This is a genomic window from Ruegeria atlantica, assembly GCF_013032505.1.
In the GTDB taxonomy this organism is placed as follows: domain Bacteria; phylum Pseudomonadota; class Alphaproteobacteria; order Rhodobacterales; family Rhodobacteraceae; genus Ruegeria; species Ruegeria atlantica_F.
In genome coordinates, this window is sequence record NZ_WQCG01000007.1 from 1 (window position 1) to 188,706 (window position 188,706).

General features: G+C 56.8%; 176 protein-coding genes, 1 tRNA gene, 2 pseudogenes and 1 riboswitch. Of the genes and pseudogenes, 94 read left to right on the forward strand and 85 right to left on the reverse strand.

Going from position 1 to position 188,706, the window contains the following annotated elements; translation table 11 throughout:
- Nucleotides 1-320: 320 nt before the first annotated feature.
- Nucleotides 321-2,522 carry a catalase/peroxidase HPI gene (gene katG, locus GOW92_RS19765; RefSeq protein ID WP_170563795.1) on the reverse strand — a complete coding sequence of 734 codons (2,202 nt, stop codon included), beginning with the start codon at nt 2,520-2,522 and terminating at the stop codon, nt 321-323.
- A 267-nt stretch (nt 2,523-2,789) separates the two neighbouring features.
- Nucleotides 2,790-3,635, reverse strand: coding sequence for an SDR family oxidoreductase (locus tag GOW92_RS19770; RefSeq protein WP_170563798.1), 846 nt, complete (start codon nt 3,633-3,635; stop codon nt 2,790-2,792).
- A 90-nt stretch (nt 3,636-3,725) separates the two neighbouring features.
- Between GOW92_RS19770 and GOW92_RS19775 the strand changes: the two genes are divergently transcribed.
- A complete protein-coding gene (locus GOW92_RS19775) occupies nt 3,726-4,358 on the forward strand; it encodes a class I SAM-dependent DNA methyltransferase (protein WP_170563800.1) in 633 nt (210 codons plus the stop codon).
- A gap of 6 nt (nt 4,359-4,364) precedes the next feature.
- Here the strand turns inward: GOW92_RS19775 and GOW92_RS19780 are convergent, their stop codons facing one another.
- Genes GOW92_RS19780 through GOW92_RS19790 form a run of 3 tightly spaced genes read right to left on the reverse strand, consistent with a single transcriptional unit; the run spans nt 4,365 to nt 8,333 of the window.
- The gene (locus GOW92_RS19780; RefSeq protein WP_170563803.1) at nt 4,365-5,144 is read right to left on the reverse strand and encodes a carnitinyl-CoA dehydratase; all 780 of its coding nucleotides are present in this window, start codon (nt 5,142-5,144) and stop codon (nt 4,365-4,367) included.
- Entirely contained in the window at nt 5,141-7,156 is a 2,016-nt protein-coding gene (locus GOW92_RS19785; RefSeq protein WP_170563806.1) for an acetate--CoA ligase family protein, read from the reverse strand. The genes GOW92_RS19780 and GOW92_RS19785 overlap by 4 nt, the downstream gene beginning before the upstream one ends.
- 16 nt (nt 7,157-7,172) lie before the next feature.
- Nucleotides 7,173-8,333 (reverse strand): acyl-CoA dehydrogenase family protein, encoded by a 1,161-nt coding sequence (locus tag GOW92_RS19790; protein ID WP_170563809.1) that lies wholly within the window; start codon nt 8,331-8,333, stop codon nt 7,173-7,175.
- Between the two features lie 78 nt (nt 8,334-8,411).
- Here GOW92_RS19790 and GOW92_RS19795 point away from each other — a divergent pair, with 78 nt between their 5' ends.
- On the forward strand, nt 8,412-9,353 hold the full coding sequence (locus GOW92_RS19795; protein WP_170563812.1) for a GlxA family transcriptional regulator: 942 nt from the start codon (nt 8,412-8,414) through the stop codon (nt 9,351-9,353).
- Here GOW92_RS19795 and GOW92_RS19800 read toward each other — a convergent pair.
- Entirely contained in the window at nt 9,350-10,339 is a 990-nt protein-coding gene (locus tag GOW92_RS19800; protein WP_170563815.1) for a sterol desaturase family protein, read from the reverse strand. The two genes, GOW92_RS19795 and GOW92_RS19800, sit on opposite strands and share 4 nt — an antisense overlap.
- Nucleotides 10,340-10,361: 22 nt before the next feature.
- A complete protein-coding gene (locus tag GOW92_RS19805; protein WP_170563818.1) occupies nt 10,362-11,117 on the reverse strand; it encodes a class II aldolase and adducin N-terminal domain-containing protein in 756 nt (251 codons plus the stop codon).
- Between the two features lie 118 nt (nt 11,118-11,235).
- Here GOW92_RS19805 and GOW92_RS19810 point away from each other — a divergent pair, with 118 nt between their 5' ends.
- From GOW92_RS19810 to GOW92_RS19825, 4 genes are all read left to right on the forward strand, one after another.
- Nucleotides 11,236-12,111, forward strand: coding sequence for a LysR substrate-binding domain-containing protein (locus GOW92_RS19810; RefSeq protein WP_170563821.1), 876 nt, complete (start codon nt 11,236-11,238; stop codon nt 12,109-12,111).
- 144 nt (nt 12,112-12,255) lie between these two features.
- On the forward strand, nt 12,256-14,058 hold the full coding sequence (gene ade, locus GOW92_RS19815; protein ID WP_170563824.1) for an adenine deaminase: 1,803 nt from the start codon (nt 12,256-12,258) through the stop codon (nt 14,056-14,058).
- The gene (locus GOW92_RS19820; protein WP_170563826.1) at nt 14,055-15,518 is read left to right on the forward strand and encodes an AMP nucleosidase; all 1,464 of its coding nucleotides are present in this window, start codon (nt 14,055-14,057) and stop codon (nt 15,516-15,518) included. The genes ade and GOW92_RS19820 overlap by 4 nt, the downstream gene beginning before the upstream one ends.
- Before the next feature lie 130 nt (nt 15,519-15,648).
- Nucleotides 15,649-15,936 carry an HU family DNA-binding protein gene (locus GOW92_RS19825; RefSeq protein ID WP_039533371.1) on the forward strand — a complete coding sequence of 96 codons (288 nt, stop codon included), beginning with the start codon at nt 15,649-15,651 and terminating at the stop codon, nt 15,934-15,936.
- A 99-nt stretch (nt 15,937-16,035) separates the two neighbouring features.
- On the opposite strand, the gene GOW92_RS19830 is transcribed toward GOW92_RS19825, so the two are convergent.
- Both GOW92_RS19830 and GOW92_RS19835 read right to left on the reverse strand, forming a co-directional pair.
- Nucleotides 16,036-17,925, reverse strand: a complete 1,890-nt coding sequence (locus GOW92_RS19830; protein WP_170563829.1) for an amidohydrolase — start codon at nt 17,923-17,925, stop codon at nt 16,036-16,038.
- Between the two features lie 181 nt (nt 17,926-18,106).
- Nucleotides 18,107-19,303 carry a BCCT family transporter gene (locus tag GOW92_RS19835; protein ID WP_170564274.1) on the reverse strand — a complete coding sequence of 399 codons (1,197 nt, stop codon included), beginning with the start codon at nt 19,301-19,303 and terminating at the stop codon, nt 18,107-18,109.
- A gap of 181 nt (nt 19,304-19,484) precedes the next feature.
- On the opposite strand from GOW92_RS19835, the gene GOW92_RS19840 reads away from it, so the two are divergent.
- Nucleotides 19,485-20,372, forward strand: a complete 888-nt coding sequence (locus tag GOW92_RS19840; RefSeq protein WP_170563832.1) for a DMT family transporter — start codon at nt 19,485-19,487, stop codon at nt 20,370-20,372.
- Here the strand turns inward: GOW92_RS19840 and GOW92_RS19845 are convergent.
- Nucleotides 20,348-20,869, reverse strand: a complete 522-nt coding sequence (locus GOW92_RS19845; protein ID WP_170563834.1) for a glutathione peroxidase — start codon at nt 20,867-20,869, stop codon at nt 20,348-20,350. The genes GOW92_RS19840 and GOW92_RS19845 overlap by 25 nt on opposite strands.
- Nucleotides 20,870-21,014: 145 nt before the next feature.
- Here GOW92_RS19845 and msrB point away from each other — a divergent pair, with 145 nt between their 5' ends.
- Both msrB and msrA (GOW92_RS19855) read left to right on the forward strand, forming a co-directional pair.
- Nucleotides 21,015-21,464: a peptide-methionine (R)-S-oxide reductase MsrB gene (gene msrB, locus GOW92_RS19850; protein WP_170563837.1), complete on the forward strand. Its 450-nt coding sequence runs from the start codon at nt 21,015-21,017 to the stop codon at nt 21,462-21,464.
- A complete protein-coding gene (gene msrA / locus GOW92_RS19855) occupies nt 21,461-21,970 on the forward strand; it encodes a peptide-methionine (S)-S-oxide reductase MsrA (RefSeq protein WP_170563840.1) in 510 nt (169 codons plus the stop codon). The genes msrB and msrA (GOW92_RS19855) overlap by 4 nt, the downstream gene beginning before the upstream one ends.
- Before the next feature lie 31 nt (nt 21,971-22,001).
- On the opposite strand, the gene GOW92_RS19860 is transcribed toward msrA (GOW92_RS19855), so the two are convergent.
- The 7 genes from GOW92_RS19860 to GOW92_RS19890 all read right to left on the reverse strand — a co-directional run bounded on the left by GOW92_RS19860 (nt 22,002) and on the right by GOW92_RS19890 (nt 33,241).
- Nucleotides 22,002-24,005 (reverse strand): hydantoinase/oxoprolinase family protein, encoded by a 2,004-nt coding sequence (locus GOW92_RS19860; RefSeq protein ID WP_170563843.1) that lies wholly within the window; start codon nt 24,003-24,005, stop codon nt 22,002-22,004.
- A 72-nt stretch (nt 24,006-24,077) separates the two neighbouring features.
- Nucleotides 24,078-25,115 (reverse strand): tRNA epoxyqueuosine(34) reductase QueG, encoded by a 1,038-nt coding sequence (gene queG, locus GOW92_RS19865; protein ID WP_170563846.1) that lies wholly within the window; start codon nt 25,113-25,115, stop codon nt 24,078-24,080.
- Nucleotides 25,116-25,196: 81 nt separating this feature from the next.
- Nucleotides 25,197-25,862: an FtsZ-binding protein FzlA gene (fzlA, locus tag GOW92_RS19870; protein ID WP_058275204.1), complete on the reverse strand. Its 666-nt coding sequence runs from the start codon at nt 25,860-25,862 to the stop codon at nt 25,197-25,199.
- Between the two features lie 58 nt (nt 25,863-25,920).
- Nucleotides 25,921-26,655, reverse strand: coding sequence for a monofunctional biosynthetic peptidoglycan transglycosylase (gene mtgA, locus GOW92_RS19875; RefSeq protein ID WP_170563849.1), 735 nt, complete (start codon nt 26,653-26,655; stop codon nt 25,921-25,923).
- 161 nt (nt 26,656-26,816) lie between these two features.
- Nucleotides 26,817-31,349, reverse strand: a complete 4,533-nt coding sequence (gene gltB, locus GOW92_RS19880; RefSeq protein WP_170563852.1) for a glutamate synthase large subunit — start codon at nt 31,347-31,349, stop codon at nt 26,817-26,819.
- Nucleotides 31,346-31,780, reverse strand: a complete 435-nt coding sequence (locus GOW92_RS19885; RefSeq protein ID WP_170563854.1) for a GFA family protein — start codon at nt 31,778-31,780, stop codon at nt 31,346-31,348. The genes gltB and GOW92_RS19885 overlap by 4 nt, the downstream gene beginning before the upstream one ends.
- 27 nt (nt 31,781-31,807) lie before the next feature.
- The gene (locus GOW92_RS19890; protein WP_170563857.1) at nt 31,808-33,241 is read right to left on the reverse strand and encodes an NAD(P)-dependent oxidoreductase; all 1,434 of its coding nucleotides are present in this window, start codon (nt 33,239-33,241) and stop codon (nt 31,808-31,810) included.
- Nucleotides 33,242-33,471: 230 nt separating this feature from the next.
- Between GOW92_RS19890 and GOW92_RS19895 the strand changes: the two genes are divergently transcribed.
- The gene (locus GOW92_RS19895; RefSeq protein ID WP_170563861.1) at nt 33,472-34,275 is read left to right on the forward strand and encodes an undecaprenyl-diphosphate phosphatase; all 804 of its coding nucleotides are present in this window, start codon (nt 33,472-33,474) and stop codon (nt 34,273-34,275) included.
- Here the strand turns inward: GOW92_RS19895 and GOW92_RS19900 are convergent, their stop codons facing one another.
- Nucleotides 34,276-35,259 carry a complex I NDUFA9 subunit family protein gene (locus tag GOW92_RS19900; protein ID WP_170563864.1) on the reverse strand — a complete coding sequence of 328 codons (984 nt, stop codon included), beginning with the start codon at nt 35,257-35,259 and terminating at the stop codon, nt 34,276-34,278.
- Nucleotides 35,260-35,457: 198 nt separating this feature from the next.
- Here GOW92_RS19900 and GOW92_RS19905 point away from each other — a divergent pair.
- Nucleotides 35,458-35,544: transfer RNA gene (locus GOW92_RS19905), tRNA-Leu, on the forward strand.
- A gap of 103 nt (nt 35,545-35,647) precedes the next feature.
- On the opposite strand, the gene GOW92_RS19910 is transcribed toward GOW92_RS19905, so the two are convergent.
- From GOW92_RS19910 to GOW92_RS19960, 11 genes are all read right to left on the reverse strand, one after another.
- Complete coding sequence (locus GOW92_RS19910; protein WP_170563868.1) at nt 35,648-36,100, reverse strand: CoxG family protein; 453 nt, start codon at nt 36,098-36,100, stop codon at nt 35,648-35,650.
- Between the two features lie 106 nt (nt 36,101-36,206).
- Nucleotides 36,207-37,019, reverse strand: coding sequence for an XdhC family protein (locus GOW92_RS19915; RefSeq protein WP_170563872.1), 813 nt, complete (start codon nt 37,017-37,019; stop codon nt 36,207-36,209).
- Nucleotides 37,020-37,030: 11 nt separating this feature from the next.
- Nucleotides 37,031-38,221, reverse strand: a complete 1,191-nt coding sequence (locus GOW92_RS19920) for a vWA domain-containing protein (protein WP_254453100.1) — start codon at nt 38,219-38,221, stop codon at nt 37,031-37,033.
- Nucleotides 38,218-39,084, reverse strand: a complete 867-nt coding sequence (locus tag GOW92_RS19925; RefSeq protein WP_170563875.1) for an AAA family ATPase — start codon at nt 39,082-39,084, stop codon at nt 38,218-38,220. The genes GOW92_RS19920 and GOW92_RS19925 overlap by 4 nt, the downstream gene beginning before the upstream one ends.
- 53 nt (nt 39,085-39,137) lie before the next feature.
- Complete coding sequence (locus tag GOW92_RS19930; RefSeq protein ID WP_170563879.1) at nt 39,138-41,555, reverse strand: aerobic carbon-monoxide dehydrogenase large subunit; 2,418 nt, start codon at nt 41,553-41,555, stop codon at nt 39,138-39,140.
- Nucleotides 41,552-42,046, reverse strand: coding sequence for a (2Fe-2S)-binding protein (locus GOW92_RS19935; protein WP_170563883.1), 495 nt, complete (start codon nt 42,044-42,046; stop codon nt 41,552-41,554). Before GOW92_RS19935 ends, GOW92_RS19930 begins: the two co-directional genes overlap by 4 nt.
- Before the next feature lie 14 nt (nt 42,047-42,060).
- Nucleotides 42,061-42,894, reverse strand: a complete 834-nt coding sequence (locus GOW92_RS19940; protein ID WP_170563886.1) for an FAD binding domain-containing protein — start codon at nt 42,892-42,894, stop codon at nt 42,061-42,063.
- Nucleotides 42,895-43,033: 139 nt separating this feature from the next.
- The gene (locus GOW92_RS19945) at nt 43,034-44,128 is read right to left on the reverse strand and encodes an MHYT domain-containing protein (RefSeq protein ID WP_170563889.1); all 1,095 of its coding nucleotides are present in this window, start codon (nt 44,126-44,128) and stop codon (nt 43,034-43,036) included.
- Between the two features lie 143 nt (nt 44,129-44,271).
- Nucleotides 44,272-45,276, reverse strand: coding sequence for an ABC transporter substrate-binding protein (locus tag GOW92_RS19950; protein WP_170563892.1), 1,005 nt, complete (start codon nt 45,274-45,276; stop codon nt 44,272-44,274).
- Complete coding sequence (locus GOW92_RS19955; RefSeq protein ID WP_170563895.1) at nt 45,255-46,622, reverse strand: sensor histidine kinase; 1,368 nt, start codon at nt 46,620-46,622, stop codon at nt 45,255-45,257. Before GOW92_RS19955 ends, GOW92_RS19950 begins: the two co-directional genes overlap by 22 nt.
- Nucleotides 46,612-47,280 carry a response regulator transcription factor gene (locus GOW92_RS19960; protein ID WP_170563898.1) on the reverse strand — a complete coding sequence of 223 codons (669 nt, stop codon included), beginning with the start codon at nt 47,278-47,280 and terminating at the stop codon, nt 46,612-46,614. Before GOW92_RS19960 ends, GOW92_RS19955 begins: the two co-directional genes overlap by 11 nt.
- 107 nt (nt 47,281-47,387) lie before the next feature.
- Between GOW92_RS19960 and GOW92_RS19965 the strand changes: the two genes are divergently transcribed.
- From GOW92_RS19965 to GOW92_RS19985, 5 genes are all read left to right on the forward strand, one after another.
- Nucleotides 47,388-48,365, forward strand: a complete 978-nt coding sequence (locus GOW92_RS19965) for a tripartite tricarboxylate transporter substrate binding protein (protein WP_170563901.1) — start codon at nt 47,388-47,390, stop codon at nt 48,363-48,365.
- A gap of 66 nt (nt 48,366-48,431) precedes the next feature.
- Nucleotides 48,432-48,914 carry a tripartite tricarboxylate transporter TctB family protein gene (locus GOW92_RS19970; RefSeq protein WP_170563904.1) on the forward strand — a complete coding sequence of 161 codons (483 nt, stop codon included), beginning with the start codon at nt 48,432-48,434 and terminating at the stop codon, nt 48,912-48,914.
- 1 nt (nt 48,915) lies between these two features.
- Nucleotides 48,916-50,427 carry a tripartite tricarboxylate transporter permease gene (locus tag GOW92_RS19975; RefSeq protein ID WP_170563907.1) on the forward strand — a complete coding sequence of 504 codons (1,512 nt, stop codon included), beginning with the start codon at nt 48,916-48,918 and terminating at the stop codon, nt 50,425-50,427.
- Nucleotides 50,417-51,604: a CaiB/BaiF CoA transferase family protein gene (locus GOW92_RS19980; protein ID WP_170563910.1), complete on the forward strand. Its 1,188-nt coding sequence runs from the start codon at nt 50,417-50,419 to the stop codon at nt 51,602-51,604. Before GOW92_RS19975 ends, GOW92_RS19980 begins: the two co-directional genes overlap by 11 nt.
- Entirely contained in the window at nt 51,601-52,380 is a 780-nt protein-coding gene (locus GOW92_RS19985) for a citryl-CoA lyase (RefSeq protein ID WP_170563913.1), read from the forward strand. The genes GOW92_RS19980 and GOW92_RS19985 overlap by 4 nt, the downstream gene beginning before the upstream one ends.
- 4 nt (nt 52,381-52,384) lie before the next feature.
- On the opposite strand, the gene GOW92_RS19990 is transcribed toward GOW92_RS19985, so the two are convergent.
- Genes GOW92_RS19990 through GOW92_RS20005 form a run of 3 tightly spaced genes read right to left on the reverse strand, consistent with a single transcriptional unit; the run spans nt 52,385 to nt 55,898 of the window.
- Entirely contained in the window at nt 52,385-53,893 is a 1,509-nt protein-coding gene (locus GOW92_RS19990) for a heme biosynthesis protein HemY (RefSeq protein ID WP_170563915.1), read from the reverse strand.
- 10 nt (nt 53,894-53,903) lie between these two features.
- Nucleotides 53,904-55,130, reverse strand: a complete 1,227-nt coding sequence (locus GOW92_RS19995; protein ID WP_254453101.1) for a COG4223 family protein — start codon at nt 55,128-55,130, stop codon at nt 53,904-53,906.
- Between the two features lie 54 nt (nt 55,131-55,184).
- The gene (locus GOW92_RS20005) at nt 55,185-55,898 is read right to left on the reverse strand and encodes a uroporphyrinogen-III synthase (RefSeq protein WP_170563920.1); all 714 of its coding nucleotides are present in this window, start codon (nt 55,896-55,898) and stop codon (nt 55,185-55,187) included.
- 96 nt (nt 55,899-55,994) lie between these two features.
- On the opposite strand from GOW92_RS20005, the gene tsaD reads away from it, so the two are divergent.
- The 4 genes from tsaD to GOW92_RS20025 are packed head-to-tail and all read left to right on the forward strand — an operon-like array spanning nt 55,995 to nt 58,744.
- Nucleotides 55,995-57,092, forward strand: coding sequence for a tRNA (adenosine(37)-N6)-threonylcarbamoyltransferase complex transferase subunit TsaD (tsaD, locus tag GOW92_RS20010; RefSeq protein WP_170563922.1), 1,098 nt, complete (start codon nt 55,995-55,997; stop codon nt 57,090-57,092).
- Entirely contained in the window at nt 57,089-58,051 is a 963-nt protein-coding gene (locus tag GOW92_RS20015) for an NAD(P)H-dependent glycerol-3-phosphate dehydrogenase (RefSeq protein ID WP_170563925.1), read from the forward strand. The genes tsaD and GOW92_RS20015 overlap by 4 nt, the downstream gene beginning before the upstream one ends.
- A gap of 1 nt (nt 58,052) precedes the next feature.
- Complete coding sequence (locus GOW92_RS20020) at nt 58,053-58,322, forward strand: YciI family protein (RefSeq protein ID WP_170563928.1); 270 nt, start codon at nt 58,053-58,055, stop codon at nt 58,320-58,322.
- Nucleotides 58,322-58,744, forward strand: a complete 423-nt coding sequence (locus GOW92_RS20025) for an EVE domain-containing protein (RefSeq protein ID WP_170563931.1) — start codon at nt 58,322-58,324, stop codon at nt 58,742-58,744. Before GOW92_RS20020 ends, GOW92_RS20025 begins: the two co-directional genes overlap by 1 nt.
- Before the next feature lie 204 nt (nt 58,745-58,948).
- On the opposite strand, the gene GOW92_RS20030 is transcribed toward GOW92_RS20025, so the two are convergent.
- Nucleotides 58,949-59,290, reverse strand: coding sequence for a DUF2853 family protein (locus GOW92_RS20030; RefSeq protein ID WP_170563934.1), 342 nt, complete (start codon nt 59,288-59,290; stop codon nt 58,949-58,951).
- A gap of 200 nt (nt 59,291-59,490) precedes the next feature.
- On the opposite strand from GOW92_RS20030, the gene GOW92_RS20035 reads away from it, so the two are divergent.
- Nucleotides 59,491-60,138: a DUF899 family protein gene (locus GOW92_RS20035; RefSeq protein WP_170563937.1), complete on the forward strand. Its 648-nt coding sequence runs from the start codon at nt 59,491-59,493 to the stop codon at nt 60,136-60,138.
- Nucleotides 60,139-60,155: 17 nt separating this feature from the next.
- Here the strand turns inward: GOW92_RS20035 and GOW92_RS20040 are convergent, their stop codons facing one another.
- The 3 genes from GOW92_RS20040 to GOW92_RS20050 form a co-directional block, all read right to left on the reverse strand.
- Nucleotides 60,156-60,905 (reverse strand): extensin-like domain-containing protein, encoded by a 750-nt coding sequence (locus GOW92_RS20040; protein ID WP_170563940.1) that lies wholly within the window; start codon nt 60,903-60,905, stop codon nt 60,156-60,158.
- Between the two features lie 13 nt (nt 60,906-60,918).
- Nucleotides 60,919-62,307 (reverse strand): adenosylhomocysteinase, encoded by a 1,389-nt coding sequence (gene ahcY, locus GOW92_RS20045; protein ID WP_170563943.1) that lies wholly within the window; start codon nt 62,305-62,307, stop codon nt 60,919-60,921.
- 103 nt (nt 62,308-62,410) lie between these two features.
- The gene (locus tag GOW92_RS20050) at nt 62,411-62,725 is read right to left on the reverse strand and encodes a hypothetical protein (protein WP_109313839.1); all 315 of its coding nucleotides are present in this window, start codon (nt 62,723-62,725) and stop codon (nt 62,411-62,413) included.
- Between the two features lie 204 nt (nt 62,726-62,929).
- Here GOW92_RS20050 and GOW92_RS20055 point away from each other — a divergent pair, with 204 nt between their 5' ends.
- On the forward strand, nt 62,930-63,523 hold the full coding sequence (locus GOW92_RS20055) for an HD domain-containing protein (RefSeq protein WP_170563946.1): 594 nt from the start codon (nt 62,930-62,932) through the stop codon (nt 63,521-63,523).
- Here the strand turns inward: GOW92_RS20055 and GOW92_RS20060 are convergent.
- From GOW92_RS20060 to GOW92_RS20075, 4 genes are all read right to left on the reverse strand, one after another.
- Nucleotides 63,520-63,891, reverse strand: a complete 372-nt coding sequence (locus tag GOW92_RS20060) for a VOC family protein (RefSeq protein WP_170563949.1) — start codon at nt 63,889-63,891, stop codon at nt 63,520-63,522. The two genes, GOW92_RS20055 and GOW92_RS20060, sit on opposite strands and share 4 nt — an antisense overlap.
- Before the next feature lie 140 nt (nt 63,892-64,031).
- The gene (locus GOW92_RS20065) at nt 64,032-64,373 is read right to left on the reverse strand and encodes a hypothetical protein (RefSeq protein ID WP_170563952.1); all 342 of its coding nucleotides are present in this window, start codon (nt 64,371-64,373) and stop codon (nt 64,032-64,034) included.
- A gap of 82 nt (nt 64,374-64,455) precedes the next feature.
- The gene (locus tag GOW92_RS20070; protein WP_058275167.1) at nt 64,456-65,010 is read right to left on the reverse strand and encodes an ActR/PrrA/RegA family redox response regulator transcription factor; all 555 of its coding nucleotides are present in this window, start codon (nt 65,008-65,010) and stop codon (nt 64,456-64,458) included.
- A gap of 86 nt (nt 65,011-65,096) precedes the next feature.
- A complete protein-coding gene (locus tag GOW92_RS20075; RefSeq protein ID WP_170563955.1) occupies nt 65,097-65,717 on the reverse strand; it encodes an SCO family protein in 621 nt (206 codons plus the stop codon).
- A 92-nt stretch (nt 65,718-65,809) separates the two neighbouring features.
- Here GOW92_RS20075 and regB point away from each other — a divergent pair, with 92 nt between their 5' ends.
- The 8 genes from regB (at nt 65,810) to trxA (ending at nt 77,657) form a co-directional block, all read left to right on the forward strand.
- The gene (gene regB, locus GOW92_RS20080; RefSeq protein ID WP_170563958.1) at nt 65,810-67,207 is read left to right on the forward strand and encodes a sensor histidine kinase RegB; all 1,398 of its coding nucleotides are present in this window, start codon (nt 65,810-65,812) and stop codon (nt 67,205-67,207) included.
- Between the two features lie 85 nt (nt 67,208-67,292).
- Nucleotides 67,293-68,801, forward strand: coding sequence for a PAS-domain containing protein (locus GOW92_RS20085; protein WP_170563960.1), 1,509 nt, complete (start codon nt 67,293-67,295; stop codon nt 68,799-68,801).
- A 41-nt stretch (nt 68,802-68,842) separates the two neighbouring features.
- Complete coding sequence (gene tsaE, locus GOW92_RS20090) at nt 68,843-69,316, forward strand: tRNA (adenosine(37)-N6)-threonylcarbamoyltransferase complex ATPase subunit type 1 TsaE (protein WP_170563963.1); 474 nt, start codon at nt 68,843-68,845, stop codon at nt 69,314-69,316.
- Entirely contained in the window at nt 69,313-70,317 is a 1,005-nt protein-coding gene (locus GOW92_RS20095) for an aminoglycoside phosphotransferase family protein (RefSeq protein WP_170563966.1), read from the forward strand. The genes tsaE and GOW92_RS20095 overlap by 4 nt, the downstream gene beginning before the upstream one ends.
- Entirely contained in the window at nt 70,314-71,000 is a 687-nt protein-coding gene (locus GOW92_RS20100) for a nucleotidyltransferase family protein (RefSeq protein ID WP_170563969.1), read from the forward strand. Before GOW92_RS20095 ends, GOW92_RS20100 begins: the two co-directional genes overlap by 4 nt.
- A complete protein-coding gene (gene addB / locus GOW92_RS20105) occupies nt 70,993-73,920 on the forward strand; it encodes a double-strand break repair protein AddB (RefSeq protein WP_170563972.1) in 2,928 nt (975 codons plus the stop codon). Before GOW92_RS20100 ends, addB begins: the two co-directional genes overlap by 8 nt.
- The gene (gene addA, locus GOW92_RS20110) at nt 73,917-77,276 is read left to right on the forward strand and encodes a double-strand break repair helicase AddA (RefSeq protein ID WP_170563975.1); all 3,360 of its coding nucleotides are present in this window, start codon (nt 73,917-73,919) and stop codon (nt 77,274-77,276) included. The genes addB and addA overlap by 4 nt, the downstream gene beginning before the upstream one ends.
- A gap of 60 nt (nt 77,277-77,336) precedes the next feature.
- Nucleotides 77,337-77,657, forward strand: coding sequence for a thioredoxin (gene trxA / locus GOW92_RS20115; RefSeq protein WP_170410773.1), 321 nt, complete (start codon nt 77,337-77,339; stop codon nt 77,655-77,657).
- A gap of 80 nt (nt 77,658-77,737) precedes the next feature.
- On the opposite strand, the gene GOW92_RS20120 is transcribed toward trxA, so the two are convergent.
- Nucleotides 77,738-78,094, reverse strand: a complete 357-nt coding sequence (locus GOW92_RS20120) for a hypothetical protein (RefSeq protein ID WP_170563978.1) — start codon at nt 78,092-78,094, stop codon at nt 77,738-77,740.
- A 173-nt stretch (nt 78,095-78,267) separates the two neighbouring features.
- Between GOW92_RS20120 and GOW92_RS20125 the strand changes: the two genes are divergently transcribed.
- Together GOW92_RS20125 and GOW92_RS20130 are read left to right on the forward strand one after the other, a co-directional pair.
- Nucleotides 78,268-78,618, forward strand: a complete 351-nt coding sequence (locus tag GOW92_RS20125) for a Lin0512 family protein (RefSeq protein WP_170563979.1) — start codon at nt 78,268-78,270, stop codon at nt 78,616-78,618.
- Nucleotides 78,615-78,977: a Lin0512 family protein gene (locus GOW92_RS20130; protein ID WP_170563982.1), complete on the forward strand. Its 363-nt coding sequence runs from the start codon at nt 78,615-78,617 to the stop codon at nt 78,975-78,977. The genes GOW92_RS20125 and GOW92_RS20130 overlap by 4 nt, the downstream gene beginning before the upstream one ends.
- Before the next feature lie 61 nt (nt 78,978-79,038).
- On the opposite strand, the gene GOW92_RS20135 is transcribed toward GOW92_RS20130, so the two are convergent.
- The gene (locus GOW92_RS20135; protein ID WP_170563985.1) at nt 79,039-79,233 is read right to left on the reverse strand and encodes a DUF1127 domain-containing protein; all 195 of its coding nucleotides are present in this window, start codon (nt 79,231-79,233) and stop codon (nt 79,039-79,041) included.
- 197 nt (nt 79,234-79,430) lie between these two features.
- On the opposite strand from GOW92_RS20135, the gene hslV reads away from it, so the two are divergent.
- Complete coding sequence (hslV, locus tag GOW92_RS20140) at nt 79,431-79,982, forward strand: ATP-dependent protease subunit HslV (protein ID WP_109313826.1); 552 nt, start codon at nt 79,431-79,433, stop codon at nt 79,980-79,982.
- Here the strand turns inward: hslV and GOW92_RS20145 are convergent.
- Together GOW92_RS20145 and GOW92_RS20150 are read right to left on the reverse strand one after the other, a co-directional pair.
- Nucleotides 79,979-81,220: an MFS transporter gene (locus GOW92_RS20145; protein WP_170563988.1), complete on the reverse strand. Its 1,242-nt coding sequence runs from the start codon at nt 81,218-81,220 to the stop codon at nt 79,979-79,981. The genes hslV and GOW92_RS20145 overlap by 4 nt on opposite strands.
- Nucleotides 81,221-81,336: 116 nt before the next feature.
- Nucleotides 81,337-81,738: a DM13 domain-containing protein gene (locus tag GOW92_RS20150; RefSeq protein ID WP_170563991.1), complete on the reverse strand. Its 402-nt coding sequence runs from the start codon at nt 81,736-81,738 to the stop codon at nt 81,337-81,339.
- A gap of 197 nt (nt 81,739-81,935) precedes the next feature.
- Here GOW92_RS20150 and hslU point away from each other — a divergent pair, with 197 nt between their 5' ends.
- The 3 genes from hslU to GOW92_RS20165 all read left to right on the forward strand — a co-directional run bounded on the left by hslU (nt 81,936) and on the right by GOW92_RS20165 (nt 85,659).
- Nucleotides 81,936-83,243: an ATP-dependent protease ATPase subunit HslU gene (gene hslU, locus GOW92_RS20155; protein WP_170563994.1), complete on the forward strand. Its 1,308-nt coding sequence runs from the start codon at nt 81,936-81,938 to the stop codon at nt 83,241-83,243.
- Nucleotides 83,244-83,341: 98 nt separating this feature from the next.
- A complete protein-coding gene (locus tag GOW92_RS20160) occupies nt 83,342-84,442 on the forward strand; it encodes an alpha/beta hydrolase (protein ID WP_170563997.1) in 1,101 nt (366 codons plus the stop codon).
- Nucleotides 84,439-85,659, forward strand: a complete 1,221-nt coding sequence (locus GOW92_RS20165) for an MFS transporter (RefSeq protein ID WP_170564001.1) — start codon at nt 84,439-84,441, stop codon at nt 85,657-85,659. Before GOW92_RS20160 ends, GOW92_RS20165 begins: the two co-directional genes overlap by 4 nt.
- Here the strand turns inward: GOW92_RS20165 and GOW92_RS20170 are convergent.
- Genes GOW92_RS20170 through GOW92_RS20180 form a run of 3 tightly spaced genes read right to left on the reverse strand, consistent with a single transcriptional unit; the run spans nt 85,656 to nt 87,933 of the window.
- Nucleotides 85,656-86,243 (reverse strand): Smr/MutS family protein, encoded by a 588-nt coding sequence (locus tag GOW92_RS20170; RefSeq protein ID WP_170564004.1) that lies wholly within the window; start codon nt 86,241-86,243, stop codon nt 85,656-85,658. The two genes, GOW92_RS20165 and GOW92_RS20170, sit on opposite strands and share 4 nt — an antisense overlap.
- Nucleotides 86,243-87,277: a murein transglycosylase A gene (mltA, locus tag GOW92_RS20175; protein WP_170564007.1), complete on the reverse strand. Its 1,035-nt coding sequence runs from the start codon at nt 87,275-87,277 to the stop codon at nt 86,243-86,245. Before mltA ends, GOW92_RS20170 begins: the two co-directional genes overlap by 1 nt.
- The gene (locus GOW92_RS20180; protein ID WP_170564010.1) at nt 87,274-87,933 is read right to left on the reverse strand and encodes a Tim44/TimA family putative adaptor protein; all 660 of its coding nucleotides are present in this window, start codon (nt 87,931-87,933) and stop codon (nt 87,274-87,276) included. Before GOW92_RS20180 ends, mltA begins: the two co-directional genes overlap by 4 nt.
- A 107-nt stretch (nt 87,934-88,040) precedes the next feature.
- Between GOW92_RS20180 and GOW92_RS20185 the strand changes: the two genes are divergently transcribed.
- Nucleotides 88,041-88,541 (forward strand): FxsA family protein, encoded by a 501-nt coding sequence (locus tag GOW92_RS20185; protein ID WP_170564013.1) that lies wholly within the window; start codon nt 88,041-88,043, stop codon nt 88,539-88,541.
- 54 nt (nt 88,542-88,595) lie between these two features.
- A complete protein-coding gene (gene secB, locus GOW92_RS20190) occupies nt 88,596-89,093 on the forward strand; it encodes a protein-export chaperone SecB (protein WP_170564015.1) in 498 nt (165 codons plus the stop codon).
- 27 nt (nt 89,094-89,120) lie between these two features.
- On the opposite strand, the gene dnaQ is transcribed toward secB, so the two are convergent.
- The 4 genes from dnaQ to GOW92_RS20210 are packed head-to-tail and all read right to left on the reverse strand — an operon-like array spanning nt 89,121 to nt 91,855.
- Nucleotides 89,121-89,843: a DNA polymerase III subunit epsilon gene (gene dnaQ, locus GOW92_RS20195; protein ID WP_170564018.1), complete on the reverse strand. Its 723-nt coding sequence runs from the start codon at nt 89,841-89,843 to the stop codon at nt 89,121-89,123.
- Nucleotides 89,836-90,429: a dephospho-CoA kinase gene (gene coaE, locus GOW92_RS20200; protein ID WP_170564021.1), complete on the reverse strand. Its 594-nt coding sequence runs from the start codon at nt 90,427-90,429 to the stop codon at nt 89,836-89,838. Before coaE ends, dnaQ begins: the two co-directional genes overlap by 8 nt.
- Nucleotides 90,426-91,259, reverse strand: coding sequence for a shikimate dehydrogenase (locus GOW92_RS20205; RefSeq protein WP_170564023.1), 834 nt, complete (start codon nt 91,257-91,259; stop codon nt 90,426-90,428). The genes coaE and GOW92_RS20205 overlap by 4 nt, the downstream gene beginning before the upstream one ends.
- Entirely contained in the window at nt 91,256-91,855 is a 600-nt protein-coding gene (locus GOW92_RS20210; protein WP_170564026.1) for a Maf family protein, read from the reverse strand. The genes GOW92_RS20205 and GOW92_RS20210 overlap by 4 nt, the downstream gene beginning before the upstream one ends.
- Nucleotides 91,856-92,259: 404 nt before the next feature.
- Here GOW92_RS20210 and GOW92_RS20215 point away from each other — a divergent pair, with 404 nt between their 5' ends.
- The 7 genes from GOW92_RS20215 to GOW92_RS20245 all read left to right on the forward strand — a co-directional run bounded on the left by GOW92_RS20215 (nt 92,260) and on the right by GOW92_RS20245 (nt 99,622).
- The gene (locus tag GOW92_RS20215; RefSeq protein ID WP_170564029.1) at nt 92,260-92,709 is read left to right on the forward strand and encodes a CopD family protein; all 450 of its coding nucleotides are present in this window, start codon (nt 92,260-92,262) and stop codon (nt 92,707-92,709) included.
- 122 nt (nt 92,710-92,831) lie between these two features.
- Nucleotides 92,832-94,103, forward strand: a complete 1,272-nt coding sequence (rho, locus tag GOW92_RS20220) for a transcription termination factor Rho (RefSeq protein ID WP_170564031.1) — start codon at nt 92,832-92,834, stop codon at nt 94,101-94,103.
- A gap of 30 nt (nt 94,104-94,133) precedes the next feature.
- On the forward strand, nt 94,134-95,420 hold the full coding sequence (gene mnmE, locus GOW92_RS20225; protein WP_170564034.1) for a tRNA uridine-5-carboxymethylaminomethyl(34) synthesis GTPase MnmE: 1,287 nt from the start codon (nt 94,134-94,136) through the stop codon (nt 95,418-95,420).
- 12 nt (nt 95,421-95,432) lie between these two features.
- Complete coding sequence (gene mnmG / locus GOW92_RS20230; protein WP_170564036.1) at nt 95,433-97,301, forward strand: tRNA uridine-5-carboxymethylaminomethyl(34) synthesis enzyme MnmG; 1,869 nt, start codon at nt 95,433-95,435, stop codon at nt 97,299-97,301.
- Nucleotides 97,298-97,912, forward strand: a complete 615-nt coding sequence (gene rsmG, locus GOW92_RS20235; RefSeq protein ID WP_170564039.1) for a 16S rRNA (guanine(527)-N(7))-methyltransferase RsmG — start codon at nt 97,298-97,300, stop codon at nt 97,910-97,912. Before mnmG ends, rsmG begins: the two co-directional genes overlap by 4 nt.
- Nucleotides 97,905-98,705, forward strand: coding sequence for a ParA family protein (locus GOW92_RS20240; protein WP_170564042.1), 801 nt, complete (start codon nt 97,905-97,907; stop codon nt 98,703-98,705). The genes rsmG and GOW92_RS20240 overlap by 8 nt, the downstream gene beginning before the upstream one ends.
- Before the next feature lie 20 nt (nt 98,706-98,725).
- Entirely contained in the window at nt 98,726-99,622 is an 897-nt protein-coding gene (locus GOW92_RS20245) for a ParB/RepB/Spo0J family partition protein (RefSeq protein WP_170564045.1), read from the forward strand.
- Here the strand turns inward: GOW92_RS20245 and GOW92_RS20250 are convergent.
- Genes GOW92_RS20250 through rph form a run of 4 tightly spaced genes read right to left on the reverse strand, consistent with a single transcriptional unit; the run spans nt 99,612 to nt 102,436 of the window.
- The gene (locus GOW92_RS20250; protein WP_170564048.1) at nt 99,612-99,965 is read right to left on the reverse strand and encodes a YbaN family protein; all 354 of its coding nucleotides are present in this window, start codon (nt 99,963-99,965) and stop codon (nt 99,612-99,614) included. The two genes, GOW92_RS20245 and GOW92_RS20250, sit on opposite strands and share 11 nt — an antisense overlap.
- A gap of 2 nt (nt 99,966-99,967) precedes the next feature.
- A complete protein-coding gene (gene hemW / locus GOW92_RS20255; protein WP_170564050.1) occupies nt 99,968-101,119 on the reverse strand; it encodes a radical SAM family heme chaperone HemW in 1,152 nt (383 codons plus the stop codon).
- Nucleotides 101,112-101,726: an RdgB/HAM1 family non-canonical purine NTP pyrophosphatase gene (rdgB, locus tag GOW92_RS20260; protein ID WP_170564053.1), complete on the reverse strand. Its 615-nt coding sequence runs from the start codon at nt 101,724-101,726 to the stop codon at nt 101,112-101,114. The genes hemW and rdgB overlap by 8 nt, the downstream gene beginning before the upstream one ends.
- Nucleotides 101,723-102,436, reverse strand: coding sequence for a ribonuclease PH (gene rph / locus GOW92_RS20265; protein WP_170412685.1), 714 nt, complete (start codon nt 102,434-102,436; stop codon nt 101,723-101,725). Before rph ends, rdgB begins: the two co-directional genes overlap by 4 nt.
- 112 nt (nt 102,437-102,548) lie before the next feature.
- On the opposite strand from rph, the gene hrcA reads away from it, so the two are divergent.
- Nucleotides 102,549-103,613 (forward strand): heat-inducible transcriptional repressor HrcA, encoded by a 1,065-nt coding sequence (gene hrcA, locus GOW92_RS20270; protein WP_170564056.1) that lies wholly within the window; start codon nt 102,549-102,551, stop codon nt 103,611-103,613.
- A gap of 10 nt (nt 103,614-103,623) precedes the next feature.
- Entirely contained in the window at nt 103,624-104,187 is a 564-nt protein-coding gene (locus GOW92_RS20275; RefSeq protein ID WP_170564059.1) for a nucleotide exchange factor GrpE, read from the forward strand.
- 31 nt (nt 104,188-104,218) lie between these two features.
- Here the strand turns inward: GOW92_RS20275 and mutS are convergent, their stop codons facing one another.
- Nucleotides 104,219-106,834 carry a DNA mismatch repair protein MutS gene (gene mutS, locus GOW92_RS20280; protein ID WP_170564280.1) on the reverse strand — a complete coding sequence of 872 codons (2,616 nt, stop codon included), beginning with the start codon at nt 106,832-106,834 and terminating at the stop codon, nt 104,219-104,221.
- A 162-nt stretch (nt 106,835-106,996) separates the two neighbouring features.
- On the opposite strand from mutS, the gene GOW92_RS20285 reads away from it, so the two are divergent.
- Both GOW92_RS20285 and GOW92_RS20290 read left to right on the forward strand, forming a co-directional pair.
- Nucleotides 106,997-109,252 carry an NADP-dependent malic enzyme gene (locus GOW92_RS20285; RefSeq protein WP_170564062.1) on the forward strand — a complete coding sequence of 752 codons (2,256 nt, stop codon included), beginning with the start codon at nt 106,997-106,999 and terminating at the stop codon, nt 109,250-109,252.
- A gap of 3 nt (nt 109,253-109,255) precedes the next feature.
- Nucleotides 109,256-110,128 carry a ribokinase gene (locus GOW92_RS20290; RefSeq protein ID WP_170564065.1) on the forward strand — a complete coding sequence of 291 codons (873 nt, stop codon included), beginning with the start codon at nt 109,256-109,258 and terminating at the stop codon, nt 110,126-110,128.
- On the opposite strand, the gene msrA (GOW92_RS20295) is transcribed toward GOW92_RS20290, so the two are convergent.
- From msrA (GOW92_RS20295) to GOW92_RS20305, 3 genes are all read right to left on the reverse strand, one after another.
- Nucleotides 110,125-110,796 (reverse strand): peptide-methionine (S)-S-oxide reductase MsrA, encoded by a 672-nt coding sequence (msrA, locus tag GOW92_RS20295; protein WP_170564068.1) that lies wholly within the window; start codon nt 110,794-110,796, stop codon nt 110,125-110,127. The genes GOW92_RS20290 and msrA (GOW92_RS20295) overlap by 4 nt on opposite strands.
- Nucleotides 110,797-110,894: 98 nt before the next feature.
- A complete protein-coding gene (locus tag GOW92_RS20300; protein ID WP_170564071.1) occupies nt 110,895-111,176 on the reverse strand; it encodes an SCP2 sterol-binding domain-containing protein in 282 nt (93 codons plus the stop codon).
- A gap of 150 nt (nt 111,177-111,326) precedes the next feature.
- Complete coding sequence (locus GOW92_RS20305; protein WP_170564074.1) at nt 111,327-112,553, reverse strand: argininosuccinate synthase; 1,227 nt, start codon at nt 112,551-112,553, stop codon at nt 111,327-111,329.
- A 91-nt stretch (nt 112,554-112,644) separates the two neighbouring features.
- On the opposite strand from GOW92_RS20305, the gene GOW92_RS20310 reads away from it, so the two are divergent.
- On the forward strand, nt 112,645-113,460 hold the full coding sequence (locus GOW92_RS20310) for a hypothetical protein (RefSeq protein ID WP_368040311.1): 816 nt from the start codon (nt 112,645-112,647) through the stop codon (nt 113,458-113,460).
- A 56-nt stretch (nt 113,461-113,516) separates the two neighbouring features.
- The gene (gene ilvA, locus GOW92_RS20315; protein ID WP_170564076.1) at nt 113,517-114,743 is read left to right on the forward strand and encodes a threonine ammonia-lyase IlvA; all 1,227 of its coding nucleotides are present in this window, start codon (nt 113,517-113,519) and stop codon (nt 114,741-114,743) included.
- Nucleotides 114,744-114,856: 113 nt separating this feature from the next.
- Here the strand turns inward: ilvA and GOW92_RS20320 are convergent, their stop codons facing one another.
- On the reverse strand, nt 114,857-115,204 hold the full coding sequence (locus GOW92_RS20320; RefSeq protein ID WP_170564079.1) for an Hpt domain-containing protein: 348 nt from the start codon (nt 115,202-115,204) through the stop codon (nt 114,857-114,859).
- 151 nt (nt 115,205-115,355) lie between these two features.
- Between GOW92_RS20320 and GOW92_RS20325 the strand changes: the two genes are divergently transcribed.
- Nucleotides 115,356-116,627: a PP2C family protein-serine/threonine phosphatase gene (locus GOW92_RS20325; RefSeq protein WP_170564082.1), complete on the forward strand. Its 1,272-nt coding sequence runs from the start codon at nt 115,356-115,358 to the stop codon at nt 116,625-116,627.
- Here GOW92_RS20325 and GOW92_RS20330 read toward each other — a convergent pair.
- Entirely contained in the window at nt 116,621-117,067 is a 447-nt protein-coding gene (locus GOW92_RS20330; RefSeq protein ID WP_170564085.1) for an NUDIX hydrolase, read from the reverse strand. The two genes, GOW92_RS20325 and GOW92_RS20330, sit on opposite strands and share 7 nt — an antisense overlap.
- A 76-nt stretch (nt 117,068-117,143) precedes the next feature.
- Between GOW92_RS20330 and GOW92_RS20335 the strand changes: the two genes are divergently transcribed.
- The 8 genes from GOW92_RS20335 to GOW92_RS20370 all read left to right on the forward strand — a co-directional run bounded on the left by GOW92_RS20335 (nt 117,144) and on the right by GOW92_RS20370 (nt 126,364).
- Nucleotides 117,144-118,121: an Hsp33 family molecular chaperone HslO gene (locus GOW92_RS20335; protein ID WP_170564088.1), complete on the forward strand. Its 978-nt coding sequence runs from the start codon at nt 117,144-117,146 to the stop codon at nt 118,119-118,121.
- On the forward strand, nt 118,105-118,710 hold the full coding sequence (locus tag GOW92_RS20340; protein WP_170564091.1) for a CoA pyrophosphatase: 606 nt from the start codon (nt 118,105-118,107) through the stop codon (nt 118,708-118,710). The genes GOW92_RS20335 and GOW92_RS20340 overlap by 17 nt, the downstream gene beginning before the upstream one ends.
- Nucleotides 118,707-119,861, forward strand: a complete 1,155-nt coding sequence (locus tag GOW92_RS20345; RefSeq protein ID WP_170564095.1) for a CCA tRNA nucleotidyltransferase — start codon at nt 118,707-118,709, stop codon at nt 119,859-119,861. Before GOW92_RS20340 ends, GOW92_RS20345 begins: the two co-directional genes overlap by 4 nt.
- Nucleotides 119,862-120,051: 190 nt before the next feature.
- The gene (locus GOW92_RS20350) at nt 120,052-121,890 is read left to right on the forward strand and encodes an ABC transporter ATP-binding protein (RefSeq protein WP_170564098.1); all 1,839 of its coding nucleotides are present in this window, start codon (nt 120,052-120,054) and stop codon (nt 121,888-121,890) included.
- Nucleotides 121,887-123,719, forward strand: coding sequence for an ABC transporter ATP-binding protein (locus tag GOW92_RS20355; RefSeq protein ID WP_170564101.1), 1,833 nt, complete (start codon nt 121,887-121,889; stop codon nt 123,717-123,719). Before GOW92_RS20350 ends, GOW92_RS20355 begins: the two co-directional genes overlap by 4 nt.
- A gap of 38 nt (nt 123,720-123,757) precedes the next feature.
- Nucleotides 123,758-124,981: a class I SAM-dependent RNA methyltransferase gene (locus GOW92_RS20360; protein ID WP_170564104.1), complete on the forward strand. Its 1,224-nt coding sequence runs from the start codon at nt 123,758-123,760 to the stop codon at nt 124,979-124,981.
- Nucleotides 124,982-125,002: 21 nt separating this feature from the next.
- Nucleotides 125,003-125,788 (forward strand): ion transporter, encoded by a 786-nt coding sequence (locus GOW92_RS20365; protein WP_170564107.1) that lies wholly within the window; start codon nt 125,003-125,005, stop codon nt 125,786-125,788.
- Between the two features lie 57 nt (nt 125,789-125,845).
- Nucleotides 125,846-126,364 carry a L,D-transpeptidase family protein gene (locus GOW92_RS20370; RefSeq protein ID WP_170564109.1) on the forward strand — a complete coding sequence of 173 codons (519 nt, stop codon included), beginning with the start codon at nt 125,846-125,848 and terminating at the stop codon, nt 126,362-126,364.
- Here GOW92_RS20370 and GOW92_RS20375 read toward each other — a convergent pair.
- The 7 genes from GOW92_RS20375 to cysQ all read right to left on the reverse strand — a co-directional run bounded on the left by GOW92_RS20375 (nt 126,348) and on the right by cysQ (nt 134,348).
- On the reverse strand, nt 126,348-127,793 hold the full coding sequence (locus GOW92_RS20375; protein ID WP_170564113.1) for a nodulation protein NodH: 1,446 nt from the start codon (nt 127,791-127,793) through the stop codon (nt 126,348-126,350). The genes GOW92_RS20370 and GOW92_RS20375 overlap by 17 nt on opposite strands.
- Nucleotides 127,794-127,799: 6 nt before the next feature.
- Nucleotides 127,800-129,500, reverse strand: coding sequence for a DUF5927 domain-containing protein (locus tag GOW92_RS20380; protein WP_170564116.1), 1,701 nt, complete (start codon nt 129,498-129,500; stop codon nt 127,800-127,802).
- Complete coding sequence (locus tag GOW92_RS20385) at nt 129,497-130,483, reverse strand: glycosyltransferase family 2 protein (RefSeq protein ID WP_170564119.1); 987 nt, start codon at nt 130,481-130,483, stop codon at nt 129,497-129,499. Before GOW92_RS20385 ends, GOW92_RS20380 begins: the two co-directional genes overlap by 4 nt.
- 147 nt (nt 130,484-130,630) lie before the next feature.
- Complete coding sequence (locus GOW92_RS20390; RefSeq protein ID WP_170564122.1) at nt 130,631-131,716, reverse strand: glycosyltransferase family 2 protein; 1,086 nt, start codon at nt 131,714-131,716, stop codon at nt 130,631-130,633.
- Nucleotides 131,697-132,680 (reverse strand): UDP-glucose 4-epimerase GalE, encoded by a 984-nt coding sequence (galE, locus tag GOW92_RS20395; protein WP_170564125.1) that lies wholly within the window; start codon nt 132,678-132,680, stop codon nt 131,697-131,699. The genes GOW92_RS20390 and galE overlap by 20 nt, the downstream gene beginning before the upstream one ends.
- Nucleotides 132,681-132,750: 70 nt before the next feature.
- Nucleotides 132,751-133,551, reverse strand: a complete 801-nt coding sequence (locus GOW92_RS20400) for a 3-deoxy-manno-octulosonate cytidylyltransferase family protein (protein ID WP_170564128.1) — start codon at nt 133,549-133,551, stop codon at nt 132,751-132,753.
- Complete coding sequence (cysQ, locus tag GOW92_RS20405) at nt 133,551-134,348, reverse strand: 3'(2'),5'-bisphosphate nucleotidase CysQ (protein WP_170564131.1); 798 nt, start codon at nt 134,346-134,348, stop codon at nt 133,551-133,553. The genes GOW92_RS20400 and cysQ overlap by 1 nt, the downstream gene beginning before the upstream one ends.
- 300 nt (nt 134,349-134,648) lie before the next feature.
- Between cysQ and GOW92_RS20410 the strand changes: the two genes are divergently transcribed.
- Nucleotides 134,649-135,293 (forward strand): ABC transporter permease, encoded by a 645-nt coding sequence (locus GOW92_RS20410; RefSeq protein WP_368040312.1) that lies wholly within the window; start codon nt 134,649-134,651, stop codon nt 135,291-135,293.
- On the opposite strand, the gene GOW92_RS20415 is transcribed toward GOW92_RS20410, so the two are convergent.
- The gene (locus tag GOW92_RS20415) at nt 135,290-135,892 is read right to left on the reverse strand and encodes an alpha-ketoglutarate-dependent dioxygenase AlkB family protein (RefSeq protein ID WP_170564136.1); all 603 of its coding nucleotides are present in this window, start codon (nt 135,890-135,892) and stop codon (nt 135,290-135,292) included. The genes GOW92_RS20410 and GOW92_RS20415 overlap by 4 nt on opposite strands.
- A 214-nt stretch (nt 135,893-136,106) precedes the next feature.
- Here GOW92_RS20415 and dnaK point away from each other — a divergent pair, with 214 nt between their 5' ends.
- The 13 genes from dnaK (at nt 136,107) to radC (ending at nt 147,677) form a co-directional block, all read left to right on the forward strand.
- Nucleotides 136,107-138,017, forward strand: coding sequence for a molecular chaperone DnaK (dnaK, locus tag GOW92_RS20420; protein WP_170564138.1), 1,911 nt, complete (start codon nt 136,107-136,109; stop codon nt 138,015-138,017).
- Between the two features lie 74 nt (nt 138,018-138,091).
- A complete protein-coding gene (gene dnaJ, locus GOW92_RS20425; protein ID WP_170564141.1) occupies nt 138,092-139,246 on the forward strand; it encodes a molecular chaperone DnaJ in 1,155 nt (384 codons plus the stop codon).
- Nucleotides 139,247-139,376: 130 nt separating this feature from the next.
- A riboswitch (TPP riboswitch) is annotated at nt 139,377-139,481 on the forward strand.
- 46 nt (nt 139,482-139,527) lie between these two features.
- The gene (thiD, locus tag GOW92_RS20430; RefSeq protein WP_170564143.1) at nt 139,528-140,331 is read left to right on the forward strand and encodes a bifunctional hydroxymethylpyrimidine kinase/phosphomethylpyrimidine kinase; all 804 of its coding nucleotides are present in this window, start codon (nt 139,528-139,530) and stop codon (nt 140,329-140,331) included.
- Complete coding sequence (locus GOW92_RS20435) at nt 140,328-141,305, forward strand: FAD-dependent oxidoreductase (protein WP_170564146.1); 978 nt, start codon at nt 140,328-140,330, stop codon at nt 141,303-141,305. Before thiD ends, GOW92_RS20435 begins: the two co-directional genes overlap by 4 nt.
- Nucleotides 141,289-141,483, forward strand: coding sequence for a sulfur carrier protein ThiS (gene thiS / locus GOW92_RS20440; protein ID WP_170564149.1), 195 nt, complete (start codon nt 141,289-141,291; stop codon nt 141,481-141,483). Before GOW92_RS20435 ends, thiS begins: the two co-directional genes overlap by 17 nt.
- Before the next feature lie 3 nt (nt 141,484-141,486).
- On the forward strand, nt 141,487-142,251 hold the full coding sequence (locus GOW92_RS20445; protein WP_170564152.1) for a thiazole synthase: 765 nt from the start codon (nt 141,487-141,489) through the stop codon (nt 142,249-142,251).
- Nucleotides 142,248-142,844, forward strand: a complete 597-nt coding sequence (locus GOW92_RS20450; RefSeq protein ID WP_170564155.1) for a thiamine phosphate synthase — start codon at nt 142,248-142,250, stop codon at nt 142,842-142,844. Before GOW92_RS20445 ends, GOW92_RS20450 begins: the two co-directional genes overlap by 4 nt.
- Nucleotides 142,841-143,803 (forward strand): HesA/MoeB/ThiF family protein, encoded by a 963-nt coding sequence (locus GOW92_RS20455; RefSeq protein WP_170564157.1) that lies wholly within the window; start codon nt 142,841-142,843, stop codon nt 143,801-143,803. Before GOW92_RS20450 ends, GOW92_RS20455 begins: the two co-directional genes overlap by 4 nt.
- A gap of 20 nt (nt 143,804-143,823) precedes the next feature.
- Nucleotides 143,824-144,759: an ABC transporter substrate-binding protein gene (locus tag GOW92_RS20460; protein WP_170564160.1), complete on the forward strand. Its 936-nt coding sequence runs from the start codon at nt 143,824-143,826 to the stop codon at nt 144,757-144,759.
- Nucleotides 144,756-145,430, forward strand: a complete 675-nt coding sequence (gene tenA / locus GOW92_RS20465; RefSeq protein WP_170564163.1) for a thiaminase II — start codon at nt 144,756-144,758, stop codon at nt 145,428-145,430. Before GOW92_RS20460 ends, tenA begins: the two co-directional genes overlap by 4 nt.
- The gene (locus GOW92_RS20470; protein WP_170564166.1) at nt 145,427-146,155 is read left to right on the forward strand and encodes an ABC transporter ATP-binding protein; all 729 of its coding nucleotides are present in this window, start codon (nt 145,427-145,429) and stop codon (nt 146,153-146,155) included. Before tenA ends, GOW92_RS20470 begins: the two co-directional genes overlap by 4 nt.
- Nucleotides 146,152-146,886: an ABC transporter permease gene (locus GOW92_RS20475; RefSeq protein ID WP_170564169.1), complete on the forward strand. Its 735-nt coding sequence runs from the start codon at nt 146,152-146,154 to the stop codon at nt 146,884-146,886. The genes GOW92_RS20470 and GOW92_RS20475 overlap by 4 nt, the downstream gene beginning before the upstream one ends.
- A 35-nt stretch (nt 146,887-146,921) precedes the next feature.
- A complete protein-coding gene (gene radC / locus GOW92_RS20480; protein ID WP_170564172.1) occupies nt 146,922-147,677 on the forward strand; it encodes a RadC family protein in 756 nt (251 codons plus the stop codon).
- A 3-nt stretch (nt 147,678-147,680) separates the two neighbouring features.
- Here radC and GOW92_RS20485 read toward each other — a convergent pair whose 3' ends face one another.
- From GOW92_RS20485 to secA, 3 genes are all read right to left on the reverse strand, one after another.
- Nucleotides 147,681-149,237, reverse strand: a complete 1,557-nt coding sequence (locus GOW92_RS20485) for a phosphate ABC transporter substrate-binding/OmpA family protein (protein ID WP_170564174.1) — start codon at nt 149,235-149,237, stop codon at nt 147,681-147,683.
- A gap of 23 nt (nt 149,238-149,260) precedes the next feature.
- A complete protein-coding gene (locus tag GOW92_RS20490) occupies nt 149,261-150,187 on the reverse strand; it encodes a hypothetical protein (RefSeq protein ID WP_174822569.1) in 927 nt (308 codons plus the stop codon).
- 99 nt (nt 150,188-150,286) lie between these two features.
- A complete protein-coding gene (gene secA / locus GOW92_RS20495) occupies nt 150,287-153,004 on the reverse strand; it encodes a preprotein translocase subunit SecA (protein ID WP_170564178.1) in 2,718 nt (905 codons plus the stop codon).
- Between the two features lie 176 nt (nt 153,005-153,180).
- Here secA and GOW92_RS20500 point away from each other — a divergent pair, with 176 nt between their 5' ends.
- The 13 genes from GOW92_RS20500 (at nt 153,181) to GOW92_RS20565 (ending at nt 167,454) form a co-directional block, all read left to right on the forward strand.
- Nucleotides 153,181-154,029 (forward strand): peptidylprolyl isomerase, encoded by an 849-nt coding sequence (locus tag GOW92_RS20500; protein ID WP_170564181.1) that lies wholly within the window; start codon nt 153,181-153,183, stop codon nt 154,027-154,029.
- A gap of 5 nt (nt 154,030-154,034) precedes the next feature.
- Nucleotides 154,035-155,261: a bifunctional glutamate N-acetyltransferase/amino-acid acetyltransferase ArgJ gene (gene argJ, locus GOW92_RS20505; protein WP_170564184.1), complete on the forward strand. Its 1,227-nt coding sequence runs from the start codon at nt 154,035-154,037 to the stop codon at nt 155,259-155,261.
- Nucleotides 155,258-155,656 carry an 8-oxo-dGTP diphosphatase MutT gene (mutT, locus tag GOW92_RS20510; RefSeq protein WP_170564187.1) on the forward strand — a complete coding sequence of 133 codons (399 nt, stop codon included), beginning with the start codon at nt 155,258-155,260 and terminating at the stop codon, nt 155,654-155,656. Before argJ ends, mutT begins: the two co-directional genes overlap by 4 nt.
- Nucleotides 155,657-156,543: 887 nt before the next feature.
- A complete protein-coding gene (locus GOW92_RS20520) occupies nt 156,544-158,487 on the forward strand; it encodes an AMP-binding protein (protein WP_170564289.1) in 1,944 nt (647 codons plus the stop codon).
- A 78-nt stretch (nt 158,488-158,565) separates the two neighbouring features.
- Nucleotides 158,566-159,384, forward strand: coding sequence for an ABC transporter ATP-binding protein (locus tag GOW92_RS20525; RefSeq protein WP_170564193.1), 819 nt, complete (start codon nt 158,566-158,568; stop codon nt 159,382-159,384).
- Nucleotides 159,385-159,413: 29 nt separating this feature from the next.
- A complete protein-coding gene (locus GOW92_RS20530) occupies nt 159,414-160,400 on the forward strand; it encodes a branched-chain amino acid ABC transporter permease (RefSeq protein ID WP_170564197.1) in 987 nt (328 codons plus the stop codon).
- 3 nt (nt 160,401-160,403) lie between these two features.
- Nucleotides 160,404-160,661 carry a hypothetical protein gene (locus GOW92_RS20535; protein WP_170564200.1) on the forward strand — a complete coding sequence of 86 codons (258 nt, stop codon included), beginning with the start codon at nt 160,404-160,406 and terminating at the stop codon, nt 160,659-160,661.
- A gap of 3 nt (nt 160,662-160,664) precedes the next feature.
- Nucleotides 160,665-161,741 carry a branched-chain amino acid ABC transporter permease gene (locus GOW92_RS20540; protein WP_170564203.1) on the forward strand — a complete coding sequence of 359 codons (1,077 nt, stop codon included), beginning with the start codon at nt 160,665-160,667 and terminating at the stop codon, nt 161,739-161,741.
- 75 nt (nt 161,742-161,816) lie between these two features.
- Nucleotides 161,817-163,097, forward strand: coding sequence for an ABC transporter substrate-binding protein (locus GOW92_RS20545; RefSeq protein WP_170564206.1), 1,281 nt, complete (start codon nt 161,817-161,819; stop codon nt 163,095-163,097).
- Nucleotides 163,098-163,171: 74 nt separating this feature from the next.
- Nucleotides 163,172-164,005, forward strand: coding sequence for an ABC transporter ATP-binding protein (locus tag GOW92_RS20550; protein ID WP_170564209.1), 834 nt, complete (start codon nt 163,172-163,174; stop codon nt 164,003-164,005).
- 19 nt (nt 164,006-164,024) lie between these two features.
- Complete coding sequence (locus GOW92_RS20555; RefSeq protein WP_170564211.1) at nt 164,025-165,242, forward strand: phenylacetate--CoA ligase family protein; 1,218 nt, start codon at nt 164,025-164,027, stop codon at nt 165,240-165,242.
- A gap of 120 nt (nt 165,243-165,362) precedes the next feature.
- On the forward strand, nt 165,363-167,027 hold the full coding sequence (locus tag GOW92_RS20560) for an ABC transporter permease (protein WP_170564214.1): 1,665 nt from the start codon (nt 165,363-165,365) through the stop codon (nt 167,025-167,027).
- Nucleotides 167,028-167,103: 76 nt separating this feature from the next.
- The gene (locus GOW92_RS20565; protein WP_170564217.1) at nt 167,104-167,454 is read left to right on the forward strand and encodes a DUF2794 domain-containing protein; all 351 of its coding nucleotides are present in this window, start codon (nt 167,104-167,106) and stop codon (nt 167,452-167,454) included.
- On the opposite strand, the gene GOW92_RS20570 is transcribed toward GOW92_RS20565, so the two are convergent.
- From GOW92_RS20570 to GOW92_RS20580, 3 genes are all read right to left on the reverse strand, one after another.
- Nucleotides 167,451-168,188 (reverse strand): C40 family peptidase, encoded by a 738-nt coding sequence (locus tag GOW92_RS20570; protein WP_170564221.1) that lies wholly within the window; start codon nt 168,186-168,188, stop codon nt 167,451-167,453. The two genes, GOW92_RS20565 and GOW92_RS20570, sit on opposite strands and share 4 nt — an antisense overlap.
- Nucleotides 168,185-169,567: a leucyl aminopeptidase family protein gene (locus GOW92_RS20575; RefSeq protein ID WP_170564224.1), complete on the reverse strand. Its 1,383-nt coding sequence runs from the start codon at nt 169,565-169,567 to the stop codon at nt 168,185-168,187. The genes GOW92_RS20570 and GOW92_RS20575 overlap by 4 nt, the downstream gene beginning before the upstream one ends.
- Nucleotides 169,568-169,630: 63 nt before the next feature.
- A complete protein-coding gene (locus tag GOW92_RS20580) occupies nt 169,631-170,014 on the reverse strand; it encodes a hypothetical protein (RefSeq protein ID WP_368040313.1) in 384 nt (127 codons plus the stop codon).
- A gap of 222 nt (nt 170,015-170,236) precedes the next feature.
- Between GOW92_RS20580 and GOW92_RS20585 the strand changes: the two genes are divergently transcribed.
- On the forward strand, nt 170,237-170,710 hold the full coding sequence (locus GOW92_RS20585; protein ID WP_170564227.1) for a phosphoribosyl-AMP cyclohydrolase: 474 nt from the start codon (nt 170,237-170,239) through the stop codon (nt 170,708-170,710).
- 133 nt (nt 170,711-170,843) lie between these two features.
- Nucleotides 170,844-171,380: an SRPBCC family protein gene (locus GOW92_RS20590; protein ID WP_170564230.1), complete on the forward strand. Its 537-nt coding sequence runs from the start codon at nt 170,844-170,846 to the stop codon at nt 171,378-171,380.
- Between the two features lie 36 nt (nt 171,381-171,416).
- Here the strand turns inward: GOW92_RS20590 and GOW92_RS20595 are convergent, their stop codons facing one another.
- From GOW92_RS20595 to GOW92_RS20610, 4 genes are all read right to left on the reverse strand, one after another.
- Complete coding sequence (locus GOW92_RS20595) at nt 171,417-173,564, reverse strand: sterol desaturase family protein (protein WP_170564234.1); 2,148 nt, start codon at nt 173,562-173,564, stop codon at nt 171,417-171,419.
- A gap of 185 nt (nt 173,565-173,749) precedes the next feature.
- Entirely contained in the window at nt 173,750-174,772 is a 1,023-nt protein-coding gene (locus GOW92_RS20600) for an aspartate-semialdehyde dehydrogenase (protein WP_170564237.1), read from the reverse strand.
- A 111-nt stretch (nt 174,773-174,883) separates the two neighbouring features.
- On the reverse strand, nt 174,884-175,918 hold the full coding sequence (locus GOW92_RS20605) for a glycosyltransferase family 4 protein (protein ID WP_170564240.1): 1,035 nt from the start codon (nt 175,916-175,918) through the stop codon (nt 174,884-174,886).
- Between the two features lie 25 nt (nt 175,919-175,943).
- A complete protein-coding gene (locus GOW92_RS20610; RefSeq protein WP_170564243.1) occupies nt 175,944-177,116 on the reverse strand; it encodes an MFS transporter in 1,173 nt (390 codons plus the stop codon).
- A 137-nt stretch (nt 177,117-177,253) separates the two neighbouring features.
- On the opposite strand from GOW92_RS20610, the gene GOW92_RS20615 reads away from it, so the two are divergent.
- A complete protein-coding gene (locus tag GOW92_RS20615; protein ID WP_170564246.1) occupies nt 177,254-178,396 on the forward strand; it encodes a DUF3095 domain-containing protein in 1,143 nt (380 codons plus the stop codon).
- A 4-nt stretch (nt 178,397-178,400) separates the two neighbouring features.
- On the opposite strand, the gene GOW92_RS20620 is transcribed toward GOW92_RS20615, so the two are convergent.
- Both GOW92_RS20620 and GOW92_RS20625 read right to left on the reverse strand, forming a co-directional pair.
- Nucleotides 178,401-179,171 (reverse strand): aldolase/citrate lyase family protein, encoded by a 771-nt coding sequence (locus tag GOW92_RS20620; protein ID WP_170564249.1) that lies wholly within the window; start codon nt 179,169-179,171, stop codon nt 178,401-178,403.
- Nucleotides 179,172-179,186: 15 nt separating this feature from the next.
- Complete coding sequence (locus GOW92_RS20625) at nt 179,187-180,599, reverse strand: pyridoxal phosphate-dependent decarboxylase family protein (RefSeq protein WP_170564252.1); 1,413 nt, start codon at nt 180,597-180,599, stop codon at nt 179,187-179,189.
- A gap of 240 nt (nt 180,600-180,839) precedes the next feature.
- Here GOW92_RS20625 and hpaR point away from each other — a divergent pair, with 240 nt between their 5' ends.
- The 3 genes from hpaR (at nt 180,840) to GOW92_RS20640 (ending at nt 182,462) form a co-directional block, all read left to right on the forward strand.
- Nucleotides 180,840-181,274 (forward strand): homoprotocatechuate degradation operon regulator HpaR, encoded by a 435-nt coding sequence (gene hpaR / locus GOW92_RS20630; RefSeq protein WP_170564255.1) that lies wholly within the window; start codon nt 180,840-180,842, stop codon nt 181,272-181,274.
- 289 nt (nt 181,275-181,563) lie between these two features.
- Nucleotides 181,564-181,725: a hypothetical protein gene (locus GOW92_RS20635; protein ID WP_170564258.1), complete on the forward strand. Its 162-nt coding sequence runs from the start codon at nt 181,564-181,566 to the stop codon at nt 181,723-181,725.
- Nucleotides 181,726-181,772: 47 nt separating this feature from the next.
- Nucleotides 181,773-182,462 (forward strand): fumarylacetoacetate hydrolase family protein, encoded by a 690-nt coding sequence (locus tag GOW92_RS20640; RefSeq protein ID WP_170564261.1) that lies wholly within the window; start codon nt 181,773-181,775, stop codon nt 182,460-182,462.
- Between the two features lie 8 nt (nt 182,463-182,470).
- Here GOW92_RS20640 and GOW92_RS20645 read toward each other — a convergent pair whose 3' ends face one another.
- The 4 genes and pseudogenes from GOW92_RS20645 to GOW92_RS20660 form a co-directional block, all read right to left on the reverse strand.
- A complete protein-coding gene (locus tag GOW92_RS20645) occupies nt 182,471-183,685 on the reverse strand; it encodes a winged helix-turn-helix domain-containing protein (protein ID WP_170564264.1) in 1,215 nt (404 codons plus the stop codon).
- A 4-nt stretch (nt 183,686-183,689) separates the two neighbouring features.
- Entirely contained in the window at nt 183,690-184,715 is a 1,026-nt protein-coding gene (locus GOW92_RS20650) for a LacI family DNA-binding transcriptional regulator (protein WP_170564267.1), read from the reverse strand.
- A 427-nt stretch (nt 184,716-185,142) separates the two neighbouring features.
- Nucleotides 185,143-185,593, reverse strand: a pseudogene (locus tag GOW92_RS25465) (transposase); the annotation flags it as partial.
- Nucleotides 185,563-186,278: pseudogene (locus GOW92_RS20660) on the reverse strand (IS5 family transposase). The pseudogenes GOW92_RS20660 and GOW92_RS25465, both read right to left, overlap by 31 nt.
- 403 nt (nt 186,279-186,681) lie before the next feature.
- Between GOW92_RS20660 and GOW92_RS20665 the strand changes: the two are divergent.
- On the forward strand, nt 186,682-188,706 hold a 2,025-nt coding region (locus GOW92_RS20665), incomplete at its 3' end, for a M10 family metallopeptidase C-terminal domain-containing protein (protein ID WP_170564271.1).

Sequence of the window (188,706 nt, forward strand, 5' to 3'; positions counted from 1 at the left end):
GCGTCTCCGCCGCTTCCGCAGCGTCCCAAGCGCCTCAGCAGCGCCGGTGAAGGGGTATTTACGGATTAGGTCTGGGACCTGCAACCCCCATTTTGAAAAAACTTCGCATTTCTCGGTAGAAACTTCTCAATGTTAATAAAAACAAAAGGTTAACTTTAGAATTTGGGCTGCGAACACGCTTGTATGCTACCTTCTACAAGGGGATCGTACGCGGTATGAGCGGAATCGTACCCAATGCTTGGTATACCCGCAAAACTCGACCCAAAGAAAACGCCGCCCGAGTCCCCTCGGGCGGCGCTATCCATGTGATGATGACCGGTTTACTTCAGATCGAAGCGATCCGCGTTCATCACCTTGTTCCAGGCCGAAACAAAGTCACAGACGAATTTGCCCTCGGCATCCGCCTGACCGTAGACCTCAGCAAGCGCCCGCAATTGTGAGTTTGAACCAAAGACCAGATCGACACGGGTACCAGTCCATTTGACCTCACCGCTGGCACGGTCACGACCTTCGTAGACGCCCTTGCCTGCAGGCTTCCACTCAGTTCCCATGTCCAGAATGTTGGTGAAGAAGTCGTTGCTGAGGACACCTACACGATCCGTGAACACTCCATGCTTGGCGTCACCGAAGTTGGCGCCCAGAACACGCAGGCCGCCGACAAGTGCCGTCATCTCGGGCGCGGAGAGGGTAAGCAATTGTGCGCGATCGACCAGCAGCTCCTCGGGCGAGACGGTGTAATCAGCCTTTTGGTAGTTGCGGAACCCGTCTGCCGCAGGCTCCAGCACTGCGACGCTGTCCACATCCGTTTGCTCCTGAGTAGCATCGGTGCGGCCCGGGGCGAACGGAACCTCGACGTCCTGACCGCCGGCCTTGGCTGCCTGTTCGATCCCGACAGTTCCGGCCAGAACGATCAGATCAGCCAGCGACACTTTCTTGTTGCCCGACTGCGCGTTGTTGAACGCCTGTTGAACACCTTCCAACGCGTCAAGCGCTTTGGATAGTTTCATCGGTTCGTTTACGTCCCAGTCCTTCTGCGGCGCTAGACGAATACGTGCTCCATTGGCGCCACCGCGCTTGTCCGACCCGCGGAAGGTCGAGGCCGACGCCCACGCAGTCGAAACAAGCTCGGACACCGACAGACCGGTCGCCGCGATCTTGGCTTTCAGATCTGCCACATCCGAATCGTCCACGAGTTCGTGATCCACAGCGGGGACGTTGTCCTGCCAAATCAGCTCTTCGGTCGGGGCTTCCGGGCCGATATAGGCCGAACGCGGGCCCATGTCGCGGTGGGTCAGCTTGAACCATGCGCGGGCGAAGGCATCGGCGAATTCTTCCGGGTTCTCGTGGAAACGTTTCGAGATCGGGCCATAAATCGGATCCATGCGCATCGCCATGTCGGCGGTGGTCATCATGGTCTTGACCTTCTTGGTCGGATCACCGGCCGCCGGGGCCATGTCCTCTTCCTTGACGCCGATCGGTTCCCAGATCCATGCGCCCGAGGGGCTTTTGGTCAGGTTCCACTCATATCCGAACAGCAGATCGAAATAGCCGTTGTCCCATTTGATCGGGTTCGCGGTCCATGCGCCTTCGATCCCCGAGGTTGTGGTGTCATCACCCACGCCCGAGCCGAACTTGTTGATCCAGCCAAGACCCATTTCTTCGATTGGTGCGGCTTCGGGTTCGGGACCGACCAGATCGGGATCACCGGCACCGTGGGCTTTACCAAAGGTGTGGCCACCGGCAACCAGCGCGACGGTTTCCTCATCGTTCATCGCCATCCGACCAAAGGTGTCTCGGATATCACGGCCCGAAGCCAGAACATTGGGCTCACCATCCGGACCTTCTGGGTTCACATAGATCAGACCCATCTGAACGGCAGCCAGCGGGTTTTCCATGTCTCGCTCACCAGTGTAACGGCTGTGCGGATTGTCAGTCGGTGCTAACCATTCGGTTTCGGAGCCCCAGTAAATGTCTTCTTCCGGCGCCCAGATATCCACGCGGCCACCGGCGAAGCCAAAGGTTTTGCCACCCATGGATTCTATTGCGCAGTTGCCTGCCAGGATCATCAGGTCAGCCCAGGAAATCTGGTTGCCGTATTTTTGCTTGATCGGCCACAGCAGGCGGCGCGCCTTGTCCAGGTTGCCGTTGTCCGGCCAGCTGTTCAGTGGCGCGAAACGCTGGTTCCCGGTCGAGGCACCGCCACGGCCATCCGCGGTCCGATAGGTCCCGGCACTGTGCCAAGCCATCCGGATGAACAGCCCCCCATAATGACCGTAATCTGCAGGCCACCAGTCCTGCGAATCCGTCATCAGTGCGTACAGGTCTTCCTTTAGCGCCTTCATGTCCAGCTTCTTGAACTCTTCGGCGTAGTCGAAATCCGGACCCAGCGGGTTCGACGCGGGCGCATGTTGATGCAGGATCGACAAGTTTAACTGGTTCGGCCACCAGTCCCGGTTCGACCGGGTTCCGGCACCATGCATTACAGGGCATCCGCCCGTTTTGGGGTTATCACTTCCGTCCATGTCGATCTCCGATCCTTGCTAAAATTTGGCTCGTTCGCGCGGTAAGAAACGCGGGCGATCAAGAACATATATAGATGACACTTTTACCTCTTTTAGATGCGCGGCTCAAAACGCGCGCATTCCGCAAGAGGTATCGGCGACTCTTGTCTTGTCGTCGCCAGACCTAGCAAATTAAAGCAATGCAAATAAGTTTTCTTTATGGATGATTTCGATAATCAAAAACTATGACCGGGCGCGCACGCGCGTCACTGCAGGACCGGGCAGCAATCAGCCGTCGACCATCAGCGACTGCAGCCCGACCCGATAATTCGGATACATCAGCTTGACGCCCAGCTCATCCTTGATCCGATCATTCCTGACCCGCTTGTTTTCGTTATAAAAGCTGCGCGCCATAGGGGTCATGTCCGCCTCGTCAAACGGCACTTCGGGTGGCAACGGCAATCCCTGCAATTCGGCTGCATAGGCGATGACATCCTGCGGTGGGACGGGTTCATCATCGCACACGTTGTAAATAGCCCCCGGATTAGGCGCAGACATGGACGCGGCAAGAACCTGGGCAATGTCGGCGACATGAATACGCGAAAAGACCTGTCCTGGCTTGATTATGCGCCGCATACCCACACGCTTGAGCTTGGAAAACGGCCCACGGCCGGGACCATAGATGCCCGCCAGACGAAAGATGTGCGTTGGCAAGCCGGGGACGTTTTGCCACTGCTCTTCGGCATGCACCCGCCATTTACCCCGCTGGGCTGTCGGCGTCGCTGGGGTGGTTTCGTCCACCCAAGCGCCCTGATGATCTCCATAAACAGCAGTTGTCGACAGGTAACCAACCCAACTGAATTGCGCCGCCCGTTCGGCGATTTCTTCCCCCAATGCGGCCAGAACCGGATCTCCTGCCGCATTCGGCGCGACCGAGATCAAAAGATGCGTCACGCCATCGAACTGTGGCACTTGCCCCGGCCAGACCACCGGCTCAGCTCCGGATGCCCTGACCATCGGCGATTGGGCCGGGTCGCGCGTGGTGCCAAAGATACGCCAACCTTGAGGTTGCAACAGATGGGACAAGGCCTGCGCCGAGTACCCGTGACCGAAGGAGAATAGTGTGCCTGTCATATACTCTTAGATGATCCGCAATTCCGGCAGATGCAAGAACTCTGCCAAGGATACTTGATTCGAATCCCCCGATGCGCCTTTCTTTTGGTCATGAGTGACAAAACACCAGATCTGCACGCGGCCTACGCGCTGGATTCCCCGGAAGACCACAAGCGTCTATACGCTGAATGGGCCGGGGATTACGACGAAGGCTTTGCCACGCGCGAGGATTATCAGTTGCATATCCACACCGCCCGCGCCTTTGTCGGTGCCGGAGGGCAAGGGCCTGTGCTTGATGTAGGAGCAGGCACCGGCCTGTGCGGCGCGGTTCTGGCCCGATTGGGCGTCGGCCCCATTGATGCCACGGATATCAGCGCTGAAATGCTGGATCAGGCGATGCGTAAGGATATCTACCGCGACGCGATCGAGGCGGATTTGAACGAAGGTATTCCAGTGCCGCGCGACAGCTATTCCGGCATTGTGTCGTCGGGTACGTTTACCCATGGCCATCTTGGACCCGAAGCGCTTTCGGCATTGCTACGCGTGGCGCGCTCTGGCGCTCAGTTTGCTCTGTCTATCAACGCCAAACACTACGAGAAACTTGGCTTTGCCGAGGCATTGCATCGGCTGGCACAAGACCAGATTCGAAATCTGGCCCTGCCAGAGGTGCGTATTTACGGTGATCTCGCGTCGGGGCCCAATAAAGATGACACAGCGCTCATTGCATTGTTCGAGCGTGTTTAGGCTGACTTACCGGCCCTTCCATACAGGATCACGCTTTTCGGCAAAGGCACGGGCACCTTCCAAATTGTCTTCTGAGCCGTACAGAGTATCAACCGTAGGCAACTGCCGCCCGGTGATCCGATTCATGGCGTCCTGAAACTTGGAATCTTCGGCATCCCGTACAATCTCTTTGATTGCGGCATAAACCAAAGGCGGTCCGCTGGCCAAAAGACGCGCCAGTTCCCATGCCCGATCCATCAGTTGATCGCCTGACACGATTTCGTTCACCAATCCCCAGTTCTTAGCCTCTTGGGGGTCAAACCAGCGTCCGGTCAAAAGCAGTTCCATTGCCACGTGATAAGGGATGCGCTTGGGCAGTTTGACGCTGGCGGCATCAGCCACCGTGCCGGACCGGATTTCCGGCAATGCAAAACTGGCGTGATCCGCCGCAATGATCATGTCTGCGCTCAGGGCCAGCTCCAGCCCGCCGCCGCAGGCAATCCCGTTGACCGCCGCGATCACCGGCTTGTTCATATCCCGCAGTTCCTGCAGCCCGCCAAATCCACCGACGCCATAGTCACCGTCCACAGCATCGCCATCAGCTGCGGCCTTCAGGTCCCAGCCGGGGCAAAAGAACTTCTCGCCGCCACCGGTCAGGATTGCGACGCGCAAATCGGGATCATCACGGAAATCGCGAAACACCTCGCCCATGACACGGCTGGTCGCCAAATCAATTGCATTCGCTTTCGGACGGTCCAGCGTGACTTCCAGAATTGCGCCATCACGCTTGGTTTTGACTGGGTTCATAATTTTGCCTTTCGGATCAGAGCGTCCACCGCCACCGCACCATCTGGCGTGCAGATCAGTGGATTTATTTCAACTTCGCTGACATGGGATGCGTTAGCAATGACATAGGCCTGTACAGCTTCGACCGCGTCCAGGATAGCCTCGAAGTCCGCCGCTGGCTTACCGCGATATCCCGCCAGCATCGGTGCGCAGTTCAGTTTGCCCAGCGCCTCCTGCACTGCATCACGCGAGGACGGGATCAGCAAAGAAACCGTGTCACGCAGAATTTCTGTCAGCACCCCACCGGCGCCCAGCGTCAAAACAAACCCGTGGGCCGGGTCTCGGGTCACTCCGACCAATAGTTCCGCCACGCCGGCGACCGCCATTTCCTCAATGAGAACCTCATCGGTTCCAATATCCGCCGAAACTTCGGCGACAACGTCGGCATCAACCTCCAGTCGTACCGCCGCGTGTTCCGACTTATGTGCTAGCCCAACGCCTTTGACAGCGAAAGGACCGGTCAAGTTCGCCGAAACCTGTGCCGCCAAGCCCGACGGTGCCACAACGCTTTGCGGAACACACACGCCGAATTTCGCCAGTGCCCGCTTGGCTTCTGCTTCGGTCAGAACGCTGTCCGCATCATTTTCCGAGGGCAACAGAACCGGTTCGGCCGTCGTCGCTTTCGACACTACTGCCGCCTCAATAGCAGCAAGCGCTTCATGCAAGCCGGCAAAGGGGACAACACCCCCATCCAACAGGCGTTTAGCGACGTCTTGGGGCAAAAGTTCTGGCAGAGTCGCCGTCACCGCAAAAGGACGCCCCGCCTGAGCAACGCAATTCAGCGCGGCTTGCGTTGCACATTCCCAATCACTCGCATCCGTATGAGGATAATCGACAATTGCCATGGTGATGGCCTGTTCCGGGCTCATCATGGCGGACCATGCGCGGGTCATGGCCTGCGTGTCACGCCAGATGTAAGTGTGATAATCCAGCGGGTTCGCCAAGGCTACCATCGGGCCCAGAGCATCGCGCAGGTCAGCCTTTTGCGCTTGCGACAAAGGCGGGAAGTGCAGATTGCGCCCCTCGGCCATGTCCGCAGCCAGACTGGCCTCACCACCTGAGCAACTGATCGACCCCAACCCGTTGCTATCCAAGCGCCCGGCCACGTGCAGCAGCTTGAGACACTCCAGAAAGCTTGGAATGTCATCCAAGCGCGCGATCCCCAGGCGGTCCAGAAAGGCTTGCGCGCCCGCATCTCCTCCCGCCAATGAGGCGGTGTGGGAAATCGTCGCCGCCTGCGCATGCGCCGAACGGCCCATTTTCAGCGCGATGATCGGCACGTTTCGATCCCCGGCTTTTTTGGCCAACGCCTCCCACTTTCGAAGATTTCCGAACCCTTCAATATGGACGCCAATCGCCGTGATCCGGTCGTCATCCAACAGGGCCGAGGCAATGTCGGCCTGATGGGTCTGCGCCTGATTTCCGCTGGTCAGCATAAAAGCCAGCGGCAGGGCGCGGCGCTGCATCGTCATGTTGATTGCGATATTCGAGCTTTGGGTCAGGATCGCAACGCCGCTATCCACAGGCTGCATACCGTGCTGGTCGGGCCAAACTGCGGCGCAATTCAACCCGTTGACGAAGCCGTAGCAATTTGGCCCCAAGATCGGCATCTCACCGGCGGCCTGCACCAACCGGGCCTGAAGATCCGCGCCCTGATCGTCTTCGGCGTTTGCCTCGGTAAAGCCTGAGGCAAAACACACGGCGCCCCCGGCATTCATTTTTGAAAGAACACTAATCGCGTCAATTGTTGCGTGGCGATTGATGCCAACGAAGGCAACATCAGGGGCTGAGGGCAGGTCCTCAAGGCTTGCAAAGGCAGTCAGGCCCGCAATCTGACCGGCTTTTGGGTGGACCGGCCAAATGTCGCCCTGAAATCCAAATTTCTGGGCCTGTTCGATCACCGAAGCGCACCAGGCTCCGCCGCCAATCACGGCGATGGACGTGGGATGCAGAACGCGTGAGAGGGAAGACATCAGGCGCTCCCCACCGTCACGCACCGAGCGCCCTCAGCAGATCGCGGCTTATGATATGTCGCTGAATTTCACTGGTCCCATCCCAGATACGTTCAACCCGCGCGTCACGCCAGAAGCGTTCAAGTGGGTAATCGTCCATCAACCCCATACCGCCGTGGATTTGAATGGCAGCATCGGTGACCCGCGCCAACATTTCCGAAGCATAGAGCTTGGCCGAGGCGATCTCGCGGTTAGCGGGCAGGCCTTTGTCCAGCCGATCTGCTGCCGCCAACGTCAACAGATCCGCCGCGTCGATCTCGGTGATCATATCCGCGATTTGGAACGACACGCCCTGAAACTTGCCGATCTTTTGACCGAACTGTTCACGTGTGGCCGAGTAATCCAAGGCATAGTCAAACGCACGACGCGCGCGTCCCACGGACATCGCAGCAACGGTAATACGGGTCGCATAGAGCCAAGTGTTCATAACGTCGAACCCACCGTCGACCTCTCCCAGCACCTGGCTGTCCGGCAGACGACAATCGTCGAAATCCAGCACCATGTTCTTGTAGCCACGATGGCTGACCGACTTGTATCCATCCCGGATCGTGAAACCGGGCGTTCCGCGATCAACCAGAAATGCCGTGATCCGCTTTTTCGGGCCTTTTGGCGTCTGATCCTCGCCGGTTGCGATGAAGACGATGATGAAATCCGCATGCTCTGCGCCCGAGATGAAATGCTTGGTGCCATTGACCACCCAGTCGCCACCATCCCGAACAGCCGCGCACTTCATCCCACGTACATCCGACCCGGCCCCGGGTTCGGTCATTGCCAGCGCATCCATCTTCTCTCCGCGCACGGCGGGCATCAGGTAGCGCTCGACCTGCTCCCCTTCACAGGCCATCAGAATATTCTGCGGACGTCCGAAGAAATGGTTCAGCGCCATGGAACCGCGGCCCAGCTCACGCTCGACCAGAGAAAATTCCAGATGGTTCAGCCCGGCGCATCCAACGCTTTCGGGGAAATTGCAGGCATAAAAACCCAGTTCAATGGTCTTGCGCTTGATCTCGTCCGCGATCTCCTGCGGGACCTCGCCTGTGCGTTCGACCAGTTCTTCATGCGGGTAGATTTCATTCTCAACAAAACTACGAACGGTTGAGACGATCATTTCCTGTTCGTCGGACAATCCATATTGCATCGGGCGTCTCCAAATCCGGTGTTGGGACATATTCTGACGCGGCTTGCTATTCGAAACATGCAGAAATAGATGTTTACCATGCAAGATTGGACTAAATCGCCCTCTGCACCGCAGCATATTGGGGTTCTTCTGTTTGATGGATTCTCGAACCATTGCTTGGCCAACACGGTCGAACCTCTGCGTGCAGCGAACACTCTGGCCGGTCGTAAATTGTATGACTGGCAGTTCCTCGCGTTGGAGGCCGGTCCGGTGACTTCATCATCCGGTTTGCAGGTTGCGCCGCACGGAGCATTGCAAACCGCCAGTGGCGATATGCTGATGGTCATGCCCTCTTATGGGTTCCGCGCACACGGCGGGTGGCAAACCCTGACGAGCCTGCGCTCGGCGGATCAGCGTTTTAAAGTGCTGGCGGGCCTGGACACCGGAAGCTGGCTTTTGGCGCAGGCGGGGTTGCTGGACGGCCATCGCGCCACGATTCACTGGGAAGAGCTGACCGGATTCACCGAGAGGTTTCCCGATGTCGATGCGCGGCGCGAGCGCTATGTCATCGACCGGAATCGCATTACCTGTTCGGGGGCAATGGCGGCCTTTGATCTGGTATTGCACCTGATTGGGCGGGATCAGGGGCAGGCCTTGGCGCTCGAAGTTTCGCAGCTGTTTATGACCCGCGATTCCGCGCGTTCGCACAAGGGCGGCGTTGGTGCGACCAGCGGTTACGTGAACAAAGCGTTAGCCCTGATGCAGGAACATCTTGAAAACCCCCTGCCCGTATCTGAAATCGCAAACCGAGTGGGCCGGTCGCAGAAAGCCTTGTCTGTACGCGTGCAAGCCGAACTGGGTGCAGGCCCTGCTCAGGTCTATCGCCGCCTGCGCCTGAATCTTGCGCGCAAACTCGTAGCAGAAACCGACCTGAGCATCGGTGAAGTTGCCCTGCGCGCGGGCTATGACGATCCCAGCGCCCTGACCCGCGCCTTTAAGGCCGAGTTTGGAACCACGCCGCGCGCGCTGCGGGCCGACTAGGTATACATCTGTTTCTTGTACGCCCTTGTTCGCGTCGTCGCCTCGGCTGATCCGTCGTGATAGGTGCCGAACCACTTGTCGAACGGGATTTCAGAAGTGCCGTAGTTGCACTCGAAATACCGATGATGCAGCTGGTGAAAGAAGTCCCCGGCGCGGGCCGCATCCGTATCTCCGGCCTTTAGCTTTTCAAAGCCGGAATGGGATAGAACGGGGCTAACCTGCTGAAAGTACGCGTGAAACAGAACATGAAGTGGATGCGACGGCACGATCAAGTGGATGAAATAGGTCGTGAAGTACAACAGGTTCTCGTACCAGTGGTTCGAAATTCCCGACCAGGGCCCGATGTTCACGTTCCGATGGTGCACGGCGTGCACGTATTTGTAAAGCTTCGGGTGATGCTCGAGCCGGTGCACCCAATAGAAATGCAACCCCGACCACATCGGGATGAACACCATCCAGACCACGAACCACACTGGCGCGCCGGACCATGTCACAGTGGGCACATACCCGTTGGCCATCGCCCAGTAGATAACCCACTGATAAACCGTCGCAACGGTCATCGCGCTGCCCAGCGTCCACCAGATATTGTCCAGAACCTGATTGCGGAAGGAGAATGTACCGTTGTTGCGGGTTAGGTCGCGACGGTCGAACTTTTTGTACATGCCCTGTCCTTTTCGCATGTACAGCCACCAATGCAGACTGCCTGCGACAAGAATCTGGGGCACCATATTCAGTAACCAGATGCGAAACATCCACCCGGGCGCGAAGGTTTGCATTGCTTCAAGCGAGGGAAAGAAGAACGCATAGGCGATGACGGCCAGAGACAGGCACAAGGTCAGTGCCGTGATCTGCAGCCACGCTCCGCTATACCATTTCAGCACTTCAGCGGGGCGCGGCGGCCATTTAAACAAAGGGTTTAAACTTACCGGGCCGTCGGGGTGATAGTGCCAACGGGCGGATTCGGGGTTCTGAGTCGTGTCGGTCATGGTGGTTACCCAGTTGAAGTGGTCAGGTGGCGTAGTCCGAGCCTTCGTCATCCAGCAAGGCTTTGATCTCCCGCAGATGTGCTTCGGCCTGATCAGGATAGTCTTCCAACTCTTGCGCGGTCTTCTCGGCAACCTCTTCCGACAGCACGCGCAATCGTTGTCCCGTCTGCAGCGCGCGGATGTAGGTTTCCGCTGCGCGTTCAAAATAATAGAGTCTATTAAAGGTGTCTGCCGGATCACTGCCAATCACAAGGACACCGTGATTGCCCATAATCATGACCTTCTTCTTAGGGTCCGACAGCATCGACGCACAGCGTTCACCTTCGCTTTCAAAGGCAAGTCCTCCGAACTCTTCATCCACCACATACCGGTTGTAGAAGGTAGCCGTGTTCTGATCGATCGGCGGTAGCGAGCTGTCTGCCAGGGACGCGAGCACCGTTGCAAAGATCGAATGCACATGCATGACGCAACGTGCGTGCGGGCAGTGACGATGGATTGAACCATGCAGACCCCAAGCCGTCGGATCCGGGGCACCGGGTTGGTTCATCACATCGGCATCATTTGCGTCCAGAAACAGCAGATTTGACGCTTTGACCCGTGCAAAGTGCATCTGGTTCGGGTTCATCAAAAACTGCGTACCTTCCGGATTCACCGCAAGGCTGAAATGATTGGCAACGCCTTCGTGCATGTTCAGCCGCTCGACCCAGCGAAAGGTTGCAGCCAGATCAACTCTTTCGGCCCAGTGGTCGATATTGGCGCGCAGGTTGGTGACAGTCATTCCGGGCTCCTTTGCGGATAGCTGAGAACTTTCGGAAATCGTGCCTGCGGCATCAAAAATTGACCAACGAAAAAAACGCAACTATTCCATTAGCTGAACTAATGGCAAGATTATACACATGCAGAAACCACTTCCTCCGCTGGGCTGGCTCCGCACATTCGAGGCAGCCGCCCGCCACCTGTCCTTTACCGGCGCGGCCCGGGATCTGAACATGACCCAAAGCGCGGTTAGTCAGCAGATCAAGTCGTTGGAAGGATACCTTGGACAACCTTTGTTCCTGCGGCGCCCGCGTGCATTGGAGCTGACCGAAGCAGGCATCACCTACCTGCCCGTGGTGCGCGAGGCGTTTCGGACTCTGGTGCGCGGAACTCAGGCCGTGACGGGGGCCCAGAAAAACGCGGTTCAGGTTCAAAGCAACATTACATTTGCCGTGAACTGGCTGGCACCCAGACTGCCAAGCTTCCGGAGCGCGCATCCAGATGTTCAGCTGAACATCTTCACCGAGCTCTGGGAACCCCGCGAAATGGCCGAAGGGGCGGCAGTGGAAATCCGGTACTCATTGCGGCCGTCAGATACGGTTCGAACCGAGTTGCTGAGAACAGACCACTACTACCCGGTCTGCGCGCCGGGATATGAAGTGGCGCTGGAGAACCTGCAACAGCAGCCGCTTTTTGATTGCTCGAACCTGCTGTCGAACTGGCAGGGCTGGCTTGAGGAACAGGGTCTAAACTGGGAAAAGCCTGCAATCACATATTCGACGACCTACTTGGTTAGTTTGTCTGTCGCCATGGCCGGCGGTGGGCTGTGTCTGGCACATGACACCATTGCCTCTGACCTGATTGCACAAGGTCGTTTGGTTGCTCCGTTTGCTCATCGCGCGCCGATGCCCGAAGCCTATTACCTGCTGCTGTCGCCGAGCGCAGAAGAAAGCCCCGGCGCAATTGCCTTTGCCAACTGGGTTCGCCATGAGTTGGAGAGTGATTCACTGATGTAACCGGGCGCTGCACCCGCCCGTCATTGATGCCCTGACGGGCGACTTTTCTGGTTGGGCCGGGCCGTGTTGACGCGCTGCGTGAAGGTTTGATGATACCTGTTCACAAGGGGTTGAACCTTCCTGCGCATTCGGGAAAGTTGGGCCATGGAATACACACCCTTCCCAAGTTGGCCCGATGTCGCCCCCCGTCTGATTGCAGTAGCTGCAGGTCGTGAAGCTGCGGATTTGGTTATTCGCGGCGGAATCTGGGTGAATGTGCACAGCCGCGAAGCGCTGCCGGATCATGACATTGCAATTGCTGACGGGCGCATCGCCTATGTTGGACCCGATGCATCACATTGCACCGGCCCAGAGACTGAGATCATCGAGGCGACCGGGCGCTATATGGTTCCTGGCCTGTGCGACGCTCATATGCATATCGAGTCAGGTATGCTGACACCGGCCGAATTTGCCCGCGCTGTCATCCCGCATGGAACGACCAGCATGTTCACCGACCCGCATGAGATCGCCAATGTGCTGGGGCTGGATGGCGTGCGCATGATGCATGATGAGGCAATGATGCAGCCGGTGAACATTTTCACTCAGATGCCATCCTGCGCCCCATCTGCTCCGGGGTTGGAAACCACCGGGTACGAGATCACCGCTGAAGACGTGGCCGAGGCGATGAACTGGCCCGGTATTATCGGCCTGGGCGAGATGATGAATTTCCCTGGCGTGATAAATGGCGATCCCAAAATGCTGGCAGAGATAGCCGCCACTCAACACGCAGGCAAAACCGTTGGTGGGCATTACGCATCGCCCAATCTAGGGCCTGATTTTGCGGCCTATGTGGCCGGCGGACCTGCAGACGACCACGAAGGTACTTGCGAAGCTGACGCAATAGCGCGTGTTCGTCAGGGTATGCGGTCGATGATGCGACTGGGCTCAGCCTGGTATGACGTCGAAAGCCAAATCACGGCCGTCACAGAAAAAGGATTGGACCCGCGCAATTTCATCCTGTGCACGGATGATTGCCACTCGGGTACGTTGGTGAATGATGGTCATATGAACCGCGTGGTTCGACACGCCATTGCTTGCGGATGTGATCCTCTGATTGCCCTGCAAATGGCGACGATCAACACGGCAACCCATTTCGGGCTCGAGCGTGAGATTGGCTCGATTACCCCAGGGCGGCGCGCGGATGTCATCCTCAGCTCTGACCTGAAGGAACTGCCCATCGAGACTGTTATTGCACGCGGTCAGATTGTGGCCGAGAACGGCGTCATTTCCTCAGATTGCCCCCACCTCAACTGGCCTGACAGCGCGCGCAGCACCGTCCATCTGGGGCACAGCCTGACTGCTGCAGATTTTGAAATCGAAGCGCCCGCCGGCGCAAACCGCGTGCAGGCCAACGTGATCGGCGTGGTAGAAAACCAGGCCCCGACCAAAGCTCTGAAAGCTGAATTGCCGATCATCGGAGGATTGGTCGAAGGCGAGGGCGATGTCTGCCAGATCGCTCTGGTCGAACGGCACCGTGCCACGGGCGGTGTGACGAACGCCTTTGTTTCCGGTTTCGGATATCAAGGCAAGATGGCCATGGCCTCGACTGTGGCACATGACAGCCACCACATGATTGTTGTGGGTACCGACCGCGAACAGATGGCGTTGGCCGCAAACCGGCTGGCCGAAGTGGGCGGAGGCATCACCATCTTCCGCGATGGGGAGGAACTGGCGCTGGTCGAGCTACCCATCGCAGGCCTGATGTCGGACAGCCCGGCTGCGAACGTCGCCGCCAAGGCCGAAGACATGGTTGCCGCAATGGTGGCCTGCGGCTGCACCCTCAACAACGCATATATGCAGCATTCACTTTTGGCGCTGGTCGTTATTCCGGAGTTACGGATTTCGGACCTGGGTCTGGTGGATGTGCGCACTTTTGAAAAGATCGATCTTCTGGAACCACTTGCATGACAATAATAAGAACACCCGACGCACCCAAAGCCGAGCAATTCACTGACCCCAAAGCAGCCGTCGCCCGTTTAGAAGAGCTGTACGAGCAGGCGACCCGTTTTTTGTGCGACAGTTTTGCCGAAGCAATGGAGCAGGGTACGCCAACCGTACGGTTCAGAGCCTATTACCCGGAAATTCGTATCAGAACGTCGTCATACGCCCATGTTGACAGCCGGTTGAGCTTTGGCCACGTCTCGGAACCAGGCATTCACGCGACAACCGTCACGCGCCCGGATCTGTTCCGGTCCTACCTGACCCAGCAGATCGCGTTGCTGATCAAGAACCACGACCAACCGGTCACGATCGGTGCATCCGACACGCCGATCCCGGTGCATTTCGCTGTCGCCAGCAATCCTGACCTGCACGTCCCGCAACAGGGCGCGGCCGGGTTCACATTGCGCGATGTGTTTGACGTTCCCGACCTGACCACCACCAACGATGATATCGTGAACGGGGTTTACGACCACGAAGACCAGGCCGGCCCGCTGGCCTTGTTCACTGCCCAGCGCGTGGATTATTCGCTGGCCCGTCTTGCGCATTACACCGCAACTGACCCCAGCCATTTCCAGAACCATGTCCTGTTCACGAACTACCAGTTCTACGTCTCTGAGTTCGAGAATTACGCACGCGAGCAATTGGCAGATCCAGACAGCGGCTACACCAGCTTTGTCTCGACCGGGAATGTCGAAATTACGGACTCGGGAGAAGAGTTGGCACAGCCGCTGAAGTTGCCGCAAATGCCGACCTATCACTTGAAGCGTAACGATGGGTCCGGGATCACGTTGGTGAATATCGGCGTTGGCCCGTCGAACGCGAAAACGGCAACAGATCACATCGCCGTTCTACGGCCCCACGCCTGGCTGATGGTCGGTCACTGTGCCGGTCTACGCAACACGCAGGCGCTTGGCGACTTTGTTCTCGCCCACGCCTATTTGCGCGAAGACAAGGTTCTGGATGACGATCTGCCGGTCTGGGTTCCCATCCCACCACTGGCCGAGGTTCAGGTCGCACTGGAAAGCGCGGTGGCCGAGGTCACCGAACTGGAGGGATACGAACTTAAGCGGATCATGCGGACCGGCACCGTCGCCTCGGTCGACAACCGCAACTGGGAACTGCGCGACCAGTCCGGACCTGTGCAAAGGCTCAGCCAATCACGCGCCATCGCGCTGGATATGGAAAGCGCAACCATCGCCGCAAACGGCTATCGGTTCCGCGTTCCATACGGCACGCTCTTATGTGTATCTGACAAACCGCTGCATGGGGAATTAAAGCTTCCAGGCATGGCATCTGCCTTCTATACCACTCAGGTAAGCCGCCATCTGGCCATCGGAATTCGGGCGATGGAACACTTGCGTGGCATGCCGTTAGAGCGGTTACACAGCCGGAAATTGCGTTCTTTCGACGAAACAGCCTTTCTCTGACGCAAAAAAGCAACGTTTTCCCCATATTTTTAGGGTTTTCCGCGCTACTATTCGTTGTGTTCGGCCACAATATCCCGTTACAGTTACGCGGTGAGGCCCTATGTATCGGGCACGTTAAGGAGACCAAGAAATGGCAAAGCCTATGACAAAGACTCAGCTGGTGGCTGCTCTCGCTGAGGAAATGGGAACCGACAAGAAAGCTGCAAACGCAGCGTTGGAGGCCATGACCGGCCTGATCACCCGCGAAGTTTCAGCCGGTGGCGCAGTAACCCTGCCCGGCGTCGGCAAAATCTACTGCCGCGAGCGCCCCGAGCGCATGGTGCGCAACCCCGCCACAGGCGAGCAGTTCAAGAAAGAAGCCGACAAAGTGGTCAAAATGACCATTGCGAAAGCTCTGAAGGACAGCGTGAACGGCTGATCTCAGCTTTCACTTCAAGCGATTGAGGGCCGCCGATTGGGGGCCCTTTTTCTTTGCCTGATCTCAGTTGACTTGATCAAAGCACCAGTATGCCCCCTCTCACAGGTGGGTATGAACAACCTTGAGCGCATGGTTCAGCATTGCCCGGTTGATCTCTTCATCAGCTAGAGAATTCGGCGCCGGCGTAAGCGAAGCTTTTTGCGTCCGCTCACCAACCGGAAGAACACGCCCTTCCATAACGGTTCCCCAAACATTGATGTCGCGGATCATTGCCGGGTCCACACTGAGGGGATTTTCATCCAGTATAGTCAGGTTAGCTCTTTTGCCAGGTTCGATGCTTCCGATCTCATCACCCAGCCTAAGGGCGTAAGCCGCCTCGATTGTAACTCCGCGAAGCGCCATTTCAGCAGGCACCCTCTGATCCGCGCCAGCGATACGACCGGAAGTGGTTTCTCGATTGACAGCACACCACATCAGAAACAGCGGATCCGCAGGTGCCATCGGCATGTCGGAATGCAGCGACCATGGAATTCCAGTGAGTGATAAGTCGCCTAAGCGAACCATCGAATCCGCTCGTTCCGGGCCAAGACCAACTTTTGAGTACTGATCCGCCAGCGCGGTAACGTAGTAGGGATTCCCGCTGACGATGGCTCCAAGCGCTCTGATCCGTTCGACCTGATCCCAGGCGCTGACAGCAAAATGCACTAATACGGTGCGGTGATCATATCTTGGGTTCCGGCGTAGATTCGATTCGAGCGTATCAAGAACCCGATCAAGTCCGGCATCACCATTGACGTGAATATGAATCTGATAGCCCGCGTCCCAGTAAATGCGGAACGCACGCTCGAACAAATCGCGGTCCATCATCCACTCACCGTCATGACCATCAAGATAAGGATCACGTACCTGCATCAGCAGCGAATAAATTGCGCCATCTGCAAAAAGCTTTGCCTGCTTTGGCGCAAGACTTGTCATGCCACCATACCAAGAGGCCAGCTTTTCGGTTTCAGCAATGACTTGCGCATCATCCGAATAGGTCGCGACCATCGACTTTGCGTCCACGATAAATGACCAGCGAAATGGCATATCCGGGTTCGAGAAGATTTCGTTGACGCCGTCCTGAACCGGTTTAGACAGAATCCCGCCCGGCTCATTGCCGAAGGTAATGCCTTTGGCGTGCATATAGTCGCGCGTGATTTCCAGACCGGATCGCAGGCGTTCAGGGGTTGCGACCATATTCGCGATGTTAGGTAAAACTGCGAACAGACCCTGTTCCCAAAACCGCGCCTCTTCAAAACTGCTTTGCTCTTTTGCTGACGGGCTGAAAGTTTCGAACTTGTCCCGGGTGACACCGCCACGCTCCATAGCCGCCGAGTTCAGTACCATCTCGTGACATGAGCGCGCCCAAACAAGAATAGGACGTGTTTCGCTGATTGTATCGAGGTCAGAACGTGTCAACGGGCCGTAAAATGCCGGATGATACCCCCAGCTAAGTAATGGTTCGTCTGGATCCGACTTTTCAGATTCCGCTTTGGCAAGACGCTCCATGAATTCTTGTTTGTCCGTTACGCGCGGCACGGTTCCGCTCGGCAAAACCCAATCCTCAATTGCGAGGATTTCAGACGACATTGTTAGGGCAGCAAGCACCGGATGGTCATGTTGTGCAATAAACCCAGGAACGATCACGTTATCAGCGAACGTCGTATCGATTTCGTAAGGCTGGTCGCCTAAGACGCGCTGTACATCTTCCAGTGTTCCCGCCCAAAGAATTCTGTCACCGACAACGGCAACCGCTTCGGCCGTCGGGCGCGCATCATCCAGCGTGATGATTTCTCTCGCAGTGTAGATCGTTGCCTGAGGCAGCGAGACGATCGATCCGCCGATATCTTGTAATGATCCGGTTTCCGCCAAAACATGCTGCAAGGGCGTCAAAGTTGCAGCAGAAGCAATTCCAGCACCCACGAATTTCCGGCGGCCGATATCTTTCATAGTGAAGTTCCTTCAGACAGAACGGTTGGAATGGAATTCGGATTCAAAATTGAACTACTTCCATTACATTATCTGAATTTCATTCATTGTCTCGCTCTGGCACAAAAAAACCCCACAGAGCATTCTGCGGGGTTTGATTGTTAGCGGCGCATCCGCCGCCTGTCGAAATCCAGGTTTTGGCTTAGTGAACAGTCTCAACCTTATGGAAGTCCAGATCACGATCTTCCGGCATTGAGTCGATGCTCAGCACCTCTTTGCGCTTGGTGATCAGAATATAAACCACGCATGCCAAGTACAGACCGACGACCACGGCTCCGATCCACTGGATCTGCAGCCACTGGCTTTGGAACAGCAGGGTGAGAACAAACAACAAAGCGACGTTGCCTGCGACGTAGATCGCTTTACCGAACCGCTCGACTGTCAGGTTCAAGTTGTCTGTATAGAGCCTAATCAGCGAGTCCAGCGAGTTGATCACAAAGGTCACACCCACAATCACCATCGCGATGTTGGTAATGCCCGCAGTGCTGATGCCGTTCAGGTGGTAGTAGTAGAGAACGGTGAACCAGATACCCAGTGGGATCGACGGGAAGATCAGCAATGCAGCGAGCAACTGCCATGTGGTCAAACCACCGACAAATCGCGAAGTGAACTGCCCGATCATGATCGACCACGCGAACCACCAGAACAGGTAGAAGGCGTGATAGTCGGTCAGCGGCAGGACAAACTTGTGCAGATTGGCGAAATAAGCGCTGATGTTGCTACCGGTTTCAACAAATCCGGTCATACCCATACCGGCCGCGACCCACATTCCGATGATCAGTGCCAGAAACAGGAAGGTAGAACCGACTGACAGGATGCGGACGTATTTCAGGTCGGTCGAGGAATAGGCCGCTGCCAGAATGACCACGAATACGATAATGTAGAAGGTTGAAACCACGGATTCACCATCTCCGACCTCGGGCAGATAGCCGGGCAGGTAGATCAGAAACAGGCTGGCGGTGAAGGCACAGGTGCCAATAATCACCACGTTGTTGATCAACTTGACCAGCGGGATCTCAAAGAACTTCACGCGGGGTTCGATGACGCAGAAATAGAACGCCGTCAGGAAGTAGAAGGCCCAGATCAGGAAACCCCAGAACCCGAACTCGATGGCCAGAGGATTGGCGAAGGCATAAGCCGGTTCCTCGGCATATCCGCCGAACTCAGTCAGCGGGAACATGATCAGCCCAACGTCCAATCCGGACGTGAACAGGATCGCAATGAAGGTGAACAGATGTACGGGCGAAACGCCCACACAGCGCAGGTTCCACCACTTCACGACGAAGAAGGCGACCAGGCCCAATGCAAGCAGAACGCCGAAAGACAGAATGTACTCCAAAAGCACCAGCTTTCCTCCCTTGGTTAGTCAGAGTGCCGGCCACATACACTTAATTGACTGATCAATCAACAAACGGGTTATCGCAGAACACAACAGGCGGGACCTGTGGTTTTTTTGACGCGCGGTGCTTGCGCGTTTCAGATATTTCCGAAACAGTCGCGGCGTTTGGGAAAGGGTCACCATGGATCTGCGCGCCATTGCCATGGGGCTGGCATTTGCCTTTATCTGGTCGTCAGCCTTTACCTCGGCGCGGATCATCGTTGCCGATGCCTCGCCCCTTTTCTCACTGGCGCTGCGATTTTTGATATCGGGGTTGTTGGGGGTCGCAATTGCACGGGCGATGGGCCAAAGCTGGAGGCTGACGCGCGCGCAATGGTACGCGACTATTCTGTTCGGAATATGCCAAAATGCCCTTTATTTGGGTCTGAATTTCTACGCGATGCAAACCGTACAGGCTTCGGTCGCGGCGATCATTGCCTCGACAATGCCACTGATCGTGGCATTAGCCAGCTGGACACTGTTTCACGAGAAGCTTCGGCCGCTGGGCGTGATCGGACTGCTGGCCGGTTTCGCTGGCGTAGCATTGATCATGAGCAGCCGGATAAGCGCGGGCGCAGACTTGTTTGGCGTCATGCTGTGCGGGTTGGGTGCGCTGGCGCTCAGCTTTGCGACTCTGGCTGTGCGCGGAGCAACGTCGGGCGGCAATTTCATGATGGTGGTCGGGCTACAGATGCTGGTGGGCTCGGCACTTCTGTTCCTCGCCGCACCCATTTTTGAGACGATCTACATCCACCCGAACGTACCGTGGATGCTGGCCTTCGCTTATACGACGCTGTTCCCTGGCTTGTTGGCGACACTGATCTGGTTCCATTTGTTGAACAGGATCGGCGCGATCCGGGCCGCAACTTTTCACTTTTTGAACCCGGTCTTTGGCGTCGCGGTTGCTGCCGTTCTGCTGGGTGAAAAGCTTGGTCCGATGGATGCGGTTGGCGTGGGCATTACAACGCTGGGCATTCTGGCAGTGCAGCTGTCTCGGCAAACCGATCAGCGCAGCAATGCCTCAACTTGACGCAAGAGCTTCGGTGAATCCGGTTTGACGTTCGAGCCGTACGTCGCGACAACCTCGCCCGCTGGGTCAATCAGAATCTTGTTGAAGTTCCACTTGGGGACAAAGCCCGTCTGCTGGGCAACGGCCTTATAAAACGGATGAGCACCGGCGTCCTTGACCGGGGTGATGTCGGTCATGGGCAAGGTCAGACCATAATTCATCTCGCAGAATTGTTTCACTTCTTTCGCTGACCCCAGTTCCTGATTGAACGAGTCCGAAGGGACGGCCAAAACCACGAGACCTCGATCAGCATAGGTGTCATGGATCTTTTGCAAGCCAGCGTATTGCCCCGTGAACCCGCAATGGGACGCCGTGTTCACAATCAGCACCGGCTGACCTCTCCACCCCTCAAGAGAAAGCGTTCCGCCGTCAATCGAGTCAAACTCACCGGTCAAAGGTGTAGCTTGAACAGCCCGGGCAACCAGCAATAGGACGGATAACAGAAGCAGTCTCAACATGGTGTTACCTCCTTTATTGTGAATTACGCGTGCCTTTGGCATTCGGATCACCCGCACGAGAACGCGAGCAGGCTGAAATATGATTTTGATTTTTGCCCCAGTATGCCCAAATAAAGGCCCAAGTCACATCAACACCGGAGAAGCCATGACCCGCTACACCAAAGACCCCGAGGCCATTGCCGCTCTTTCCCCTGAGGAATTCCACGTCACCCAACGCAGCGGCACCGAACGCCCTGGCACTGGAAAACTGTTGGGTAACAAGGAGCCGGGCATATACGTCGATATCGTCTCGGGCGAACCGCTATTTGCCTCGACCCACAAATACGAATCCGGATGTGGCTGGCCAAGCTTTACCAAGCCCATCGTGCACGAGCATGTAGAAGAGATTGAAGATCGCACGCTTGGCATGATCCGGACCGAGGTCCGCTCGAAACATGGCGACAGTCATCTGGGGCATGTATTCCCCGACGGTCCACGCGAACACGGCGGGCTACGCTATTGCATCAACTCCGCCTCCTTGCGGTTCATTCATCGCGATGAGATGGAGGCCGAAGGGTACGGTGAATACCTGATCCATGTGGAGGAAATCCAATGACCAATGAACGCGCTGTTCTGGCCGGGGGCTGCTTTTGGGGTATGCAGGACCTGATCCGTAAATTGCCCGGCGTTTCCAGCACCCGCGTCGGGTATACTGGCGGTGACGTGCCGAACGCCACCTATCGCAACCACGGCACCCATGCCGAAGGGATCGAGATCATTTTCGACCCAGCGCAAATTACCTATCGCGACCTGCTCGAGTTCTTCTTTCAGATCCACGACCCAACGACCATGAATCGTCAGGGCAATGATCGCGGGATGAGCTATCGCTCAGCTATCTACTATGTGGACGACGCCCAGAAACAAGTGGCTGAGGATACAATTGCCGATGTTAACGCCAGTGGCATCTGGCCCGGCAAGGTTGTGACCGAGGTCGAACCCGTCAGCGATTTCTGGGAGGCTGAGCCTGAGCATCAGGACTACCTTGAACGTATCCCTAATGGCTATACGTGCCACTTCCCGCGCCCTGATTGGGTTCTGCCCAAGCGCAGCGCGGCTGAATAACCGAATTGGCCCCCCTTCCCGCGAGGGGGGGCTAACCTGAGGCCACCCTTGGGCGTCCGCTGGCTTCGACCGTGATCATCGCTTCGACAAACACGTCCTGCGCTTCGATGCGCGCGGTGCGGATGTCGCGGTCGACGACCACCCGGATATCTGCCGCTCCGGCCTGTCGTATGGCGCCCTCGGCCTGATCCCGCAGAACCGTTTCCAGTAATTCCAAGGCCTTGTCGGATTCTGTGAAATCCTGCGGCCCCTCTTCCAAATGAACCCGGTAACGCCCTTCAGACGGTGATGTCACGGTTCCTGTTCGACGCAGCGTAAGCCGACCAACAACTGCCCCGATCGCGTTGGCGACGCCGGCGTGTTCCGGCAGGATCATGTTGCAATGCAGGCGATCCCCGACAGCCGGATAATAGCTGGGGGCGGATGCGCCGAGACCCACGACATCCACGTTCAGCGATGCGTCCAGCGCAATTAGGCCGCGATGCTTTGCCAACCCTTTTTGCGTCAACACGTGCAGGGCCAAGTCCGCAGGTGCAAGACCAAAACCGTCAGCTTCTTCGGCAAAAGCAGTCTCTAATAAGGTCAAAGACGTCTGTTCGGTCAACTGATCCACAATCATCTGTGCCAGCTGTTCGGGGCTGCTGGCCAGCCTGTCACCGGTCCCCACACGTTTGCGCGCCACCAACTCCAGCGCCTTGTCTGCGGCATCCGCGTCCCATACGTCCAATCGACCCAGAACATGGCTAGCATCCGATGGTGTCACACCCGACACCTGAACAATTCCGCGATCCACCAGACGCGACAGGGCACCGTTCTCCATGCGGGTGCGCAACAGATCACTCAGGGGCAGGACATTTTCACCGAGCCTGTCCAACAAGGCCTCTTCACGCGCACCCAACCCGTCGGCATTGATACCGGGAACACGGCGGGCGAACCGCGTGTCATGCTCTCCCACGGTTGTTGCGCGCAACTGTGTGTCCAGAACGGTGTGAACAATCTCGGGTGCTTCTGACGCAATCAGAGATATCGGCAGCACCCGCCGTGGCCCCAGAAATACGCCGCCGCCCAGCCCTTCGGTGACCACATGCACCTGGCTGTCTCCACCCAGTCCGTGGGTGCGCATGGCAACCGCTTCAACCATCGTACGAAATCCGCCGACCTGCGCGCCCGCTGGGTCAATCGCGGGTTTGCCATCCCGAATCAGCGCAACATCCGTCGTGGTGCCGCCAATATCGGACACCAGTGCATTCTCCGCCCCCGTCAACCAGCTTGCCCCAACAATCGAGGCCGCCGGCCCGCTGAGGATGGTCTCAATCGGGCGTTCCCGCGCTTGTTCGGCGCTCATCAAGGCGCCATCGCCGCGCACAACCATCATCGGTGCGGTGATGCCCAGATCAATCAAACGATCCTGCGCCCGACCGATCAAACGGTCGATCATGCCGATCAAACGCGCATTCAAAACCGCCGTGACCGCGCGCTTCGGGCCGTTCAATTTGGCCGACAACTGATGAGAGCACGTAACCGGTGCCCCGGTTTTTTCGGCAATGACACGCGCGGCATGCAATTCATGCGCCGGGTTCCGCGTTGCGAACTGCGCGGCAACCGCAAACCCAGAAACATCTTTGTGCGACGCCAAAAAGGCTTCCAACGCATCGACATCCAATGGCGCCGCTTCACCCCCGGCATGGCTATGCCCGCCCCCAATCACCAGCGCCGGATCGCCCTTCAACGCATCCCGCAGCCCATGTTTCTCAAGATCCGCTTCCTTAAACCCGATGTAAATCAGCGCGACTCGACCACCCTGCCCTTCGACCAAGGCATTCGTCGCCAACGTCGTTGACAAAGACGCCATTGAGATCTGCTCCGGCGACACCTGTGCTTGATCCAACACCGCCGAGATCGCATGACCAACCCCAATGGCCAGATCAGCGCGCGTTGTCAGGGATTTAGCCGAGGCGATCACCTCTTTCTCGTCCCGGATCAGCACCGCATCCGTATAGGTTCCACCCGTATCCACCCCCAAAGCCAACGCCATCGGGATCTCCTTCCTGTTCGCTGTTCACGGGTGTAGCGGTTTGGACCGACACGTCCAGCCTGTTTGCGTCACTTACGACAATCGTTTCACCGCCCAGCGCGCGGCGTCCGCCACAATCGGATCGGGGTCATCGACCAGCGACTGGGCCACAGCCATCATATCAGCCTGTTGCGAGTTGCCAATTGCGTACAAAACATTGCGGACGAACCGATCCCGCCCAATTCGCTTGATCGGCGATCCCGAGAACTTGGCCCGAAACGCTGCATCATCCAACACAGCAAGCTCGGCCAACGGCGGCGCTTTCAGATCATCACGTGCTGCATACCGCACATCGCTCGCTGCGATGGCGAATTTGTTCCACGGGCACGCGGCCAAACAATCGTCGCACCCATAAATCCGGTTTCCCAGCTTTTGGCGCAGTTCTTCGTCGACCGGCCCTTTATGTTCGATCGTCAGATACGAAATGCAACGCCGCGCATCCAACTGATAAGGGGCGGGAAACGCATCCGTCGGACAGGCGCTCAAACAAGCTCGACAATTACCGCAATGGTCTGTTTCAGCCATGTCCACAGGCAGGTCCAACGTCGTGAAAACAGAGCCTATAAAGGCCCAATTTCCCCAATCGCGGCTTACGAGATTGGTGTGTTTTCCCTGCCAGCCCAGCCCTGCCGCATGGCCCAAAGCCTTCTCTGGCACAGGCGCGGTATCAACAAAGACCTTTACCTCTCCACCGGCTTCCGCAATCAGCCAGCGCGCCAACCGCTTCAGCCGCTTCTTGACCAGATCGTGGTAATCCTTGTTCTGCGCATAAACAGAAATCGCCGCCTTGTCCGGGTGGTTTAGGATATCGGTCGGATCATGGTCAGGCGTATAGCTCTCGGCCAGCATGATGACCGACCGCGCCTCGGGCCACAATGCGGCCGGATCCCCGCGCCAATGGGTCCGCTCGGCCATCCACCCCATCTGCCCGTGATACCCGGCATCCAAAAACGCCTGCAAGCGCGACGGCACTTCGGGCACGTCCCAAGGTCGGCAAACACGGCAAGAGACAAATCCCTCGCTCAACGCCTGCGCCACCAGCTTTTCTTTTAAACCTGATCCGCTCTTCATCTGGCTATAAGTACCCTCGGGGGTGAATTGGCCCACACCCCGGCCAAGAGGGGGCAGTCAGCCCGCTACACCCTTACCCTATCAGAAATCCAGATCAGCGTAATGCGGTGGCGGTCGGAACCCAGGAACCTGATCTGCCAATATGGACCGGAACGCAGGCCGCGACTTGATCTTGGCATACCAATCCTTGACCGCCTGAGAACGGTTCCAATCTACATCTGAGATATAATCCAGAGCAGACAAGTGCGCAGCAGCTGCAAAATCGGCCAGAGTCATCTGATCACCGGCCAGCCAGCGCCGGTGATCCAACAGCCAAGCCATGTAATCCAGATGATATTTGATCGCCTTTGCACCCGCCTTGACGTTTTTACTGTCGGGATAGCCTTCGCCGGTCACCTTCTTGTTCACCCGCTCATACAACAGTCGAGATGTGACCTCGTGATGGAACTTGTCATCGAACCAGCCAACCAAACGCCGCACCTCGTACCGCGCTTCAGGTTTTTTTGGCATCAGCGGAGGTTCAGGGCGGGTTTCTTCGATATATTCACAAATGGCCGCGCTTTCCGCCATGACCTGTCCATCCAGTCGCAACACCGGGACTTTGCCGGCTGGGTTGCGGCGCAGAAAATCCGGGTCTTGTTCCCAGTATCGTTCCTCGACCAGTTCGACTTCGATTTTCTTTTCCGCAAGCGACAGGCGCACCTTGCGGCAATACGGGGACAGGGGAACATGAAACAGACGCGCCATAATCTTCCAATCGAACCAGTGAATACCCCCCAGCTTTAGCCTTGAGGGGCATAGGGTTTCAATCCTCGAAACAGTCCGCGCGACCATCTGCGCGGATGGTGGCCGCCCCATCCCGGATAGATGCCGCACGTCTGCGGGTTCGAACCGACGGATCTGTGACGGATCTGTTGCGCGGGGACGGAAGGATCGCCGCCAATCGGGCCGCCTGAACTGACGACAACTTGGACGCACTGGTTCCATAATATCGCTGAGCTGCCGCTTCGACCCCGAAAACCCCCTGACCGGTTTCGGCCACGTTCAGATATACTTCGAGGATTCGCTGCTTGCTCCAGAAGATTTCGACGACGGGTGTAATCGACGTTTCAAGCGCTTTGCGCACCCAACTGCGCCCTTGCCACAGGAACACGTTCTTCACGACCTGCTGGGTAATGGTCGAGGCCCCCCGGCTACCGCCGTCTTCCAGCGCATCGCGGATTGCTTCAACGTCAAAGCCCCAATGCAGGCAGAAATTCGCGTCCTCGGCGGCCACGGCAGATCTGCCCATAACCGGGGCAATTTCTTCGATTGGCACCCACTCGCGTTCGACCTTCCCCAGTCGGCGCCATTCCGACCATATTGTATGAGTCACCGGCGGATTAACCACCGAGTAAAGCAGGACCAAACCCACGACAAATGCCACAACGCCCAAGGCGATGCGTGTGACCCAACGGCGAATCCACGGAACCAGTGGCCTTTTTGATTTCGACGCCTTGCTTTTCTTTTTGCTCGACTTGCGCGCTGCTGTTCTTGCCATTTTGTTGCTATACGACGCTGTGGCCGGGTTTGGAACGGTCTATCTTGCCTGATCTGAGCGTTGCGCGGGTATATGATCTTAAGCAAGGCCGGTCCGTAAATTGAAAACCCCGCGTGTCCTAGGTGACACGCGGGGTTTTGTCTTGGTTTTGCCGGAAAAGTTTACTCGGCAGGAACAGCGGCTGCCTCGGTGGTCAGAGGGTGGCTGAGATTGTTCAGCATCTCTTTCGGACAGACCTGCAGGAAGTTGGTCTTTTCGACCTCCCAATGTTGCAGAATGTCGGCGGCCTTACGGCTGTTGGTTTCAGCCTGATGCGCTTCGATCAGCGATTTAAGCTGATCTTCCCAATGGTCGACGGTTACCGGGCAGGTCACCAGCGTTTCCATGTTCATCAGCTGCTCGGCCTTGCCTTCGGGATCGTACAGATAAGCCATGCCGCCCGTCATGCCCGCACCAAAATTGGCACCAATGTTACCCAGGATCACCGCGACACCACCGGTCATATATTCACAACCGTTCGAGCCACAGCCCTCGATCACGACCGTTGCACCCGAGTTCCGCACGGCGAACCGTTCACCCGCTCGACCGGCTGCGAAGAGGTAACCATCGGTGGCACCATACAGCACGGTATTGCCGATGATGGTGTTCTCATCTGCCTTCAGCGGGCTGACTTGCGGTGGGCGGACCACAATGGTGCCGCCGGAGAGGCCCTTGCCGACATAGTCGTTGGCGTCGCCCGACACTTCCAACTTAAGACCAGGCGCCGCAAAAGCACCCAGCGACTGACCCGCGGAGCCCTGTAGTTTGACGTGCAGGTGATCGGACTGGAACGTGTTCCGCATCCCGAAATTCTGCACAATATGGCTGGAGACACGGGTTCCAACAGTTCGATGCGTGTTCTGAATCGCATAAGACAGCTGCATCTTCTCGCCGTCTTTCAGGAACCGCGCCGCATCTCGCACAATTTCCGCGTCCAGCGTGTCTGGCACAGCATTGCGGCCTTTGTCGCGGTCATAAACAATGTCATGCGCCCCATCGACAGTGATCAGCAGTGGGTTCAGATCCAGATCATCCAGATGCGCCGAACCCCGGCTGACCTGCGCCAGCAGATCGGCCCGACCGATAATGTCGTCAATCGAACGTGCGCCCAAGCTGGCCAGAAGCTCGCGTACTTCCTGTGCGTAGAAGGTGATCAGGTTCACGACCTTGTCTGCGTTGCCCGTAAACTTGGCGCGCAGGTCCTCATCCTGCGTACATACACCGACCGGGCAGGTGTTCGACTGGCACTGACGCACCATGATACATCCCATCGCGATCAGAGCGGCGGTGCCGATGCCGTATTCCTCGGCCCCCATCATCGCGGCCATGACGATGTCTCGACCTGTGCGCAATCCACCATCGGTCCGCAGCGTAATACGATCCCGCAGGTTGTTCATCGCCAGAACCTGATGCGCCTCGGTCAGGCCCATTTCCCACGGCAGGCCAGCGTACTTGATGCTGGTTGCAGGTGATGCGCCTGTTCCGCCATTGTGGCCCGAGATCAGGATAACGTCCGCCTTGGCTTTGGCGACACCGGCAGCAATCGTGCCAACGCCCGAAGACGCCACCAGTTTCACGGTCACCTTGCAGCGCGGGTTGATCTGTTTCAGATCATAGATCAGCTGCGCCAGATCCTCGATCGAGTAAATATCGTGGTGCGGCGGCGGTGAGATCAGCGTCACGCCCTTGGTCGAATGGCGCAGACGCGCGATCAAGTCGGTGACCTTCATGCCCGGTAGCTGACCACCCTCACCCGGTTTAGCACCCTGGGCGACCTTGATCTCCAGCTCTTCACACTGGTTCAGGTATTCGGCGGTCACACCGAACCGGCCCGAAGCCACCTGTTTGATCTTGGCCGACGGGTTGTCGCCATTCGGCTCCGGCACGAAATGCGCCGGGTCTTCGCCACCCTCACCCGAGTCGGACTTGGCCCCAATCCGGTTCATCGCCACGTTCAAGGTCTTATGCGCCTCGGGGGACAGCGCGCCCAAGCTCATGCCCGGCGTCACGAACCGTTTGCGAATTGAGGTGATTGATTCGACCTCTTCAATCGGCACCGGCTTGCCCAGAGGTTTGAAGTCCATCAGGTCGCGCAGGTGGATCGGCGGGTTCGACTGCATCTTGGCCGAGTACTGCTTCCAGAGTTCGTAAGAGGCACGGTTACAAGCCATCTGCATCATATGCATCGAGGTCGCTTCCCAAGCGTGGGTTTCACCCGATTTACGGGATTTGTAGAAACCACCGATGGGCAGTACGTCCAGACCTTTGCTCCATGCCTTGGCGTGGATTTCCTCGGCTTTGGTCTGAATACCGGTGACGCCTATACCCGAAATCCGGCTGGTCATGCCGGGGAAATACTCTGCGACCATCGCACGGCTGAGGCCGACAGCCTCAAAATTCAGACCGCCGCGATAGGACGAGATCACAGAAATTCCCATCTTGGCCATGATCTTTAAAAGACCCTGGTCGATGGCTTCACGGAAGCGGGCAACATTCTCGGTCAGATTACCGTCCAGCAACCCGCGTTCAATGCGGTCTGCCAGTGAATCCTCAGCCAGATAGGCGTTCACAACAGTCGCACCGCAACCAATGAGGACCGCAAAGTAATGAGGATCGACACATTCCGCCGAGCGTACGTTCAGCGAACAGAATGTCCGCAGCCCCTGCCGCGTCAGATGCGAATGCACGGCGCTGGTGGCAAGGATCATCGGCATCGCCACCCGGCCTTCGCCCGAACGCATATCGGTCAGTACCAGATGCCCGGCCCCCGAGCGCACGGCCTCTTCTGCCTCGGCTCTGACACGGGCCAAAGCCACGCCCAATGCCCCTTGCCCGGGCTCAAAGCTACAGTCAATTTCAGCTAGCGGTGCGTCAAAGCTTTCGACCAGCTTGTCCCATTGGGCGTTGCCTACGAAGGGGCTTTCCAGCACCACGATCTCTGTCTGGCTGCTGTCTTCATCCAGCACGTTCTTGAGGTTCGCAAACCGTGTTTTCAACGACATCACGCGGTATTCGCGCAAAGAATCGATTGGTGGGTTGGTCACCTGGCTGAAATTCTGCCGGAAGAAATGACTGAGCGGGCGGTATTGCTTGGACAGAACTGCCGATGGCGTATCATCGCCCATCGAGGCCAACGCTTCTTTGCCATCTTCGGCCATCGGGGCGAGAATCTGTTCGAGCTCTTCGACAGAATACCCTGCCGCGATCTGGCGTTTACGAAGCTCTTCCCCGGAAAAGATCGGAGCTTCGGTGACGCCGGCCAGTGTATCGTCTAGATCGTGAATCTTGCCGACCCATTCGCCAAACGGCAGGGCGCGCGCCAGTTTATTCTTGATCTGGGTGTCGCGGAACAGCTTGCCCTTTTTCATGTCGACGGCCAGCATCTGACCCGGACCAAGCGCGCCTTTTTCGGTCACAGTGGCCTCATCAATCGGCACCATCCCGGCCTCGGACCCTGCAATAACCAGACCATCGCCGGTCACCACATAGCGCATCGGACGCAGACCGTTCCGGTCCAGACCCGCACAGACCCAGCGTCCGTCAGTCATTGCCAGCGCAGCTGGTCCATCCCACGGTTCCATCACCGAGTTGCAGTAGGAATACATATCGCGCCAGGCCTGCGGCAGCTCAACGGCCTGCTTCGACCAGCTTTCCGGCACAAGCATGGTTTTTGCCATTGGGGCAGAACGACCGGCACGTACCAGAACCTCAAAAACCGAGTCTAATGCTGCCGAATCCGACGATCCGCCTGCGATGATCGGCTTGATATCTTCGGCATAGTCGCCAAAGGTTCCACTGGCCATGCGTATCTCATGGCTTTTCATCCAGTTGATATTGCCCTTCAGCGTGTTGATCTCGCCGTTATGGGCCAGCATGCGGAAGGGTTGCGCCAACCACCACTGGGGGAAGGTATTGGTCGAATAACGCTGGTGGTAGATTGCGAAGGCGGATTCAAAGCGTTCATCCATCAGGTCTGGGTAGAACACCGCGACCTGCTCAGCCAGCATCATGCCTTTGTAGATGATCGAGCGGCAGGACAGGGAAGCCAGATAAAGACCCGAGATGCCTGCTGCGGCCGCCGCCTTTTCGATACGGCGACGGATCACATAAAGCTCGCGCTCAAAAGTGTCTTCATCCACACCTTTGGAGTTCGAGATCAGGATTTGCTCGATCTCGGGCCGGGTCGCGTTGGCCTTTTCACCCAAGCAGGTCACGTCTACCGGCACGTGACGCCAGCCGTAGATGTAGTAGCCCATTCGCAGAACTTCGGTTTCCACGATGGTCCGGCACTGTTCCTGTGCGCCGAAATCTGTGCGCGGCAAAAAGACCTGACCGACAGCGATCAACTCATCCATTTTGGGTTCGTGACCGGTGCGACGGATCTGGTCATAGAAGAACGGGACCGGAATCTGCACGTGGATACCCGCGCCGTCACCAGTTTTACCATCCGCATCCACCGCGCCCCGATGCCAGATCGCCTTGAGCGCGTCGATCCCGGCATCCACCACTTTGCGGGACGCTTTGCCGTCGACCGAAACCACAAGGCCTACACCGCAAGATGAATGCTCTTCATCTTCGGAATAGAGACCGTTTTCAGCCATCCATTTGCGCTTGGCTTCTTCGGCCCGCACCCAATCGGCATCATACTTGGTCATTGGCTGTCTCCTTCTTCCGGTAGGGCATACATGGCTTCGACCTGCGCTTTGGTCATCTGCCGGCGTTCGCCTGCGAACGCGTACCCATCGGGTTTTTTGTCGATATAAAGTTCAAGTTTCAGCGGGTTGCCGGTGTCTTCAAAAAGACCGGCAGCAATTTGCGTTTGTCCATGCATCTCGCCCGGCAAAGTGATCCGGTACCACAGCGTCGAACCGCAGTCTGAGCAAAACGCCCGCTCGGCCCAATCCGAAGACGTGTAAGTCTTTACCGGCCCCAAGGCGGCATAGCCGGGCTCAGCTTCGAAGGTCACCAGCATCGAACTGGTCCAGCGGCGGCATTGATCACAATGGCAAGCCCCCAGCGAATCTCGCGCCGGGGTTGCTGTCACTGTGACCGCGCCACACATGCATTGACCTTGCAATTCGGGCATCAGGCCCTCCTGTCGCTGGGCATTAGGCTACTCGGCAGCAATGGCGGCCTTGGCGTTGAAACGTTCGATGATCGCATCGGCACAATCGCGTCCGTCACGGATCGCCCAGACCACCAGCGAGGCACCACGCACGATGTCCCCAATGGCATAGACTCCGTCCATCTCGGTCTCGCCGGTCTGGAACGCAGCCTTGACGGTGCCCCAACGAGTGACAGGCAGGTCGGGCTGGCCGAATAGGGTGGGTAGATCTTCGGGCTCAAAGCCCAGCGCCTTGATCACCAGATCAGCGTCTTCAACGTAATCTGCACCTTCGATCACCTCGGGCGCCTGGCGGCCGGTTGCATCGGGCTGACCCAAACGCATCTTTTGCACCATCACACCTGCGACGGCATCGTCGCCGGTGAAACCTTTTGGCGCACTCAACCATTCAAAAATCACGCCTTCTTCCTCGGCGTTTTGGGTTTCGCGCTGCGAGCCCGGCATGTTCGCCCGGTCACGACGATAGAGGCACTTTACCGACGTCGCACCCTGACGGATCGAGGTTCGCACACAGTCCATCGCGGTATCACCGCCGCCAATCACAACAACCTTTTTGCCTTCGGCATTCAGGCGGCCATTGTCGAAGTCTTCGACCTCGTCCCCAAAGCTTTTGCGGTTCGACGCGGTCAAAAAATCGATGGCTTTTTCAATCCCGGTCAGACCGCTGCCCGGCATCGACAGATCGCGCGACTTATAGACACCTGTCGCGATGATCACTGCATCATGCTTGGTGCGGATTTCTTCGAATTTGGCGGCATCAACATCGCAGTTCAAAACAAACTCAACACCACCATCGGCCAGCAGATCGTTGCGGCGCTGCACGATATCTTTTTCCAGCTTGAAGCCCGGAATACCGTACATCAGCAAACCACCCGCACGATCGTAGCGATCATAGACTGTGACCTGAATGCCCGCGCGGCGCAGCATGTCCGCAGCCGCAAGGCCTCCGGGGCCGCCACCGATGATTCCAACGCTTTCGCCACGCTCGGAACCCGGAGCAGTTGGTTTCACCCAGCCTTTGTCCCATGCGGTATCGGTGATGTACTTCTCAATCGTGCCAATAGTGACAGTGCCATGGCCCGATTGCTCGATCACGCAGTTGCCCTCGCACAGGCGGTCCTGCGGGCAAATACGTCCGCAAATCTCGGGGAACGTGTTGGTGGCCTGGCTGGTTTGATAGGCCTCTTCCAGCCGACCTGTTGCCGTCAGGTGCAGCCAATCAGGGATGTTGTTATGCAACGGGCAATGCGACTGACAGTATGGAACGCCGCACTGGCTGCAACGGCTGGCTTGTTCCCTAGCCTTTTCTGCTGCGAATTCGGCGTAGATTTCATCAAAATCTTCTCTGCGGTCTTCTGCGGCACGCTTTTCGGGCATGACGCGGTCGATCTGCACAAATTTCAGCATCGGTTGCTTGGCCACGGGTCAAACTCCATGAATTGGCTTGGTCGGGTCTCTTTAAGTGATGTGCAATTGGATGAAAAGTCAACTATGCTGACCTAGTTTGGGAAAATAGTGAGAAATTTTAGGCTAGATCGGAAATAAAGGTGTTTTTTAGTTCCGATTCGGACCTATATGCGCACTTTCCTTTTCCACAGCGCACTTATACCCATTGAACGAAACAAGGACGTGACCACAACACGGCAGGGCAGATGGGTCTTTTTCAATTGATTCTTGCGGCAATTATTCAGGGTATTACTGAGTTTTTGCCGATCTCCTCCTCTGGCCACCTTATCCTACTACCCAGCCTGACCGGACTGGACGATCAAGGCCTGGCCATCGACGTTGCCGTGCATGTCGGCACTTTGGGTGCCGTGATCCTGTACTTTTGGTCCGATGTGAAACAAGCCGTTGCTGGGCTTCCGAGAGCGCTGACAGGACAGACCGACACACCACAGGCGCAACTGGCCATGGGCCTGATCATCGCCACGATTCCCACCGTGATTGTCGGGGCAATCCTGTTCCAAACCGGCCTGATCGAGGCGTTCAGGTCGATGGCCGTCATTGGCTGGACCATGCTTGTGTTTGGCCTCGTTCTGTATTGGGCGGATCAAAAAGGGCCGCAGACCAAACAGGCAAGCGAATGGGGTCTGCGCGACGCGCTGATCATGGGGCTATGGCAGGTTCTCGCGCTGATACCCGGAACATCCCGATCCGGCATCACCATCACGGGCGCGCGGCAACTGGGGTATACACGCGAGGACGGCGCGCGAATTGCAATGCTGATGTCGATCCCGACCATTCTGGCTTCTGGCGTTCTGCTGTCGGTCGATGTGATCCGTGTAGCAGATGCCCAATTGGCCCGCGATGGCGCAATCGCGGCCTTCTTTGCGTTTATCTCTGCCCTGTTGGCCCTGACCCTGATGATGCGCCTGCTGCGCAGTGTCAGTTTTACACCTTATGTCATTTACCGCGTGATCCTCGGCGCAATCCTTCTTGTGATCGCCTACAGTTGATCAGGTCCGCAGATTGTTGGCCGAGTTTTGGATGTCGTCGTACTGACCCGAAGGACGGAACTTCCACAGGTAATCAGGCAGCACGGATTCCAGCGTCGCTGGCTCGATCCCAAGATCGGCAAATCCTTTGGCCCCGTCGGACACAACATTGTCGCGGCGCAGGTTTTTCAGCTGATCGCGCGTCAGGATGTGGTTCGGGAACAACTGGAAGCTGGCGAATTTAATGATGTCCAAAACGCCAGCCATTATGCGGGCCACAAAGAAGGGCATTCCGATAATCACCCGACGACGGTGAATCACATCAAGCATCTGCTGCATCAGCGCGCGAAAGGTTTTCACCTCAGGCCCGCCCAATTCGTACACACCGGGCTCAGCGCGACCCAAAACACCCTGAACGGCTGCCTTGGCCACGTCATCCACATAAACCGGCTGGAATTTGGTGTCGGCGCCAACCAGCGGCAGGAATGGTCCCATCCGGGTCATCCCGGCAAACCGGTTGAAGAACTGGTCCTCAGTCCCGAAAATCACAGACGGGCGCAAGATAACTGCGTCTGACATATGGGTCAGCACACCGGCCTCTCCATGCGCTTTAGTACGGGAATAAGCGCTGTCGGATTCAGCGTCCGCTCCGATGGCTGAAATATGCACCATGCGCTCAATGCCCTGCTCGGCCGCCAATCGCGCGATCCGCTCGGCCCCATCGGCCTGCACGGCGTCAAAGGCGTTCTTGCCCAGCTCGTTCAGCACGCCCACGCAATTCACTACCGCATCGGCCCCATGCATCGCGGCCGCGACCGAAGCATCGTCGCGAATATTGCACAAAATGGGTTCAACCTGACCAACCACGCCATAGGGCCTGACAAACATCGCCTCATTCGGGCGCCGCACCGCAACCCGAACGCGCCACCCCTCGTTTGCCATGCGTCGCGTAATATACCGACCGACAAATCCCGATCCGCCATAAATCGTGACCATTTTCGACATGAGAGGGCTCCTGCTTGTGGGTCCTCTTTCGATGTAGCTCTCTGAGCCTTTTCAAACAAGGCGCAATAACGCCGCGCACCAGCGAAAAAACCAACCAATTCAAGCTGAATTTGGAAGCGAGGAAAAAACTTTCAAAAATCTTCCCGAATCTGGTTGACCCTTCCAGCCAGTGGGCTTAAACGCCCCTCCACGACACCTGCCCAGGTGGCGGAATTGGTAGACGCGCTAGCTTCAGGTGCTAGTGTCCGTATGGACGTGGAGGTTCGAGTCCTCTCCTGGGCACCAAATCCCTATAAATTCAGAACACTGACATTTCCTTGGGGAAACTGCGTATCCATGGGTTTTGGTCTGATGCGGGCCGGTCGGATCACCGGCCCCGGCAAGGCCTTCAGGTGACGGATTGTTCTGAAACAACTTCGCCAAATCGCGTAAAAAACTTGCCCGACAGTTTTTTCGCTGTGCCGGCAATCAGACGGCTGCCCAACTGGGCAATCTTACCACCGACGTCGACTTTGGCAGTATAAGCCAAAACAGTTTCGTCGCCGTCTTCGGTCAGCGTCACGTCTGCACCGCCCTTGGCAAATCCGGCGGCGCCGCCTTTACCCTCACCCGTCAGTGAAAACCCGTTCGGTGCATTGCTGTTGTCCAGCGTCACAGCGCCCGCAAACCGGGCTTTGACAGGGCCGATCTTCAGGACCACCTTGGCCTCCAGGTCTTCGGGCGAATTCTGGATCAACTCTTCGCATCCCGGAATGCACTCCTGCAGGATTTCGGGGTCATTCAGAGCCTTGTAAACCACATCCCGCGGCGCGGCGATGCGGACTTCGTCACTCAGTTCCATTCAACTTTCCTTTATTCAACAGCATCTTGGATAAACCAGAAGCGCGGTCTCTGTCGCCTCTTCCGGAGTTTGTTCGGGACGCGCGGGCCACAGGGACCTCAGGCGCTTAAGCACGTTTTTCATCATGGGCCTCCGTTTTTGATTTGTCACTGTTTCGCCAAAGCACAACTTCGGCCAGAATCGACACGGCGATCTCATGCGGATCGATTGCGTGAATGTTCAGACCTGCAGGAGATTTAAGCCGCCCCGCTCTTATCGGGTCCATCCCTTGTGCTATCAGTTTGGCCACCAGCGTTTCGGCCTTGCGGTGGCTTGCAACCATCGAAACGCGTTTGGCATCCGTTCGCAGGGCAGCGGCCAGGGCGGCAGCATCCCCCTTTCCTTGCGAGGCAACAACAACGAAGTCCTGTGGCTCGATTCCAATACCTTCGGTCGATTCCACGTTGAATCGCTGGAAATCTCCGTCTGTTTCGGCCGCTTCGCTTACAAGGACACGGAAACCGGCCAGCGCCCCATGCGCCGCCAGTGCCGCTGCAATCGGCGACTCGCCAAATATCACCAGACGCGGTGCATGCTGATACGGCTCGACAAGCAGATCGACTGTGCCACCCGAGGGGCATCCGCTTTTGAACGTCTGAACACCGTCAGGATCGGTCATGTTCACCACCTTTTCCGAAGGTTTGACCCGGATCATCTGCGGCGCACCGTTGGCCAGCGCCTGCATCGCCGAAGCCCGGACCGCGCGCTGAACGCAAGCGCCACCCAAATGCCCCAGAATCCGTCCGTCTTTCGTAATCGCCGCTTTGCCCCCTGCTTTGGCCGAGGTTGCGTCAGCAGTGCGCAAAACCGTGGCCACGCAAAAGGCTTCATCGGTTTTGCGCAGCTGCTCAATCGTGTCGAATATATCGAAATTTGCCATGTGGGCTCCATTCACAACTTACGGAATTGCGGCTCCAGCGCCGCCAACGCTTCAAGCGTATTGGCGGGCAAGTGCGCATCCAGATACGGTTCTGCGGCCTGCATTGCGGCGGCGATGGGTTGGTAGTCGCGCCAGCCTTTCAGCGGATTTAGCCACACGATCCGTCGCGCCTTGCGACGAATGCGCCCCAGCACATCGCCCAGCGCCTGGGGGTCGGAACTGCAATACCCGTCTGACAAGATCAGCACGATGGTCCGCCCGTTCAAAGCCCGCGCTCCATATCCGCTCAGAAATTGCTCAAGACTGCCCGAAATGTCCGTGCCGCCGCCAAATCCCTCGGCCATTAGAGAGAGCCGCCCAGCCGCACGCAGAGAATCGTGGTCGCGGAGCGCATCCGTGACGCGCATTAGGCGGGTATGGAAGAGATAGGCGTCCGCCTCTGTTCCACTGCCGATCAGACCCTTGAGGAAGGCCAGAAAAACCCGGGAATAGACCGTCATCGATCCACTGACATCGCACAGTGCCACGATCCGCATCGGGCGCGGCGGACGGGCGCGACGGTACAGGTCCATTGGTTCTCCGCCCCGCGCAAGGCTGGCCCGCTGTATGCGACGCATGTCCAAAGCAGGTCCTCGCTGCGACTGTTTGCGCCGGCGCGAGCGCCGATCGCGGATAGCGCGCGCGATGGCCGTTGCTGCTTGTTCGGCCTGCCGCAGCGCGTCTTCATCCATCAACTCGCGCAAATCCCGGCGCGACAGGTTGGCCGTACGGGTCGCAATCAGCTTCCCATCTCTCCCCACGGCCTCCCCATCGCCGGTATCAGGTGCGGCGGCCTGATCCGTATCGGTATCGGATTCCTGAGCATCCGGGCTCTCTTGCTGCCAGATCATCGGCTTGGCGGATTGGACCCGCACATGAGCCGTTTGGGCGGTTCCCGTGCGTTGCTTGCCGGTATTGAACCAATAAGCTTCGAACAGCTCATCGAACCGCCGCCAATCGTCAGCGTCGCCAGCCAGCAATACGCAAAGCGCCTGCTGGACCTGTCTCACATCCGTCGCCTCAACCGCAGCCAGCGCTGCCAATGCGTCACCTGTCTCAGCTGGTCCCACACGCATCCCGTTCATGCGCAAATGTGCGATGAAACCGGACATGCGATCCGACAGACCCGATGCACGAGAAGGGAACCGAGTAACCTGCATCATGCCACCTTTCCGATCAGGCGATCCATCACTTCGGGTGGGGCAGCGTCATAGTCAGCAGCGGTCTTCAGAAGGCAAACAAGGGTTGCCTGAACCTCTTCGCGGGATTGCGCCATATCGTTTACACCCAGCCCTGAAAGGGCGGCCGCCCAGTCCAGCATCTCGGCGATGCCGGGGGTCTTTTCCAAATCTTCTTTGCGGAGCGCCTGCACGACGCCAACAATCTGGCGCGCCAGCAGCCCTTCGACTTCGGGCATGCGAGCTTTCAGAATCGCCATTTCCGTTTCCCGCGATGGGTAGTCGAGGAAACTATACAGGCACCGACGCCGCAACGCATCCGACAGGTCCCGCGTCCCATTCGCCGTCAGGATCACGATGGGCCGCGAACGCGCCTTGATGGTGCCAAGTTCGGGAATGGTAATCTGAAAGTCCGACAAAATCTCGAGCAGATAGGCCTCAAACTCCTCATCTGCCCGGTCGATCTCATCGATCAGCAGAACGGGTGGTTCTTCTTCGCTGATTGCTTCCAACAAAGGTCGCTTCAGCAGATAGTCATCGTTGAACAGCTGCGCTTCGCTGGTGCCGCCCTGTGCCTCGCTTGCGCGAATAGCCAGCAGCTGGCGCTGGTAGTTCCACTCATAAATCGCGTGGCTGGCATCGAGCCCTTCATAGCACTGCAACCGGATCAACCGCGCCGCGCGCTGTGCTGCCAACGCCTTGGCGACCTCGGTTTTACCGACCCCAGCCGGGCCTTCCAGCAGCAATGGACGCCCAAGCGTCTGCGCCAGATGCAACGCCATAGCCAATCGGTCGTCGGCAACATAGCCCACCTCGGCGAGGCCTTGCTGTATGTCATGCAAGCTCATGCCATTCTCCCGGATTGCCGCCGCGCTGTATTTCGGCGCGGCGGCTTTTCCTGTTAGCCGTGCATTCCCAAACCGTTGGCGATCTTCCAGATACGCCAGTGGTCATGCGGCATGTGGCTCTGAACAAGGCCAAATGGCCGGAATGCATCATGCACCGCGTTCGAGAACGCAGGCACGCCGCCGACATTCGGGCTCTCGCCCACGCCCTTGGCACCGATCGGGTGATGCGGAGACGGCGTCACCGTATGATCTGTGGTGTAGTTGGGCGTCTCCCATGCCGTGGGCAGGAAGAAGTCCATCAGAGTACCGGTCTTGACGTTACCCATTTCATCATAGGCGATTTCCTGACCCATCGCGATGGCCAGCGCCTCGGTCACGCCACCATGGACCTGCCCTTCGATGATCATCGGGTTGATCCGGGTTCCACAGTCGTCCAGAGCATAGAACTGCCGGACGTCCCATTCTCCAGTATCCACGTCGATCTCCATAACGCAGATATAGGCGCCGAAGGGGTAGGTCATGTTTGGCGGATCATAGTAGCTGACGGCCTCAAGACCTGGCTCAAGACCCGGAATGGCTTGGTTGTAGGCGGCAAAGGCGATTTCCTTCATGGTCTTGAACCGTTCGGGCGCGCCTTTGACTGAGAACCGATCTACGTCCCACTCGACGTCGTCGTCATGCACCTCCAGCAAGTAGGCTGCGATCATCTGCGCCTTGGCGCGGATTTTGCGGGCGGCCATCGCCGTTGCCGCACCGGCCACAGGTGTCGACCGAGAGCCATAGGTCCCAAGCCCATAAGGCGCGGTGTCGGTGTCACCTTCCTCCAGCGTGATATCGTCGGCAGGCAAACCGATCTCACTGGCGATGATCTGGGCAAAGGTCGTGGCATGGCCCTGACCCTGGCTGATCGTTCCCAGCCGCGCGATGGCCGAACCCGTTGGGTGGATGCGGATTTCGCACGAGTCGAACATGCCCAGCCCGAGGATGTCGCAGTTCTTCACCGGTCCGGCCCCGACGATTTCGGTGAAATGCGTCAGGCCGATGCCCAGCAGTTTGCGGGTTTTGCCAGCCTTGAAATCCTCGATCCGTTGCGCCTGTTCCGCCCGCAGACCTTCATAGTCCACGGCCTTCAGCGCCTTGTCCCAAGCAGTGTGATAATCGCCCGAGTCATATTCCCAACCCAGTGCGGACTGATACGGGAACTGATCCTTGCGGATAAAGTTGATCCGGCGCAGCTCGGCCGCGTCCATGTTCAGCTTGATGGCCAGAACCTCGATCATCCGCTCGATGAAATACGCAGCCTCGGTCACCCGGAAGGAACAGCGATAGGCCACACCGCCCGGTGCCTTGTTGGTGTAAACCCCATCCACAGCCAGATAAGCAGTTGGGATGTCATATGACCCAGTGCAGATGTTCATGAAACCAGCCGGGAATTTGGTCGGGTCGGCACAGGCGTCAAATCCACCATGATCCGCCGTGGTATGACACCAGAGGCCAGTGATTTTGCCATCCTTGGTCGCAGCGATCTTGCCCTGCATCCAGTAATCGCGGGCAAAGGCGGTGGACATCAGGTTTTCCATCCGGTTCTCAACCCATTTCACTGGTTGGCCGGTGACAATCGAGGCGACGACCGAGCAGACATAGCCAGCATAGGCACCAACCTTGTTACCAAAGCCACCACCGATATCAGGGCTGATCACCCGGATATTGTGCTCGGCAAGGCCAGAGATCAGCGACACAACCGTCCGGATCGCGTGGGGGGCCTGGAAGGTGCCATAGAGCGTCAGCTTGCCGGTCACCTTATCCATCGAGGCAACACAGCCGCAGGTTTCCAGCGGGCATGGGTGAGTCCGATGGTAATAAACCATCTCTTCGGCCACGACATCGGCCTCTCCCAGAACGGCCTCGGTCGCGTCCTTGTCGCCCTGTTCCCACGTGAAGATGTGGTTGTGATGCTTGCGCGGGCCATGGGCACCCTCGGTCTGACCCGCGAGGTCTTCGCGCAGGACAACATCGGATTTCAGAGCCTCGAAAGGATCGGTTAGAACAGGCAGTTCTTCGTACTCGACCTCGACCAGCTCTGCCGCATCCGCTGCGATGTATCGGTTTTCGGCGACGACATAGGCGACTTCCTGGCCCTGGAACAGAACTTTGCCGTCGGCCAGAACCATCTGCTTGTCACCTGCCAGCGTCGGCATCCAATGCAAACCCAGCGGAGCTAGATCTTCGGCGGTCAACACGGCAACCACACCCGGCACGGCCAGTGCGGCGTCCTTGTTCACACTGACAACGCGAGCGTGAGCGTAAGGCGAACGGACGAACGCGCCAAACAGCATCCCGTCCAGTTTGATGTCATCGACGTAGTTGCCCTTACCTTGGGTGAAGCGCACATCCTCGACGCGTTTGCGCGAGCTTCCCATCCCTTTGAGATTGGCGGCGCGTTCTTCGGGGGTCATGGTTTGATCGTTCATTCCGCGGCCTCCTTCTGAGCGTTCAACACGTCAGCCGAGGCCGAGATCGCCTTGACGATGTTCTGATACCCGGTGCAGCGGCACAGGTTTCCCGCCATACCAAAACGGATTTCTTCCTCGGTCGGGTTCGGGTTTTCCTGTAGCAGTCGATGCGCGCGGGTGATCATCCCCGGTGTGCAAAAACCGCACTGCAACCCGTGATGTTCGCGGAACATCTCTTGCAGAACGCCAAGGCTTCCATCGTCATTGGTCAGCCCTTCAACAGTGGTCACATCGGCGCCGTTCACCTGCGCCACGAAGGTGGTGCAGGATTTAACGGACTTGCCATCGATATCCACGGTGCAGGCGCCGCAATGGCTGGTCTCACAACCAATATGGGGGCCGGTGATTTTCAGATCTTCCCGCAGGAAGTGGATCAACAGCGTGCGCGGCTCGGCCAGTCCTTCGACCTGTTTGCCGTTCACCGTTAGTTTTACATGCATTTTTGACATCGTTGTTCCTCCCCTCAACTCGCGCGGCTTTGCGCACGGTCGATGGCACGGCGCAGCATCACGGCGGCCACGTGTTTTTTGAATTCGACTGGGCCGCGATTGTCGGCCACCGGGTCGATTGCTTCGAGCATCGCGGCGACGCAGCCGCTGACGTCTCCGTCAGCCAGCGCATTGCTTGCGCTTTCGGACCAGACGGGCGTATCCGCAAGATTGGTCATCGCGACCGAGGCCTGACCGTTGCCAACCATCACCGCAGCTGCGGCCGTCGCGTAGTCGCCGATCTTGCGTTTCTGCTTCTCGTACGCCTGACCCACCCCGGAGCTTGGCACGGGGATCGAAATCCGGGTCAGGATTTCCTCGTCCTCGCGTGCAGTAAAGTACGCGGCCTCATAGAAATCCCGTGCTGCCACACTGCGGGTGCCGTCAGGGCCCGATAGTTCAAACGTGGCGTTCAGGCACTGCATCAGGCCCGGCATGTCGTTGCCCGGGTCGCCATTGGCGACGTTCCCGCCAACAGTACCAACATAGCGGACTTGCGGGTCCGCGATCTGCAAAGCCGCCTCGCGGATCAATGGAACGGCCGAAGCCAGACCATCATGGGTGATCAACTCATGCTGAGTTACCATCGCGCCGAGCGTGACGGTATCAGATCCGACCTCGATGCCCTTCAGTTCATCAATGGCTTGCAGATCAACCAGATGGCCCATCTCGGCCATGCGCAACTTCATCATCGGAATCAGGCTGTGCCCGCCTGCGATCACGCGCGCTTCGTCTCCATGTTCCTGCAAAATGCCAATGGCCGAGGCAATATCGCCTGGCCGGTGATACTCAAAACCGGCTGGTATCATGTTTTTCCTCCCTGGGTCCGGACGTTGTGCCTTGGGGGACCTTCGGTAAGAAAAGAACGGTAAACTTGGCCATTCCAGCCAGCGGAAACGGGGCGCGCGGCTTGTTTCACGAAATGCGAATGAACTGCACGAACTGCGACTACAGGCCCAGCGCCTCGCGTATATCTGTCAGACGCGATCTGCTTACCGGCACCTTGGTCAACGCGTCGACCCCGTCGAAATAACAGGTTCCGTTGTCCTTGTGCCTCTCAAACCGCGAGACATGTTTTGGGTTCAACAGATAACTGCGATGGGCCCGCAAAAATCCGTCAGGTGCCAGCCGCGATTCAGCTTCGGTAATGGACCACGGGCAGAACAGTTTCTCGGCATTCATGTAAAGAACGGTATAGTGCCCTTCGGCTCGGATGGCCGCGATACTTGACGGTTCAGCGAAAAAGGTCTGGCCTTCGCGCTCAAACGGTACGCCAGCGCGCAGCGCGGTGGGTTCGGGATCGGCCGCCGGCCCCTCGGGTGCAGCGATGGTCGAGGTGGGTTCGATGAAGGTGATGCCGGTCAACAGGAATGCACCGCAGATCAGGAAAACGGCCACCGTCACGCCCATCGCCAAAACCTGATTGTTCAGTGCAGGTCCGGCGCGACCCGCGGTATCGCTTGCGACAAAATCGGTCAGGCCAGTGGCGACGAAATGCATCGTGAAGACCGCCAATCCGAAACACACCGTCCCAAGCAGAATGTTGCGCTGTGTTCGGTTGTCGTAGGCCACCCAAATCGCCAGCACCGACAGAACGACCGAAGCCAAGGTTGAAATCACCACATCCCAGGCGTTGTAGACTGGGCGGCACAGCTCCATCCCGGCCATGCCGACATAGTGCATGACGACAATTCCAAGCCCCACGATCACGCCCGCACCGACGATTGTTCCCATCGTCCGGGGGCGAAAGTGCAGGATCAACAGCGCCAGACCAACCATCAGGATCGCAACCAGTGCGGAAATCAGGGTGATAAGGGCGTCATAATAAAACAGGATCGGCAACTGCAGCCCCAGCATGGCCACAAAATGCATCGACCATATGCCACCGCCCAGAATGATCGCGGCCAATGCCACGACCAGCTTGCGTTTTTGGTCGTCCAGTTTTGAGGCCCCATGCGTCAGATAAAGCCCGGTGAACCCGGCCATCATCGCCACGGCCAAAGACGCCGCCACAAGCCACGTGTTATGAGAGTAGTCCAACATTTGGATTTACACGCCCTCCCCGACGCGTGGGTGACGTTAGCAAACGGATTTAATTGGGACAATTACATGTTGGTAATGAATTCCGGGCTCGACGGTGTCTGTTTCGGGTTTTGCCTATCCGCCGGACGGTTCTGTTGGTCCCGTTACTGGATAACGGCATTTTCCCATGCCGAAAGGAATTTCGTGCGTTTCAATCCATCCAGAAAGGTCAGCAAAGCAGGATCAAGGCCAATTGTCTCGCGCCCGTCCGCACCATCGCCTGGTTGCAAAAGTGGAAGCAGGCTGGCGTCTTCGGCTACGGCTGGCCGTTCCGTCACCAGAAAACGCAAAAGCATCTCGGCAGCTTTGGGTTCGGGCGTTGCTTTCGACACCATCGCAGTGCGCATCATGACTGTTTGAAAATCGGATGGTAATATAACCTCAAGCGCGTCCTTGCCCTCGGTTCGGACAGCGGCATAACTGCCCAGAACATTGTAAGCGACCAGGATCGATCCATCCGCAAGATCATTGATCATTTCGCCCGAACAGCAATAAAGCCGCACATCCAGGCCGCCCATCACCTCCATCAATCGCCAATAGGTCTCGGACGCACGCGCATCTTGCGTGGCAAACAGATATCCTAGACCAGACTGGCGTACGTCATATGTTCCGACCTTACCGCGAAACGCCTCGGGTCGTTTGCGCAATGCCTCGATCAGTCCCTGCCGGGTTTGGGGGATGGGCTGCCCCTCAAATGCGGTACGGTTGATCACAATTGTCGCCGGTTCGGAGGTGAACGCAAAAAGGCTGTGGTGCCATTGGGCCCAATGGGGCACCGGGACATCGTCGACCGGCAGCGCAAAACCGTCATTGGCCAGTTTCAGTTGCAGGTCCATTGCACTGGATATGACTACATCGAACGCCTCGGGCGTTGCGCGTACGCGCCGGTTGATGTCGGCAGTACCCGAGACAAGATATTCGACACTAATTGAAGGGTTTTCTGCGACAAACCCTTCGATCACCGGGGCGAACAAAACCGTATCGGTGCTGGAGATGACGCGAAGACGCGGGCCGTCCGCGTTTTCATTGAAAACCAATCGATCTTCCCAGTCATCGGCCCATCCAACAAGGGGAAAAACCAACAAAACTAGAGCGATAAGATTACGCATGCGCCCCCCTTTGCCCGGTTTTTGAGGATCAGCGAACCGCCATGCGCCGTCGCCACATCCTGCGCAATCGTCAAACCCAATCCGGACCCGATAGTTCCCGCCGCGTTCTGGCCCCGTTCGAACCGGCGCGTTAGTGTGTCGATTTCGTCAGGCGGAAAACCGGGGCCTGCATCGCGCACCTGAATTTGGGGTTCGGGATGTGCGATGATCGTGATCTCTACGGTGCTGTCTGATGGCGCGTATTTTAGGGCGTTATCAACCATGTTTCGTACGGCATTCTGAATCAGGATCGGATCGCCCGAATATGGAACCGACGGCTCACCCGACAATGAAAGCGTCAGCTCTTTCATTTCGGCAATCGGGATCAGTCGTTGAACCAGATCGCGGATCAGGATGACCAGATCAATCTCTTCACGTTCCAAGTGATCCGCCCGAAACGTGATCATGGCGTGATCCAGCAACTGTCCCGCCGCGCGCGAGCTTTCGTCGATGGCTCGCACCATGGCTTTCAAAGCCTCACGGTTGTCTTCTCGTTCAACACGATGAAGGGTCGCCTCGGCATAAGATCTGACGGTTGCCAGTGGAGTTCGCACGCGATGCGCAGCTTCGGCAATAAAGTCCTCGGATTGGCTAAGCGATTGGTCCAGACGACCCATGAGCGAGTTCAACGACATCACCAGAGGCGCCATCTCTTTCGGCACGGGTTTCTTGAACGGGCTAAGGTCTTGGGGCCCCCGGCGTGTGACCGAGGTGGTCAGTTTGTTCAATTGACCGATCGTTGATGATGTGACCCAGAACGAAAGAGCGGCGGTCAGCAGAAAAAACCCGAGCCCCAAATACGCCGCATTGCGCGAAATCTGATCCAGCGTGTCGGATAACGCGTCCTGCGTCTGCCCCAGCGCGACCTCGATCTCGGTCTGGCGCCCCAACCCCACCAAGGTTCGGCTGGCGCTGACCTGGCGGACCCGTTCACCGCGCACCTCACCGGTTTGGAAGGCCCATCTTCCCGTGGCAGGGCCTTCTGCAAGGTTCAGATCTTCATAACCGGATAGGAACTCTCCATCTTGGTAGATCGCGTAAAACACCCGGTCGTCCGATGGCGTACTGAGCATGGAAAACGCTGCATAGGGAATGTCTACCTCAAGTTGGCCGTCGCGCAGCGCGGCGGCATCGAGAATCGAAGACACGGACGCCCCCAGAATATCATCCTGTCCCTGCTGCGCGACTTTTGCGGCATAGCTGCGCACTGTCAGGAATAAAAGGATCGCCAGAACCGCTGCTCCCCCGATCAACGTCAACACCAGCCTATTCCTCAAGGATCCTGAAACGGTTGGGCTAGTCGTCATGATCCAGCCTGTATCCCAGCCCGCGCAATGTGGTTATTTTCATACGGGATTTTTCAAGATGCTTTCGCAGGCGTCCGACATAGACCTCAATCGCGTTATCCGACACATTGTCATCATAAGAAAAAAGCCTGTCTGCGAGTTTTTGTTTGGAAAACACCTGACCCGGCGCGTTGATGAACAGCTCGATCATCCTCAGCTCGCGATTACGAAGAGAGAGCGTCGCCCCATCGACGATCAAATGCCCGGCAACCGGATCAAAGACAATGCCGCCGATTTCAATCGTCGACTTCGCACTTCCGGATTTCCGGCGCAGAACGGCTCGGCAGCGGGCTTCCAGCTCGGCATGATCAAAGGGCTTGGTAACATAGTCATCAGCCCCAAGGTCAAGCGAACCGATTCGATCCGAAACCTGGCTGCGCGCGGTCAGAACAATCACCGGAGTGTCCAAACGGCTTGCGCGATGCTGTCTTAGGAACTCGCGCCCGTCCCCATCGGGCAGCATGATGTCCAAAAGGATTAGGTCATATTCCTCGGTCGAAACAAAAGCGCGCGCATCCTCTAAATTCGCTGCATGATCAACGACATGGCCATCCAGCTGCATACGGGAACTGATCGCATTCGCGAGGTCGAGGTTGTCTTCGACAAGCAGAAATTTCATGGGCGGAAACAGTTTCTTTTCGCATGACAGGTTGATGTCAGGTTGGCGTGTTTAGGTGTGGAATAATCTGTGCCGCTGAGCGGCCGGTTGTCAAATGGGAGGACACAATGACAACATTTAACCTGGGCCGTCGGGCCCTGATCGCAGCTGTTGCAGCAATTGGTCTGGTTGGACCTGCCGCTGCCGAAGAAGTCGTGGACAGCATTCACTTTCTGATCCCCGGCGGCGCCGGCGGTGGCTGGGATGGAACTGCACGCGGAACAGGCGAAGCACTGACCAATGCAGGTCTTGTGGGCACAGCGTCCTACGAAAACATGTCGGGCGGAGGCGGTGGCAAGGCCATCGGTTTCCTGATCGAAAACGCAGACAGCAACCACGGCACACTGATGGTCAACTCGACGCCCATCGTGATCCGTTCGCTGACTGGCGTGTTCCCACATAACTTCCGCGATCTGACACTGGTGTCGGGCACAATCGGCGATTACGCAGCAATCGTTGTGGGCAAAGACAGCCCGATCAACTCGATGGCCGATCTGCTGGCCGCCTATGACGCTGATCCGGGTGCTACCGCGATCGGTGGTGGCTCGGTTCCGGGCGGCATGGACCACCTGGTTGCCGCAATGGTCATGGAAGCCGCGGGTAAAGACGCACTGGGCGTGAAATACATCCCCTACGACGCCGGTGGTAAAGCCATGGCGGCCCTGCTGTCGGGTGAGATCGCCGCCCTGTCGACTGGTTTCTCGGAAGCTGTCGATCTGGCCAATGCAGGTGAGGTCAAAATTATCGGTGTAACATCGGAGGAACGCGTGGATGCCGCACCGGACGCCCAAACCATGAAGGAACAGGGCATCGACACCACCTTCGTGAACTGGCGTGGTTTCTTTGCAGCCCCCGGCCTGCCCGAGGACAAGCTGGCCGCTTATCAGGCCGCCATCACCAAGATGTACGACACCCCTGAGTGGGAAGAAGTCCGCGCCCGTAACGGATGGGTCAATATCCACAACTCTGGCGCCGATTTCGAAGCGTTCCTGGAAGATCAGGAGCAGCAGATCAGCGACCTGATGAAGAAGCTGGGCTTCCTCTAAAGCTATCTACGGCAGAGCGTTTGGTCGCTCTGCCGACCCTAAGAACGAAAAAAGGGAGGGGACATCATGGCGCTGGATCGCTGGATCGCGCTTATTTTGCTGGGTGTTTGCCTGACATACGGGTACGCCGCCTGGTTCACGATGGATGGAAGTCTTCCTCCTTTCATGCAGAGAAACCCAATCTGGCCCAGCACGTTTCCCAAAGTGCTGTCGGTTTTGGGCGCGGTCGCCTGTGTAATCATCCTGCTTGGCCTTGAGAAAAGCGAAGTCAAAGAGGCCGACATCGATTACCGCCGGTTGGGAGAGTACCACCTTGGTCAGGCAATCTCGCTGTTGGTGCTGATGGTTGTCTACGCCCTGTGTCTGCGTCCGGTTGGTTTTCTGATCTCAACCTCTGCTTTCCTGATCCTCGGGTCTTTTATTCTGGGCGAGCGCAAGTGGCACATCATGCTGCCGGTGGCGTTCATCGCAACCGGAGCCGTCTGGTATCTGGTTCAGGAAGTTCTTGGTATTTACATGCGCCCCCTGCCGGGCCTGTTCGGAGGCTGACATGCTCGAAGGACTGTTGATCGGCCTGCAAACGGCATTCTCAATTCAAAACCTTCTGATGGTCATCGCGGGCTGCCTGATCGGCACGTTCATCGGCATGCTGCCGGGTCTAGGCCCAATGTCGATCATCGCGATCATGATCCCGGTCGCGATCTCGATGGGCGATCCATCGGCTGCGCTGATCCTTTTGGCCGGTGTCTACTATGGCGCGATCTTTGGCGGATCGACCTCATCCATTCTGCTCAACGCGCCGGGGGTCGCGGGCACCGTTGCTTCAAGCTTTGACGGCTATCCGATGGCCCGACAAGGCAAGGCGGGCAAAGCGCTAACCATTGCCGCGATCGCCAGTTTCGCGGGCGGTACGCTGGGCGCGGTGTTGCTGATGATCTTTGCGCCGGCTTTGTCATCCGTGGCGCTGTTGTTCCACTCTGCCGAGTACTTCGCGCTGATGGTGGTCGGACTTTCCGCCATCGCCGCCTTTGCTGGTTCGGGGCAAGTGGCCAAAGCCATCATCATGACGACCTTGGGGTTGATCATGGCGACAGTCGGCGAAGGTGCGCTGTTCAACCTGCCACGCTTCACAATGGGGATCATGGACCTGCAATCCGGGTTTGGCTTCATCACGCTGGCCATGGCTATGTTCGCCCTGCCCGAGGCCTTGTTTCTGGTACTGAAGCCAAAAGACCTGAAGGGCGACGACGGAGAAATCAAAGACTTGCGCGTGACCAAAGACGAGGCAAAGGCAATCGCTCCGGTCATTGGTCGCCAATCCGTGCAGGGCTTCTTTATTGGCGTCCTGCCCGGTGCGGGCGCGACCATCGCAAGCTTCCTTGGCTACGCGGTTGAACGAAACATCGCTCCCAAGGAAGAGCAGGAAGAATTCGGAAAGGGTTCGATCAAGGGCCTAGCAGCGCCCGAGTCTGCGAACAACGCAGCCTGTACAGGGTCGTTTGTTCCCTTGCTGACACTGGGTATTCCCGGGTCAGGCACAACAGCAATTCTGTTGGGTGCCCTGATAGCGTTGAACGTGACACCCGGACCCAGGCTTATGATTGACGAGCCCCAGATCTTCTGGGCGGTGATCATGTCGATGTTCATCGGCAACCTTGTGTTGTTGATCCTGAATCTGCCGTTGATCCCCTACATTGCCAAAGTTCTGGCGGTGCCGCGCAACTATCTGATCCCGTTCATTTTGTTCTTCACACTGATGGGCGCTTATATCGGGCAAAACAACGCTACCGAATTGCTAATCCTCGTCGGTTTCGGGGTATGCGCAACCGCATTAAAGTTCGCGGATTATCCACTAGCCCCCTTGCTGATCGGGTTCATTCTGGGCGGCATGATGGAGGATAACTTTGCACGCTCGATGCAGCTCTATGACGGCATCGCCTTTATCTGGGAACGCCCGATGACCCTGGGGCTGCTCGTGATTGCGGTTCTATTGGTGCTACTGCCCAGCTATCGCGCGCGTCGTGCGCGGGCACGGGCAGCGGGCGTGGCTGATGGGGACTGAACCGCTCAGGGGTGTTCGGGTCCTTGATCTGACAAACGTGCTGGCTGGCCCGTATTGTTGTTACCAGTTGGCCCTGATGGGGGCTGAGGTAATCAAGGTCGAACGCCCCGGCAGTGGTGATCTGGCGCGTGTGCTTGGGGCTGATCCTGACCGGAACAAAGCCGGTATGGGGGTCAGCTTTCTGGCGCAGAACGCTCAGAAGAAATCGATCACGCTGGATATGAAGTCCCGCCGGGGCAAGGTTCTTCTGAAGCAACTTGTGAAATCGGCCGATGTGTTGATTGAAAACTTCCGGCCCGGTGTCATGAACCGGCTGGGTCTGGGGTATGAGGTTCTGCGTGCCGAAAACCCCGCCTTGATCTATTGCGCAATCAGCGGGTTCGGACAGGATGGACCGCGCCGCGGTGACCCCGCTTACGACCAGATCGTACAGGGGATCAGCGGGGTCATGTCGATCACCGGCGCAGCGGACACAGCGCCCTATCGTGTTGGCTATCCCCTGGCCGACACCGTGGGGGGGTTGACGGCCGCCTTCGCCGTGAGCGCCGCGTTGAACGCAAATCCACGTGGCGCATTTTTGGATATTGCCATGTCTGAGGCCGTGATCTCGACCATGGGTTGGGTTGTGTCCAACTACCTTGTCGGCGGTGTAACGCCCGGTGCGCATGGCAATGAGAACACGACCTCGGCACCCTCCGGCACGTTTGCCACATCTGACAGCCCGATCAACATCGCAGCCAATCGCGATGAGCAATGGCAGGCCCTCGCCCGGTACCTTGGTCGCGAGGACCTGCTGAATCACCCGGATTTTGCAACGCGCGAAGATCGCAAAAGAAACCGCCACGTTTTAAGGGATGAGTTGGAGAAATCCCTTAAATCGCGTCCCGCAAGCGAGTGGGTCAGCGCGTTAAACGGCCTCGGCGTACCCACGGGGCAAGTTCTGACAGTCCCCGAAGCGTTGGCGGACGAACAACTCTCTGACCGAGGGCTAATTGGAACTCTGCACGTGCACGGAGAGGACATGCAGCTGGCTGGCAGCCCTGTGGTGATGGACGGGCACCGAAACATGCCACAGGCCGCGCCGCCAAAACTGGGCGCAGACAATGCTGTGATCTGGTCCGAACTTGGCTTGTCTGCTGACGAGATCGAAGACCTGGCTAAGGATGGAGTGATATGAATGATGTTTCCGACTGGTGGCGCACCTCCATCATCGATATGGAACCCGGACGCATTGCCTTGCGGGGTGAACCTATTGAGGGGCTGATCGGCAACCTGAGCTTTGCCGAAATGATCTGGTTTCTGGTCCGCGGCGACCGCCCCTCACCCGCTCAGGCCAGTCTTTTCGAGGCGGCACTGGTTGCCGCCGTGGATCACGGACCACAGGCACCGTCCATTGCGACGGCTCGGATGGCTGTAACCTGCGGTTTGCCATTGAACAACGCGATGGCCAGCGCAGTGAACATGCTGGGCGACGTCCATGGTGGGGCCGGTGAGCAGGCGGTTGAGCTGTATCACTTTGTCAGGTCCCACGCGGGCGGGATCGAAACCGGAATTGACGACTGGATCGAAGAACGCGGAAAGATATTACCGGGTTTTGGTCACCGGTTTCACACACCGACTGATCCACGCGCACCCCGGTTGATGGCTTTGGTCTCAGATGCGGTGGAACGCGGCGCGTGTGACGGACATTTCCGCAAAATAGCATTGGATATCGAAGCTGAGCTTGCACACCGTAAAGGCAAACCCGTCCCGATGAATATCGACGGCGCTACCGCCGTTATCTACGCTGAGCTTGGGTTCGAACCCCCGCTTGCGCGAGGGTTGTTCTGTTTGTCACGGTCAGTTGGAATACTGGCACATGCATGGGAACAGATGCAGCAGGGCGGCCGCAACAAAGGTCCTACACCACCGAAATATCGCTGGACGTACGATGGGATGGCACCCGAGGGATAGGGCCTCAGGCCTGTTTTTCGACTGGGGGTTCTACGTCAGGCCGAACAGGTTCCGCATCCAATTCGATAACCTCGGGTTCAACGGTTTCCTCAACCTCATCCACTTCGACCTCAGCTTCCGCTTCGCTGTTGTCTTCCAGCGCGCCAACGATCAAAGGCAGCATGTGAACACCCGTCGCGCTTGCGATTTCCGGCGTCTGCGGTGTCTGCCAGCTGAGCGTGTCAAAGCTGCCGCAATTCTGACAGACCGGTGCCCACTCGGGCTGGATGTCATGACAATTATCGCAGACCCATTGCGGCCCACGCGGAGCGTTCAACGCCTTGGCCAGCCAACCCTGCACGACCGTGTCTGAAGACCCCTCGCCCCGTTCAATGGCGGCCATCAAAGTGTAACCGCGCGCATCGGCTTGTTTTTCGACCACATCGCCCAGCGCCCGGCGCGCCTCGGGGAAGTCTTCGGCAACAATGTTCAACTCCGCCAGAATAAGACGGGTTTCCATGTTTTCGGGGTGAATGCGGGTCAGCGCCGTAAAGCGTTTGATACGTTCATGTGGCGTTTCATCCGGCGCAATCTCGGCAAAAACATGGGCCAGATCGGGGTGCGGTTGCACCTCCCAAGCTTTTTTCAGGATCTTCGTCGCATTGCGCGGTTTGCCTTTTTCGATGTAAGCGCGCGCTGCCATTGCCGCCGCAGGAACCAGATCAGGAGACAGGCGGTTGGCCTCAATCGCGCGTTCCTGCTGTGCGACCGTAGCATCTTCGTCCAGAATCCCTTTGGCCTCGGACAGGGCCAGCACAGCGTCGCGGCGCTTGAACACGTCGCGCGGCAGGTGACCTGATTTTAGCTTGGCGGTAAGTGTCGACCGCGCGCCTGCCCAATCATGCGCCTTGGTTTGAAGGCCTAGCAAAATATCCTGTGTTTCCAGGTGGCGCGGTTTCATAGCCAACGCCTTTTCGGCCAGCTTGCGCGCTGTATCATCATCGCCTTCGGCCAGCTTCTGTTTCATGATGCCACGCACCCCGACAAAGCGGGTCGCGTTGTTTGTCACCAGTTTTTTGTAGGTATCCGCCGCCTTTTTGGTATCGCCGTTCATCTCGGCAGCCTGGGCCACCAGCAGGTTTGTCAACTCGGGTTTATTCAGCAACCGTTCCGCCTTGGTCGCCTTATTCAACGCCACGCGCCCTTCGCCCGAGGCCAGCGCCATCAGACCATCGGCCAGTGCCTGATAGCCGCGCTTTTCGCGGCTGCGGTCGAAATAGCGCGACAAAGCGGTCTCGTCCCCGTTCAGGAAATGAAGTGTCGCAATCAGAAGCGTTAGCAGCTTGAAGAACAACCAGATCGCAAACACCAGAACGCCCAGCGCGATGACCGATTGCAAGGGCCCCAGCGTGTATTCCGTTCCGCCAGCCGTGATCTGCACACCACCGCTGGTCTCCATAAGCAAACCTGCACCCACGGCCAGAAGACCGATAATCGCAACGAAAACTAAAATCTTAAACAGTGACCACAGCATGGCAGGTCCTTCAGTTCGAGTTCACGCTAGGCTGAATCGCATTGGCGGCATCCACCGCGGAAACCCGCGTCTGAGCGGCCTGCTCCCAATCAGCCATCGCTGCCTGCGCCGCTTCGGGCAGGGACTTAAGTTCGGTTAGGGCCGTTGCGACGTCGCCGCTGGACAGGGCCGCTTCGGCGCGCGACAGGATCGCATCCGGGCCATCGCCTTCTTGTGGGGTAACTGAACGTGCCCCGGTCTGCCGCTGCAGGAACGCTACCAAGCCGGTGGTCTTATCCGCATCGCGCGCTTCCGCCAACGCGGTTCGCGCCGCAGGTGAGAACGATGCCCGCAGCGCCGAAACGGTTGCAACGCCCTTATCCGCAGGGCCGGAGAGCGCTTCTGGCACATCGACGCCACCAGCTTTCAGTTCCGCAACTAGGTCCGAATAGGGCTGGCCAGCGTCCAGTTGACCATGCAGGCGCGACAGGACCGCAGCGTTGGTCGCGGCCAGAGCCTCGGCCGACGCTTTCGCCTCGAGCGCTTGCGCGTCCGAAACCATCTTTTCCACCTCGGCCCGCTGCGCCGCCAGTGAATCCTGTAGTTTTTTCAACTCGGCCTCAAAGGCGGCAGAAGCTGCAGGTGACGCACCTTGAGTCAGCGCCTCGCTTTCGATTTTACTCAGTCGGCTGGCCATCGGGTCAATTTTGCCCGTCAGCCCGTCGACACTGGATTTCAATGTGTTCAGTTCCGCGCCAAGTGGGGTGACCTGATCGGTCAGCGCCGCAATCTTGCTGTCGATATCAGAGGTGTCCGACAGGGATTTCGTCAGCGCCTCAATCTGGCTGGATTGATCGTTCAGCTTTGCTTCAAGCGTCGCAAGCGCGTCCGCGTCACCAGATTCAAACAAGCCCGCGCTGCCTGCTGCAAACCCGATCCCCGCCGCGATTACACCACCCAGCAAAGCGGGGACAAATCCGCCGCGGCGTTCTTCCTGCTGCGATTTTTCAGGGTGCATGTCTTGCGGCGGTGTCGCGTCTTCAACCTTGGCCGGTTCCATGGCGGCTTCGGCTTCGGCTTCGGCTTCGGCTTCGGCTTCGGCTTCGGCTTCGGCTTCGGCTTCGGCTTCGGAAAGGACCTCTTCTACCGGTTTGTCCGCGTCAACAGGCATCTCGTCATGCTGCGAAGTGAACTCAACCGCGTCGTCCGATTTGGGGTCTTCCACCGGCTTTTGATCGGTTTTTTTCTTACGAGCCACCGCGATGTTCCCCTTATCGAATCCGATTTAATATGAATAACAGGCCACTCTAAGTTAATCAGTGGTCTCTCCACGCTCAACCCGCATCGCGTGTTTCACTAGCTTTTTCACGGCTTTCCGCATTTTCTTTGGTGTTGGCTCTTTGGCGATCTTCAGGCGCTCATAGTCCAAGGAATAAAGGGGCTCGGCGGTCGCTGCACTGATGGCGCCCAGCCACAAGGGTGCCGAGCCGGTCCAGATTTCGGCAAATTGTCGCGCCGTTCTGGGCGAAAACAGCGGTGCAATCACGGGCCTGTAACCAGCAGCCGCGGCCGCTGCTTCGGATGTCAGCGGTAACAATCGCTGCTGATAGACGACCTGTTCGTGAACTGTCAGGCCCGATTCGGTCAGTCGTCCGGCAATATTGCCCCGGCTGTGTTCGCCCCGCAGATGCAGCAACGGGCTTTCGGGTCGGTGTTTCAGCAGGTGGGCCACCAGCTCTTCGGCGGTGTTACCTACCATTTTCGCGTCCCACCCGACCCGTTTGGCGGTTCCGGTGGTCGCGGGACCAACGCAATAGGCAGGCAAATCAGGTTTGACGCCAAGCGACGCAGCGGCATTGACTGAGTTGGCAGAGGTAAAAACCAACCCACGAATACCGTCCGTTTCCACTGCAACCCTCAGGGGTCGGATTTCAAGGATTGGAGAATAGATGACGTCTACCCGTGACCTGACGCGGGTCGGCAGCTGCGCGACAAACCTTTCAGAGGCGGCGCGAGGGCGGGTCATCAACAAATACAATAGCGGGGCCTTCGGCCTTGGGATTGTTTGCGTCCGCGCAGGGTGATACCCCGCTTGGCAGTCATGATGCAACGGATCAGACCTATGGTGCAAACACTTACCGTTCTTGGATTGGAAAGCAGCTGTGATGACACGGCCGCCGCCGTTGTGCGCCAATCCGATGGTGCGGGTGCCCAAGTGTTGTCATCCATTGTTCACGGCCAGACGGAGCTACACAGCGCATACGGTGGGGTCGTGCCGGAAATCGCTGCGCGGGCCCATGCCGAAAAGCTGGATACATGTGTTGTGCAGGCGTTAAAGGCCGCTGGCCTGACGCTGGCCGATATGGATGCGATTGCCGTCACCGCAGGCCCAGGCCTGATCGGCGGGGTCATGTCCGGAGTCATGTGCGCAAAGGGGCTGAGTGCCGCGACCGGCCTGCCCCTGATCGGTGTGAACCACTTGGCCGGTCATGCTCTGACGCCCCGGTTAACGGATGACATCGCGTTTCCCTACTTGATGCTTTTGGTTTCCGGTGGGCATTGCCAATACCTTATCGCGCACGGTCCGGAAGAATTTACCCGGTTGGGCGGAACCATCGATGACGCGCCCGGCGAGGCGTTCGACAAGACCGCGCGCCTGCTGGGCTTGCCTCAACCTGGTGGCCCTTCGGTTGAGGCTGAGGCCAAGGCGGGTGATCCCAAACGGTATCGCTTTCCCCGACCTCTGCTGGATCGACCGGGATGTGATCTGTCCTTTTCAGGCCTAAAAACCGCGCTGATGCGGATGCGGGATCAGATCGTTGCCGAAAAATGCGGGCTGACCCGTCAGGACCGTGCCGATCTATGCGCCGGGTTTCAGCAGGCAATTGTCGACACGCTGGCCGAAAAGACCCGACGCGCTATTGACCGCTATCTTGAGGAAAACCCGGCAGATCCGGTCATTGCCGTCGCTGGTGGAGTTGCCGCCAATTCCGCCATTCGGTCCGCGTTAGAGACGGTTTGTGCCGAGAAGGGCGCGCGGTTTACCGCACCGCCGCTCAACCTGTGCACCGACAATGCCGCCATGATTGCCTATGCAGGAATGGAACGATTTCGCGCCGGCGCGCGTGACGGGCTGGACCTGACGGCGCGCCCTCGCTGGCCCTTGGACAAGACCAGTCCTGCGATGCTTGGCGGCGGCAAGAAAGGGGCCAAGGCATGAGTGTTTCCGTTCTTGGATCTGGGGCCTTTGGGACAAGCCTGGCCATTTCACTGTCAGGGAATGGACCGGTTACGTTGTGGTCTCGAGATCCAGATCAGGCCCGACAAATGCAGGACAGTCACGAGAATGCCCAGCGCTTGCCTGGCGTGAGTTTACCAGATGAAGTCGCGGTAACTTCGAACATCAATCAGGCGGTCGAGGCCGATGCCTTGCTGATGGCTGTACCCATGCAGAAATTGCGCGATGTCCTGCAGGAACATTCCTCGGCTCTGGCCGAAAAGACCTTGGTTGCATGTTGCAAGGGCATTGAGCTTTCATCTGGTCTTGGCCCTATTTCAGTCATTCAACAAACGATCCCGAATGCGCGACCTGCCTTGCTGACCGGGCCCAGCTTTGCCGACGACATCGCGCGTGGGCTGCCAACCGCGCTGACCTTAGCCTGCCCCGATGAGGCACTTGGCCGGAAGTTACAGGAAGAACTGACAACTGCGAACCTGCGCCTTTACCGCACGAGCGATGTGATCGGAGCCGAATTGGGCGGCGCGTTGAAGAATGTAATGGCCATAGGATGCGGTGCTGCGATCGGGGCGGGTTTGGGTGACAGCGCCCGCGCCGCCCTGATGACCCGTGGGTTTGCCGAGATGCAGCGCTTTGCGCTGATGCGCGGGGCGCGGCCCGATACACTAATGGGGTTATCCGGCTTGGGCGATCTTGTCCTGACTTGTTCTTCGGAACTATCGCGAAACTATCGCTTTGGCCTGTCATTGGGCCATAATGTCCAATTTGATTCCCACACCACTGTCGAAGGCGTCGCAACTGCGCGTGCCATGACAGGAATTGCCTCCGCCGAAGGTTTGGACATGCCTATCAGCACAACGGTGGCAGACCTGAGCAGTGGCGCCTACAGTGTGACCGAAGCCATTCAAACACTGCTCAACCGACCCTTGAAGGAGGAATAGAATGCTGATCGCCCTTATCGCCCGTGACAAAGACGGTGCGCTGCAAACCCGGCTGGACAACCGCGCGGCCCACCTGGCCTATATCGAGGAAACCGGAGTCGTTTCGCAGGCCGGTCCGTTGCTGGATGGGGATGCAATGATCGGGTCGCTGATCATTCTTGAGGTCGAGGATATGGCCGCAGCGCAAAACTGGGCGGACAATGACCCCTATGCCAAAGCCGGGCTATTCCAGTCGGTTGACCTGATTGCCTGGAAAAAGGTCATAGGCTGATGGCTTACTGGCTGTTCAAATCCGAACCATCGACCTGGAGCTGGGACCAGCAGGTTGCCAAAGGGGATGCGGGCGAAGAATGGGACGGCGTGCGTAACTATCAGGCGCGCAATTTCATGCGACAGATGGCGGTCGGCGATCGCGGATTCTTCTACCACTCGCAAAAGGACAAGGCGATTGTCGGTATTGTCGAGGTCTGCGCCGAAGCTCACCCAGACAGCACCACAGATGATGAGCGTTGGGAATGCGTAGATATCAAAGCGGTGCGCCCATTCACGACGCCGGTGACCCTGGATCAGATCAAGGCTGACGAACGTCTTGATGACATGGTGCTAGTCAAGAACTCACGCCTGTCCGTTCAGCCGGTCAGCGAGACGGAATGGCGGGTGATCTGCAATCTGGGTCAGACTGAGGCGGATTGAATAATGGGAAGGCCCTGGCGAATGCAGAACCTTCCCTACCCCGCGTGCTCCCTACTCACCACACGCGTATGGAAATTTTGGCTCTGACCGTCCTGGTCACGTTCTGACACTAACCGATCCTTGCGGTGCAGTTCAAACGGCAAGTACCTAAAATTGAAAACGCCCGCCAGGAATCCGACAGGCGTTTCTTAGTGGTTTAATGGGTCAGCCGTAAACGGCCTCTTTGCCGAAATGCTTGGTCAGCATGTAATACACGACGGCGCGGTACTTGTTGCGCTCGGACATACCATAGGTCTCAAGGGCCTTGTTGATCGCTTCCATCAGTTCCGGTCCGTCCGCCAGACCCAGCTTTTTGATGAGGAAGTTGTTCTTGACTGTTTCCAGCTCACCTTCCTGAGTTGCCGCGACGGTCGATGCGTCGGCGTCGTAGATGGCAGGGCCACAGCCGATTGTGACTTTGGTCAGCAGATCCATATCTGCGTCCATACCGCATTTGGACTTCAGGTCCTCGGCGTATTTTGCGATCAGCTCGTCGCGTTTTCCCATGGTTATCTCCTGGTTGAAACTCGTTTTTTGGCCATACCAGCGCCGCAAACACGGTAACGGGCGAGCGAGATTGCACAAAGGGAAAAATTAGCGGCATTCCCCCTAAACCCTGCCCGTCTGACCTGAGGCTTGATTTTGACTGCATTTTTATTTAACAATATTGTTAAATATATTGTTCATTCCGCTTGAAGGAGGCCACAATGCCCGTGTCGCTACCCAACGAAAGTTCGCAATACAGAACCGCGCGTAACGCCCTGCTGTCGGCCGAGACCGAACTGCGGGCTCAGGTTGAAAATGTTGCACAGCTGCGTCGGAATCTGCCCAAAGGCGGGGCACTTCCGCAGGACTATGCATTCCGATCAGAGCGGGGTGCACCGGCATCGCTGTCGTCCCTCTTTGGATCACATGACACCCTGGCTATTTACTCGCTTATGTACGGACCGGATGCGCAAGCGCCTTGCCCGATGTGCTCCGCCTTTCTCGACGGTTTAAATGGACAGATCGCCCATATTTCCCAGAAAATCGCCTTTGCGGTCGTGGCTCAAAACACGTGTGAAACGCTGGCGGCTCTAAAAGCGGATATGAAATGGCGTGATCTGCCACTCTATTCTGCGCTGGGCACAGATTATCAACGCGATTATCTGGCCGAGGCCGAGGATGGAAGCCAACTGCCGATTTTAAACATCTTTCAACGCGATGAGGACGGCATAAGCCATTTCTGGAGTTCCGAGCTGTTCTTTGAGCCCAGCGACTGGCATCCGCGGCACGTAGATGCGGCATGGCCGCTGTGGAACATTCTGGATTTCACGCCACAGGGACGCGGAGATTTCTTTCCGTCACTGCGTTAAACAGCCACCGGGCTGAATTATCGGCAATACCCCCAACCCGGACCTTGCAGATGGAAATGGTCAGCGTGCAAACGATTGAAATCCGGTCCCAATACGACACGAAACCAATCACAGGCACCGTGCCAGATCTCGCGCAGAAATGCAGCCTCGGGTCCTTCGGTGCCCCAGTCCGATAGCAGATTCAGGCTTCGCCCATCAGCCAGTTGCACTCCAACAATATCGATGGAATCCGCCGTTGCATGGCTGCTCCACCCGCTGAACTTCCCTTGCGCAGTTCGCATCTGACGGCAATTGTAACTTCCAACATGCCGCAACCGGCTTACCTGTGTGCCCAGCAGATTTTGGGCTGCAGGCTGAACCACGTGATATTCCCACATGGTCAGCCGCAAGGTGGTGGTGCAACTGGTTTCAACCGCTTTCACTTTCGATGTCACCAGAGCAGACAACCGGCCACGTCCTGCTATTCCGCAATTCTCATCCACAACCAGATCTTCCATCGCTTCGAAATTCACACCAGCTTCGGCCAAAACAGCGCGGCACTGTTCTTCGTTCGCCAGCGCGCGATTGAGTTGAAACCGTGTGACCGGCGTGACCGGCGCGTTTACTTTCAACTCTCGCAGGGGGTTCCAATACGATGGCACGGGTGTTTCCGGATGCGCCAACAACCACCACCCGCCCCCTCCAAACAGGATGGCCGCTACCGCGATACTGAAAACAAAAGACGCCGCCGATAACAGGAATCGGCGGCGTCCGGAGTGTTTACTCATGCGTATTCAGCACTCAATAGCGGTAGTGTTCCGGCTTATAGGGGCCTTCGGGCTTCACGCCGATATAGGCCGCCTGCTCATTGTCCATCTGGGTCAGCTTCACACCGATGCGGTCCAGATGCAGACGCGCGACCTTTTCATCCAGGTGCTTGGGCAGGATGTAAACGTCGTTGTTGTATTCTTCACCTTTGGTGAACAGCTCGATCTGCGCCAAAACCTGGTTGGTGAATGATGCCGACATCACGAAAGACGGGTGGCCTGTGGCGTTGCCGAGGTTCAGCAGACGGCCTTCGGACAGCAGGATCAGACGATTGCCCGAGGGCATTTCAATCATGTCCACCTGTTCCTTGATGTTGGTCCACCTATGGTTCTTCAGGCTGGCCACCTGAATTTCATTGTCAAAGTGGCCGATGTTGCCAACGATAGCCATGTCCTTCATCTCGCGCATATGCTCGATGCGGATCACGTCCTTGTTGCCAGTTGTGGTGATGAAGATGTCAGCCGACGCAACTTCGTCTTCCAGCAGGGTGACTTCAAAGCCGTCCATCGCAGCCTGCAGGGCGCAAATCGGGTCAACTTCGGTCACTTTCACACGCGCACCGGCACCGCGCAGCGAAGCGGCCGAGCCTTTGCCCACATCACCGTAACCGCAGACGACGGCAACTTTACCGGCCATCATGGTGTCGGTGGCGCGACGGATACCGTCGACCAGCGACTCCTTACAGCCGTATTTGTTGTCGAACTTCGACTTGGTGACCGAGTCATTCACGTTGATCGCCGGGAACGGCAGTTGACCGTCTTTGACCAACTGATACAGGCGGTTCACACCGGTGGTGGTTTCCTCGGACACACCCTGAATCTGGTCGCGCATCTTTGTGAACCAACCCGGCGATGCCGCCAGACGCTTGGCGATCTGCGCCTTGATGACTTCTTCTTCCTCTGAGGTCGGAACAGCGATGATGTCCTCTCCCGCTTCGGCACGAGCACCCAGCAAGATGTAAAGCGTCGCGTCGCCGCCATCGTCCAGGATCATGTTCGGGCCTTCGGGGAACAGGAAGGATTTGTCCAGGTAATCCCAGTGCTCTTCCAGCGTCTGACCTTTGATTGCGAAGACCGGGATACCAGCCTCAGCAATTGCTGCCGCCGCATGGTCCTGGGTCGAGAAGATGTTGCATGATGCCCAGCGCACATCCGCACCCAGTGCGACCAGCGTTTCAATCAGAACAGCGGTCTGGATGGTCATGTGCAGCGAACCGACGATACGCGCACCCTTCAATGGCTTGCTTTCACCGTATTCCGCACGCAAAGCCATAAGGCCCGGCATTTCGGTTTCGGCGATATTCAGTTCCTTGCGGCCAAAACCGGCCAATGAGATGTCTTTGACGATATAGTCCCCGGCCATCAGGTGCTCCATTCCGGTAAATCACAGTCCGGGCTGCCCCTAACATTCCTTGGGGCAGGTGGCAATGTGGATGGCCGGAAAGGGGATGAACCGTCTGCTTAAATCAACTTGGTTCACCCTTTAACTCTATCTTTGGTATCGCTTCAAAAAAATCTGTGCCAACGGCGACAATACAACTAATGCCGTTCGCCTGGGTCACCAGAACTGTATAACTTCCGGTTTCCTTCGAGGTCCAAACCTCCATAACAGCACTAGCGCCGCGTGTTTTCTGCAATCCGCCAAAGACCAGCTCTTCTGAATAGCTGCTTTGCAGTTTGGCAACCACGTGTTCGCGCTGTGCACAGCTTTTGGCGAAAGCGGGCGGCGCTGTGGCTGCCATGCCGAAGGTCAGGGTTATAGCAAATAGGCGTTTGAACATAACATGCTCCTTTCGATACGCGTTTCAGTACGAGAGGGGCACAACTGAAAGGAGTACGCCCCCCTCAGTCCATATGTCGGGATCAAATCGTGCAGGTTCAAAGCACGAAAGCTCAAGAATTTGTTGGCAGCCTGTGATCCAGACAGGTACATCATAACATAAAAACGCGAACTCAACGTGTCCTACTTCACAAGGCATGGCATAATGGCAACACAAGCACGAGCATGGCAACGAATGTTGTCCGGTCGCAGGCTCGACCTGCTGGACCCGACGCCGGTGGATATCGAGATCGAAGATATCGCGCACGGTCTGGCCTTTGTGGCGCGCTGGAACGGGCAAACCGCTGGCGATTATGCCTATTCCGTGGCCGAGCACTCCCTACTGGTTGAAGAGCTTTTCGGCCGGATTGCACCCAAAGCACCCGTGAAGTGGCGATTGGCCGCGCTGTTACACGATGCGCCGGAATATGTGATCGGAGACATGATCTCACCCGTTAAATCCGCCGTTGGCCCGGATTACGGTGCGCTGGATGACCGTCTATCAGCGGCGATTCACATCCGGTTCGGATTGCCCGCAGAGGTGCCGAAATCGGTGAAACGACAGATCAAGAAGGCCGACAAAATCAGCGCTTGGATGGAGGCAACGCAGATTGCAGGGTTTTCCGAGGCCGAAGCGACAAAGTTCTTTGGTCGCCCGGACAAGGCAGTGATGGAGGGGTTGGCGATCACGTTACGCCCGCCAATTGAAGTGCGGCGGGCGTATATGGAGCGGCATGGAGTATTGCTGACTCGGCTTTAGCCGAATACGTAAAAACACAGTTTGTTGCCGTCCAGATCACGAGCATAGGCACCGTAGAACCGATCGGGGACGCGCTGCCCGGGTTCTCCTTCATCTGTAGCTCCTAGGCTTATTGCCTTCTCGTAAAGCGCCTTAGCCTCATCCTTGGAGTTCGCTGCAAAAGCAACCATTCCGCCGTTGCCAGTCGCGCAGGCTTCGCCATCATAGGGTGTGCAAACGGCAAGCATCGGAGCCGACGGGTCATTTCCGATGAAAGCGATGCGACCAGCGTCGATCACAACTTTTGCGCCCTTGTCCGCAAACAGTGTCGTGTAAAAACTCTTGGCGCGTTCCAAATCCGAAACACCGATGGTCACATAGCCGATCATTTAGGATATTCCTGTTTTGCAATGGTTTTTCGTGGCGAACAGTCTGAGTCAGAGATCAGATTGGCAAATCACGAAGCGGTGACTTAACTTGGTGCAGACAGCTCAACATTGGGACTTGGGGCACTTTTCATGTGTTTCTACTAGGAGATAGCTTTGAAGAGCTGGTACAGGCCCAAGTATACTACCAGAGCGACCAGCACCAGCAGTGTCAGAACCCCGATAAGATGATATAGGAATTTGAGTTTCTCGGCGTTGAACTCGCTAATATCAAAAGGCTCGGAAGAAGGCCGCGGACGCCATTGCGCAAAGCAGCCAGGAAACACCGCGACAAAGCTGTGAACCACCCCGGTCACTGTCAAAGCTGAACAAACTACCAGTCCCAAAAGACTCGCTGACACTCCTGAAACTGTCCAATGACCATTCCAAGAGTCGGAAACAACCATCACCACAATAATCAATGAAATCGACCAGATTGAACCCATAACAACAGCCCCTAAGCGTTGCGGAACTGTTTCAGGGGCTGATCGGGCCAAAACCTTTAGCAATTCAGGACGGTTACTTTAACTACCGTGGGCTGCGCTTCGCCAAAATCCGCTGCAATGTCCTGCGGTGCATGTTCAGCCGCCGTGCAGTCTCGGAAACGTTCCGATCACACAACTCATACACCCGCTGGATATGCTCCCAACGCACACGATCCGCGCTCATGGGGTTTTCCGGGGGCGGGGGCAGTTCGTCGCCCTTGGCCAACAGCGCATTGGTGATGTCGGTTGCGTCGGCGGGTTTGGACAGATAATCGGTTGCTCCGATTTTGACTGCTGCGACGGCAGTGGCGATGGCCCCGTAACCGGTCAGAACTACAACCCGGCTGTCAGGGCGTTTCTCGCGCAGCACTTCGACCACATCCAGACCATTGCCGTCCTCAAGCCGCAGATCAACGACGGCATAGGCAGGTGGGCGGGCGGTGGAGATTGCGCGTCCAGCTGCGACGGACCCTGCGGTTTCAACCTCGAACCCGCGTTTTTCCATCGCTTTGGCCAGACGTCTCAGAAACGGTTCGTCATCGTCCACCAAAAGCAGGGTTTTATCGGGGCCGATGTCGAGGTCAGAGCTGTCCGCCATATTCTGTTCTTTCCGCTATTTCACGCTTTTGGCCTGACCATGAGTAATAGCAGCGCCATCCCAAAGGTCAAACAACCCGTCACGTTCTAGATCTTGTCCAGAAAACAGCCGACCTTGTCGGCCATCTGTTCACCTGTGTCGTCCCGATTGAAAAACTCAATGAACCCTTCTTCGGGCGTGACCAGGTAGGTAAAGGTCGAATGGTCGACCAGATAGTACTCATCGCTTTTATCATGGGCCTTGTAGTAGGTCTTGTAGGCTTTGCTGGCTGCCTTGACCTGCTCGGGCGTGCCGGTCAGCGCGATTGTTTTGCCACCCAGGTTAAAGGCATAGTCCGCTACCACCTCGGTCGTGTCACGGTCAGGGTCGATTGAGATGAACAAGGGTGTCACTGACTGTCCGCGTTCGGCCAGAATGTCCACGGCCTCCGCATTGCGGGACATGTCGAATGGGCAGACGTCGGGGCAGAAGGTATAGCCGAAATAAACAAGCGTCGGCTCGGTGATCACATCCTTGTCGGTAACCGTTTCGCCCTTGCCGTTGATCAGCTCGAACGGGCCACCAATTGCAGCTGTGCCGCCCGCGATCTGACTGGTCCGACATTGCGCGAATTTGTCGTCCGATCCGGCACCGCGCGTCAACAACCACATGGCACCCAGGCCAACGGCCAGTACAACGGTTGCAAGGATGGCATAAAGACGGACCATGTCATCAATCCTGATACAAGAGGGGTTGTTGATCGTTTCGGCCGGGACACCTATCAAGAAGCGCAGCCGATGCAACAGGACATAATCGACCGATGGCAAATTCCAACATCACATTTTGGCGCAGTCAGGAACGCAGTAGCTGGATTCGACTGCGCACCCTGATCCTGTTGCGCTGGGTGGCGATATTCGGCCAGATCACGGCGATCACCGTCGCACAGCGAACCTATGACATCCAGTTGGATGCAACGCTTTGCTATCTGGCGATCGGGGTGTCGGTCATGGGGAACCTGACCGCGATCCTGCTGTTTCCCCGAAACAAGCGTCTGTCCGAATTTGAGAACTTTCTGATGGTGTTGTTCGACCTGTTGCAGCTGACCATTTTGCTGTACCTGACCGGCGGTTTGAACAACCCATTCGCACTGCTGTTGGTGGGTCCTGTCACTATTTCCGCCAGCGTCATGAGCACCCGATCTACGCTGATTATAGGCGGCGTGGCCATTGCCCTGACAACGCTTCTGGCCGAATTCCACTTGCCATTGCGGACCGCACTGGGTGCCGAGCTGGACATCCCCGATATTCTGCTGTTCGGGAACTGGGCTGCTATTGTCATCGCAATCGTCTTTCTGGGCGCCTATTCGCATCGCGTCAGCTCAGAAGTGCAGTCCATGTCCGAGGCCCTGGCCGCCACCCATATGGCCCTTGCGCGCGAGCAAAAACTGACTGATCTGGGCGGTGTGGTCGCCGCCGCCGCGCATGAGCTGGGCACGCCTCTGGCAACGATCAAACTAGCCAGTTCCGAGTTGATCGAGGAACTGGATGATCGACCCGACCTTATCGAAGATGCCGCCCTGATCCGCGAACAGGCGAACCGCTGCCGGGATATCCTGCGGGACATGGGCCGGGCCGGCAAAGACGATCTGCACTTGCGGCAAGCCCCGCTTTCGACTGTGGTGCACGAGGCAGCCGAGCCGCATATTAACCGGGGCAAGGCCGTACATTTTTTTGAAGGACCTGCCGAGGATGGCGATGTCCAGCAGCCCTCGATCCTGCGCAAGCCCGAGATCATCCACGGCCTTCGCAATCTGATCCAAAATGCAGTGGATTTTTCGCGCGACAATGTCTGGGTCGAGGCCGAATGGTCAGCCAAACAAATCACTGTCAGCATCATGGATGACGGTCGTGGATATCCGTCTCAGATGATTGGCCGGATCGGCGACCCTTTCATGCGCCGTCGTCGCAGTGAAACCGATAAAAGAGCGCGCCCGGAATATGAGGGCATGGGCCTGGGTCTTTTCATAGCCAAAACGCTTCTGGAACGCAGCGGAGCAGAGCTGGATTTCGCCAACGGCTCGGACCCATACCAAACCTTGTCGGATAATCCCGAACGCCGAGGCGCGATCGTCAAGGTGACTTGGCCGCGTAACCTTGTGGATGCGCAAACTGGTGACACGCCCGTGCCTTCGGGCGTCAACCAGCGTTTCCAAACCTGATCTGACGCGAGCCCCCTCTGGTTAAGAACCCGTTAACCATTAAGGCACATAGTGCGGCCTAGTGGTTTCGCGCACCGGAGGGCGCATGGTCGACTGGATTATTCTGGCCATCATCGGCCTTGTTTCTGCAAGCCTTGCAGTGCAGTGGCTGTTGCCCCGCCGGCGAGATCGCGGAGACAACTTCGGTCTATCGTCGCCCGCGTCGCTGTTTGATGCAGTATTTCTGTTTGATAGGGATCGGCTGATCAGCCACTCGGACATCGCATTGGAAGGTTTCGAACAAGTTCGAGATTGGGCCGATTTATGCCGGCTGCTACACAGGGACTTTCCAACATTCCCAGAAACACCTGACCGGGTTCAGCGTGAAGGCAATCTGGTCATCCCAGCGATTGATTGCACGGTCGAACGCGACGTTTTTTGCGAATGGATTGATGGTATTGTTCGTGTTCAACTGCGCGACCGGACCGTGTGCCCGACGATAGTCCAGAGCACTTCAAATGACCCGAACCGCCTTGCTATGGAAAAGGCGCCCTACCCTGTATGGCTGTCGGATCATCAGGGCAATGTGCGCTGGTGCAATGCCGCTTACGTCTCATTAGTTCGGAAAGTACGGGATCAGGACACAGACCTGACCGCGCCCTTGTTTCCCGTCCCGGATGACGACCAAAGATTAAGCGCAAAGGCCCGGGTCTCAATTTCCTCGGAGTACAGTGAAAATAAGCTCTGGTTCGATCTGACATTGGTTGATCACCCCGAGGGTCATCTGTCTTACGCAGTGGACATCAATGCAATCGTCGATGCGGAGACAGCGCAGCGAAAATTCGTTCAGACTATGACCAAGACCTTTGCGCAACTGTCCATCGGCTTGGCTATTTTCGACCGCAATCGACAACTGGCGCTGTTCAATCCAGCCCTGATCGAACTGACCACCCTGCCCCCGGATTTCCTCAGTTGCCGACCCAGCCTGTCCAGCTTTTTCGATCGCCTGCGGGATCAGCATATGATGCCCGAACCCAAGAATTACCGAAGCTGGCGCAGTCAGATGAATGACCTTCTCGAAGCGGCAGAGGACGGGAATTATCAGGAAACATGGTCCCTGCCCTCGGGCTCGGTCTATTCCGTCAGCGGACGCCCGCACCCGGACGGCGCAGTCGCATTTTTATTCGAAGATATCACTGCCGAGATCACGCTGACCCGCCGGTTCCGGTCGGAAATGGATCTGATGCAATCCATTCTCGACAAACTGGCCGATGCCATCGCCGTCTTCAGTGACGACGGAACGCTGGCTCTTACCAATTTCGCCTACCAACAGCTTTGGGGTGACACAGGTGACACAGGCTTTGAGGCTGACACTGTTCTCGAGGTGACCAAAGGTTGGCAGGAACACTGCACCGCTACGCCAATCCTGGGTGAAATTCGCGAGTTTGTTGAGGCGCGGGAAAATCGCGCTGAATGGTCTGGCGTGATTTATCTGCGAAACGGTATCCAGGCGCTATGCACGGTCAACCCGATGCAGAATGGGGCCACTATTGTTCGTTTCTCAGTGGATCGAGACATCGTGATACGGCAAGAGGCGCAGCAAATCAGCGCCTGAAGCGGGTTGCAGCCAACCGGGCACGGGGCCATTGTGGCGCCATGACTACATCGCCCTGCACCATCACTTTGAATTCACCCGAGGAAACAGCGGAGTTCGCGGCGCGCATTGGTGCGGAACTGCTGCCCGGTGACATCCTGTTGCTCGAGGGCGAGATCGGCAGCGGCAAGACCCATTTCGCCCGGAGTCTGATCCAATCACTGATGGCCGAGCCCGAGGATGTGCCCTCACCTACATTCACGCTGGTCCAGGCTTATGACACTCCGGTCGGAGAAATCTGGCACTGCGATCTGTATCGCCTGAGCGCAGTCGAAGAGGTCGAGGAACTGGGGCTGACCGAGGCTTTTGAGACCGCGATCTGCCTGATCGAATGGCCGGACAAACTAGGCCCCCTGATGCCGGATTCGGCGGTGACACTATCCTTTGAAACAGACCCTAACATGACAGAAAAGCGCCATCTGACACTTACGTGGTCAGATCCAAAGTGGCCCGCAAAACTAAGGATTCCGGCATGACAAACCGCGCGGTATTGGCCGAAGCGCTGATTGCGCAGACAGCATGGGCCAACGCACGTCACGCACCGCTGGCTGGCGATGCCTCGAACCGCCGTTACGAGCGGCTGACCGATCCAGAAACCGGCAAGACAGCGGTATTAATGGATTCGCCCCCGGGCAAGGCAGAAAACGTCGAGGACTTTGCTCGCATGGCCGACTACTTGCGGTCCATTGGTCTTAGCGCGCCCGAAATTTATGCTGAAGATACGCATTACGGGTTTCTTTTACTTGAAGACCTCGGCGATGACCTTTTCGCTCGGGTGCTGGCGCAGGACCCCAAAATGGAACGCGAACTTTATGAGGTCGCAACGGATGTCCTGGTCGACCTGCACAAGGCTCCCAGCCTATCTTTGCCATCTTATGATCCGACTTTGATGACCGAACTGGCCGCGTTGTCCTTTACCAAATACGCGCAAGCCGTATTGGGCACGCACGACGCCGATGCAAGAAACCGTTTCGAGAACCGGTTTTCGGATATTCTGCACCGGGAAACTTCCGGGACCAAAGTTGTTGTGCTGCGGGACTACCACGCTGAAAACCTTATCTGGCTGCCGGATCGCGACGGGGTTCAGCGCGCCGGCTTGCTTGACTTTCAAACGGCCATGCTGGGGCATCCGGCATACGATCTGGTGTCGCTGCTGCAGGACGTGCGTCGAGATGTTTCGCCCGGAACCGAGATGCGGATGGTGAACCGCTATATCGCAGAAACTGGGGTGAACGATCATGACTTTCGCACCGCCTACGCCGTTTTAGGAGCTCAGCGAAACCTGCGCATTCTTGGCGTCTTTGCCCGCTTGGCGACCGAGCGCGGCAAGCCCGGCTATGTCGATCTGATCCCGGCAACCTGGGCCCACCTGATGCGGGATCTGGAACATCCCGCACTGGTTACCATCGCAGACTTACTGCGCGACGCCCTGCCCGCGCCCACCCCTGAAAATCTGGACAGGCTCAGACAGAAATGACCCAAGACCCCGAAGCCGTCATGTTGTTTGCAGCTGGGTTTGGCACCCGCATGGGCGCATTGACCAAAACACGGCCCAAACCACTGATCGAGGTCGCGGGTCGGCCTCTGATCGACCACGCGCTGGATCTCGTGAATGAACTGCGCCTCGCGCGTGTCGTGGCCAACCTGCACTATTTGCCGGACCAGCTTGAGGCTCATTTATCCCCGAAGGGTGTTCTGCTTTCTCGTGAGAGGTCGGAAATCCTTGAGACTGGTGGCGGAATACGCGCCGCTTTGCCGCTGCTTGGATCGCAACCGGTTTACACCCTGAACCCAGACGCGATCTGGTCAGGACCGAACCCTTTGACGATGCTGCGCGAGGCGTGGAATCCCGATCACATGGACGCGCTGTTGATGTGCGTTCCGGTGGATCAGACTGTCGGCCACACCGGTAAAGGCGATTTCACAGCAGATAAAACCGGTCGGATCGTGCGCGGTGGTGGTTTGATCTATGGCGGTGCGCAGATCATGAAGACCGAGGGGTTGATGGATATCCCAGAAAAGGCATTTTCGCTGAATGTGCTGTGGGACCGGATGCAAAAACAAGATCGCCTGTTTGCCCTGACTTATCCCGGCCGTTGGTGCGATGTCGGCCACCCCGAAGGGATTGCGCTGGCCGAGGGGCTGATTGCCGATGTTTGAACCCAGTACGGTACCGCGCGTTTTTGCCGTTCCACCCGGTTCGGATTTCCCAAAAATGCTGGTTAAGGGGTTGCGAGATCGCAGCGCCGCGCACCCGCCCGAGGCGCTGGCGCAGGTTCAACTGGTGGTCAATACCAGGCGCATGGCCCGGCGGGTTCGCGACTTGTTTGACCAAGGCCCGGCCTGTCTGTTGCCGCGCCTGTCACTGGTCACCGATCTCGGCGAAAGCGTCGATCTGGCGCAGATACCGCCGGCCGTTCCGCCGTTGCGACGCAGGCTGGAGTTAACACAACTGATATCCAAACTGTTGGAACAACAGCCAGATCTGGCCGCGCGATCCTCACTGTTTGATCTGTCCGACAGTTTGGCTGCACTGATTGATGAAATGCAGGGTGAAGGTGTAGCCCCAGACGCAATCCGACAATTGGACGTCAGCGATATGTCCGGCCACTGGGCACGTGCGCAGGCATTTATCGGGATTGCGGACCATTTCATAGACTCTGGCCGTGACGCGCTGGATGTTCAGGCACGGCAGCGGCTTGTGGTGGAAATCCTGATCGAACGGTGGCAAACCTCTCCGCCTCAGCATCCGGTGATCCTTGCCGGATCCACCGGATCACGCGGAACCACCCTGATGCTAATGGAGGCGGTCGCCTGCCTGCCGCAGGGCGCGTTGATCCTGCCGGGATATGATTTCGATCAGCCTGATCGCGTCTGGCGCGGATTGGATGACGCGCTTACATCGGAAGACCACCCTCAGTACCGGTTCCGCAAGCTGATGAAACAGTTCGGGTTGAAACCGGATCAAATCGAGCCTTGGACAGAAAATCAGCCACCATCACTCGCCCGTAACCGGTTGGTTTCACTTGCGTTACGACCAGCGCCGATCACAGACGCCTGGATGTCCGAAGGCCCGCAACTGACAGATCTGGATGGTGCGGCCAAAGACCTGACACTGGTCGAGGCACAATCACCCCGATCCGAAGCCCTAGCCATCGCGCTGCGCCTGCGCCAAGCTGCCGAAATCGGTCAATCCGCAGCGCTGATCACACCCGATCGGATGCTGACGCGCCAGGTCAGCGCCGCGCTGGATCGCTGGAACATCCTTCCCGATGACAGCGCCGGTCTGCCGCTGCAATTATCACCGCCGGGTAGATTTCTGCGCCATGTTTCGGGGTTGTTTGCACGGCGTCTTGATGGCGAAGCACTTCTGACCCTTCTGAAACACCCGCTCTGCCACGATGGTGGTGAACGTGGCGCGCATTTGCTGCACACGCGTGATCTTGAGCTGGACTTGCGTCGGCATGGTCCGCCATTCCCGGATAGTGTCAGCCTGACTGCCTTTGCAATCCGAAAAGAGGTGCCCGAGGATTGGGTGCGGTGGCTGACCACCCATTTCTGTGATCAGCAAGCCACAGGCCAGTTGCAGCTGACGAACTGGGTCGCGAAGCTGCGGACGCTGGCTGAAGCGATTTCCGCAGGCGGTTCCGGGGAAGCTGGGACGCTTTGGGAAAAGAACGCAGGTCAAAAGGCACTGGCTGTTCTGACCGCGCTGGAAACCGAAGCGGAACATGGCGGCCCGATGACCGCCCACGATTTTGCCGACTTGTTGGGCGCATTACTGGCAGGTGAAGAGGTTCGGGACCGCGACGCCCCACATCCACATATCATGATCTGGGGTACGCTCGAGGCGCGCGTGCAGGGGGCCGATCTGCTGATCCTGGGCGGCCTGAACGAAGGCAGCTGGCCCGAGGCCGCCGCACCGGACCCATGGTTGAACCGTCAGATGCGCGACAAGGCCGGGCTTTTGCTGCCGGAACGGCGGATCGGTCTGTCGGCTCATGATTTTCAGCAAGCCATTGGCGCGCCCGAAGTCTGGTTGACCCGCGCAACCCGGTCCGACGACGCTGAAACCGTGCCATCACGTTGGCTGAACCGCTTGACGAACCTTTTACAGGGCCTCCCGGGGCAGGGAGGCCCTGAGGCCCTGTCGGGAATGCGTGACAGGGGCCAGCAATGGCTACGCTGGTCGGAACAGCTTGAGGCCGCGCCGCACATCGAACCAGCAAAGCGCCCATCCCCGCGCCCGCCGGTGTCTTCGCGCCCAAATCGGCTGAGCGTGACGGAAATAAAACGGCTGATCCGCGACCCTTATGCGATTTACGCCAAACATGTGCTGCGACTGAAGCCTTTGGACCCTTTGGTGCAAGCGCCGGATGCATTGTTGCGCGGGATCGTGATCCACGAGATCCTAGAGCATTTTGTCAAAGACAGTGTTCTGGACAGTGCGTTACTGACCCGTGAAAACTTTTTGAAACGTGCGGAAACACTGCTGGATCAACATGTTGCGTGGCCCACAGCGCGCAAATTGTGGTTGGCGCGGTTGGAACGTATCGCAGACGACTTTCTGGCCGCTGAAATCAGGCGCCGTGGCGACGGAGGGCCGGTTGCCTTTGAGGCTGTGATGAATCTTGTTCTGTCACCCTTGGATTTTTCCGTCGTGGGGCGGGCCGACAGGATAGATCGCAATAAACGTGGCGCGTTGCGGATCGTCGATTACAAGACCGGAACACCGCCAACGGAAAGCCAGCAATCCAAGTTCGACAAGCAGTTGCTGATCGAAGCCGCAATGGCCGAAGAGGGCGGTATCGACGGATTTCACCCATCACCTGTGGCCGAAGCCGTGTTTATTGGCATGGGCGGCACCTATAAAGAAGTGCCTGCGCCCTTGGCGAAAGAACCGCCCGACAAGGTCCTGGCTGAGTTGAAAGAGCTGATTTCATCATATTTAGAGCCTGAACAGGGGTTTTCGTCACGACGAATGTTGCACAAGGATTCGGATGTTGGTGACTACGACCAGCTGGCGCGGTTCGGTGAATGGGATCGCACGGATGAAACAGACCCCGAGGATCTGACATGAGCCCTCGCAATGATGCAACTGAGCGGCAGGTGCAGGCTGCGCGACCAGACGCTTCGACCTGGTTGGCTGCCAACGCCGGTTCGGGCAAAACGCGGGTTTTGACCGATCGGGTGGCGCGCCTGTTGTTGGGTGGCGTGCAGCCTCAGCATATCCTCTGCCTGACCTACACCAAGGCCGCGGCCAGTGAGATGCAGAACCGGTTGTTCAAACGCTTGGGTGAATGGGCCATGCTGGGGGACAACCCGCTTCTGGAACAATTGACCGATCTGGGTGTTCCCGGTGTCATTGACCCTGAAAGATTGGCACAGGCCCGGACCTTGTTTGCGCGCGCGATCGAAACTCCGGGCGGATTGAAAATACAGACGATTCACTCGTTTTGTGCCTCTTTGTTGCGGCGATTCCCACTTGAGGCCGGGGTCAGCCCGCAATTCTCAGAGATGGAGGACCGTGCGGCAGCCCTGTTGCGTGAAGAAATTGTCGAAGATTTTGCCGCAGGTCTGCAATCCACCCTGATCGAAGATGTCGCCCGGTTTGTAACCGATATCGGGTTCGACAAGCTTACCGCGGCCATCACCCAGAAACGCAACCTGTTTGCTCAACTGCTGAACTGGACCGATGTGTTGCGGCGTTTTGAACTGCCGGACGGGTTCAACGAAGACGCTTTGATAGAGCGTGTATTCTTGGGCGGCGAATTGGAGCTGATCCGCTCAATCCTGCCCGCACTTTCCGAAAGCGGCGGAAACAATGCCAAGGCCGCCGACAAGCTTGCGGCATTTACCGAGGTCAAAGTTAGCAGCTTGCCGATACTGGAAAGTGTGCTCCTGACCGGAAAGTCTGCCAAGGAACCCTTTTCAGCCAAGATAAATAGTTTTCCCACCAAAGCCCTGCGTGAAGGCGCGCTGGCGGACCAAATACCTCAACTAGAAGCGCTCATGCTGCGCATCGAGGCCGCGCGGGAACACCGACTAGCGCTGGTCGCCGCGCGCAAAACACTGGTGCTGCACCGGTTCGCAACCGCGTTTTTACCGGAATATGAGCGTCGTAAGCAATTAAGCGGATGGTTAGATTTCGACGACCTGATCTTGCGTGCACGGCAAGTGTTGAATGATCCGGCTGTGGCGGAATGGGTGTTATACCGGCTGGATGGCGGAATTGATCACATTCTGGTGGACGAAGCACAGGACACAAGCCCGGATCAATGGGACGTTGTAGAAAAACTGGCGCAGGAATTCACCAGCGGGGAAGGGGCCCGATCCGGGGTTGAGCGCACGATTTTCGTGGTCGGTGACAAGAAGCAGTCGATCTATTCCTTTCAGGGTGCAGACCCGCAGGCGTTTGACCTGATGCAAGCAGAGTTTGGCCGAAAGCTGACTGAATCAGGCTCTAAACTGTGGGATTCGACGCTCGAATACTCATTCCGATCCTCCAGTGCGATCCTGGCTTTGGTTGATATCCTGTTTGAAAACCGCGCGGATGCCGGATTTCACAAGGAAAGCCAACACCGCGCTTTTAAGGCGGATCTGCCGGGCCGCGTAGACCTGTGGCCGGTGGTTGAAAAGGTCGAAGACGATGATGATAGCGACTGGACGGATCCGGTGGATCGACCCGGTGCGCGTCATCACAACGTCATTCTGGCCGAACAGGTGGCCCAGTCGATCAAGGCGATGATCGATCGTGGAGAAACGATCCCCGAGGATGGAAAAACCCCCGGCACATTTGTACGACGCAGGGTTCGGCCAGGGGATTTCCTGATCCTTGTTCAGCGGCGCTCAGACCTGTTTGCCGAGATTATTCGGGCCTGCAAGGCTGCTGACTTACCGATCGCCGGGGCCGACAGGCTGAAGGTCGGCGCGGAGTTGGCGGTCAAGGACCTGGCAGCGCTGTTGAGCTTTCTGGCCACGCCCGAGGACAGCTTGTCGCTTGCCACTGTTTTGAAGTCCCCTCTGGTTGGATGGAGCGAACAGCAGTTGTTCGACCTTGCCCACAGGCGCAAAGAACAGTTCCTTTGGGCCGCTCTACGCCAGCGCGCTGAAGAATTTCCCGACACTCTTGCTGTGCTGAACGACTTGCGCGGTCAGATTGACTTTCTACGCCCCTACGACCTGATCGAACGAATCCTGACCCGCCATGACGGGCGTCGCAAATTGTTGGGCCGCTTGGGGGCAGAGGCCGAGGACGGAATAAACGCATTGCTTTCGCAGGCATTGGCTTACGAGCGTACGGATATCCCAAGCCTGACTGGGTTTCTCGTGTGGATGCAGACCGATGATCTGGAAATTAAACGGCAGATGAGCGGCGTCGGAAACATGATCCGGGTGATGACAGTACATGGCTCGAAGGGGTTGGAAGCTCCGATTGTGATCCTTCCGGATACGGGCAAACGGCAAGCGCCGCGCGATGCCGAGATCATGGTGGCCGAGGGCACTCCGCTGTGGAAAGTTCCGGCAGATGCTTCTCCGGCATTGATTGCGCGCGCGCGTGCCGAAGCCCGGGAACGAGAAGAAAATGAGCGACTTCGCTTGCTGTATGTGGCACTAACACGGGCCGAAAAGTGGCTGATTGTGGGGGCTGCTGGCGATGTCGGTAAAGATGGAACCAGCTGGTATCAAATGGTGCAGGCCGCAATGGAGCGGGCAGGGGCCGTGGCACTGCCGGGCACGGAAACGCTACGGCTGTCACATGGGAATTGGGATGCGCCACCGATTGCGGCGACCACAGAGGCCACCATAACCGCGACGGATTTACCTGCCCCTTTCCTGTCCCCCGCCACGTCGCCGGAACCTCAGGTAGAAACGCTCAGCCCTTCGGATTTGGGAGGGGCCAAAGCGTTGCCCGGCGATGCGGGTCAGGACGAAGAGGCGGCAAAGCTGCGCGGCACGCAGATCCACTTGCTGCTGGAACACTTGCCAACCGTTTCCAAGGAGGACTGGCCGCAGCTTTGCGCTCGGGTTCTGCCCGATATGCAAGACGCAGCGCGACAAGAGTTGCTGGGTGAGGCATGCGACGTTTTGACTGCGGATCACCTTAGGCCTGTCTTTGACGACGCCGCATTGGCCGAGGTGCCTGTGACAGCGAACCTGAACGGACGCCGCATGCATGGGGTGATCGACCGGTTGATCATCACTGACGCTGAGGTTCAGGTCATTGATTTCAAAACAAATGCAACGGTTCCGGGCAGCGCACAGGCATGTCCCGAGGGCCTGTTGCGGCAGATGGGGGCGTACGCGCAGGCGCTATCGCAGATATACCCGAGCCACGAAATCCGTACCGCGATCCTATGGACCAGAACGGCAGAATTGATGTGGCTGCCACACGATCTTGTGACGCAGGCATTGTCGCGCACCCAGATATCTTGACCTTGGATTAACGGGCCCCTACGTTCAGTTCCCGAGTTTACCCCATTCAGGAGACAGAATATGTCGACCGTTGCCGTTACCGACGATACCTTTGACGCCGAAGTCAAAAACTCCGATGTCCCCGTTGTGGTGGATTTCTGGGCCGAATGGTGCGGCCCCTGTAAACAGATCGGCCCCGCTCTGGAAGAGCTGGCCAACGAATACGGCGGCAAGGTGAAAATTGCCAAGGTGGACGTGGACAGCAACCCGAATTCGGCAGCCGCCATGGGCGTGCGTGGCATTCCGGCGCTGTTCATCTTCAAGGACGGTCAGGTTGTATCGAACCGCGCAGGCGCAGCACCAAAAGCTGCCCTTCAAAGCTGGATTGATGAATCGATCTGAAGGTCTATAGATCTTTGAATCTCAAAAGCGCCCTGTTTCGGGGCGCTTTTTTTCTGAAATAGCCCTGTCGCCAGGTAAAGCTATTCGATGATCCATCGTACTGAAACACCGGCACCTTCCTTGTGGGTGAACGTGACAGTGCCATCATTGATTGTGACCACCTGACAGTCATTGGGTAGGGCGACGCCCTCGATAACCAGTTCCCGGCAGTAATGCTTGCCGCTCCACTCCCAAGCACCGCTGATGTCACCACCTTTTGGGCCTTTGCCCTCAACCTTACCGTCTTTCAGGATTTTCACCCAGGTTTCGCCCTGAACCAGCTTTTTGTCGACGATCAAGTCGGTGAATTGTTTTTTGTCTTTTATCTCTTCAGCAGACACACATGTCGCCGCAAACCCAAGCACAACCGCTATGGAAGTAAGTTGAAATGGCCTCATTGGATCAAACCCTTCTCTGACAACACGCTAATATCCGGCGATTTTAGTCGATTTCACCGATACAGACCAAATTTCTGTTCGACAGGCGTTGGCCGGATGCACATCGCTTTTCTGGTTCTTTCAATTCCGGTCAACTCGTGCAGAGTACGGCTGCAAAAGATACAGGAGGCGACATGCCCAAAACACGGGTTCTGGTGGAATTTGGGATGGGAACGTCCCTGCGGCGCGAGGACTATACCGAGGCTGCGTTGAGGGCGATCAAGGATGCGCTGTGGCACAACTCGGTGAACATGGCCGAGCTGTTCGACTTTCCGAAAGAGGCGATGATCATTGACGCCGAAGTGGGTGTGCAAAAGCCCGACAAGGTCGACACCGAGGCGCTGAAGGCGATCTTTCCCTATGGCCAGCCCAACATCACTGTGACCAAGGGCGGATTGGATATTGATAAACCCCACACCGATGGCCTCACCGTGATCGCCAACGCCGCCGTCATCGTTTCATTCGATATGGAGCCCGCCCAATGACCGAAAAGCGCATCATTCTGGAAATGGGTACCGGCAACGATCTTTATGGTCAGGACTACACCAAAGCCGCCTGCCGCGCCGTACAGGACGCGCTGCATCATTCATCGATCACTTTGTTTTCCAAACTTGGCATCGACCACAAGGAAATGCGGGTGCAGGTAACGATTGCAGTGCAAAACCCTGATCAGGTCGACTGCGACAGGGTCGCCGCCGATCTGCCGAGGGGCCGCGCCGAAGTGCGGGCCGTCAAAGGTGGGTTGGATGTCGTGGATGACGCTGCGGGCACGCGCCACGTCGTCGCCACAGCCGCGATTGAGGCGTACCTGCCGGATCAGGCCGGCAAATACGTACAGAGCTGACAAAGAAAAAGCCGCTCGGATTACCGGGCGGCTGCTTCAAATTTCTGCTCTGATTGCGGGATCAGATATTTGCGATGTCCGCGCGCTCCAGACCGATGTCTTCCAGCTGTGCGTCAGTCAGACCCGACAGAATCTTGCGCGTCTTGCGGTTTTCGTACCGCTCAACAGCGGAGTCGAAGACATTGATGAATGCGTCCACTACGTGCAGGATGGTAGCTGCTCCGAGTGGGGCATGGATGTTTGCAGTTGTTGCCATGTTCCCAGTCCTTTTTTCTGAAACAGCCGACCCGTTGTCGGTTGTAAGCCTCATGTAGTCCCACGGGCGGTGACTCACAATTGCTGGTCTGGTAACCCCGGATTGCGTTTTGTGCATATCTTTTAGGCAGTTTTGCAACGGGTTGCGCCAATCCCGCGCCCAGCCCATATATAGCGCCTGAGAACACGGAGGCTTTCATGGCGGACAGCGATTTTCCCGGATGGCACGGGACAACCATCATTGGTGTCAAAAAGGGCGGGCAAGTCGTCATTGCCGGGGACGGGCAAGTCAGCCTGGGTCAGACCGTGATCAAGGGGACCGCGCGCAAAGTGCGCAGGCTTTCGCCGGGCGGATTCGAGGTTGTCGCCGGGTTTGCGGGATCGACCGCCGATGCATTTACCCTGCTGGAACGGCTTGAAGCGAAACTGGAAGCGACACCTGGCCAATTGGCACGTGCCTCTGTTGAACTGGCCAAGGACTGGCGCACTGACAAGTATCTGCAAAAGCTTGAGGCGATGCTGATCGTCACGGACGGCAAAGACCTGTTGGTCATCACCGGGGCTGGGGATGTGTTGGAGCCTGAACACAACGTGGCGGCCATCGGATCGGGCGGGAACTTTGCCCTGGCCGCAGCACGCGCGATGATGGGCAGCGACAAACCCGCTGAAGAGGTCGCCCGTGAAGCGATGGCCATTGCCGCAGATATCTGCGTTTACACTAACGGCAATCTGACGGTCGAGACGATCTAGGCCAAAAGCGCCGAGATCTCTTTACCTTTCCAGCGCCGGTACATTCCGACCAGCCCCAGCAGGGCGGTTGCGATGACTATGTAATAGGGCAGGCGGATGTCGATACTCATCAATCCGCCGCCAATCAGGGACATGACACCACCGGCCAAACAGAAGACCGCCGTGGTGACACCCATGACCCAACCCTGATCCGCCTCTCCCACACTGGATGAAAACAGGCCCAGCAGGGTCGGATAGGCGACACCGAAGAAGAAATAGAAGAAGAAGACCGGGACATAACTCAGCACACCGCTGGGACTAAACGCAAAGCCAAAGCCGCAGATCACCATCACAATCAATGAGGTGTGGATGATGGAATGTTTGCTGAACCTTTCTTGCGCCGGTTTCACAAGGAATGTGCTGGAAAACGCCAACGCAAAGCCGATGACCACCATCGCCATGCTGCCACCGATGACACCATAGCCCCAGGCGCTGGTCAGAAAGTTGTCGACGAAGACGTAGAAGGTGACGTTGGCAATCATGAACAATGCGTAAACGGGCAGGATTTTCAGAACCATCGGATGTTCGCGCACTGCTATAAGGCTGTCGGTGATATCACGTGGACGGAATACGAAAGCCGCGCGTTCAGTGCGGGTGTCCTTGAAGTAGACGCTCACCAAGAAGATGGCGATCAACACCAGAACAAACGCGCCATAGAACGGCATCTTGAGCGTTGCGTAGCTGCCGAGAATTGCTGCGTCAGACAGAACAGCGCCGATAATTGGGCCACCGACAAGGCCAAAACTGACCCCGGTGATGATGTACCCCATGTTTCGGTCTCGATCGGCGGCATCCGTGCTGCCGTCAATCATCGCCGCTTGTGCGATAGGCTGATTGCCAGCGGTAAAGCCGGTGATCGAGCGGCCAATAATCAGCAAAAGCAAAGAGTTGAGGTAAAGCGCAGCGATGGTGATGGCATAACCGGCCAAAGCCCCGCTCAGACAGACCAGCAAGGCATTCTTGCGTCCGATAGAGTCCGAGACCTTTGAGACATAGACCACACCCAAAAACCACGACAGGAAGAAGCAACCGATAACGAGGCCATAGTAGAAATGGCGTCGCCCCATTGGCGTACTTTCCGGCAGGAACCCGGATTTTGTTTCCATGATCAGAGAGTTGATGATGGGAAAGACCAGACCCTGTCCGATCAAATCCACAAATACCACGAATAGCAATGTAATCTTGGCAATCTTCGTCATGATACACACCTCGGAACTGGTTCCTTCGGGTGAGTGTAACAGACAGGTGCTAAGGCACCTAACGCCTTGTTAGAGGCCGGTAATTTACCGGCCTCCTGGCGCATTTCGTCGTTGGGTTACGAAAGCGCTGCAACGCCCAGCGGAACGCCTGCAACTTCACACCAGATATAAACCTCATTGTAGCCCGAGATATCCATGGTCGGCGGTACAGCGTATTTCTGTTTGCCCGTCAGGTTCAGCAGAGCACCCAGCTTCGAGTTGGGGTCGTATGTGCCATCCTTACCGAAGGCCACGCGCGGGTCCGGGCCGTTATCCAGCGAAAAGTCATCACCCAGCTCAACGATGTAACGCTCGCCATCCTTGACCACTTTGACCGAACCGGTGGTTATATGTTTCGAGCGGCCTTCGAATGTGCCCTTTTTCTTGGCACCACCGGCAACGGCGACATTGGCGCTGGCCAATGTCAGGGCTGCACCCGTTGCAGCGGCATTCAAAAAGAGCGAACGACGAGTCATCATGATGTGGGTCTCCATTTCAAAGATCAGGCGAGTTTGCCCGTCGCCGCAGACTATGTGCGGGATTTCTGTGTCTGGCGATTCACATCACCACGATTTTCCGTGTGCAGTCCGTGTGTTGGCGTGAGTTTTTTGTGATCAGCTTGTGTTTTTGCCGCGTATGATTAGGTTCCGATGCGAAACAACTGGATAGAACTCACATGACCGACCTGACCCCGCGCGAGATCGTCTCGGAACTGGACCGTTTCATCATCGGGCAAAAGGATGCCAAACGGGCCGTCGCCGTAGCCCTGCGCAACCGCTGGCGGCGCAAGCAACTGGCCGATGACATTCGGGACGAGGTCTATCCAAAAAACATCCTGATGATCGGCCCCACCGGCGTCGGCAAGACCGAGATCAGCCGCCGTCTGGCCAAACTGGCGCGGGCGCCGTTCATCAAGGTCGAGGCAACCAAATTCACCGAGGTCGGCTATGTCGGCCGTGACGTGGAACAGATCGTGCGCGACTTGGCTGATGCCGCAATCCTGCAAACCCGCGAATTCATGCGCGAAGACGTCAAAGCCAAAGCACATCAGGCCGCCGAAGATCGCGTGATCGAAGCCATCGCAGGCACCGATGCACGCGAAGGCACGCGCGAGATGTTCCGCAAAAAGCTGAAAGCGGGTGAGCTTGACGATACGGTGATTGAATTGGAACTCTCGGACTCTTCGAATCCGATGCCGATGTTCGATATTCCCGGCCAGCCCGGCAGCCAGATGGGCATGATGAATCTGGGTGACATTTTCGGAAAGGCCTTTGGTGGGCGCACTGTGAAACGCAAGATGACCGTCGCCGAAAGCTATGAGGCGCTGATCGGCGAAGAGGCCGACAAGTTGCTGGATGATGAAACCGTCAATCGCGTAGCGCTGGAATCGGTGGAACAGAACGGCATCGTATTTCTGGATGAGATCGACAAGGTCTGCGCCCGCACAGACGCCCGCGGCGGCGATGTCAGCCGCGAAGGGGTGCAGCGCGACTTGCTGCCATTGATCGAAGGCACGACCGTTTCCACCAAGCACGGCCCCGTCAAAACCGACCACATCCTCTTCATCGCGTCCGGTGCCTTCCACATCGCCAAACCCTCGGACCTGTTGCCGGAACTGCAGGGTCGCTTGCCGATCCGCGTGGAACTGCGCGCTCTGACCGAAGAGGACTTCGTTCGTATTCTGACCGAAACGGACAACGCTCTTACCCTGCAATACACCGCCCTGATGGGGACCGAGGAGGTGACCGTCAGCTTCAGTGAGGATGGCATTGCCGCACTGGCACGTATCGCGGCTGATGTGAACCAAAGCGTCGAGAACATCGGGGCGCGTCGCTTGTACACGGTAATGGAACGCGTGTTCGAAGAGCTGTCCTTTACCGCGCCCGACCAGGCCGGAACGCAAATCACAGTCGACGCGCAGTTTGTAAACGATAATCTGGGCGAGCTGACCAAATCGGCTGACCTGAGCCGTTACGTTTTGTAACACTGCCAGCCGGTTTTTGCCGTTAATTCCGCCCTGCACCGCTGGACGCGGGGCGAGAATGCGATAGCGTAAGCACAATTCATCCTGAGGGCTGGCCCGTGCTGCGCTATTTTTTGATTCTGATTACATCTCTGTCGTTATGCGCCTGCGTCGACCGAACGGTGACCGAGATCGTGCCTTCGGCGGTAAACGTTGGGACGCCTGAAAAGATATTCGCAAGCACGACCCGAGCGCGTGAAGCGGATGGAACCTACGGGTTCCGGCGCGGAGAATCGCTGAAGTTTCTGGAAACAACAGTGTCGATCCCGCCGACGCACACACCGGGAACGCTGAAGTTTTCCTACGCAAATCCAAACCCGAAGAAAGAGTTCGTTCTGACAGATGTGACCGAGCTGGGAGGGCCAAAAGGATTACGCGAACATCTGCGCGGCGAGGACGACGTTACAATCTTTGTGCACGGCTATAACTCGACCCAAACTGAGACGATTTTCCGCGCGGCTCAGCTGACACACGATATTGGTCTTCCGGGCTCTACCCTGGTCTACTCCTGGCCCAGCCGCGCAACCGGGTATGGTTATGCTTATGATCTGGACAGCATGTTGTTTGCCCGCGACGGGTTAGAGCAGACGATCCGTGAACTGAAAGCCATGGGCGTCAAGCGCGTTATTCTGGTCGCACATTCCATGGGCGGCGCTCTGTCAATGGAGATGATGCGACAAGCTGAACTGCAAGAACCGGGCTGGGCCAACAGAAACATCGAAGGGGTCGTCTTGATTTCACCGGATCTGGATGTCGACCTGTTCCGTTCGCAGATGAAGCGTATCAAGAACCCGCCCGATCCGTTCCTCGTTATGGTGTCGCAAAAGGACAAGATCCTGAACATTTCAGGTCGTCTCCGCGGAACAGACGAGGGCGAGAGATTGGGCAATATAAGCTCGGTTGAAACGCTTGAAGAATTTCCGATCAACGTGATCGATACAACCGCGTTCAACAAGGACGCCGAGTCCTCTCATTTCGTTGCGGCCACCTCTCCGGCACTCTTATCGATCCTCAGTTCGTTGCGACGCGTAAACAATACCTTTGGGCGCGAAGATCGACCGGGCATCGACATTCTGGTTCCGCCCAGCCAACGCAATCCAGACGGTGCGACCGAAATTGTTCTAACCGAAACAGGACAGGCGCAGGTCAGCTCTCCGTGACGCAGTTCAGCCTGCGTCAGTACCTGCGGGACAATGCCACCTGGTTGGGCGCGGGAGTTTTGCTGACCTTTCTGTCCAGCTTTGGGCAGACCTTCTTTATCTCGATCTTTGCCGGAAACATCCGCGCAGAGTTCGGTCTTAGTCACGGCGCTTGGGGTGGTCTGTATTCCCTGGGCACCACCGTATCAGCCGTTGTAATGATCTGGGCCGGGGGGCTTACGGATATTTTCCGTGTCCGGGTTCTGGGGCCAGCTGTGTTATTGGGCCTCGCCATAGCTGCAATGGCCATGGCCGTGAACAGCTGGCTTGTCCTATTGCCCCTGGTGGTCTTTTTCTTGCGGCTGTTCGGACAGGGGATGAGCATCCATTTGGCGCAAGTCGCCATGGCGCGCTGGTTCATTGTTACACGCGGTAAGGCCCTCTCAGTTGCATCGGTTGGCTACGCCATTGGTGAGGCGCTGCTGCCACTGATTTTCGTGGCCGCGATGGCGTTTCTGGACTGGCGATGGTTATGGGTGGTGTCCGCTGGAATTGCCCTAGTGGGAATACCGGTTCTAACCCGGCTTTTGCGTCAAGAACGTACACCGCAAAGCCTGGCTACTGAATACTCGGCTACCGGGATGATGGGGCGCCATTGGACGCGCAAAGAAACACTGTTTCATCCACTTTTTTGGTTCATGGCACCGGCCTTGCTGGCTCCATCGGCCTTTATCACCGCGTTTTTCTTCCATCAGGTTCATCTGGCCGACGTCAAAGGCTGGCAACATTTTGATCTGGTCGCGCTTTTCCCGGTCTATACCGGTGTTTCGCTAATTTCGATGTTTGCAGCCGGTTGGGCACTGGACAAATGGGGGACTGCGCGGCTGATGCCGTTCTACCAAATACCGATTGCGATTGGCTTTGTGATCGCGGGTATGACCAGCTCGATCCCTGGTGCCATGATCGCGATGGTGTTTCTGGGGCTGACGGTCGGAGCCAACAGCACCCTGCCCAGCGCCTTTTGGGCCGAATTCTACGGCACCCGGCACATAGGCTCAATCAAGGCGATGGCGACTGCGGTCATGGTACTTGGGTCAGCCATTGGCCCCGGCTTGACAGGAGTACTGCTGGACACAGGCATATCGCTGGATACGCAATTCTACTGGGTCGCAGGGTTCTTTGTCCTTGTTTGCGTGTCGGCAAAGATAGGAATCTCGCGCGCGATGCGCGCATTCTAACGCGTTCGGCGCAGATAAACGTAATAGGCCCCTTCGCCACCGTGGCTGATATGGGCCTGGGTCACTTGCAAAACGGCCTGCGCCAACGGTGGCAAAGCCAACCACTGCGGAACTTGATTGCGCAGCACTCCGCGCGGAGTGGGGATAGGGCCGGGTTCATCGCGATCTTTGCCCTTACCAGTGACGACCAGAACAAGCCGCTTGCCGGATGCCTGCGCCGTCAGAACGAACCGGATCAGCGCCGGATATGCGGTGTCTATGCGCATACCATGTAGGTCCAGCTTCCCTTCGGGCTTGATCTTACCGCGTTTCATGCGTCCAAACGCCTTGGTGTCCATCTGCACCGGACTGGTCCTCAGGCTTTCACTGATCGCAGGTTTCAACGCATGTCGCGCAGGTTTGCCCGGCGCGTTTTGCCCAACCTCGAACGCATCAAACCGCGGCTTCGGAGGTTTGGTCGGTTTGGGTTTGGGCAAAGTGACCGGATGGACCGACTGGGGGATTTCGGGATGCATACGCTCAGCCTGTTTGGCGACCTTGCGCCACAGCTCGATCTCATCTGCCGTCAATTTGCGCCGTGACATCAGAATTCATCCGGTAACAGGGCATAGGCCCGTTGGATGGGCAACAGCAGCACCATACGTCCCGGATCCCTGAGGCGTCCGGCAGCCTTTCCGGCGTCATCGCCTGTGCCAAAGAAGATATCCGCACGCTGCGCGCCTTTGATGGCAGCACCCGTGTCCTGAGCAATCATCAAACGCCGCAAAGGCGTCTTGCCATCTTTTTCCACCCAAACAGGGGCGCCCAGCGGCGTATAAGCCGGATCAGCGGCAATGCTGCGCATCGTGGTAACTGATCGGTTCATGGCACCTAACGGCCCAAGCTCGGGCGCAACGCGCGAAACTTCGCGGAAGAACACGTAGGAGGGGTTGTGAAACAGCAGTTCAACCCCGGCTTCGGGGTTCTTGCGGACCCATGAGCGGATCATCTGGGCACTGACCTCATGCGCGCCCAGCGCACCTTGGCGGATCAGCTCGGCCCCAATGGAACGATAAGGGTGACCGTTTGCCCCGCCATAGCCCACGCGCAGGGCGCTGCCATCTGGCAGGCGCACACGTCCCGAACCCTGGATTTGCAAAAAGAACAGCTCGACCGGATCATCCACCCAGGCGATCTCGAGCCCACGACCCTGCATTGCATCTCCGGTCAGGATTTCGCGACGGCTGAGCCATGGTCCCTCGGCCCGCGCTTCGGGCGGCATTTTGTATATCGGGTATTTGAACCGGTCGGTCCGGGTTTTAGACCCATCCAGTTCCGGTTCGAAATAACCGGTGAAAAGGGCGTCTTCGCCGTCCTCGACCAGAACCGGGCGAAAGAATAACTCAAAGAACGACCGCGCCGCATCTGCCTTGTATGTTCGGGCCACGTTGCACAGCGCCTGCCAATCCGGATTATCCAGATCGCCGCAGGTGTTCAGAAATACCGAAAGGGCCGCCCCATGATCATCGGCAGCCCATCCATCCAGATCGTCAAAGGAAAGAATTGATCGCGTCGGTTCAGCGCTGGCGGCAGTGGTCATGACTGCCACCAGAAATAGCGACCGGAGCGCGCCAATCATGCGTCCGTGGCAACAAGCAGCCAGTTTGGATCATCAGCACCCATCACACGGGCAAAGGTCCAGCTGTCCTTTTGGCGTTTTACGGTGTTCGGGCTGCCTTCGATAATGTCGCCGCCACGATCACGCACGACCGAGGTCAACTCGCCCACAAACCGCATGGTAATCTCGGCTTGGTTTGTGTCTTTGTCGAAGGTCACATCCGCCAGTGTGGTTTCACGTACGCCGATAAACTCGGCCTCGATGGTCAGGCCCTGATCTTCACGGGCTGCCACAACTGAAACAAATGTGTCGAACACCTCTTCGGACAGGAAGGGCTGGATTTCATCCAGATTGCCCTTTTCGAACCCCATGACGATCATCTCATAGGCACCGCGTGCGCCGTGCACGAATTCACTGACCGAGAAACTGGGCTCAACCCGTTTCATTGCGGCCAGTGTTTGCGCCTGCTCGCTGTCTTCGGCGACATGGTCTGTAATGTCATGATCCGGGCCACCTTCGATCACTTCAAACTCGCGACGCGACTTGCTTGTGTCGGGTTGCTGCTGAACAGGGGGCTTCTCAAAACCTTCACGCGTACCCAGCACGCTTTTCAGGCGCAGGATCAGGAAAACGGCAATTCCGGCCAGGACCAGCAACTGGATCATCGGTTCGTTCATTTCATCCTCTTTTCAGACCGCGGCTTTGTATACGCAGCCTCATGCCACTATGTAGGTGACAGATCGTGGCAAGTCCACAGCCCGGCCTAAGGGAAAGGATAAAGCAAATGTACTTGTTCTTGGCATTTTTATTGGTGCCGATCATCGAGATCGCCCTGTTCATACAGGTCGGTGGCCTGATTGGCCTGTGGCCCACGCTGTCGATCGTCGTTCTGACGGCCGTAATCGGCACCTTTATGGTCAGGACACAAGGTCGCATGGCACTGGTCAATTTGCAGAGATCCTTTTCTGAACTGGATGACCCGACAGAGCCGCTGGCCCACGGTGCCATGATCTTGTTGTCGGGTGTATTACTTTTGACGCCGGGGTTTTTCACCGATGCCGTTGGTTTTGCATTGCTTATTCCCGGTATTCGAGTGGCGGTGTTTCGGTATCTCAAGTCCAAGGCTACCATCACCCATTTCCAGATGGGCACCGGGGCACAATTCAGATCCGGCCCTACCCAATTTGATCAGGATGACGTGATCGACGGTGAATTTACCGAAGTACGACCCCGTCAAAACCCTTCAAAGCCATCCAAATGGGTCGAAGGTCCGCCTCAGCATTGAGGTGCAGCGTCCAACTTGCTAAGCAGTGGCGAATTTCATTTTCGGAGTAGATCCATGGCTGACGAAAGCCCTGCAGAAAACACCGCGGCACAGACCGCCCCTCAGATCCAGATGCGTGTTCTGGGACAGTTCATTCGCGATATGTCTTTTGAAAACGTGATGGCGCAAAAAGGCGTATCAGGCGACGTTCAGCCCGAGATTGCTGTTCAGGTGAACCTGGACGCCAAAAAGCGCCCGACCGAGCATCAGTATGAAGTCGCCGTCAAGCTTAACCTGACATCCAAGGCCAAAGGCATGGACGACGTCCTCTTCCTGTGTGAACTGGACTATTGCGGTCTGTTCCACATCGAAGGCGTGGCCGAAGATCAACTGCACCCATTCCTGATGATCGAATGCCCGCGCATGCTGTTCCCGTTCCTGCGCCGCATTGTCAGCGACATCACCCGTGACGGTGGCTTCCCGCCGGTCAACCTGGACAACATCGACTTTGTTGCGCTGTACCGCAATGAGCTGATGCGCCGTCAGGCCGAAGCTGAGAAAACCGAAGCTTAATCGGTTACACCCGCGCCGGGCAGGGACTCAGGCGCGGGTCCACAGGGCATTTTCGCCCAGTTTTTCCACAAATGCCTCATGTGCCGCGCGTTCTTCCGCGGTGATTTTCGACGCCAGCGGCGTCGGGCGTGCCGCAGGCCGCCAATCGTCCCCTGCGACACCGGAAGATCCTGCACTGGTAGACAGGCCAAAGTCGGGCTGTCGTCCGCCAATAAGCTCCAGATACACTTCAGCAAGAATTTCCGAGTCGAGCAACGCGCCGTGCAGAACACGGTTCGTGTTGTCTATGTTGAACCGACGACACAACGCGTCCAGCGATGCGGGCGAGCCCGGAAATCGTTTGCGCGCAATCGCCAGTGTGTCCAACGCCTGGTCCATCGGGAGCGTCTGTAAACCCATCCATCTGAGTTCTGCGTTCAGGAATTTCATATCGAACGAGGCGTTGTGGATCACCAATTTTGAATCGCGGACGAAATCCAGAAACCCCTGACCAACCTTGGCAAAAACCGGCTTGTCCTTCAGCGTAACCTCGCCCTTTTCCGGCGGGCGCGGAGAATCCAGCAAGTCCGGGCCGATACCATGCACGCCGAATGCTTCGTCCGGCATGGACCGCTCCGGGTTGATATAGACGTGGTACGTCTCGCCTGTGGCCACATGGTTCCACAACTCGACCGCACCGATTTCAACGATCCGATCGCCACTCTCGGGATCAAACCCCGTGGTTTCGGTATCGAGTACAATCTCACGCATCTGCCATCTCCGCCCGTATCTGTCTGACCACATTCTGCACCTGCGCGCGGGCGTGGTCCATCGTGTCCGTTACGATTACGAAATCTGACCGTGCGCATTTTTCGTCATTCGGCATCTGCTTGGCACGGATCTGTTCGAACTGAGCTTCGGTCATCGTCCCGCGTGCCATCACACGACGCTTTTGTTCTTCGGCTGGGATCGAAACACAGGCGACAGCATCCATTGCCGCATCGCCCCCTGTTTCGAACAGCAAAGGTATGTCAAAAACGAGAATGTCCGCCGAAGCGATTTTCCGAAACTCGGCCCGGTCGGCGGCCACTAATGGGTGCACGATGCCTTCGATTACTTTCAGTGTCGCAGGATCAGAGGCGATCGCTTTTTTCAAAGCCTCTCGGCTGACCGCGCCATCGACAATTGCATTGGGAAATGCATCTTGCATTGATTCAACCGCGGCACCGCCAGCGGAGTACAGCCTATGCACTGCCGCGTCCGCATCCCACAGTGCACAGCCTTCCTCTACGAACATCTGCGCCGTGGTGCTTTTGCCCATTCCGATCGAACCCGTCAGGCCAAGAGCAAAGCTCATCCCAGCACCGTCGCGCGCAAATCGTCCGTTACCTCCGGTCGCTTGCCGAACCAACGCTCAAAACCCGGAACCGCCTGATGCAGCAACATACCCAGACCATCGACCGTTGTGCACCCGGCCTCTTCAGCCGTTTGCAGAAGCCTGGTTTTTAAGGGTGCGTAGACAAGGTCGGTGACCACTGCACCTGGCTGCAGCCCGTCCAGCGGCACACGCAATTCGGGCTGACCCTGCATCCCCAACGACGTAGTGTTCACCACCAGTTCTGCATTCTCGATGACATTCCCGGCCTTGACCCAATCGACAACAGTTATGCGCGGCCCAAATTCTTCTTTCAATTGATCCGCGCGAGACCGCGTTCGGTTGGTCAACATAATCTCGGGCACTCCGGCATCCACCAGGGCCTGCAAAACAGCGCGCGCAGCACCGCCAGCTCCAAAGACCACGGCCGGCCCGTCCTGCGGATTCCAATCAGGCGCTCCTGCGCGCAGGTTTTCCATAAACCCATAGCCGTCGGTGTTATCTGCATGAATCGAACCATCGCTTTGAAAGACAAGCGTATTTGCCGCTCCAATCTTTGCTGCCAGGTCTGATACGTGATCGGCAATTCGCAAGGCAGCTTCTTTGTGGGGGACGGTAACATTGGCACCGACAAATCCGGCTTTGGGCAAGGTCCGTAGAACGGTCTCCAGGTCATCGGGTGTAACATCCATGGGAACGTAGTGCCCGGCTAGCCCATATGTCTTAAGCCAATACCCATGCAGTTTAGGGGATTTTGAATGTCCAATCGGATGCCCAATCACTCCGGCCAAAGGAATTCGGTTATCCGTCATTGATCAATCACCCGTTTAACAGCCAGAAAATTCAGCAACTCCAACAAGGGCATACCCAAAACGTTAAAATAGTCGCCGTCAATGGTGGCGAACAGGCGCACACCTTCTTCCTCAAGCTTATAAGCCCCGACCGCATGGCGAATGCTGTCCCAGTTGCGTTCAATATAGGCGCGCAGATAGGTGTCCGAGCTCATGCGCATCCGCAGACGCACCTGACCAACATGGCGCCAGATGGGTTCACCATTCTGATAGATCACGGCCGCCGACAGCAGCATATGCCGCTTACCCCGCATCGCCTTTAATTGCACCAGGGCGTCTTCGGGCGTTTCTGGTTTCGACATAAGCTGGCCATCGAAGTCCAGCACCTGATCACACCCCAGCACCATTGCGCCAGGGTTCTTGTCACTGACCTTCCGAGCTTTCATCTCGGCCAATGTGTCCGCGATATCCCGTGGCGGCGCGTTTTCGGCCAAAAGGGCGCGCTTTGCGGTGTCTTCGTCCACCCGCGCGGTTTGCACCGTGAACGGCACGCCCGCATTGCGCAAAAGCTGCGCGCGGATAGATGACCCCGAGGCAAGGATGATGGGGACAGACATGTGGAAAACCCCCTGAGCAAATCGTTGAGCGTTCTGGGATGGTTTGTATGGTTTTCCAGTTGACACGCAACCCCGCGATTTTCGCTTTAAACTTCCCTGAGTCGCCCGAAGACCGTCCTTTCGGGACAAGGATAACTTCGCAACACGGGAAAACCGGGATGTCCAAAATTACCCAGTAAGTTATCCCCAGATTGATCCGAACCGGTATGACTTAAGGTATTGAAAAAATTCATTTAAATTTCAAATCAACAGAATCACGTGATCCCGTCGTAATTCTGTCCACCTGGGGAAAACACGCGGGTAAAAAAGTAATCCACGGAATTTAGGCACCCTACAAAACCATCTTCCTTTTTCTTTTCTTATTTTTTTATTAGGGAAGGATCCGAGCAACGTCCGGAGCCAAAATGACCGATCTTCTTTTCACGATTTACCCGTGGGTGAAGTCAGTTCACATAATGGCTGTGATTTCATGGATGGCCGGACTGTTCTATTTGCCCAGGCTATTCGTCTATCACGTAGAAAAAGTACAAACCGTCGAAGGCGCAGAAACCATTTTCTTTGAAATGGAAGAAAAACTGCTTCGCGTGATCATGCGTCCTGCAATGTATGTGGCTTGGATCTGCGGACTGATCATGGTGTTCACGCCCGGTATTGTCGGATGGGACTGGAGTTGGCCATGGGTCAAGGGTGCTGCCGTAATTGGTATGACTTGGTTTCATCATTGGCTGATGGCAAGACGCAAGGATTTCCTGGAAGGCCGAAATAAGCTCACTGGGCGACAGTTTCGCATGATGAACGAGGTTCCGACCGTTTTGATGATTATTATCGTTCTGGCGGTCGTTCTGAAGTTCTGAGGGCCTGTTTGACTCTGACACCTGTCGCGCTTATGTAGGGATCAACACGCCCGTCCGGGCGGCGTATCTTCCGTACTGAAATTCCACTTCGTGCCGCAACGTCAGCGGCGAAGGTATATATAATGTCCTCTGAATCCTTGAATCTGGCCGACCTGAAGGCCAAAAGTCCCAAAGACCTTCTGGCGATGGCCGAAGAGCTGGAAATCGAAAACGCCTCGACCATGCGAAAAGGCGAGATGATGTTCCAGATTCTGCGCGAACGCGCGGATGAAGGCTGGACCGTCGGCGGTGACGGCGTTCTGGAAGTGCTGCAAGACGGTTTTGGCTTCTTGCGCTCACCCGAGGCGAACTATCTGCCAGGTCCAGATGACATCTATGTTTCACCGGACATGATCCGCCAGCACTCGCTGCGCACCGGCGATACCGTCGAAGGCGAAATCAAAGCACCTGATGATAACGAGCGTTACTTCGCGCTGATCAAAGTCACCAAGATCAACTTTGAAGAGCCTGAGAAAGCCAAGCACAAGATCCTGTTCGACAACCTGACGCCTCTGTACCCCGATGAACGTCTGAAGATGGAAATCGAAGATCCCACCATCAAGGATAAATCGGCCCGTGTGATCGATCTGGTGTCACCCATCGGTAAAGGTCAGCGTTCACTGATCGTGGCGCCGCCGCGGACCGGTAAAACTGTTATCCTGCAGAACATCGCGCACTCGATCGAACAGAACCACCCTGAATGCTATCTGATTGTTCTGCTGATCGACGAACGCCCGGAAGAGGTGACCGACATGCAGCGCTCGGTGAAGGGTGAGGTTGTGTCCTCGACCTTTGACGAACCGGCAACGCGCCACGTGGCCGTATCAGAAATGGTGATCGAAAAAGCCAAGCGTTTGGTCGAGCATAAACGAGATGTTGTTATTCTTCTCGACTCGATCACAAGACTTGGTAGGGCCTTCAATACTGTGGTCCCATCCTCGGGTAAAGTTCTAACCGGTGGTGTGGATGCAAATGCTCTGCAACGTCCCAAGCGTTTCTTTGGTGCCGCGCGGAACATTGAAGAGGGTGGTTCGCTGACCATCATCGCCACGGCCCTGATCGACACCGGCAGCCGGATGGACGAAGTCATCTTCGAAGAATTCAAAGGCACCGGTAACTCGGAAATCGTTCTGGATCGCAAGATTGCAGACAAGCGTGTGTTCCCGGCGATCGACATCCTCAAATCCGGCACCCGGAAAGAAGACCTACTGGTCGACAAAGGTGATCTGGCGAAGACCTTCGTTCTGCGCCGCATCCTCAACCCGATGGGCACCACCGATGCGATCGAGTTCCTGTTGTCCAAGTTGAAACAGACCAAGACAAACGGTGAGTTCTTCGATTCGATGAACACCTGACATAGGTCTTAAACGACGCGAGGCCTTCGAATGGATACGATATTCGCCTTGGCCAGCGCGCAAGGCAAAGCCGGGGTGGCGGTCATCCGCCTCTCTGGACCTCATGCTCATTCCGCCGCTGCTGGTTTGACCGGAAGCCCGTTGCCAACGCGCGGTATGCGGGTCCGTTCTTTGTACGCGGCCGATGGTGCGCGGCTGGATGACGGGTTGGTTTTGACCTTTCAGGCGCCTGCCAGCTTTACCGGCGAAGACGTGTCCGAGCTGCAGATCCATGGCAGCACGGCATCTGTGAATGCAGTGATGCGGTGCCTGTCCGATATGGATGGGCTTCGGTTGGCAGAACCCGGCGAGTTCACCCGAAGGGCTCTGGAAAACGGCAAGATGGACCTGACCCAGGTCGAAGGGCTTGCTGACCTGATTGATGCAGAAACCGAGGCTCAGCGCAAACAAGCGCAAACAATCCTGGCCGGTGATCTAGGTGCTCTGGCAGAACGGTGGCGACGTGATTTGATCCGCGCTGCATCATTGTTGGAGGCTGTCATCGACTTTGCAGATGAAGAGGTCCCAACTGACGTCACACCTGAGGTTAAATCCCTTGTGACCGGCGTAATGGCTGATCTGCAGCGGGAAGCAAACGGCGTTAAAATAGCAGAGCGCATTCGAACAGGGTTTGAAGTTGCGATTGTTGGTCTTCCGAATGCTGGCAAATCAACCTTGCTGAACGCTTTGGCAGGGCGTGAGGCGGCGATCACTTCGGAATATGCGGGAACGACCCGCGATGTGATTGAGGTTCGAATGGATCTTGCTGGGCTTCCCGTCACTTTGCTGGACACCGCCGGTCTACGGGAAACCGAGGATCACGTTGAAAGCTTGGGAATAGAACTGGCAAGAAAGCGAGCGGAGTCAGCTGATCTGCGTGTATTCCTTACTGATAACCCAAAGGAACTGGGGGTTCAGATGATGAATGGTGATATCCAGGTTTTGCCGAAATCCGACCTTCGAAATCCGTCAGAAGGTGGAATATCAGGTAAAACCGGGCAAGGAATTGATCAACTCATTTTCCAGATTTCGGATGTCCTTGGTAACCGAACCACAAGCAGTGGTATTGCGACGCGGGAAAGACATCGGGTTGCTTTGATAAATGCATGCGAACCCCTGAGTTCTGCTATGGCGGTTCTGGAATCAGGCCCGGACTTGTATGATATCGCAGCGGAAGAATTGCGGACGGCGATCCGTGCACTTGAAACCTTGGTTGGCAGAATAGGTGTGGAGGACCTCTTGGATGAGATCTTCTCGAGTTTTTGCCTGGGTAAGTAAGGAGTGTTTCACGTGAAACATTCAGATTTTGATGTAGTTGTAATCGGCGCAGGACACGCGGGTACTGAAGCGGCTCATGCAGCGGCGCGTATGGGCGTCAAGACGGCCTTGGTCACATTGTCCGCGTCCGATATAGGCGTCATGTCTTGTAACCCAGCGATTGGTGGCCTGGGAAAGGGCCATTTGGTCCGTGAAATAGACGCCCTGGACGGCGTTATGGGGCGCGTCGCCGATCAGGCCGGCATTCAATTCCGTTTGCTCAACCGACGCAAAGGACCGGCTGTACAAGGCCCCAGAACTCAGGCTGACCGTGCGCTGTACCGCGCAGCAATGCAGAAAGAGACGAAAAAGCAACCAAATCTGTTTGTCGTTACAGGGGAGGTCGTCGACTTTCTGATGGCTGGGAGCCAAGTCTCCGGCGTCAAACTAGCAGACGGTTCGGAAATCAAGGCTCAGGCAGTTATCCTGACGTCCGGCACGTTCTTGCGCGGTGTTATCCATATTGGCGATGTATCTCGTCCCGGTGGTCGTATGGGTGATCGTCCGTCGGTCAAACTGGCAGAACGTCTCGACAGTTTTGAACTTCCATTGGGTCGTTTGAAGACAGGAACACCGCCGAGGTTGGATGGTCGAACGATAGATTGGAGTGATTTGGAACGACAAGACGGGGATGATGAACCGACCTTGTTTTCATTCCTGTCAACAGAGGTGGTTGCCCCTCAGATATCCTGCGGAATTACGCACACAAATGCGCGAACTCACGAAATCATTGAAAAAAACTTGTCTCGGTCGGCAATGTATGGCGGTCACATCGATGGGGTGGGGCCCAGATACTGCCCGTCCATAGAAGACAAGATCGTTCGCTTTGCTGACAAGGAATCGCATCAGATATTTCTGGAACCGGAAGGTGTCAATGATCACACGATCTATCCGAATGGGATTTCGACCTCTTTACCTCAAGATGTTCAACTTGAATACGTGCGTTCAATCAAAGGTCTTGAGGCGGCTGAGATTCTGCAACCGGGATATGCAATTGAGTATGATTATGTCGATCCGCGTGTACTGACGTCATTTCTTGCACTGCCAGAGGTTGAAGGTCTGTATCTTGCGGGGCAAATCAACGGAACTACAGGATATGAAGAGGCAGCCGCTCAGGGTTTGGTTGCCGGATTGAATGCGGCGCTGAAGGTGCGCGGCCAGGAGCCTCTGCATTTTACACGTGCTGACAGCTATATCGGTGTTATGATCGATGATCTCACCACGCGAGGGGTCGCCGAACCGTATCGTATGTTCACCTCGCGGGCCGAATTCCGTTTGTCCCTGCGCGCGGATAACGCGGATCAACGTCTGACGCCAATTGGTCAGGAAATCGGCTGTGTGGGTGACGAACGGCAAGGTAAATTCACCAAAAAGATGGAGAAATTGTCAGTCACGAAAGAGAAGCTGACCCAACAGACATTTACACCTAAGGAAGTTCTCGCGGCCGGTATCAACGTCAACCAGGACGGAAACCGTCGAGACGGTATGGCTATTCTAGCCTTTCCTGATGTTCATTTTGGCGACCTTATTCCCCTTTTGCCTGAGATTCAGAATGTTGAACCCGAAATCCGTCTTCAAGTAGAGCGGGACGCGTTGTACGCAAATTACATTGCCCGGCAACAAAAAGATGTTGAGGCAATGAAGCGCGATGAATCCTATGAGATTCCGCGAGACTTTGATTACTTTTCGATGGAAGGGCTGTCTTCGGAGATGAAGCAAAAGCTTTCGAACGCTAAGCCCGAAAATATTGCACAGGCTGGGCGCGTAGAGGGCGTTACTCCTGCGGCGCTGACTTTATTGCTGGCCAAACTGCGCCGGGATCATAAGGTACGCAGGGCATGAAAGAGGCGATTTTTGATGATCTGGATGTTTCACGTGAAACATTCGAGCGCCTCACGCAGTATGTGGAACTTGTGAAACGCTGGAATCCAAAGATTAATCTGGTTTCGCGGAAAAGCCTCGAGGATATCTGGAATCGACACATTAAGGATTCCGTTCAGGTTTACAGTTGCGCAGGTTCATTTGAAAACTGGGCGGACTTGGGTAGCGGAGGGGGATTCCCCGGGATGGTTTGCGCCATAATGGCTATCGAAGATGCACCGGAAGCCCGCTTTACGTTTGTCGAAAGTGACCAACGGAAATCGGCCTTCTTGCGTAACGTTGCTCGTGAATGCGGTGCAAAATGCACAGTTGTTTCCAAGCGAATCGAAGCGGTCGAGCCTTTGAATGCAGATGTCCTGTCTGCGCGGGCTCTTTCCGATCTTCGCACTTTATTGTCCTTTTGTGACAGGCATTTGGGTAAAAAAGGCCTCGCGCTGTTGCCGAAAGGCGAAAGGTGGAAAAAAGAGCTAGAAGAGGCACAGGAAGAATGGAAATTCGACGTTGACCCGATTACAAGTTTAACTGAGCCTCAGGCCGTTATCCTTAAAATCAAAGGAGTATCACGTGGTTGATTTGTCTCGTCCCTCAGGGCCCCGGATTATTGCCGTAGCCAATCAGAAGGGCGGGGTTGGAAAAACCACAACGGCGATCAATCTTGCAGCTGGCCTGTCTGAAGCCGGATGCAAGGTTTTGGTCGTGGACCTTGATCCGCAGGGAAACGCTTCCACTGGATTGGGAATCGAGGATCGGGATTGGACGACTTATGATCTGATACTCGACGATGCGCCTTTGGAGGCCGTTGTTCAGGAAACCGAAATCGAAGGATTGTTTGTCGTCCCGGCGACTGTGGACCTGAGTTCGGCGGATATTGAGCTTATTTCCAACGAAAAACGCAGCTATCTTTTGCACGATGCACTAAGGCAAACCGCAATTGATAAGTTTGACCTGGATTTCGTGCTCATCGACTGTCCTCCTTCTCTGAATTTGCTGACCGTTAACGCTATGGTTGCTGCGCATTCTGTCCTAGTACCTTTACAAAGTGAGTTCTTTGCGCTGGAGGGATTGTCCCAATTGATGCTGACGATTCGAGAGGTACGGCAAACCGCCAATCCTGACCTCAGAATCGAAGGTGTTGTGTTAACCATGTATGACAACCGCAATAACTTGTCCCGTCAGGTCGAAAAAGACGCGCGTGACAATCTGGGTGAGATGGTATTTAAAACCAAGATACCCAGAAATGTGCGGGTCAGTGAGGCGCCGTCTTACGCTTTGCCTGTATTGCAATATGACTCGGGGTCTTTGGGGGCGATGGCCTATCGGCATTTGGCCCGGGAAGTCATGCACAAGAACAAGAAAGCCGCCTAAGCGGCAGTGAGGAGGGCACCGTGGCCGCCAAAAAAACTAAAGCCAGAGGTCTGGGCCGGGGTCTTTCCGCTTTGATGGCGGATGTGACACAGGATACCGAAGGGCTTATGCCGTCCGAGCCGCGTCGTCCGGACATGAAGGTCCCGATTGAAAAGCTGCGCGCTAACCCGAACCAGCCGCGCCGAACCTTTCAGCCCGCGCAATTGGACGAGCTTGCAGCTTCGGTCAAGGAAAAGGGTATCATCCAGCCGCTGATCGTGCGTGAGGTTCCTGGCGGCGACTATGAAATTGTTGCGGGCGAACGCCGTTGGCGGGCAGCTCAGATGGCGCAGTTGCATGATATTCCCGTGATTGTGCGGGATTTTGACGACACAGAAGTTCTGGAAGTCGCCATTATCGAGAATATTCAACGTGCAGACCTGAACGCAGTCGAAGAGGCGGCCGGGTACAAACAGTTGATGGACCGTTTCGGCCATACACAGGAAAAGCTGGCCGAAGCACTGGGCAAAAGCCGCAGCCATATTGCGAACCTTTTGCGTTTATTGTCGCTACCTATGGATGTTCAAAAGCTTGTCGTGGAAGGAAAACTGTCTGCTGGTCATGCTCGGGCGCTGATTACGGCCGAAGACCCTTCGGAGCTGGCGAAGATCGTTGTCAAGGACGGGTTGTCCGTGCGTGCGACAGAAGCGCTGGTGAAGAAACAACAGCAGGGCGATTCTCCGCAGGCGGCGCCACGGTCCAGAAACCTGAATGCGGGTAAGGATGCGGATACACGCGCGTTGGAAAAGGATCTTTCGGCCATTCTGGCGATGAAAGTTGCTATCAATCACAAAGCGGGATCAGAATCGGGGCAGGTCGTGTTGACCTATGAAAACCTGGACCAGCTGGACGATCTTTGCGCGAAACTCAGCCGTTAGGACGAGTCCAGATAAAGATCATTACGCCGCTAAGGACGACCGCCTGAATGATCAGGACATGGCTTGGAAGCGAGAGTAAAACGGATAATCCAAAAACGGCGGCGACCGAAATAGTGGCCGCTTTTTTTGCACCTGGACGGATAGCGCCTGAGCGTTGCCAATCCAGAATCATCGGTCCGAACGTTTTATGGCTGACCAGCCATGTGTGTAACCGCGAGGAAGATCGGGCAAAAAAGAACGCGGCCAGCAACAGAAACGGGACTGTTGGAAGTAGTGGCAATACGATGCCGACAACAGCAAGCCCGACGCAGATCAATCCCATTGCGGCCCAGAGGTACTGCATCGTTATCCCAATAACTCTCGGATGACCGCGTTTAAGACTGCGCGGCCATCTTTTGTGGCGATCAATCGGCCGTTTGACTGGCGTATCATGCCAATTTCTTCTAGGTCACTAAGCCTGTTTTCCGGCAGTGTGAGGTCGGAAAGAGAATTGAATCGATCAACATCTAGTCCTTCAGTAATCCGCATACCCATCATAAGGTATTCACTGGCCTGATCTTGCGCGACCAGCGATGATCTCTCTTTCTCGCCATTTCCTTGTTCAACTGCGGCAAGCCAGGCGTTGGGAGACAAATAGGTTTCCGTAGCAATTTTCTGGCCGTTCAGCGTAATGCGCCCATGCGCGCCGGGACCAATACCGACGTAATCTCCGTAGCGCCAGTAGATCAGGTTGTGCCGGGATTCCGCCCCTGGTCGTGCATGGTTTGAAACCTCATAGGCGGGCAGCCCGTGGGCTTCGCATATCTCTTGCGTGGCAAGATACATATCGGCGGCGTGGTCGTCTTCGGGTAGTCCGCGCAGCTTGCCGACTGCATAGCGGTCCCCAAAGGCGGTGCCTTCCTCGATCGTCAGCTGATAGAGCGACAGGTGGTCGATAGCCATCGACAGCGCCTCAGTCAGCTCTGCTTGCCAGGCATCCGGGGTTTGATGTTGACGCGCATAGATCATGTCAAAACTGACGCGGTCGAAACAGTTACGGGCGACATCAAACGCTGCGCGGGCTTCGGCGACCGTGTGGATGCGGCCCAGCCGACGCAGATCTTCGTCATTCAGGGCCTGAACGCCCATGGAAACGCGGTTCACGCCCGCATCGCGATAGGCCGCAAAGCGGCCTGCCTCGACCGATCCGGGATTGGCCTCAAGCGTGATTTCCATGTCATTGGCAGGGCGCCAAAGCTTGCGTGCCTCGTCGATAATGGCAGCGACGGTTTCCGGCGCCATCAGGGACGGGGTACCGCCGCCAAAAAAGATTGTGTTCAGAACGCGATCCGGTGTTTCAGCCGCCGCGCGATGCAGTTCAGATAAATACGACTTAAGCCATTGTTTTTGATCAATATTTATGGATACATGGCTGTTAAAGTCACAATATGGGCATTTGGCCTCGCAAAAAGGCCAGTGAACATAGAGGCCGAAGCCTCCATGCTGCCAGTCATCCACCGAAACAACCCTGAACAAAGGCCGTTACGGCGCGTCCACGATGGCTGATTTTGTGTTTCTCTGCTGGAACCATTTCCGCACAGGTCAGTTCGTGTCCGTCCGGTTGGAACATTGGGTCATAGCCAAACCCATTTTCCCCACGGATCGGCCAGACAAGTTGTCCGGGCATCACGCCTTCAAACACTTCGTCATGTCCATCCGGCCAGGCTAAAACCAAAGTGCAGCGAAACTGTGCGGTGCGTGGATGGGGTGCTTGTGCGGCCTCCAGCTCATCATGGGCTCGGGTCATTGCCATAAGGAAATCGCGACCATTACCGGTTTCGGCCCAGTCCGCTGTGTATACGCCCGGCGCGCCGTCCAGCGCGTCGATGGTGATCCCGGAATCGTCCGACAGGGCAGGCAGGCCGGTGGCCTTGGCTGCGGCATGGGCCTTGATCCGGGCGTTACCGACGAACGTATCTTCGGTTTCCTCCGGCTCTGGCAGGTTCATTTCTGCCGCACCAACAACCCTCACGCCAAAGGCTTCGAGGAGATGTTTCATCTCGTCAAGCTTGCCCGTGTTGTGTGTGGCCACCAGCAGCCTGTCACCGTCGAACTTGCGAGTCATGCGGTGGCGGCCTTTTGCGCTGCGGCCAGTTCACCGACGCCTTTTTCGGCCAGATCCATTAGTTGATCCATCTGAGCGCGGCTAAAGACCGAGCCTTCAGCACTCATCTGCACTTCGATTAGTTTGCCTGATCCGGTCATGATAAAGTTGCCGTCGACGCCAGCTTCGCTGTCTTCGGGGTAATCCAAATCCAGCACCGGCTGACCGGCATAGATGCCACAAGAGACCGCTGCTACCGGATCGACCAGCGGGTCAGAGATCACGTCGCCAGCCTTCATCAGTTTGTTCACCGCCAGACGCAGCGCAACCCAACCGCCGGTGATCGAGGCGCAGCGAGTGCCGCCATCGGCCTGAATCACATCGCAGTCCACGGTGATCTGACGTTCGCCCAATGCAACTCGATCCACACCGGCGCGCAGGGCGCGACCAATCAGGCGCTGGATTTCCACGGTGCGACCACCTTGCTTGCCCGAGGCCGCCTCGCGCCGCATGCGGGTGTTGGTTGCACGGGGCAGCATGCCGTATTCGGCAGTGACCCAGCCCAGGCCTGAGCCTTTGATGAACGGTGGCACGCGATCCTCGATTGTGGCGGTGCACAGCACATGGGTGTCGCCCATTTTGATCAGGCAGGAACCTTCGGCATGTTTGGTAAAGCCCGTCTCGATTGAAACGGCGCGCATTTCGTTTAAATCACGTCCTGAGGGTCGCATGGAAAATCCTTTGTTTGCTGGGTTGGGGATAACGTCCCCGTGCCTTAGGATGCAACCCCGATTGACCTTTCATATGCCTGCGATTTAATGCCGATCCAGCAGAGGATTGCCGATGAGCAAAGCAAGTAGAGTTCTGGACGAAATGAATGACCGGTCACGTGAAGTGTTCCGGCTGATCGTCGAGAGTTATTTGGACAGTGGTGAACCGGTCGGAAGTCGCACGCTAACGCGCACGTTGTCGGAGAAGGTCAGCGCCGCGACCGTGCGAAACGTCATGCAGGATCTGGAGTTCCTGGGCTTGCTCGACAGTCCTCATGTCAGTGCAGGGCGGATTCCAACGCAGCAAGGGTTGCGGATGTTCGTGGATGGATTGCTTGAAGTTGGCGATCTGGGTGCTGACGACCGACAGAAACTGGACGAGACACTAGGCTCTAACGCAGGCGATGTGGGCGGAATGCTGGATCGTGTCGGCTCGGCTTTGTCACACGTGACACATGGTGCTTCGCTGGTTCTGACTCCCAAGCAGGAGTCCGAGATCAAGCATATCGAGTTCGTCTCGTTGGCCCATGATCGTGCTTTGGTCGTTCTTGTCTTTGCGGATGGTCATGTTGAAAATCGTCTGTTCACGCCTCCGCCGGGACAGACACCCAGTTCGATGCGCGAAGCGGCGAATTTCCTGAATGCGCTTATCGAAGGGCGCACGCTGAGTGAAGTGCGTCGTCAGATGCAGACCCAGATCACTGCGCGTAGGCAGGAAATCGACGTGTTGGCGCGCGAGATGGTGGAAAGTGGCATGGCCGCTTGGGATGGGGATGGCACCGACTCAGCCCGTTTAATCGTGCGAGGGCGGGCGAATCTACTGGGGGAACCAGGGGAAGCAGAGGAACTGGACCGAATCCGAACGCTGTTTGATGACCTTGAGCGCAAGCAGGACATCGCGGAATTCCTTGAATTGGCCGAGGAAGGTGAGGGTGTGCGCATTTTTATCGGGTCTGAGAACAAACTTTTCTCACTTTCGGGTTCCTCTTTGGTGGTGTCTCCATATATGAACGCTGATCGAAAGATAATCGGTGCGGTTGGGGTCATCGGGCCCACGCGTTTAAATTATGGACGGATCGTGCCGATCGTGGATTATACGGCGCAACTGGTCGGCAAGCTGATTTCCGACCGGAGCTAGAGGGTAAGAGATGGCAGAGCCCAAGAACGAAGATTTTCTGGACGATATCGCAACCGCCGAGGCGGAAGAGCTGGCCGAGGAATTTGCCGAGATCAGCGAAGAGGCGCTGGAACTTGATGCGCTGCGTGCTGAGCGGGACGATTTCAAAGACAAGTTCATGCGTGCACTGGCGGATGCCGAAAACGCACGTAAGCGTGGCGACAAGGCCCGCCGGGATGCTGAGCAGTACGGCGGATCGAAACTGGCCCGCGACATGCTGCCGGTTTACGACAACATGAAACGTGCACTCGAAGCCGCAACTGACGAGCAGAAAGAAGTGGCAGGCCCACTTCTGGAAGGCGTTGAGCTGACCATGCGTGCTTTGAAAGACGTGTTCCAAAAGCACGGGATCGAAGTGATCACGCCCGAGGTTGGTGACCGGTTTGATCCGAATGTGCATGAGGCGATGTTTGAGGCACCTGTTCCTGGTACTCGCGCCGGTGACATCATTCAGGTTTCGGCCGAGGGCTTCATGCTGCACGATCGCCTGCTGCGCCCGGCGCAGGTTGGCGTGTCTTCGACCCCATCAAGCTGAACGATTTCAGTTAAAACGAGTTCTGAGGCGGTCAGGTTTTGGCCGCCTCTTTCAGTTTGTAGATCAGGTCAAGTGCTTCACGCGGGGTCAGCTCGTCCGGCAGGATTTCATTGAGCATGTCGGTGACAGGTGATGATTTGGGCGCAGGTGGTGGTGGAGAGGGCGCAGCCGAAAACAAAGGCAGGTCGTCGATCAGGGTTTTTTGCTTACCGCCTTCGCGTTCGGTTTTTTCCAGCTGATCCAGCACGATACGCGCGCGTTCGACCACAGATGCCGGCAGTCCGGCCAATTGGGCAACCTGTACACCATAGGATCTGTCTGCCGCGCCCTTGTGAACTTCGTGCAGAAAGATGACCTCACCTTCCCATTCTTTCACTGCGACAGTGGCGTTTTCGACGCCTACAAGCTTGCCCGCCAATGCCGTCAGTTCGTGATAATGCGTGGCAAATAGGGCCCGGCATTTGTTCGAGGCGTGAAGATGCTCCAACGTGGCCCAGGCGATGGACAACCCGTCATAAGTGGCTGTGCCGCGGCCGATCTCATCCAGAATGACGAGGGCACGGTCATCCGCCTGATTTAGGATGGCAGCGGTCTCGACCATTTCCACCATAAAAGTCGAGCGTCCGCGCGCCAGATCATCCGACGCTCCGACGCGGCTGAACAACTGGCTGACAAGGCCGATATGCGCCCGCTCTGCCGGGACGTAGCTGCCCATCTGAGCCAGCAGGGCGATCAGTGCATTCTGGCGCAGGAACGTCGATTTACCCGCCATGTTTGGACCGGTGAGCAACCAGATCGCCGCACCATCATTCGCGCTGAGATCGCAGTCGTTGGCGATGAAGGCATCGCCGCTTTGCTGTCGCAGGGCATGTTCGACAACTGGGTGACGACCGCCTTGAACATCGAATGCGCGCGAGGCGTCGACTTGTGGGCGACACCAGTTCTCACCGCGCGCCAGATCGGCCAGAGCGGTGGTCAGATCCAGTTCGGCCAGCCCGCGTGCGGCTTGGTTCAGGCGGGCGGCTTTTCCCAGAATTTCATCAGAAAGCCTTTGATAGAGCCGCTTTTCAATCTCCAGCGCCAGATTTCCGGCGTTCAGAATACGGGTTTCGATTTCCGAAAGCTCGACTGTAGTGAACCGCACCTGATTGGCTGTGGTCTGGCGGTGGATGTAGGTTTCGCTGAACGGCGGGTTCAGCATTTTCTCGGCATGGGTGGCCGTAGTTTCAATGAAGTAACCCAGCACGTTGTTGTGCTTGATCTTCAGAGACGTGATTCCGGTATGTTCCGCATATTTCTGCTGAAACCCTGCGATGACCGAGCGGCCTTCGTCGCGCAGCGTGCGGGCTTCGTCCAGCTCTGTGTCATACCCCGGGGCGATGAATCCGCCGTCGCGGGCTAGCAGCGGAGGTTCGGCAACAAGGGCTTCATCAAGCAGGTTCAACAGGTCGTCGAAACCAACCAGATTTTGCAACGCGGTCGCCAGAAGGACGGGTAAGTCCTTATCTGCGCAAAGCTCGGCAATCGCAGTTGCCTGTGTCAGGCCGTTGCGAATGGCGGCCAGATCACGGGGCCCGCCGCGATCAAGTGACAGGCGGGACAGGGCGCGGTCCAGATCAGGGGTTTTGCGCAACGCCTCGCGCAGGTCTTCGGCAATTAGGCTGTCTTCGGCCGCAAAACTCACCGCGTCCAACCGCCCATGGATGACGTCCAGATTGCGGGAAGGGCTGGACAGCCTTTGCTCCAACAGTCGCGCACCGCCCGGTGTAACGGTGCGATCCACAACGGACAGTAACGACCCGGCCCGACCGCCGGAAAGAGACCGGGTCAGTTCCAGATTGCGCCGAGTTGCAGCGTCAATCTGGACGACGCGGTCTTCGGACTCTTTGAGAGGCGTCTGCAAAAGGGGCAGTTTGCCCTTCTGTGTGATCTCCAAATAGTCGATCAATGCGCCCATTGCCGAAATCTCGGCGCGCCCAAAATTGCCGAAGGCATCCAAGGCGCCCACGTGGAACAACCCGCAGATGCGCTTTTCCGCCGCAGTGCTGTCAAAGCTTGCGCGCCCGATTGGGGTGAGCGAGATACCCAGATCCATGACGGGTTCATTCAGCTTGTCTTGCACCCCATCGGCCACGATCAATTCGGACGGTGCCAGACGGGCAAGTTCGGGACTTAGCCGGACAGAGGTCAAAGGCATCACGTGAAACGCCCCGGTCGAGATATCGGCCCAGGCTAATGCTGCCTCATCCCGGACCTCGGCATATGCGCCCAGAAAGTTGTGGCGGCGGGCTTCCAGCAGGGCGTCTTCGGTTAGCGTGCCGGGCGTCACCAGACGCACGACATCTCGCTTTACCACTGATTTAGAGCCTCTTTTCTTCGCTTCAGCCGGGCTTTCCATCTGCTCGCAGACGGCGACACGGAACCCTTTGCGGATCAGCGTTAGTAAATAGCCTTCGGCCGCGTGCACAGGGACTCCGCACATCGGAATGTCAGTTCCATTGTGCTTTCCACGTTTGGTCAGGGCGATGTCCAGCGCCTCAGCGGCGTTGACGGCGTCCTGAAAGAACATCTCGTAAAAGTCGCCCATGCGATAAAACAGCAGGGCTTCGGCGTGGGCCTCTTTGATCTCGAGATATTGCGCCATCATCGGCGTGACTGTGGACAAGGCAGATCCCTTCTGGCGTATTCCGAGCGCGACCTTACAAATCCCGTATCTTCTGTAAAAGCCGAAAACTCATTCTCGTTGAGGCGCGCGTTCTCCTGCGCTATGAGGCAAAAGTCCCGCAGATGTAAAGAAACGACCCATCACATGCCCAAAGCGAAGATCACCAAAGAAGAGGCGCTGGCCTTTCACCTCGACCCGACCCCAGGCAAGTGGGAGGTGCAGGCCACCGTTCCCATGACCACGCAGCGCGATCTGTCGCTGGCATACAGCCCCGGTGTCGCTGTTCCATGTGAAGCAATCGCCGAAGCGCCGGAAACGGCCTATGACTATACCAACAAGGGTAACCTTGTTGCGGTGATTTCAAACGGCACAGCCGTTCTGGGTCTTGGCAATCTGGGCGCGCTGGGCTCGAAACCGGTAATGGAAGGCAAATCGGTCCTGTTCAAACGGTTCGCTGATGTGAACTCAATCGATATCGAGTTGGATACAGAAGATCCGGATGAATTTTGCCGTGCCGTGCGTTTGATGGGGCCGACATTTGGCGGAATCAACCTTGAGGACATCAAGGCGCCCGAATGTTTCATTATCGAACAGCGCCTGAAGGAAGAGATGGACATCCCGGTCTTCCATGATGACCAGCATGGAACTGCGGTGATCTGCGCGGCGGGTCTGCTGAACGCGCTGCATATCTCGGGCAAAAAGATCGAAGACGTGAAAATCGTCCTCAATGGCGCGGGTGCCGCAGGTATCGCCTGTATCGAGCTGCTCAAGTCGATGGGTGCAAAGCATGAAAACTGCATCGTCTGCGACACCAAGGGTGTGATCTATCAAGGTCGTACTGAGGGTATGAACCAGTGGAAATCGGCGCATGCGATCACCACGGATCTGCGTACTCTGGAAGAGGCCATGAAAGGCGCGGACGTCTTCCTTGGTGTGTCGGTGAAGGGTGCTGTGACGCAGGATATGGTCGCTAGCATGGCCGATAATCCGGTGATCTTCGCCATGGCGAATCCGGATCCCGAGATCACGCCGGAAGAGGCGCATGAGGTTCGGGTTGATGCGATCGTTGCCACCGGCCGCAGCGATTATCCCAATCAGGTCAATAACGTACTCGGATTCCCCTACCTGTTCCGCGGCGCGCTGGATATCCACGCCCGCGCCATCAATGATGAGATGAAGATCGCCTGTGCCCACGCGCTGGCACGTCTGGCGCGCGAGGACGTGCCGGATGAGGTTGCACTGGCCTATGGCAAGACGCTGACTTTTGGCCGTGATTACATCATCCCGACGCCGTTTGATCCGCGCCTGATCCACCGTATTCCGCCCGCCGTTGCCAAGGCGGGGATGGACACCGGCGCAGCCCGTCGTCCGATCATCGATATGGATGCTTACGAGCTGAGCCTGAAATCCCGTATGGATCCGACGGCCAGCATCCTGCGCGGCCTGAACGCCCGTGCCCGTGCCGCGCAAAGTCGGATGATTTTTGCCGAGGGCGACGATCCACGCGTTCTGCGCGCCGCAGTCATGTATCAGCGCTCGGGCTTCGGCAAAGCATTGGTTGTCGGTCGTGCCGAGGATGTGAAAGAAAAGCTGGAAGCAGCCGGCTTGGGCGATGCCGTGCGTGAGCTCGAGGTCGTCAACGCCGCCAACACCACGCATCTCGATACGTATAAAGATTTCCTTTACAAGCGCCTGCAGCGCCGCGGGTTTGACCGTAAGGACATTCACCGCCTTGCAGCACGTGACCGCCACGTGTTCTCGTCGCTGATGCTGGCCCACGGTCATGCCGATGGTATGGTTTCTGGGGCAACGCGTAAGTCTGCGCACGTGCTGGACCGGATCAACCATGTATTCGATGCAGATGCCGAACATGGTGCCGTTGGCGTGACTGCTCTGTTGCACAAGGGACGGATCGTTCTGATCGGTGATACGCTGGTGCATGAATGGCCAGATGAAAACGATTTGGCCAACATCGCTGAGCGGTCCGCGGCCGTCGCGCGCAGCATGGGACTTGAACCGCGCGTTGCCTTTGTCAGTTTCTCGACTTTCGGCTACCCGGTCTCCGAACGCGCCGAAAAGATGCACGTCGCGCCCGAAGTTCTGGACAAGCGCGGTGTCGATTTCGAATACGAAGGCGAAATGACTGTGGATGTCGCTCTGAACGTCGATCAACAAGAGGCCTATCCGTTCTCGCGCCTGACCGGTCCGGCAAATATCCTGATCGTACCGGCGCGCCACTCGGCCTCAATCTCGACAAAACTGATGCAAGAAATGGGTGAGGCAACGGTCATTGGTCCTATTCTGTCGGGAATCGATAAACCGATCCAGATCTGCTCGACCGTGTCGACCGCAAACGACATCCTGAACATGGCCATTCTGGCCGCTTGCGATATTGGATAAGCTGTGACGATCTGGAACCTTGGCTCGATCAATGCGGACATGGTCTATGGCCTGCCGCATCTGCCCACTGCCGGTGAAACACTGGCTGCCACGAACTTTGAACGTTTTCTGGGTGGCAAGGGCGCCAATATGTCCGTTGCGGCGGCGCGTGCTGGATCGCGTGTGGCGCATATCGGTGGCGTCGGACCAGACGGGCGCTGGGCGCGGGATCGCATGACGGAATATGGCGTCGACACCCGGTTCACCGCTGAGGTCGACGTGCCTACGGGTCACGCGATTATTGCGGTCGATGCGCAAGGTGAGAACCAGATTATTCTGTATCCCGGCGCAAACCACGCCATCACCGAGGATCAGCTGCGACAGGCGCTGTCGCAGGCCGTTCGGGGTGATCTGCTGGTCATGCAGAACGAAACCAATTCCCAGGTCGAAGCCGCCCGCATGGGTCGTGATCTGGGTCTGACGATCTGCTACGCTGCCGCGCCGTTTCAGGCGGATGCCGTGCAGGCGGTGCTGCCATACTTGGATTTTCTGATCCTGAATGAGGTTGAGGCGGAACAGCTTCGTGAAAGCACCGGCCAATCCGTCGCCGATTTGCCCGTGAAACATGTTCTGGTCACGCTGGGATCCAAAGGCGCGCGCTATCTTCCCAAGGATGGCGAGATGCTACAGATTTCAGCGCATAAGGTGAATGCGGTGGACACCACTGGCGCAGGGGATACCTTCACCGGTTATGTTCTGGCTGGAATGGACCGCGGGTTGCCGATGCCGCAGGCGATTGCACAAGCAAATCGTGCCGCGGCCCTGATGGTCACGCGGCACGGTACGGCGGATGTTATTCCTGACCTCAAAGAGGTGCTGGAGGCCCGGTTCGATTAGTATCCGGCGAAAGGTGCGTCGCTACCCCAGAGCTGTTTGACGCGTGCGTCCCGACCGCAAGCCTTGCGGTAAGCTTTGTATGCGTTTTTCTGGCGCTTGGGTCCAAAACGGGTGAGCACCAGCTTATCGCCCTTGTAGTAATCCTGATGGTAGGCCTCGGCCGGATAAAATGCGCCCGACTGCAGAATAGGTGTGACAACCTTTTGACCCAGGGCATTCTGCGCGTTGGTCTTAGCTTGCTGTGCTAGCGTCTTTTCCCCTGCGTTAGAGACAAAAACCGCAGTGCGATAGCTGTCGCCGCGGTCACAGAACTGACCACCTGCATCAGTTGGATCAACGGAACGGAAGAACATGCTCAGTAGTGTTTCACGGGAAACCCGCGCGGGATCAAAGGTGATCTGAACAGCTTCGTAATGGCCGGTGCCACCCTTTGTCACCTGATCATAAGTCGGATTGGCAGTCTTGCCGCCGGTAAAGCCAGAGACGGCACCGATCACGCCGGGAACGGATTCAAAATCGGATTCAACACACCAGAAACACCCTCCAGCGACGGTCAGGGTTTCGGTGCCGGCAGCCGGTGCGGGCAAGGCGCGCAGCATTGCCGCCAGTGTGATCAGGACAAACAGAAGCGACGGTTTAACGAAATCGAGGTATGCGGTCCGTGTCATTGCAGATCTCCTTCTGAGATCAGGCTGCCCGGACTTTTCTGCCGTTGCAATCCGCTGACATGGTTTGTCACGCGCTGGTGAGACGAGTTTATCAGCGCTTAACCCAGCAGTTGCCCCAATTTCATAGCGACACCCATGTTGCCTGAAATTTTGAGCTTACCCAGCGCCACGCCGGTCATCGGGTTCAGCTTGCCGGTCAGCAGCTTCGTAAGGTTTTCCTGGGAAATTCGGATCGTGCAGTCGGCATCCTGATCCTGCGTCGTTGCTTGGTTGTCGATCAGCACGATCACCCCGTCATCGCCGCAGTCGAATTTGAGAGAGCCGTCAAACGTCTTATCTCTCAGACCTTTTTGAATCCCGTCGGCGATGTCCTGAAGCATGTTTTACCCTTTCCCTGTTGACCTTTGCGTAAAGACAAAAGGGCGAAACTGGCAAGGGTGACGCTACTGGAACTAACAGGCCAGTGAAGATAAAGAAAAACCCGGCACCCTTTCGGGCACCGGGGTTCGTCGTTGCAGCGATGGCAAGAATTACTTGGACAGACGCTTCTCGCGCGAAGCCAGAAGTTTCAGGCGCAGGGCATTCAATTGGATGAAGCCTGCAGCGTCTTTTTGATCGTAAGCGCCTGCATCGTCTTCGAATGTTACATGCTCTTCGGAATAGAGCGAATGATCCGACCAACGACCAACGGTCGAGGCCAGACCTTTGTACAGTTTCACACGCACGGTTCCGGTAACATGTTCCTGCGACTTGTCGATTGCAGCCTGCAACATCTCACGCTCAGGCGAATACCAGAATCCATTATAGATCAGCTCCGCATATTGCGGCATCAACTGGTCCTTCAGATGCATTGCGCCACGGTCCATGGTGATGGATTCAATACCACGATGTGCTTCCAGCAGGACGGTGCCGCCGGGCGTTTCGTATATGCCGCGCGATTTCATACCAACGAAGCGGCCTTCGACCAGGTCAAGACGCCCAATGCCGTGCTTACCGCCGTATTCGTTCAGCTTGGTCAGGATGGTCGCGGGGCTCATCGCCTCGCCATTGATGCTGACTGCGTCGCCTTTTTCAAAGCCGATCTCGATGAATTCCGGCTCGTTCGGCGCATCCTCGGGGTGGACGGTTCGCTGATAGACATAATCGGGTGCCATATCGGCGGGGTCTTCCAGAACCTTACCTTCGGACGACGTGTGCAGCAGGTTCGCGTCGACCGAGAAGGGCGCCTCACCGCGCTTGTCTTTGGCGATCGGAATCTGATGGGCTTCGGCCCATTCCAACAGACGCGTCCGGCTGGTCAGGTCCCACTCACGCCACGGCGCAATGACTTTGATGTCTGGGTTCAGAGCATAGGCCGCCAGTTCAAAGCGAACCTGATCGTTGCCCTTGCCGGTGGCACCATGCGCCACAGCGTCGGCACCGGTTTCTTCAGCGATCTCGACCAGGCGCTTGGAAATCAGCGGCCGCGCGATCGAGGTACCCAGCAGGTACAGGCCTTCATATTGCGCGTTGGCGCGGAACATCGGGAAAACAAAGTCGCGGACAAACTCTTCGCGGATGTCCTCGATATAGATGTTCTCGGGCTTGATCCCCAGCATCTCGGCCTTTTGGCGGGCGGGTTCCAGTTCCTCACCCTGACCCAGATCGGCGGTGAAGGTCACAACCTCACAGCCATACTCGGTCTGCAGCCATTTCAGAATGATCGAGGTATCAAGGCCACCGGAATAGGCCAGAACAACTTTCTTGGGCGCGGACATCTGACTTCCCTTTATGCGTAGAACGACTGGCCCCTAGCGGGTTTTGGACGCGGGGGCAAGCTGTGTGGATTGACGCAGGCCCGGAATTGAGGTGAAACGTTCGGAAAGAGAACAAGGATTGGTTGAGAGGGCAGTTTTCGTGCTGGGACTAGAGATTTTAGTGCATTCGGTGAAGATGGTTATAAGGAACCTAAAACAAGCGCTTCAGATTTCAGTTGTGCCTGCGCTCATCGGCGGTCTTCTGGCCATCGCTTTGTTTTTTCTGTTCGGCATCCCTTTTGAAGAATTCGACAGTGAAACGACCGGCTTCCCCGAAGGTGTAACAGCGGCTTCCTTCACAGGGTTTATGTTGTGTTTAATGGTGGTTGTCTTGGGGGTTATGCTTTGGATTATCGTGTCGTGGCACCGATTTGTCCTGCTTGAGGAATACCCGACCGGGCTGGTTCCACCCTTCCGGTTTGACCGGGTTCTCGCCTATTTCGGGCGTCTTCTTATGCTTTGCCTCATAGCTCTCGTGATAATGTTACCAGCGATGCTTGTCATGGGATTGATGGCGCAAGCTTCAGCAGCATTGGGAATTTTGGTCTGGGTGGCTTTGGTTATCTTTCTCACCATCGGGTTTTATCGGGCATCCCCTATTTTGCCCGGCGCAGCCATCGGAAAACCAATAAAGCTTTCTGAGGCTTGGCAGGCAACTTCGGGCGCCAGTGGTGCAATTGCGCTTTTGGTCGTTTTGTCCATACTCCTCCAGTTGTTGCTTCAACTGCTGGCGTCATTGTTGCTCTTTGTCCCGGTTATCGGTGTCTTGATCGTGTTGTTTTCAAGCATGCTTGTAATCCCATTGATCAATGTCAGCATCCTGACCACGATCTATGGCGTCTATATCGAGAAACGCGAGCTCTCTTGAGCCGTACACATATGTATTCCTTGCTCTTTTAGTCGGGATAAGCCAGTGAAGCGTTCATGACCGATTTCATGACCCGCGCCCGTACTGCCGAACAGGCAATGCGCTCTGTTTTTCCTGCGACGCCGCTGCAACGGAATGCCCATCTGTCCGACCGCTATGGCGCGGACATCTGGCTCAAGCGCGAAGACCTCAGCCCGGTGCGGTCCTACAAGATCCGTGGCGCATTCAATGCCATGCGCAAGCAGCAGGGGCAGGAACTGTTCGTCTGTGCCAGTGCGGGCAATCACGCACAGGGTGTGGCCTATATGTGCAAGCATCTGGGTGTGAAGGGTGTGATCTTTATGCCGGTGACGACGCCGCAGCAGAAAATCCAAAAGACCCGGATTTTCGGCGGCGACAATATCGAGATCCACCTGACCGGAGACTATTTTGACGATACTCTGGCTGCGGCGCAGGACTGGTGTGCCCAGCAAGGTGGATACTTCCTGTCGCCGTTCGACGATGAAGATGTGATCGAAGGCCAGGCTTCGCTGGCGGTCGAGATCGAGGAACAGCTGGGACAGGTGCCCGATCATGTCATCTTACCGGTGGGTGGCGGCGGCATGTCTTCCGGTGTGGCAACGTGGTTCGGGGATCGCACCCATTGTTTGTTCGTAGAACCGGCGGGTGGGGCTTGTCTGCGGGCGGCTTTGGCGGCGGGGCATCCGGTGGCTTTGGACCATGTGGATACATTTGTCGACGGCGCTGCCGTAGGTCGGATTGGGGAAAAGCCGTTTGAGTTGTTGAAATCCCGCCACCTGTCTGACGTTCTAGTGCTGTCCGAAGACCGCATTTGTACAACCATGATTGAAATGCTGAACGTCGAGGGCATCGTTCTGGAACCAGCCGGGGCCTTGGCGGTCGAGGCTGTGGGCGACGTGCAAAGCTTTATCCGGGGAAAAACCGTTGTGTGTGTCACCTCGGGCGGCAACTTCGATTTCGAACGATTGCCTGAGGTCAAGGAACGGGCACAGCGTTATTCCGGCGTCAAGAAGTACTTCATCCTGCGCCTGCCACAACGTCCGGGTGCACTAAAAGAGTTTCTGGGCATCCTGGGCCCCGAGGACGATATTGCTCGCTTTGAATACTTGAAAAAGTCGGCCCGCAATTTCGGGTCGGTCTTGATCGGTATCGAAACGCGAAAGCCCGAGAACTTCGTGCGCCTTTTTGCGCATCTTGACGATGCGGGCTTTACCTATACCGACATCACCGAAGATGAAACGCTGGTGCAATTCGTGATCTGACCGTGCGGCTCGGCTTGGGGTAGGTCTAGATCAACCACCTCAGAACTGATCGGGTTGCCAAGGTTGGCAGATTGACGCGAACTCTGGGGTAGCGATGAACGGAACCCCGTCAGTCAATCTACCGGCTTCGCTGGCCGCAATAAACTGCTTAGCCCTGCCTTGAACTCAACGGCAGAGTGTTCGAATACTCTGAGGATATTGGCCACGTCGACCACTTGGGCGTCCCCTTGTGCCGATTGCCTTTCCCCGTCCTGACAAAGCTTTGCTAAGGTCTCGAACCCAAGGCTCAGCGCGCTTCCTTTTACAAAATGTAGGTTTTGTTCGAACTCTGTGCGGGCGGAGTCGTTGCGAAGCCGGGTAAGCGCCTCATTCACTTCGTCAAGAAAGATATGCACCACCTCATTAAATTCGCTGGCGCCGACCTCGTCCCTTAGCTGTCGAACCCTGGACCAGTTGATCATGCCATCCTCACCTTATCTGCTTGGGGATTTGGTAGCGCAGAATGAGTAAAGAGCGGGTTAAGCGGCAAGGGTTTCGCTTTTCACCCATTGTTAAACAGCCTCGCCATAGGGTCATCCCATTCCGATAGGCGTTGCTGGGTAGAGGGTTAAGGTGGCAGAGGTCAGTCAGGCAGACACCGGATCAGAACTGGACTTTGGTGCGATCCAAAAGGTGCTTGTTGTAGATGACAGCCGCCTGCAGCGGCGAATTCTGGTCGCTTCACTCAAGAAGTGGGGCTTTGACGTGCTTGAGGCCGACAGTGGTGACGTCGCAATTGAAATGTGTGCGTCGGATCCACCAGATCTGGTCCTTAGTGATTGGGTCATGCCGGGAATGAGCGGGTTGGACTTTTGCAAGGCGTTTCGCGCCCTGGACAGCAAGCAATACAGCTATTTTATTCTGCTGACGTCCAAAAGTGAAAAGCAAGAAGTGGCCCGCGGCCTGGATGCCGGTGCGGATGATTTCCTGATCAAACCGCTGGAGGCGGATGAACTGCGGGCACGCATCTCGGCGGGTGCGCGTATTCTTGATATGCAGCGCGAGTTGTCTAGGAAAAACCAGTTGATCGAATCTGCGCTTGAGGAACTGCGCGTTGCCCACGATGCGATCGACAAAGACCTGATACAGGCGCGAAAAATACAGGAATCACTGGTCCCGGAACTGACGCGCGAGTTTGGTAAATCCCGGGTGAGTATGCTGCTGAAACCCTGCGGTCATATAGGAGGCGATCTGGTGGGGATGTTCTCTCCGGGTGTGAACAGGCTGGGGTTTTACAGTATCGATGTATCCGGACATGGCATCACGTCGGCCATGATGACGGCGCGATTGGGGGGCTACCTGTCCAGCAATCACTTTGATCAGAACGTTGCGATGGCGCGGCGGTTCGACAAATTTTACGCGTTGCTGCCACCTGAAGAGGTCGCAGAAACTCTGAATTCGCGGCTGATGGCAGACACGGGGATCGAAGAGTATTTTACGATGGTCTATGCCATCGTGGACTTGCGCAACGGACATGTGAAAATGGTGCAGGCAGGGCATCCACATCCGCTGTTGCTATGTCAGGACGGAAGAACTGAATTTCTGGGTGAGGGCGGGTTGCCCATCGGATTGCTGCCGGATGTCACCTTTCAACGGACCGAGTTTTATATGCAGCCCGGTGACCGGCTATTGCTGTATTCCGATGGTTTTACGGAGTGTAGTCTTGCCGATGGCGGCTTGCTGGAAGAGGACGGCTTGCTAAAGATGGCACTGGATTGCGGGTCGTGCCGAAGCGGAACTGAATTCCTGGACGATATGTTCTGGCGGCTGACGCAGGCCATGTCGCCCGGTCAGGGAATGGATGATGATATTTCGGCCGTATTCTTTGAATATAATGGTCACTGAAGCCGTTGTTCATGCAGCGCGGCAAAGTGGCGATCGCCGCCATTGCCCAGCATCTGAACCGCATCGGCAGTGTGCATCCACAGGGCTTCGTGGAACGGTTCAGATGGCGGTCCCATTCGCCGAACAGGACGGGCGCGATAGATGTGGCAAATCTTTTCAGCCCACAGATCGTATTCGGGCATATAAGTGAACCGACGAAAGGCACCGATGCGACGCGGCGATGCGATCAACCAGCCGGTTTCTTCGAACACTTCGCGGTGCAGGGCCGTGATCGGTGATTCGCCCGGATCAATTCCACCGCCGGGCAATTGTAGATCAGGCCCGGGTTCTGTCTGGCAGGTCAGTAAAAGGCTTCGGCCACGGGGCAGCAACGCATAAACTCCCACCCGGCGCGTGTATGTCCGCCCGGCTTGAGGGGTTTCACCAAACCGTCTGATCATGTATGGCCCCTTAAAACCCGAATAGTTCGACCTATATGCTGGCGGTATGCCAACCTGTGGCGTGTAAGGAAACCCCATGTCTCTTGGAACAAAAATCGCGTGGGACGATACCGTCCTGCCCTTTCAACTCGATGTATCGGATATCCGCGGCCGCGTAGCCCGTCTGGATGGTGTGCTTGACGGCATCCTGAAACAGCATGACTACCCCGAAAAGGTCGAGGCGTTGGTGGCCGAAATGGCCCTTCTGACTGCGCTGATCGGCCAGACAGTTGCGCTGCGCTGGAAGCTGTCTCTGCAGGTTCAGTCCAAGGGTGCTGTGCGCATGATTGCGACCGATTACTATGCCCCAAAGACCGAGGGTGAGCCGGCCCGTATTCGTGCCTATGCCAGCTTTGACCGCGACCGCCTGACAGACGGTGCTCCGTTCGATCAGGTGGGCGAGGGGTATTTTGCCATCATGATTGATCAGGGTGAGGGAACCCAACCTTATCAAGGCATCACCCCTCTGGACGGAGGATCGCTTAGCGCTTGTGCCGAGGCGTATTTCGCCCAGTCAGAACAGTTACCGACCCGGTTTTCGCTAAGCTTTGGCAAATCGACCGAGCCGGGCGTAGGCGAACACTGGCGTGCAGGTGGGGTCATGCTGCAGCACATGCCAAAAGCTTCGCCCTTTGTGGCCTCCGGTGAGGGCGAAGGGAACATCCTGACTGCAAATGATCTTGTCGATGGTGAAGAAGGCGAAAATTGGGGTCGCGTCAACGTGTTGTTGGACACGGTCGATGACCTGGAACTGATCGGCCCGTCAATTGCACCCACGGATTTATTGATCCGTCTGTTCCACGAAGAACAGCCTCGGGTCTACGATGCGCAGTCGGTGCAATTTGGGTGCACATGTTCCGAAGATCGTGTGCGGCAAAGTCTGTCGATTTATTCGGCCAAGGACATCGAGAAGATGACCACGCCCGAGGGTGACGTGACCGCCGATTGCCAGTTCTGTGGTGCGCATTACGTGCTTGATCCTTCTACGGTTGGGTTTGATGCGGACAACGCCTGATCCAACTGATCAGCTGCGGGCGGCCTTGCGCCGCCCTGGCGAAGGTTCAAGCGATTTCGACCTGAACCCCGATTTTGTTCTTCCCGAAGGCCGCAAACTCCGTCCCGCCGGAGTTTTGGTTCCGATTTCGCTGGTAGGTGGTGTGCCCCGCCTGATCCTTACAAAACGATCTTCGGCTCTTAAACATCACCCCGGTCAGATTGCTTTTCCGGGTGGCAAACAGGACAAAGGCGATGCGGATGTAACCGCCACCGCTTTGCGCGAAGCCCAGGAAGAAATCGGCCTTCCACAGGAGTTGCCGGAAATTCTTGGCCACTTGCCGACGCATGAAACGGTGACGTCTTTCACCGTAACGCCTGTAGTTGCAATCTTGCGGGAAACTTTTCAATCCGCGCCCGAGCCGGGCGAAGTGGCCGAGGTGTTTTCAGTTCCTCTTGCACATGTGCTCAACCCTGCGAATTATATCGTTGAATCGCGTCGCTGGCGCGGACAAAGGCGGTATTATTTCACGGTACCTTTCGGCCCCTATTACATCTGGGGTGCAACAGCCCGAATTTTGCGGGGATTGGCAGCACGGATTAACGAATGACTCACATCACAGAAGACTGGGTGTCCGAACCTGCAACGCAACGGGTTTGCGCCGCCCTGACCGATGCTGGTTTCCAGGCTTTGTTTGTCGGCGGATGTGTCCGCAACGCGCTATTGGGATCTCCGGTATCAGATATCGATATCGCTACCGACGCGCGGCCTGAAAAAGTGGTCGAGCTGGCGCAGAAAGCGGGGCTTAAGGCCATACCCACCGGGATTGATCACGGCACAATCACCGTGGTTAGTCAGGGTATCCCGCATGAGATCACTACCTTTCGCCGTGATGTTGAAACGGATGGCCGTCGCGCAGTCGTCGCTTTTTCGGGCAAAGTCGAAGAGGATGCCGCACGTCGCGATTTCACGATGAATGCGATCTATGCGAGGCCTGACGGTATCGTTCTGGACCCTTTGAATGGCTTGCCTGATCTGCAGGCGCGTCGCGTCCGGTTTATCGGCACTGCTGCGAACCGAATTCGTGAGGATTACCTGCGGTCGCTGCGCTATTTCCGCTTTCACGCCTGGTATGGGGATGCCGAGGCTGGGTTTGATCCCGACGCTCTGGCGGCCATTGCGTCCAACCTGGACGGTCTGGCGGGTTTATCCCGCGAACGCGTTGGGGCCGAGCTATTGAAACTGTTGGGGGCACCTGATCCCGCGCCTTCCGTTGCCGCGATGCGCAGTGCCGGAGTTATGGTGCAGCTATTGCCCGGCGCAGATGATCGTGCATTGGCACCGTTGATCACGTTGGAACAGCAGGCTGGCGCCGATCCGGAACCGGTGCGGCGATTGGCGGCCATTGCGCCACCCGAGGTCGCGAAATCGTTGCGTCTTAGTCGTGCGCAATTGCAGCGCCTGACCCGTATGCGCGATGAAGCATCCAGCCCGGCCAGTTTTGCCGAATTGGGGTTTCGGTACGGCGAAACAGACGGGCTTCATGAATCGCTTTTGCGCTGTGCTTTTCTGGAGCAGCCCTGGTCAGACACTATCAAACGCGATCTTCACTCAGGTGCCGCTGCGATCTTTCCGATCAAGGCAACAGATCTGATCCCTGAATTCACCGGCCCCGCGCTGGGCAAGAAACTGGCTGAGCTTGAGGCGCAGTGGATTGCCTCGGGCTTCACGCTGGGTCGCGAAGACCTGCTAGGTGAATAAAGGAAGTCTCAAAAGGGGATGACAAGTAAATAAGTTTATGGTTACTTGCCCCTGTCACATGAATGGAGGGATGCGAATGTATTACGGGATCTGGGACAGCTAAGGCTGGAACACTTTGACCCGTAAGGGTGGTGTTCTGACGCCATCTTTCTTCGCATGACTAATTTTCTGCTCAACCGGAGCACTCTCCATGTTTCGCTATTTCGAAAACCTCGTTGACCCTTTTGTTGCCTACAAGGAAACCGACACACCGCCGACGCGGTTGTGGCCGTTCATGTTGGACTACTCGCAGCCATTCATGCGGGTGTTCTTCTGGGCTGGCTTGATTTCCGTCGTCGTTGCGGCGGTTGAGGTTGGCCTTATCTACTATATGGGTCGCGTAGTTGACCTGTTATCCGGTACGCCCACCGAAGTATGGCAGGACCACGGGACCGAACTGATCCTGCTGGCACTGTTTGTACTGTTCCTGCGCCCGCTGCTGCATGTCGTCGACGTGTTGCTTCTGAACAATACGATCCTGCCGAATTTTGGCACCCTGATCCGCTGGCGCGCGCACAAGCATGTGCTGCGCCAATCCGTGGGGTGGTTCGAGAATGACTTTGCCGGTCGCATTGCCAACCGGATCATGCAAACACCACCCGCTGCGGGTGAGGCCGTGTTTCAGGTGTTTGATGCGATCTCATTCTCAATAGCGTACCTGATTGGTGCCGCCGTCCTGTTGATGGCGGCCGATCCACGGTTGCTGTTGCCGCTGCTAGCATGGTTTGCGCTTTACGCGGTTCTGGTTCGCTGGACGGTAAAAAGGGTTGGCCCGGCCTCGCAGGCGGCATCGGATGCACGTTCGGCTGTCACGGGCCGGGTGGTGGACAGCTATACCAATATCCACTCGGTCAAGATGTTCGCTCATGGCGCGCAGGAACTGGACTATGCTCGCGAAGCTATTGAGGAAACGCGCCGCACCTTCCAGGTCGAGATGCGGATTTTCACGATCATGGACGCGGTTTTGGTCACGCTGAACGGTTTGCTGATCGTTGGGGTTGTGGGTTGGGCTATTTCCCTTTGGATGCAGGGTAGCGCATCGGTGGGTGTTGTTGCGGCAGCAACCGCATTGACCTTGCGCCTGAATGCAATGACTGGCTGGATCATGTGGGCGCTGACCAGCTTTTTCCGCCAGCTTGGTGTTGTGGCCGAGGGGATGCAGACGATTGCGCAGCCCATTGATCTGCTGGATGCCCCGGATGCCAAGCCGTTGCAACTGACCAGCGGTCAGATCGACATTCGCGATCTGTCGCACCACTACGGTCGCAAAACAGGTGGTCTGGATCACATCAATCTGACTATCCAACCGGGCGAAAAGATCGGCTTGATCGGGCGATCCGGTGCGGGAAAATCGACCCTGGTTAAGCTTCTTTTGCGGTTCTACGATGTCGAGCAGGGTGCGATTCTGATTGATGAACAGAACATCGCCAAGGTCACGCAGGACAGTTTGCGCAGCCATATCGGTATGGTTCAACAGGACAGCGCTCTGCTGCATCGTTCGGTGCGCGACAACATCCTCTATGGCCGTCCCGAAGCCACAGAAGAGCAGATGATTGCAGCCGCCAAGCAGGCCGAAGCTCATGAGTTCATTCTTGATCTGCAAGATCCCGAAGGGCGCACCGGCTACGACGCGCATGTGGGTGAGCGGGGCGTGAAGCTGTCTGGCGGTCAGCGGCAGCGCGTAACGCTGGCGCGGGTGATCCTGAAAGATGCACCAATCTTGCTGTTGGATGAGGCGACATCTGCCCTAGATTCCGAGGTCGAGGCGTCAATTCAGGAAACTCTTTACGGCATGATGCAAGGTAAAACCGTGATCGCCATTGCCCACCGGCTAAGTACCATCGCGCAGATGGACCGTATTCTGGTCATGGATGGCGGTCGGATCGTCGAAGAAGGCGGCCATTCCGAACTGTTGGCGCAAGGTGGGCTTTACGCCCAGTTCTGGGCGCGGCAATCTGGGGGCTTCCTGAATCCGGAGGCCGCTGAATGAGGATTGCCGACCTCATAAATCCGTTCAAAAACATCGAAACGCCCCCGCCGCAAACGCTGGGGGCGTTCATTCGCTGGTGCCTGTCAGGTGCATGGCCAATGATTTTCGTTGCTGCTTTCTTTTCGGCCACGGCTGGCGCGATGGAAGCCGGTACAGCATGGATGTTAGGTCTGGTCATTGACGCGGCAACAACCAGCGGACCCGGCAATTTTTTGACTGCCAGAAACGTGTGGATGATCCTTGGCGTCGTTGCGTTTTTCATGCTACTGCGTCCGGCCCTGTTCGGGCTTTCGTCGCTGACCAACAACTACATCGTCATGCCCAACATCACACCGCTGGTTCTGGCCAAGTTGAACCGGTGGACCCTTGGTCAATCGGTCACTTATTTCGACGACGATTTCGCCGGTCGCATTGCGCAGAAGCAGATGCAAACATCCAATGCGATGGCCTCTGTCGTGTCGGAAACGATCAGCGCGATCGTCTTTGCATTGGCCTCACTTGCGGGGTCTTTGCTTTTGTTAGGGTCTATTCATCCGCTGGTGATGTTGCCGTTTGCAGCCTGGCTGGTGGTGTATTTTCTGCTGGTGCGCTGGTATTTGCCACGCATCCGAAAACGCTCGGCCGCGCGGGCTGGGGCACGGGCCATGGTGTCAGGTCAGGTGGTCGATACGATCACCAACATCAAGACCGTCAAACTGTTTGCCCATTCTGACTTCGAAGACCAGGCCGCGCGGAATTCCATGGTCGATCTGCGAGAAAAGATGCTGGCTTTCGGCAGCCTGTCAGCCAGCTTCCGTTTTATTCTTATGCTGCTGGCCGGGGTTCTGCCCGTGTTGCTGATCGGCGCAACTCTATGGTTATGGCAAGCGGGGGCTGCAACCGCCGGGGACATCGTGGCCGCTGGGGCCGTTTCGATCCGCATCGCACAGATGACCGGCTGGGTCAGTTTCACGCTGATGGGGCTTTATGCCAATGTCGGTGAGATCGAGAACGGTATGAAAACGCTGGCCAGACGTGAACGGGTCGAGGATCAGGATGGTGCGGCGAACCTGTCCGTGCCTGAAGGTCAGATCACTTTTGACCAAGTCAGCTTTGCCTATGGTCGCGATATTGGCGGCGTATCGGACGTGAATATGACCGTCCACCCTGGCGAAAAGTTGGGCATTGTCGGCGCTTCGGGCGCAGGGAAATCAACCTTGGTTTCGTTGTTGTTGCGCCTGTATGACGGCGAAAAGGGTGCGATCCTGATTGATGGCCAGGACGTATCCAAGGTGACGCAGGATAGCTTGCGTCGCCAGATCGGCATGGTCACGCAGGAAACCGCAATGTTCAATCGATCTGCGCGTGAGAACATCCTTTACGGCCGTCCTGACGCTTCGGAAGATGAAATGATCGAGGCGGCCCAGAAGGCCGAAGCGCATGAGTTCATCCTAAGCCTTCAGGACGCACATGGCCGAACCGGCTATGATGCCCATCTGGGCGAGCGCGGCGTAAAGCTGAGTGGTGGGCAGCGGCAACGGATCGCGTTGGCCCGCGCCATTCTAAAAGATGCGCCTATTCTAGTACTGGATGAGGCGACCTCGGCGCTCGATTCCGAAGTTGAGGCCTCGATCCAGACAGCTTTGCATCGGGTTATGCAGGGCAAGACGGTGCTGGCGATTGCGCATCGTCTGTCGACGCTCAGCGAGATGGACCGGATCATAGTTCTGGATCAGGGGCGTATCGTTGAAACCGGCACGCATAATGAGCTGCTGGATCGCGGCGGGCTATATGCGCGGTTCTGGCATCGTCAGTCGGGCGGGTTCATTCAGGCGGAAGCTGCGGAATAAGGGTTTTGTTGCGGGCCAAGCCCCGGTATCAGGCGCTCATGACGCAAACCTACACCATTTCCCGCCTTGGCCATCAAGGCGACGGCATCGCTGATGGCCCCATTTACGCTCCGCGCACCTTGCCAGGTGAGGTGGTTAGCGGCACGTTGCTGGGCCAGTTCCTGACAGATATTCGCGTCGAAACGCCCTCGGACCAACGAGTTAAAGCTCCCTGTCGGCACTACAAGTCGTGTGGCGGATGCCAGCTGCAGCACGCGGCGGATGGGTTCGTTGCTGACTGGAAGGTTGACGTGGTGCGCACCGCGTTATCCGCACAGGGGTTGGAGGCCGTGATGCGTCCGATCCATACTTCGCCAGAGCGATCTCGCCGTCGCGCAACGATCGCGGTTCGACGGACAAAAAAGGGCACATTGGCCGGGTTCCACGGCCGCGCGTCAGATACGATCACCGAGATCCCGGATTGTCATCTGCTGGATCCGGCCCTGATTAAGGCCATTCCAGTTGCCGAAGCGCTGGCCGTTCTAGGCGGCAGCCGCAAGGGTGTACTCGCTGTGACGTTGACCTTGTCCGAAGTCGGGCTGGATGTGGCGGTAAGTGGCGGCAAACCGCTGGACGGCCCACTTGAGTTGGCCTTGGCGCAAGCGACCGAGAAATACGGTCTGGCCCGGCTTAGCTGGGACGGTGAAGTAATTGCCATGCGCCAGCCGCCTGTCCAGCGCTTTGGCGTGGCGGGTGTCATCCCACCGCCTGGCGCGTTTCTACAGGCGACAAAAGACGGAGAACAGGCTCTGTTAAAGGCTGTTTCCGAATCTGTGGCTGGATCAAAGCGTATTTTGGATCTGTTCGCTGGTAGCGGCACATTCTCCTTGCCTTTGGCCAAAGAAGCAGAGGTTCACGCTGTTGAAGGTGAGCCTGCGATGACGCAAGCGCTGGATCAGGGTTGGCGCAAAGCGCAGGGCCTCAAACGGGTTACGACCGAGGCCCGTGACCTTTTTCGGCGACCGCTGATGCCGGATGAATTGAAGTCCTTTGATGCAGTTGTGATTGACCCACCACGCGCCGGGGCCGAAGCGCAAATGGTCGAGTTGGCGCATGCCCTGCGCCCGGTGATTTCTTATGTGTCCTGCAACCCGGTGACCTTCGCCCGCGATGCGAAAATGCTTGTTAATGCAGGCTACACCCTTGAATGGGTACAGGTCGTTGACCAATTTCGATGGTCGTCACACACCGAACTTGCCGCCCGGTTCACCCTGAACCCTTAAGACTTACAGGAGAACACCCGAATGGGGATCACCCAACGCCTGCTGACCCTTATCGAAGCACCAGCTTTCGGGAAGTTCATTACCGGTGTCATCATCTTTAACGCGATTCTGCTAGGGATGGAGACATCACCCACACTGATGGGCGTTGCAGGCCCGTTGATTGTGACACTGGACAGCCTTTGCCTGGCCATTTTCGTAGCCGAGATCGGGATGAAACTACTGGCAACTGGGCGCAGGTTTTTCACCAATGGTTGGAACGTGTTTGATTTTGTGATTGTAGGTATCGCTCTGGTGCCGGGTGGTTCCGGCCTGTCGGTGCTGCGGGCTTTGCGAATTCTGCGGGTTTTGCGTGTAATTTCGGTCGCGCCGCGCCTTCGTCGCGTGGTCGAAGGGTTCATCTCGGCTCTGCCGGGTATGGCCAGCGTTTTCCTTCTGATGGCGATCTTGTTTTACATCGGCGCGGTGATCTCGACCAAACTGTTCTCCCAGACCTTCCCGGGCTGGTTTGGTGACCTGGGCCTTTCGGCATACACACTGTTTCAGATCATGACGCTGGAAAGCTGGTCGATGGGTATCGTGCGCCCGGTAATGGAGATCTATCCTTACGCCTGGCTGTTCTTTGTGCCGTTCATTATGGTGACCACCTTTGCAGTGGTGAACCTGCTGGTTGGTCTGATCGTAAATTCGATGCAGGATGCGCATCATGCAGAGGACGAAGTCAAAACCGATGCCTATCGTGATGAAGTGCTGGAGCGGTTGGACAGCATCGAGCGTCGCCTGACTGAGCAACAGAACATCAAAAAGTGATTTCAGTTTTTTCGATTTCTGGCATAATACACAAAAAAAGAGCAGCAGGCAGTGAACATGGATCGTCGAGCATTTGGATTGGGCGCAATGGCAACGCTGAGTCTTTCAGCGTGTGCTTCGGCCAGCCCCAGAATTCTGACCTACAACGGACCCGAAGTGACCTCTCTGGTCATAAACAAGAGTGCGCGTAAACTATATCTTTTGCACAATGATAAGATCCTGAAAGAATATAAGGTTGATCTTGGATTTGCGCCCAACGGCACCAAAGCAAAGCGGGGCGATGGACGCACACCGGAAGGCAGTTATCTGATTGATCGTCGCAATCCCAATAGCCGCTATCATCTGTCGCTAGGGATTTCGTACCCGAACTCTGAAGACGTCGCGAAAGCGAAGGCCATGGGTGTCGATCCAGGCGGAGATATCTTTATCCACGGACAGCCGAACCGTCGCAAAGAGCGTAAGCGCGCTAAAAAGACGTCGGATTGGACCGCGGGCTGCATCGCCGTCAAGAACGACGAGATCGAAGAGATCTATTCAATGGTAAACCGGGGCACGCTGATTACTCTGCGTCCCTAAGCGGTGTCCAGGGCCCAAATCCGAACTGCATATAGTCACGTTGGTACGCCTGTGCGGACAGCGCCTCCAAGTTATCGTCATAAATCTCGGCCAACGAGAAGGGTACATCTGGCTCGCTGAGTTCGGGTGAAGGTGGTGTATCGTGTCCCATCCGGCGCGCCAGATCGGGCAGTGCGGTTGTGACTTCGTCTTCCCGCAGGATTAGGTCGGGCAAAGCAAAAGGTGCCATTCCTTCAAGGACCTGCGACTGGCTGCACCATGCCGCGTCAATGCGTATGGCTGTCTGCTGGGCAAGGTTTTGGCGCAGGAAAGTCAGGAATGCCGAAAATGCCTCATAGTGTTGTTCAATCGGGTAATTGCCTTCGCGCAACTGTCCGGGGATAGGAATTTTTAGCCGGTTGCGCAGCACATGACGTATCTTGGGATACGCACCGGGACCCGTGTTTAAGATATGCTTGCAATAGGCGCGATGCGCCCGCGTCAAAGGATGTTGCAGCACGGTGAATTTTCGATGCCCGGGATTGGATTGAAACCACTGTCGCGTCTGCTTTCTGTTTTGATTGGTCAGTAATTGGTCGATTTCAACATGATCCAGCGTGGCCATCCACTTTGCCACGGGTTGTTCCATTCCGCCGCGGATCGGCATGTACATCAGGGGCGTTTTTGGCGCGGCAATGTAGTTTGCCACCAAAGGGCGCCGGCGTGGTTCGAAATTCGGAGTGCTGTGCAGGTTGTAGCTGTCGATCTGCGATAACGCCTGCTCCATCTCATGGGGGTTCGTCACCTTGGACAGTGCCGGTTCCGGGTTTTGCGGTTTGAGCGTTTTGTCGATTGCCGACAGCCTGCCGGACACACCCAACCAAGCGGCAAGCCCGTTCAGAATGGGCAGATGGTTCAGGTCTTCATAGGCAATGTAAAACGGGGTCTGGCCGCTTTGTTGCAAACGCTGCGACAACAACAAGTGGAATTCATGCTGCCGGTTCAGGTATTTCATGAACGCTTCGGCGTCGAACTCAACCTGGGCTTCGCGGCGACGCTTGATGTTCTTCAGCTGCCACTGCTTTGTTTCGCGCGCGATCTTCAGTGAGATGAAACTGTCCAGCGGATTTCGTGTCAAAATGATCTTGGCGCAGCGCGGATCACTTAATGCAGGCTCTAACACGCGCGGATCATGCCCTTGAAAAAAGCGAAACCCGTTCAGTTCTCCGGGCGCTTGTCGGATCGCCTCAAGCAAAAAGGACGGGTCGTGATCCCGTTCCTCTAACGAGACGCCTAGTAGCGCGTCGGATTTAAGCCGGCCGATGAAATGGGGATTGAACGCCTCGCCATGGCACGTAACCCCTTTGATGGCGTTCAGATTTGCCTCAAGCAGGTTGGAGCCGGTCCGCATGGCCGCAAGAATTATGAAATAGTCGAATTGGGGCGTCATAAAGGCTTACTGCACCAGATAGGGTTTTCGGTACGGCCGGACCCGATTGGCCAAACTGTCATCCGGTGGGAAGTCGCCCATCAGATAGGGATGCATGCCCTGGTTCTTGAGGTTTTGCAGGAACTGGCCAAAACCGGTGAGGTCCACCATTTTTGGCGCTTCGGTCAGGTGGCTGGTTTGGATGGTTCCGGTATCTTCGATTACGGTTTGCAAGGGCTCGACCGGAGATTCAACGAATTCCGCCAATGTCCACTTGCGTACGCGCGCTTTGGTCCAGACCGAAGACAGAATTTCCAATTGCTTGGTCTCGATCTGCTGCAGTCGGGCGGCCTCGGCCCGGATATCTGCAAAGTTCAAATTGGAACGAAACAGCGGAATAGCCCACGCCCCCGTTATGACTGAAATTTGTGCATTTTTGTCCCGGGCCAGGAACCAGTTGATCTTTTGCGTGTCAGCGGGACCGAACTGAAAGCACTGTTTTTCACCGCGCGTATTCCAGATCAGGTCGGAAATGAACGCTGTCGGGTTGTAGTCCCGCAGCGTTGCGCAATCACTGAGGCAACCGTTGATGATGTTCTCATCGCCGGCGAATTCAGCGCGTTGCGGACCAAACAGATGCCCGTGGACACGTGCGCCTGTGATGTTGGTCAACCAAGGCTCAAAATCTTCGAACACTTCGCTAAAGCCCTGAAACACCGAATACGGAGCAGAAGTCAGTCCGTTTTCATTGCCGTGCCGAGGAAAACGGCTTTGCATATACAGCCCGTCACGCCCGCGTGTGCGCCGTTCGACAGCTTTGGAAAACACCCGGTCGATTTTGCTTGGGTTGGGTTCAGCGGGCTTCATGGCGCCGGCCTGATCGGTCAAAAAGGCCTGATACAGGCGATCCGCGTTGGGCCAGATTTTGCGGGCAACAAAACAATCGGACCTGCGCAGCAGTTGCAGGTGATCATCGTAGAAAATATGCGGACGGCCCTGGTAGTCGAACTTGGACAGGGTCAGCGACCGGCTTTCAATATGGGTGGAATACAGGCGCGCCAGCGTCTGGAAGTAACTTTCGTCAGGTATCCAGACGCGCCGAAAATACCGATCATAGGTCTCGCGTTTTGGATCCTGCAAAATGGCCGACAAGGTTTGGCGGGTCAAGCACCACCACTGGCTACCCATATGTGGCACCAGTCCTTCGGGTATGTTTCGGCGAATACGCAATGCGCGTTGCAGTTTCACATAGGCATCGAACAACCTGCGATTTTTGCGCCACGAAAACGGAAATCTCAGGGTAAAGCGTTCCTGATCCAGACCCCCCATAGTCCAGCTGACATCAGAGGTTGTAGCGCTTTCAATAAAATCCACACGCGGCCGGTCCGCGAGGTAGTTGACCAGCTCATCTACTGGTCGCAAGGGAAGACAAGCCCCCGAAGTCAGAAAAACATGGCGCACATCCGGGAACGTCTTAAGCATAAGTGCGGCAGCAGATTGCGAGGCTGCAACGATACCCCAACCGCCCCAATTACAGACGTGACGGTCAGAAAACCGGATTAGCGGGTCATCTGAACAGGCGGCAACAAAGTCCGCGTAGGCCTTGGTTGGCACCTTGCGATCCACATGGATCACCACCGGGCATCCCGAAGCCGTCCAGTGGCGTGCCACTTGCCCGGCCCGGTTCAGTGCTGTGTGCACCAGCATGACAATGCCCAGATCGCTCATGCCCAGTTTCCTTTTGACATGAGACCCAGAATTTCAAGCTGTCGCCAGTTGATGTAGGCTTCGGACTTATCGCACCAGAACTCGGGCATATCCGCCAGATGTTCGGCATAGGCGCGATACTCGCCAGAGCTGCGGTAATGCTGTCCGCGCTCCATTTCTTCCCGGGCCTTCTCGCTCAGGGTGCTGATGAGTTTGGCGTGCAACAGCGCGCCGCTTGTCTTTTCACCACCCCATTCATCAAAAACCTGGTTCAACCCACGTGGCAGCAGCGAGTGGGTTGAGCTGACATAGACATAGCGCTTATCCCATTTCACCAACGGTATCTTGTTTAATGCAGGCGCTTTTTTGGGCTCGTCCTTAAAGAAAACACGGGCGCGGGGACCGCCTTGGATCCACAGGTTCCCGTAAGTCGGATTTTTCGTGATCGAGTAGTTGCCCGCATCAAACCATTTGGCGATTTCGAACGGGTTTTGACCCTCGGTATAAACGGCGTCCTCGACTGGCCCTTCAGGATACATGTCGATTAGCATCGCGCTGAAGCTGCGCACGGCGCAGCCGTCCAACCAGTCGGTCAGGGCACGAATTGGGCGTGTGTCGCAAAACGGGTAGATGAAGAACTCGTCCGGATCGACTGTTAGAACCCAGTGCCGGTGTGCAAACTTTCGCAGCAGGTAGTTTGTCCAGTCCACCCCAAATGACGCGCGCCTATAGCTTGCATCGGCGCGCCAGACCGACACATCGGGTTGCTCCGACAGGTACTCGAGTGACCCGTCGTCGCTGGCATTGTCAACGAACAGAAAATGGTTGATGCCCAGCCGTCGGTAGTAGTCCAGAAAATACGGAAGGCGGATTTTCTCATTGCGTATGACGCTGACCAGAAGAATGTCAGTTCGTCCTATTGAATTTGTGTTTACGAAAACCGGAACAAGGTCGCGCCGTTTTCGAAGACAGCGCAAGATACGGCGCTTGCGCCGCAATCTCATCCGGTATGAATCCAATAGGCCCACGCGACTGCCCAACCTTTGTTAATTACGCGAGCGTGCCCAGAGCCTGTACAAGCCAGAGTGGTACCGGGCAATTGCCGTTTTATGCCATTTTTCCCTATTTCGAAGCAACGACTTTAAAAACCGTTAGTTTGAGTTGTGACCTTCCCAGTCGATTTCTCCCATCAGGCCCAATTGCTGCAAATATCTCCAACCGTCGTATAGCGCTGAGTCCGGCACCCATACGACTGGGCGTTCCATGATGCCGTCATAGTATCCGGCAAACTGTTCAGGGTCGTGAAAATGCTGCCGGCGTCTTTTCTCGATCTTTGATTTTTCCACAACTTCGGGCAGGAACTTTGTGTGCAACAAAACGCCGGAAGGCGCAGTGCCTCCAGGACCTTCGTAGACGGCGTTCAAATGGCGGGGCAAGGCGGAATGGCACGAATTCACATATGCATAGCGCCGTGACCATCGGACCAGTGGAATTTTATTCAGCGTTGGAGATCGACGCGGATTATCCGCAAAAAACATACGTTCGCGCGCGCCGCCCTGCACCCACAGGTTTCCCAGCGGGCTTTGCCGTCGCGCACGATAGGGAGCGGCATCAAACCACCCCAGAACGTCGGTCGGGTCGGTCTCAGGTTCGTAGTTTTGTTCCCCCAGAGGGCCTTTGGGATAAAGATCCAGCATTAATGCGCCAAACGCGGCTCGCCCTTGATCATCAAGCCATTTCGTCAAGTCGTGCAACGGGTGGGTGTCGTGATCAGGGTAGACCAGTAACTCATCCGCATCGACCATCAGGGTCCAGTGGTTGTGGCCATAGCGCAATTGCAGCCAAGTCAACCAATCCAGCCCATAGCGCGACGTGCGATAGCTGTCTTGTGTCTGCCACAGCGACACGTCAGCTTGCTCTTGGAGAAAGGGTACCGAGCCGTCATCGCTATCGTTGTCGACGATCAGAAAGTGATCGACGCCCAATGTACGATAGTGGTGCAGGAACCAAGGTAGGCGCGCGATTTCGTTGCGGACCGTGGTGAAAGCCAGTACGTCGCCAGGTTTGATGGTCGCGGTACGGTTGATCAATCCAGACAATTGATGACGGCTGCGAAAAGATCGCCACAACAGCCGCTGTCGTTTCAATCGTAACCGGTACTTTTGCGCCCATGAGATGGGCGGAAGCGTGTCTTCCCCGATAGCGGTCACGATGGGCTCATTTATCGTAATGGCCATTCTGATGCCACCGCCAGGCATCGGCAACCATCGTCTCTAACGTGGATCTGTTTGGGGTCCAACCCAGTTCCTCGTTAGCGCGGACTGAGCCAGAGACCAGCTTGGTGCAATCCCCCGCCCGGCGCGGTCCGGTCGTATAGGGTACATCGCGGTTGGTCACGGCCTTTGAGTGGCTGATCACTTCCATCACCGAAAATCCTGACCCGGTTCCGAGGTTGAAAACGCGGCTGTCTTTGCCTTGTTCCAACCAGTTCAATCCCAAAACATGGGCGTCAACCAGGTCGCAAACATGCACGTAGTCGCGAATGCAGGTGCCGTCAGGGGTGTCATAATCCGTCCCGAATACGGTCAGCCCGTCGCGCTTGCCGTCGATGGCGTCCAGCATCAAAGGCACAAGGTGCGTTTCGGGTCGGTGAAACTCGCCAACTTCGCCATCCGGGTCGGCACCCGCCACGTTGAAATATCGAAAGATCACATGATTCAGGCCGTGCGCCGCCTGGAAATCGCGCAGTATATCCTCGATGGCACGTTTTGAGGCCCCATAGGCGTTCAGCGGCAGTTGCGGCGTGTCTTCATCCAGCACTACATTGTCGTGCTCACCATAGGTGGCACAGGTGGATGAGAAGACAAAATTGAGACAGCCGGCGGCCACTGCGGCTTCAATCAAAGTCAGCGAACCGGTCACGTTGTTCGACCAGTATTTGCCGGGCTCGGACATCGCCTCGCCCACCTGGCTGAGGGCCGCAAAGTGCATAACGGCCACGGGTTCGTATTTGGCGAACACTTCATCCAACCGGGCGCGATCCAACAGATCGCCCTGTTCAAACGGCCCGAATTTTACCGCTTCCTGCCAACCAGTTGCCAGGTTGTCGAAAGTGACCGGTATGTAACCGGCCCGAGACAGCGCTTTGCATGCATGAGATCCAATGTACCCGGCGCCACCGGTGACAAGAATGTTTTTCATAATTCGTTCCGAATTGTAGTACCGCGCTCAGTTAGACGATGTCTTGGACGAAATTTCAGGGGAAAAAGGTTCAATCCAACCCCATCGCGGCCATCATCTCTTCGAGTTTCGGCACATCCTGCGGATTGTTCAACTCCCAGAACTGACGCCCCTTGGCCTCGACCTCGACGCACAGAACCTTTCGACCGTTTTCCATAAACCGCAGCTGTTCCAACCCTTCCAGCTGTTCCAACGGTCCGACAGGCCAGGCGGGATAGGCGGCAAGGGCATCCGGTCGATACGCGTAGACGCCGACATGGTGGAACACCGGGGTCGGCTTGTCGCCAGAAAACGTTTCTGCGGTAAAAGGCACGACCTCTTTCGAGAAATACATCGCGCTGTGGTCGGCTGCGAACACAGCGGTTGTGCCTCCAACGCGCCCGTGTTTGCGATCGTTCAGCAGGCTGTTCAGAGCGTCGCCGTCACAGCGGAGTACCGGTGTGGCGACGCCGGCCTCGGGCGCGGCACGCAGACCGGCAATCAGGTCTTCTACAAACCAATGAGGCGTCAGCGGCGCATCCCCTTGCAGGTTCACTACGATCTCGTAGCCCGCACCCAGCGCAGCGTGGGCTTCGGCGCAGCGTTCCGTGCCATTGCCACAGGCCTCGGATGTCATCACCACTTCTGCCCCGAACCCTTCAGCCACGTCGCGAATGCGGTCGTCATCGGTGGCGACAACCACTTTGTCCACACCCGATACGGAACAGGCGGCGCGCCAGGATCGTTCTATCAGGGTCATCGCATTGCCATTCGCCCCGGTCAGCGGAACCAGCGGCTTTCCTGGGTAACGGGTCGAGGCATAGCGTGCAGGGATCGCAATCAGAACAGACATCAGGCCTCCTTCAGGTCAACGCCCGGAGCGTAGGCGATAAAGAACGGGTTTGCATAGTCGTCCTTGCCATAGGTCAGCGGCGTGTGGTCATCGAACCGAACAACCTTGCCACCGGCACCGGCCAAAACGGCGTGACCAGCGGCTGTATCCCACTCCATCGTGCGCCCGACGCGGGGATAAAGGTCCGCCTCGCCAGTGGCGACCAGACAGAATTTCAGCGACGAGCCCGCGCTTTTGCTGTCTTTGACCTGATATTTGTTGATGTAATCCTCGGTCGCCTGATCGCGGTGAGATTTTGAGGCGACGATCATCAACGCTGAATTGTCTGGTTCAGACACTGATATCACGGTCACGTCGCCGGCTTGCGCCTTGTCAAGCGCGCCGGTTTCTTCGACCGATTGACCGTCCGCTTGGGTGTAGAACATGCGCCCTTTTGCCGGTGCATAAACAACGCCGCGGGTTGGAACACCATTTTCGACCAACGCGATATTCACCGTGAAGTCACCACGCCGGTTGATGAATTCCTTGGTCCCGTCCAGAGGATCGACGATCAGAAACGTGTCGCCTTTTTCCAAATGTGAGGCAGCCTGCTCCTCGGTCACCAAGAGAATTTCTGGGAACGCAGCACGTAAGCCCGCCGAAATCAGGGCATCGGCAGCTTCATCTGCCTCAGTCACTGGGCTGGAGTCAGATTTGACTTTGACGTCAAAATCGTCCGCTTCATAGATCTGCATGATTGTGTCCCCGGCTTCCAGCGCCAGACGTCTGATTATGGGAATAAGGGCGTCGTAGGTCACAAAAATGCTCCGTTGTTGTGGTTTGTTGATAGAAATCCCTGTGGGTCTTATGCTGTGCCGGTTACGGAACGGCAAGAAATTCGTGGCAGATTGCAGGCAATTCAGCGGGAAAGAGTGAACTGAGTGTTTTATTTTAAGCGAAATCAGACGCTTCTGGGTAGCGCTTTCACAACCACGGAGCTTATTTACCATGCGGTGGTGCATGGGATACGTTCCAGGCACTCAAATGCAGTGATCGCGATCGTCGTGAATATCATACAAATTCTCGCACTCGTGACTGTATTTTATCTGATCTTGTCAATGTTAGGTACTCGGGTCGCCAAGATCAGAGGAAACTTCATCCTGTTTTTGTTATCAGGTGTTTTTCTGTTTCTGACCCATATCAAAGCTGTGGGAACTGTTGCCGGTGTCGGCACCGGGAACAACCCGATGATGTTGCATTCTCCGATGAACATGATGGTGGTGCTACTTGCGACAGCCTTTGGATCGCTTTACACACAATTGGTCTCAATCCTAGTAATCCTTTTTGCCTATAGCGTTCTTGTTGAGCCCCTAGAGATCCAAGAGCCTGGCGGGGCTTTCTACATGTTGATCCTGGCCTGGTTTACGGGATGTGCAGTTGGTGTTGTCCTTATGGCGCTAAAGCCGTGGTTTCCTGGCACCGCTGAAATTCTGAAAAACCTGTACCGACGTATGAATATGATATTTTCCGGCAAGATGGTTGTCGGGAATGCGCTGGGCGGCTTCTTGCTGAGTTTTTTTGCCTGGAACCCATTGTTCCACGTGATTGATCAGTGCCGCGGTTTTGTCTTTCGTAACTATTTCCCGCGCAACAGCAGCTGGGAGTATGCGCTGTGGGTTGGATTGGCTTTGTTGATGATCGGACTATTGGGGATTTTTTACACCCGTAAGCATGTTTCGGCCAGCTGGGGTGCGCGCAGCTAAGTTGCGACGCGCAAGGTCAGGTTGATCCGCCCGCCTTTAGGCAGCAGCTTAGAAGAACCGAAACGGATGCGATCGACCCCATGATAGGTCAGGCGTGCCGGGCCGCCCATGATGACGACATCACCCGAGCTTAACCATATGGACTCGGTCTTGCCCCCGCGGGTTTCGTTTCCGATGCGGAAAAGGGCATCATCGCCTAAGGATACCGACAGGACGGGCCACGAGAAATCGGCCTCGTCCTTGTCTTGATGCAGTCCCATGCGCGCGCCTTCATTGTAATAGTTGATCAAACAGCAATCCGGGTCGCGTTGCGTGCTGACAAGATCGCGCCAGATACCCAGAATTGTATCGGGAATGCCGGGCCACACCATCCCCTTTGGGTGCTGCGCCTGATATCTGTACCCGCGGTTGTCAGTGACCCAGCCAAGCGACCCGGCCGAGGTCATTCGCACCGACATTTCCTTGCCCGAAGGCGTTACAGGCCGAAACAGCGGCGCAGATTTGAGAATCGGGCGCAGTACCTCGATCAGTTGCGTTTGTGCCGCAACGTCCAGATGGGCTTTTCTGATGTCAAATCCGCGCAAGAGCAGCCGCGCCATTGAAGATTCCCCAATCCTTGCCAAAACCTTGCCAAAAAAGGCCACAGATTCCTGAAAACCTGCCTTTTACACCGCTTGCAGGCCTCTGATCTCGCCCTTATATACGCCGGGACGCGCGATGGTGTAGTGCTGTTCGTGCAAACCAGATCGGGGCCGGATGCCATAACGGGTCCGGACCTCGAGACATCGCCTTGAAGAGAAAGGGATTGAACATATGGGAAAAGTAATCGGTATTGACCTCGGGACCACCAACTCTTGTGTGGCCATCATGGACGGCTCTCAGCCGAAGGTCATCGAAAACGCAGAAGGGGCGCGGACCACGCCCTCGATCGTCGCCTTCACCGAAGATGAGCGACTGGTCGGTCAGCCTGCAAAACGCCAGGCGGTCACCAACCCTGACAACACCATCTTTGGCGTCAAGCGTCTGATCGGTCGTCGTGTGGATGATGCAGAAGTCGAAAAAGATAAGAAAATGGTGCCGTACGCCATCGTCGATGGCGGCAATGGCGACGCGTGGGTTGAAGCCCGCGGTGAAAAGTACTCCCCAAGCCAGATCTCGGCCTTCACTCTGGGCAAGATGAAGGAAACCGCCGAGAGCTATCTGGGTGAGGACGTCACGCAGGCGGTTATCACTGTTCCGGCATACTTCAACGACGCACAGCGTCAGGCCACCAAAGACGCCGGTAAAATCGCCGGTCTGGAAGTGCTGCGGATCATCAACGAGCCGACAGCAGCTGCTCTGGCCTATGGTCTGGACAAGGAAGAAACCCAAACCATCGCGGTTTATGACCTTGGTGGTGGTACCTTCGACGTGACCATTCTGGAAATCGACGATGGCCTGTTCGAGGTTAAGTCGACCAACGGCGACACCTTCCTGGGTGGTGAAGACTTTGACATGCGCATCGTCAACTACCTGGCGGACGAGTTCAAAAAAGAACACGGTGTCGATCTGTCTCAGGACAAGATGGCCCTGCAGCGCCTGAAGGAAGCCGCTGAAAAAGCCAAGATCGAGCTCAGCTCGACCTCGCAAACCGAAATCAACCAGCCGTTCATCTCGATGGGTGCAAACGGTCAGCCGCTGCACATGGTCATGAAACTGACCCGTGCCAAGCTGGAATCGCTGGTTGGCGACCTGATCAAGAAGTCGATGAAGCCTTGCCAGGCTGCTCTGAAAGACGCAGGCCTGTCGGCTGGCGACGTGGACGAGGTGGTTCTGGTCGGTGGTATGACCCGGATGCCGAAAGTGATCGAAGAGGTCACCAAGTTCTTCGGTAAAGAGCCGCACAAGGGTGTGAACCCGGACGAAGTTGTTGCCATGGGCGCGGCCATTCAGGCCGGTGTTCTGCAAGGCGACGTCAAAGACGTGGTTCTGCTGGACGTGACCCCGCTTTCGCTAGGCATCGAGACGCTGGGTGGCGTGTTCACCCGTCTGATCGACCGCAACACCACGATCCCGACCAAGAAGTCTCAGGTCTTCTCGACCGCTGAGGACAATCAGAACGCCGTTACCATCCGCTGTTTCCAGGGTGAGCGCGAAATGGCTGCGGACAACAAGATCCTCGGTCAGTTCAATCTGGAAGATATCCCGCCCGCACCGCGCGGCATGCCTCAGATCGAGGTGACTTTTGACATCGATGCCAACGGCATTGTCTCGGTTTCGGCCAAGGACAAAGGCACTGGCAAAGAGCAGAAGATCACGATCCAGGCATCGGGCGGTCTGTCCGACGAGGATATCGACAAGATGGTCAAGGACGCCGAAGAGAACGCGGAAGCCGACAAGGAACGCCGCGAACTGGTCGACGCCAAGAACCAGGCGGAAAGCCTCATCCATTCGACCGAGAAGTCGATGGAAGAGCATGCCGACAAGGTTGACCCGACCACCATCGAAGCCATCGAACTGGCAATCGCTGCGCTGAAGGACGAGCTGGAAACTGAGAATGCCGACAAGATCAAGTCCGGCATTCAGAACGTGACCGAAGCGGCCATGAAGCTGGGCGAAGCCATCTACAAGGCGCAGTCCGAGGAAGCCGAGGATGAGCCTGCTGCAGCTGATGAAGCTCCGGCTGGTGATGATGACATCGTTGATGCCGAGTTCGAAGATCTGGACAACGACAAGCGTAACTAACGGGTAACCGGGCCAATTCGGGCCGGTCCGGTTGCCGGGCCGGCCCGATTACGTTGAGGCAGAAGGAAATACTGATGTCCAAACGCGACTATTACGAAGTGCTCGGCGTGTCCAAGGGCGCTTCGGCGGATGAGATAAAGAAAGGCTTTCGCAAGAAGGCCAAAGAACTGCATCCAGATCGCAATAAGGACAATCCCGACGCAGAAGCGCAGTTCAAAGAGGCGAATGAGGCCTATGATGTCCTGCGCGACGGCGACAAAAAAGCGGCTTACGACCGCTTTGGCCACGCTGCTTTCGAGAATGGCATGGGCGGCGGTGGCCGCCCTGGCGGCGGATTTGGCGGGCAGGGCGACTTCTCCAGCGCATTCTCGGATGTGTTCGATGACCTGTTTGGCGACTTCATGGGCGGTCAGCGCGGTGCAACAAGCGGTGGCCGGCGTGCCGCGCGCGGCTCGGACCTGCGGTATAACCTGAGGGTGACGTTGGAAGAGGCGTTCTCGGGGCTGCAAAAGACGATTAGTGTACCTGCCGCCGTGGCCTGTTCGGCATGTGACGGATCAGGTGCGGAAGGTGGGGTCGAGCCCACGACCTGCCCGACCTGTTCCGGTATGGGAAAAGTTCGGGCGCAACAGGGTTTTTTCACAGTCGAACGGTCCTGCCCGACCTGTTCGGGACTGGGTCAGATCATCAAGAATCCTTGTAAAGCCTGCGGGGGCGCCGGGCGCGTCGAAAAAGAACGCGCGCTGTCGGTTAACATTCCGGCTGGTGTCGAAACCGGCACTCGCATCCGTCTTGCCGGTGAAGGCGAGGCCGGGATGCGCGGTGGCCCTCCGGGCGACCTGTATATTTTTGTCGAAGTTTCGGACCACAAGCTGTTCGAACGCGACAGCGTAAACCTGTATTGCCGTGTTCCGGTCAGCATGGGGAAAGCCGCGCTGGGTGGTTCGATTGAAGTGCCCACAATTGACGGTGGCCGTGGCCGCGTGCAAATCCCGGCCGGCAGCCAGTCTGGTCGCCAGATGCGTTTACGCGGTAAAGGCATGCCCGCCCTTCGCGGCGGCGGAATTGGCGACATGTTCATTGAACTGGCGGTGGAAACCCCGGTCAATTTGACCAGCCGCCAGAAAGAACTGCTGCGTGAGTTCGACGATCTGGGCGAAGACAACCACCCGGAATCAAAAAGCTTTTTTTCATCCGTCAAATCCTTTTGGGACGGTATGAAGGGCTGAAACAGCACTTCGTGAACTTCTGTCACAAGCCGGCCCATCGAGGCCGGCTTTTGGATTTCATAAGTCCAGTTTGGCCGCGATCTGCCACAAAATTGGCCCTTGATTCCTTTTTGATCCCCTGAGATTGTCCGCCCAACCGTTGGGGTGCCCTGCTTGGGGCTGAGAGGCGTGAATGCGCTAACCCATCGAACCTGATCCGGGCAATACCGGCGTAGGGAACGGTCTTATAATGCTTAGACGTTTTCCATGCCCCGTTGCCCATTTTGAACTGGAGCAACGACATGGCACCCATTGCCTTAACAATCGCAGGATCGGACAGTGGCGGAGGGGCCGGAATTCAGGCGGACCTCAAGGCGATGTCGGCGCTGGGGGTCTACGGGGCCAGTGTGATTACCGCGGTGACGGCTCAGAACACGCGGGCCGTGACAGCCGTACATGGTATCCCGTCGGACATTGTCGTGGCCCAGATCGAGGCCGTTCTGACAGATTTGGAAGTCGGCGCGATCAAGATCGGAATGCTGGCAACCCCTGAGATTATCCTCAGCGTCGCGAACGGTATTGCGGGTTTTGACGGGCCAGTGGTTCTGGATCCGGTCATGATTGCCAAATCCGGCGATGCGTTGCTGGCGCAAGAGGCCGTGCATACCCTGCGCGACGTGTTGCTGCCGCGCGCGACTGTGTTGACACCAAACCTGCCAGAAGCAGCCTGTTTGCTGGGCGCTGAACCAGCGGACAGCCTCGAACAGATGATCAAACAAGGGCGCGAGTTGTGCACAATGGGTGCGAGTGCGGTCCTGATGAAGGGCGGTCATGGGAAAGGTGACATCTGCCACGACATTCTGGTCTCAGACTCTGGCGTGATTGAACGGTTTCAAGCGCCACGCCGACAGACACGCAACACCCACGGAACAGGGTGCACCCTGTCCTCATCCATCGCTGCCGGACTGGCTAAAGATCTTTCGCTGACTGACGCCGTAGCCCAAGCGCATGACTATCTGCAGGGCGCTATTTCCCAGGCCGATGGCTTGAAAATCGGGCAGGGCCACGGGCCTGTACACCACTTCCATCAGGTTTGGTCTGCATGACCGTCTGGTCCATCATAGGGGCAGGCGTGGCCGGTTTGGCCGTCGCGTCCGAGCTTGTCTCGCGCGGCGCGAAGGTGCGGGTGTTTGATCCCGGCGGTCATCCGGGACCACATGGCTGTTCCTGGTGGGCGGGCGGAATGCTGGCCCCCTGGTGTGAGTACGAAAATGCCGAGGAACCCGTTTTGCGCCTTGGTCAAACGGCAATTGATTGGTGGGCAAAGCGGACGCAGATTCATAGGCGCGGCACATTGGTAGTAGCTAACCAGCGAGACTTGCCGGACCTGCGCCGTTTTGCCCGCCGTACGGACGGCTTTTCCGAGATCGATGGTAAAGAAATCTCTTGTTTAGAGCCTGAACTACACAATTTCGGAAGGGGCCTCTATTTTGATGCCGAGGCCCATCTGGATCCACGCCAGGCCTTGCTCGACCTGGCTCGCCAGCTTCAGGAAGATGGCGTTGTATTCCATAAAAAGCGCGCGCCGGCACAGTTGGATAGCGCAATTGATTGCCGAGGATTGCACGCCCGTGATCATCTGACTGATCTGCGCGGCGTGAAGGGTGAGATGCTGGTGATCAGGTGCCCGGACGTGACCCTGACTCGGCCCGTTCGCCTGCTCCACCCACGAATGCCACTGTACATCGTTCCACGCGGAGATGGCGTTTACATGTTGGGCGCAACGATGGTCGAATCCGAAGACAGCAGCCGTATTACGGCGCGCTCGATGCTGGAGCTTCTTAGCGCTGCGTATGCCCTGAATCCCGCCTTTGGTGAGGCCGAAATTTTGGAAATCGGTGTCGATTTGCGCCCTGCTTTTCCAGACAACTTGCCGCGTATTCGGCGGCTTGGCCGAACAATTTTCGCTAATGGCCTCTATCGCCACGGCTATTTGCTGGCCCCTGCGCTGGCAATGGGCGTGGCTGATCTGGCGTTGAACAACATACATTCGGAGATGGTCGATGAAGATCGTACTTAATGGCGAGCTCCACCGGGTGCGGGCGAAGACTCTTGCCGATCTTTTGCAGGAACGCGGGTTTTCGGGGCGGGTGGCCACGGCTGTGAACGAGGAATTCGTGCCTTCAAGCCTGCGCACTTCCCACAAGCTGAGTGACGGCGACCGGGTTGAGGTCGTAGCCCCGATGCAGGGGGGCTGAAGGATGAAGACCTTTTATGGCACAGCGCTCCCGAACCCTCTGATGTTGGGCACTGCACAATATCCCAGTCCTGCAATTCTGGAACAGGCGTTTCGGCAAAGCGGGGCTGGCGTTGCCACCGTGTCCTTGCGGCGCGAAGCTGGCGCGGGCCAGACCTTTTGGCAGATGATCCGCGATCTGAACGTCCTGGTCCTTCCGAACACAGCGGGTTGCCACACGGTCAAAGAGGCCGTGACCACCGCCCATATGGCGCGAGAAGTATTTGATACCAAATGGATCAAGCTGGAACTGATCGGCCACACCGACAGTTTGCAGCCTGACGTGTTCCAACTGGTCGAAGCCGCGCGCATTCTGACCGAGGACGGGTTCGAGGTTTTCCCCTACACCACGGACGACCTGATTGTGGGTGAGCGATTGCTCAGCGCCGGGTGCCAAGTTCTGATGCCTTGGGGCGCCCCAATTGGTTCGGGTCGTGGGCTGAACAACGAATACGCCTTGCGTGCGATGCGGTCCGAGTTTCCGGATGTTCCGCTCGTGATCGACGCTGGAATCGGCCTGCCCAGCCATGCCGCGCATGCGATGGAATTGGGATTTGATGCCGTGCTGCTGAACACGGCCGTTGCGCGGGCCGGTGACCCGGCAGTCATGGCCAAAGCAATGATGCAGGCGATCGCGGCCGGACAATTGGCCCATCAGGCCGATCCCATCGAGGCCCGCGACATGGCCGAACCTTCGACCCCAGTTATCGGAAAGGCGTTTTTGTCATGACCCTCGACCGGTTCTACCCAATCTTTGATCATTCCGACTGGTTACACCGGATGTTGCCCCTGGGTGTGAAGCTGGTTCAGTTGCGGATCAAGGACCAGCCAGACGCGGTTGTGCGGGAACAGGTCAAAATTTCACGCGATCTGTGCCGTGCACATGGGGCTGTTCTGGTGGTGAACGATCATTGGCAGATAGCGATTGAGGCCGGTTGTGACTGGATTCACCTCGGGCAGGAGGATCTGGATGACGCGGATCTGAAAGCCATCCGAAGCGCTGGATTGAAATTGGGCGTCTCGACCCATGACGATGACGAGCTTGAGCGTGTTCTGGCAATGCACCCAGACTATGTCGCGCTGGGACCGGTCTACCCTACGATCTTGAAGAAGATGAAGTGGGAACAGCAGGGTCTTCCCCGCGTCACCGAATGGAAAACGCGTTTAGGTGAAATCCCGCTCGTTGGTATCGGCGGGATGAGCGTTGAGCGCGCGCCGGGCGTGCTGCAGGCCGGTGCTGATATCGTCTCGGCCGTCACTGACATCACCCTTAATACAGACCCCGAGGCACGTGTTCGCGCGTGGATCGAGGCCACCAGATGAACCGCTATGCCCGCCAGATGATCCTGACTGAGGTCGGCGAGCATGGCCAGGCCCGTCTTTCTAACGCGCGGGTTCTGGTTGTTGGAGCCGGGGGTTTGGCAGCGCCCGTCTTGCCGTTGCTGGCCGGTTCCGGGGTCGGGCATCTGACGATCATGGATCGGGACGAAATAGCCCTGTCGAACCTGCATCGCCAGACTTTGTTTACCGAACGCGATTGCGGTCGCCCAAAAGCGGAAGTCGCGGCCGAGCGGTGTCGGGCTCTAAATGCAGAAATCACAGTTGTGGGTGAAAAAAGGGCTCTAACAAGCGTAAATTCTCCAGAGTTCGTCTCACAGGCCGATGTTATTCTCGATTGCGCGGACAGTTATGCTGCAAGTTACACGTTATCGGATACGTGCAGTGCGCTGGGCAAACCACTGATAAGTGCGTCCGTGTTGGGGTTGTCGGGCTATGTTGGCGGCTTTTGCGGTGGCGCCCCATCCTTGCGGGCGCTTTTTCCCGATGCGCCGGACAGCGCGGCAAGTTGCGCCACAGCCGGAGTGCTAGGCCCGGTTGTTGGAATGGTTGGGGCGATGCAGGCGCAACTGGCACTTGGAGTGATTCTGGGCCTTGAGCCTTCGCCTTTGGGGCAAATGGTTCAGTTCGACGCCCGTACGATGCGCAGTACAGCATTCCGTTTTGATGAAGCACCTGAGCCTACCCACCATTTTCCATTCGTATCGGCCTGCCAGTTGACCCCGGATGACCTGATCATCGAATTGCGCACGCCAGACGAAGCGCCTGAACCTATTCATCCCAAAGCGCACCGTCGAACTCATGAAATGCTAATTTTAGAGCCTAACAAAGGAAAACGACTGGCGTTTTGCTGTGCCACTGGGCTGCGAGCATGGCGCGCCGCGGAAAAATTGAAACCGGATTGGCCGGGCGAGATCGTTCTCGTCGCAGCCGCAACCTCGTGAATGAAAAGGAAACGCGAGACATGAAAAAGTTGATTACAGCGATTGCCCTTCTGGCTGCCGCTCCGGCATGGGCAGAGGACAAGATGACCGTTCTGCTGGACTGGTTCGTCAACCCCGACCACGGACCCATCATCGTGGCGCAGGAAAACGGGTACTTCGCCGATGAAGGGCTAGAGATTGAAATTGTGCCACCCGCCGACCCATCCGCACCGCCGCGTCTGGTTGCTGCCGGGCAGGCCGATCTGGCCGTATCCTACCAGCCGCAGTTGCATCTGCAAATCCATGAGGGCCTGCCGCTTAAGCGTGTCGGTACTCTGGTTGCCACACCGTTGAACTGTCTGCTGGTGCTCAAAGACGGTCCGATCAAAACACTCGCCGACCTGAAGGGAAAAAAGGTAGGTTTTTCGGTCGCGGGTGTCGAAGAGGCCGTGCTGGGCGCCATGCTGAAGGCTCATGATGTCGCGCTGGACGATATTGAGATGGTTAACGTCAATTTCTCGCTGTCACCTTCGCTGATGACAGGTCAGGTAGATGCGGTCATAGGGGCCTTCCGGAACTTTGAGCTGAACCAGATGGACATCGAAGGCGTCGCGGGCCGTTGTTTTTACATCGAAGAAGAAGGTGTGCCGTCATATGACGAGCTGATCTATGTCGCCAACCCCGATACGATGGATGCGGACAAAGTCGCTCGCTTTCTGGCCGCGACCGAGAAGGCCACCCAATTCATCGTCAACAACCCCGAAAAAAGCTGGGAAATCTTCGCTGGTACTTCGCCTGAATTGCAGGACGAGTTGAATGCCCGCGCCTGGGTAGACACGTTGCCCCGCTTCGCGCTTCGCCCGGCGGGATTTGATGCGGGTCGTTATGCCCGGTTTGAGGCATTTCTGAAAGACAGCGGTATGATCGACAGCATCAACCCGGTCAGCGACATCTCAGTAGATGTGACCGTGCAATGAGCGACTATGGCAAAGCATTCGCCTTGATGCGCGGGGCCGCAAAGGGGCCGTGGCAGGACTATACCCGCCACGCCTTTGTCGAAGGCATGAAGGACGGAACGCTCCCTCGCGCGGCGTTTCTTCACTATCTGCGGCAAGATTACGTGTTCCTGATTCATTTCTCGCGCGCCTGGGCGCTGGCGGTTGTGAAGTCGGAAACGCACACGGAAATGCAGGCTGCGGCGCGCACAGTGAACGGGCTGGTCAGCGAAGAGATGAAGCTGCATATCGGGATCTGCGAGGCCGAAGGCATCCCGCAGGACCAATTGTTCTCTACGCCGGAACGCGCTGAGAACCTTGCCTATACGCGGTACGTGCTTGAGGCCGGGTATAGCGGCGATCTGCTTGACCTGCTGGCAGCCCTTGCACCTTGCGTGATGGGCTATGGTGAGATTGGCACACGGCTGGCTGCCGAGGCGACGTCCGAGACCTATCGCGATTGGATCACAACCTATGCCAGCGATGACTATCAGCGCGGTTGCGAGGCGGTTGGAGAATTTTTGGATTCGGCTCTAACAAGGCGCATCGGGGCGGATTTTGAAACATCCCCGCGCTGGAATCGCCTGTGCCATACTTTCCGAACAGCGACTGAGCTCGAGATCAATTTCTGGCAAATGGGCCTGACGCCGTGACCCCGGCTCCCGAACTGGTCATCAATGGGTCTGCCACCATCAGCGGCGCGCCTTTGTTCGCGCCGTTAACCCTGACCCTTGGCGCAGGGCGTTGGACCTGCCTGTTGGGCGGATCGGGAGTAGGTAAAACCACAATTCTGCGCCTGATTGCAGGCTTGGAAACCGGCGCAGAATTCATCGGTCAGATCACCGCCAGTGACGGGCATTCCGTGCAAGACCGGGTCGCCTATATGGCGCAGGATGATCTGCTGCTACCTTGGGCGACTGTTGCGCAGAATGTCTTGCTGGGAGCACGGTTGCGCCGACAAAAGCCAGACTTGAACCGCCGCGATCGGTTGATCGAACGGATGCACCTGCAGGGTCACATGAACAAAAAACCCGGAGAACTGTCGGGCGGCCAACGTCAACGCGTGGCCTTGGCCCGCACGTTGATGGAGGATCGCCCCATTGTTCTGTTGGATGAGCCGTTCTCGGCCCTGGACGCCCGCACCCGTGCGGATATGCAAGACCTTGCGGCCGAAGCGTTACAGGGTCGAACCGTTCTGCTGGTCACCCATGACCCGGGCGAGGCCGCCCGCTTGGGGCAGGCCATCGTTGTCATGACGCAGGACGGTATTACGCCTTGCCGTCCGCCGCGTGCTCTGGCCCCGCGCAAGGTCGACGATCTGGAAACGCTGGAAACGCAGGGCGCGCTACTGCGCCTGTTGCGTGAGGATGCGGCATGAAACTGCTGTCGGTCTTTGCTGCGACGCTGTTCGCGCTGGCGATCTGGCAGGCAATCGTTTCCCTGACCGGGCTTCCGAAGTTCATTCTTCCGGGCCCGGCCTTGGTGGCCGAGACATGGTGGCAGAATCGTTGGGTTATCGCAGAACACACTTGGGTCACCGCCATGGAGGTCGTCATCGGCCTGGCCTGCGGTACGGTTTTGGGGATCGTTACCGCGCTGCAACTGGCCAATTCCCGGGTTGCGCGGGTGTTGGTGCAGCCGATGCTGGTGTTTACGCAGGCGTTGCCGGTCTTCGCGCTGGCGCCTTTGCTGACCCTTTGGTTGGGCTATGGCTTGTGGTCCAAGGTCGCTATGGCGGTGCTGATCATCTACTTCCCGATCACCTCGTCCTTTTTCGATGGGCTAATGCGAACGCCGGCCGGATATCTCGATCTGGCGCGGACCATGCAGGCCAGCCCGCGCGCCGTGCTGTGGCACATTCGCATACCGGCAGCCTTGCCTTCGCTGGCATCTGGGATGCGGTTGGCGGCGGTTTATGCCCCGATCGGGGCCGTGATCGGTGAGTGGGTCGGGTCATCACGGGGGTTGGGATACCTGATGCTGCTTGCCAATGGTCGGGCAAAGACCGATCTGATGTTTGCGGCGATGCTGACGTTGGGAGTGTTCTCGATCCTGCTGCACTTGATCGTCAGATTGGCAACGGCGCGTATGGCGGGAGAAACACGTTAACGATTCGGAAACCGATTCTGCGTCACGGTGGTGCTATGACTCAGGACGCCTTTGCCGAAGCCCCGATGCTGTTTGAAACCGACGAAGCCCCGGTGCAGCCGCTGCCGACTGGTCGCTTGCCATCGTATATCAAAGATCATCGAAAACGCCTGCGCGAACGGTTCATGTCGGGCGGGTCGGCCGCAATTCCGGATTACGAGTTGCTGGAACTTGTCCTGTTTCGCTCGATCCCCCGACAGGACGTCAAACCGTTAGCCCGCGCGCTGATGGATACGTTTGGCGATTTTAACCGTGTTTTGACTGCGCCCGAGGAACGACTGCGGCAGATCAAAGGCGTTGGGGATACAGTGATTACTGATCTGAAGATTCTTGAAGCCTGCGCCCACCGTATGGCCCGCGCGCGGGTGATGCAGCGACATGTGATCTCGGGCTGGGACGCGCTGCTGGATTATTGCCACACGACGATGGCCCATCGCGAAACCGAGCAGTTTCGCGTGTTCTACCTGGACCGGAAAAACGTGTTGATCGCGGATGAGGAACAGGCCAAAGGTACTGTCGATCACGTGCCCGTCTATCCGCGCGAGGTCGCCAAGCGCGCGTTGGAGCTGAACGCCTCGGCGCTGATCTTGGTGCACAATCACCCTTCGGGTGATCCCACCCCCTCGCAATCTGATATCGACATGACCAACCGGATTCAGGATGCCTGCGTCGCGCTGGGCCTGACGCTGCATGACCATTTAATCATCGGTAAATCGAATGAGTTGAGCTTTCGGTCGGAAGGTTATTTGTGACGCTTACTGCACCCAGACCTCGACCCTGCGATTGACCTTACGACCCCAGTCTGTGTCATCGCAGGCCATGGGCATCGCTTCACCAAAAGCGTCCACGGCAATCTCGACGCGATCGGGAATGGCTGTTTCCACAGCCGACAGCACCGCATTGCGCACAGTCTTCGCCCGCAACAAAGCAATCCGCGCATTGGCTGAGGCTGCGCCGTCGCCATCACTGAAACCGATAAAGGTTAGTTTTTGGGCGTCGATAGTCCCGGTTTCCAGAGCCTGCGCCAGTTGTCGGATGTTCGAGCGTGACTGCGCATCGGGTCTTGAGGAACCTGCCTCGAACCTGAACGACAGCGACAGGCGCGATTGCGGGCGCAGCGTGTCGATCATGCGCTGTAACTCTTCCAACCCGACCTCGGCGCCACCTGAAACCACTGCGTTGGCCAGACGATCCCCTTGCAACCCGATCCGCAGTGTTTCCGGTGATTGATCCACAAACCCGGCATCACGGATTGCCATCTGTGCCTCGGAGCTTTGCGAATAGGCCAGGAATTGCCGCGCGATGCGGGGCAGGCGGATTTCCGGCAAGTACAGGAACATGGGCGAAGTGAGCGGGTAATCTTCGGTCTTGATGGATTGCCGCGTGGCGACCAACGCATGCCCGCAACCGCCGGTCAGGGGCAGACTCCGCGCAGATCCGACCTCGGCATGGCTGGCAATACCGATCGCAAAAGGATCAATGGCAACGGCGCGCACCATGTCGCTGCTCCGGCGGTAGCGGGTAACATCTTCGGCCAACGCCGACTGAGCAGGAGCCAGCAACCGATCCTCAACCCCTTGCGCCAAACCTGAACCGGTGTCCGGCAAGTGTAGGGAAATGGGCGCATCTGGTCCTCCAAGCTCAGACCAGTTCGTTATCTCTCCAGAAAAAACGCGCACTAATTCGGCCGGCGATATCTGCCGCAGTGGATTCCCCTGCGCCACAATTGGGACCAACGCATCCAACGCGATGACGCGCGACCTCCGAGCCTTTGCCAGATCGCCCAGTCCCGCGCTTTGTGCGGCTTCTTGCTCTGACGGACGAATTTCACGCAGCGCCATTACGATATCGGCCTGATCGGCGACTAGATCCGCAAAGCCACCGCCCGTATTGCTCGGGTCAAAAAAGAACCGCCCCAACGGGGCCGCGCGTCCGGTCTGGTGCAGCTCATAGGTGAACGCGCCAGATTCCAAGCGCTGCGGTGTTGCGGACATGCCCTCTTGTTGGGCGAATCCGACGATCAGGGCTGGTAGTACCTTTTCGGCCATGACGGATGAGCCGGAAAACCGGACCTCGGCGACAAAATCTGTGAGGCTTGGGCAGGCGGGACCTTCGCAGGTAACACCCGACCCGTCCACTGTCAGCTCGCCGAATTGCGTATCGACGCGATAGAATTCACCATCAAAGCTCAGCAGGTTGCCGGTAACCTCGACTTTGCCGTCCTGCGACGTCAGCGAAATATCCTGTGCCTGCACTTGTGACGCCAATGTCACCGAAATCAGTGCGGCCGCTGCCACACGAAAGACTGTCATAGGAAGTTGAACCTGCCTGCGGTTTAGTTTGCCGCGATTGTCAGGTCTTGGAGCAGATTATTCAACACCAGAAAATCACCGACCTGTGCACAATCGGGCATGGGCAGCGTTAAATCGCGCGACCGCAGGCGGCGATCCTCGCGCAGTTCAAGCGAATGCACAGCCAAGTCCCGGCCGCAATTCGCTTTGGTCACTTCGGCCTCGACTGTCAGTTCGATCGTACCGGTCTGGTTTGCTGCGTCCGCAGGGAACGAGTAAATTTCGATATTCTGCGCGTCGCCAAATGCCGCATGGCCCAGATGTGTGACGTTCCCCGTGCCTTGTGTGTCAGGATCCGACGAGACATGCCCCGCTGTGCCATAGCTGGCCCCAAATTCCAGTGCATGGATTTGCAGGTCCGTCTCACCCTGCCACTGCAGGGCGATGCGGTTGTAGTTGGCCAAGTCGGGGATGTGAGTGGTGGCTACGGTCCCGGTCTGATCATTTACTGAGATCAGGAAGATCGCATATTCCGACAGGGCTGGGATCGTCAGATCCAAGGCGCCGTTCTTGTCCGTTCTTTGAGTGACCGTCAGTCCGCTGTGGTGGATCTCGATCCGCTCGTCTCCATGGCAAGGGGCTTTGACGGTAAGGTGTGCTGCAGCGCCGGAAACGGCTTTGGCGCGGGCACTGAGGGCGCAGTTTGCTCGGTCAGAAGAGGTTGACCGGTTGGGCCGCAGAGCTCGCTGTGATGTCTCGATATCCGTTGTTTTTTCATCTGCCGGAAGCGAGGAGGTCAGAACAATTCCTTCCAGTCCGGCAATCACCGAGGACTGATTGGCAGTAGCTACAGATTCAGAAGCCTGCGCGCCGTCAGGTTGCGCTGGCGATCCGTATTGCATCAGGTAACCAATGGCCAAGGCACAAGCGACTGTGCCGCCGGTGGTCACGTAATTCTTTATTACAAACAAGACACCCTCCCCAGTTGAAGGAGCGACTCGCAATGTGATGTCGAATCACGGCCAATATGTGGCCGTGAGACGGACTCATTGTGTCTGGACGAGGTGACCTTAGGTCAGTCGGCCGTGGCAATGTTTGAATTTCTTGCCCGATCCGCAAGGGCACAAATCATTGCGCGACGGGTTCCCCCAGGTTGAGGGATCGTCTTCGACAAAGCCGGGGCGCGCATCGCCCGACGCTTGAGCTTCGGCCAGTGCTTCGGCCTTGCCGGCGGCTTGATCCACCGCCTTTTGCGCCTGTGCTTGTTGGGCCTGCATTTGGGCCAGCATCTCGCGCTGTTCTTCTTCGGTCAGCGGGCGGACGCGCGACAATTGCTGTGTCACGGTTTCGCGCAGACTGTCCAACATCCCTTCAAACAGCTGGAAGCTCTCGTTTTTGTATTCGTTCAGCGGATCGCGCTGGGCGTAACCGCGGAAGCCTACGACCGAGCGCAGATGTTCCAGCGTCAGCAAGTGCTCGCGCCATTTACTGTCGATGGTCTGCAGCAGAACCTGCTTTTCGATGTTGCGCATGTTTTCGGGACCGAAGGCAGCTGCCTTCTGCGCCATCATCTCGTCGGCGGCATTGACCAGACGTTCGCGCACCTGTTCATCATCGACGCCTTCCTCGGCGGCCCAGTCCTGTACGGGTGCATCGATGGTCAGCTTTTCCTTGATCGCCTCGTGCAGGCCGTCGGTGTCCCACTGATCGGCATAGGATTTCGGCGGCATGTATTCGTCGATCAGGTCGTCGATTACTTGTTCGCGCATGTCTGAGACGATCTCGGACAGGTCATCCGTCGACATGATCTCGCGTCGTTGGCTGAACACCACCTTACGCTGATCGTTCATCACGTCGTCGAATTTCAGGACGTTCTTACGCATGTCAAAGTTGCGGCCTTCGACTTTGGACTGCGCGCGTTCCAGTGACTTGTTCACCCAAGGGTGGACGATTGCCTCGCCCTCTTTCATGCCCAGCGTGGTCAAAACCTTGTCCAGACGTTCCGAGCCGAAGATGCGCATCAGGTCGTCTTCGAGGCTCAGGTAGAACACGGTCCGGCCCGGATCACCCTGACGACCCGAACGACCGCGCAGCTGATTGTCGATGCGGCGGCTTTCGTGACGCTCGGATGCCATTACGTACAGGCCACCGGCAGTCAGTACCTTTTCCTTTTCTTCGGCGTGGCGTGCCTCTTCTGCCGCGCGCAACTCGGCCGGGTCGGCTTCGGGGTTTTCGGCCAGTGCCTGCAGCACCTTCATCTCGACATTGCCGCCAAGCTGAATGTCGGTACCACGACCGGCCATGTTGGTGGCGATGGTTACCGCACCCAGACGTCCCGCATCGGCCACGATCTGCGCCTCTTGCTCGTGCTGGCGGGCGTTCAGAACGTTGTGTTCGATGCCTTCTTTTTGCAGCATCTGGCTCAGCAGTTCTGATTTCTCGATCGAGGTCGTTCCCAGCAGAACCGGCTGACCCTTTTCCTGCGCTTCTTTAGTCTCACTGATCATCGCGCCGTATTTTTCACCGGCTGTGCGATAGACCTGATCGTCTTCGTCCAGACGCGCGATTGGCTTGTTGGTCGGAACTTCGACCACGCCCAGACCATAGATTTCCTGGAATTCCTCGGCCTCGGTCAGCGCGGTGCCGGTCATGCCGCCCAGCTTGTCATACAGGCGGAAATAGTTCTGGAAGGTCACACTGGCCAGCGTCACGTTTTCTGGCTGAATCTGTACGCCTTCTTTGGCTTCGATGGCCTGATGCAGACCTTCGGACAGACGGCGTCCCGGCATCATCCGGCCTGTAAACTCGTCAATCAGAACGACGTTTCCGTCACGGACGATGTAGTCTTTGTCACGTGTAAACAGCTTATGCGCGCGCAGACCCTGGTTGACGTGGTGTACCACCGTGGTGCTTTCGGGGTCATACAGCGAATGGTCTTCTGGGATCAGACCGTTGGCAATCAATTGTTGTTCCAGGAACTCGTTGCCATCATCCGTAAAGGTCACGTTCCGGGACTTTTCATCCAACGTAAAATGATCATCGCTTAGCGAGGGGATCAGGGCGTCGATGCTGGTATACAGGTCCGAGCGGTCCTCGGACGGGCCCGAGATGATCAGCGGGGTCCGCGCCTCGTCAATCAGGATCGAATCGACTTCATCGACAATCGCGAAATTGTGGTACTTCTGGTAAATCTGATCCAGATCCGCCTTCATGTTATCGCGCAGATAGTCAAAGCCAAGCTCATTGTTGGTGGCATAGGTGACGTCACAGGCGTACGCGGCTTTTTTGTCGGCATCCGGCTGACCCGACCAGATTACGCCGGTCGTCATACCAAGGGCTCCGAACACTTTACCCATCCACTCGGCGTCACGCTTGGCCAGGTATTCGTTCACCGTGACCACGTGTACGCCCTTGCCGGTCAGAGCGTTCAGATAGGCCGGGAAGGTGGCAACCAGCGTCTTGCCCTCACCGGTCTTCATTTCCGAGATGTTGCCCTGATGCAGGAAGGCACCGCCCATCAACTGCACATCAAAGGCCCGCAGACCCAGTGCGCGCTTGGCGCCTTCGCGGACGTTTGCAAAGGCTTCGGGCAGCAGGTCGTCTAGCGCCTCACCATCAAGTGCACGCTTGCGCAGCTCTTCGGTCTTTTCGATCAGACCGTCATCCGACAGTTTCTCGAACTCGGGTTCCAGCGCATTGATCTTTTCGACCAGCGGGCGGGTCGCCTTGATCTTGCGGTCGTTCGGTGTTCCGAACACCTTTTTGGCGAGCGTTCCGAGTCCCAGCATGTTCACTCCAGCGGATCTGTTCTTGTCTTGGTTGCGACAGGCTTGCCCACCTTGCTTGCAACCCATAGATACGGGGAATGAAAGGCGGCCCTGTCCAAGGCTTCAAAGCGATGTAAGCGGCAGGTCCCAGAGTGTCAACGCCACGCCCCGTCGCGGCAAAGAAATAGGATGATTCCATGCCCAAAGGCCTCACTTTTCTGCCATCACTGGCTTTGGCTGCCGTGATGGCGATGCCGCTTGCCGCCGAAACCAAGCCGGACGCGGATACGGTTGTCGCCAATGTGAACGGGGATGAAATCACATTGGGTCACGTTATCGCATCCGTTGCAGCTCTGCCTCCGAATTACGCCGAGATCGAAGATGATGTTCTGTACGAATTCGTCATCGAACAATTGATCCAGCAGCAATTGCTGGCGCAGCAGCAGGACGACCTGAACAGGTTGAACCAGCTGGGTCTGGAAAACGAAGGTCGATCCATGCGGGCGGTGCAGACGGTGAATGCATTGCTGGGCGATGTGGTGACCGATGAGGCGATCCAGAAGGCTTATGATGCGGAATTCGGCAATTTTCAGGGCGAAGATGAGTTCGACGCCAGCCATATTCTTGTAGCAACCGAAGACGAGGCCAAGGAAATCAAATCCCTGCTGGACGATGGTGCTGACTTTGCCGAGATGGCTAAGGAAAAATCGACTGGTCCGTCCGGGCCGAACGGTGGTGCGCTGGGCTGGTTCGGCAAGGGCCAGATGGTGCCTGAGTTTGAGAATGCCGTAGTTGCGATGGAAAAGGGTCAAATCTCGGAACCAGTGCAAACACAGTTCGGCTGGCACCTTATCAGCCTCAACGACACGCGAAAGACGGAAGCTCCGGCGCTGGATGCCGTGCATGAACAGCTGGCTCAGTCCATTCAGCAGGAAGCAATTCAAGCCAAGATCGACGAGCTGACGCAGCAGGCGCAGATCGAACGCCCTGCACTGGACGGCGTTGGCCCTGAGGTCATCCGTCAGATCGACCTGATTCAGGAGTAACTACAGTGGCTACCATCACCAAGGTATCGCCGCTTGCGCCGGCGGGTTTTCCCGATCTGCCTGTGATTGATGGTGTGCGTTTTGCCACTGTCGAAGCAGGTGTACGCTATCAGGGCCGGACCGACGTGATGTTGGCCGTTCTGGATCCGGGCACTTCTGTGGCCGGAGTGTTTACTCGCTCGGCCACACGCGCGGCCCCGGTGCTGGATTGTCAGGAGAAAATAGGTGGCTCCAGCGACGGACCCGCGGCGATTTTGGTGAACTCGGGCAATGCCAACGCCTTTACAGGCCATTATGGTCAGACCTCGGTGGCCGAGGTGACGCAGGCCGTCTCCAAAGCCACCGGTGTCGCGGAAGAGCGGGTCTTTACCTCTTCCACCGGTGTGATTGGCGAACCGTTGCCCCATGACCGCATCGTTTCGCAGCTTGAGACGTTGAAGGCAGGTCTCAGCCGCCACGCAATCGAAGACGCGGCGCGGGCGATCATGACCACCGACACGTTCCCGAAAGGGGCCAGTGCGCAGGTCGAGATTGAAGGCAAAACAGTCTCTATTGCGGGGATTGCAAAGGGTTCCGGCATGATCGCGCCAGATATGGCGACCATGCTGGTCTACATATTTACCGATGCACAGGTCGAACAGCCCGCCTTGCAGGCGATGCTGGGCGCGCAGACCGACCGGACGTTCAACTGCATTACCGTGGACAGCGACACCTCGACTTCGGACAGCCTGTTGCTCTGTGCAACCGGAGCTTCGGGCGTCGATGCCACCGGCATTCCGGCGTTTGCTGAGGCACTGGAAAGCGTGATGTTGGATCTGGCGCAACAGGTGGTGCGCGATGGCGAGGGCGCCACGAAATTCGTGGAAATCCGCGTGACCGGTGCCGCCTCGGACGAAGACGCCAAGGTGCATGCGCTGGCCATCGCAAACTCTCCGCTCGTGAAAACGGCCATCGCTGGTGAAGACCCGAATTGGGGCCGCATCGTCATGGCCATCGGCAAATCCGGAGCCGCTGCGGACCGCGATCTGCTGAGTATTTTCTTCGGCGATATTCTGGTTGCCGAAAAGGGCTGGGTCAGCCCGGATTACCGTGAGGATGACGCCGCCGCCTACATGAAAAGTCAGGATCTGGTGATCGCGGTCGATCTGGGACTGGGTGAAGGCAAGTCCACCGTTTGGACCTGTGACCTGACCCACGGCTATATTGAGATCAACGCGGATTATCGCTCGTGAAAACTGTATTAGTGTCTGCCGTTGCCCTGATCGACATTGAGGGCCGGGTGCTACTGGCCCAACGACCCGAGGGCAAATCTATGGCCGGTCTCTGGGAATTCCCCGGTGGCAAGATCGAACCGGGCGAAACCCCCGAGGTCGCTCTAATCCGCGAATTGCATGAGGAACTGGGTATCGACACCTGGGCCTCATGCCTCGCCCCGCTGACCTTTGCCAGCCACAGCTATGATGATTTCCACCTGCTGATGCCGCTGTTCGCCTGCCGCAAATGGGAGGGCATTCCGCAATCCAAGGAAGGTCAGGCGCTGAAATGGGTGCGTGCGAATGACCTACGCAATTACCCTATGCCTGCAGCTGATGTACCGCTGATCCCAATATTGCGCGACTGGCTGTAACGTTCTGCTGTCGGGTTTAAGGATCATTGGCGCACAGTTCTCACCGGGCCAACTCACTGAGTTTCCAGGACCCATCCGGGGCAGTTGGCCGCGTTTGCAGCAGAAAAGGTCCATCCGTCGCGAGCTCTGCTCTTCACGACGGAAATGTTAACACAACATGAACAATGTGTTCCCATTGGGTTCAATGTTGATGGTGCAAGCTCGAACCGCTCATCGAGAGGCGCATTGTGGTAAATGCGCCGACACGCCGGTTCTCACAAATTTGCTCAAAGGACCGGGTGGGGTGGGATTTAGCCGTTTAAACGGTACCAATCGGAGTGGGGTTAAGATGAAGCGCTACGTGGGTTCAGCGGACAACGCAATGCATGAAAAGTGGGCCAAATGGAGTATGCAGCCCAAAAAACAGCGACATAACATCGGTTACTACGCGTCTGTACTTGTCGTCGCAGTGTCGGCATTCATTGTAGTTGGTTTCCATCAATATCTGGTTTTCTGAGACCGTTTTTGCAGCTTAACGCGCTGTGTTATTTTGGCCGGCCTGAAAAAGGTGCGAAAAAAATTAGCTTTCCGGGTCTGACTGTTACGTGTCCTTGGATTTGACGAATGGCGTGCAGGCCAAGGCAAGCCCTCGTTTCGCGTTTTTACTGGATTGGGTTTAGCGGTGCTTTCGTCAGTTTGATCGGGCTGAAAAATTTCCGGGTCAGGGCTGTTACAATTCGTAAGAATTGAGAAAACATCAGGAAAAAGTTGACGCTGATCTTGCCTGCGTCCCTTATCGGGGCATTGGCGTCCGGGGTTGACCTCCGGGTCTGCCGTTTCCGGCCCGGAGGAGGGGTCGGATGGGGAGGAGAAAGAGATTGGCTCAGACGCAGTCGGGCGCTGAAGGGATGCACTCTCTTCCGGCGCTGCTACACCGCAATGCGACCCAGTTCGGGGACGCCCCGGCTTACCGGGAAAAGGAATTTGGGATTTGGCAATGCTGGACCTGGGCCGAAGCGGCCAGGGAAATCCGCGCGATTGCCTTGGGTTTTCTGGAACTTGGCGTAGAAAAAGGCGACCACATCGCCGTGATCGGACGCAACCGTCCGGCGCACTACTGGTCGATGGTTGCAGCGCAAATGGTGGGCGCGGTTCCTGTGCCTTTGTATCAGGACGCGGTCGCCGAAGAGATGGCCTATGTGATGGATCATTGCGGCGCGAAATTCGTAGTCTGCGGTGATCAGGAGCAGGTCGACAAGGTCATCGAGATTCAGGAGAACCTGCATCAGGTCAAGCACATCCTCTATACCGACAAGCGAGGGATGCGGAAATACGATCACTCCCAGATGAACGCGCTGGACGATCTGATGGCTGAGGGCAGCGCGGGTCACGCGCGCTTTGACGCGGAACTGGATCGTCGGATTGCTGAGATCGATTACGACGGCACCTGCGTCATGCTGTATACGTCGGGCACCACGGGCAAACCCAAAGGCGTGGTCCTGTCGAATCGGAATGTGATCGAAAGTGCCAAGAACTCGGCCGAATTTGACCATCTGACCCGGAATGAGGACATCCTGTCTTACCTGCCGATGGCATGGGTTGGCGATTTCATCTTTTCCATCGGTCAGGCCTATTGGTGCGGTTTCTGCGTGAACTGCCCCGAAAGCGCCGACACGATGATGACGGACCTGCGCGAGATCGGGCCGACTTATTTCTTCGCCCCGCCACGAGTGTTTGAAACTCAGCTGACCAATGTGATGATCCGGATGGAGGACGCCGGTAAGTTGAAGCAGCGGATGTTCCATCACTTTATGGCGCATGCCAAGAAAGTTGGCGGGCTGCTGCTGGACGGTAAGCCGGTGGGGTTCGGCGACCGCGTGAAATACGCGCTGGGCAATTTGCTGGTCTATGGGCCGCTCAAGGATACGCTGGGCTATGGCCGGTTTCGTGTGGGCTATACGGCGGGGGAGGCGATCGGGCCGGAGATTTTCGACTTTTACCGCTCGCTGGGCATCAATCTGAAGCAGCTCTATGGCCAGACCGAGGCGACCGTGTTCATCACCGTGCAGCCGGATGGCGAGGTCCGCGCGGATACGGTTGGCGTGCCCGCGCCGGATGTTGAGCTGAAGATCGACGACAAGGGTGAGATTCACTACCGCTCGCCGGGTGTATTCGTTGAGTATTACAACAACCCAGATTCAACGGCCTCGACAAAGGATGCCGAGGGCTGGGTGGCGACGGGGGATGCCGGGTTCATTGAGGAAGGCTCGGGCCATCTGCGGATCATCGACCGCGCTAAGGATGTGGGCAAGATGGCCAACGGGTCGATGTTTGCGCCGAAATACGTCGAGAACAAACTGAAATTCTATCCCGACATCCTTGAAGTTGTTTTGTTCGGAAACGGCAAGGACCGCTGCGTGGCCTTTATCAACATCGACCTGACAGCAGTGGGCAACTGGGCGGAACGCAACAACGTAGCTTATGCGTCTTATCAGGAACTGACTGCAAATCCCCGTGTGTTAGAGACGATTCGAAGCCACGTGGAAGAGGTGAACAAGTCTGTGGCCGCTGACGAAATGTTGTCGGGTTGCCAGGTGCATCGCTTTGTGGTGCTGCACAAGGAACTGGATGCGGATGACGGTGAGATGACCCGTACGCGAAAAGTGCGTCGCGGGTTTGTCGAAGACAAGTTCAGCGACATCATCGATGCGCTTTATGATGGGTCCAAGCAGGTCTCGACCACAACTGAAGTGACCTATGAAGACGGTCGCAAGGGGTCAATCAGTGCCACGCTTGAGATTGTCGATGCGCCGGTTGTTCCGGTTGTGCAGCACAAGGTGGCGGCGGAATGAGGGCCGGTCGTGCGCCGCTCGACCTGCGGTCATCACCCCGCCCGCCGTCCCGTATTTCTGCAAGTCTAGGAGTGACTGATGCTGGATAACTCCGAAGGATATGTCACCGAAGACGGCCGCAAGATCGGCGGCGTGGTGATGGAGATGAAGAACATCACCCTGCGCTTTGGCGGTGTGGTGGCGATCAAGGATATCTCTTTCGATATCCGAGAGGGTGAGATCCGCGCCATCATCGGCCCGAACGGGGCCGGTAAATCCTCAATGCTGAACGTGATTTCCGGGTTTTATATCCCGCAGGAGGGTGAGGTTTGGTTCCATGGATCAAAGCGCCCGCAGATGCGCCCCTATGAAGTTGCGCGGCAGGGTATTGCACGGACGTTTCAAAACATCGCTCTGTTCGAAGGTATGAGCGTTTTGGACAACGTCATGACCGGGCGGTTGAACTATATGAAGACCAACATCTTCCAGCAGGCCCTGTGGAAGGGCAAAGCTGAGGCGGAAGAGGTTGAAAACCGTGAGGCGGTCGAGAAGATCATCGATTTTCTTGAGATTCAGCACATCCGCAAAACTCCGGTATCGCGTCTGCCATACGGTCTGAAAAAGCGGGTGGAACTGGCCCGCGCGCTGGCGGCGGAGCCCAAACTGCTGCTGCTGGACGAACCGATGGCCGGCATGAACGTTGAAGAGAAAGAGGACATGAGTCGCTTTATCCTCGACGTGAATGACGAGTTTGGCACCACCATCGCCCTGATCGAGCACGACATGGGCGTTGTGATGGACCTGAGCGACCGGGTGGTCGTGATGGATTACGGCAAGAAGATCGGCGACGGCACCCCGGATGAGGTGCGCAGCAATCAGGAAGTCATCGACGCCTATCTGGGGGTGAGCCATGACTGAGCAACTGACAGACATGAGAGGGGGCGCACATGCCTGATCAGCTGATTTTCGCGATGGAGGTCTTCCTCAACGGCCTTATGGCGGGTGTTTTGTACGCTCTGGTCGCACTGGGCTTTGTGCTGATCTACAAAGCGTCCGGAATCTTCAACTATGCTCAAGGGGTTATGGCTCTGTTTGCCGCCATGACTCTGGTGGGCATCATGAACGGGCAGGTGCCGTTTGCCCATCTGATCAACGCGACATTCGGAACGCATATCCACAAGTTCGGATGGAACGTGCCGGCATTTCTGGCGATTATCCTGACTATGGGCGTCATGGTTCTGTTGGCCTGGGCGGTGCAGCGCTTTGTCATGCGGCATCTGGTCGGACAGGAGCCGATCATTCTGTTCATGGCAACCATTGGTCTGGCGTACTTCCTTGAAGGCGTGGCTGACCTGATGTGGGGATCTGAGATCAAGACGCTGGATGTCGGCCTGCCACAGGGCATCAACCTGTGGATCGATGAGACCACGTTCAACATCTTCGGCTACGGCTTCTTCATCGACAATCTGGACATAGTTGCGACGGTGATTGCCGCGTTGCTGGTGACCGCGCTGGTCGCGTTCAGCCAATACACTAAGCAGGGGCGGGCCATGCGCGCGGTGGCCGATGACCATCAGGCGGCGCTGTCTGTGGGAATCTCGCTGAATTTCATCTGGATCATGGTGTGGTCGGTTGCGGGCTTTGTCGCGCTGGTCGCTGGCATAATGTGGGGCACCAAGTCGGGCGTTCAGTTCTCGCTGTCACTGATCGCGCTCAAAGCGCTGCCAGTGCTGATGCTGGGCGGGTTCACCTCGATCCCCGGTGCCATCGTCGGCGGGTTGATCATCGGTGTGGGCGAAAAACTGTTCGAGTTTGCCATCGGCCCACTGGTCGGCGGCGCGACCGAGAACTGGTTCGCCTATGTTCTGGCGCTGATCTTCCTCGTGTTCCGGCCGCAGGGCCTGTTCGGTGAGAAGATCATTGAGAGGGTGTAGGACGTGACCAAGCTGATCGCCATCATCAACGTGATCGCGTGGGCCGGCTTCTGGGCTTTTGGGTACATTGCGTTCACCTCGGACGATCTGACCGATGGACAATTGGTGATCGCGGCGATCCTGGCGTTTGCCGGACTGGTCATGGGCATCCTGGCTTACATGAAACTCGTGCGCGCCTCAGAGGCGAGCGGATATGCAAAAGGCTCCAAACAGTTGGACGCCGCAGCCCGCAACCGGGCGCAGGAAGAATGGGGAAAGTAAGATATGTTCTATCGTGAGGCCGGGGATTTCAAAGTCTCCTACACAGATGACAGCCAGACCTTTCCGATCAAATTCGACCGGTATCGGTACTATGCTGTGTTGGCGGTGGCCTTCGGGATCATTCCGTTCGTGATCAATGACTACTGGGCCAATGCGCTGCTGCTGCCCTTTCTGATCTATGCTATCGCGGCGATCGGGCTGAACATCCTTGTGGGGTATTGCGGACAGGTATCCTTGGGTACTGGTGGTTTCATGGCCGTGGGTGCCTATGCCTGTTACAAGCTTATGACCTCTTTCCCGGATGTCAGTATGTTCATCCATGTCATTCTTGCCGGCGGCATAACGGCCATTGTCGGGGTGCTGTTTGGCCTGCCGAGCCTTCGGATCAAGGGGTTCTATCTTGCGGTGGCCACGTTGGCGGCGCAGTTCTTCCTTGTGTGGCTGTTCAACCGGGTTCCGTGGTTCTACAACTACTCGGCCTCAGGTCAGATCAACGCACCGGAACGTGATGTGTTTGGCATCATCATCACCGGCCCAAATGCCCCTGCTTGGGCCACCTATATGTTCTGCCTGATTTTCTTGGCCGTCAGTGCCCTGATCGCGCGCAACCTGACGCGCGGTACGACGGGCCGGACATGGATGGCGATCCGTGACATGGACATCGCGGCCGAGATCATCGGGGTAAACCCGCTAAAGGCCAAGATGAGCGCCTTTGCCGTCAGCTCGTTCTTCATCGGCGTCGCAGGAGCGCTGTTCTTTGCAGTCTATCTTGGCGCGGTCGAGGTCGGCGAAGTCTTCGGTATCCAGAAGTCGTTTCTGGTCCTGTTCATGATCATTATCGGCGGGTTAGGGTCTATTTTTGGATCTTTCGCCGGGGCCGCTTTCCTTGTTCTGCTGCCGGTGGTCCTGAAGGTTGTTGGTGTCGACGTTCTTGGCTGGCCCACGGATATCGTGGCGCATCTGCAGTTAGTGATCGTTGGCGCACTGATCATCATGTTCCTGATCCTGGAACCGCACGGGCTGGCGCAGCTGTGGCGCGTGGCGAAAGAAAAACTCAGACTATGGCCGTTCCCGCACTAAGGTGTCGGCCCAATGAAAAAACAGGCGGCACAAGCCTGAATGCAACATCGGACTAACCAAGGGAGGAGACACCCGATGAAATTGAAACTGGCAACCGTGGCGCTGAGCGCCCTGATGGCCGCAGGTCCGGCTTTGGCGGATCTTGTGATCCCCGATCTGAGCTATCGCACCGGGCCTTACGCCGCTGGCGGTATTCCATTCTCGGATGGCTACAACGACTATTTCACCCTGTTGAATGAGCGCGATGGCGGCATTGGTGGTGTTCCGATCCGCATGGTCGAATGCGAAACCGGTTACAACACCGAAAAAGGCGTTGAATGCTATGAATCCACCAAGGGCGAAGGCGCTTTGGTTTATCAGCCGCTGTCCACAGGTATTACGTACCAGCTGATCCCAAAAGTCACTGCAGACGACATTCCGCTGCACACGATGGGATATGGTCGAACCTCGGCCAAGAACGGCGATGTGTTCAGCCACACCTTCAACTATCCCGCCAACTACTGGGACGGAGCATCGGGTGCGGTAAACTATCTGCTCGAGGAGAACGGTGGTGATCTGAGTGGCAAGAAAATTGCGCTGGTCTACCACAACTCGGCCTACGGTAAGGAACCGATCCGTACGCTGGAAGAACTGTCAAAAAAGCACGGCTTTGAACTGGTTGCCCTGCCGGTCGATCACCCGGGTCAGGAACAGAAGTCGCAATGGCTGCAAATCCGCCGTGATCGTCCCGACTATGTCCTGATGTGGGGTTGGGGCGTGATGAACCAGGTTGCGGTACAAGAGGCTGCAAACATCCGCTTCCCGATGGAAAACTTCATCGGCATCTGGTGGTCCGGTTCTGAAAACGACGTGTTGCCTGCAGGCGAAGCCGCCAATGGCTATAAGGCACTGACCTTCCACAACGTTGGCACGGACTTCCCGGTCTTTGACGATCTGCAGAAACACGTTGTCGATGCAGGCAAGGCTGCAGGTGCGGGCGATCAGGTAGGTACGGTTCTGTATAACCGTGGTCTCTATGCGGCTGTTCTGGCTGCCGAAGCCATCAAGAAAGCCCAGGAAATCTCGGGCAATGCGGAAATCACCCCGTCTGAGATGCGTGCCGGTATGGAAGCACTGGAGATGACAGAAGAGAAGATGGCCGAACTGGGCCTGGCGAACTTCGGTCCGACCTTCTCGGTCTCCTGCGAAAACCACGGCGGTGACGCTTTGGTTGGCGTGACCCAGTGGGATGCGGCGAACAAGACCTGGACGCTCATCTCGGACTTCAAACCAACCGATGGTGAGGTGATCGGCGCGCTGATCGACGAGGACTCGAGCGCATACGCGTCGGAAAACAACATTGAAGGGCGCTGCTGATACAGCGCTTTGAACTAACGGGGCGGCGGCAGACCGCCGCCCCGAAGCCCACACTCGCTTAAGGACACGCGCAGATGCTGGATGCGGCTCAAACCACTGACGTCAAGGCGGAAACCCTGCTTGAGGTCAACAATATCGAGGTGATCTACAATCACGTGATCCTCGTCCTGAAAGGCGTTAGCCTGACCGTGCCCAAGGGTGGTATCACGGCCCTGCTGGGCGGTAACGGTGCGGGGAAGACGACAACGCTCAAGGCGGTGTCGAACCTGCTGCATTCGGAACGCGGTGAAGTCACCAAAGGTACGATCGAGTATCGCGGCACCAGCGTGCATGAAAGCGATCCCGCCGATCTGGTGGAAAAAGGCGTCATCCAGGTGATGGAAGGCCGCCATTGTTTCGAACACCTGACTGTCGAGGAAAATCTGCTGACGGGCGCCTATACCCGTAAGGATGGCAAGGCCGCGATCCAGCAGGATCTTGAACTGGTCTACACGTATTTCCCACGCCTCAAGGAGCGCCGTCGGTCGCAGGCAGGCTATACCTCGGGTGGTGAGCAACAGATGGTTGCGATGGGTCGGGCCCTAATGTCACGGCCCGAGACGATCCTGCTGGACGAGCCCTCGATGGGTCTTGCGCCGCAGTTGGTAGAAGAGATTTTCGGAATCGTGAAGGACCTGAACGAGAAAGAAGGTGTGTCCTTCTTGCTGGCCGAACAGAACACAAATGTGGCTCTAAGATTTGCACATTACGGCTATATTCTGGAATCCGGGCGTGTCGTGATGGACGGCCCCGCTGCCGACCTGCGTGAAAACCCGGACGTGAAAGAGTTCTATCTGGGCATGTCCGAAGAAGGCCGCAAAAGCTTTCGTGACGTGAGATCTTACCGCCGCCGCAAGAGGTGGCTGTAAGGGAATGGAGGATCTGGCGATGACCTACTACGACGCTCTCGAAACCCGATCAGCCGACGAACGTGCCGCCGATCACGCCCAGGCGCTGCGTATTCAGATGACCCGAGCTTTGTCGGCCCCCGGCTTTGCAGCGCATCTGGCTGATGCGGATACTGGTGCCGTTAACTCTGTCGAAGATCTGGCCAAATTGCCGGTATTGCGGAAATCCGATCTGGCAGCCGCCCAAGCGTCACGCCCGCCATTCGGCGGGTTCACCGTCAAACCCGCGCGGCATTTTCATCATGTGTTCCAGTCGCCCGGCCCAATTTACGAACCCGGCAGCACGGATCATGACTGGTGGCGCATGGGGCGGTTCCTGCATGCGGCAGGCGTAGGTCCTGGCGATATCGTCCAAAACTGTTTCGGGTATCACCTGACGCCAGCGGGAATGATCTTCGAAAACGGCGCACGGGCGGTAGGGGCCGCAGTGCTGCCAGCCGGAACCGGCCAGACCGAGCTGCAAGTGACCGCAGCGCGCGATGTTGGCTGTACGGCTTATGCCGGAACGCCGGACTACCTGAAGATCATTCTGGACAAGGCAGATGAGATGGGCGTTGCCCTAGAATTCTCGAAGGCTGTTGTGGGTGGTGGTGCGCTATTCCCATCTTTGCGTCAGGACTATGCCGACCGGGGCATTTCCTGCCTGCAATGTTATGCCACGGCCGATCTGGGCAACATCGCCTATGAAAGCGCTGCGATGGAAGGGATGATCATCGACGAGCATGTCATTGTCGAGGTTGTCACCCCGGGCACCGGGACACCGGTGGCGATAGGTGAAGTGGGTGAAGTTGTGGTGACTTCTCTGAATCCTGATTACCCTCTGATCCGGTTCGCCACCGGTGACCTGTCGGCTATTATGCCGGGTGTCTCTCCTTGCGGTCGGACCAATCTGCGGATCAAGGGATGGATGGGTCGTGCCGACCAAACCACTAAGATCAAGGGCATGTTCGTGCGCCCCGAACAGGTGGCTGCACTTGTCGATAAACACGAGGAAATCGTCAAAGCCCGTGTCATCGCCGCTCGTCAGGGAGAGATGGATACGATGACCGTTCAAATCGAAAGCGCGGCTGGAGACGACATGGCCTATGCCAAGTCCGTGGCGGAGGTGCTGAAACTGAAGGGCGCCATTGAGGTCGTGGCGCCTGGATCGCTTCCCAAAGATGGGTTGGTGATCGAGGATCAGCGCGTCTACGAATGATCCAAAACTAAGTCTGCGGCAGTATGTGCCGCAGATTTGTTTCGCTGCAGACTGGTGTTTCTTAGCATTTTGGTCGATTAAAGGCTGATCAATAGCCAACGCCATTTACAACCCGGGTCCATGGCCGAAATCGACTATTCAGAACACGGAACGCGCAATCGCGGCGCGTTGGGCACCCGTTTGGTGGCCGCTGTGGCTTACTTCGTGGCGGCGGCTTGTCTTCTGCCGATGGTCGCGGTTGTTCTGGCGGCGGTGACCGGTGGGACGGATACGGTCTCGCATCTGGTCGAGACAGTTTTACCCGGTTATGCGTTAACAACTGTCATCCTTGTCGTTTTGGTGGCCATCGGCACCTTCTCGATAGGGGTTGGGGCTGCTTGGCTGGTGACGATGACGCGATTTCCGGGGGTTCGCTTTCTTGAAATTGCGCTGGTTCTGCCGCTGGCCTTCCCGGCTTATGTTCTGGCCTACGCTTATACTTTCATTCTGGACCATCCCGGTATTGTGCAGACCACATTGCGGCAGGTGACGGGTTGGGGTCCGCGCGACTATTGGTTCCCGGAAATCCGCTCGACCGAGGGTGCGGCAGTGATGCTGATCCTTGTGCTTTATCCCTATGTCTACCTGCTGGCGCGCGCCGCGTTTCTGCAACAAAGCGCCACCGCCTTTCTGGCCGCCCGTGCACTGGGCAAAAGCCCTTGGCTGGCGTTCTGGCATGTGTCTCTGCCGATGGCCCGCCCGGCAATTGCAGGTGGCGTTCTGCTGGCAATCATGGAAACCATCGCTGATTTCGGCACTGTCGCCTATTTCGGCGTTCAGACCTTTGCCACGGGTATCTACACAAGCTGGTTCTCGATTGGGGATCGGGCCGCTGCTGCTCAGCTGGCTTTGTGCCTGCTGGGCTTCGCGTTGATCATGGCCGTGGCAGAACGGATGCAACGCGGCAAGGCGAAATACTACCAGGCAGGAAAAAGCCATGCCTCTCTGCCTTCGGCGCAGTTAAAGGGTTGGCAATCTGTGGCGGCTTTCACCTTATGTCTAGTACCTGTGCTCTTGGGTTTTCTGTTGCCAGTCTTCATCTTGATCCAGATGGGTCTGACCTCGGAACAAAACCTGCTGTCGCGGCGATATATCGGGTTCATTCAAAACTCGCTGACACTTGCGGGCGTGGCCGCCGTGGTCACGGTCTGTGCTGCGATCTGTGTTGGGTTCTTTCAGCGCCTTCGCCCGGGGCGGGGATCGTCGACTGCGGGTTATCTGGCGCGGTTGGGTTATGCGGTGCCTGGCGGCGTGATAGCCGTTGGCCTGATGGTGCCCTTTGCCAGATTCGACAACGCGCTGGATTCCTGGATGCGCGAAACGTTTGATATCTCAACAGGTCTGCTGGTTACGGGGTCGATCTGGCTGCTGGTGGCAGCCTATATGGTGCGCTTTCTGGCCGCTGCTCTCAGTGCATATGAAGGGGGGCAAAGTACGGTGCACGCCAATATGGATGCCGCGTCCCGGTCTTTGGGACAATCCCCGCTGGGTACATTGCGCCGTGTGCACTTGCCGATCCTGACACCTTCGTTGTTGACAGCCTTGCTGATCGTGTTTGTCGACGTGATGAAAGAACTGCCCGCAACCCTGATCATGCGCCCGTTCAACTTTGATACACTGGCGGTGCAAGCCTATCGTCTGGCCTCGGACGAGCGGTTGGAAGGAGCGGCCGTACCGTCGCTTGTGATCCTGGCCGTTGGGTTATTGCCGGTGATTCTGATCTGCCGGCAGGTCGGTCGTCGCTAAGGCGCAACAACCCAAAAATACCACGCCTTCGGCCATCAGGCTTGATTCAAACGCGTTTTCCGGCAAGGCTGAGGGTATGAACATGCAGCCTCCCAGCCGGTTTTCTGCAAACTCGGCACAGATGCCCGTCGCGTTTAACCGGCACGAGATGTCCAATATCCTGTCTGTCTATGGCCGGATGGTCGCCGCCGGAGAATGGCGCGATTACGGAATTTCCAATTTACGCGATATGGCGGTGTTTTCCATTTTCCGACGAACGGCCGAACACCCGATATACCGGATCGAAAAGCACCCTCGTCTGCGATCAAAGCAGGGGATGTATTCGGTGATCGGCATGGATGGGCGCATTCTGAAGCGCGGTCATGATCTGCGGACCGTTTTGCGTGTACTGGAACGCAAGCTGATCCGGTCCGTCGATCTTGATTAGAGCCTTACGTGCGATGTCACTGGCCCGTCACCCTGTTCCAGAATCCGTGTGATTGCCTGATCCATGGGTTCGAACGTCACGTCCATATGGTAGGCATTTGCGTGCAACAGCATGTTTTCGCTGGAAACCCAGGCTACGTGACCTTTCCAAAATAGAAGATCACCACGTTTTGGTTGCGTTCCGGCAGGCATCGCGGTGCCCAACGTGCGCTCCTGATCTCCGCTGTCACCCGGACAGGAGATGCCACAGGCCAGCAATCCAGCCTGAACCAGCCCTGAACAATCAATACCGAAGCGACTGTTGCCACCCCAAAGATAGGGCGTGCCTAGAAACAGTTCGGCCACAGCAACTGGATCGGTTAGGTGCGTTGCACTGAGTTTGGCGTGAATTGCGGGAACAAACCCAAGCTCTGTTTCCAGAAACCGGTTCTGTTCCGACAGCACGTTCAGTTTGCTGCCGAAACTCAGCGTCACCCGGTCAGGACTTTTCATGTCGGGCTGTTCGTAAGCATGTGTAGCAGGTGCCGTGATCCAGTGGGTTTCGGTTGTCTCGGGTCCAAGTTGGTTGGACAAAACCCAACCAGGATAGCCGTCTTTTTCAGCGGCAATTCGGCTCCATCCTTCGGTGTTTTCGACAATTTTGACACTATCGCCAAACAAAAGTTGCCGGTCCCGTGGGCCATCGGGCCTGCGCAGCAGGTCGACAACCGGCTTTATGATACGTGCGTGACTCATAGGTCCAAAATCTCGGGCAGGGCAGTCAACAAGGCGCGTGGTCCCTGTCCCAGACCGCCTTTGCTGCGCCCGGGCGCTTTGGTGGGCTGCCAGGAATAGATGTCGAAATGCATATATCGGCTGTCGCCGACAAAACGGCGCAGGAACAGGGCTGCGGTGATCGAGCCCGCGAACCCGCCCAATGGCGCGTTGTCCAGATCGGCAATACCGGGTTCGATCATCGTCTCATAGGGTTCATGAAATGGCATCCGCCAGACCGGATCGGCCGATTGTTGGGCAGCACTGGCCAGCGCTTTGGCCGCGTCATCGTCATCTGTGTAGAAGGGCGCCAGATCGGGGCCAACCGCCACCCGTGCAGCACCGGTTAGGGTCGCCATCGAGATGATCAGGTCCGGGTCGCCCTCATCCGCCAGTGTCAGTGCATCAGCCAGAACCAACCGCCCTTCGGCGTCGGTGTTATTGATCTCCACCGTCAGCCCCTTGCGCGAGGTCAGGATATCCCCGGGCCGGAAGGCATTGCCTGCGACCGAGTTTTCGACTGCCGGGATCAGCACGCGCAGTTGCACTGACAGCCTTAGCGACATGATCATCCGCGCCAACCCCAATACATTGGCCGCACCGCCCATGTCCTTTTTCATCAGGGACATCGAATTCCCCGGTTTCAGGTTCAGCCCGCCGGTGTCAAAGCACACACCTTTGCCGACCAGAGTCAACTTCGGGCCGGCTTTGCCCCAGGTCATCTCGATCAGGCGCGGAGCTTGCGCGGCGGCACGACCCACTGTGTGGATCATCGGGAAATTCTTTTCCAGCAGGTCTTCGCCCTGAGTCGTTGTGCAGGTCGCGCCAAATTCCTGAGCCAAATCCTCGGCTGCAGTTTGCAGCTGATCCGGTCCCATGTCAGAGGCTGGCGTGTTGACCAGATCGCGGGTCAGCGCCTCAGCACTTGCCAGCGCCTCGATCCGCGCGGAATCGACACCGTCAGGCGCGACAAGCTGCGCCTTGGCTGGCGATTGTTTGGCGTATCGATCAAAAGCATATCCGGTCAGCAGCCAACCGAGGCATTCTGTGTGCAGCACCTCTTCGGGCACACCGGATGCGATGTTATAGGACCCTTTTGGTAAGGTTTCGACCGCGGCAGCCAACGGGAACCGCTTACGCGCACGACCGCTGCTTTTGCCGTATCCCGCCAAGGCAATCTTGGGCGTGCCATCTGATTGCGGGATTAGCAAAGTCTGCCCCATAGCTCCGGTGAACCCGCTGGCTTTTACCCATGACACCACGTGGGTTGGCCGATCCTTCAACCAATCTTCGAGATCCGGCTGTGATATGACATGCAGCGGAACGGAGGGCTCAGAGGGCGAAGCGAAGGACAGGGTCATGGACATCTCGGCTGGTTCGATTTGCGCCCAGCCTAGCCGTCCACGATCCGTCCGCAAGTCCCGTCAGACGGAAAGATCCTGCTGATCCCAGATCACAGTCAGCGAATTCTCACCCACACGGATAAGGCGCGACAGGGTGGCCCCGGTTGCCACCGCATCCCCTGCATCGACATTTTGCGCTACGTCACCAGCGACACGGGCCAGTGCGGTCATGCCGATCTGTTCGGCGATCGCCACCAGAGACCGCGCGCATTTGCGCAGCCCGTCCCAGTCGCGATGCCGCCAGAGCCGCTCGCAATTTGACAGGCGCACAGCCAGTTCCTCGACCGTACGGCACAATACGTCCAGTGCGTTTTTGTCGCCCAGTTGGCGGTACAGCGCGTTCAAACGGTCCGAATCCAGTCGAACGGTTTCCTTTTGTTCAAGCGTGATCACTTTATCCACCACATCTACCCCAATTTTCTACGCCCCCACGGCATAGCTGCACATTGATGGTGGAATCCTTTGCAAAACCTTGCGTCGGTGATTGAAAATGGGTCGAATTTTCCGTGAATTCAGTTTAAAGCAACCGACAGACACACGAACAGCTTTCAATGTCCCACCCTTGTTTTGGTGCTCACTTGCTGCAAGTACCCATCCAGGAAAGTGCGGATACAAGAGGACAGGACTATGCCGATAACGACAGACGAACTGAACGCTGCCCGGAACGCTTGGGGCGAAGGTTTGATTGCCATTTCAAAAGCGTATGAAGATGGCGGTATCGATGCAGCCCGTCCGGTTGCCGAGGACGTTCTGGATGCCGCTTATGGCTATGGTTTGGGACCGGTGTTGTTCAAGCCGACGATGGCGTCGGGGGACCAGACTTTCCGCCCAACGCGCCACGGTGCGCTCGCTTATTTCGTGGGCCACGACGCCGAATATCCGCTTGATGGCGGGTTTGGTATCAAAGGTTGGCGCGCGATGGAAAGCGTAACTTCTGCCTCGTTTGTTGAAGGCGACGTTGCCATGTGGATGGGTTCCGTCATGCTGACAGACAAGGATGGTAACGTCACTCAGGTAGACAAAAGTTTCGGCTACAAGAAAGACGTCGAAGGCAGGCTGCTTATCGTCCTGCACCACTCATCCTTGCCTTATCAACCGTGAGGAAAGCGTTGGGTTAGACGCAGCATCGCACTGACAAGCGGTCGAAAGAAATCGCATGGCGCGGATCAGGCCTCTGATTTCGCGCCATTTTTTGTTATGATCGAAACCATAGTTATTTTATCAGGAGCGTGTCATGCGATTCATTAAACGTATTCTCGTTACTCTGCTTGTTCTCATTCTGATTCTGGTTGGCGTATCTTACCTTTTGCCGGGCAAGGCCGAACTGTCCCGCAGCATCACGATCAACGCGCCCGCCAGCGCGATCTTTCCATACGTGAATTCGATGCAGGAAACTGAAAAGTGGTCGCCTTGGCTGACGCGTGATCCGGAAACCCAATTGTCCTATAGCGGGCCCGAAGCGGGCGTCGGCAACACTTTGAACTGGACATCTGAACACCCGCAGGTTGGCACCGGATCACAGGAAATCGTAGAAAGCGTTCCGGACCAGACTGTCAAAACAGCGCTTGATTTCGGCCCGATGGGGACTGCGTCGGCATCCTTTGAGCTGACGCCTGAGGGAGAGCAGACTCAGGTGACCTGGGGGTTCGAATCCGATCTTGGCATTAACCCCATGTCACGCTGGATGGGCCTGATGATGGATAAATGGGTCGGCGGAGACTATGAGCGCGGTCTGACCAACCTCAAGGCACTAGTCGAGGGGCAGGGGTAGACTGTTTGCGAAAATCTACTTTGCAACAAGTTGACATTACCGGTTCTCGGCGGATTGAGGAGACTGTTGTGCGGTCTTGAGCTGAGACAAGGGATTGGATGAAACCCAGCTCCATGCTCTTTTCATGGTTGCCCTGTATTGCTTCAGGGGTCGCTCGAAAAGTGCGGCAAACCCGAAACAGATCATCAGTGTAAGACCAAGTAGCCAGAGATCGTATCCGGGCAGTTCTTCTGGCAAAACGGCATCGAGAAGATGCAGTGTCGGGTAATGCACGAGATAAAGCGAGAAACTGCCCCCAGCGATCCAGCGGACACTGCGGGCGACAAGACTATCGTCGGGCATCGGCAAGTCTTCGGTAAGCACGCGGACTCCGTACAGGTGGACCGCAATACAGAAGGCTATAACTGAGTTCCAAAGTACTTCATCGGAGTAGACGAGTATTGCGTGATAATTGTGTGGCTGAAACAGTTGAAACGTGAAGTTTGCTAACCACTCGGGTACATTGGTCACCTTCAATGCAACCAACAACAGGATGCTGCCAACGGCCATAGACCAAGCTCTTGAACGCGCATGAATCGAATGGGTGTCCGGAGCCATTTTCCAAACCAAAACCCCTATCAACCAAGCTGGGAACATTGCCAACACCGGTATTCCAACCAGTAAGGCAATCAAAGCAACGATGACAATGCGCAGTGGGCCTTTAAGGAAGATGATGCTGCCAAACAGCAAGTAAAACCCGACTTCGTAACTCAGAGACCATATTGGTCCGTTTGTTCCCAACCTTACCCAATCAGAGATGCCGGTCCAAAGGTTAGTGACAGTCAAACCTCGCCACAAAAACTCGCCCAATGGCAGAGGTGAATAATACAAATCCGGATAGGCGGTCATGTCGACCCGCGTACCGATCGCGTCAAAAACAATTGTCAGGATAAGTGCTGGAATGAGCACTGAATAAATCCTAGTCATGCGATTGAATGCGTATCGTCCAAGAGTCCGATCCCGACCTGCCGCATAGGCGATCACGACGCCAGACAGAACGAAGAATACTGCAACAGCATCGCTGGCAACGTTCCAATCCCGCAAGAAGTAATAGTCCCCACGGGTGAACCGTATGTGAGCCATATGGCCAAACAGGACGGTTAGCGCGGCGCTCGCGCGCAGAAAGTCCAGCCATAGGGAAAAACCTGGCTGTATCGCTTCCGTGTTTGGCGCGACGGTTTGCGTCATGCCAGTGCCTGTACTAATCCGCCCTTTGATCGCATCCCAACTCTCTTTGAATGGAAGGACGAGTGCCGCAATCAGCGAGGGATAAGGTTGATCGATTGGCTTTCCGGTTCCATCCGATACACCAAATGTGAGCTTTTCCCGTTCTGTTGGGATGTACAGCGTCCCAAACATCCAATCCCAAAGCGCGAAAATAGAGCCATAGTTTTTGTCGTGGTGTTTGATGGCAACAGAATGATGAATTTGATGTTGTGCCGGTGAAATTAGAATATGCTCGATTACGCGGCCGTAGCTTATCCAGATATGACTGTGTCTAAAGTTCGCGCTCAGTGCGTTGAAAACGAAGTACAGCGCATTGGCGCCGCCGATCGTCAAAATATTGATTTCTCCAACAAAAACGTAAAGGCACAGTCCCTGAACGATGCCCACAAAAATTGAAATCAGGACGTTTCGAAATAAGGGCTCAATGGGGTGTACCCGCTGAACTGTAAGCGGAGTAAGAACATCCGCCGAGTGATGTACTGCGTGGAATGGCCACAGAAACTTCATCTCATGGTGAGCGCGATGCGCCCAGTATTTACAGAAATCACTCGAGACAACAATTATGAGGGTAACCAGAACAGTTTGTGCCCAACCCGGCTGAGCTGGCTCAAGTTTGGAACCGCCGAGCAAATTGAGCAGGGCATAGGCCATAGTTGTTGGAAAAAACAACGCCCCAAAAACGCCTAGCGCAGCAACCGCCCGGCTGGCAAAAAATAGTTTGATATCAAGCAGGTTGGACCGATGCGAATAGACATTTTTAGGGGCAAGCCACTTTATGAAACTTTCTGAACCGCCACGGCTACGCCAGATGAAGTATGCGATGATCACAGAGCAGCAGATGTAAAAGATAGAATACCGCACGTTCAGATCGATCGGTGCGCTAAAAACACTCTCAAGAAACGAATTTAATGTGTCCAAAACCAGAACTTTCTTAGCGTTTTTGAGAAAATAGTTTCACAATGCGGCGTTAATTGGGCCTTTCGCAGACAGAACGCAGGCGACATAGCGCGTTGTATCTGGTGCCTAAGTGACTTGAAAAATTCAACAAAAAACCCCGCCTACAATATGACGGGGTTTTTGAGGATTAATTCTATGAAAAAGTTTTAGCCCTTCTTCAGAACCTCACGGCCCAGCAGTTCGGCAATCTGGACTGCGTTCAGCGCAGCACCTTTGCGCAGGTTGTCGCTGACGCACCATAGATTGATGCCATTCTCAACGGTCGAGTCCTGACGGATACGGCTGATAAAGGTGGCAAAGTCGCCCGCGCATTCGATCGGCGAGACGTAGCCGCCGGGTTCGCGCTTGTCGATCACCATGATACCCGGTGCCTCGCGCAGGATGTCGCGTGCTTCGTCTTCGTCCAGAAATTCCTCGAACTCGATGTTCACGGCCTCAGAGTGGCCAACAAACACGGGAACGCGGACGCAGGTGGCTGTGACCTTGATCGACGGGTCGACGATCTTTTTGGTTTCCACAACCATCTTCCACTCTTCCTTGGTCGAGCCGTCTTCCATGAAGACGTCGATTTGTGGAATGACGTTGAAAGCGATCTGCTTCTGGAACTTGTTTGGCGGAACGTCCGTGGTGGGATTGTAGACCGCTTTGGTCTGATCCCACAGCTCATCCATGCCTTCCTTACCAGCGCCCGAAACCGACTGGTAGGTCGACACGACTACGCGCTTGATCTTGGCGCGGTCATGCAGCGGCTTCAGCGCGACAACCATCTGCGCGGTCGAGCAGTTGGGGTTGGCGATGATGTTCTTGTTCTTGTAGTCGTGGATCGCCTCGGGGTTACATTCCGGTACGATCAGCGGAATATCCGGGTCATAGCGATACAGCGACGAGTTATCGATCACCACGCAGCCGGCGGCCGCCGCCTTCGGGGCGTACACTTTGGTCGCCTCGGAACCCACAGCAAACAGCGCCATGTCCCAGCCGGTGAAGTCGAACGTGTCCAGATCCTTGGTCGTGAGTGTCGTGTCGCCAAAGCTTACTTCGGTGCCCAGCGAACGACGGCTTGCCAACACGGCAAGTTCATCGACGGGGAACTGGCGTTCCGCCAGGATGTTCAGCATTTCGCGGCCCACGTTACCCGTGGCGCCGACGACTACGACGCGATAGCCCATTTCATGTCTCCAAAGTTAAGGACGCGCGTTCATAGCTGCGTTGCGGCGAAGAAAAAAGAGTTTTCGGGGCATTATTCCCGTAATGACGCCGATTTTACGCAGTCCGGCGCGTCAGGCGTCGCTTAGGAGCCGTTCATAGAGCGCAACGAGCGTTTTTGCTTCGCCATTGATGTCAAAATTCTGCTCGACATGGTTGCGGGCGGCGATGCCGGAACGCGCAAGGGATTCGCGGTCGGCCAGCATGGCTGCGGCCGCATCAGCCAATGCCGGGATGTCGCCGGGTTTAACCACGTGACCCAGCGAGGCGTCGGTGACTATCTCGGAAAACGCGCCTACATCGGTTGCAACAACCGGCACGCCACAGGCCATCGCCTCGAGGGGTGTAAGACCGAAGCCTTCCCACCGTTGGGGGGCGATGAAAAGGTCCAGCACCTGATACCACTCGGCGATCTGATCGACGGTGACTTCGGGCATGAACAGGATGCGGTCAGACAGGCCCGCCTTGGCGACCTTATCTTTTAGCTCGGTCAGAAAGCCGGTGTGTTTTTCCGTGGCACGGCCCATTACGATGCCATGCACATCATCGAAACGATCGCACAGGTCGATCATCGCATCGACAAAGGCATCGGTGCCTTTCTGATGGCGGATTCGGCCATAGCAGCCTAGCAGCAGCCCTCCAGGTAGACCCAAACGTTGGCGAACTGCGGCTTTATCCTCAGGCGGCGTGAAATCTTGTAGGTTGATGCCATGCATGATGACCTGTGCGTCTCGCTCAAGATAGCCGGCAGTTTTGCGCGAGGTCGCGACAATCGCGTCCATCTTGTCGATCAGCCATTTCGTATAGCCTGAATGAGCCCGTTGCGAGGCGCTGGTGAACAGCAGTTTCAGGCGCAGCCGGAAGATGTTGCGCAAGACAAGTCCCAACAGCATCTCGGTATTGCGACGCGCGTGCCAGACGCGCAGCGTTTTGCGCGACAGAAAGGGCAGTCGGCCCAGCGGGATATGCGGGATGTCATCTGGCAGGCCCGGCCCGGTCGCGACGATGTCGATCCATTGCACCTGCAGCGGCACTAAACGCGCAATCGTAGCTGTTACGCCCGAAAGCCTGCGTTTGAGATTGGGGGCAATGACGCGCGGGTCGGACACTGAGATACTCCTGGCGGTTCCAGCGTCAGTCGACACTGTCGCGGCTGAACAGATAGATCACGCAGCCGATGGCCAGCGTAATGGCAAAAAAGCCGAATATCGCTGTGTAGGGCGCGGTTGGACTGATGTCCACCGTGGCGGCGTGGATGCGCCCGGTGACGAATTGGGCCAGACCAACTCCGCCGATGCCGAACAGATTCAACAGGGTCATGCCGCGCCCGATCAGGTGTGGCGGCACAAAGGCACGACCATGGGCCATGATGACCGGAAAGCTGGCCCCCAGGAACCCGATCGCTGCCATTAGCACAACTGACAGCCAAACCACGTTGTCGACCCACAGGCACATCAGGAACAAACCCACCACAGCCAGCGCGTTGCCGCCGAAAACCACCCATTTTCGTGTACCAAACATTCTGTCCAGCGGACCGTAAGCAAAAGTTCCGGCAATCATGGCTGCGCCCATGATCAGGGTCGCCGTCCCGATCTGGGTGGTGCCAAGGCCGAAGATATCGCTCAGGTACGGCCCCGCCCAAAGGCCGCGTGTTGCGGCCGACGGGGCATAGGCCACCAGCATCAGCGGCAGGATCGCCCATAAAGCGGGCTCTTTCAGCAGGTCCAGCACCGATCCCTTGTGTTCGGTCTCAACGCGGTTCGGGTCATGCACGCTGAACCAGATACCCAGAGCGATGGCCGCAGAAAACACCGCCAGTGCCACCATCGTTGCCCGCCATCCCATCAGCTCAACCGCCAACGCTGTGGGGTACGAAGCTACCAGATTACCGACCGATCCGACGCCCAGCATGATCGCGGCCAAGGTAGCAAAACGCGCAGGTGGGAATTCGCGGGCGAAAATGTAGTAAGACGCCATCAGGACCGGCGAGCAGCCAACCCCGATCAAGCCCATCGCGATGGCAATATGAAACGGTGTGCTGGCCACAGCGAACAGCGCGGCTCCGCCGGCCCCCCCAACCATCAGCAATACCGCCGCCGTCAGGCGCGGTCCGACCCGATCCAACGCCCAGCCCACGGGCAGTTGCATGGCGGCAAAAATCAGAAACCAAAGGCCCGAAGCAAAGGCCAGATCCTCGGGGGTGGCGCCGATGTCGCGCCCCAGATCGACGCTAAGCACCGCAAGAAAGGCGCGAAAGAACTGGCTGAGCACATAGCCCAGGCACAACACCACCAGACCTGCTTTCATGAAAACCCTCTCCCCATCCAGCGGAGAAATGCTTGGCACGTCGCGGTGCCACACACAAGCACGTGTGCTATACTGTTTTCACCGGACAACGATCACATTCGGGCTATCCTTGAGCTTACCGAACATCCGAGGTGCCAATGAAAGACGCTCAGGCCGCGTTCTATGACAGTCTTCCGCTGTTGCGGGACTTTACCCGCCTCGTGGATCCGGCGCGGTTTTCCGCGGTTCCAGGTGACTGGGCGCTGGGCGTGGCCGATATCGTCGATTCCACCGGTGAGATTTCAAAAGGGCGGTACAAGACAGTGAACATGGTCGGCGCCGCGGTAATCTCGGCCATGATCAACGCGATGCGGGGCAAGGAATTTCCTTACGTTTTCGGTGGCGACGGTGCCGGTTTTGCCGTGCCCGCAAGTGAGATCGATACGGCCAAGGCGGTGTTGGCGGACCTCAGACGCTGGGCGGACGAAGAGTTTTCGATCTCGCTGCGCGCGGCGTTGGTGCCGGTCGCAGAAATTCGCAAGGCGGAAAAAGACCTGAGGGTTGCGCGTTATGCGCCGTCTGACGGAGTGGATTACGCCATGTTCTCGGGTGGCGGTTTGGCCTGGGCCGAGGCGCAGATGAAGGCTGGCAACTTCATGGTTCCACTTGCTGATCCCGGTGCGCAGCCCGACCTGACCGGATTGTCCTGTCGGTGGTCCAACAGCAAAGCACGCAACGGTCAGATTGTCTCGGTCGTGGTTCAGCCCACAGCAAACGCAACCGAGAGCGACTTTGCCGATCTCGCCCGTTCGGTTTTGTCTGCCTCGGAAGAGTTGGACCGGTCGGGACATCCGGTACCAGAAAACGGGCCGCCGATCAGTTGGCCGCCCCCGGATGTTGGACTGGACGCCCGTGTGTCCAGGGCTGGACGCAGCCTGCTGCTGCAACGGATCAAGCTGCTGGGGCAGAACCTTTTGATCGCGCTGTTGTTCACGTCCGGCAAGCGGTTGGGAAATTTCGAACCCGAACACTACAAGCGCATGGTCAGCCGCAACGCCGATTATCGAAAATTCGATGACGGGCTGAAAATGACGCTGGATTGCGATCCAGCCACGCTGTCACAAATCAAGATGATGCTTGAACAGGCGCGGGGGCAGGGCAAGGTTCGCTATGGGCTACATGCCCAGGACGAGGCGATGATGACATGCATCGTCCCTTCGGCGACACGCGACGATCACGTCCACTTTGTCGATGGTGCTTCGGGCGGCTATGCACAGGCGGCCGCCGTCATGCACGCCTGACGCACTATTTCGCTTTCCATTTTGCCGCCAGAGCCCGCGATGTCTGAGCGAGTAACATCACATCAATACCAACGGCCAGAAACTGAGCACCCATGTCAAAATAGGCTTGCGATGCCTCGTCATTGGTACCCAGAATTCCGGGCGCTTTGCCTGCGGTTTTTATACGAGCTATGGCATCCGAAATGACGGCGCGCACTTCTGGAGCCGCGCTGTTTCCCTGATATCCCATATCCGTCGACAGATCTGCCGGGCCAATGAACACCCCATCAATACCTTCCACCAAAAGGATATCATCCAAAGCTTCCATCCCGGCGCGGTTTTCTACCTGAACCAACAGGCAGATTTGGTCGTCGGCGGATTGGATGTACTCGGGGATCGAGCCATACATTGTCGCCCGGGCCGCACCGGCCCCAACGCCGCGCACGCCTGTTGGCGGATAACGACAGTCACGTACCAGTTGCCGCGCCTGATCAACGGTTTCGACCATCGGTACCAGAACGGTTTGCGCCCCGGCATCCAGCACCATTTTGATCAAAGCGGTGTCCCCGACCGGAACTCGCACGACCGGATGCGAAGCGCTGGCAGCTAGCGCCATCAATTGATTCCGGATCGAGCGGATATCGTTCGGCGCATGCTCACCGTCGATGACCAGCCAGTCGAACCCGGCAGTTCCCATAATCTCGGCGGTGATGGTTTCGGCGAAACTCATCCAACAGCCGATTTGCCGGTTGCCCTGCTTTAGAGCCTGTTTGAAGCTATTTTTCTGGGCTGGCATGGTCGGGTCTCCTGTCTATTTTAGCGAGCGGGCGATTTCAGTTATGACGTCAAAAGCCATTTGAACATCCTCTTCAGTGGTTTCGAACTGACCGGCCTGAAACCGGATCACCAGATCGCCATCAACGCGGGTTTGCGTCAGATATATGCGGCCATCATCGTTAATGGCATTCACCAAACGCAGGTTCAGATCGTCCAGATCCGTATGGCCGGTCGGATTGTAACGGAAAGTCCACAACGACCACATCGGCTGAGTTACGATTTCGAAGTCCGCCTCTGCCGCCAACCGGTCATGCAGCGCCACGGACCAGTTTACGTGATTGCGCAGGCGTTGGCGCAACCCTTCCAGACCATATGCCCGGATCACGAACCAGAGCTTGAGCGCCCGGAAACGACGGCCAAGTGGAACAGACCATTCCGAATAGTTGATGATACCGTCCTTGCCATGGGTCTTGAGGTATTCCGGGCTGATCGCCAATGTCTGCACCAGATCATCCGGATCCTTCAGAAAATGTGCGCAGCAATCGAACTGCACGCCCAGCCATTTATGTGGGTTAAAGACGATGCTGTCGGCCTGATCCACACCGGGCCAGTAATGTCGATATTCCGGGCAGATCATCGCCGACCCGGCCCAGGCGGCATCCACATGGGAATAAAGCCCGTATTTCTGAGCGATCTTCAGGCATTCATCTACAGGATCAGTCGCCCCCGTTCCCGTGCCGCCCACGCACAAAATAACACCTGCAGGTCGCAAACCAGAGTCTAAATCAGCCTGAATTGCAGCTTCCAGTGCTGCGGGATCCATCCCGCGCCAGTCGCCCTTGATCGGAATGCGCACCAGATTGTCTTGCCCGATCCCTGCCACCCAGATGGCGCGATCAACCGAAGTGTGCACTTCGGCCGAACAATAGACGCGCAAGGGCTTTTGCTCGAATAGACCTTGTTTGTTGCCTTGCCATTTCAATGCTTTCTCCCGCATCGTCAGCACGGCAGCCAACGTCGCGGACGAGGCGGAATCCTGGATGACACCCGCAAACCCCTCGGGCAGATTAAGGGCGTGGCGTAACCAGTCCATCATCCGCGTTTCCATTTCTGTGGCGGCCGGTGAGGTTTGCCACAACATACATTGCGGTGCGATGGCGCTGGCCAGAAACTCGGCCAGGACCGATGGGGCAGACGCGTTTGAGTTGAAATAGGCAAAAAACCGAGGATGTTGCCAATGGGTGATCCCGGGCATCACGATCTGTTCGAAATCCTGAAACACGTCCTCTAGTGGCTGCGCGTTCTCGGGTGGCAACGCGGGCAGGGCGTTGAGGATATCCCCCGGCTCGGTTCGTGAGCGGACGGGTTTGTCACCTACAGTCAGGTGGTAATCCTGTGTCCACTCGGCAATTCTCTTGCCCCAATCCGAAAATTCATCCCACTTCATCTTAACCCTCAGATCTCTGCCAACCCCGGGATCGGACCGGGATTGTGTTTGTTCCTGCGCCCAGTGATGGCCATTCTGATGAAAACGTCAATATTAATTGCTTTGTTTACTAATTTCGAACTGTGCCTCAATGCTAGGCGGTGCTTGAAATGTTAGCGTATTGGACGGCCAATATACTGATATCATGCATAAAATTTTTGGCCAGTTGCAGTTTGGCCTAATTTGGGCGAAAATTCCATCATGACCAGCGACTTGCCTAAAACGTCTCGCTCATTGCCAATAGCACTGCTGCGGGCGCGCGAAAGGGTCATGGGGCCTATTCGGAATATGCTGGCTGATGCGGGTGTTACGGAACAACAATGGCGCGTTCTGCGTGTTTTGAAAGAAGAAGGCCCGCAAGAGCCAACGCGTATTGCGGATCGTGCGTGTCTTTTGCTGCCCAGTCTGACGCGAATTTTGCAAAAACTGGAAGGCAAGGATTTAATCCAGCGCCGGGCCCATCCCGAGGACAAGCGCCGCCAGATCGTCGATATCACCGCTAAAGGTGAAAAGATCATCCAAGAGAATATGCAGGTGACGCTGCGCTTGGCCGAAGAGATCAAGACACAGCTTGGTCCGGATCGGCACGAGGCCCTGCTGGACCTGCTGAACGATCTACATGATCTGAAGACCTGATCGCGCGTCTCGGATGGCTTTTGCCCCCGCCAGAGAAGTATGGGTATCCTCCGGCGGGGTGGCCAGACTTTGACTGGACTGCGTGTCTGGCCCGTGGCCGAGTGGTTCAGGTTGCCCTTGTCACCCGGCACACGCCTCAGAGAAGTGGCCGCTTTAAAACAGGCGGACATCCGGACCCAAAGACAGTGTGGGGGTACAGGTCTTTGGCCGTCACTCTCTGATTCAGTTACACCCGGCTACAGGCAAATAGCCTGATCGGTGACGGGTGGATTTAGGTGCGCGCCAAGTGATGAGTGTCACAAACGATGATGACGAGACCCATGTTACAACCAATGGTAGCGCGCGCCCGGTGCATTCCAAGGCGAAACCAAGAATTGTGAACAGCCTGCGACAAGCACCTGTTCGCATCATGGTGATGTCAGGCGCGATCCTGTGTGGCTTGCCCAAGTGATCCCGCCCACTTAGAAACAAGCTGCCAGCTGCAGTTAGGGGGCTTCGATGCCGGACAACCTGTTTTCCTTACCAGACCCGATTTCAATTCCGGTTGAGGGGGAATTGTCGACATATCCCGTTGGGCGCATTTTCTGTGTTGGCCGCAACTACGCAGCCCACGCGGCCGAAATGGGGAATGAGGTCGATCGTGAAGCGCCCTTCTACTTTACGAAATCGGCACCGAACGCGGTCATGTCGGGGGCAACTGTGCCTTATCCGCCGGGAACCGAGAATTTTCACCATGAGATGGAGCTGGCGGTTGCGATCGGCAAACCCGTTTTCCGTGCTACGAGCTCAGAGGCGTTGGATGCGGTTTATGGCTATGGCTGCGCACTGGACATGACGCGCCGTGACCTGCAAATCCGCGAACGGAACAAACAGCGCCCGTGGGATCTGGGTAAAGATCTGGAAAACGGCACCGTTTTTGCCCCGTTGACCCGAGCGGAGGACTGGTCCCCGACCAACGACAAGCGCATCTACCTGAACGTAAACGGGGAAACGCGTCAGGACGCGACGCTGGAAGAATTGATCTGGAAGATTGATGAGATCGTCTGCCATCTGTCCGGGTACTACCATCTGCGGCCTGGAGATCTGATCCTGACCGGCACGCCGGCAGGGGTTGGCCCGGTTCAGGCGGGTGATGTGCTGGAAGGCGGCATCGACGGCTTACAGCCGATTAAACTGACGTTGGCATAGAACGGGCTCTATTTAGGGGCGTTCAGCCAATCACGGGCGAATTCCACGCTGTCCAACCCGGCAAATCGGCGGACTCGATCAAGTTCGGATTCCAACCTTTTGGTCCTTGCGTCGGACCAGCGCACATCCCGTTCCGGCCATAAGGCGCTGACCTGCAGCACACCGCGATCCCGGTTGGCTTTCATATCAATTCGCCCGACCATCCGGTCGCCCTCAAGCAGCGGGAACACGTAATACCCATAGGTGCGTTTGGGGGCTGGTACGAAGACCTCAATCCGATAGTGGAAACCAAACAGGCGCTGGGCTCGGGTACGGTCCCGCAGCATTGGGTCAAATGGGCTGAGGATCCGTATGCGGCCTGAGGGGCGGGTAACGGCCCTTGCGTCCTCGGAAACGGTGGGTCGGGCAATCAACTTGCGCAGTTTTCCATCCGCGCAGGTGATTTCGATTTCCTCCAAAATGCCCCGTGTTAGACCCTGTTCACACCAGGATTTTGCCTCGGTAACAGTTACGGTATCCCAAAAAGCGGCCAGTTCCCCAGAAGTCGCAAACCCCAAACGATCCAAGGCTGCATTGCACAGCCAGTCGACGGTTGCGTCCTCGTCGCAAGGCGCGTTCCCGGGGCATAGATGCGTTTCAATTACGCGCTCGGTCAGGTCATAGCGTTTTTGAAATCCTTGTCGCCCGATGACTGTCAAAGCGCCCGAGCGCCACAGAAACTCCAACGCTGTTTTTGACGGATGCCAGTCCCACCAACCGCCAGATCCCTTTTTCTCATCCTTGCCGACATCCGACGAGGATACGGGCCCGTGGTCCCGGATATGTTGAAGAACGGTTGCAAACCGCTGTTCGAACCCGTCGCGGCGCCAGTTTTTCCATCGGGATTTCAAAAGGTCTGCATCGCGTTGAAACCGCAAATGCCAGTGCGGATAGAATTCCATCGGAATGACAGCCGCGTCGTGAGTCCAGTGTTCGAACAGTGCGCGGTCGCGTTCATAAAGGCGTTTGAGATTGCCGGCGCGATAGGATGGACGGCGCGAAAACAGGATCATGTCATGCGCCCGCGCGACAGTGTTGATGCTGTCCAGTTGTACAAAGCCAAGCCGATGGATCAAACCCAGCAAATCCGCGCCTTTTGCACCGCCCGAGGGCGGCTCGGCCAGCGCGTGGCGATCCATGAACAGCGCGCGGGCTGCCCGGTTGTCCAGCCGCTGCACTGCCATAATTTTAACGCCGCTTTAGCGTGTCGCCGTAGCTGATCTTGGGGGTCAGGGTCACACGCGTGTCGACTTCAACCGTTGGGTCGGCCAATTGCGATGCAATGATTTCAGCGGCCTTGCGGCCAATCTCTAACCGGCAAGCGTCCATAGTCGCCAGTTTGCGCGGCAGGCCCTGCAAAAGCTCGACGTTGTTGAACCCGGCCAGACCGATCTGCCCTGGCACATCAATGCCCTGATCCAGCAGGTACAACAGCCCGCCAGCTCCGATCATGTCATTGGAGTAATAGAGAAAATCCAGATCGGGCGATCGTTCCAGCATGGTCTGGGTCATCTCACGCCCTTTAGCCAGCGCCGACCCACCTGAATAGAACTCACGATCCTCGATCTCGATCCCGTGTTTGCCCAGAACTTCGGTGAAACCTTCGAACCGTTTGCGAGCCCGGTGATCCAGCGGCATTTTCGTGCCCATGAAGCCAATATGTTCGTACCCAGCCTTCAGGATGGCCTGCGCCATTTCGCGACCTGCTCGACGATGCGAAATCCCAACCATCGCATCCACTGGCTTGCCGTCGGTGTCCATAATCTCGACCACTGGGATCCCAGCAGAGTCCAGCATTGCCCGCGCCGCCTCGGTGTGCTCCAGACCGGCAATGATTACACCGGAAGGTCGCCACGAGAGCATCTCGTACAGCACTTTTTCCTCTTTTTCCGGCATATAATCGGTGACGCCGACAACAGGTTGCAACTCGGTATCTTCTAGAACCTGGTTGATGCCGGTCAGGACCTCAGGGAAGACCATGTTGGATAGCGAAGGAATGATCACCGCCACCAGATTTACTCGGCTGGACGCCAACGCGCCCGCGATCTTGTTGGGAACATAGCCCAGCTCTTTTGCCGCAGCCAAAACACGCGTGCGCGTCGCGTCTGAGACATCGCCCCTGTTTCGCAGAACCCGACTGACCGTCATTTCTGATACTCCGGACGCTTCCGAGACATCACGAAGGGTAAGTGGGCGTTTGGTATCTGTTGTCACTGAGGCACCTGCGATATTGATTTGCCCGATGGTAGCGTGAACAGAACAAGTTTTACAACCACCGCGCAAAGACCACGACAACCTCGAAAACCAAGAGACAACGAGACAATTACCCCCCCCAAGCGACTGTATCGAGTAGTCTTCACCTCAGGGATCGCAAAATCCCCTAAATGTCCGGTATTCATGCCGAGGCGTTAAGACTTCAGTAACGGGTCTGCCCCAGTCAAACTGCTTTGTGCAGAATAATCGATCCGCCAAGCCGGCGCGCCTTTTCCTCGTGCGTGTCCGCCCTGCTTTCTGTCTCGGCCCACGGCATTACTGGAACCACGCTCCGTGGGACTTCCATGGATTGCGATCAGGCGGCAATGGGAAGACTAGCAAGCGATCAAGCCATGCTCGGCGCTGCGTCGGGTTTGAATTCGGTACCTCAGACCCAAATCCGCCAGACGATGACAGAAATACATCAAGTGAGTGCGACCATCGCTATTTTCCGATCTCGAAGTTGGACGAGTTGGGCGCCATATGTTCGCAACCATGTCGAGCGTCCGCAGTTCATCATGACAGTTGCAGCCTGGCAAAGCGCCCGCCTCAGATTGACATTCTCGGCTTTGGTGGTGTTGCCCGAGACATTGCGCTCACCGGATTGTTTACGCGAAGGCGCCGGACCAACTCAGGGACCGGCCCGCTTCGAAGATCGGAAGCGTGCTGGAACAGGGCCGAACCAGCCAAGGTGAAGCAGACGCGCAATCCCTTCGACATCCTGCCGATCCGTCTTGACCTGTATCGCTTTCAGGCACCTCTTTGACCTGGCGGGCTTCCAAAAGCACAGCATCCAGGGCCAACTCGGCTAGCTCTCGATGCGACCTCTGCGACACTGGTCGTATTGGGCTGCGACCCGCCGCCATTCTTTCAACCTACTGATCATAATTTCGATGCGGTGGCGCTGTTTGTAGCGCCATTTGTTCTACCTGACGGTCGTCTTACGTTGTTTTCGACCCGGGATGCAGGCTCGTATCTCTAAGTCCTTCAACGCTTCTCGGAACCAATCGGCGTCATAACCCCGATCTCTGAGCAGCCATTCGGCGCTTGATAAGCTGGTCAACAGATCCCGCGCACCTTCGAAGTCGCTGATCTGCCCGGCATTGACTAAAAAGCCAACAGGCCATCGCTGTCTTTCACAGATTGCATGGGGCCAAGTATTCACGCCACCCTTGGTTCGCACGTTCGGGGGTGCTCACCCCATTTTTTGATACCGATTCCGGTCGCCATTTGGTGAGCATTCAAAAATGTAGCGTCGATCCTGACGGTCTTCTCCAGACCGGGATCGGCGGCCCGACCCATCAGATGCTGGGCCAAGATACCTATCTCACTCCATATCTTGCATGGCTTCTTCTGAGGTTCATGTATCTTCGTCGCATCACGTCAGCATAAACCGCTAGGATTGATAAAGATAACCCCGCTCATAACACGTGGATCAAGCGCGCGAGTTCTGCCATTAGACTTGGCCACGCAGGATGGCAAACGTGCCATTTGCGCGTCATTCGTCCGGTATAGGTTACTCAAATCACCGCTCGATATACCTGCCGTCAATCACGCCACATGGAGAAAATCCATGAGTCCTGACCCTAGCCTTATTGGTGAGTCTGCATTGGACCAATGCCCTACCTGGCACCGATACTAATTCGTAACACTTAGAAGGAGTCGACTACTCAAGCACAGACAATATCCATCGTGCCACGATGCTGCATATTGATGGATTGGCGTAGGTTTGTAGGGCTGAATTGCCTCAGCTAAGAGGTTTTGCGAGATGGCAGAATCTAATTACGAAAGCTAACCTAACGTTAACGCTCCCAGCGGATGTCATTTATTTGAAAATTAATGAAAAGTGAATTCCGGTTGCCTTAATTGGGTCATCATTTTAAGAGAAATTTCGCGCAATAATTACCGCTTAAGCTGAGAATTCCTAATGGCTACAACGACATTTGTTTCAAGACCACCTGCATCCTCCCCCCTGAGTGCAATTCAAGGTACACGCGCGTATGGTGATGGTAACCCTGCGACCGTAACAACCATTTCTTACCACTTCGGTAATTTTCCGGACACGCAAACCTGGACTTCAGAGTATAAAGCCGAGTTTCGTGCAGCGCTGGCCGCGATCGAATCTGTCGCAAATATTAGATTTGTTGAAACACTATCCTTCGGTTCTGCCGATCTGGTGGAAGCTATCGCACCGGCTTCATTTTTTGATTCACCGAATGTTCTTGGGTTTCATTCAACCCCGTCGAATGGGGTGTCAATTGGTGCCTTCAATACAGGATTTTGGAAAGCTGGTTCGAATAGCAATGGCGACCCGGGTGGTTTTTTCTTCACAACGTTGTTGCACGAGTTAGGTCACGCTCTTGGGTTAGGTCACCCGCAAGATGATGGGCTGGGCACAACGGTCATGGCCGGGGTCACCGCGCCATTCGGCTCATTCGGTGTCGGGGGCCTCAATCAGGGTGCCTATACCGTTATGTCGTATAATGACGGCTGGACTTCCAATAATGGGGTTCTTTCTGCCAATGCGACGTATGGGGGTTCGACCGGATTGGGTGCGCTGGATATCGCGGCGCTTCAGGCAATGTATGGTGCGAACACTTCGACCAATTCCGGGAACGACACATATGTCATCCCGGCCGCGAACGTCGCTGGTGTCGGGTATCAGGCTATTTGGGACACCGGCGGATATGATTCGATCTGGTACCAAGGAAGTGCGAACGCAAGAATCGACCTGCGCCCTGCGACACTGGATTACACTGACACCGGTGGCGGTGTAATTTCGTTTGCTGAAGGAGTAAAAGGCGGCTTTACCATCGCGCAGGGTGTTGTGATCGAAAACGCCTATGGCGGTGCAGGTGACGATCTGATCTTTGGCAACAACGCCCAGAACATTTTGCGCGGCAACAGCGGCCACGACACGTTCCAGTCGCTGTCGGATGGAAGCAATAACTCTATCTTCGGCGGTTACGGTAACGACTTGATTTACGTCGCGGTCAGCACCGGTGCAGATCAGGTATTTGGCGAACAAGGCAATGATGTTGCCGTTATTTCAAGCAATGCCGGATCTTTTTCCGGCGGAACCGGCACAGATATCGCTAGGTTCGTTAGTGCGCTGAGCGGATATCTGTTCATTAGTGACGGTTCGACTTACCAGTTTCTGAACGTCGTCACGCGTATCACGTTTTCGATTTCAAGTGACGTGGAGCTGATCCAATTCCAAAACGGTTTGATTCAGTATGACCGGTCTAGCATCATAAACGCGACACAGCTTTCGGATATCGACACTACTGGGTTGACACTGAAGCACGCAAATCAGGGTGTCTATGTTGTGGATGCGGGCAACTCGAACGTCGGCGTGACTTTGAATGGTCAGGCGGTCGGGCAAAACTCGATTGCAGGTTGGCAAGCAGTTCAGACCGAAGTGTATTTAAGTGGTTATAAACTGCTTTGGAAGCACGAGAGCGGAGCATTCAGCGAGTGGTACATCAACAGCGCGGGTCAGTTTGTCGCTAGCGCCGGTATCCAAAACATTGTCGACTTCGAGACATACTACAATGTCGATCTGAATAGCGATGGCCGGACCGGTCACTTCTCGACCCTTATTGAAAACACCGGCGGCACTTCGCTCTTTTCGTCCACTCACGAAGTCTATCTTCTAAACGACAATATTGGTTTGACCCTGAACGGCGGCCTTATCGGTGCCAACAGCATTGCCGGTTGGCAAGCGATTCAGGCCGAAGCCATTGAAGGTGGTTTCAAAGTGCTGTGGAAGAATGGAGACGGTGCATACAGCGAATGGACCGTCAACAGCGCAGGTCAGTTTCAAGGCAGCAACGGGGTCGGAAGTGTTATCGACGTCGAAGAATTCTACAACGTCGATCTGAATAACGACGGCCGGACTGGACACTTCTCGACGCTTATCGAAAACGACGGGGACACGTCTTTCTACTCG

What these genes read in the sequence shown, in the direction of transcription:
- GOW92_RS20075 (WP_170563955.1), bottom strand. Translation starts at nt 65,717, where the DNA reads ATGGTCCGTCTTTATGCCATCCTTGCAACCGTTGTACTGGCCGTTGGC.
- GOW92_RS20085 (WP_170563960.1), top strand. Translation starts at nt 67,293, where the DNA reads ATGGTCGACTGGATTATTCTGGCCATCATCGGCCTTGTTTCTGCAAGC.
- GOW92_RS20065 (WP_170563952.1), bottom strand. Translation starts at nt 64,373, where the DNA reads ATGGGTTCAATCTGGTCGATTTCATTGATTATTGTGGTGATGGTTGTT.
- GOW92_RS20330 (WP_170564085.1), bottom strand. Translation starts at nt 117,067, where the DNA reads ATGATCAGACGGTTTGGTGAAACCCCTCAAGCCGGGCGGACATACACG.
- GOW92_RS20100 (WP_170563969.1), top strand. Translation starts at nt 70,314, where the DNA reads ATGACCCAAGACCCCGAAGCCGTCATGTTGTTTGCAGCTGGGTTTGGC.
- GOW92_RS20145 (WP_170563988.1), bottom strand. Translation starts at nt 81,220, where the DNA reads ATGACGAAGATTGCCAAGATTACATTGCTATTCGTGGTATTTGTGGAT.
- GOW92_RS19930 (WP_170563879.1), bottom strand. Translation starts at nt 41,555, where the DNA reads ATGAACGATCAAACCATGACCCCCGAAGAACGCGCCGCCAATCTCAAA.
- GOW92_RS20055 (WP_170563946.1), top strand. Translation starts at nt 62,930, where the DNA reads ATGGCAACACAAGCACGAGCATGGCAACGAATGTTGTCCGGTCGCAGG.
- GOW92_RS19885 (WP_170563854.1), bottom strand. Translation starts at nt 31,780, where the DNA reads ATGCCCGAATTGCAAGGTCAATGCATGTGTGGCGCGGTCACAGTGACA.
- GOW92_RS20355 (WP_170564101.1), top strand. Translation starts at nt 121,887, where the DNA reads ATGAGGATTGCCGACCTCATAAATCCGTTCAAAAACATCGAAACGCCC.
- GOW92_RS19820 (WP_170563826.1), top strand. Translation starts at nt 14,055, where the DNA reads ATGACAATAATAAGAACACCCGACGCACCCAAAGCCGAGCAATTCACT.
- rho (WP_170564031.1), top strand. Translation starts at nt 92,832, where the DNA reads ATGTCCTCTGAATCCTTGAATCTGGCCGACCTGAAGGCCAAAAGTCCC.
- coaE (WP_170564021.1), bottom strand. Translation starts at nt 90,429, where the DNA reads ATGAGCTTTGCTCTTGGCCTGACGGGTTCGATCGGAATGGGCAAAAGC.
- GOW92_RS19950 (WP_170563892.1), bottom strand. Translation starts at nt 45,276, where the DNA reads ATGCGTAATCTTATCGCTCTAGTTTTGTTGGTTTTTCCCCTTGTTGGA.
- GOW92_RS20455 (WP_170564157.1), top strand. Translation starts at nt 142,841, where the DNA reads ATGAACCGCTATGCCCGCCAGATGATCCTGACTGAGGTCGGCGAGCAT.
- fzlA (WP_058275204.1), bottom strand. Translation starts at nt 25,862, where the DNA reads ATGGCGCGTCTGTTTCATGTTCCCCTGTCCCCGTATTGCCGCAAGGTG.
- GOW92_RS20585 (WP_170564227.1), top strand. Translation starts at nt 170,237, where the DNA reads ATGCCGATAACGACAGACGAACTGAACGCTGCCCGGAACGCTTGGGGC.
- tenA (WP_170564163.1), top strand. Translation starts at nt 144,756, where the DNA reads ATGAGCGACTATGGCAAAGCATTCGCCTTGATGCGCGGGGCCGCAAAG.
- GOW92_RS19795 (WP_170563812.1), top strand. Translation starts at nt 8,412, where the DNA reads ATGCAAGATTGGACTAAATCGCCCTCTGCACCGCAGCATATTGGGGTT.
- GOW92_RS20025 (WP_170563931.1), top strand. Translation starts at nt 58,322, where the DNA reads ATGGCTTACTGGCTGTTCAAATCCGAACCATCGACCTGGAGCTGGGAC.
- GOW92_RS20390 (WP_170564122.1), bottom strand. Translation starts at nt 131,716, where the DNA reads ATGGCCATTACGATAAATGAGCCCATCGTGACCGCTATCGGGGAAGAC.
- GOW92_RS20050 (WP_109313839.1), bottom strand. Translation starts at nt 62,725, where the DNA reads ATGTTCAAACGCCTATTTGCTATAACCCTGACCTTCGGCATGGCAGCC.
- GOW92_RS20250 (WP_170564048.1), bottom strand. Translation starts at nt 99,965, where the DNA reads ATGCAGTACCTCTGGGCCGCAATGGGATTGATCTGCGTCGGGCTTGCT.
- GOW92_RS20475 (WP_170564169.1), top strand. Translation starts at nt 146,152, where the DNA reads ATGAAACTGCTGTCGGTCTTTGCTGCGACGCTGTTCGCGCTGGCGATC.
- GOW92_RS19965 (WP_170563901.1), top strand. Translation starts at nt 47,388, where the DNA reads ATGACAACATTTAACCTGGGCCGTCGGGCCCTGATCGCAGCTGTTGCA.
- GOW92_RS20335 (WP_170564088.1), top strand. Translation starts at nt 117,144, where the DNA reads ATGTCTCTTGGAACAAAAATCGCGTGGGACGATACCGTCCTGCCCTTT.
- GOW92_RS20215 (WP_170564029.1), top strand. Translation starts at nt 92,260, where the DNA reads ATGACCGATCTTCTTTTCACGATTTACCCGTGGGTGAAGTCAGTTCAC.
- msrA (WP_170563840.1), top strand. Translation starts at nt 21,461, where the DNA reads ATGACCAATGAACGCGCTGTTCTGGCCGGGGGCTGCTTTTGGGGTATG.
- GOW92_RS20380 (WP_170564116.1), bottom strand. Translation starts at nt 129,500, where the DNA reads ATGAGCGATCTGGGCATTGTCATGCTGGTGCACACAGCACTGAACCGG.
- ade (WP_170563824.1), top strand. Translation starts at nt 12,256, where the DNA reads ATGGAATACACACCCTTCCCAAGTTGGCCCGATGTCGCCCCCCGTCTG.
- dnaJ (WP_170564141.1), top strand. Translation starts at nt 138,092, where the DNA reads ATGTCCAAACGCGACTATTACGAAGTGCTCGGCGTGTCCAAGGGCGCT.
- GOW92_RS20645 (WP_170564264.1), bottom strand. Translation starts at nt 183,685, where the DNA reads ATGGCAGTGCAGCGGCTGGACAACCGGGCAGCCCGCGCGCTGTTCATG.
- GOW92_RS19860 (WP_170563843.1), bottom strand. Translation starts at nt 24,005, where the DNA reads ATGGCGTTGGCTTTGGGGGTGGATACGGGTGGAACCTATACGGATGCG.
- GOW92_RS20600 (WP_170564237.1), bottom strand. Translation starts at nt 174,772, where the DNA reads ATGGGCTATCGCGTCGTAGTCGTCGGCGCCACGGGTAACGTGGGCCGC.
- GOW92_RS19800 (WP_170563815.1), bottom strand. Translation starts at nt 10,339, where the DNA reads ATGACCGACACGACTCAGAACCCCGAATCCGCCCGTTGGCACTATCAC.
- GOW92_RS20210 (WP_170564026.1), bottom strand. Translation starts at nt 91,855, where the DNA reads ATGTCTGTCCCCATCATCCTTGCCTCGGGGTCATCTATCCGCGCGCAG.
- GOW92_RS20485 (WP_170564174.1), bottom strand. Translation starts at nt 149,237, where the DNA reads ATGACAGTCTTTCGTGTGGCAGCGGCCGCACTGATTTCGGTGACATTG.
- GOW92_RS20620 (WP_170564249.1), bottom strand. Translation starts at nt 179,171, where the DNA reads ATGCCAGCCCAGAAAAATAGCTTCAAACAGGCTCTAAAGCAGGGCAAC.
- GOW92_RS20035 (WP_170563937.1), top strand. Translation starts at nt 59,491, where the DNA reads ATGCCCGTGTCGCTACCCAACGAAAGTTCGCAATACAGAACCGCGCGT.
- ahcY (WP_170563943.1), bottom strand. Translation starts at nt 62,307, where the DNA reads ATGGCCGGGGACTATATCGTCAAAGACATCTCATTGGCCGGTTTTGGC.
- trxA (WP_170410773.1), top strand. Translation starts at nt 77,337, where the DNA reads ATGTCGACCGTTGCCGTTACCGACGATACCTTTGACGCCGAAGTCAAA.
- GOW92_RS20540 (WP_170564203.1), top strand. Translation starts at nt 160,665, where the DNA reads ATGTTCTATCGTGAGGCCGGGGATTTCAAAGTCTCCTACACAGATGAC.
- rsmG (WP_170564039.1), top strand. Translation starts at nt 97,298, where the DNA reads ATGAAAGAGGCGATTTTTGATGATCTGGATGTTTCACGTGAAACATTC.
- GOW92_RS20565 (WP_170564217.1), top strand. Translation starts at nt 167,104, where the DNA reads ATGAACATGCAGCCTCCCAGCCGGTTTTCTGCAAACTCGGCACAGATG.
- secB (WP_170564015.1), top strand. Translation starts at nt 88,596, where the DNA reads ATGGCTGACGAAAGCCCTGCAGAAAACACCGCGGCACAGACCGCCCCT.
- GOW92_RS20120 (WP_170563978.1), bottom strand. Translation starts at nt 78,094, where the DNA reads ATGAGGCCATTTCAACTTACTTCCATAGCGGTTGTGCTTGGGTTTGCG.
- GOW92_RS20560 (WP_170564214.1), top strand. Translation starts at nt 165,363, where the DNA reads ATGGCCGAAATCGACTATTCAGAACACGGAACGCGCAATCGCGGCGCG.
- GOW92_RS20205 (WP_170564023.1), bottom strand. Translation starts at nt 91,259, where the DNA reads ATGACGGATAACCGAATTCCTTTGGCCGGAGTGATTGGGCATCCGATT.
- GOW92_RS20445 (WP_170564152.1), top strand. Translation starts at nt 141,487, where the DNA reads ATGAAGACCTTTTATGGCACAGCGCTCCCGAACCCTCTGATGTTGGGC.
- GOW92_RS20360 (WP_170564104.1), top strand. Translation starts at nt 123,758, where the DNA reads ATGACGCAAACCTACACCATTTCCCGCCTTGGCCATCAAGGCGACGGC.
- GOW92_RS20615 (WP_170564246.1), top strand. Translation starts at nt 177,254, where the DNA reads ATGAAAGACGCTCAGGCCGCGTTCTATGACAGTCTTCCGCTGTTGCGG.
- thiS (WP_170564149.1), top strand. Translation starts at nt 141,289, where the DNA reads ATGAAGATCGTACTTAATGGCGAGCTCCACCGGGTGCGGGCGAAGACT.
- galE (WP_170564125.1), bottom strand. Translation starts at nt 132,680, where the DNA reads ATGAAAAACATTCTTGTCACCGGTGGCGCCGGGTACATTGGATCTCAT.
- GOW92_RS20170 (WP_170564004.1), bottom strand. Translation starts at nt 86,243, where the DNA reads ATGTCACGGCGCAAATTGACGGCAGATGAGATCGAGCTGTGGCGCAAG.
- hrcA (WP_170564056.1), top strand. Translation starts at nt 102,549, where the DNA reads ATGAGCAAAGCAAGTAGAGTTCTGGACGAAATGAATGACCGGTCACGT.
- GOW92_RS20135 (WP_170563985.1), bottom strand. Translation starts at nt 79,233, where the DNA reads ATGGCAACAACTGCAAACATCCATGCCCCACTCGGAGCAGCTACCATC.
- thiD (WP_170564143.1), top strand. Translation starts at nt 139,528, where the DNA reads ATGGCACCCATTGCCTTAACAATCGCAGGATCGGACAGTGGCGGAGGG.
- GOW92_RS19790 (WP_170563809.1), bottom strand. Translation starts at nt 8,333, where the DNA reads ATGCAATATGGATTGTCCGACGAACAGGAAATGATCGTCTCAACCGTT.
- katG (WP_170563795.1), bottom strand. Translation starts at nt 2,522, where the DNA reads ATGGACGGAAGTGATAACCCCAAAACGGGCGGATGCCCTGTAATGCAT.
- radC (WP_170564172.1), top strand. Translation starts at nt 146,922, where the DNA reads ATGACTCAGGACGCCTTTGCCGAAGCCCCGATGCTGTTTGAAACCGAC.
- hpaR (WP_170564255.1), top strand. Translation starts at nt 180,840, where the DNA reads ATGACCAGCGACTTGCCTAAAACGTCTCGCTCATTGCCAATAGCACTG.
- GOW92_RS20590 (WP_170564230.1), top strand. Translation starts at nt 170,844, where the DNA reads ATGCGATTCATTAAACGTATTCTCGTTACTCTGCTTGTTCTCATTCTG.
- ilvA (WP_170564076.1), top strand. Translation starts at nt 113,517, where the DNA reads ATGACCGATTTCATGACCCGCGCCCGTACTGCCGAACAGGCAATGCGC.
- GOW92_RS20005 (WP_170563920.1), bottom strand. Translation starts at nt 55,898, where the DNA reads ATGACCCGCCCTCGCGCCGCCTCTGAAAGGTTTGTCGCGCAGCTGCCG.
- GOW92_RS20180 (WP_170564010.1), bottom strand. Translation starts at nt 87,933, where the DNA reads ATGAACGAACCGATGATCCAGTTGCTGGTCCTGGCCGGAATTGCCGTT.
- GOW92_RS20365 (WP_170564107.1), top strand. Translation starts at nt 125,003, where the DNA reads ATGGGGATCACCCAACGCCTGCTGACCCTTATCGAAGCACCAGCTTTC.
- GOW92_RS20285 (WP_170564062.1), top strand. Translation starts at nt 106,997, where the DNA reads ATGCCCAAAGCGAAGATCACCAAAGAAGAGGCGCTGGCCTTTCACCTC.
- msrA (WP_170564068.1), bottom strand. Translation starts at nt 110,796, where the DNA reads ATGACACGGACCGCATACCTCGATTTCGTTAAACCGTCGCTTCTGTTT.
- GOW92_RS19955 (WP_170563895.1), bottom strand. Translation starts at nt 46,622, where the DNA reads ATGACGACTAGCCCAACCGTTTCAGGATCCTTGAGGAATAGGCTGGTG.
- GOW92_RS19920 (WP_254453100.1), bottom strand. Translation starts at nt 38,221, where the DNA reads ATGATGCAGGTTACTCGGTTCCCTTCTCGTGCATCGGGTCTGTCGGAT.
- dnaK (WP_170564138.1), top strand. Translation starts at nt 136,107, where the DNA reads ATGGGAAAAGTAATCGGTATTGACCTCGGGACCACCAACTCTTGTGTG.
- GOW92_RS19780 (WP_170563803.1), bottom strand. Translation starts at nt 5,144, where the DNA reads ATGAACCCAGTCAAAACCAAGCGTGATGGCGCAATTCTGGAAGTCACG.
- regB (WP_170563958.1), top strand. Translation starts at nt 65,810, where the DNA reads ATGGCAAATTCCAACATCACATTTTGGCGCAGTCAGGAACGCAGTAGC.
- GOW92_RS20625 (WP_170564252.1), bottom strand. Translation starts at nt 180,599, where the DNA reads ATGAAGTGGGATGAATTTTCGGATTGGGGCAAGAGAATTGCCGAGTGG.
- GOW92_RS20350 (WP_170564098.1), top strand. Translation starts at nt 120,052, where the DNA reads ATGTTTCGCTATTTCGAAAACCTCGTTGACCCTTTTGTTGCCTACAAG.
- GOW92_RS19970 (WP_170563904.1), top strand. Translation starts at nt 48,432, where the DNA reads ATGGCGCTGGATCGCTGGATCGCGCTTATTTTGCTGGGTGTTTGCCTG.
- GOW92_RS19960 (WP_170563898.1), bottom strand. Translation starts at nt 47,280, where the DNA reads ATGAAATTTCTGCTTGTCGAAGACAACCTCGACCTCGCGAATGCGATC.
- GOW92_RS19845 (WP_170563834.1), bottom strand. Translation starts at nt 20,869, where the DNA reads ATGTTGAGACTGCTTCTGTTATCCGTCCTATTGCTGGTTGCCCGGGCT.
- GOW92_RS20435 (WP_170564146.1), top strand. Translation starts at nt 140,328, where the DNA reads ATGACCGTCTGGTCCATCATAGGGGCAGGCGTGGCCGGTTTGGCCGTC.
- GOW92_RS20525 (WP_170564193.1), top strand. Translation starts at nt 158,566, where the DNA reads ATGCTGGATAACTCCGAAGGATATGTCACCGAAGACGGCCGCAAGATC.
- dnaQ (WP_170564018.1), bottom strand. Translation starts at nt 89,843, where the DNA reads ATGCGTGAGATTGTACTCGATACCGAAACCACGGGGTTTGATCCCGAG.
- GOW92_RS20030 (WP_170563934.1), bottom strand. Translation starts at nt 59,290, where the DNA reads ATGGGAAAACGCGACGAGCTGATCGCAAAATACGCCGAGGACCTGAAG.
- GOW92_RS20375 (WP_170564113.1), bottom strand. Translation starts at nt 127,793, where the DNA reads ATGACGCCCCAATTCGACTATTTCATAATTCTTGCGGCCATGCGGACC.
- GOW92_RS20610 (WP_170564243.1), bottom strand. Translation starts at nt 177,116, where the DNA reads ATGAAAGCAGGTCTGGTGGTGTTGTGCCTGGGCTATGTGCTCAGCCAG.
- GOW92_RS19775 (WP_170563800.1), top strand. Translation starts at nt 3,726, where the DNA reads ATGAGTGACAAAACACCAGATCTGCACGCGGCCTACGCGCTGGATTCC.
- addB (WP_170563972.1), top strand. Translation starts at nt 70,993, where the DNA reads ATGTTTGAACCCAGTACGGTACCGCGCGTTTTTGCCGTTCCACCCGGT.
- GOW92_RS20385 (WP_170564119.1), bottom strand. Translation starts at nt 130,483, where the DNA reads ATGAGATTGCGGCGCAAGCGCCGTATCTTGCGCTGTCTTCGAAAACGG.
- GOW92_RS20185 (WP_170564013.1), top strand. Translation starts at nt 88,041, where the DNA reads ATGTACTTGTTCTTGGCATTTTTATTGGTGCCGATCATCGAGATCGCC.
- queG (WP_170563846.1), bottom strand. Translation starts at nt 25,115, where the DNA reads ATGAAGAGCGGATCAGGTTTAAAAGAAAAGCTGGTGGCGCAGGCGTTG.
- GOW92_RS20450 (WP_170564155.1), top strand. Translation starts at nt 142,248, where the DNA reads ATGACCCTCGACCGGTTCTACCCAATCTTTGATCATTCCGACTGGTTA.
- secA (WP_170564178.1), bottom strand. Translation starts at nt 153,004, where the DNA reads ATGCTGGGACTCGGAACGCTCGCCAAAAAGGTGTTCGGAACACCGAAC.
- msrB (WP_170563837.1), top strand. Translation starts at nt 21,015, where the DNA reads ATGACCCGCTACACCAAAGACCCCGAGGCCATTGCCGCTCTTTCCCCT.
- GOW92_RS19895 (WP_170563861.1), top strand. Translation starts at nt 33,472, where the DNA reads ATGGGTCTTTTTCAATTGATTCTTGCGGCAATTATTCAGGGTATTACT.
- hslU (WP_170563994.1), top strand. Translation starts at nt 81,936, where the DNA reads ATGACCGACCTGACCCCGCGCGAGATCGTCTCGGAACTGGACCGTTTC.
- GOW92_RS19910 (WP_170563868.1), bottom strand. Translation starts at nt 36,100, where the DNA reads ATGGAACTGAGTGACGAAGTCCGCATCGCCGCGCCGCGGGATGTGGTT.
- GOW92_RS20040 (WP_170563940.1), bottom strand. Translation starts at nt 60,905, where the DNA reads ATGAGTAAACACTCCGGACGCCGCCGATTCCTGTTATCGGCGGCGTCT.
- GOW92_RS20575 (WP_170564224.1), bottom strand. Translation starts at nt 169,567, where the DNA reads ATGACCCTGTCCTTCGCTTCGCCCTCTGAGCCCTCCGTTCCGCTGCAT.
- GOW92_RS20500 (WP_170564181.1), top strand. Translation starts at nt 153,181, where the DNA reads ATGCCCAAAGGCCTCACTTTTCTGCCATCACTGGCTTTGGCTGCCGTG.
- rph (WP_170412685.1), bottom strand. Translation starts at nt 102,436, where the DNA reads ATGCGACCCTCAGGACGTGATTTAAACGAAATGCGCGCCGTTTCAATC.
- GOW92_RS20400 (WP_170564128.1), bottom strand. Translation starts at nt 133,551, where the DNA reads ATGTCTGTTCTGATTGCGATCCCTGCACGCTATGCCTCGACCCGTTAC.
- GOW92_RS20320 (WP_170564079.1), bottom strand. Translation starts at nt 115,204, where the DNA reads ATGATCAACTGGTCCAGGGTTCGACAGCTAAGGGACGAGGTCGGCGCC.
- GOW92_RS20020 (WP_170563928.1), top strand. Translation starts at nt 58,053, where the DNA reads ATGCTGATCGCCCTTATCGCCCGTGACAAAGACGGTGCGCTGCAAACC.
- GOW92_RS19785 (WP_170563806.1), bottom strand. Translation starts at nt 7,156, where the DNA reads ATGTCTTCCCTCTCACGCGTTCTGCATCCCACGTCCATCGCCGTGATT.
- GOW92_RS19925 (WP_170563875.1), bottom strand. Translation starts at nt 39,084, where the DNA reads ATGAGCTTGCATGACATACAGCAAGGCCTCGCCGAGGTGGGCTATGTT.
- mnmE (WP_170564034.1), top strand. Translation starts at nt 94,134, where the DNA reads ATGGATACGATATTCGCCTTGGCCAGCGCGCAAGGCAAAGCCGGGGTG.
- GOW92_RS19985 (WP_170563913.1), top strand. Translation starts at nt 51,601, where the DNA reads ATGAATGATGTTTCCGACTGGTGGCGCACCTCCATCATCGATATGGAA.
- GOW92_RS20460 (WP_170564160.1), top strand. Translation starts at nt 143,824, where the DNA reads ATGAAAAAGTTGATTACAGCGATTGCCCTTCTGGCTGCCGCTCCGGCA.
- GOW92_RS19990 (WP_170563915.1), bottom strand. Translation starts at nt 53,893, where the DNA reads ATGCTGTGGTCACTGTTTAAGATTTTAGTTTTCGTTGCGATTATCGGT.
- gltB (WP_170563852.1), bottom strand. Translation starts at nt 31,349, where the DNA reads ATGACCAAGTATGATGCCGATTGGGTGCGGGCCGAAGAAGCCAAGCGC.
- GOW92_RS20130 (WP_170563982.1), top strand. Translation starts at nt 78,615, where the DNA reads ATGACCGAAAAGCGCATCATTCTGGAAATGGGTACCGGCAACGATCTT.
- mutS (WP_170564280.1), bottom strand. Translation starts at nt 106,834, where the DNA reads ATGATGGCGCAATATCTCGAGATCAAAGAGGCCCACGCCGAAGCCCTG.
- GOW92_RS20410 (WP_368040312.1), top strand. Translation starts at nt 134,649, where the DNA reads ATGTTAGGTACTCGGGTCGCCAAGATCAGAGGAAACTTCATCCTGTTT.
- GOW92_RS20345 (WP_170564095.1), top strand. Translation starts at nt 118,707, where the DNA reads ATGACTCACATCACAGAAGACTGGGTGTCCGAACCTGCAACGCAACGG.
- GOW92_RS20555 (WP_170564211.1), top strand. Translation starts at nt 164,025, where the DNA reads ATGACCTACTACGACGCTCTCGAAACCCGATCAGCCGACGAACGTGCC.
- GOW92_RS19810 (WP_170563821.1), top strand. Translation starts at nt 11,236, where the DNA reads ATGCAGAAACCACTTCCTCCGCTGGGCTGGCTCCGCACATTCGAGGCA.
- GOW92_RS20640 (WP_170564261.1), top strand. Translation starts at nt 181,773, where the DNA reads ATGCCGGACAACCTGTTTTCCTTACCAGACCCGATTTCAATTCCGGTT.
- GOW92_RS20300 (WP_170564071.1), bottom strand. Translation starts at nt 111,176, where the DNA reads ATGCTTCAGGACATCGCCGACGGGATTCAAAAAGGTCTGAGAGATAAG.
- GOW92_RS19770 (WP_170563798.1), bottom strand. Translation starts at nt 3,635, where the DNA reads ATGACAGGCACACTATTCTCCTTCGGTCACGGGTACTCGGCGCAGGCC.
- GOW92_RS20125 (WP_170563979.1), top strand. Translation starts at nt 78,268, where the DNA reads ATGCCCAAAACACGGGTTCTGGTGGAATTTGGGATGGGAACGTCCCTG.
- GOW92_RS20060 (WP_170563949.1), bottom strand. Translation starts at nt 63,891, where the DNA reads ATGATCGGCTATGTGACCATCGGTGTTTCGGATTTGGAACGCGCCAAG.
- GOW92_RS20520 (WP_170564289.1), top strand. Translation starts at nt 156,544, where the DNA reads ATGCACTCTCTTCCGGCGCTGCTACACCGCAATGCGACCCAGTTCGGG.
- GOW92_RS19980 (WP_170563910.1), top strand. Translation starts at nt 50,417, where the DNA reads ATGGGGACTGAACCGCTCAGGGGTGTTCGGGTCCTTGATCTGACAAAC.
- GOW92_RS19945 (WP_170563889.1), bottom strand. Translation starts at nt 44,128, where the DNA reads ATGTTGGACTACTCTCATAACACGTGGCTTGTGGCGGCGTCTTTGGCC.
- GOW92_RS20095 (WP_170563966.1), top strand. Translation starts at nt 69,313, where the DNA reads ATGACAAACCGCGCGGTATTGGCCGAAGCGCTGATTGCGCAGACAGCA.
- GOW92_RS20570 (WP_170564221.1), bottom strand. Translation starts at nt 168,188, where the DNA reads ATGAGTCACGCACGTATCATAAAGCCGGTTGTCGACCTGCTGCGCAGG.
- GOW92_RS20070 (WP_058275167.1), bottom strand. Translation starts at nt 65,010, where the DNA reads ATGGCGGACAGCTCTGACCTCGACATCGGCCCCGATAAAACCCTGCTT.
- GOW92_RS19900 (WP_170563864.1), bottom strand. Translation starts at nt 35,259, where the DNA reads ATGTCGAAAATGGTCACGATTTATGGCGGATCGGGATTTGTCGGTCGG.
- GOW92_RS20370 (WP_170564109.1), top strand. Translation starts at nt 125,846, where the DNA reads ATGGATCGTCGAGCATTTGGATTGGGCGCAATGGCAACGCTGAGTCTT.
- GOW92_RS19840 (WP_170563832.1), top strand. Translation starts at nt 19,485, where the DNA reads ATGGATCTGCGCGCCATTGCCATGGGGCTGGCATTTGCCTTTATCTGG.
- GOW92_RS19915 (WP_170563872.1), bottom strand. Translation starts at nt 37,019, where the DNA reads ATGGCAAATTTCGATATATTCGACACGATTGAGCAGCTGCGCAAAACC.
- GOW92_RS20275 (WP_170564059.1), top strand. Translation starts at nt 103,624, where the DNA reads ATGGCAGAGCCCAAGAACGAAGATTTTCTGGACGATATCGCAACCGCC.
- mtgA (WP_170563849.1), bottom strand. Translation starts at nt 26,655, where the DNA reads ATGGCAAGAACAGCAGCGCGCAAGTCGAGCAAAAAGAAAAGCAAGGCG.
- GOW92_RS19940 (WP_170563886.1), bottom strand. Translation starts at nt 42,894, where the DNA reads ATGATACCAGCCGGTTTTGAGTATCACCGGCCAGGCGATATTGCCTCG.
- tsaE (WP_170563963.1), top strand. Translation starts at nt 68,843, where the DNA reads ATGACTACATCGCCCTGCACCATCACTTTGAATTCACCCGAGGAAACA.
- GOW92_RS20415 (WP_170564136.1), bottom strand. Translation starts at nt 135,892, where the DNA reads ATGGCGCGGCTGCTCTTGCGCGGATTTGACATCAGAAAAGCCCATCTG.
- GOW92_RS20550 (WP_170564209.1), top strand. Translation starts at nt 163,172, where the DNA reads ATGCTGGATGCGGCTCAAACCACTGACGTCAAGGCGGAAACCCTGCTT.
- GOW92_RS19935 (WP_170563883.1), bottom strand. Translation starts at nt 42,046, where the DNA reads ATGTCAAAAATGCATGTAAAACTAACGGTGAACGGCAAACAGGTCGAA.
- tsaD (WP_170563922.1), top strand. Translation starts at nt 55,995, where the DNA reads ATGGTGCAAACACTTACCGTTCTTGGATTGGAAAGCAGCTGTGATGAC.
- GOW92_RS19830 (WP_170563829.1), bottom strand. Translation starts at nt 17,925, where the DNA reads ATGAAAGATATCGGCCGCCGGAAATTCGTGGGTGCTGGAATTGCTTCT.
- GOW92_RS20635 (WP_170564258.1), top strand. Translation starts at nt 181,564, where the DNA reads ATGAGTGTCACAAACGATGATGACGAGACCCATGTTACAACCAATGGT.
- hslV (WP_109313826.1), top strand. Translation starts at nt 79,431, where the DNA reads ATGGCGGACAGCGATTTTCCCGGATGGCACGGGACAACCATCATTGGT.
- mltA (WP_170564007.1), bottom strand. Translation starts at nt 87,277, where the DNA reads ATGATTGGCGCGCTCCGGTCGCTATTTCTGGTGGCAGTCATGACCACT.
- GOW92_RS19805 (WP_170563818.1), bottom strand. Translation starts at nt 11,117, where the DNA reads ATGACTGTCACCAACCTGCGCGCCAATATCGACCACTGGGCCGAAAGA.
- GOW92_RS20530 (WP_170564197.1), top strand. Translation starts at nt 159,414, where the DNA reads ATGCCTGATCAGCTGATTTTCGCGATGGAGGTCTTCCTCAACGGCCTT.
- GOW92_RS20150 (WP_170563991.1), bottom strand. Translation starts at nt 81,738, where the DNA reads ATGATGACTCGTCGTTCGCTCTTTTTGAATGCCGCTGCAACGGGTGCA.
- GOW92_RS20015 (WP_170563925.1), top strand. Translation starts at nt 57,089, where the DNA reads ATGAGTGTTTCCGTTCTTGGATCTGGGGCCTTTGGGACAAGCCTGGCC.
- addA (WP_170563975.1), top strand. Translation starts at nt 73,917, where the DNA reads ATGAGCCCTCGCAATGATGCAACTGAGCGGCAGGTGCAGGCTGCGCGA.
- GOW92_RS20340 (WP_170564091.1), top strand. Translation starts at nt 118,105, where the DNA reads ATGCGGACAACGCCTGATCCAACTGATCAGCTGCGGGCGGCCTTGCGC.
- rdgB (WP_170564053.1), bottom strand. Translation starts at nt 101,726, where the DNA reads ATGACTCGCAAGTTCGACGGTGACAGGCTGCTGGTGGCCACACACAAC.
- GOW92_RS20305 (WP_170564074.1), bottom strand. Translation starts at nt 112,553, where the DNA reads ATGTCCGCGCCCAAGAAAGTTGTTCTGGCCTATTCCGGTGGCCTTGAT.
- GOW92_RS20545 (WP_170564206.1), top strand. Translation starts at nt 161,817, where the DNA reads ATGAAATTGAAACTGGCAACCGTGGCGCTGAGCGCCCTGATGGCCGCA.
- GOW92_RS19825 (WP_039533371.1), top strand. Translation starts at nt 15,649, where the DNA reads ATGGCAAAGCCTATGACAAAGACTCAGCTGGTGGCTGCTCTCGCTGAG.
- GOW92_RS19975 (WP_170563907.1), top strand. Translation starts at nt 48,916, where the DNA reads ATGCTCGAAGGACTGTTGATCGGCCTGCAAACGGCATTCTCAATTCAA.